Origin of the sequence: Janthinobacterium kumbetense, from assembly GCF_023703445.1 — a bacterium.
GTDB classification, from domain to species: domain Bacteria; phylum Pseudomonadota; class Gammaproteobacteria; order Burkholderiales; family Burkholderiaceae_D; genus Janthinobacterium; species Janthinobacterium kumbetense.
This window is the reverse complement of sequence record NZ_JAMQGR010000004.1, coordinates 56218-286903: the sequence shown is the minus strand read 5'-3', so window position 1 is coordinate 286903 and position 230686 is coordinate 56218. Positions and strand designations below refer to the sequence as shown.

The 230686-nt window shown below is 63.7% G+C and carries 206 protein-coding genes, 1 tRNA gene and 1 pseudogene (2 of these 208 running past the window's edge); 95 read left to right on the top strand and 113 right to left on the bottom strand.

Translation table 11 applies throughout. The annotated features are described in order from the left end of the window. The 5 genes from NCG91_RS14915 to NCG91_RS14895 all read left to right on the top strand — a co-directional run. Positions 1 to 780, top strand: partial view of a DNA topoisomerase IV subunit B gene (locus NCG91_RS14915; RefSeq protein WP_077408539.1) — the end only. Its footprint begins 1218 nt before the window's first position; the window shows 780 of its 1998 coding nt (coding positions 1219–1998); its start codon lies beyond the left edge, outside the window; its stop codon occupies positions 778 to 780. Next, positions 780 to 2489 carry a molecular chaperone HscC gene (locus NCG91_RS14910; protein WP_285817139.1) on the top strand — a complete coding sequence of 570 codons (1710 nt, stop codon included), beginning with the start codon at positions 780 to 782 and terminating at the stop codon, positions 2487 to 2489. Before NCG91_RS14915 ends, NCG91_RS14910 begins: the two co-directional genes overlap by 1 nt. Positions 2490 to 2501: 12 nt before the next feature. Beyond that, the gene (locus tag NCG91_RS14905) at positions 2502 to 4313 is read left to right on the top strand and encodes a J domain-containing protein (RefSeq protein ID WP_251350244.1); all 1812 of its coding nucleotides are present in this window, start codon (positions 2502 to 2504) and stop codon (positions 4311 to 4313) included. 48 nt (positions 4314 to 4361) lie between these two features. Beyond that, positions 4362 to 6716 carry a DNA topoisomerase IV subunit A gene (gene parC, locus NCG91_RS14900; RefSeq protein WP_251350243.1) on the top strand — a complete coding sequence of 785 codons (2355 nt, stop codon included), beginning with the start codon at positions 4362 to 4364 and terminating at the stop codon, positions 6714 to 6716. 200 nt (positions 6717 to 6916) lie between these two features. Further along, positions 6917 to 7105, top strand: coding sequence for a helix-turn-helix domain-containing protein (locus tag NCG91_RS14895; RefSeq protein WP_251350242.1), 189 nt, complete (start codon positions 6917 to 6919; stop codon positions 7103 to 7105). On the opposite strand, the gene NCG91_RS14890 is transcribed toward NCG91_RS14895, so the two are convergent. The 12 genes from NCG91_RS14890 to NCG91_RS14835 all read right to left on the bottom strand — a co-directional run bounded on the left by NCG91_RS14890 (position 7102) and on the right by NCG91_RS14835 (position 24841). Beyond that, positions 7102 to 7320 carry a hypothetical protein gene (locus NCG91_RS14890; RefSeq protein ID WP_251350241.1) on the bottom strand — a complete coding sequence of 73 codons (219 nt, stop codon included), beginning with the start codon at positions 7318 to 7320 and terminating at the stop codon, positions 7102 to 7104. The two genes, NCG91_RS14895 and NCG91_RS14890, sit on opposite strands and share 4 nt — an antisense overlap. 155 nt (positions 7321 to 7475) lie before the next feature. Beyond that, positions 7476 to 9785, bottom strand: a complete 2310-nt coding sequence (locus NCG91_RS14885) for a DUF8189 domain-containing protein (protein WP_251350240.1) — start codon at positions 9783 to 9785, stop codon at positions 7476 to 7478. Positions 9786 to 9950: 165 nt separating this feature from the next. Next, a complete protein-coding gene (locus NCG91_RS14880; protein ID WP_099666487.1) occupies positions 9951 to 10427 on the bottom strand; it encodes a hypothetical protein in 477 nt (158 codons plus the stop codon). Positions 10428 to 10642: 215 nt separating this feature from the next. Further along, positions 10643 to 11860, bottom strand: a complete 1218-nt coding sequence (locus NCG91_RS14875; protein WP_251350239.1) for an acetate/propionate family kinase — start codon at positions 11858 to 11860, stop codon at positions 10643 to 10645. Next, positions 11857 to 13272 carry a bifunctional enoyl-CoA hydratase/phosphate acetyltransferase gene (locus NCG91_RS14870; RefSeq protein WP_251350238.1) on the bottom strand — a complete coding sequence of 472 codons (1416 nt, stop codon included), beginning with the start codon at positions 13270 to 13272 and terminating at the stop codon, positions 11857 to 11859. Before NCG91_RS14870 ends, NCG91_RS14875 begins: the two co-directional genes overlap by 4 nt. A 9-nt stretch (positions 13273 to 13281) precedes the next feature. Next, positions 13282 to 15546, bottom strand: a complete 2265-nt coding sequence (locus NCG91_RS14865) for a DUF3141 domain-containing protein (protein WP_251350237.1) — start codon at positions 15544 to 15546, stop codon at positions 13282 to 13284. A gap of 47 nt (positions 15547 to 15593) precedes the next feature. After that, positions 15594 to 16718, bottom strand: a complete 1125-nt coding sequence (locus NCG91_RS14860) for an ABC transporter permease (protein WP_251350236.1) — start codon at positions 16716 to 16718, stop codon at positions 15594 to 15596. A gap of 1 nt (position 16719) precedes the next feature. Then, the gene (gene rbbA, locus NCG91_RS14855) at positions 16720 to 19467 is read right to left on the bottom strand and encodes a ribosome-associated ATPase/putative transporter RbbA (protein WP_251350235.1); all 2748 of its coding nucleotides are present in this window, start codon (positions 19465 to 19467) and stop codon (positions 16720 to 16722) included. A gap of 2 nt (positions 19468 to 19469) precedes the next feature. Next, positions 19470 to 20543: an HlyD family secretion protein gene (locus NCG91_RS14850; RefSeq protein WP_251350234.1), complete on the bottom strand. Its 1074-nt coding sequence runs from the start codon at positions 20541 to 20543 to the stop codon at positions 19470 to 19472. A gap of 18 nt (positions 20544 to 20561) precedes the next feature. Continuing rightward, positions 20562 to 21989 carry an efflux transporter outer membrane subunit gene (locus tag NCG91_RS14845; RefSeq protein WP_435526489.1) on the bottom strand — a complete coding sequence of 476 codons (1428 nt, stop codon included), beginning with the start codon at positions 21987 to 21989 and terminating at the stop codon, positions 20562 to 20564. Positions 21990 to 22005: 16 nt separating this feature from the next. Further along, entirely contained in the window at positions 22006 to 22788 is a 783-nt protein-coding gene (gene fabI / locus NCG91_RS14840) for an enoyl-ACP reductase FabI (protein WP_251350332.1), read from the bottom strand. A gap of 610 nt (positions 22789 to 23398) precedes the next feature. Then, positions 23399 to 24841 (bottom strand): IgA Peptidase M64, encoded by a 1443-nt coding sequence (locus NCG91_RS14835; protein WP_251350232.1) that lies wholly within the window; start codon positions 24839 to 24841, stop codon positions 23399 to 23401. Between the two features lie 209 nt (positions 24842 to 25050). Between NCG91_RS14835 and NCG91_RS14830 the strand changes: the two genes are divergently transcribed. Together NCG91_RS14830 and NCG91_RS14825 are read left to right on the top strand one after the other, a co-directional pair. Continuing rightward, complete coding sequence (locus NCG91_RS14830; RefSeq protein WP_251350231.1) at positions 25051 to 25653, top strand: TetR/AcrR family transcriptional regulator; 603 nt, start codon at positions 25051 to 25053, stop codon at positions 25651 to 25653. Beyond that, positions 25650 to 26858 (top strand): DUF418 domain-containing protein, encoded by a 1209-nt coding sequence (locus NCG91_RS14825; protein WP_435526488.1) that lies wholly within the window; start codon positions 25650 to 25652, stop codon positions 26856 to 26858. The genes NCG91_RS14830 and NCG91_RS14825 overlap by 4 nt, the downstream gene beginning before the upstream one ends. Here the strand turns inward: NCG91_RS14825 and NCG91_RS14820 are convergent. The 3 genes from NCG91_RS14820 to NCG91_RS14810 all read right to left on the bottom strand — a co-directional run bounded on the left by NCG91_RS14820 (position 26849) and on the right by NCG91_RS14810 (position 32073). After that, a complete protein-coding gene (locus NCG91_RS14820) occupies positions 26849 to 28102 on the bottom strand; it encodes a cyanophycinase (RefSeq protein WP_251350229.1) in 1254 nt (417 codons plus the stop codon). The genes NCG91_RS14825 and NCG91_RS14820 overlap by 10 nt on opposite strands. A gap of 147 nt (positions 28103 to 28249) precedes the next feature. Then, the gene (locus tag NCG91_RS14815; RefSeq protein ID WP_251350228.1) at positions 28250 to 31039 is read right to left on the bottom strand and encodes a TonB-dependent receptor; all 2790 of its coding nucleotides are present in this window, start codon (positions 31037 to 31039) and stop codon (positions 28250 to 28252) included. A 32-nt stretch (positions 31040 to 31071) separates the two neighbouring features. After that, the gene (locus NCG91_RS14810; protein WP_251350227.1) at positions 31072 to 32073 is read right to left on the bottom strand and encodes a MurR/RpiR family transcriptional regulator; all 1002 of its coding nucleotides are present in this window, start codon (positions 32071 to 32073) and stop codon (positions 31072 to 31074) included. A gap of 201 nt (positions 32074 to 32274) precedes the next feature. On the opposite strand from NCG91_RS14810, the gene NCG91_RS14805 reads away from it, so the two are divergent. Next, positions 32275 to 33411 carry a succinylglutamate desuccinylase/aspartoacylase family protein gene (locus NCG91_RS14805; RefSeq protein ID WP_251350226.1) on the top strand — a complete coding sequence of 379 codons (1137 nt, stop codon included), beginning with the start codon at positions 32275 to 32277 and terminating at the stop codon, positions 33409 to 33411. A 4-nt stretch (positions 33412 to 33415) separates the two neighbouring features. Then, positions 33416 to 34804 (top strand): YfcC family protein, encoded by a 1389-nt coding sequence (locus tag NCG91_RS14800; RefSeq protein WP_083299835.1) that lies wholly within the window; start codon positions 33416 to 33418, stop codon positions 34802 to 34804. 27 nt (positions 34805 to 34831) lie between these two features. Here the strand turns inward: NCG91_RS14800 and NCG91_RS14795 are convergent, their stop codons facing one another. Both NCG91_RS14795 and NCG91_RS14790 read right to left on the bottom strand, forming a co-directional pair. Further along, a complete protein-coding gene (locus NCG91_RS14795; RefSeq protein WP_251350225.1) occupies positions 34832 to 36037 on the bottom strand; it encodes an alpha/beta hydrolase family protein in 1206 nt (401 codons plus the stop codon). A gap of 104 nt (positions 36038 to 36141) precedes the next feature. Beyond that, positions 36142 to 36339 carry a hypothetical protein gene (locus NCG91_RS14790; protein WP_099666473.1) on the bottom strand — a complete coding sequence of 66 codons (198 nt, stop codon included), beginning with the start codon at positions 36337 to 36339 and terminating at the stop codon, positions 36142 to 36144. A gap of 426 nt (positions 36340 to 36765) precedes the next feature. On the opposite strand from NCG91_RS14790, the pseudogene NCG91_RS14785 reads away from it, so the two are divergent. The 3 genes and pseudogenes from NCG91_RS14785 to NCG91_RS14775 form a co-directional block, all read left to right on the top strand. Then, positions 36766 to 37848: pseudogene (locus NCG91_RS14785) on the top strand (alpha/beta fold hydrolase); the annotation flags it as partial. Continuing rightward, complete coding sequence (locus tag NCG91_RS14780) at positions 37845 to 38261, top strand: BlaI/MecI/CopY family transcriptional regulator (protein ID WP_251350223.1); 417 nt, start codon at positions 37845 to 37847, stop codon at positions 38259 to 38261. The pseudogene NCG91_RS14785 and the gene NCG91_RS14780, both read left to right, overlap by 4 nt. Beyond that, on the top strand, positions 38261 to 39805 hold the full coding sequence (locus tag NCG91_RS14775) for a M56 family metallopeptidase (protein ID WP_251350222.1): 1545 nt from the start codon (positions 38261 to 38263) through the stop codon (positions 39803 to 39805). The genes NCG91_RS14780 and NCG91_RS14775 overlap by 1 nt, the downstream gene beginning before the upstream one ends. Positions 39806 to 40012: 207 nt before the next feature. On the opposite strand, the gene NCG91_RS14770 is transcribed toward NCG91_RS14775, so the two are convergent. Next, positions 40013 to 40210 (bottom strand): hypothetical protein, encoded by a 198-nt coding sequence (locus NCG91_RS14770; protein ID WP_077408563.1) that lies wholly within the window; start codon positions 40208 to 40210, stop codon positions 40013 to 40015. Between the two features lie 265 nt (positions 40211 to 40475). Between NCG91_RS14770 and argH the strand changes: the two genes are divergently transcribed. Then, positions 40476 to 41873, top strand: a complete 1398-nt coding sequence (argH, locus tag NCG91_RS14765) for an argininosuccinate lyase (protein WP_251350221.1) — start codon at positions 40476 to 40478, stop codon at positions 41871 to 41873. A gap of 51 nt (positions 41874 to 41924) precedes the next feature. On the opposite strand, the gene NCG91_RS14760 is transcribed toward argH, so the two are convergent. Beyond that, entirely contained in the window at positions 41925 to 42581 is a 657-nt protein-coding gene (locus NCG91_RS14760; RefSeq protein ID WP_099666466.1) for a hypothetical protein, read from the bottom strand. Positions 42582 to 43253: 672 nt separating this feature from the next. Between NCG91_RS14760 and NCG91_RS14755 the strand changes: the two genes are divergently transcribed. From NCG91_RS14755 to NCG91_RS14700, 12 genes are all read left to right on the top strand, one after another. After that, a complete protein-coding gene (locus NCG91_RS14755; protein ID WP_251350220.1) occupies positions 43254 to 45785 on the top strand; it encodes a M4 family metallopeptidase in 2532 nt (843 codons plus the stop codon). A 243-nt stretch (positions 45786 to 46028) separates the two neighbouring features. Continuing rightward, entirely contained in the window at positions 46029 to 47222 is a 1194-nt protein-coding gene (locus tag NCG91_RS14750) for a type II secretion system F family protein (RefSeq protein WP_251350219.1), read from the top strand. Between the two features lie 22 nt (positions 47223 to 47244). Beyond that, positions 47245 to 48942 carry a GspE/PulE family protein gene (locus NCG91_RS14745; RefSeq protein WP_251350218.1) on the top strand — a complete coding sequence of 566 codons (1698 nt, stop codon included), beginning with the start codon at positions 47245 to 47247 and terminating at the stop codon, positions 48940 to 48942. Next, positions 48929 to 49717, top strand: coding sequence for a hypothetical protein (locus NCG91_RS14740; protein WP_251350217.1), 789 nt, complete (start codon positions 48929 to 48931; stop codon positions 49715 to 49717). The genes NCG91_RS14745 and NCG91_RS14740 overlap by 14 nt, the downstream gene beginning before the upstream one ends. Next, a complete protein-coding gene (locus NCG91_RS14735; protein ID WP_251350216.1) occupies positions 49708 to 50250 on the top strand; it encodes a hypothetical protein in 543 nt (180 codons plus the stop codon). Before NCG91_RS14740 ends, NCG91_RS14735 begins: the two co-directional genes overlap by 10 nt. Further along, positions 50238 to 50858: a type 4a pilus biogenesis protein PilO gene (locus tag NCG91_RS14730; RefSeq protein ID WP_251350215.1), complete on the top strand. Its 621-nt coding sequence runs from the start codon at positions 50238 to 50240 to the stop codon at positions 50856 to 50858. The genes NCG91_RS14735 and NCG91_RS14730 overlap by 13 nt, the downstream gene beginning before the upstream one ends. Then, positions 50855 to 51391 (top strand): hypothetical protein, encoded by a 537-nt coding sequence (locus NCG91_RS14725; RefSeq protein WP_251350214.1) that lies wholly within the window; start codon positions 50855 to 50857, stop codon positions 51389 to 51391. The genes NCG91_RS14730 and NCG91_RS14725 overlap by 4 nt, the downstream gene beginning before the upstream one ends. A gap of 17 nt (positions 51392 to 51408) precedes the next feature. Beyond that, entirely contained in the window at positions 51409 to 53292 is a 1884-nt protein-coding gene (locus NCG91_RS14720) for a secretin GspD/PilQ domain-containing protein (RefSeq protein ID WP_251350213.1), read from the top strand. Continuing rightward, a complete protein-coding gene (locus NCG91_RS14715) occupies positions 53289 to 53771 on the top strand; it encodes a type II secretion system protein (RefSeq protein WP_354004617.1) in 483 nt (160 codons plus the stop codon). Before NCG91_RS14720 ends, NCG91_RS14715 begins: the two co-directional genes overlap by 4 nt. A gap of 5 nt (positions 53772 to 53776) precedes the next feature. Continuing rightward, positions 53777 to 54160 carry a type IV pilin protein gene (locus NCG91_RS14710; protein ID WP_251350212.1) on the top strand — a complete coding sequence of 128 codons (384 nt, stop codon included), beginning with the start codon at positions 53777 to 53779 and terminating at the stop codon, positions 54158 to 54160. After that, the gene (locus NCG91_RS14705; protein WP_251350211.1) at positions 54147 to 54683 is read left to right on the top strand and encodes a type II secretion system protein; all 537 of its coding nucleotides are present in this window, start codon (positions 54147 to 54149) and stop codon (positions 54681 to 54683) included. Before NCG91_RS14710 ends, NCG91_RS14705 begins: the two co-directional genes overlap by 14 nt. A 45-nt stretch (positions 54684 to 54728) precedes the next feature. Then, a complete protein-coding gene (locus tag NCG91_RS14700) occupies positions 54729 to 55952 on the top strand; it encodes a M24 family metallopeptidase (protein ID WP_251350210.1) in 1224 nt (407 codons plus the stop codon). Here the strand turns inward: NCG91_RS14700 and NCG91_RS14695 are convergent. The 20 genes from NCG91_RS14695 to paaA all read right to left on the bottom strand — a co-directional run bounded on the left by NCG91_RS14695 (position 55949) and on the right by paaA (position 76257). Continuing rightward, positions 55949 to 57529: a methyl-accepting chemotaxis protein gene (locus NCG91_RS14695; RefSeq protein WP_251350209.1), complete on the bottom strand. Its 1581-nt coding sequence runs from the start codon at positions 57527 to 57529 to the stop codon at positions 55949 to 55951. The two genes, NCG91_RS14700 and NCG91_RS14695, sit on opposite strands and share 4 nt — an antisense overlap. 61 nt (positions 57530 to 57590) lie before the next feature. Further along, entirely contained in the window at positions 57591 to 57998 is a 408-nt protein-coding gene (locus NCG91_RS14690) for a type 2 periplasmic-binding domain-containing protein (protein WP_251350208.1), read from the bottom strand. A 10-nt stretch (positions 57999 to 58008) separates the two neighbouring features. Next, on the bottom strand, positions 58009 to 59271 hold the full coding sequence (locus NCG91_RS14685) for a hypothetical protein (protein WP_251350207.1): 1263 nt from the start codon (positions 59269 to 59271) through the stop codon (positions 58009 to 58011). A gap of 394 nt (positions 59272 to 59665) precedes the next feature. Then, positions 59666 to 61717 carry a phenylacetic acid degradation bifunctional protein PaaZ gene (gene paaZ / locus NCG91_RS14680; protein ID WP_251350206.1) on the bottom strand — a complete coding sequence of 684 codons (2052 nt, stop codon included), beginning with the start codon at positions 61715 to 61717 and terminating at the stop codon, positions 59666 to 59668. Positions 61718 to 61749: 32 nt separating this feature from the next. Then, positions 61750 to 62364: a phenylacetic acid degradation protein PaaY gene (gene paaY / locus NCG91_RS14675; RefSeq protein ID WP_077408581.1), complete on the bottom strand. Its 615-nt coding sequence runs from the start codon at positions 62362 to 62364 to the stop codon at positions 61750 to 61752. Between the two features lie 9 nt (positions 62365 to 62373). Next, positions 62374 to 63102, bottom strand: coding sequence for an ABC transporter ATP-binding protein (locus tag NCG91_RS14670; protein ID WP_099668356.1), 729 nt, complete (start codon positions 63100 to 63102; stop codon positions 62374 to 62376). Further along, positions 63102 to 63857 (bottom strand): ABC transporter ATP-binding protein, encoded by a 756-nt coding sequence (locus tag NCG91_RS14665; RefSeq protein WP_099666449.1) that lies wholly within the window; start codon positions 63855 to 63857, stop codon positions 63102 to 63104. Before NCG91_RS14665 ends, NCG91_RS14670 begins: the two co-directional genes overlap by 1 nt. 1 nt (position 63858) lies before the next feature. Next, entirely contained in the window at positions 63859 to 64842 is a 984-nt protein-coding gene (locus tag NCG91_RS14660; RefSeq protein ID WP_251350205.1) for a branched-chain amino acid ABC transporter permease, read from the bottom strand. Continuing rightward, positions 64839 to 65717 carry a branched-chain amino acid ABC transporter permease gene (locus NCG91_RS14655; protein ID WP_230538975.1) on the bottom strand — a complete coding sequence of 293 codons (879 nt, stop codon included), beginning with the start codon at positions 65715 to 65717 and terminating at the stop codon, positions 64839 to 64841. The genes NCG91_RS14660 and NCG91_RS14655 overlap by 4 nt, the downstream gene beginning before the upstream one ends. Before the next feature lie 81 nt (positions 65718 to 65798). After that, positions 65799 to 66950 (bottom strand): ABC transporter substrate-binding protein, encoded by a 1152-nt coding sequence (locus NCG91_RS14650; RefSeq protein WP_251350204.1) that lies wholly within the window; start codon positions 66948 to 66950, stop codon positions 65799 to 65801. A gap of 82 nt (positions 66951 to 67032) precedes the next feature. Next, positions 67033 to 68238 carry a 3-oxoadipyl-CoA thiolase gene (pcaF, locus tag NCG91_RS14645; protein ID WP_251350203.1) on the bottom strand — a complete coding sequence of 402 codons (1206 nt, stop codon included), beginning with the start codon at positions 68236 to 68238 and terminating at the stop codon, positions 67033 to 67035. A 22-nt stretch (positions 68239 to 68260) separates the two neighbouring features. After that, the gene (paaK, locus tag NCG91_RS14640) at positions 68261 to 69589 is read right to left on the bottom strand and encodes a phenylacetate--CoA ligase PaaK (RefSeq protein ID WP_251350202.1); all 1329 of its coding nucleotides are present in this window, start codon (positions 69587 to 69589) and stop codon (positions 68261 to 68263) included. Between the two features lie 68 nt (positions 69590 to 69657). Then, entirely contained in the window at positions 69658 to 70104 is a 447-nt protein-coding gene (paaI, locus tag NCG91_RS14635) for a hydroxyphenylacetyl-CoA thioesterase PaaI (RefSeq protein ID WP_251350201.1), read from the bottom strand. Beyond that, positions 70097 to 71662, bottom strand: a complete 1566-nt coding sequence (paaH, locus tag NCG91_RS14630; RefSeq protein WP_251350200.1) for a 3-hydroxyacyl-CoA dehydrogenase PaaH — start codon at positions 71660 to 71662, stop codon at positions 70097 to 70099. The genes paaI and paaH overlap by 8 nt, the downstream gene beginning before the upstream one ends. A 1-nt stretch (position 71663) precedes the next feature. Continuing rightward, on the bottom strand, positions 71664 to 72455 hold the full coding sequence (gene paaG / locus NCG91_RS14625) for a 2-(1,2-epoxy-1,2-dihydrophenyl)acetyl-CoA isomerase PaaG (protein WP_251350199.1): 792 nt from the start codon (positions 72453 to 72455) through the stop codon (positions 71664 to 71666). A gap of 84 nt (positions 72456 to 72539) precedes the next feature. Then, positions 72540 to 73619: a 1,2-phenylacetyl-CoA epoxidase subunit PaaE gene (gene paaE, locus NCG91_RS14620; RefSeq protein ID WP_099666441.1), complete on the bottom strand. Its 1080-nt coding sequence runs from the start codon at positions 73617 to 73619 to the stop codon at positions 72540 to 72542. Between the two features lie 40 nt (positions 73620 to 73659). Beyond that, on the bottom strand, positions 73660 to 74187 hold the full coding sequence (gene paaD / locus NCG91_RS14615; RefSeq protein ID WP_251350198.1) for a 1,2-phenylacetyl-CoA epoxidase subunit PaaD: 528 nt from the start codon (positions 74185 to 74187) through the stop codon (positions 73660 to 73662). Beyond that, positions 74187 to 74939: a 1,2-phenylacetyl-CoA epoxidase subunit PaaC gene (paaC, locus tag NCG91_RS14610; RefSeq protein ID WP_251350330.1), complete on the bottom strand. Its 753-nt coding sequence runs from the start codon at positions 74937 to 74939 to the stop codon at positions 74187 to 74189. Before paaC ends, paaD begins: the two co-directional genes overlap by 1 nt. Positions 74940 to 74953: 14 nt before the next feature. Continuing rightward, positions 74954 to 75238, bottom strand: coding sequence for a 1,2-phenylacetyl-CoA epoxidase subunit PaaB (gene paaB / locus NCG91_RS14605; protein WP_034746356.1), 285 nt, complete (start codon positions 75236 to 75238; stop codon positions 74954 to 74956). Between the two features lie 26 nt (positions 75239 to 75264). Continuing rightward, a complete protein-coding gene (gene paaA, locus NCG91_RS14600; RefSeq protein ID WP_251350197.1) occupies positions 75265 to 76257 on the bottom strand; it encodes a 1,2-phenylacetyl-CoA epoxidase subunit PaaA in 993 nt (330 codons plus the stop codon). 267 nt (positions 76258 to 76524) lie between these two features. On the opposite strand from paaA, the gene paaX reads away from it, so the two are divergent. After that, positions 76525 to 77454: a phenylacetic acid degradation operon negative regulatory protein PaaX gene (gene paaX / locus NCG91_RS14595; protein WP_251350196.1), complete on the top strand. Its 930-nt coding sequence runs from the start codon at positions 76525 to 76527 to the stop codon at positions 77452 to 77454. A 106-nt stretch (positions 77455 to 77560) separates the two neighbouring features. On the opposite strand, the gene NCG91_RS14590 is transcribed toward paaX, so the two are convergent. Then, a complete protein-coding gene (locus NCG91_RS14590; protein ID WP_077408596.1) occupies positions 77561 to 77815 on the bottom strand; it encodes a hypothetical protein in 255 nt (84 codons plus the stop codon). A 141-nt stretch (positions 77816 to 77956) separates the two neighbouring features. Here NCG91_RS14590 and NCG91_RS14585 point away from each other — a divergent pair, with 141 nt between their 5' ends. Both NCG91_RS14585 and NCG91_RS14580 read left to right on the top strand, forming a co-directional pair. After that, positions 77957 to 79081, top strand: a complete 1125-nt coding sequence (locus tag NCG91_RS14585; RefSeq protein WP_034746346.1) for a M14 family metallopeptidase — start codon at positions 77957 to 77959, stop codon at positions 79079 to 79081. A 279-nt stretch (positions 79082 to 79360) separates the two neighbouring features. Further along, positions 79361 to 80470 (top strand): cytochrome-c peroxidase, encoded by a 1110-nt coding sequence (locus NCG91_RS14580; RefSeq protein WP_251350195.1) that lies wholly within the window; start codon positions 79361 to 79363, stop codon positions 80468 to 80470. Positions 80471 to 80516: 46 nt separating this feature from the next. Here NCG91_RS14580 and pmbA read toward each other — a convergent pair whose 3' ends face one another. Beyond that, the gene (gene pmbA / locus NCG91_RS14575) at positions 80517 to 81869 is read right to left on the bottom strand and encodes a metalloprotease PmbA (protein WP_251350194.1); all 1353 of its coding nucleotides are present in this window, start codon (positions 81867 to 81869) and stop codon (positions 80517 to 80519) included. A 92-nt stretch (positions 81870 to 81961) separates the two neighbouring features. On the opposite strand from pmbA, the gene yjgA reads away from it, so the two are divergent. From yjgA to NCG91_RS14560, 3 genes are all read left to right on the top strand, one after another. Next, positions 81962 to 82561, top strand: coding sequence for a ribosome biogenesis factor YjgA (yjgA, locus tag NCG91_RS14570; protein ID WP_099666434.1), 600 nt, complete (start codon positions 81962 to 81964; stop codon positions 82559 to 82561). Positions 82562 to 82651: 90 nt separating this feature from the next. Then, positions 82652 to 83284, top strand: a complete 633-nt coding sequence (mog, locus tag NCG91_RS14565; RefSeq protein ID WP_099666433.1) for a molybdopterin adenylyltransferase — start codon at positions 82652 to 82654, stop codon at positions 83282 to 83284. After that, entirely contained in the window at positions 83281 to 83949 is a 669-nt protein-coding gene (locus NCG91_RS14560; RefSeq protein ID WP_251350193.1) for an alpha/beta hydrolase, read from the top strand. The genes mog and NCG91_RS14560 overlap by 4 nt, the downstream gene beginning before the upstream one ends. 56 nt (positions 83950 to 84005) lie before the next feature. Here the strand turns inward: NCG91_RS14560 and NCG91_RS14555 are convergent, their stop codons facing one another. The 6 genes from NCG91_RS14555 to NCG91_RS14530 form a co-directional block, all read right to left on the bottom strand. Further along, the gene (locus tag NCG91_RS14555; protein ID WP_251350192.1) at positions 84006 to 85565 is read right to left on the bottom strand and encodes a S1C family serine protease; all 1560 of its coding nucleotides are present in this window, start codon (positions 85563 to 85565) and stop codon (positions 84006 to 84008) included. Between the two features lie 95 nt (positions 85566 to 85660). Beyond that, complete coding sequence (locus NCG91_RS14550) at positions 85661 to 86227, bottom strand: carboxymuconolactone decarboxylase family protein (RefSeq protein WP_251350191.1); 567 nt, start codon at positions 86225 to 86227, stop codon at positions 85661 to 85663. After that, positions 86227 to 87075: a fumarylacetoacetate hydrolase family protein gene (locus NCG91_RS14545; RefSeq protein WP_099666429.1), complete on the bottom strand. Its 849-nt coding sequence runs from the start codon at positions 87073 to 87075 to the stop codon at positions 86227 to 86229. Before NCG91_RS14545 ends, NCG91_RS14550 begins: the two co-directional genes overlap by 1 nt. Beyond that, positions 87020 to 88360: an MFS transporter gene (locus tag NCG91_RS14540; protein ID WP_251350190.1), complete on the bottom strand. Its 1341-nt coding sequence runs from the start codon at positions 88358 to 88360 to the stop codon at positions 87020 to 87022. The genes NCG91_RS14545 and NCG91_RS14540 overlap by 56 nt, the downstream gene beginning before the upstream one ends. Before the next feature lie 2 nt (positions 88361 to 88362). Further along, the gene (locus NCG91_RS14535) at positions 88363 to 89727 is read right to left on the bottom strand and encodes a KamA family radical SAM protein (RefSeq protein WP_251350189.1); all 1365 of its coding nucleotides are present in this window, start codon (positions 89725 to 89727) and stop codon (positions 88363 to 88365) included. A 13-nt stretch (positions 89728 to 89740) separates the two neighbouring features. Next, positions 89741 to 89935, bottom strand: a complete 195-nt coding sequence (locus NCG91_RS14530; protein WP_251350188.1) for a hypothetical protein — start codon at positions 89933 to 89935, stop codon at positions 89741 to 89743. Between the two features lie 74 nt (positions 89936 to 90009). Between NCG91_RS14530 and NCG91_RS14525 the strand changes: the two genes are divergently transcribed. Both NCG91_RS14525 and NCG91_RS14520 read left to right on the top strand, forming a co-directional pair. Beyond that, a complete protein-coding gene (locus tag NCG91_RS14525) occupies positions 90010 to 90468 on the top strand; it encodes a cache domain-containing protein (protein ID WP_099666427.1) in 459 nt (152 codons plus the stop codon). Positions 90469 to 90536: 68 nt separating this feature from the next. After that, positions 90537 to 92243, top strand: coding sequence for a methyl-accepting chemotaxis protein (locus NCG91_RS14520; RefSeq protein ID WP_251350187.1), 1707 nt, complete (start codon positions 90537 to 90539; stop codon positions 92241 to 92243). On the opposite strand, the gene NCG91_RS14515 is transcribed toward NCG91_RS14520, so the two are convergent. Further along, positions 92240 to 92818, bottom strand: coding sequence for a DNA-3-methyladenine glycosylase (locus NCG91_RS14515; protein WP_251350186.1), 579 nt, complete (start codon positions 92816 to 92818; stop codon positions 92240 to 92242). The genes NCG91_RS14520 and NCG91_RS14515 overlap by 4 nt on opposite strands. Before the next feature lie 290 nt (positions 92819 to 93108). Between NCG91_RS14515 and NCG91_RS14510 the strand changes: the two genes are divergently transcribed. Continuing rightward, the gene (locus NCG91_RS14510) at positions 93109 to 93975 is read left to right on the top strand and encodes an HDOD domain-containing protein (RefSeq protein ID WP_099666424.1); all 867 of its coding nucleotides are present in this window, start codon (positions 93109 to 93111) and stop codon (positions 93973 to 93975) included. Positions 93976 to 94082: 107 nt separating this feature from the next. Then, a complete protein-coding gene (locus tag NCG91_RS14505) occupies positions 94083 to 95291 on the top strand; it encodes a hypothetical protein (RefSeq protein WP_251350185.1) in 1209 nt (402 codons plus the stop codon). A gap of 31 nt (positions 95292 to 95322) precedes the next feature. Here the strand turns inward: NCG91_RS14505 and NCG91_RS14500 are convergent, their stop codons facing one another. Then, entirely contained in the window at positions 95323 to 95847 is a 525-nt protein-coding gene (locus tag NCG91_RS14500; protein ID WP_251350184.1) for a DNA-deoxyinosine glycosylase, read from the bottom strand. Between the two features lie 95 nt (positions 95848 to 95942). Between NCG91_RS14500 and NCG91_RS14495 the strand changes: the two genes are divergently transcribed. Beyond that, positions 95943 to 96371 carry an Mpo1 family 2-hydroxy fatty acid dioxygenase gene (locus NCG91_RS14495; RefSeq protein ID WP_099666421.1) on the top strand — a complete coding sequence of 143 codons (429 nt, stop codon included), beginning with the start codon at positions 95943 to 95945 and terminating at the stop codon, positions 96369 to 96371. A 136-nt stretch (positions 96372 to 96507) separates the two neighbouring features. Beyond that, entirely contained in the window at positions 96508 to 96957 is a 450-nt protein-coding gene (locus NCG91_RS14490; protein ID WP_034780449.1) for an outer membrane lipoprotein, read from the top strand. 21 nt (positions 96958 to 96978) lie between these two features. On the opposite strand, the gene NCG91_RS28035 is transcribed toward NCG91_RS14490, so the two are convergent. Continuing rightward, complete coding sequence (locus tag NCG91_RS28035; protein WP_257218848.1) at positions 96979 to 97110, bottom strand: hypothetical protein; 132 nt, start codon at positions 97108 to 97110, stop codon at positions 96979 to 96981. Positions 97111 to 97292: 182 nt separating this feature from the next. Here NCG91_RS28035 and NCG91_RS14485 point away from each other — a divergent pair, with 182 nt between their 5' ends. Further along, the gene (locus tag NCG91_RS14485) at positions 97293 to 98237 is read left to right on the top strand and encodes a DMT family transporter (RefSeq protein WP_251350183.1); all 945 of its coding nucleotides are present in this window, start codon (positions 97293 to 97295) and stop codon (positions 98235 to 98237) included. Further along, positions 98234 to 98740, top strand: a complete 507-nt coding sequence (locus NCG91_RS14480; RefSeq protein ID WP_151097153.1) for a GNAT family N-acetyltransferase — start codon at positions 98234 to 98236, stop codon at positions 98738 to 98740. Before NCG91_RS14485 ends, NCG91_RS14480 begins: the two co-directional genes overlap by 4 nt. A 336-nt stretch (positions 98741 to 99076) precedes the next feature. Here NCG91_RS14480 and NCG91_RS14475 read toward each other — a convergent pair whose 3' ends face one another. Continuing rightward, positions 99077 to 99418, bottom strand: a complete 342-nt coding sequence (locus NCG91_RS14475) for a hypothetical protein (RefSeq protein WP_251350182.1) — start codon at positions 99416 to 99418, stop codon at positions 99077 to 99079. 14 nt (positions 99419 to 99432) lie between these two features. Here NCG91_RS14475 and NCG91_RS14470 point away from each other — a divergent pair, with 14 nt between their 5' ends. Next, positions 99433 to 99612, top strand: coding sequence for a hypothetical protein (locus NCG91_RS14470; protein ID WP_034746290.1), 180 nt, complete (start codon positions 99433 to 99435; stop codon positions 99610 to 99612). An 11-nt stretch (positions 99613 to 99623) separates the two neighbouring features. On the opposite strand, the gene NCG91_RS14465 is transcribed toward NCG91_RS14470, so the two are convergent. The 9 genes from NCG91_RS14465 to NCG91_RS14425 form a co-directional block, all read right to left on the bottom strand. Next, entirely contained in the window at positions 99624 to 101069 is a 1446-nt protein-coding gene (locus NCG91_RS14465; RefSeq protein ID WP_251350329.1) for a glycine betaine ABC transporter substrate-binding protein, read from the bottom strand. Positions 101070 to 101150: 81 nt separating this feature from the next. Further along, positions 101151 to 102377: an imidazolonepropionase gene (gene hutI / locus NCG91_RS14460; protein ID WP_251350181.1), complete on the bottom strand. Its 1227-nt coding sequence runs from the start codon at positions 102375 to 102377 to the stop codon at positions 101151 to 101153. 12 nt (positions 102378 to 102389) lie between these two features. After that, the gene (locus NCG91_RS14455; RefSeq protein ID WP_251350180.1) at positions 102390 to 102965 is read right to left on the bottom strand and encodes a HutD/Ves family protein; all 576 of its coding nucleotides are present in this window, start codon (positions 102963 to 102965) and stop codon (positions 102390 to 102392) included. After that, positions 102965 to 104341, bottom strand: a complete 1377-nt coding sequence (locus tag NCG91_RS14450; protein ID WP_251350179.1) for a formimidoylglutamate deiminase — start codon at positions 104339 to 104341, stop codon at positions 102965 to 102967. Before NCG91_RS14450 ends, NCG91_RS14455 begins: the two co-directional genes overlap by 1 nt. Beyond that, a complete protein-coding gene (hutG, locus tag NCG91_RS14445; protein WP_251350178.1) occupies positions 104326 to 105114 on the bottom strand; it encodes an N-formylglutamate deformylase in 789 nt (262 codons plus the stop codon). Before hutG ends, NCG91_RS14450 begins: the two co-directional genes overlap by 16 nt. A 20-nt stretch (positions 105115 to 105134) precedes the next feature. After that, a complete protein-coding gene (gene hutH / locus NCG91_RS14440) occupies positions 105135 to 106694 on the bottom strand; it encodes a histidine ammonia-lyase (protein ID WP_251350177.1) in 1560 nt (519 codons plus the stop codon). A 19-nt stretch (positions 106695 to 106713) separates the two neighbouring features. Then, entirely contained in the window at positions 106714 to 108417 is a 1704-nt protein-coding gene (gene hutU, locus NCG91_RS14435; protein WP_251350176.1) for a urocanate hydratase, read from the bottom strand. A gap of 118 nt (positions 108418 to 108535) precedes the next feature. After that, positions 108536 to 110209 carry an amidohydrolase gene (locus NCG91_RS14430; protein ID WP_251350175.1) on the bottom strand — a complete coding sequence of 558 codons (1674 nt, stop codon included), beginning with the start codon at positions 110207 to 110209 and terminating at the stop codon, positions 108536 to 108538. 66 nt (positions 110210 to 110275) lie between these two features. Further along, positions 110276 to 110890 carry a GNAT family N-acetyltransferase gene (locus NCG91_RS14425; RefSeq protein WP_251350174.1) on the bottom strand — a complete coding sequence of 205 codons (615 nt, stop codon included), beginning with the start codon at positions 110888 to 110890 and terminating at the stop codon, positions 110276 to 110278. Between the two features lie 119 nt (positions 110891 to 111009). On the opposite strand from NCG91_RS14425, the gene NCG91_RS14420 reads away from it, so the two are divergent. Together NCG91_RS14420 and NCG91_RS14415 are read left to right on the top strand one after the other, a co-directional pair. Next, positions 111010 to 112080: a hypothetical protein gene (locus NCG91_RS14420; protein WP_251350173.1), complete on the top strand. Its 1071-nt coding sequence runs from the start codon at positions 111010 to 111012 to the stop codon at positions 112078 to 112080. Continuing rightward, positions 112055 to 112534: a hypothetical protein gene (locus NCG91_RS14415; RefSeq protein ID WP_251350172.1), complete on the top strand. Its 480-nt coding sequence runs from the start codon at positions 112055 to 112057 to the stop codon at positions 112532 to 112534. Before NCG91_RS14420 ends, NCG91_RS14415 begins: the two co-directional genes overlap by 26 nt. Before the next feature lie 7 nt (positions 112535 to 112541). On the opposite strand, the gene NCG91_RS14410 is transcribed toward NCG91_RS14415, so the two are convergent. From NCG91_RS14410 to ada, 3 genes are all read right to left on the bottom strand, one after another. Further along, positions 112542 to 114197 carry a mechanosensitive ion channel family protein gene (locus NCG91_RS14410; RefSeq protein ID WP_251350171.1) on the bottom strand — a complete coding sequence of 552 codons (1656 nt, stop codon included), beginning with the start codon at positions 114195 to 114197 and terminating at the stop codon, positions 112542 to 112544. A gap of 75 nt (positions 114198 to 114272) precedes the next feature. Next, positions 114273 to 114962: a 2OG-Fe(II) oxygenase gene (locus NCG91_RS14405; protein ID WP_251350170.1), complete on the bottom strand. Its 690-nt coding sequence runs from the start codon at positions 114960 to 114962 to the stop codon at positions 114273 to 114275. Beyond that, on the bottom strand, positions 114959 to 116014 hold the full coding sequence (gene ada, locus NCG91_RS14400) for a bifunctional DNA-binding transcriptional regulator/O6-methylguanine-DNA methyltransferase Ada (RefSeq protein ID WP_251350169.1): 1056 nt from the start codon (positions 116012 to 116014) through the stop codon (positions 114959 to 114961). The genes NCG91_RS14405 and ada overlap by 4 nt, the downstream gene beginning before the upstream one ends. A 180-nt stretch (positions 116015 to 116194) precedes the next feature. Between ada and hutC the strand changes: the two genes are divergently transcribed. From hutC to NCG91_RS14360, 8 genes are all read left to right on the top strand, one after another. Continuing rightward, complete coding sequence (hutC, locus tag NCG91_RS14395; protein WP_070254615.1) at positions 116195 to 116914, top strand: histidine utilization transcriptional repressor HutC; 720 nt, start codon at positions 116195 to 116197, stop codon at positions 116912 to 116914. 330 nt (positions 116915 to 117244) lie between these two features. Beyond that, positions 117245 to 120568, top strand: a complete 3324-nt coding sequence (locus NCG91_RS14390; protein ID WP_251350168.1) for a PAS domain-containing hybrid sensor histidine kinase/response regulator — start codon at positions 117245 to 117247, stop codon at positions 120566 to 120568. 70 nt (positions 120569 to 120638) lie between these two features. After that, on the top strand, positions 120639 to 121097 hold the full coding sequence (locus tag NCG91_RS14385) for a response regulator (protein WP_251350167.1): 459 nt from the start codon (positions 120639 to 120641) through the stop codon (positions 121095 to 121097). A 302-nt stretch (positions 121098 to 121399) separates the two neighbouring features. Further along, positions 121400 to 121726, top strand: a complete 327-nt coding sequence (gene trxA, locus NCG91_RS14380; protein WP_077408631.1) for a thioredoxin TrxA — start codon at positions 121400 to 121402, stop codon at positions 121724 to 121726. Positions 121727 to 121882: 156 nt separating this feature from the next. After that, positions 121883 to 123145 carry a transcription termination factor Rho gene (gene rho / locus NCG91_RS14375; protein ID WP_034746249.1) on the top strand — a complete coding sequence of 421 codons (1263 nt, stop codon included), beginning with the start codon at positions 121883 to 121885 and terminating at the stop codon, positions 123143 to 123145. 228 nt (positions 123146 to 123373) lie between these two features. After that, complete coding sequence (locus NCG91_RS14370) at positions 123374 to 123643, top strand: type B 50S ribosomal protein L31 (RefSeq protein ID WP_034746247.1); 270 nt, start codon at positions 123374 to 123376, stop codon at positions 123641 to 123643. Between the two features lie 152 nt (positions 123644 to 123795). Beyond that, on the top strand, positions 123796 to 125520 hold the full coding sequence (locus tag NCG91_RS14365) for an ArnT family glycosyltransferase (protein ID WP_251350166.1): 1725 nt from the start codon (positions 123796 to 123798) through the stop codon (positions 125518 to 125520). 199 nt (positions 125521 to 125719) lie between these two features. After that, positions 125720 to 126700 (top strand): choice-of-anchor A family protein, encoded by a 981-nt coding sequence (locus tag NCG91_RS14360; RefSeq protein ID WP_251350165.1) that lies wholly within the window; start codon positions 125720 to 125722, stop codon positions 126698 to 126700. Positions 126701 to 126774: 74 nt separating this feature from the next. Here NCG91_RS14360 and NCG91_RS14355 read toward each other — a convergent pair whose 3' ends face one another. Beyond that, positions 126775 to 128454 carry an AMP-binding protein gene (locus NCG91_RS14355; protein WP_251350164.1) on the bottom strand — a complete coding sequence of 560 codons (1680 nt, stop codon included), beginning with the start codon at positions 128452 to 128454 and terminating at the stop codon, positions 126775 to 126777. Positions 128455 to 128586: 132 nt separating this feature from the next. On the opposite strand from NCG91_RS14355, the gene NCG91_RS14350 reads away from it, so the two are divergent. The 6 genes from NCG91_RS14350 to NCG91_RS14325 all read left to right on the top strand — a co-directional run bounded on the left by NCG91_RS14350 (position 128587) and on the right by NCG91_RS14325 (position 136722). After that, positions 128587 to 130950, top strand: a complete 2364-nt coding sequence (locus NCG91_RS14350; RefSeq protein WP_251350163.1) for a DNA polymerase II — start codon at positions 128587 to 128589, stop codon at positions 130948 to 130950. Between the two features lie 274 nt (positions 130951 to 131224). Continuing rightward, positions 131225 to 132541 carry an enoyl ACP reductase FabMG family protein gene (locus NCG91_RS14345; RefSeq protein ID WP_152282894.1) on the top strand — a complete coding sequence of 439 codons (1317 nt, stop codon included), beginning with the start codon at positions 131225 to 131227 and terminating at the stop codon, positions 132539 to 132541. 154 nt (positions 132542 to 132695) lie between these two features. Next, positions 132696 to 132782: transfer RNA gene (locus NCG91_RS14340), tRNA-Leu, on the top strand. Between the two features lie 401 nt (positions 132783 to 133183). Further along, the gene (locus tag NCG91_RS14335; protein WP_251350162.1) at positions 133184 to 134245 is read left to right on the top strand and encodes a radical SAM family protein; all 1062 of its coding nucleotides are present in this window, start codon (positions 133184 to 133186) and stop codon (positions 134243 to 134245) included. A gap of 4 nt (positions 134246 to 134249) precedes the next feature. Continuing rightward, positions 134250 to 135680 carry an MBOAT family O-acyltransferase gene (locus tag NCG91_RS14330; protein WP_251350161.1) on the top strand — a complete coding sequence of 477 codons (1431 nt, stop codon included), beginning with the start codon at positions 134250 to 134252 and terminating at the stop codon, positions 135678 to 135680. Beyond that, positions 135667 to 136722 carry a hypothetical protein gene (locus NCG91_RS14325; RefSeq protein WP_251350160.1) on the top strand — a complete coding sequence of 352 codons (1056 nt, stop codon included), beginning with the start codon at positions 135667 to 135669 and terminating at the stop codon, positions 136720 to 136722. The genes NCG91_RS14330 and NCG91_RS14325 overlap by 14 nt, the downstream gene beginning before the upstream one ends. Before the next feature lie 91 nt (positions 136723 to 136813). Here the strand turns inward: NCG91_RS14325 and NCG91_RS14320 are convergent, their stop codons facing one another. After that, the gene (locus tag NCG91_RS14320) at positions 136814 to 137392 is read right to left on the bottom strand and encodes an NnrU family protein (RefSeq protein ID WP_251350159.1); all 579 of its coding nucleotides are present in this window, start codon (positions 137390 to 137392) and stop codon (positions 136814 to 136816) included. A gap of 68 nt (positions 137393 to 137460) precedes the next feature. Further along, positions 137461 to 137853, bottom strand: a complete 393-nt coding sequence (locus NCG91_RS14315) for an Imm10 family immunity protein (RefSeq protein WP_077408640.1) — start codon at positions 137851 to 137853, stop codon at positions 137461 to 137463. A 147-nt stretch (positions 137854 to 138000) separates the two neighbouring features. Between NCG91_RS14315 and NCG91_RS14310 the strand changes: the two genes are divergently transcribed. The 3 genes from NCG91_RS14310 (at position 138001) to NCG91_RS14300 (ending at position 139736) form a co-directional block, all read left to right on the top strand. Beyond that, a complete protein-coding gene (locus tag NCG91_RS14310; protein ID WP_251350158.1) occupies positions 138001 to 138417 on the top strand; it encodes a GNAT family N-acetyltransferase in 417 nt (138 codons plus the stop codon). Between the two features lie 7 nt (positions 138418 to 138424). Further along, positions 138425 to 139171, top strand: coding sequence for a M56 family metallopeptidase (locus NCG91_RS14305; protein ID WP_251350157.1), 747 nt, complete (start codon positions 138425 to 138427; stop codon positions 139169 to 139171). A gap of 64 nt (positions 139172 to 139235) precedes the next feature. Continuing rightward, complete coding sequence (locus tag NCG91_RS14300) at positions 139236 to 139736, top strand: hypothetical protein (protein WP_034780522.1); 501 nt, start codon at positions 139236 to 139238, stop codon at positions 139734 to 139736. A 3-nt stretch (positions 139737 to 139739) separates the two neighbouring features. Here the strand turns inward: NCG91_RS14300 and NCG91_RS14295 are convergent, their stop codons facing one another. Next, complete coding sequence (locus NCG91_RS14295; RefSeq protein ID WP_251350156.1) at positions 139740 to 140546, bottom strand: class I SAM-dependent methyltransferase; 807 nt, start codon at positions 140544 to 140546, stop codon at positions 139740 to 139742. Positions 140547 to 140843: 297 nt separating this feature from the next. On the opposite strand from NCG91_RS14295, the gene NCG91_RS14290 reads away from it, so the two are divergent. The 4 genes from NCG91_RS14290 (at position 140844) to NCG91_RS14275 (ending at position 147298) form a co-directional block, all read left to right on the top strand. After that, complete coding sequence (locus NCG91_RS14290; protein WP_251350155.1) at positions 140844 to 144200, top strand: MHYT domain-containing protein; 3357 nt, start codon at positions 140844 to 140846, stop codon at positions 144198 to 144200. After that, positions 144197 to 145210 carry a response regulator gene (locus NCG91_RS14285; RefSeq protein ID WP_251350154.1) on the top strand — a complete coding sequence of 338 codons (1014 nt, stop codon included), beginning with the start codon at positions 144197 to 144199 and terminating at the stop codon, positions 145208 to 145210. Before NCG91_RS14290 ends, NCG91_RS14285 begins: the two co-directional genes overlap by 4 nt. A gap of 312 nt (positions 145211 to 145522) precedes the next feature. Then, positions 145523 to 146359: a universal stress protein gene (locus NCG91_RS14280; RefSeq protein WP_251350153.1), complete on the top strand. Its 837-nt coding sequence runs from the start codon at positions 145523 to 145525 to the stop codon at positions 146357 to 146359. Between the two features lie 69 nt (positions 146360 to 146428). Further along, on the top strand, positions 146429 to 147298 hold the full coding sequence (locus NCG91_RS14275) for a hypothetical protein (RefSeq protein ID WP_251350152.1): 870 nt from the start codon (positions 146429 to 146431) through the stop codon (positions 147296 to 147298). A 53-nt stretch (positions 147299 to 147351) separates the two neighbouring features. Here NCG91_RS14275 and NCG91_RS14270 read toward each other — a convergent pair whose 3' ends face one another. The 4 genes from NCG91_RS14270 to NCG91_RS14255 all read right to left on the bottom strand — a co-directional run bounded on the left by NCG91_RS14270 (position 147352) and on the right by NCG91_RS14255 (position 152036). Next, entirely contained in the window at positions 147352 to 149670 is a 2319-nt protein-coding gene (locus NCG91_RS14270) for an NADP-dependent malic enzyme (RefSeq protein WP_099666388.1), read from the bottom strand. Between the two features lie 192 nt (positions 149671 to 149862). Beyond that, positions 149863 to 150231, bottom strand: coding sequence for a hypothetical protein (locus tag NCG91_RS14265; protein ID WP_251350151.1), 369 nt, complete (start codon positions 150229 to 150231; stop codon positions 149863 to 149865). Next, complete coding sequence (locus NCG91_RS14260) at positions 150215 to 150808, bottom strand: SMI1/KNR4 family protein (RefSeq protein WP_251350150.1); 594 nt, start codon at positions 150806 to 150808, stop codon at positions 150215 to 150217. Before NCG91_RS14260 ends, NCG91_RS14265 begins: the two co-directional genes overlap by 17 nt. Before the next feature lie 40 nt (positions 150809 to 150848). Then, entirely contained in the window at positions 150849 to 152036 is a 1188-nt protein-coding gene (locus NCG91_RS14255) for an MFS transporter (RefSeq protein ID WP_099666386.1), read from the bottom strand. A gap of 125 nt (positions 152037 to 152161) precedes the next feature. Here NCG91_RS14255 and NCG91_RS14250 point away from each other — a divergent pair, with 125 nt between their 5' ends. Then, entirely contained in the window at positions 152162 to 152683 is a 522-nt protein-coding gene (locus NCG91_RS14250) for a MarR family winged helix-turn-helix transcriptional regulator (protein ID WP_099668348.1), read from the top strand. Positions 152684 to 152685: 2 nt separating this feature from the next. On the opposite strand, the gene NCG91_RS14245 is transcribed toward NCG91_RS14250, so the two are convergent. Beyond that, a complete protein-coding gene (locus NCG91_RS14245) occupies positions 152686 to 153279 on the bottom strand; it encodes a hypothetical protein (RefSeq protein ID WP_251350149.1) in 594 nt (197 codons plus the stop codon). 89 nt (positions 153280 to 153368) lie between these two features. Between NCG91_RS14245 and thiL the strand changes: the two genes are divergently transcribed. Continuing rightward, entirely contained in the window at positions 153369 to 154349 is a 981-nt protein-coding gene (gene thiL, locus NCG91_RS14240) for a thiamine-phosphate kinase (RefSeq protein ID WP_251350148.1), read from the top strand. 3 nt (positions 154350 to 154352) lie between these two features. On the opposite strand, the gene NCG91_RS14235 is transcribed toward thiL, so the two are convergent. The 3 genes from NCG91_RS14235 to NCG91_RS14225 are packed head-to-tail and all read right to left on the bottom strand — an operon-like array spanning position 154353 to position 159574. Continuing rightward, positions 154353 to 156929, bottom strand: coding sequence for an EAL domain-containing protein (locus NCG91_RS14235; protein WP_099666383.1), 2577 nt, complete (start codon positions 156927 to 156929; stop codon positions 154353 to 154355). Continuing rightward, positions 156926 to 158956, bottom strand: a complete 2031-nt coding sequence (locus tag NCG91_RS14230) for a sensor histidine kinase, YfiR-like protein-associated (RefSeq protein WP_251350147.1) — start codon at positions 158954 to 158956, stop codon at positions 156926 to 156928. The genes NCG91_RS14235 and NCG91_RS14230 overlap by 4 nt, the downstream gene beginning before the upstream one ends. Further along, on the bottom strand, positions 158957 to 159574 hold the full coding sequence (locus tag NCG91_RS14225; protein WP_180278680.1) for a TOL_0243 family YfiR-like periplasmic protein: 618 nt from the start codon (positions 159572 to 159574) through the stop codon (positions 158957 to 158959). A 223-nt stretch (positions 159575 to 159797) separates the two neighbouring features. On the opposite strand from NCG91_RS14225, the gene NCG91_RS14220 reads away from it, so the two are divergent. After that, positions 159798 to 160280 carry a CinA family protein gene (locus NCG91_RS14220; RefSeq protein WP_251350146.1) on the top strand — a complete coding sequence of 161 codons (483 nt, stop codon included), beginning with the start codon at positions 159798 to 159800 and terminating at the stop codon, positions 160278 to 160280. On the opposite strand, the gene NCG91_RS14215 is transcribed toward NCG91_RS14220, so the two are convergent. Then, the gene (locus tag NCG91_RS14215) at positions 160270 to 162042 is read right to left on the bottom strand and encodes a GGDEF domain-containing protein (protein WP_251350145.1); all 1773 of its coding nucleotides are present in this window, start codon (positions 162040 to 162042) and stop codon (positions 160270 to 160272) included. The two genes, NCG91_RS14220 and NCG91_RS14215, sit on opposite strands and share 11 nt — an antisense overlap. Before the next feature lie 212 nt (positions 162043 to 162254). Between NCG91_RS14215 and NCG91_RS14210 the strand changes: the two genes are divergently transcribed. From NCG91_RS14210 to NCG91_RS14200, 3 genes are all read left to right on the top strand, one after another. After that, complete coding sequence (locus NCG91_RS14210; protein WP_077408658.1) at positions 162255 to 162983, top strand: P-loop NTPase family protein; 729 nt, start codon at positions 162255 to 162257, stop codon at positions 162981 to 162983. Beyond that, entirely contained in the window at positions 162984 to 163334 is a 351-nt protein-coding gene (traM, locus tag NCG91_RS14205) for a conjugal transfer transcriptional regulator TraM (protein WP_251350144.1), read from the top strand. A gap of 78 nt (positions 163335 to 163412) precedes the next feature. Continuing rightward, positions 163413 to 166238, top strand: coding sequence for a M16 family metallopeptidase (locus tag NCG91_RS14200; RefSeq protein ID WP_251350143.1), 2826 nt, complete (start codon positions 163413 to 163415; stop codon positions 166236 to 166238). Between the two features lie 2 nt (positions 166239 to 166240). On the opposite strand, the gene NCG91_RS14195 is transcribed toward NCG91_RS14200, so the two are convergent. Beyond that, a complete protein-coding gene (locus NCG91_RS14195) occupies positions 166241 to 166642 on the bottom strand; it encodes a ribosomal maturation YjgA family protein (RefSeq protein WP_251350142.1) in 402 nt (133 codons plus the stop codon). A gap of 100 nt (positions 166643 to 166742) precedes the next feature. Further along, positions 166743 to 167648, bottom strand: coding sequence for a LysR family transcriptional regulator (locus NCG91_RS14190; protein ID WP_251350141.1), 906 nt, complete (start codon positions 167646 to 167648; stop codon positions 166743 to 166745). A gap of 99 nt (positions 167649 to 167747) precedes the next feature. Here NCG91_RS14190 and NCG91_RS14185 point away from each other — a divergent pair, with 99 nt between their 5' ends. Continuing rightward, the gene (locus NCG91_RS14185) at positions 167748 to 169037 is read left to right on the top strand and encodes an SGNH/GDSL hydrolase family protein (protein ID WP_251350140.1); all 1290 of its coding nucleotides are present in this window, start codon (positions 167748 to 167750) and stop codon (positions 169035 to 169037) included. On the opposite strand, the gene cysK is transcribed toward NCG91_RS14185, so the two are convergent. After that, positions 168998 to 169930: a cysteine synthase A gene (cysK, locus tag NCG91_RS14180; RefSeq protein ID WP_251350139.1), complete on the bottom strand. Its 933-nt coding sequence runs from the start codon at positions 169928 to 169930 to the stop codon at positions 168998 to 169000. The genes NCG91_RS14185 and cysK overlap by 40 nt on opposite strands. An 84-nt stretch (positions 169931 to 170014) precedes the next feature. Next, complete coding sequence (locus NCG91_RS14175) at positions 170015 to 170479, bottom strand: FKBP-type peptidyl-prolyl cis-trans isomerase (protein WP_077408663.1); 465 nt, start codon at positions 170477 to 170479, stop codon at positions 170015 to 170017. Positions 170480 to 170574: 95 nt separating this feature from the next. Here NCG91_RS14175 and thpR point away from each other — a divergent pair, with 95 nt between their 5' ends. Further along, the gene (gene thpR, locus NCG91_RS14170; RefSeq protein ID WP_251350138.1) at positions 170575 to 171093 is read left to right on the top strand and encodes an RNA 2',3'-cyclic phosphodiesterase; all 519 of its coding nucleotides are present in this window, start codon (positions 170575 to 170577) and stop codon (positions 171091 to 171093) included. 10 nt (positions 171094 to 171103) lie between these two features. On the opposite strand, the gene NCG91_RS14165 is transcribed toward thpR, so the two are convergent. Further along, positions 171104 to 171967: a tRNA threonylcarbamoyladenosine dehydratase gene (locus NCG91_RS14165; protein WP_251350137.1), complete on the bottom strand. Its 864-nt coding sequence runs from the start codon at positions 171965 to 171967 to the stop codon at positions 171104 to 171106. Between the two features lie 112 nt (positions 171968 to 172079). Between NCG91_RS14165 and pdxH the strand changes: the two genes are divergently transcribed. Further along, entirely contained in the window at positions 172080 to 173300 is a 1221-nt protein-coding gene (gene pdxH, locus NCG91_RS14160) for a pyridoxamine 5'-phosphate oxidase (protein ID WP_251350136.1), read from the top strand. A gap of 127 nt (positions 173301 to 173427) precedes the next feature. Then, the gene (locus NCG91_RS14155; protein ID WP_099668346.1) at positions 173428 to 174675 is read left to right on the top strand and encodes a class I SAM-dependent methyltransferase; all 1248 of its coding nucleotides are present in this window, start codon (positions 173428 to 173430) and stop codon (positions 174673 to 174675) included. 18 nt (positions 174676 to 174693) lie between these two features. On the opposite strand, the gene msrA is transcribed toward NCG91_RS14155, so the two are convergent. Further along, positions 174694 to 175227, bottom strand: coding sequence for a peptide-methionine (S)-S-oxide reductase MsrA (msrA, locus tag NCG91_RS14150; RefSeq protein ID WP_251350135.1), 534 nt, complete (start codon positions 175225 to 175227; stop codon positions 174694 to 174696). A gap of 176 nt (positions 175228 to 175403) precedes the next feature. Between msrA and NCG91_RS14145 the strand changes: the two genes are divergently transcribed. Continuing rightward, a complete protein-coding gene (locus tag NCG91_RS14145) occupies positions 175404 to 175910 on the top strand; it encodes a flavin reductase family protein (protein ID WP_251350134.1) in 507 nt (168 codons plus the stop codon). A gap of 39 nt (positions 175911 to 175949) precedes the next feature. Here NCG91_RS14145 and NCG91_RS14140 read toward each other — a convergent pair whose 3' ends face one another. The 11 genes from NCG91_RS14140 to NCG91_RS14090 form a co-directional block, all read right to left on the bottom strand. Then, positions 175950 to 176636 carry an OmpW/AlkL family protein gene (locus tag NCG91_RS14140; protein ID WP_180278678.1) on the bottom strand — a complete coding sequence of 229 codons (687 nt, stop codon included), beginning with the start codon at positions 176634 to 176636 and terminating at the stop codon, positions 175950 to 175952. A gap of 99 nt (positions 176637 to 176735) precedes the next feature. After that, positions 176736 to 178148: an SGNH/GDSL hydrolase family protein gene (locus tag NCG91_RS14135; RefSeq protein ID WP_251350133.1), complete on the bottom strand. Its 1413-nt coding sequence runs from the start codon at positions 178146 to 178148 to the stop codon at positions 176736 to 176738. A 241-nt stretch (positions 178149 to 178389) separates the two neighbouring features. Continuing rightward, positions 178390 to 179409: an L-threonylcarbamoyladenylate synthase gene (locus tag NCG91_RS14130; RefSeq protein ID WP_099666369.1), complete on the bottom strand. Its 1020-nt coding sequence runs from the start codon at positions 179407 to 179409 to the stop codon at positions 178390 to 178392. Then, entirely contained in the window at positions 179406 to 180614 is a 1209-nt protein-coding gene (locus NCG91_RS14125; RefSeq protein WP_251350132.1) for a 5-(carboxyamino)imidazole ribonucleotide synthase, read from the bottom strand. Before NCG91_RS14125 ends, NCG91_RS14130 begins: the two co-directional genes overlap by 4 nt. 15 nt (positions 180615 to 180629) lie before the next feature. Continuing rightward, complete coding sequence (purE, locus tag NCG91_RS14120) at positions 180630 to 181127, bottom strand: 5-(carboxyamino)imidazole ribonucleotide mutase (protein ID WP_077408673.1); 498 nt, start codon at positions 181125 to 181127, stop codon at positions 180630 to 180632. Between the two features lies 1 nt (position 181128). Further along, on the bottom strand, positions 181129 to 182022 hold the full coding sequence (locus NCG91_RS14115) for a phosphoribosylaminoimidazolesuccinocarboxamide synthase (RefSeq protein ID WP_251350131.1): 894 nt from the start codon (positions 182020 to 182022) through the stop codon (positions 181129 to 181131). Between the two features lie 104 nt (positions 182023 to 182126). After that, positions 182127 to 183191 carry a class II fructose-bisphosphate aldolase gene (gene fba, locus NCG91_RS14110; protein ID WP_010401625.1) on the bottom strand — a complete coding sequence of 355 codons (1065 nt, stop codon included), beginning with the start codon at positions 183189 to 183191 and terminating at the stop codon, positions 182127 to 182129. 180 nt (positions 183192 to 183371) lie between these two features. After that, positions 183372 to 184820, bottom strand: coding sequence for a pyruvate kinase (pyk, locus tag NCG91_RS14105; RefSeq protein WP_099666366.1), 1449 nt, complete (start codon positions 184818 to 184820; stop codon positions 183372 to 183374). 113 nt (positions 184821 to 184933) lie between these two features. Beyond that, positions 184934 to 186145 carry a phosphoglycerate kinase gene (locus tag NCG91_RS14100; RefSeq protein ID WP_251350130.1) on the bottom strand — a complete coding sequence of 404 codons (1212 nt, stop codon included), beginning with the start codon at positions 186143 to 186145 and terminating at the stop codon, positions 184934 to 184936. A 77-nt stretch (positions 186146 to 186222) separates the two neighbouring features. Continuing rightward, complete coding sequence (locus NCG91_RS14095; protein WP_099666364.1) at positions 186223 to 186573, bottom strand: AzlD domain-containing protein; 351 nt, start codon at positions 186571 to 186573, stop codon at positions 186223 to 186225. Next, complete coding sequence (locus tag NCG91_RS14090) at positions 186566 to 187312, bottom strand: AzlC family ABC transporter permease (protein WP_251350129.1); 747 nt, start codon at positions 187310 to 187312, stop codon at positions 186566 to 186568. Before NCG91_RS14090 ends, NCG91_RS14095 begins: the two co-directional genes overlap by 8 nt. A gap of 258 nt (positions 187313 to 187570) precedes the next feature. On the opposite strand from NCG91_RS14090, the gene NCG91_RS14085 reads away from it, so the two are divergent. The 4 genes from NCG91_RS14085 (at position 187571) to NCG91_RS14070 (ending at position 189875) form a co-directional block, all read left to right on the top strand. Then, positions 187571 to 187765, top strand: a complete 195-nt coding sequence (locus NCG91_RS14085) for a zinc-finger domain-containing protein (protein WP_034780619.1) — start codon at positions 187571 to 187573, stop codon at positions 187763 to 187765. Between the two features lie 76 nt (positions 187766 to 187841). Further along, on the top strand, positions 187842 to 188267 hold the full coding sequence (locus NCG91_RS14080) for a YybH family protein (protein WP_034780622.1): 426 nt from the start codon (positions 187842 to 187844) through the stop codon (positions 188265 to 188267). Continuing rightward, the gene (locus NCG91_RS14075; protein WP_251350128.1) at positions 188267 to 189292 is read left to right on the top strand and encodes a YheT family hydrolase; all 1026 of its coding nucleotides are present in this window, start codon (positions 188267 to 188269) and stop codon (positions 189290 to 189292) included. Before NCG91_RS14080 ends, NCG91_RS14075 begins: the two co-directional genes overlap by 1 nt. Continuing rightward, entirely contained in the window at positions 189285 to 189875 is a 591-nt protein-coding gene (locus tag NCG91_RS14070; RefSeq protein WP_251350127.1) for a DUF2946 family protein, read from the top strand. The genes NCG91_RS14075 and NCG91_RS14070 overlap by 8 nt, the downstream gene beginning before the upstream one ends. 3 nt (positions 189876 to 189878) lie before the next feature. Here NCG91_RS14070 and NCG91_RS14065 read toward each other — a convergent pair whose 3' ends face one another. Beyond that, positions 189879 to 191468, bottom strand: a complete 1590-nt coding sequence (locus NCG91_RS14065) for a beta-barrel assembly-enhancing protease (RefSeq protein WP_251350126.1) — start codon at positions 191466 to 191468, stop codon at positions 189879 to 189881. A 196-nt stretch (positions 191469 to 191664) separates the two neighbouring features. Here NCG91_RS14065 and moaC point away from each other — a divergent pair, with 196 nt between their 5' ends. After that, complete coding sequence (gene moaC / locus NCG91_RS14060) at positions 191665 to 192171, top strand: cyclic pyranopterin monophosphate synthase MoaC (protein WP_070281683.1); 507 nt, start codon at positions 191665 to 191667, stop codon at positions 192169 to 192171. A gap of 12 nt (positions 192172 to 192183) precedes the next feature. Here moaC and NCG91_RS14055 read toward each other — a convergent pair whose 3' ends face one another. Continuing rightward, positions 192184 to 192561 (bottom strand): DUF6713 family protein, encoded by a 378-nt coding sequence (locus NCG91_RS14055; RefSeq protein WP_354004616.1) that lies wholly within the window; start codon positions 192559 to 192561, stop codon positions 192184 to 192186. Positions 192562 to 192724: 163 nt separating this feature from the next. Between NCG91_RS14055 and NCG91_RS14050 the strand changes: the two genes are divergently transcribed. After that, complete coding sequence (locus NCG91_RS14050; protein WP_251350124.1) at positions 192725 to 193447, top strand: flagellar brake protein; 723 nt, start codon at positions 192725 to 192727, stop codon at positions 193445 to 193447. A gap of 21 nt (positions 193448 to 193468) precedes the next feature. Here the strand turns inward: NCG91_RS14050 and NCG91_RS14045 are convergent, their stop codons facing one another. The 6 genes from NCG91_RS14045 to recA all read right to left on the bottom strand — a co-directional run bounded on the left by NCG91_RS14045 (position 193469) and on the right by recA (position 199068). After that, positions 193469 to 193933, bottom strand: coding sequence for a pilin (locus tag NCG91_RS14045; RefSeq protein WP_251350123.1), 465 nt, complete (start codon positions 193931 to 193933; stop codon positions 193469 to 193471). A 214-nt stretch (positions 193934 to 194147) separates the two neighbouring features. Then, positions 194148 to 195029, bottom strand: coding sequence for a succinate--CoA ligase subunit alpha (gene sucD / locus NCG91_RS14040; protein WP_034746085.1), 882 nt, complete (start codon positions 195027 to 195029; stop codon positions 194148 to 194150). A 13-nt stretch (positions 195030 to 195042) separates the two neighbouring features. Beyond that, the gene (gene sucC / locus NCG91_RS14035) at positions 195043 to 196212 is read right to left on the bottom strand and encodes an ADP-forming succinate--CoA ligase subunit beta (protein ID WP_034788653.1); all 1170 of its coding nucleotides are present in this window, start codon (positions 196210 to 196212) and stop codon (positions 195043 to 195045) included. Between the two features lie 78 nt (positions 196213 to 196290). After that, positions 196291 to 196851, bottom strand: a complete 561-nt coding sequence (locus tag NCG91_RS14030; protein WP_077408684.1) for a DUF2889 domain-containing protein — start codon at positions 196849 to 196851, stop codon at positions 196291 to 196293. A 516-nt stretch (positions 196852 to 197367) separates the two neighbouring features. Beyond that, positions 197368 to 197823, bottom strand: a complete 456-nt coding sequence (recX, locus tag NCG91_RS14025; protein WP_251350122.1) for a recombination regulator RecX — start codon at positions 197821 to 197823, stop codon at positions 197368 to 197370. A 138-nt stretch (positions 197824 to 197961) separates the two neighbouring features. Continuing rightward, positions 197962 to 199068 (bottom strand): recombinase RecA, encoded by a 1107-nt coding sequence (recA, locus tag NCG91_RS14020; RefSeq protein ID WP_071321836.1) that lies wholly within the window; start codon positions 199066 to 199068, stop codon positions 197962 to 197964. 240 nt (positions 199069 to 199308) lie between these two features. Here recA and NCG91_RS14015 point away from each other — a divergent pair, with 240 nt between their 5' ends. From NCG91_RS14015 to NCG91_RS13990, 6 genes are all read left to right on the top strand, one after another. Continuing rightward, positions 199309 to 200043, top strand: coding sequence for a response regulator (locus NCG91_RS14015; RefSeq protein WP_251350121.1), 735 nt, complete (start codon positions 199309 to 199311; stop codon positions 200041 to 200043). 2 nt (positions 200044 to 200045) lie between these two features. Next, a complete protein-coding gene (locus tag NCG91_RS14010) occupies positions 200046 to 201572 on the top strand; it encodes a sensor histidine kinase (RefSeq protein ID WP_435526487.1) in 1527 nt (508 codons plus the stop codon). Beyond that, positions 201565 to 201879, top strand: a complete 315-nt coding sequence (locus NCG91_RS14005; protein ID WP_099666354.1) for a DUF4212 domain-containing protein — start codon at positions 201565 to 201567, stop codon at positions 201877 to 201879. The genes NCG91_RS14010 and NCG91_RS14005 overlap by 8 nt, the downstream gene beginning before the upstream one ends. Next, positions 201876 to 203924, top strand: coding sequence for a sodium:solute symporter family protein (locus NCG91_RS14000; RefSeq protein ID WP_251350119.1), 2049 nt, complete (start codon positions 201876 to 201878; stop codon positions 203922 to 203924). The genes NCG91_RS14005 and NCG91_RS14000 overlap by 4 nt, the downstream gene beginning before the upstream one ends. 154 nt (positions 203925 to 204078) lie before the next feature. Continuing rightward, positions 204079 to 206100 carry an alpha/beta hydrolase family protein gene (locus tag NCG91_RS13995; protein WP_251350118.1) on the top strand — a complete coding sequence of 674 codons (2022 nt, stop codon included), beginning with the start codon at positions 204079 to 204081 and terminating at the stop codon, positions 206098 to 206100. Between the two features lie 33 nt (positions 206101 to 206133). Then, positions 206134 to 207360, top strand: a complete 1227-nt coding sequence (locus NCG91_RS13990) for a 6-phosphofructokinase (RefSeq protein ID WP_251350117.1) — start codon at positions 206134 to 206136, stop codon at positions 207358 to 207360. Here the strand turns inward: NCG91_RS13990 and NCG91_RS13985 are convergent. Beyond that, positions 207357 to 208193, bottom strand: coding sequence for an IclR family transcriptional regulator (locus NCG91_RS13985; protein ID WP_251350116.1), 837 nt, complete (start codon positions 208191 to 208193; stop codon positions 207357 to 207359). The two genes, NCG91_RS13990 and NCG91_RS13985, sit on opposite strands and share 4 nt — an antisense overlap. A 163-nt stretch (positions 208194 to 208356) precedes the next feature. On the opposite strand from NCG91_RS13985, the gene NCG91_RS13980 reads away from it, so the two are divergent. Together NCG91_RS13980 and NCG91_RS13975 are read left to right on the top strand one after the other, a co-directional pair. Beyond that, positions 208357 to 209973, top strand: a complete 1617-nt coding sequence (locus NCG91_RS13980; protein WP_251350115.1) for a GMC family oxidoreductase — start codon at positions 208357 to 208359, stop codon at positions 209971 to 209973. A gap of 121 nt (positions 209974 to 210094) precedes the next feature. Next, positions 210095 to 211426, top strand: a complete 1332-nt coding sequence (locus NCG91_RS13975; protein WP_251350114.1) for an MFS transporter — start codon at positions 210095 to 210097, stop codon at positions 211424 to 211426. A 106-nt stretch (positions 211427 to 211532) separates the two neighbouring features. On the opposite strand, the gene purM is transcribed toward NCG91_RS13975, so the two are convergent. Next, positions 211533 to 212576, bottom strand: coding sequence for a phosphoribosylformylglycinamidine cyclo-ligase (gene purM, locus NCG91_RS13970; protein ID WP_251350113.1), 1044 nt, complete (start codon positions 212574 to 212576; stop codon positions 211533 to 211535). 188 nt (positions 212577 to 212764) lie between these two features. Between purM and NCG91_RS13965 the strand changes: the two genes are divergently transcribed. From NCG91_RS13965 to panB, 6 genes are all read left to right on the top strand, one after another. Next, positions 212765 to 213847, top strand: a complete 1083-nt coding sequence (locus NCG91_RS13965; protein ID WP_099666348.1) for an AI-2E family transporter — start codon at positions 212765 to 212767, stop codon at positions 213845 to 213847. Positions 213848 to 213924: 77 nt separating this feature from the next. Continuing rightward, the gene (gene hda / locus NCG91_RS13960) at positions 213925 to 214593 is read left to right on the top strand and encodes a DnaA regulatory inactivator Hda (protein ID WP_058048421.1); all 669 of its coding nucleotides are present in this window, start codon (positions 213925 to 213927) and stop codon (positions 214591 to 214593) included. Continuing rightward, a complete protein-coding gene (locus NCG91_RS13955) occupies positions 214593 to 215264 on the top strand; it encodes a histidinol-phosphatase (RefSeq protein ID WP_251350328.1) in 672 nt (223 codons plus the stop codon). The genes hda and NCG91_RS13955 overlap by 1 nt, the downstream gene beginning before the upstream one ends. Beyond that, entirely contained in the window at positions 215257 to 216630 is a 1374-nt protein-coding gene (gene pcnB / locus NCG91_RS13950) for a polynucleotide adenylyltransferase PcnB (protein ID WP_251350112.1), read from the top strand. Before NCG91_RS13955 ends, pcnB begins: the two co-directional genes overlap by 8 nt. Before the next feature lie 8 nt (positions 216631 to 216638). Then, positions 216639 to 217127, top strand: a complete 489-nt coding sequence (gene folK, locus NCG91_RS13945) for a 2-amino-4-hydroxy-6-hydroxymethyldihydropteridine diphosphokinase (RefSeq protein ID WP_251350111.1) — start codon at positions 216639 to 216641, stop codon at positions 217125 to 217127. Between the two features lie 121 nt (positions 217128 to 217248). Further along, on the top strand, positions 217249 to 218124 hold the full coding sequence (gene panB, locus NCG91_RS13940) for a 3-methyl-2-oxobutanoate hydroxymethyltransferase (RefSeq protein WP_180278676.1): 876 nt from the start codon (positions 217249 to 217251) through the stop codon (positions 218122 to 218124). Positions 218125 to 218178: 54 nt separating this feature from the next. On the opposite strand, the gene NCG91_RS13935 is transcribed toward panB, so the two are convergent. The 7 genes from NCG91_RS13935 to NCG91_RS13905 form a co-directional block, all read right to left on the bottom strand. Continuing rightward, on the bottom strand, positions 218179 to 219666 hold the full coding sequence (locus tag NCG91_RS13935; protein ID WP_251350110.1) for an aldehyde dehydrogenase: 1488 nt from the start codon (positions 219664 to 219666) through the stop codon (positions 218179 to 218181). Positions 219667 to 219702: 36 nt separating this feature from the next. Continuing rightward, positions 219703 to 220548 (bottom strand): ABC transporter permease, encoded by an 846-nt coding sequence (locus NCG91_RS13930; protein WP_251350109.1) that lies wholly within the window; start codon positions 220546 to 220548, stop codon positions 219703 to 219705. Beyond that, a complete protein-coding gene (locus tag NCG91_RS13925) occupies positions 220545 to 221486 on the bottom strand; it encodes an ABC transporter permease subunit (protein ID WP_251350108.1) in 942 nt (313 codons plus the stop codon). The genes NCG91_RS13930 and NCG91_RS13925 overlap by 4 nt, the downstream gene beginning before the upstream one ends. 7 nt (positions 221487 to 221493) lie before the next feature. Then, on the bottom strand, positions 221494 to 222642 hold the full coding sequence (locus tag NCG91_RS13920) for an ABC transporter ATP-binding protein (protein WP_251350107.1): 1149 nt from the start codon (positions 222640 to 222642) through the stop codon (positions 221494 to 221496). A 137-nt stretch (positions 222643 to 222779) separates the two neighbouring features. Beyond that, positions 222780 to 224240, bottom strand: a complete 1461-nt coding sequence (locus NCG91_RS13915) for an aspartate aminotransferase family protein (protein WP_285817137.1) — start codon at positions 224238 to 224240, stop codon at positions 222780 to 222782. Positions 224241 to 224252: 12 nt separating this feature from the next. After that, on the bottom strand, positions 224253 to 225623 hold the full coding sequence (locus NCG91_RS13910) for a glutamine synthetase family protein (RefSeq protein WP_152284186.1): 1371 nt from the start codon (positions 225621 to 225623) through the stop codon (positions 224253 to 224255). Positions 225624 to 225703: 80 nt separating this feature from the next. After that, entirely contained in the window at positions 225704 to 226471 is a 768-nt protein-coding gene (locus tag NCG91_RS13905) for a gamma-glutamyl-gamma-aminobutyrate hydrolase family protein (protein ID WP_251350106.1), read from the bottom strand. A 284-nt stretch (positions 226472 to 226755) separates the two neighbouring features. On the opposite strand from NCG91_RS13905, the gene NCG91_RS13900 reads away from it, so the two are divergent. Continuing rightward, positions 226756 to 227901: an MFS transporter gene (locus NCG91_RS13900; protein WP_251350105.1), complete on the top strand. Its 1146-nt coding sequence runs from the start codon at positions 226756 to 226758 to the stop codon at positions 227899 to 227901. Positions 227902 to 227907: 6 nt separating this feature from the next. On the opposite strand, the gene NCG91_RS13895 is transcribed toward NCG91_RS13900, so the two are convergent. The 3 genes in view from NCG91_RS13895 to NCG91_RS13885 are tightly spaced (at most 49 nt apart) and all read right to left on the bottom strand, a layout consistent with a single transcriptional unit that may run on beyond the window. After that, a complete protein-coding gene (locus tag NCG91_RS13895; protein WP_251350104.1) occupies positions 227908 to 228699 on the bottom strand; it encodes a hypothetical protein in 792 nt (263 codons plus the stop codon). Next, positions 228696 to 229262: a sigma-70 family RNA polymerase sigma factor gene (locus NCG91_RS13890; RefSeq protein ID WP_251350103.1), complete on the bottom strand. Its 567-nt coding sequence runs from the start codon at positions 229260 to 229262 to the stop codon at positions 228696 to 228698. The genes NCG91_RS13895 and NCG91_RS13890 overlap by 4 nt, the downstream gene beginning before the upstream one ends. 49 nt (positions 229263 to 229311) lie before the next feature. Further along, positions 229312 to 230686, bottom strand: the 3' portion of a protein-coding gene (locus NCG91_RS13885) for a beta-propeller domain-containing protein (protein WP_251350102.1). The gene runs 515 nt beyond the window's last position; the window shows 1375 of its 1890 coding nt (coding positions 516–1890); its start codon lies off the right edge, out of view — the gene reads right to left on this strand; the stop codon is at positions 229312 to 229314.

Below are 230686 nucleotides of genomic sequence, written 5' to 3'. Positions count from 1 at the left end.
AAAGTGGAAAAGAAAAAATCCTCGGGCGTCGCCGTCCTGCCGGGCAAGCTGACCGACTGCGAATCGTCGGACATCACGCGCAATGAACTGTTCCTCGTCGAGGGCGACTCGGCGGGCGGTTCGGCCAAGATGGGCCGCGACAAGGAATTCCAGGCAATTCTTCCCCTGCGCGGCAAGGTCTTGAATTCGTGGGAAACGGACCGCGACCGCCTGTTCGCGAATAACGAGATCCACGACATCGCGGTCGCCATCGGCGTCGATCCGCACAGCGTGGGCGACTCGCCCGACCTGTCCGGCCTTCGCTACGGCAAGATCTGCATCCTGTCCGATGCGGACGTGGACGGCTCGCACATCCAGGTACTGCTGCTGACGCTTTTCTTCAAGCACTTCCCGGCCCTGATCAACAAAGGTCACATCTGCATCGCCCGCCCGCCGTTGTATCGCGTGGATGCGCCCGCGCGCGGCAAGAAGCCGATGCAGAAGATCTATGCGCTCGACGACGGCGAACTGCTCGCCATCGAGGACAAGCTGCGCAAGGAAGGCGTGAAACAGGGCGCCTGGTCGATCTCGCGCTTCAAGGGCCTGGGCGAGATGAACGCTGAGCAGCTGTGGGAAACGACGATGAACCCGGACACGCGCCGTCTGCTGCCCGTCACGCTCGGTGAAGTCGACCACATGGCCTCGGCCTCCCGCTTCAATATGTTGATGGGCAAAGGCGAAGCTGCAGGACGCCGCGCCTGGATCGAAGAACACGGCAATGAAGCGGAGGCGGATATCTGATGATCATCGGCATCGACCTGGGCACCACCAACAGCCTGGTCGCCATCTGGCGCGACGGCAAGGCTTCCATCATCCCGAATGCGCTCGGTGAACACCTGACGCCGTCGTGCGTGAGCATCGATGACGACGGCACCGTGCTGGTGGGCCGCGCCGCGCGCGAGCGCCTGCAGACGCACCCGCAGCTGACGGCAGCCGTCTTCAAGCGCTACATGGGCAGCGAAAAGAAGATCACCCTCGGCACGCAGCAATTCCGTCCGGAAGAACTATCGTCGATGGTGCTGCGCGCGCTGAAGGAAGATGCCGAAGCCTTTTTGGGGCACAAGGTCGAGGAAGCCATCATTACGGTTCCCGCGTATTTCAGCGATGCGCAGCGCAAGGCCACGCGTATCGCCGGACAACTGGCGGGCTTGCGCGTGGAACGCCTGCTCAACGAGCCGACGGCCGCCGCGCTGGCCTACGGCATCCGCGACAAGGAACAGGAAAGCAAATTCCTCGTCTTCGACCTGGGCGGCGGCACGTTTGACGTGTCGATCCTGGAGCTGTTCGAAGGCGTGATGGAAGTGCGCGCCTCGGCCGGCGACAATTTTCTGGGCGGCGAAGACTTCGTCACCGTGCTGGTCGACGCCTTTTTGGAAGGCAGCGGCTTGCGCGACGCCGCCGGCAGCCGCCTGTTCGACCCGCGCCAGCAGCAGCTGCTGCGCGATGAAGCCGAGCGCGTCAAGCGCCTGCTGTCGGAACAGCCGTCCGTGCGCATGGCCACGCACTACCAGGACAAGGAATACAGCTGGGAGATCAACGAAGACAAGCTGGCGCAGCTGTGCGAACCGCTGCTGGCCCGCCTGCGTCTGCCCGTGGAGCGGGCGCTGCGCGACGCCACCATCCGCGCCGCGGAATTGAATGAAGTGGTGCTGGCCGGCGGCGCCACACGCATGCCGCTGGTGCGTAAACTCGTCTCGCGCATGTTCGGCCGCTTCCCCGCCATCCACCTGGACCCGGACGAAGCCGTGGCACTGGGAGCCGCCGTGCAGGCGGGCCTCAAGATGCGCGACTCCGCCCTCGACGAAGTGGTCATGACGGACGTGGCACCGTATTCGCTGGGCATTTCGATTTCGCGCCAGGTCGGCGCGAACCAGTATGAAGGCGGGCATTACCTGCCCATCATCGAGCGCAATTCCGTGGTGCCTGTCTCGCGCACGGAAAACATCACCACCATCTACGACAACCAGAAGGAAATCAACGTGGCGATCTTCCAGGGCGAGTCGCGCCTGGTGGCCGACAACGTCTTCCTCGGCAAGATCAACTTCCCGATTCCCGCAAAAAAGGCGGGCGAGATCGGCATCGACGTGCGCTTCACCTACGACGTCAGCGGCGTGCTGGAAGCGGAAGTGACGGTGCTGGCCACGCAGGAAAAGCACAAGATGCTCATCAGCGACAATGCGGGCGTGATGACGCCGGAACAGATCGAGCAGCGCTTTGCGGAACTGGCCGACCTGAAGATCCACCCGCGCGAGCAGCTGGAAAACCGCACCCTGGTCACGCGCGCCGACCGATTGTACGAACAGTCGCTGGGCGACGTGCGCCAGTACCTGGCGGCGCACACGGCCAATTTCCAGGCGGCGCTGGAAACGCAGGACCCGAGCACCATCCGCAAGGCGCGCCAGGCGCTCGACGATGTGTTGCGCCAGGTCGAGAGCGAGAGCTTCCTGTAAATGGACGGCGGCATGCACAACGGGCAGCGCAGCCTGTGGGAGATCCTGGACACGGAGCCGACGGGCGACGAGCGCGCCCTCAAGCGCGCGTACGCGAAGCGCCTGAAGGTGACGCGTCCCGAAGACGATCCGGCCGCCTTCCAGGAACTGCGCGAAGCGTATGAATACGCGCTGCGCCATGCGCACCTGTTTGCCGAGGAATTTCCGGAAGCGCAAATGGCCGGGAGCGAGACCGACGCGGCGGAAGTGCCGGAAGCGCCGCCCATGGAACCTGCCGACCTGTGGGGCGTCATCGACGAGGCGGCGCAGGAAGCGCCTGCGGAACTGTGGGGCATCATTGCCCAGGAACAGACTCCTCCCCCGGAACAATGGGGCGTGGTCGCCATCGACCCGGCGCAGGAAGCGGCCAACCTGTGGCAAGGTTGCCTGGAGCTGACGCGGCATGCGGATGCCGGCGACGTGCTGGCCCGCATGCTGCAGGACGACGCCATGCTGAACCTCGACGTGCGCGAGGAATTTGACCTGTGCGCGCTGCGCTATTGCGCCAGCGCCGGCTATGACCTGGCGCTGCGCCAGGCCCTGTTCGAGCAGCTGGGCTGGGACCGCGACTTTTCCTACCTGGTGCGCAGCCATGCGGACCTGGTGCGCGGCGCCGTGCAGCGTTACCGGGCAGACCGCTCGTTCGCCCATTTCAGCGACAACCGCGACAGCTACCCCGGCCTGGACTGCATCATGTCGCAGCAGCCGCCAAGCGCCTACGCGCGCCAGCTGTTCGACCAAAAATTCACGCTGCAGCTGCGCGAGCTGCTGCATGCGATACGCTGGCAGCACGGCGAGATGCTTGCCTGCAAGCTCGATACAGACCTGTTCGAGCAGTGGGAACAGGCCGTCCATGCCAAACGCTACTTCAAGCAGACGGCACTGGCCTCGGGCGGCCTGGGTTTCGTGCTGCACTTCATGCTCGCGGGTGTGCTCGATGCGGCCGGCTTCAAGCTCGGCGACACGGCTGCCTATGCCAGCCTGCTGGGCTTCCAGGCGCTCGCCTTTTCCCTGCTGGCCATGCATGCCTTGCGCTGGCCGGCGCCCCTGTTCGCGCGCCTGGAAGCGCTGCAGGAAACGTTGCAGGAACGCCTGCCCGTGCTGTGGCAGCGGCCCGGCTTGCGGCAACTGGGCTGGATCGTTCCCTATCTGCTGCTGGCGCTAATGCTGTTCCTGCCCGAACGCAGCGAGACCATGCGCCTCGTTACTGCGGCCGGCCTGTGCGCGTCGGCCCTGCTCGCGTATGCGATGAACCGCCAGCTATTGCATGGCATGCTGCTGTTCCTGTGTCTGGGCCTGTCGCTATTCGCGGCCATGTTCATGAGCGGCAGGGGCCAGTCGGCGCTGGCCGTCGGCGAGGCCATGCCATTGATGTTTTGCCTGGCGGCGCTGGCCCTGCGCAGCGCCACCGGCCTGTATGGCGATTGCCGCTTCCCCGAGGCGCTCTTGCCGCGCCTGCGCGCGGCATGGCTGATCGGCTGCGCGGGCTTGCTGCTGCAACTGTATTTGCAACTGCTGCCGGCCGCCTTCGTCGGCGCCGCGCTGTATGTCTGGTCGTGTGCCGGCTTGCTGTTTTCCCCCAGCGATTTCAAATGGAAGACGATCTGGCCGGTGGTACTGGTGCCGTCCATCGCCACTTTCGTGCTGGCCAGCCAAGCCCCGGCCATCCGCGCCATGCCGATGATGCATAACGGCGTCGAACTGGCCCTGGCCGTGCTCTATTTGACCTTGCGCTACATGTATCTGACGTACGGCAAGTCCTTTTCCAAATCCGGGCTGTCATAATCAGCTCCACGAATTCAACCGCAACCACTTAACACCGAAACAAGCGCCATGTCCACACAAACCAATTTATTTGACGATGCCCAGCCTGAGCCGATCGAGCCGGATGAACCGGTATTCGACGGCGAAGCGCTGACCCTCTCCACTTTCGCCGAGCGCGCCTATCTCGATTACGCCATCTCCGTCGTCAAGGGCCGCGCCCTGCCCGACGTGTGCGACGGCCAGAAACCCGTGCAGCGCCGCATCCTGTATGCGATGAATGAGCTGGGCTTGAACTCCACCGCGAAGCCGCGCAAATCGGCGGCCGTGGTCGGCGACGTGCTGGGTAAATTGCATCCGCACGGCGACCAGTCCGTGTACGACGCGCTGGTGCGCATGGCTCAGGATTTCTCGCTGCGCTACCCGCTGATCGATGGCCAGGGCAACTTCGGCTCGCGCGACGGCGACGGCGCCGCGGCCATGCGTTACACGGAAGCGCGCCTGACGCCCATCGCCAAGCTGCTGATGGATGAAATCGGCATGGGCACGGTGGACTTCCAGCCCAACTACGACGGTTCGACGGAAGAACCGAAGCTGCTGCCGGCGCGCCTGCCGATGGTGCTGCTCAATGGCGCTTCCGGCATCGCCGTGGGCCTGGCGACGGAAATCCCGTCGCACAACCTGGCGGAAGTGGCGAAAGCGGCTGTCGCCATGATCCGCGATCCGAAAATCACGCACGCCGAACTGATGGCCATCATTCCCGGCCCGGACTTCCCCGGCGGCGGCCAGATCATCACGCCGCCATCGCAAATTCAAGACATGTACGCGAGCGGCCGTGGCAGCATGAAGGTGCGCGCGCGCTGGAAGATCGAAGAACTGGCGCGCGGCCAGTGGCAAGCCGTCGTGACGGAACTGCCGCCCGGTACCTCGTCGCAAAAGGTGCTGGAAGAAATCGAGGAATTGACGAATCCGAAGATCAAGCTGGGCAAGAAGGCGCTGTCGCCGGACCAGGTGGCCCTGAAGGCGCTGATCCTCAATTCGCTCGACACCATCCGCGACGAATCGGGCCGCGCCGCGCCCGTGCGCCTGGTGTTCGAACCGAAGTCGAAGAACCAGGACCAGACGGAATTCATGCTGATGCTGCTGGCGCACACCTCGCTGGAATCGTCGACCTCGATCAACCTGGTGATGATCGGCGGCGATGGCCGTCCGCGCCAGAAAGGGCTGGGCGACATCCTGCGCGAGTGGATCGATTTCCGCTTCGAGACCGTCACGCGCCGCACCGGCTACAAACTGGGCAAGGTCAAGGACCGCATCCATATCCTGGAAGGACGCGAAGCGATCCTGCTCAATATCGACAAGGTGATCCAGATCATCCGCAATTCGGATGAACCGAAGGCGGCCCTGATCGAGGCATTCAAGCTGTCCGAACGCCAGGCCGACGACATCCTGGAAATCCGCTTGCGCCAGCTGGCGCGCCTGGAAACGATCAAGATCCAGCAGGAACTGGCCGAGCTGCGCAAGGAAGAAAAGTCGCTGCAAGACCTGCTCGACAACCCGGGCTCAATGAAGCGCGCCATCATCCGCGAAATCGAGGCGGACGCCAAGCAGTTCGGCGATGCGCGCCGCACCCTGATCGAGGAAGCGCAAAAAGCCGTGGCCGAACAGAAGGTGGTCGATGAACCGGTCACCGTCATCATCTCGGAAAAAGGCTGGGTGCGCGCGCGCACCGGCATCGGCCACGACGCGGCGCAGTTCACGTTCAAGGCGGGCGACAGCCTGCATGGCGCCTTCGAATGCCGCACGGTCGACACGCTGCTGGGCTTTGGCAACAATGGCAAGATCTACTCGGTTCCCGTCTCGGCGCTACCCAACGCGCGCGGCGATGGCGTACCGATCACGACCTTGTGCGATCTGAGCGGCGGCACGCCCGGCAACGCCGTGCGCATCCTCCATTATTTCGCGGGCAATGGCGCCACCAGCTTGCTGCTGGCGACGAGCGCCGGCTACGGCTTCATCGCCAAGGCAGGCGACATGACGAGCCGCCTGAAAGGCGGCAAGGCCTTCATCACCCTGGACGACGGTGACGTGCCTCTGGCGCCCAAAGTCATTCCCGAGGCGGCCAGCGCCCTGGCTTGCCTGACGGAAGGCGCGCGCCTGCTGGTGTTCGGCCTCGATGAAATGAAAACCCTGTCCAAAGGCGGCACGGGCGTCAAGCTGATCGACCTCGATGCCAAGGACAAGCTGCTGGCCGTGCAGCCGATCACCCAGCGCGGCGTGGTAGTCTCGGGTATCGGCCGGGCATCGAAACCGCAGGATGCGTCGCTGGGCGCCACGGCCCTGGCCGAACACTTCGGCAAGCGCGCGAAGAAGGGCAAGGCGCTGGCGGCCAAGCTGAAACCGGTATCCATGGCGGCCATCGGCTGACCGCCATCAAGTTATATGAAAAGACAGGTTCGCCTGTCTTTTTTTTCGCCTATCGCCCCGTAGCGGCCGCAGAGAAAATAGTTGTACAGATAATTTTACAGATACGTCCCGCGCTCCCGTTATCCCTGCAGGCATGCCACCGGCATGCTGCCCACGGAGAGGAGAACAGCGATGACAAACAACGTTTCAGGCAAGCGGCCATGCAGCGCCTGACCCCGGCCGAACGGCTGGTGGCGGCGATGGCAGCCGAAGGCTTGCCGTATAAAAGCATCGCCAGGGAACTGGGCAAGTCGCCGGCCACCGTACGCAACCAGTTGCATGCGATTTACCAGAAGCTGGGCGTGGGCAACCGCACGGCGCTCGCGTGCAAGCTGCGCGGCACGCCTTAACGCCGCGACAGGCGCAGCACGTCGGGCGTCGCTTCAACGATGTCGATCACCTCCTGCGCCCCGCTGGCATCGCCCAGCGCGTAACGCCCCATGCCCATGGGCCGCAACCGGGTCACGGGGCCGGCGCGGAGCCGGTCATCGGGGCCGGGCGCCATGGACGTCAATGTCATCTCCCCTTGCGCCTCGGCGCCGGCGGACGCCCTAAACTCGAGCACCTTGCGCCCCCTGCGGCTGGGCGGAAAGGCGAACGTGGCCGTGGGCCGGTACACCTCGACGCCGTCTGCATCCTCCTCGAAGGAATGCGTCCAGCTACCGCTCGGCAAAGCCATTGTCATGCCGTGCATGCCGCCTCCCGTTTCACAGATTGTCATCAGAAACACGATACCACGCCGCCCAGATTTTCATAGCCGCTCACGGAGGGCGACCAGGCCGACCCGTTCCACGCCTTGTGGAACAGGGCGCCATTCGTGCCCGTGACAAACACGTCGAGGCGGTTCGGCGCCCAGGCCGTGGCGCGCGGACGCGAGGTGCAGATACCGCCCAGGTTTTCAAATCCCGTCAGCGACGGACTCCAGGCGCTGCCGTTCCACGCCTTGTGGTACAGGGCACTATCCGTGCCGATGACGAACAAGTCGAGCCGGTTGCCCCCCCAAGACACGGCTTCCACTTCGCCCACGCAGATGCCGCCCAGGCGTTCGAAGCCGTCGTTGGACGGCCCCCATTTCGCGCCATCCCACCACTTGTGGTATAGCGCGCCATCGGTGCCCGTGACGAAGACGTCGAGGCGGTTCGGCCCCCACGCCACCGCCTTCGGCGACGAGGTGCAGATGCCGCCCAGGCGTTCATAGCCCGTCAGCGACGGCCCCCAGGCCGTGCCGTTCCACCACTTGTGGTACAGGGCCCGGTCCGTGCCGATGACGAAGACATCAAGACGGTTCGGCCCCCACGCCACGGCTTCCGGCTGGCCCAGGCAGATGCCGCCCATGGCTTCGTAACCCGTCAGCGACGGCCCCCAGGCGGCGCCATTCCACCACTTGTGATATAGGCCCCGGTCCGTCCCGACGACAAACACGTCGAGGCGGTTCGGCCCCCAGGCCACGGCGCGCGGGTCGCCCACGCACAAGCCGCCCATGGCTTCATAGCCGGTCAGGGACGGTCCCCACGCCGTGCCGTTCCACCATTTGTGGAACAAGCCGCTGTCGGTGCCCGTGACGAACACGTCGAGCCGGTTCGGCGCCCACGACACCACCTGCGGCGCACTGGTACAGATGCCGCCCTGCCCTTCATAGCCGGTGACGGACGGCGCCCAGGCCGAGCCATTCCAGGCCTTGTGGTACAGCGCGCGGTCGGTGCCCAGCACGAAGACGTCGAGGCGGTTCGCCCCCCAAGCCACGACGGGAGAAGAGCTCTGGCGCGGCGTGGCGCCTGCCCCCGTGCCCCCCGTGCCGATACTGGCACGCGGCCCATCGAGGCAGGCCTGCATGCGCGCCACCTGGCCCGCCGTGAACATGAACATGGCGGGATCGTCGACATAATCCATGTAGTTCATGAACATGTCGCCATTCGGCCCGTTACTGCAGGAAACGTGGGGGAACGAAGGCTGGCCCGTGTTCGGCCCGCCCTGGTTCGGCGTATCGGCCACGTTGTCCGTGCCCGAGCACCCGGTGCCGTCGTCGCCCCAGATATGGTTCAGGTTCAGCCAGTGGCCGATTTCATGCGTGGCCGTGCGCCCCAGGTGGAACGGCGGTGCGGCCGTGCCGGTCGTGCCGAAGGCCGATTGCAGGATCACCACGCCGTCGGTGGCGGCCGGGCCGCCGGGGAACTGGGCGTAGCCCAGCAAGCCGCCACCGAGCTGGCACACCCAGATATTCAGGTAGCTGTCGGCCGGCCAGGCATCCATGCCGCCCGTCGCCTGCGACTTGACGGCATCGTCCGCGCCAAACGAGGCGACCGTCGTCTGGCGCCGCTCGATGCCGCTGGTGGCCGCGCCATGCGGATCGGTCGAGGCCAGCGCAAACTCGACGCGCGCATCGGCCGTCAGCGGCAAAAATGGCGCCGGCGTGCCGTTCACATCCGGGTTGACGCGCCGAAAGTCGCGATTGAGGACATCGATCTGGCTGGCGATCTGCGCATCCGAAATATTCTGCGCAGCCGTATTCCACACCACGTGCACCACCACAGGTATCTGCGTCACACCGGAACGTCCGGCAATGCTGCTGTCGCCCTCGTATAGTCCCGCCAGGTTTTCTATATCGGCGCGCACGTTCGCATAGGATGGATCTTCGGTCAGCAGGCGGCGATGCACGTCCATCGTGGCGCAGGTGCGCACCTGCGGCGTGCCGCCGCCCTGCCCCCCATCGCCGCCGTTGCCACCGCCACCATCGCCGCCCATGCCGCCGCCACCGATCTGCATGCAGCTGGTGCCCGCCATGCCTTGCGGCGCCTGCTGCATGCCGCCGCCCGGCATGGCGCCGGCATCCACGGCGGTCGCCCCCTGGGCGAGCGCCGTCTGGTCGGCATACGACACGCCCAGGCGCGGCCCCGGCATAGCGTCGCCGCCCGTCGCATCAGCATCGGCCTGCATGTCGCCCTCGACCGGCATCGCCTGCATGGAAGACATGGCGGACATGCCTTCAGCCGAACCGGTGGCCGGTGTTTTTTTCGTTTTAGCGGTGCTCATGATGTCTCCCTTCGTCTGTTTGCCAGATCACTATGGCACGGCGAAAAGAGGAGCATTTGCGGCAGATCAAGACTGGCAAGCGACGCCAGGGAAAAGTGGCGGACGAAAAAAAAGACAGCCGAAGCTGTCTTTGGGGTTTGCGGGCCGTGGCCCGCAAACGGGGAATTACTTGGCGGCGGCTGCCTTGACTTCAGCGTCGGCCTTGGCCTTGGCTTCTTCCGTCTTGGTGGCGGCCAGGGCCTTGTCGGCGTTCGCTTCCACTTTTTCCTTGGCGACCTTGGCGTTCGCTTTCACGGCCGTCTTGGTGGCTTTCGCATCGGCCTTGGCATCGGTTTTATCCGCCTTGGCTTCCGCTTTCAGCTTGTCTTCCGCATCAGCATTGACGACTTTGTCGTGTGCCTTGGCCTTGGTTTTGTTGGCCTTGTGGTGGGCGTCGGCTTTCTTGTCATCGGCCTTCATTTCCGCCTTGGCGACATTCGCGTCAGCCTTGGCATCGACTTTGGCTTCCGAAGCAACAGCCTTGTTGACGTCTTTTTGCGCGGAAGCCTGGGCTTTCACAACGGCTTCCGTGGCCGGTGCGGTTTGCGCGAAGGCGGCGGTGGCAAACAGGGTAGCGATCAGTGCGGCGAGTAATTTGTTCATGATGTGACCTTTCAATATGGTTTAATTTTATTCTTACTAAAGGCGGGCAAAATGTTCAAAATTTGCCAGGCATCGCGCTGTTTCTTGATGTAGCGCAATGGCATGACTTCATAGTAAAGATAACTGGCAAACCACACAGTGCGTTAGCGCACTCAACGGAAAATATGTGCATTTCGGCAAACTTCCCATCGAGCGCGGCCGTACACTGCAGGACCTCACACGCTGACGGCCAGGGCCGCGTGGCGCGCCGCCACCCACTCCTCATTGGCCGGCTCCACGCCCACCACGATGCGGCTGGCATCGCTGGAAATGCGGCTGGCGTTGCGCGCATTGGCCTGCGCGTCGAGCACGGGACCAATAAAACCCAGTTCGGCGCAGATGCGCTGGCGCAGCTCGGCGCTGTGCTCGCCGATACCGGCCGTAAACACCAGCATGTCCAGCCCGCCCAGCACGGCCGTCAGGGCACCGATCTCGCGCACGATGCGGCGGATATATAAAGCCAGCGCGGCGCGGATGCGCTCGCCCGTGGCATCCTGGCGCTCCTGCTGCGCCAGCAAGACCGGTGGATCGGCCGACACGCCCGACACGCCCAGCAAGCCCGACTCGTGGTACAGCACGTGCGCCACCTTTTCCAGCGACAGCTTTTCGATCTCCATCAAGTAGATGACGGCGCCCGGATCGAGCGAGCCGCAGCGCGTGCCCATCATCAAGCCGTCGAGCGCGGAAAAGCCCATGGTGGTGGCCACGCTGTGCAGATTATCCATGGCGCACAGGCTGGCGCCGCTGCCCAGGTGGGCCACGATGACCTTGCCGCGCGCGGCAGCACCGAAGCGCTGCTCCAGCACCAGCGACTGGTATTCGTACGACAGGCCGTGGAAGCCGTAGCGGCGCAAGCCCCGCTCCCACGCATCGTACGGCAGTGCCAGCATCTGCTCGACCTGCGGCACCGTGTGGTGGAAGGCCGTGTCGAAGCACGCCACCTGGGCGATGTCGGGCCGCGATTCCAGCAGCACCTCGATTGCCTCCAGCGCGAACGGCTGGTGCAGGGGCGCGAGCGGGACGAAACTTTTCAGGCCGGCCAATACGGTGAAATCGATGCGCACGGGGGCGAAATACTTGCTGCCGCCATGCACCACGCGATGCGCCACGGCGCGCAGCGGACGCCCGGCCAGCTGCGCCACCACTTGCGCGCGGATGTATTCGAGGGCCGCGTGATGCGGCTGCTCCGGGTCCAGCTGCAAGGCGACTGCCGGCAGTCCGCCGGCACGGTAAGTGGCGTTTTCGCGGCCGATGCCTTCGACCTTGCCGCTCCATTGCGCCTGCTGCGGCAGTACGCCGCCCGCTTGCTCGAACAAGGCGAACTTGATGCTCGACGAGCCGCAATTGAGCACCAGGATCAGGGTGCCATCGGCATGGGTGATTGGCGCGTTCATGGCGGCGTGCTCCGGTAATGGTTGGCCAGCATCACGGCGATGGCGCATGAGGCGATGCGGCTGGCGCGCGAGTCGGCGCGGCTGGTCAGGATGACGGGGATTTTCGCGCCCAGCACGATGCCGGCGCTGTCCGCGTCGCCCATGTATTCGAGCTGCTTGGCCAGCATGTTGCCGCTTTCCAGATCGGGCACCAGCAAGATATCGGCGCGGCCCGCCACCTCGGAGACGATGCCCTTGACGGTGGCGGCGGCGATCGAGACGGCGTTATCGAAAGCCAGCGGGCCGTCGAGGATCGCCCCCGTGATTTGCCCGCGGTCGGCCATCTTGCACAGGGCGGCGGCATCGAGCGTGGCGGGCATGTCCGCGTTCACCGTTTCCACGGCGGCCAGGATGGCCACGCGCGGCCTGGCCACGCCGATCACGTGCGCCAGGTCGATGGCGTTGCGCACGATGTCGGCCTTCATGGCCAGGTTCGGCGCGATATTGATGGCCGCGTCCGTGATGATGAAGGGACGCGGATACGCGGGTGTCTGCATCAGGAAGCAGTGGCTGATGCGGCGCTTGGTGCGCAGGCCGGCGCTGGCCGACAGCACGGCCGACATCAGTTCATCCGTGTGCAGGCTGCCCTTCATCAAGGCTTCCACTTCGCCCTTGCCCGCCAGTTCGGCGCCGCGCGCAGCTGCCGCATGGCTATGCTCGACGTCCTCGATGGCGATGCCCGCCAGGCTCAGGCCAGCTTCCAGCGCCACCGCCTCCAGGCGCGCGCGCGGCGCCACCAGCACGGGCGTGATCAGGCCGGCCGCATGCGCGTCGAGCGCGCCGGATAGGCTCAGTTCATCGCAAGGATGGATCACGGCCACCTTGATGGGGCCCAGGGTGCGCGCATGTTCCAGCAGGCGCCGCGTGCCGTCGCCGTTATGCAGACGCACTTCGGGCAGGGTGGCGCGCTGGCGTTCGATCTGTTCGGCGGGCGCAATCACCTGCGCCTCGCCGTCGAGCACCACGGCACCATGCTGGTTGACGCAGCGGCACGCCAGGGTCACGTGGCGGCTGCGCGGCTCAAGGGCCGTGACGGTGACGCTGATGGCCAGCGTATCGCCCACGCGCACGGGCTGCAAAAAGCGCAGGGTCTGGCCCGTGTAGACGGTGCCGGCGCCGGGCAGGCGCGTGCCCAGCACGGCGGAAATGAGGGCCGCGCCCCACATGCCGTGGGCGATCACGCCCTGGTAGCGGCTGGCGGCGGCAAATTCGGCATCGAGGTGCTGCGGGTTGTCATCGCCCGACATCACCGCGAACAGGGCGATATCGTCCATGCTCAGGGTGCGCGTGATGCTGGCGCTGTCGCCGATGGCGATCTGGTCGAAGGTGCGGTTGCGTACGATATTCAAGTCATCGTCTTGGGTAGTAGTCATCGTGGTCTTCTATACAGGGGTAATGTGTTTGGCCGGCTTGGCTTTTGGCCCGGCAGGGGATGAGCGCGCGTCCGACGGCAACGCCTTCGCTTGCGCCTTGATCGCGCGCTCGAAGACGTCTTGCATCTGCTGCAGGCTCGCTTCCTCGTCCGGCGTCGGCGCTTCGGGCACTTGCAGCACTTGCTGCAGCCATTCGGACAGCGCGCCGATGTCGTCCGGGCTGGCGCGCGACAGCAGAATCGGCAAGGCGGCGATGGCGGCATCGAAATCATGCAGCATCAAGCGCGCCTGCTGGCGCACGATGCCGCGGAATTCCTCCATGTTGACATCCTGCCGGTACTGCGGCTTGATCAATTTCAGGGCCAGGTTGACCCTGCGCTCGTCGGCGATCATGCGGAAGCGGTAGATGTAGAACAGCGCGCGCACGGCCGCTTCCACCAGGCCGCCCCGCTGCATGTCCTCGTCCATCTTGCGCGTTTCGCAACGCACGTATTCGCAATGCTCGGGCGAGATACCGGGATGGGGGCGCGGCGGCGTAGTGTCGCCGATGGCTTGTCCCGTCAGCGCCTGCACCAGGGGCGAGCCGTACACCAGGTCGAAGGTGGTTTCCTGCACCGTATCGCGCCAGTCGCGCCAGCCGTTCAAGCCAGCCGTGATGGCGCCTGAAACTGCTTCCTGCATGGCCAGCAGCGGATTGTCGGGCGATACCGGCTGGCGGTGGGTACGCACTTTTTCCGCCTCCTTGGCCACCAGCCTGGCCAGCGGATTGTGGTCCGTCCAGCGTTCGTACGACACGCGCAGCGGATGCGCGAGCTGCAGGAAGCGAGCTGACTGCGGCGTGACCATGGCGCGTACCCACGGCTGCGCAAACGTGCGGTACAGGGCCAGGTTCACTTCGGACACGCGCGCGGCGGCGGCGAACTTGCGGTCGTTCTCCACGCTTGGCTGCACGATGGCGCGCACGTCCTCGATACCGCGGTGCTCGACCTGCAGCACATAGTCGCCGCTGGCCAGGTCGGCGTTCGGCGTGTCGGGCGTCTTGTCGACAATCCGCGCTTCGTAGATACCGGCCGGCAGCAGGTTGATCAGATCGATATTGCTGGCGAATTTCTGGTGTTCCTTGTGTCCCACCTTGGCCGAGACGAAGATGCCCAGGTGGCCGATGCTGTCATGCACGGCATACACGATGGTCTGGTCGTGCATCAGCACATCCTTGTCATCGCGGTACAGGTCCGTGATCCAGCCCAGCGCCTGCGGCGGCGGCGTGATGTTGTCGCCGTTCGAGCAAAACACGACGATGGGCGAACGGATATTGCGCAAGTCCAGGCGCACGCCATCGGAGGTGATCAGTTCCGCCGTGGCCAGGCGGTTGCCGATGAACAGATTGTCGACGATGTACTGCATCTCGACGTCGTTGAGGAACACGTGGCCGCCCCAGTACTTTTCAAATTCCAGGTAACGGGGCGCTTCCGTGTCGATGTTCGCATACAGGTTGTACTGCTTGCTCCACAGGGTGTTGGCCGGGTTGAGCTTCTCGAAATTCTGCACCAGGCTGGCGCCGTCGAAACGGCCGTTGCCCAGGTCGCCCGCCAGCGCCGTGGCCCAGCTGCCGCCCATCAGGCCGCCCGCGTAGCGCATCGGATTGCGGCCATGCCAGCCGGCCCAGTACGACACGGGTGCGCCAGCCACGATGATGGGACCGAACAATTCCGGGCGCATGGCCGCCGTCATGAGGATTTGCCAGCCCGCCTGGCAATTGCCGATGACGACGGGCTTGCCCTCGCTGAGCGGATGCAGGGCGATGACTGTTTCCAGGAAGGCCGCCTCGGCGTGCATCACGTCTTCCACCGTCTGTCCCGGCACGGGATCGGGCAGGAAGCCGATGAAGTAGCACGGGTGGCCGGCGCGCAAGGCCACGCCGATTTCGCTTTCGGCCTTGAAGCCGCCGATGCCGGGACCGTGTCCCGCGCGCGGGTCGACGACGACGAATGGCCGCTTCGATGGATCGGGTTCCGGCGCATCTGGCGTCAAGATGCGCGCCAGGCCGTAGTTGACGGGACGCGCCAGTTCCAGGCCCGACATCACCAGTTCGGCGGGAAAGTCCAACACGTTCGGCACTTCCTCGGCCATGTGCTCCTGGTACTGGTTGCCGCGCCGGCGCATCACGTCCGCGTACAGCACGATGCGCTGCCACGAGTCGCGCGCATAGTCGCCCAGCACGCCCAGCGACGGCAAGCCGCCGGTGGAGAAAAATGGTGCAGCTTCGATCTTCATGGCTATCCTTTTCATGCAAAAAACGCCGGACCATTCCGGCGCGGGGGCTACGCCATCTGGCTGATGGTCTTGCGAAAGCGCGCCAGCGCGAAGGTAAACAAGGCCGTGCCGATGGCCAGCAAGGCCAGGAACGGCTTCCACACCACGTCGATGCCGGCACCCCGGTACAGAATCGCCTGGCTCAACTCGACGAAATGCGTGGTCGGGGCGATCAGCATGATGTTTTGCACCAGCTCGGGCATGCTTTCGCGCGGCGTGCTGCCGCCCGACAGCATCTGCAGCGGCAGCAGCACGAGGATCAGCAGCATGCCGAACTGCGGCATGCTGCGCGCCACGGTGGCGAGGAAAATGCCCATCGACGTGGTGGCAAACAGGTGCAGCGCCGCGCCGCACAGGAACAGCGCGATCGAGCCTTCGATGGGCACGTGCAGCATGCCGCGCACCACCAGGTTCAGCGACAGGGCGGCGGCCAGCAGCACCACCAGGCCCATCGACCATACCTTGCCCAGCATGATTTCGGCCGGCGTGACGGGCATCACCAGCAGATGCTCGATGGTGCCGTGTTCGCGCTCGCGGATCAGGGCCGCGCCGGTGAGGATGATCGACAGCATCGTCACCTGGTTGATGATTTCCATCAGCGAGCCAAACCACGCCTGGCTCAGCGATGGATTGAAGCGCGCGCGCATCACCAGTTCCACCGGCGAGACGGTCGCGCCCCGATAGCGTTTGGCGAATTCGGCCACTTCACCGGCGACGATCTGCTGGATGTAGCCGCTGCCGCTGAAGGCCTGGCTCATGCGCGTCGCATCCACGTTCAGCTGCAGTTCCGCCTGGCGCCCGCCCAGCACGTCGGCCTGCAGCTTGGGCGGTATCGTCAGCACGAAGGTGTACTTGCCCGCGTCCAGGCCCGCATCGACCTGGCTCTGGTTGATCATGGCCGGCGGCGTGAACTGGGGCGGAAAGAAGGCCGAGGCGATGCGCCCGGACAGGGGCGAGCCATCCTCGTCGACGATGGCGATCGAGGCCATGTGCAGGGTTTCCGGCTTGGCCGTGGCGGCCACGTAGATGGCCAACGTGAACGTGTAGAGGATCAGGATCAGCATCATGGGATCGCGGATCAGGCTCCAGATTTCCTTCACGCCCAGGCGGTAGATATTTTCAAGATGCCGCATATCAGCTCTCCTGTTTCTTCAGCAGCGCCACCGTCACACCAAGGATCACGGGAATGGCGACGATCAGGGGCCAGAACGAGGCATGCAGGTCGCCGAATCCCAGCGCCTTGTTGAACACCCCCCGGCTGATATTGAGCATGTGCGTGGCCGGGTACATCAGGCCGATCGCCTTACCCACGCCTTCCATCGACGAGACGGGATTGAGCAGGCCTGAAAACTGGATGGCCGGGATCATGGTGCCGATCATGGTCACGAACAGGGCCGCGATCTGGCTGCGCGTGAACGTCGACGCGAACAGGCCGATGCCGGTGGCGCAGATATTGAAGATGAAGGTGGCGCCGATCAGGGTCGGCAAGCTGCCCTTGACCGGCACGCCGAAGGCCGTCACCGCCAGCAGCGCCATGAGGATGAAATTGAGCATGGCCAGCAGCACGTACGGCACCTGCTTGCCAAGCAAGAATTCCAGGCGCGTGACGGGCGTCACGTACAGGTTGATGATGGAGCCCAGTTCCTTTTCACGCACCACGGACAGCGCCGCCAGCATGGCCGGCAGCATCAGCAGCAGCAGGGGAATCACGGCCGGCACCATCGCCGGCAGGCTTTTCACGTCCGGGTTGTAGCGGTAGCGCGTCTGGATGGCGACGGGGTTGTTCATCGTGATGCCATAGCGGTGCAAGGCCTGGTCGGCCAGCCACAGCTGATGCATGCCCTGCACGTAGCCCTGCACGGTTTCGGCGCGCATCGGCATGGCGCCGTCGATCCACGCGCCCACCTGGGCCGGCGCGCCGCGCTGCACGTCGCGCGCAAAGCCGGGCGGAATTTCTATGGCCAGCGACAGTTCGCCGCTGCGCATGCGCTTGTCGATATCGGCATAGTCGCGCAAGGGCGGTCGCTCGATGAAGTAGCGCGAGCCGGCCAGGTTGTTCGTGTAATTCTGGCTCAAAGTCGTCTGGTCGTGGTCAAGTACCGCATAACTGAGGTCTTCGACGTCCAGGCTGATGCCGAAGCCGATGACGAACAGCAGCAGCACGGAGCCGCCCAGCGCCAGGGTCAGGCGCACGGGGTCGCGGCGCAATTCCAGCGTCTCGCGCCACATGTAGCTGAGCATGCGTCCCAGGCTGAAACGGCTGCGCCGGTGCTGCGGCGCTGGTGCCTGCACTGCCGCTTCCTGCGCGGGCGCCGGCGTTTCCTGCACTGCCGCGGGCGCCGTGCCGCCGCCCGCCTCTTCCAGGTAGGCGATGAAAGCCGCTTCCAGCGACGGTGCGCCCTTCTTGCGCACCAGTTCTGCCGGCGCATCGCTGACCAGCACTTTACCCGCGTGCATCAGCGAAATGCGGTCGCAGCGCTCGGCCTCGTTCATGAAGTGGGTGGAGATGAAAATGGTGACGCGGTCGCGCCGCGCCAGCTCGATCATCAGGCGCCAGAAATTGTCGCGCGCGATGGGGTCGACGCCGGACGTCGGCTCGTCGAGGATCAGCATTTCCGGCTTGTGCACCATGGCCACGGCCAGCGACAGCCGCTGGCGTATGCCCAGCGGCAGACTGTCGGGCAAGTCGTCCATCACTGCGCGCAAGTCGAAGCGCTGCGCCATCTCGTCGATGCGTGCACCGATTTCAGCTTCCGGGACGTGGAACAGGCGCGCGTGCAGCACCAGGTTCTGGCGCACCGTCAATTCGCTATACAGGGAGAAGGCCTGAGACATGTAGCCGACCCTGCGGCGCGTGTCGATATCGTTGGAATCGACCTCCTTGCCGAACAGCCAGGCCTTGCCTTCCGTCGCCGGCAAGAGGCCCGTGAGCATCTTCATGGTGGTCGACTTGCCGCAGCCGTTCGATCCCAGGAAGCCGAAAATCTCGCCGCGACCGATGCGGAAATTCACATGGTCGACGGCCGTGAAATCGCCGAAGCGCATGGTCAGGTCTTTGGCCTCGATGGCCACGTCCTGCGCACTGGCCGCATCCAGCGGCGTGATGACGACGGGCTGGTGACCGGCGCGCTTGGCGTCGGGCAGCAGCTTGATGAAGGCCGCTTCCAGGTTGCCGCTGTCCGTGCGCGCCAGCAGTTCGGCCGGCGTGCCCGTATCGAGCACCTTGCCGTCATCCATGGCCACTAACCAATCGAAGCGCTGCGCCTCGTCCATGTAGGCGGTGGCCACCATCACGCTCATTTGCGGGCGCTGCACGCGGATGCCGGCGATCAAGTCCCAGAACTGGGCGCGCGCCAGCGGATCGACGCCGGTGGTGGGTTCATCGAGAATGAGCAGGTCGGGATCGTGGATCAAGGCGCAGCACAGGCCCAGCTTCTGCTTCATGCCACCCGACAGCTTGCCCGCCGGGCGCGCCAGGAAGGGCTGCAAGCCCGTGCTGCGGGTCAGCTGGTCGATGCGGCGGCGGCGTTCGGCCGCGTCGTGGCCGAACAGGCGCGCGAAAAACTGCAGGTTTTCCTCGACAGACAAGGTCGGATACAGATTCTTGCCCAAGCCTTGCGGCATGTAGGCGATGCGGGGGCAGACGTCGTCGCGGTGACGCGCATCGCGCATGTCGCCGCCCAGCGCCATCACGCTGCCCTGCTGCACGGCACGCGCGCCGGCCACCAGCGACAGCAAGCTCGATTTGCCCACGCCATCGGGCCCGATCAAACCCACCATGCGGCCGGCCGGCACGTCCAGGTCGATGGCGTCGAGCGCCACCGTCTTGCCGTAATGCTGGCTGACGCCCTTGATGCGGACGACAAAGGAGTTCACGTCCATGCTCACTGCGGAACCTTGGCAGTCAGTTCAGCGGGCCATGCCTGCTTCGCATCGAGACGCACCCACGCCACGCCAGGCAAGCCCACTTTCACCAGCGCCAGATGCTTTTGCAGCAGCTCGCGGCTGATCTGCGCCTTCACGCGGAACATCAGCTTCTGGCGCTCGCTGGCCGTTTCCACCGTCTTCGGCGTGAATTGCGCGCTGGCCGCAACGAACGAGATCGTTGCCGGAATCACGTAGTTGGGCGCCGCGTCGAGGATGATGCGCACTTCGCCGCCCAGCGCCACCTTGCCGGCCGCCGTCTCGGGCAGGAAGAAGGTCATGTAGACGTCCGACAGGTCGACCAGGTTGAGCACCTTGCCGCCGCCCGCCAGCACTTCGCCCTGCTGCGCCACCAGGTATTGCACGCGGCCGTCGCGCGGCGCCGTCAGCTGGCCATCGGCCAGGTCGGAATCGATGCGCGCCGTCGTCGCCTCGGCGGCGACGACGGCGGAGCGCGAACCCACCACCTGCGCCTTTGCCGCGTCGATGGCCGCCTGCGCCGCCGTCACTTGCGCCTTGGCCGCGTTCAATGCTGCTGCCACGCTGCGCACGCGGGCACGGTCGTCGTCGAGTTCCTGCACCGAGGAGGCCCCCTCTTTCGACAGGGTTTCGGAACGGGCCAGGCGGCGCTTGGCCGCATCGAGTTCGCTTTCACGCTGCGCCACCATGGCCAGCGCGGCCGCCTTGTCGCTCTCGCGCACAGCCACCTGCGCCTGCGCGCCCACCACCGCGTCGGACGCCTGCTGCTGGCGCGCGCGCGCCTCGTCGCGCTGGGCCGTCAGGGAATCGACCTGCATGGTGGCCAGCGGCTGGCCCGCCTTGACGAAGTCGCCCTCGCGCACAAGGATCTCCTGGACCCGGCCCGCCAGCTTGGTGGCGACGTCGATTTCCGTCGCTTCGATGCGGCCATTGCCGCTGACGAAACCTTCACCTGGGCCCGTGGGACGCATTTTTTGCCAAGCCACATAGCCCAGCACGAGGACGGCCACGAACAGCGCGGCGGGAATGAGTTTTTTCTTCAGTTGTGGAGTCATGGTATCGGGGCGATCAAATTAGTGGGTGGAAGCGGCGGCGGAAGTGGCTGGCGCGCCACCGCCCAACGCCGCATACAGGCTGACCTGGCTCGAGAGCAGCGCGCGGCGCGTCTGCACCAGCTGCTGCTCGACCGTCAGCAAATCGCGCTGCGCGTCGAGCACTTCCAGGTAGGGCGCGGCGCCATTGTCGTAGCGCAGCTTGGCCAGGCGCGCCCGTTCGCTCTGCGCGGCCAGCGTGGTCTTGCCGATATCGACCTGCAGCGCCAGCCAGCGCCGGTTCGACAGCGCATCGGCCACTTCGCGGAAAGCACCCTGCACGCTCTTTTCGTAGTTGGCCACGGCCACGTCGCGGCGCACCTCGGCCAGTTCCATATTCGCGCGCAGGCGGCCCGCGTCAAAGATCGGCAGCACCAGGCGCGGCGCGAAATTCCACGCGCCGCTGCCCGAATCGAACAAGCCGCTCAATTCCGCGCTGGCCGTGCCGTAGGCCGCCGTCAAGGAAATCGTCGGGAAGAAGGCGGCGCGCGCGGCGCCGATATTGGCTTGCGCGGCGCGCAGCTGATGTTCGGCCGCCACCAGGTCGGGACGCTGCGTGAGCAAAGCCGAGGGCAGGCCCGCATGCAGCGGCTGCAGCACGCTGGCGTCGTCGAAGCGGCGCACCTCACCAGCCACCGGCGTCAGGTCGATGGGGCCGCCCACCAGTTGGGCCAGCGCGTGCGCCTGCACGGCGCGCGCCTGTTCCAGCTGCGCCGACAGCGACAAGGCCTGGCTGAGCAAGGTTTCCACCTGCGTCAGGTCCAGCTTGGAAATCGACCCGACTTCAAAGCGGCGCGTGAAGATGCGCAGCGATTCGGCGCGGCTGTCGACGGTGGCGCGCGCCAGTTCCACGCGTTCATCGAGTTCGCGCAAGCCAAGGTAGCCATTGGCCACCTGCGCCACCAGGGCCACGCCGACGGCGCGGCGCGCCTCGTCGCTGGCCAGCAGGGTTTGCAGGGCGCTGTCCTTCAGGCTGCGCACGCGGCCCCAGAAGTCGAGTTCCCAGGCGCTCACGTTCAAGCCTGCCTGGTACTGCGCGCTCGTCATGGGACGGCCCGTCACGCTCAGGTCACCGGGCACGCGCGCGCGGCTGCCCGAAGCGCCCAGCGCAATGGTGGGAAATTGTTCGGCGCGCTGGATGCCATACGCGGCGCGCGCCTCTTCCACGCGCAAGGCGGCGATGCGGATGTCACGGTTGCTCGCCAGCGCCTGCAGGCGCGCGTCGGCAAAGTAGGCTTGCCAGGCGACGTCGGGCGCGTGCGCACCGGCGGAATCGGTTTCCGGATACTGCGCCGCCACGGGCAGTGGCGGTGGCGCATACGGCGGCGCCATCGAGGCGCAGCCGGCCAGGGCCAGCGCGGTGGCCAGCGCGGCCATCCTGGCGCAGTTGGGCAAAGTAGGAACAGCCATGGTCATCTTCTTCCAGTCAATTCAGAATGTTGTAGCCGCCATCGACGTACAGAGTGCCGCCCGTGATGGCGCGCGCGCCGTCGCCGGCGAGGAAGGCGCACAGCGCGCCCACGTCCTCGATGGTGGCCAGGCGCCGCATGGGCGAGCGTTCGATGGCGTCGGCCATCAGGCGGTCGAAATGGGCGATGCCGGAAGCGGCCCGCGTTTCCAATGGCCCCGGCGAAATGGCGTTGACGCGGATGCCTTGCGGGCCCAGTTCGGCGGCCAAGTAGCGCACCGACGCTTCCAGCGCCGCCTTCACGGGCCCCATCAGGCCATAGTCGGCGATGACTTCCTCCGCGCCCAAATAACTCATGGTCATCAGGCTGCCGCCGTTCGGCATCAGCGGTTCGGCCAGTTTCGCCATGCGCATGAAGGAGTGGCAAGAGATATCCATCGCCTGCGCAAAGCCGTCGGCTGAACTGTCCGTCACGCGGCCATGCAAGTCCTGCTTCGGCGCATAGGCAATGGAATGGACGACGAAATCGAGCCGCCCCCATTGCCGTTCGATCTGCGCGAACAGCGCTTCGAGCTGGCCCGGCACAGCCACGTCGAGCGGCGCCATGATGGCCGCCCGCACTTGCTGCGCCAGCGGTTCCACGTATGAACGGGCCTTGTCATTGAGCCAGGTCACGGCCAGTTCGGCGCCGGCCGCGCGCAGTGCGCTGGCGCAGCCCCAGGCGATGCTTTGCGTGTTGGCGATACCCACCACCAGGCCCCGCTTGCCCTGCAAAGGCAAGGGCCGCAAGTCGGCCGTCATGCCTGGACCGGACGCAGGGCGGGCCACGGCGTGGCCGCATGCACGCATCGCACCGCGCCGGCGTGCATAGCGGCGGCGCAAGTGGCCAGCGTCACGCCGCCGGCACGCGCATACGGCAAGGCAATGGGAGTGTGGGGGTGTAAGGTACTGCACGCGTCAGGCGCGGGGGTCTGCATCTTCATGAATCGGCTTCCGTCACTGAAATTCGAGGCACGCACCAGTGCATTTTCGGGGAACTGGTACGGGGCGAAATTACTCTACAGCATTTAGACGCGTGATTCGTGATGAGTCCGATCCGCATTCCATGACGCTTTGAGCTAGGTCAACTATAAGTGCGATTGCGGCAATGCAACATTGATGTAAATCAAATTTTACCTCAATATTATCTAAATGAAATATTTTTCAGGCAAGCGTGTGAACGTATTGATTTGATAATATCACTGGGCTAGCGAGAAGAAAAGCGCGCAGGTGAGCGACAATTGGTATTGCATGGAAAACAAGCAGCGCTGGACAGCGGCGGAAGGCAGGCGGTGGGGAGAGGCAGAATAGGGGTCATGCTATTGCGATGCAACATGACCCCCCATGCATTACGGAAGCGGCAAGAGCGGCATTATTTGCCCGGCGCCGCGGCGGGACGCGAATACAGGTCGATGATGGTGCTGATGCCATCCTGGCACACGGAGCAGAACGTCTCGCTGCGGTCGAACATGATGCACTGCATCTCGGGCCGGTAGTAGCCGGACGACTCGTAGTTCGCGCCTTCGAAGGCGCCCACCGCATGGCGCTGCGGCGCCTTCGAGAACAGCTGCTGCGTGTAGGCCAGGTCGGCCTTGAACAAGTCGCTCATCTCACTTTCCGGGCGGTTGGCCGCGCGCAGGGCCGCGCGTTGCTTCTGGTATTCGCGCGCATGGCTGTCGTATGCTTCCTTCGGCCATGGCGTCGGCAGCGGCGTGCCGGCCTTGACGTGGTTCTTCCATTTCAGCCTGGCCGGATCGCGCAGCGCCGTGGCGTTTGGCTCCCACGGTTCCTGGCGCTCGCCATTCGACTGATAGGCCACGGGCGAGGTGTAGTACTCGTCGGCCAGGCCGGCGAAATGGTGGCCGAATTCATGCACGAACAGGTAGTTGGCCCAGTCGCTATTGGCCGCCGCCGTGCTGAACTGGCCGAAGATGCCGCCGCCGCCGTAAGTATCGTTGTTGACGAGGATTTCGATGAATTCATACGGCGCGTACTGCGCCAGGTCGCGCAGCGCGCGGTTATCCGTCGTCAGCACATAGCGCTCGCTGCCGAAGATGTCGTAGCGCGTGCCCAGCGGCGACGCGTGATGCACGCCCGTCGAGGGGCGCGACACGCCCGACTCCTGGGTCGGCGCGGCCATGGCCCACACGTTGAAGTCCCTGGCCCGCTCGCGGAATGGCGAGACGGTGAAAAGATGGTCAGCCAGCTTGCGCGCCGTCGCTTCGAACTTGCCCATTTCGGCGGCCGTATAGCCGTCGCCCATGATCAGCAGGTCGACCTTGTCGGGCGATGGCCCGCTGATGCGGATCGGGATCGGCTGGACGGGCGCCGGCGGCTGCTTGCGGATCACGTCCTGCGCTGCAGGGTCGACATCGGTGCTCCACACAACGGAAAACAGGCCGCGCTCGTCGCGCTTGAGGATGCGCACGCGCACGGGGTGCTCGGGCTGCGGGAAGCGCACGGATTCCTGGAAGGCGCGCGTGGTGGTCTTCGCTTCATCGGTGCTGGCCCATTCGCCGAAGATGGTGGAAAAACCGCGCGAATACAGCACCTTGCCCGACTTGATGTCGACCACTTCCAGCAGGTTGTTGCCGCGGTTGCTGTCGTCGATGGGACGCGCCAGGTTGCCCGGCCATGGCAGGGGCTCGACCAGCACGCGCTCGACCGCATAGTGCTCGCCCAGCGCATTGCCGCTGTGCTGGTAATCGAGGCGCATGGTGGCCGGCGGCGGCGCATTATCCGCCTGCGCGGCAGGGACGATGCCGGCGGCCAGCGCCAGCGCGCAGAGGAAGGATCGAATCGGAGTCTGCTGCATGTCATTCCTAAAACGGTAGAAAAACAGGTGAAGGGAACGGTTTTCCAAACAATCGGCGGGCCTGCCGGCAGGTGCGGGAAAAACCGCTGCGGCACATTGTAGCGACAGGATGCGGGCGTGCAAAGCGCCCATTTCACGCGATTCGCTTGACCATACGATACAATTAATCTATATTAGACTGACTAGTCGATTAACTAAAGGAAAGGGCCATGCGCACCATCGATCCCGGCAAACACGCGGCCCGCCGTGACGCCATTCTCGCCGCCGCGCGCCACTGCTTTGCGCGCAAGGGCTTTCACCAGACCAGCACCGCCGCCATCTGCGCGCAGGCGGGCATGAGTCCCGGCAACCTGTTTCACTACTTCCCCACCAAGCAAGCCATCATCGCCGCCATCGTCGACGAGGAAGGCAGCGAGACGGCCGCCTATTTCGCCGGCGTGCAAGGCAGCGCCGATGCCTACGGCGCCCTGCTCGACTTCATGGACCTGGTGCTGGCGCTGGCGGCCGATGACGACTTTGCGGGGCTGGCGCTGGAAATATCCGCCGAGGCGATGCGCGACGCGGATATCGCGGCCAGGGTGGCGCGCAACGACGCCAGCCTGCGCGGCGGCTTGCAAGCCTTGCTGGAAGAGGCGGCATCAGGGGGCCAGGTCGACGCCGCGCTGGACGCCGCGCAAACGGCCAGCTGGATCGCCGCGCTGATCGACGGCATCTTCAACCGGGTCGCCGTCGATCCCGATTATGCACCGCTGGCGCAGCGCGCCAGCCTGCACCTGCTGCTGGCGCGCTTCCTGCGCCCTGCCCTGGCATGAGCGCCGCCATGCAAGCCCAGCCCACACGCATCGCCGACGTCGACGCCCTGCGCGGCTGCGCCCTGTTCGGCATTTTGGTCGTCAACATCGGCGCCTTCGCCACGCCGTGGTTCGGCCTGGGATTGACCGATCCGGCCTTTCACGGCAGCGTGGACCGCGCCACGCACTTCCTCGTCGCGCTGCTGTTCGAGACCAAGTTCTATCTGCTGTTTTCCTTCCTGTTCGGCTACAGCTTCACCTTGCAGATGCAGGCGGCCGCACGGGCCGGCGCGCCGTTCGTGCCACGCATGCTGCGCCGGCAGGCTGGCCTGTGGCTGATCGGCGCCCTGCATGCCGTCTTCCTGTTCCATGGCGATATACTCACGACTTACGCTCTGCTGGGCATCGTGCTGCTGGCGCTGCACCGCTGCGGCGAACGCCAGGCACTGTCCCTGGCGTTGATACTCGTCGCCGTCTGCGTGGCATTCTGGGCCGGCATGGCGTGGCTGCAAAGCCTGCAGCCGGCGGGCGACGCCGCGGACAATGCCGTGGCGATGGCGCGGAAAGTGGCTGCCGCCCTGGCCGCCTACCATGCCACGCCGGCCGCCGTCATCGCGCAGCACCTGCGCGAACTGAGTGAAATCTGGATCGTCCTGCTGCTGGTGCAGGCGCCCTGCGCGCTGGCCATGTTCCTGTGCGGCCTGGCCGCCGGCAAGCGCGAGATGCTGCTGCACGCAAGCGATTATCTGCCGCTGCGCCGCCACCTGCTGTGGGCCGGCGCGCTGGCGGGATTGCCCGGCGCCGCCTTCTACGCGTGGACCTCCGTGTATGGGGATAGCCAGGCATGGCAGGTGGCGGGACTGGCCGTGGGCCTGGCGAGCGCGCCACTGCTGGCGGGCGCCTACCTGGCGCTGGCGCTGGCCCTGTTCGAGCGCCTGCGCGACGGCACGCTGTTTGCGCTGCTGGCCGACACGGGCCGCATGGCCCTGTCGAACTACCTGCTGCAGTCGGCCATCTGCGCCGTGCTGTTCCTCGCGTATGGCGCGCGGCTGATGGGCAGTGTGTCGCCGCTGGGCGCGCTGGCGCTGGCCGTCATCATCTTCGGCCTCCAGCTGCCATTGAGCCGCTGGTGGCTGCGCGGCCACGCGTATGGCCCCGTCGAGTGGCTACTCAGGGCCTTGACGATCGCCGCGTGGCCGCGCTGGCGGCGCGCCGCTTACTTGTAGCGGTACAGGGGCTGGCGCAGCTGGATGGGGCGGATATCGAGGCGCAGTTTCAGCACCGAATACGCTTCCGCCTCGGTCGAGCTGTAGCCGACGCTGTTGACGGTTTTACTGAAGCGGAACTCGAAGCCCAGGTCCGGATACGGGTCGCGCGGGTTGCCAAAGGCGATGCCGATGGCTTCCTGCTGCGCGTTGTCGATCAGGTTGCCCATCAGGTCCAGCACGGCGTTGTTGCCGAGGATGTCATTGGTGAAAACGGGTTCGCGCATGTCAGGCTGGTTCGGATCGAGCTTGTTGTCGGCCTTGTCCGGCGACGGCGTAAACACGCGCGTGACGAGGTTGAATTTGTCGCCCCGGTCCAGGTAGCTAATGGCCGCGTTGCTGATGTTAAAATTTTTCACGCCACGGTCGCTGATGGCGCCCGACAGGTCGATCAGCAGGGCGCCGCTATAACCGATGACTTCCACGTCGCGCATGGCGTCGACCACCATGGCGCTGTTTTCATCGATGCCCAGCCCCAGGTGATAGCCTTTTTTCAGCATCACGGGAATCATGCGCGCAAAGCGTCCGCGCACCAGCAGATGCTGGTCCACGAAGACATCGCTGCCGATGAAGCCCAGGCCGGGCGCGATCTCGCGGCCATCCGTCACGCCCATCTTGAGCATGTCGAGCACGGGCTTGGCGTCGTAGAACATGGTGGTGCTCATGATGGCGGCACCGGCGCTGGAACCGGCGATCACGCCGCCATTGCGATAGACCGACCAGATGGCTTCCAGCGCTGCCGTACGGCTGCCGTCCGGCCGCAGCAAGGCTTGCGTGATGCGCCCCTGGTCTCCGCCGGCAAAATAGATGCCGCTGGCCGACTTGATCTGCGTGACGATGGCGGGGTCTTCGGCAGCCTTGCGGTAATCCCTGTTCGGCAGCTTGACGGCCAGCGGCACGAAAAAGGCATCGGCGCCATATTGGTTCAGCTTTTTGATGATGCTTTCGCCCGATTTTTCCGGGTTCATCGCGGCCGAGGCCAGCACGGCGATGCGCGCGCCTGGCCCGCCCGACAGCTTGACGATGCGCTGCCAGACCTCGGCATTATCGGCGCGCAGGCCGCCGCCGATGATGACGAGCGTCCCCTGCGGCGCACTGCCGATGGCGCTGCCGCCGGGCGCCGCCACGGCTTGGACGCTGCACAATGCCAGCGCGAACAGCAGCGCGGCGCACAATTGTTGATACAGGCTTGAAGATGATTTCATGGTGCCTTTCGAATACAAGGAAAGTGGCGCATATTTGTTGATACAGGCACGCGCCCTTGCTGCCAAAACTGCTGCTTGCAATCCAACGCCATCGCACTACGATACTACTTGCTGCATATGACAGCGTTGTTGCGGTATCTCCAATTTTTACTTGAAACTGTAATTGGCGCTGGCATAGAAGCGCCGGCCGCGCGGATCCGTATAGGTCGGGTCATAGCCGGAGAGGAAAAAGTAGGCCTGGTTCGAGTATGGCGGGCTGGTATTGAACAGATTCTGTATGCCTGCGCGCAGCTTGAACTGCTTGCTGACGGCATACGCGCCCGACATGTCCCACAGCGTGTAGGCCTTGACCCGATTCGGCTTGACGACGCTGCCGTCATCCGTGTTGATGGCCGAGTTCTGGTCATCGTAGCTGCTCGAATAGGTGTTCGACAGGCTGGCCGAATACGGGCCATGGTCCCAGTCCAGGGTAATCGTATGGCGCCAGCGCTGCACCACGCCGTCCGTGACGAATTTATTCAGGTTGCTGATAAAGGCATCGCCGGGGCTCGTCTGGATTTTCGAATCGAGCACGTAGGTGCCGCTCAGGTGGGCGCCGAAACGTCCCCAGGCCGTCTTCACGCCATGCAGGTCGGCCGTGATATCGATGCCCGTAGCCTTTTGCGCGCCGCGGTTTTCCTTGCGAAGTTCGATGTAGTCGATTTCATTGTCCTTGTTGCGATGTACGAGGTCGCCGTACTTGGCCAGGTTGCCGAGGATGATGTCGTCGCCGATTTCGCTGATCAGATCCGTGCGCTTGATGTTCCAGTAATCGAAGCTGAAGGTCCAGTGCTGGCTCGGCTCGAGCACCACACCGGCCGTGAACTGGCGGCTGCGCTCCGGTTTCAGCTTGTCGTTGCTGTAGCGGCGCGTATCCCAGTTTTGCGCGCAATCGGCGTAGTTATTATCCACAGTGGCGCATAACACGGGATCGGGCAGGGTCGCCGTACTACTGTAGACGGTGGGCCGGTGCAAGTCCGACATCGATGGAGCGCGGAAGCCCTTGCCGGTGGACGCCCGCATCAGCACCTGCTTGCTGGGCATGTAAGTCAGGCCCACCTTGGGGCTTAGGGCGCCACCCACCTGCTGGTAATGGTCGTAACGGCCAGATAACTGCGCCTGCCACTGCTTGGTAAACGGCAGCAGCAGTTCGCTGTAAATGGCTTGCACAGTGCGGCTGTCGCTGGTGTCCTTGCCGCCTTCCGGCGCCGAATCGTCATTGATATTATTACTCATCAGTAATTTGGAAAGACGGAACTGCGTACGTTCGCGGCGCACCTCTCCGCCGACGGCAAGGGCCATGTCGCCGCCCCCCATGGCCATCAGAGCACGTGACGCCTTGAAATCAAGCGCATCCATGACGCCGCGCGCGTGGCGCACTTCATCGTTGACCTGGATGCTCTCAATCAGTGCCAGGCCCTCGGCACTGGAAGGCCCGAAGGGATTGATGCTGCCATCGGCGATACCTGCACGCAGCTTGTCCTTCAGCAGATAGCCTTTGGTATCACGGTCCCTGACGGTATTGACGCTATGATTCAAACCCACGTCATAATCCCATCCCGCCACTGTACCGGTCGCCCCCACCACGAAGCGCTGGCTTTCGCTGGTCAACTCACTGGTGCGGTTGCCCGCCTCCTTCAATCGCATGCGCACTTCCAGTTCGCGCTCCACCTGCTTGCCATCGTCATCCAATATGGTATCAAAACCGGTATTGGCCAATTGCGGCACCTTGCTGTAATCCAGGTAACCGATCACCCGTGTCGACGACGCGACATAATTGGTACGCGAACGGCTCAATGCCACCTCCGCATATACCTGATGCTCCGGGTTCAGCTTCAACACGCCCCGCGAAAGAAAATTCTGCTTCTCCGACTTCGGATACAACTCCGTATCGCGCATGTAATCGTAGGTACAGCCATCGACGCCGCCAGTGCCGTTGGGCAGGTACAAATTGGCAGGTGGATTGCAGTCCGGGATGGACAGGTTGATTTGCCGGTTGGTGATCGGCTTGCCGTTCAACAGGAAACCGACCTCCTGCAGGTGATCGCGCTGGGCACCCGACAGGCGGATATTCGCCGGGCTGGTAAAACTCGACAGCAAATGGCCAAGGCGCTCGGGCACGTTCAGGTTCGGAATGAACTTGCGCTGCGAGGTGCTGAGGCGGTCCGTCTGCTGCGCGTCGAGCACGGCGAAGATATTGTAGCCATCCGTGGCCAGGTCGCCCGTACCGGCCGTGATGCTGACCGTGCGCTTGCCGGCGCCGCCTTCCTGCGTGCCGCTGCCGTAGGCATTCAGCTCCACACCCTGGTAATCCTTGCGCGTAATGAAATTGATGACGCCGCCAATGGCGTCCGTGCCATACAGGGCCGAGGCGCCGTCGAGCAGCACTTCCACGCGCTGCAGCGCGGCGGCGGGAATATTATTCAGGTCCACGCCCGCATCGTCGCCGGGCGAGGCAAAGTTGGCCATACGCCGGCCATTGAGCAGCACCAGGGTCGATGACGTGCCCACGCCCCGCAGATTGGCGCTGTTGAAGCCGCGCTGGTCGCCGCCGATATTGATGCTGGCGCCATCGGTCAGGCCGCCCACGTTGGCCGACACGCGCGCCATCAGCTCGGCCGCCGTCGTCACCCCCGCCTTGTCGATCTCGGCGCGCGTGATGATCTGCACCGGCAACGCCGTCTCCGATTCCAGCCGCTTGATGGCCGACCCCGTGATTTCCACGCGCTGCATTTTTTTCGGCGCCGCTTCTCCGTCCTGCTCCTGCGCCAGCGCGCCGTTGCCCAGCATGCCCAGCGCCGCCGACACGCTCAAGGCCCCCAGCGCCAGGCGCACGCCTTGCGCCAGTGCCGACTCGCGTGGCGATACGCAACTGCCGTCTTGTTTTTCTGCTTGCATGCAAACTCTCCCAGATGGTATTAACCCTGTTTTTATAATGACTGCGGCACTGCCTTGCGCTGCTTTGCTGCTGTTTTCCGGGTACCCTGCGCGCCATGTTCGCCGCCGTACAGGTAGGCGGCGATGACTTCGCTCAAGCGGGCCGCTTTTTCAACGTTTTTCCTGTTCGATACCATCAGCGCCACGGCCAGCGCCTCGATCATGGCCAGCGCCGTGCTGGCACTGCTGGGCAGAACGGGATGGGTACTTTGCGCATACAACACGTGATCGGCCAGTTCGGCCAGGGGAGAGGCGGGCGAGTCGGTGAGCGCCACGATGCAGGCGCCGCGGTCGCGCGCGAAGCTGGCCAGACCGATGCAGTCGAGCGTGTAACGGGGGAACGAGATCACCACCAGCACATCGTGCGCCGTCAGGTTGACCAGATGGCCGGCCGCCACTTCCGAGCCGCCGATACCCACCACTTCCACCACATGCGAGCAAAACGGCTGCAGATGCTGCACCAGCATGCCGGCCAGGTTGGCCGACAGGCCAAAACCCATCACATACACGACCTTGGCGCGCGTCAGGCGGCGCACCACGGCCTGCACGGCGGGCGGCGACAGGGCATCGGATGTGGCGGCGATGTTCGCGGCCGCATATTCCAGGCTTTCCGTGACGGGCGACGTGGCGCGCGCGCGCCGCTCTATCGTGCGGCGCAGTTTGTCGACTGGCTGCAACAGCGATTGCAAGGTTTCGGCCATCGCGCCACGCATGGCCGAATAATTCTTCTGGCCGATATCGCGCGCGAAGCGGCTGATGGTGGCCGTCGATACCTGGCAGCTGTCGGCCAGTTCCTCGATGCCCAGCGCCGTCACCCGCATCTGGTTGCGCAGCAGGTAATCGGCGATCTGCCGCTGCGAAGCCGAACCGCTGGCCAGCACGTGCATCAGCGCCTGCCCCAGCGGAGACTGCGCGAAGGCGGCATCGGGCGCCGACAACGTGCCAACCCGTGGCGTATGGGGACTGCTGCGTGCAGGACTGGCGGATGCTTTCATATCACTGGCGGCCTGTATTCTTGGACACTGCGGATCACTGGCGGAAGGCGAAATCGGGTCGCTGGAACTTACTGTACTCATATCAAAAAGAAAACTCAACAAATATTTGTAAAAGGATTTTCATTGATTTACTTCGTGAAAATATTGCTACATAATCGACCGGAATCCATCAACCGCGCCCCGTTTTGGGGCGAATTCACCATGCAAGTACAACAGCATCCCATCTCCACCGCGCACGCCAGCGTAGCGTGCCAATTGAGCAGCTTCCATTTTGGCAGTGCGGCCGCCGCTAGCCGCAGCGGCAAGAAGGTGTACATCCAGGCGGCGCTGCATGCGGATGAAGTGCCGGGCATGCTGGTGTCGCAATTTTTACGCCGCGAGCTGCTGGCGCTGGAAGCGGCGGGAAAGATCCACGGCGAAATCATCCTGGTGCCGGCCGCCAACCCGATCGGCCTGGCGCAAGCCATCCACGGCGCGCCGTTCGGCCGCTTCGACCTGACCACCGGCATCAACTTCAACCGCGCCTACCGCCACGTGGCCGATGAACTGAAAACCACGCTCGATGGTCTGCTGGGACAGGATGCGCAAGCCAACGTGGCGCTGATACGCGAATATGCGCGCGCCGCCGTCGCCGCCTGGCGGCCGGGCACGGATGCGGAAACGCTGAAGAAAACCCTGCTGGGCATGGCCATCGACGCCGACATCGTGCTCGACCTGCATTGCGACAACGAGGCGGCCCTGCACATTTATACGGGCACGCCGCTGGCCGCGCAGATCGCCCCCCTGTCCGCGTTGCTGGGCGCGCGCGCCGTGCTGCTAGAACTGGCGGCCGGTGAAGAACCGTTCGACGAAGCCTGCAGCCGATTATGGTGGGATCTCGACGCGCATTTCCAGGGCCGCTATCCGATTCCCGCCGCCTGCCTGTCGACCACCGTCGAGTTGCGCGGCGAAGTGGAAGTGAGCTACGCCCTGGCCGAGCGCGACGCCACCGCCCTGCTGCGTTTTCTCGCCATCGAGGGCGTGCTGGAGATAGCCGGCGCCGGCGACGACTTGCCCGCGCCGCAATGCGAACCGACGCCGCTGGCCGGCGTGGAACCAATCCTCGCGCCGCATCATGGCGTGCTGGTCTACCTGCGCGAAATGGGCGACGTACTTGCCGCCGGCGATGCGGTGGCCGACCTGATCGACCCCGTCAGCGGCGAAACGACGACCTTGCGCTGCACCGTCTCCGGCGTCTTTTTTGCGCGCAGCGCCCACCGCCACGTCCTGCGCGGCATGAATGTCGGCAAGGTCGCCGGCGCTGTCGCCTTCCGCGGCGGCAGCCTGCTGAGCCAATGACGCCATGAGAAAATTCAAGCTCCCCAATACCTTCGTCCTGCTGTGCGGCATCCTGGCCATGATCGCCCTGGCGACGTGGCTGGTGCCAGGCGGGAAATTCGACACGCAACTGGTGAACGGCAAGCAGCTGATCATCCCCGGTACGTTTCACTATGTCGACAACAAGCCGCAGGGGCTCGCCGCCCTGATGATGGCGCCCATCAAGGGCTTCGTCGACGCCAGCCTGATCATCGGCTTCGTGCTGATCGTCGGCGGCGCCTTCGCCGTGCTGCAAAAAACCGAAGCCTTCGATTCCCTGATCAAGGCCATCGCCAAGGCGCACACCAGTTCGCGCTTCGTGCGCGCCGCCATCATCCCCGTCTTCTTCACCATGTTTTCCTTGGGCGGCGCCACCTTCGGCATGAACGAGGAAGCCATCCCCTTCATCCTGATTTTCGTGCCGCTGGCGCTGGCTCTGGGCTATGACACCATCACGGGCGTGTCGATTCCCTTCATCGGCTCGCAGGTGGGCTTTTCCGCCGCCTTCCTGAACCCGTTCAATGTCGGCATCGCACAGGGCATCGCCGGGGTGCCGATCTTTTCCGGCATCGGCTACCGCCTGATCGTGTGGGCCATCGCCACGGCGGTCAGCATCGTGTTTTTGATGTGGTATGCGGCGCGCATCAAGCGCCATCCGGAAAAAAGCCCGACCTACCTGCTCGACATCGAAAAGCGCAGTGAGCACACATTGGACCTGAACAGCTTTGCCGGCATGACGCGCACGCACCGCGCCGTGCTGTGGATTTTCATGGCGACCTTGCTGACGATGGTCGTCGGCGTCGTCAAATACGACTGGTTCATCGATGAAATCGCCGCCCTGTTCCTGGTGATGGCCATCGTCGTCGGCCTGGTGGGCCGGCTCGACATGGACAGCCTGGTGGCGTCGTTCGTACAGGGCGCGCGCGACATGGTCAGCGTGGCGCTGGTCATCGCGCTGGCGCGCGGCACCATGATCCTGGCGCGCGACGCACAGATCATCGACACCATGCTGCATGCATTGACGCCCCTGGTGGCCTCGTCGAGTCCCGTCTTCGCCGCGCAAAAGATGTTCTTCATGCAGTCGGTGATCAACTTCTTCATCCATTCCGGCAGCGGCCAGGCCGCGCTGACGATGCCCATCATGGCGCCGCTGGCCGACCTGGTGGGCGTGACGCGCCAGACAGCGATCCTGGCCTTCCAGTTCGGCGAGTTCACCACGCCGATGATCCCAACGTCCGGCATCACCGTCGGCGTGCTGGCGCTGGCGCGTGTGCCCTGGATTACGTGGGCCAAGTGGATGATCCCGCTGCAGCTGATTTACCTGGTGCTGGCGCTGCTGCTCTTGATTCCGCCCTGCCTGATGCACTGGCAATAACCACGGCCACGCGCCGTCGCCGTGGCGTTATTTGCGGTACGCCTGTCCGTAGGCGCCATGGATGCCGCCCTTTGCCCAGTCGGCCATCAGGTCGTAAAACCCGGGCGTGATGATGGTCGGCTTGCGCGTTCCATTGGGCGCCTGAGCGTAGCTGCGCATGCCGTGATCGGCCTGCGGGAAGAGATAGACCGAGATGGCCTGGCCCTGGCCGCGCAACGCCGTCAAGCGCTCGATAGTGACAGCCGGCGGCGCTTGGCGGTCATCCTCTGCCAGGGCCCACAGCTGCGGCACCGTGACTTGCCGCGCGACCTGCACGGGATCGAGCGACCAGTCGACACCGAGCTTGTCGAACCGCGGTATGCCATTCTTGCGCAGCTCATCGGCCGGCATGCCCAGCAACACGCCCGTGTAGCCGCCCTTGATGAGGGCAAACCACGGCTCCTTGCCAAACTGCTGCTGGAATGCCGACAGGTCGTCCAAGCCATCCTTGTAGCCGGATTTGACGATTCTGGCCGTGATATCCGTCACCGTCCTGGCCTTCGCGATGACGTCGCCGCCATAACCCTTGTCCTGAAGTTCCCTGGCAACCTGCGCCGCATCCTGCTCCGTGATATCGGCCACCAGGCCATAGCCGATGCCGAGAAATTGCGCCTTGGCGCGCGCCTGCGCCAGCGGGGCAATCCAGCCGCCCTGGCTTACACCCATCAGGCCGAAGCGGCCGTAACGCCCTTGCGCCAGCCGTTTTGCTTCGCGCGACGCGGCCACCAGATCATCGGCCAGGCACGGAAAATTTTGCGTATATTCGCCTTCGGACAGCCCGGTACCGCGCTTGTCATACACGAAAACGGACACGCCCCGTCCCACCATCTGATAAGGGTCGCGCGCGCGGTCAATCCAGCCGCTGCTTTCGGAACCATGGGCATACACGACCAGTGGCGTGTCCTTGCCGGCGCCCGGCGCTTCCATCAGGCGGCCCGCGAGCATGATGCCATGCGATTCAAAGCGCGTATCTGTTTCGGCCAAAGCCACTTTCGGCCAGCGTTCCTTGCCGTTGACAAGCACGGCGTCCTTTCCGCACGCGAGCAACGCGCCGGCGTCCTGCGTGTTGCCGACGGTCCCGTCGCTGAAGGTATAGCCATAGCCTTTCGCCCCCTTGGTGAGGGCGACGAAGCCCGTCTGGTTCTGGCGAAAAATACCCGTCTCGCAAGGCGCCGGGCTGAATGCCTCCGGCATGGGCGCAGCAGTCGCCGAGAACGATATGGCAAGCAGAGGCCAGAAAAAATGTGAGGTCATGGGATCATGGGTCCGATAGGCAGTCTGTCGTGTTGCCGTCATCCTTACAGGGCGGCTTTTTCTTCGGCGCTCAGGCGCTTGGCGCTGACATACACGGTGTGCATGGTGGCTTGATCGGCGCTGGCGACCATGGATGCCGGCGCGGCGCGGAATTTCGGCACGGCGGCGGTGGCCAGGCTGGTGGCAGCGGCGATGGCGATGACGGCAACGAAGATGGCTTCCATGTTTTTAGCGATGTTCATGATGGTGTCCTTTGGGTGGCTGGTTGTCTGCTGCGATGATGGAACTGTAGGCGCATGGGCCGGCCATCTCCAGCGGCTTGCGACAAACCGCCCAAAAGAAGGGACAGAATACCAACCGGCCCGATGAAAGGCAGGAAGGCTGGCTGGCCGCCGTTCCCTGCGGCGGACAAATCGCCGCATGCATTGCTTGCAGGGGTGCTACAAATGTCGCATGCTACATTTGTAGCCAACTCAACCATCAAGGAAAACGATGCTCTCATTCGCATGGAAGTGGACATGGGCCGGCCTGCTGTCTGCCGCCGCCCTGACAACACCGGCCGTCGCCGCCTATTTTGACGGCATGGTCAGCGTCGGCGGGCATCCGCTGCACGTGGCGCAGACTGGCGCCGGGCCGTATACCGTCGTCTTCGAGGCGGCTTCGCCAGCGACCTGTCGGTATGGCGCAAGGTGGCGCCGGAGGTGGCGAAGAAAGCGGCGGTGCTGGTCTACTCGCGTGCCGGCTACGGCAAGTCGCCGGCGCGTCCCCAGCCACTCAGCATGGAACAAAGCGTCGCCGAGCTGGCCGATGTGCTGCGCCAGCGCAAGGTGGAAGGACCGTTGATCCTGGTGGGCCATTCCTATGGCGGCTTCCTGATCCGCTATTTCGCGGCGACGCATCCGCAGCAGGTCGCGGGTCTGGTCTTTGTCGACCCCGCGGATGAAGGCCTGGAAACCGTCCTCAAACGCCTCGATCCGGTGCGCTTGCAACAGGACCAGCGCATGCTCGCTGCCAGCATCCCGGCCAAGTGGCAGGGCGAGCTGCAGACCATCCAGGCCATCCTCGATGCGGGCAAGCTGCCGACGATGCCGGCGCTGCCCGACGTACCGGCGGTGCTGCTCACGTCCGTGCAGGCGCGTGCCGATTCGAACTTTTTCCAGGAGACGCCAGCCATCGTCAAGATCAAGCGCGAGCGGCACGCCGCCTTCCTCAGCCAGTTTTCCAGCGGCGCGCACGTCTTCACGCCGAATAGCGGCCATGGCATCCAGATGCAGGAACCGGAACTGGTCGTTGCCGCCATCGGCCAGGTCATGACCCTGGCCACGCAGAGCGCCGCGCGCGTGGCCAGGGCGCAGGCCAGACAAAAACTGATGGGGGAACTGGAGCACAGCGCCGCCTTGCTGGGCAAGCAGCAGAACGACGCGGCCGCAAGCCGCATCGCGCTGGCGCTGCGGGACAGCGCCCTGAGCGAAGCGGAGATCAATACGCTGGGTTTCGACCTGCTGACCAAGGCGAAGCGCACGGCGCTGGCCACGCTGGTGCTGGCGTACAATAACCAGGCCCACGCGCAGTCCGACAATGCCGCGGACAGCTACGGCGAAGCCTTGCTGGCGGACGCTCGCCCTGCGGAAGCGCAGCGCCAGTTCACGCGGGCGCTTGCGCTGGGACAGGCCAACGGTGCACGCGAACAGGCAATGGCCGGCTACCGCCAGCATCTTTCACAAGCAGAGCAAGCATTGAAACAACCATGAAAAAAAATCCCGTATCCACAACAGGCGCCGACATGCGCGGACTGGAAGACCTGGCGCCGCGCGAACGCCAGGTCGTCGAATGCGTGTACCGGCTGCAGGAAGCCACCGCGTCGCAAATCCAGGAAGCACTGGGCCCGGACTTGAGCAATTCGGCGGTGCGCGCCATGCTGGCGCGCCTGGAAACGAAGGGCGTGCTGCAGCATCGCGTCGATGGCCAGCGCTATTTGTACAGCGCCGTGGCGCCGCAGGCGCAGGTGCGCGAGTCGGCGCTGAAAAAACTGGTCGGTACCTTTTTCAATAATTCCAAGGCCAGCGCCGCGACGGCCTTGCTCGGCATGTCCGGCGAACTGAGTGCGAAGGAGCTCGATGACCTCGAAGCGATGATCGCGAAGGCACGCCAGGAAGGCTGCTGATGGCGGGAACCGACCTCGCGCAGCTGCTGTTGAAGCATAGCGTGACGGTCGTGCTGCTGCTCTGCATGCTGCGCCTGCTGCACCGCGCATCGGCCTCGCGCCGCGTGTTTGCCACGCGCTGCGGCCTGGTGGCGCTGCTGTTGCTGCCCTTGTTCTGGCTATGGCTGCCGCAGCTGCCCATGCGCATGCCGCTGGCCCTGTCGGCCCTGCTCGATCCTCCGCTGCGCATCCCCGTCAGCGTGACGACGGCCGCGCTGCCCGACATCGAGGCAGCCGTGGCTGCCCCGGCACGTGCCGCATGGCTGGGCCGCTGGCTGCTGGCCGCGTATGCCGTCGGCGTGGCATGCCACCTGCTGCGCCTGGCGCTGAACCTGGCGCGCTTGCGCCAGGCGAGCGTCGCCGCACAGGTGCTCGAAGCGCCGGCATGGACAACGGCCCTGCAAAGGCTGCATCGGTCGCTGGGGCTGCGCCGCGCCGTGCGCCTGCTGGTCTCCGATACGGCCGCATCGCCATACAGCTGGGGCTGGCATCATCCCGTCATCCTGCTGGACCGTCACAGCGCCGGCAACGCACAGGCCGATGCCGTACTGGCCCACGAACTGGCGCATATCCGCGCCCATGACTGGCCCATGCTGCTGGCGCGCGTGCTGCTTGCCCTGTACTGGTGGCACCCGCTGATGTATCCGCTGTTGCGCATGTTCGAACACGATACGGAATGCGCTGCCGATGATGCGGTGCTGGCTGCCGGCGCCACGCCATCGCGTTATGCCCACACCCTGCTCACGGTGTCGCGCCAGGCCTTCGGCGCAGGAACGGCAGGCAAGCCGGCAACTGGCATGGCCAATCGCATTGCCAGCCGCGGCGCCATGCTGGGCGCACGCATCGCGGCGCTGCTGGAAGCCCATCGCCCGCGCGGGCGCGTCACGCTGCGTCAATGGTGGAACGGCATGCTGGCAAGCGTGGCGCTGATGTGCGTGATCGGCAGTATCACGCTGCAAGGGGAGCGGGTGCTGTGGCCGGACAGCCTGCTGCCGGGCCCCGACAGGCGGCAGCAAGACCCGGTCGCCTTGCTGCAAGCGCTCGACAATCCGAATTTCACCCGGCTTGCCGGCGCGATGCGCGCCAGGGACTACACGCTGCGCCATGCGGCCGAGACGGAATCGTTCCGCCAGCGCGCCGCCATACCGGCGCTGCTGCTGGCCTTGCGCGCCCCGCAGCCTGTCGTACGCAAGCTTGCCGTCTGGGCCTTCGGTGAAATGCGTTTTACGGAAACGGCACCCGCCGTGGCGGCGCTGCTGGCCGATCGCGACGCCGCGGTGCGCGCCGAGGCTGCCGCTGCGCTTGGCGACATGGGCGAGCGGCGCTGGCTGGCGCCGATGATCGCCATGCTGGGCGATCAGGACGCCGTGGTGCGCCGTCGCGTGGCGCATGCGCTGGGCGACTTGCAAGCTGGCGCCGCCATTCCCATGCTGCAAAGCCGCTTGCATGACCCCGTCCCCGACGTGGCCAGCGAGGCGCGCTGGGCGCTGGACGAAATGCGCTAGGCGTGGCTGTCCGCTGCCGCCGGCCCGTGAGGGCTGACGCGTGAAAGTAGGCTGCTTGGCTGGAGGCGTACGTTCCGCCCGTCGTTATGCTGTGTTGCGTATTGCTGCTGTCACCTGGGCTGGAGCGAACCGGGGGTACCGCCCGTTCGAATGGCCCGTGATGGGAAACTGCGAGGTACTGCTACTGCCTGCATGGCATGGCCGCGCTTACAGGGCGGCTTTTTCTTCCGCGCTCAGGCGCTTGGCGCTGACGTACACGGTGTGCATGGTGACTTGCTCGGCACTGGCCGCAATGGGTGCCGGCGCGGCGCGGAACTTCGGCACGGCGGCGGTAGCCAGGCTGGTGGCGGCGGCGATGGCGATGATGGCGACGAAGATGGCTTCCATGTTTTTAGCGATGTTCATGATGATGTCCTTTGGGTGGCTGGTTGTGTGCTGCGATGATTGAACTGTAGGCCGATCCCCCCTGAACCGCCATCGAATTGCGACCAAACGCACGATTCGCGGGACAGAATACAAAAAGCCCGGATGGAACGCACAACGTGCACACGCCGTGGCATTTGAGGCTTGCCAGCCCCATTCCTGGCCATTTCAGCGCCCTGCAAGCCCCTAAAAGCCCTACCGCCGGCCAACCTTGTTTATAATCGCCCTACACTAAAGGACTTCTTTCATGACTGATCAATTCTCCAAAAAGGGCGAAGCCTGGTCGGCCCGGTTTTCCGAACCGGTCTCGGACCTCGTCAAGCGCTACACAGCTTCTGTATTTTTTGACAAGCGCCTGGCGCTGTTCGACATCGAAGGTTCGCTGGCCCATGCGGAAATGCTGCATGCGCAAGCCATCATCAGCCCGGCCGACTACGCGGAAATCCAGCGCGGCATGGCGCAAATCTCGCAGGAAATCGCCGCCGGCCAGTTCGAATGGCTGCTGGACCTGGAAGATGTCCACCTGAATATTGAAAAACGCCTGACCGAACTGGTAGGCGATGCGGGCAAGCGCTTGCACACGGGCCGTTCGCGCAACGACCAGGTGGCGACCGACATTCGCCTGTACGTACGCTCCGCCATCGACGACATCACCGCCCTGCTGGCGACGTTCCGCGGCGCGCTGACGGATCTGGCCGAACAGCATGCCGACACCATCATGCCGGGTTTTACCCACATGCAGGTAGCCCAACCGATCACCTTCGGCCACCACATGCTGGCATATGTCGAGATGTTCGGCCGCGACGCCGAGCGCATGGCCGACTGCCGCAAGCGCGTCAACCGCCTGCCGCTGGGCGCCGCCGCCCTGGCCGGCACCACCTTCCCCATCGACCGCCTGCGCGTGGCCAAGACGCTGGGCTTTGACGACGTCTGCCACAACTCGCTCGACGCCGTGTCGGACCGCGATTTCGCCATCGAATTTTGCGCCGCCTCCGCCGTGCTGATGATGCACGTGTCGCGCATGGCCGAAGAACTGGTGATCTGGATGAGCCCACGCATCGGCTTCATCGACATCGCCGACCGCTTCTGCACCGGCTCGTCGATCATGCCGCAAAAGAAGAACCCGGACGTGCCGGAACTGGCGCGTGGCAAGACGGGTCGCGTGTATGGTCACCTGACTGGCCTGCTGACCCTGATGAAAGGCCAGCCGCTGGCCTACAACAAGGACAACCAGGAAGACAAGGAACCGCTGTTCGACACCGTCGACACCGTCATCGACACCCTGCGCATCTTCGCCGACATGGCCGGCGGCATCACGGTAAAACCGGAAGCGATGCGCGCGGCAGCCCTGCAGGGTTACGCCACGGCGACCGACCTGGCCGACTACCTGGTCAAGAAAGGCTTGCCGTTCCGCGACGCGCATGAAGCGGTGGCCCTGGCCGTGCGCGCCTGCGTCGACGCCGGCTGCGACCTGGCCGACCTGTCTTTGGAGCAGCTGCGCGCGTTTTCCCCGCTGACGGATGAAGACGTGTTTGCCGTGCTGACCCTGGAAGGCTCTGTCGCCGCGCGCGACCACGTGGGCGGCACCGCGCCACGCCAGGTACGCGCCGCGATCGCCCGCGTGCGTACGCAACTGGAAAAATAAACGGGCTGCGTCCCGCCAGCGCCCCGCTGCATCGCCGCAGCGGGGCGTTTTTCATTGGGCGACGATTTTCGACAGCACGGCAAAGGCGGCCCCCGTCTGCGATGCTTCCAGCAGCAAGGTCAGCTCCGTGTAGGTGCAGATGATGTTGATCAGGTTGATGCGCTCCCACGCCAGGCGCTTGAGGATGGCGTGATACACGCCCGGCGTATAGCAGGTTTCGGGCGCCAGGTGCAAGGTCACGGCCGTCACGCGTTCGAGGCGCGCCAGCTCCTGCTCTTCGCCGAAAACCTCTTCCACCAGCGCATGCAGGCTGCGGCTGCAGATCACCATCACCTCGTTGACGCCGCGCGTGACGGTAATGAACGTGCCCCGCTGGGGCGCGGCCAGCGCCAGCAACTGGCGCTGGCAGGCATACGTCTGGTCGGAGTAACGGTAGGTAAAAATCATCAGCTCGCTGCGCGTGGACAGTTCTCCCGCACGGTGCGCCAGCACGATCTCGCCGCTTTTCTGCTGCGGCATCCGTTCGGCCAGGCGGCGCAGCGCCATCACCACGGCGGCCTGGCCCACCGGTTTCCATAAATCGCTCTGCAATTGCGGCTGCAGCTGGCGCGCCAGTTCCGACAGGTTGAGCAAGCCCCGGCCCAGTCCCTCGCTGAGAAAGGCCGATTCCATCACGATCTGTTCCACTTTGGTCGCTATCGAAAGCATAGTTCGTCGGGCCGGTGATTCCGGTGCACGCACCAGGAGCCGGCAACCCTTCCTGAAAAAAGGATGCACTGCGCCAGCGGCCGCACCGGGCGGCGCGGTCGGACTCGCTGAAAAGCCCCCCTCGCGGGGGAAGGGCCGGTTGGCGGCGGCTAGGAAGGCGGATGCAGCATGAATGCCGCTCCAGAGGGGAAATGGCTGAAACCAACAGCAGAAAACAGAACTGACGTCATGTGAAACTCCCGATTTTTTTCCCGATGCGCTGTATCTGGACGCGGTCATTGCCGCGTGCGCTTTTTTTGTCTTCGCGTGATCCGCTGGGGACCACATGAAGAGCTAGTGTAGATCGCAACATTTAAAAAATGCAACAGTGTTTTTCCAACAGAGCGCTCCATTAGGGGAAGTAGTCCAAAACAAAAGTTGCAGCTTGTGGTAGATCAAACTTTCCAACGATACAGCGCTGATAAATGTTCAATTCTTAACAAAAATTCGCGTAGTGACCCATTTCTTGAATTTTTTGACATGGCGATCTCGACAAGTTTAGTGTCCCCCTACCCGGCGTCATGCCACCACAAAACGGCAGGCTATCCGCCCGCCGCCAGGCACGCCGGGGTGGCCATCAGGCATCGCGGCCAGCTCATTCACCATTTCCTTAACCGATACCATGGAGCAGAAATGAATTTACGTTTGACGATAGTTGCCGCATCCATCGCCGCCCTGCCGCTGATGGCCACCACGGCAGATGCCGCCTCGCCGCTGCCACAGACCCTGATGGCCGCCCCGGTCAGCCTGGCCTCTCCACAAGAGAACGCCAGCCTGGTCAACAAGCTGGCCGCGCAGGCACGCAGCCGCGGCCTGAATACCGAGCATGGCTTTGCCGTCGGCGCCCAGCATCCGGGCGTCAGCGGCACGCGTGTGAGCCGCGTACAGCACACCTACAAGGGCTTGCCCGTCTTCGGTTCCGAGACGGTCGTGGTCAGCAACAACGCCGGCGACATCGTCAGCGAATCCGTGTCGGACCGCGCTTCCGGCCTCGGTAGCGGCGGCGTCAATTCCGTCACCCGCAGCGCCACCACCGATATCGACACCACGCCGGCCGTCAGCGCCGCAGCCGCCATCGCCGCCGCAGTGAAAAGCATCGGCGTGCCGGCCGTCGACCACGTGCCGCCGCATGCGCAACTGCTGATCTACCCCGTGATGAAAACGGTGCGCGTGGCCGGCGCCGAGAACAAGTCGGAAGCCGCGCTGAACGCCCTTGACGTGCAGGACGTGGTCGACCACTACGAGCTGGCCTACCTGGTGCAGACGCGCATGATCAGCGGTAACAAGCCCGTCTACTACGACACCGTCGTCAGCGCCAAGGATGGCCGCATCCTGCGCCAGTGGAAAGCCCTGAAAACCGTGGCCGGCATCGGCAACAGCCAGTACAACGGCCAGGTACCGCTCAACACCACGCTCACGGGCAGCACCTACACCATGAAAGACCCCAGCCGCGGTACCGGCGGCAGCTTCGGCGGCATGGCCATCACGAATGCCAACCACGGCACCACCTCGGGCAGCGTGTACAGCAGCACCAGCAATACCTGGGGCGACGGCCAGCAATACATCAACGGCGGCAGCACCACCAACGCCAACGGCCAGACGGCGGCCGTGAACGCGATGTGGGGCCTGATGAACACCTACGACACGCACAAGAATGTGCTGGGCTGGTCCAGCCTGGACGGCAACAACACGGCCACCCACATCGCCGCCCACGTCAACACGGCCTACGACAACGCCTACTACGACAGCAGCTGCAAGTGCATGTACATCGGCGACGGCGGCAGCTCGTTCAACAACCTCGGTTCCATCGACGTTATCGGCCACGAAATGGGCCACGGCATCACGGACGCCACCTCGGGCCTGATCTACTCGCAAGAGTCGGGCGGCTTGAACGAATCGAGCTCGGACATCGCCGGCGAAATGGTGGAAGCCTATGCGCGCGCCGGCGGCACGGGCACCAGCATCCCCAACACGGGCAACGATTGGATGACGGGCAAGGAAATCGCCAAGAATGGCCAGCCGCTGCGTTGGCTGTACAAGCCAAGCAAGGATGGCAGCAGCCCGAATGCGTGGAGCAGCACCATCAAGAACCTCGACGTCCACTACAGCAGCGGCCCGAACAACCGCATGTTCTACTTCCTGTCGCAAGGTTCGAACTCCACGTCCAGCAGCGACTACTACAGCTCGTACCTGAACAAAAGCCCGCTGGCCATGACCGGTATCGGCAGCGACAAGGCTTACCGCATCTGGTTCAAGGCCGCCACTACCAAGTTCACCTCGTCGACCAACTATGCCGACGCGCGCAACAAGGTGCTGCAGGCAGCCGAGGAACTGTATGGCGTGGGCAGCGCCGAGGCTATCGCCGTCAAGCGCGCGTATGCGGCCATCAACGTGGGCGCCGACGTCGATGAATCGACCACGGGCGGCGCGGTGACCATCACCAGCCAGCCGGCCAGCATCACCGTCGCACCGGGCGCCACCGCCTCGTTCGCCGTGGGCGCGGGCGGCGGCACGGCGCCGTACACCTACAAGTGGTACCGCAACGGCGCCGTGATCAGCGGCGCCACGTCGCCTGCCTACAGCTTCACGACCGTGGCGGCCGATAGCGGCGCCGTGTTCAAGGCCACGGTGACGGATTCGTCCTCGCCCGCCGTGACGGCCACGTCGAACAACGCCACGCTGACGGTGGGCACGAGCAGCGCCACCGAACGCGTGACGAACGGCGGCTTCGAGTCCGGCGCCACGGGCTGGAGCGGCACCACGGGCGCTATCGGCACCTTCACGGGCCAAACCGCATACGAAGGCACGCAGTATGCCTGGCTGGGCGGCAATGGCGCCACAGCCAGCGAATCGCTGACGCAAAGCGTGGCCATTCCGGCCGCCGCCACGTCCGCCAGCCTGACCTTCGCGCTGCATATCGACACGGCTGAAACGGGCAATACCGTGTACGACAAGCTGGTCGTCACCGTGAAGAACAGCGCCGGCACGGTGCTGGGTACCCTGGCCACGTATTCGAACGTGAACAAGGCAGCCGGCTACCAGATCCGTACGTTTGACCTGATCGCCTACAAGGGCCAGACCGTGCAGATCTCGTTCGCCGCGACCGAGGACGCATCGCTGCAAACCTCGTTCGTGATCGACAAGGTCAGCTTGGTTACCCAGTAAGCGGCTGAACATGCGGGCAAGCCATCGATACAAGGCTTGCCCGCACAGCACGATTGATTTTCTGGCAATTACAGTCTACCCTGAGGCAGTAATTGCATCTTGCCTGCTGCCGGTACCCGCGACGAATTGAACTTTTTTTAGATTGTTCCTGACCGATGCCTACTTCGACCTTGTCCGCACGCGCTTTCCCCCATTCCAGTCTGTCCATTTTTACGCCTGCCACCATGCTCGCCTGACGCGGCCATGCAGTTCCACCTCCAGGTGCAGGGCCCGGCGGGCAGCCAGGCGCTGGCCATCGACGCCGCCAGCGAGGCCGAGGCGATCCGCGCGGCCGTGCGCGGCGGCTGGCGCGTGCTGGCCGTCGACGATGGCGCGGCGCAGGAGGCTGGCGTCGCGCCGCGCCTGGGCAAGCAGGGCTTGCCCCTGCTGCAATTCAGCCAGGAGCTGCTGGCCCTGCTCGAAGCGGGCCTGAACCTGGGCGAGGCCATGGCCACCCTGCACAACAAGGAAACGCGCGCGGGCGCCAAGGCCACCCTGGCCGCCATCGTGCTCACCCTGCAGCAAGGGCAAAGCTTTTCCGACACCCTGGCCGGTTTCCCCGACATCTTCCCCGACATTTACATCGCCACCGTGCATGCGGCCGAACGCTCGGGCAACCTGCCCGAGGCGCTGGCGCGCTTCGTCGGCTACCAGCTGCAGTTCGACGCCATCCGTAAAAAACTCATTTCCGCCGCCATCTACCCGTGCATGCTGCTCGTCGTCGGCGGTCTGGTGACCCTGTTCCTGCTCGGCTACGTGGTGCCGAAGTTCAGCGTCGTCTACGAAAGCTCGGGCCGCGAAATCCCGTGGATGTCGCAAATGCTGCTCGGTTTTGGCCAGACCCTGGCCGCGCATCCGCTGCTGTGTGCCACGGCGCTCGCCGCCGCCGTTGGCGCCGTGGTCTTCGGCATCGCCAATACCGGTGCGCGCCAGGCCCTCGTCTTGCGCCTGCTGCGCCTGCCCGTGCTGGCCGGGAAGGCGGCGGAATTCCGCCTGGCGCGCTTCTACCGGGCCCTGAGCCTGCTGCTGCACGCCGGCATCCCGCTGCACAAGGCGCTGGCCATGGTCGCCCCCATGCTGCTGCCGGCGCAGCAGGAGCAACTGGCGCAGGCGCGCCGCGCGGTGCAGGAGGGCATGCCGTTTTCCACCGCGCTGGAACACGCCGCCATGGCCACGCCCGTGGCGCAATCGCTGCTGAAAGTGGGAGAAAACACGGGCCGCCTGGGCGACATGCTGGAACGCTCGGCCAAGTTCCACGACGAGGAATTCGCCCGCTGGGTGGACTGGGCCTCGCGCCTGCTCGAGCCGCTCTTGATGACCGTCATCGGCGTCGTCATCGGCGGCGTGGTGGTGCTGATGTACATGCCGATCTTTGAACTGGCCGGGAGCTTATCGTGAACGTTATCGTGAGGGTCACGCCATGAACGCACGCGACGAAGAACGGGCCGTGCTCGATGCCGCCATGCTGCGCCGCGCCCACGCCAGCGCGCTGGAACAGGGCCGTCCGCAGATGGCCGTGCTGCAGGAAACGGCGGCCCTGCCGCCCGAAGTCTTTTTGCGCCAGCTGGCCGCCCTGTTCCGCTACCCGGCCTGGACGATGGCCGAGCTGCAAGCCGCCTTGCCCGCCTTTGCCCTGCTGCCCTACACGGATTGCGCGCAGCGCGACTGCGTGCTGCTGCAGCCGAGAGTCCCCGGCGCACCACCCGTGCTGGTCATCGGCAACCCGTTTGCCGAAGACTTGCTGCAATGGGCCGACTTCGCCCTGTCCACGCCTTTCACCGTGGCGCTGGCGCACCCGGACGACCTGGCCGCCTACCTGCAGCAGCAGGAAAGCGTGCAGCAGGCGATGCAGGAAATGCAGCACGGGGATGACGTTCCAGGACTCGACCAGAGCATCGAAGACATCTCGCTGATCCGCATCAGCGAGGACAGCAGCCCGGTGGTAAAACTGGTGAACTCCACCATCTACGACGCCCTGAAATTCCAGGCCAGCGACATCCACCTCGAATGCGACGTGGCCAGCCTGGTCATCAAATACCGCGTCGACGGCGTGCTGGTGCAGGCGGGCCAGGTGCAGGGACTGGCGATGGCGGAACAGATCATCTCGCGCATCAAGGTCATGGCCGACCTCGACATCGCCGAGCGCCGCATCCCCCAGGATGGCCGCTTCAAAGTGCGCGTGAAAGGGGCGGAGATCGATTTCCGCGTTTCCATCATGCCCAATATCTTTGGCGAGGACGCAGTGCTGCGCCTGCTGGACCGGCGCGCACTGACGGAGGCGGCGCAGGCGCTGCGCCTGGAAAGCCTGGGCCTGAACGAGGACGCCATCGAACAGATACGGCGCCTGGCCGCCAAGCCGCACGGCATGCTGCTGGTGACGGGGCCCACGGGTTCCGGCAAGACCACCACGCTGTACGCGGCCATCACGGAAATCAATACGGGGCGCGACAAGATCGTCACCATCGAAGACCCCGTCGAATACCGCTTGCCGCGCGTGCTGCAAATCCCCGTCAACGAAAAAAAGGGGCTGACGTTCGCACGAGGCCTGCGTTCCATCCTGCGCCACGACCCTGACAAGATCATGATCGGCGAAATCCGCGACGACGAGACGGCGCAGATCGCCGTGCAGGCGGCGCTCACGGGCCACCTGGTGTTTACCACCGTGCATGCGAATAACGTCTTTGATGTGGTCGGGCGCTTCCTGCACATGGGCGTCGATGCCTACAGCTTTGCGGCCGCCCTGAACGGCATCGTGGCGCAGCGCCTGCTGCGCCTCAATTGCGCCCATTGCGCCGTCGACGCCAGCGCCGAGGTGCTGGCCGATGCGCAGCAGCTGCGCGACAGCGGCCTGGCCCTGCACCAGGTGCAGGACTGGCAATTCATGGCCGGCAAGGGCTGCGGCCACTGCCGCGGCACCGGCTACAAGGGCCGCAAGGCCGTCGCCGAGGTCTTGATGCTCAGCGACGCGATGCGCGAAATGATCTGCACGCGCGCCCCCCTGAGCCAGATGAAGGAAGAAGCGGCGCGCAACGGCTTTCGCCTGGCGCGCGAAGCGGGCCTGGACCTGGTACGGCGCGGCGAAACCACTTTAGCGGAGCTCAATCGTGTCACTTATTGAACGCCTTACCCGCGCCACCCTGTGCCTGCACCTGGCGCCGCACGGATTGGACGGCGTGCTGCGCCGCGCCAGCCGTCCCGTGCCTGGCAGCGCCTTCCACCTCCCCATTGCCAATCCCGACGCCAGCTGGGAAGTGGCGCTGGCCGCCCTGCGCGACTGGCTGGAACAAGATGGCGACAAAAAAATGCCGCTGGCCGTCAGCCTGGCCAGCCGCTGGTGCGCCATGCTGATGGTGCCGTGGAGCGGCGCCCTGCTCGACGCGGCCAGCGCACAGCGCTTCCTGCACAGCCAGTTCGCCGCCGTCTATGGCGATGGCGCACGGGCCTGGCGCCTGGCTGCCGACGATGCATCGTACGGCAAGCCGCGCCTGGCCTGCGGCGTCGATGCGGCCCTGCTGCAAGGGGTGCAGGATGCAGCCGCCGCGCATGGCCGGCGCTGCCTGTCCATCGAACCCATCGTGGGGCCGGCCTGGCGCAGCATCGCCGGCAACAAGCCTGCCGCCTTCGCCCTGGTGGAAGCGGGACGGCTACTGCTGGCCACCAGCAGCGACGGGCGCATCACGGCCCTGCATAGCCAATCTTGCGGCGCCGCCTGGGGCGACGAACTGGATCGGGCGTGGCGGCGCTGGAACTTGCGCGCGCCGCAGCTCGACGCCATCGAACACGTAGCGCTGCTCGACCTGAGCGGCGTGCCGCAGGATGCGCTGCCGGCGCGCTTTCAGCCCCTCCCCGTGGCCGGCGCCGCCCACCTGATGCGGGAGGCTGCATGGGCCTGAGCCGCCTGGAATTGCTGGCGCCCGGTACAGTGCAGACATTCAGCGGCTGGCGCCTGGCCCTGTGCCTGGCGGGCGGCTTGATGCTGCTGCCGGCCGCCGTGTACTGGCTGGTGCAGGCGCAGGAGACACGGCGCCTGGAAGCGCAGTTGGCCCAGCTGCAGCCCGCGCGTCCCGTGCGTGCGCCCTTGTCCGCCAGCCAGCAGCGCGAACGCGACAGCGAACTGAAACAGGTGGCCGTCGCCGTGCGCCAGCTCAACCTGCCCATCACGCGCCTGGTCAGGACGGTGCAGCCGCCGCGCGACGTGCGCATCGCCTTGCTGGGGCTGGACCTGAATGCGCAGCAGGGACAGGATGGCGCCAGCGTCCTGAAGATCGCCGCCGAAGCGGAAACGCCGCAGGACATGCTCAACTACCTGGCCTTCCTGAACCAGCAGCCCATGTTCGGCTCCGTGTATCTGCTCAAGCACGAGATGAATGCGAACGCGCCCGAACACCCGTACCGTTTTCAGCTGGAGGCGCAATGGCGGCAATAAAATCCGTGCTGAAAGCCAGCACGCCCGTGGCCCATCCACGCCTGCAACTGCGCCTGCCGCCGCGCCTGCGGTGGGAAGCGCAACGGCTGTGGCGTACCCTGGGCTGGCCCAGCGCCATCGGCGCGGCCTGCCTCGCGCTGGCCGCTTTCGCCATGCAGCAAGGCGATGCGCTGGCCGCGCGCCAGCAGCAACTGGCGGCGCAACTGACCGCTGCGGCCAGACAGTCGGCGCTGCCGCCGGCACCAATCGCGCTCGATGCCGATGCGGACAGCCTGGCCGCTTTCCACGCCTATCTGCCCGCGCACGACAGCATTCCCGAGCAGCTGAAAACCTTGCTGGAAGTGGCGCAAAAGAGCGGCGTCACCCTGGCCAAGGCGGACTACAAGCCGCAGGAGGATGGCAACACGGCCTTCCTGCGCTACCAGATCACCCTGCCCGTGAAAGCCGAATACACGCAGCTGCAAACGTTCATCGTCGACGCCTTGCAGGAGCTGCCCACCCTGACGCTTGACTCCGTGCTCTTCAAGCGCGAGCAGATCGAAGCGGGCGAGATCGACGCCCGCATCCAGTTCATCCTGTTGGTGAAGAAGCCGGAGGTACGCCGATGAAAAAAGCCGTACTGGGAGGCGCCGCCGTGGCCACTTTGCTGGCCGCCCTCTTCGCGCCCGAGGATGAAGGCAGCATCGTGGGACCGGCCACGGCCACCACGCGCCAGGTGGAGCGGGTGGCGGTCGCGCCTCTCGCTGCAGTCGCCGCGCCGCAAACCAATCGCGCGCTGGCCATCCATCCGCGGCGCGCACTCGACGATGACGAGGCGGCCACCCTGTTCGCCAAGCAAAGCTGGCAGCCGGAGACGCCGAAAAAGATCATGCTCGACCAACAGGCGGCGCAGGCCACGCGCGCTGTCGCCGCCGTCGACGCGAACGCACCGCCGCCACTGCCCTTTCAATTCCTTGGCCGTTTCGTCGACGAAGGCAAGGCTGCCTACTTCCTGCAAGCGGGTGAACGCAACGTCGTGGCGCGCCCCGGCGACACGCTCGAAGAGCGTTACCGCTTCGACGGCGTGGTGCAGGGCGCACTGCAATTTACCTATCTGCCGCTCAACCTGAAACAGACACTCGCCGTAGGGGACCTCAATTGAAACGACGCGCCGCACGTATGTCTCGTACTATCCTCACCCTGCTGCCGGTGCTGTCCCTGCTGGCCGCCTGCGCCGGCAACCAGGCCTACAACGACGGCCAGGCCATGCTGGGCGCCGGTCGCACGGAACAGGGCCTGGCCCTGCTGGAACAAGCGGCGCAAGCCGAGCCGACCAACGCCAAGTACCGCATCGCCGTCACGAATGGCAGGATGCGCGCGCTGAACAACCTGAACGGCCGCGCCGAAGCGCTGCGCCAGCAAGGCAAGCTACCCGAGGCGCAAGCGCTGTACCAGCAGGCGCTGGCGCTGGATGCCAGCAACGATGTGGCGCAGCGGGGCCTGGCCGGCGTGGCGCAGGATGAGCGGCACCGCAAGTTGGTGCAGGAAGCGCAGGCCAGTTACCAGCGCGGTGGCGAAGCGAATATCGCGCAGGCGCAGGAAGCCTTGCGCCAGGTGCTGCAGGAACGCCCCGCACAGCGCGAGGCGCTGGCCCTGAAAAGCCGCATCGGCGAGGCGCAGTCAAAAAACCTGCCATCCGGCGGCAAGCTGGCGGCCGCCTACCGCAAACCCGTGACCCTGGAATTTCGCGACGCGCCGCTGCGCTCCGTGTTCGATCTTCTTAGCAAGGTGTCGGGCCTGAACTTCGTCTTCGACAAGGAAGTCGACCCGGCCCTGCGCGCCACCATCTCCGTGCGCGACACCAGCATCGAAGAGGCGATCGCCATGCTGCTGGGCGCCAATCAGCTGGAACAAAGCGTCACCAGCGACAAGTCGATCACGATCTACCCGAACACGCCGCAAAAGGTGAAGGATTACCAGCAGCTCGTGGTGCGTACCTTCTTCCTCGCCAATGCGGACGTCAAGACAGTGGCGTTTTCCATCAAGACCCTGCTCAAGGCCAAGGACGTCGTCACGGATGAACGCCTGGGCATCATCATGCTGCGCGATACGCCGGAAATGGTGCGCATGGCCGAGCGCATCATCAACGTGCAGGACCTGGCCGACCCGGAAGTGATGCTGGAAGTGGAGGTGCTGGAAGTCAAGCGCACGCGCCTGATGGAACTGGGCGTGCGCTGGCCGGACCAGGCCAGCCTGACACTGGCCGGCGTCGCAGGTAGCACGGGGGGCCTGGGTGGCTTGAAGGTGGCGGACCTGCACCGCATCAATGGCGACAACATCAACCTCGGCATCGGCGGCGTCACCCTGAACGCCAACAAGACGGACAGCGACAGCAATATCCTGGCCAATCCGCGCATCCGCGTACGCAACAAGGAAAAGGCCAAGATCCTCATCGGCGACCGCGTGCCTGTCATTACCGTCACGACGAATAACGGCGTCAGTTCCGACAGCGTCAACTACATCGACGTGGGCCTGAAGCTCGACGTCGAACCGAACGTCTACCTGGACGACGAAGTGGCTATCAAGATCAACCTGGAAGTGTCGAATGTCGTCAAGGAAGTCATCAGCAAGACGGGCACGCAGGCTTACCAGATCGGCACGCGCAGCGCCTCGACGGTCCTGCGCCTGAAAGACGGCGAAACACAGGTGCTGGCGGGCCTGATCAGCGACGAGGACCGGGGTACGGCCAACAAGGTGCCGGGCGTGGGCGAACTGCCCGTGCTGAACCGCCTGTTCGGCAGCCAGAAGGACGACGCCATGCGCAGCGAGATCGTGCTGTCGATCACGCCGCGCCTGCTGCGCAGCATCCGCCGCCCGGATCTGATGACGGCCGAATTCAATTCCGGCACCGAGGTATCCGTGGGCGGCCGCGCCAGCGTGGGTGGTAGCCCCGAAGCCGTCGCCGCGCCCGAGCAGGCCGCCCCACGCAGCGGCTCGCCCATGACGGGCGGCGACGAGGCGCCAGCGGCCGGCGACAAGGCCACTGTAAAGGGTGGCCAGTGAGGTGGCCAGTGAAGCAGCGGGGCTTTACCTTCATCGAATTGATGATCACCCTGGCGATCATGGCGACTCTGGCCACGGTCGCCGTGCCGATGGCGCAGGTGGCGCAGCAAAGGGCGAAGGAACAGGAGTTGCGCAGCGCCCTGATCGAGATACGCGAAGCGATCGATACCTACAAGCGCGCTTCCGACAATGGCCGCATCAAGCTTTCGCTGGGCGCTTCCGGCTATCCGAAAAAACTCGAGGAACTGGTCGAGGGCGTGCCCGACCAACGCAGTCCCTCGAAGCAGAACATCTATTTTTTACGCCGCCTGCCGCGCGACCCGTTCCTGCCCAGGGAAGCCGGCAGCGCGGCCGACAGCTGGAGCAAGCGCGCCTACACCTCACCGCCCGACAATCCCAGCGAAGGCGAAGACGTGTTCGACGTCGCCTCGCGCTCGACCAAGGTGGGCCTGAACGGCGTGCCGCTCAAGGAATGGTGATTTCGATGCCCTGCTCATATCCGCGCCGCGGTTTTACCCTGGTCGAACTGCTGGTGGTACTGGCGATCATCTCGCTGCTGCTGACGATCGCCATTCCCCGCTATTTCGGCTCGGTGGAAAAATCGAAGGAGGTCGCCCTGAAGGAGAACCTGCAGGTGCTCAGGAGCGGCCTGGATAAATACTATGCCGACAAGGGCGAGTACCCGGCCGCGCTGGCCGACCTGGTCACCCACCATTACTTCCGCAGCGTGCCATTGGATCCCGTCACGGAGTCCGCCGCCACCTGGCAACTGATCCCTTCGCCGAATGGCGAAATCGGTGGCGTGGCGGACGTGCGCAGCGGCGCCAAAGGCAAGACGCGCGAGGGCATCCCCTTTGAGCAGCTCTAGTTTCCAGCGCCGCGCACGGGGCTTCGCGTATATCTGGACCCTGATGCTGGTCGCCTTCATGGGCGTGGGCCTGGTGCTGGCCAGCGAATTGCATGCCACGGCCGCGCGGCGCGACAAGGAGCGCGAGCTGCTGTTCATCGGCCATGAATTTCGCAATGCGCTGGGCCGCTACTACGACAACACGCCGGGCGACGGGCGGCCCCGCTATCCATTGACCTTGCAGGAACTGCTGCGCGACCCGCGCTTCGCCAACGCCCGGCGGCATTTGCGCCGCCTGTATGCGGACCCCGTCACGGGCAAGGCGGAATGGGGCGTGCTGCGGCAGGAGGGCCGCATCGTCGGCATCCATTCGCTGTCGCCGCAACTGCCCATCAAGCAGGACAATTTTCTCGACGAAGACGCCAGCCTGCGCCGCAAGCAACGCTACGCGGACTGGCACTTCACGTATCCGCACGACCTGGTGCTGGCCCCGCCCGATGCCGCCGGCGGAGCACCCGGGCTCAAACCGAAAGGCGCGAACTGATATCATGCCCGCATTCCATATTCAGCATCGAACAAAGGAGCAGGCATGAGCATAGGTGGCACTTCCATCGAACAGGCATTGGCATCGCTGTCGGACATGACGTCCGGCATGGTCGCCATCGGCAAGGACGAACATGCGCAGCGCATCGCCAAGGCGCAGGCGTTCATGCGCAAACAGGGCATCGCCGCGATCTACCTGAACGCGGGCGCCAACCTCACCTATTTCACTGGTACCAAGTGGTATGCCAGCGAACGCATGGTGGGCGCCATCCTGCCGGCCAGCGGAGAGCTCGAATACATCGCTCCCGCCTTCGAGGAAAGCACCCTGACGGGCTTTATGCTCATCGAGGGCAAGGTCAATTGCTGGGAAGAGCATGAAAGCCCGTACCAGCTGTTCGTCGACGCGCTGGCGCGCATGGGCATAGCCCAGGATGCGGCCGCGCCGCCGCGCGTGGGCATCTGCGAAAGCGCTGCCTTCTTCATCTACGACGGCATCAAACCGCTGGCCCCCGGCTACGCGCTGGAAAATGCGCGCGCCGTGACGGCATACTGCCGCAGCCGCAAGTCGCCGGCCGAAATCGCCTTGATGCAGCGCGTGATGGACATGACCCTGGCCGTGCACGTAGCCACAGCCAGCATGCTGTATGAAGGCATCACGACGGTGGAAGTGGAAGAATTCATCCAGCGCGCGCACCGCAAGGTGGGCGCGCCCCGCTCGTATTTCTGCATCGTGCTGTTCGGCGAAGCGACCGCCTATCCGCATGGCGTCAACTACGTGCAGACCCTGAAAGCGGGCGACATGGTGCTGATCGACACGGGCTGCCAGGTGATGAACTACATCTCCGACATCACGCGTACCTATGTGTTTGGCGCCATCAGCGAACGCCAGCGCAGCGTGTGGAACAGCGAAAAGGCCGCGCAGGCAGCCGCATTCGCCGCCGCGCAGCTGGGCGTACCCTGCGGCGACGTGGACCGCGCGGCGCGCGTCTCTTTGGCGTCGGACGGCTTTGGCCCCGGCTACAAGCTGCCCGGCCTGCCGCACCGCACGGGCCACGGCATCGGCCTCGATATCCACGAATGGCCTTACCTGGTGGGCAACGACACGACGCCGCTGGACGTCGGCATGTGCTTCTCGAACGAGCCGATGATCTGCATCCCCGGCGAATTCGGCATCCGCCACGAAGACCATTTTTACATGACGGAAAACGGCCCGCGCTGGTTCACCGAACCAGCGCACAGCATCGACGATCCGTTCGGGCTGAAGGTTTAAGCCGCCTTCGTCAACGCCAGCCGCCGTGCCGCTGGCACGGTGGTGATCGCCGGCGCGCTTCCCTGCGCCAGCTTGAACACAGCCAGCGCCGTGCCCAGTTGCACGGCCTGTTCCTGCAGCGATTCGGCCGCCGCCGATGCCTCTTCCACCAGCGCGGAATTTTGCTGCGTCATTTGATCCATGCTGCCGATGGCCACGCCGATATCGCCGATGCCAGCGCTTTGCGCCTGGCTGGCGGCGCTGATCTCGGCCATGATGTCGGCCACTTTTTTCACGGAATCGACGATCTGCCCCATGGTCAGCCCCGCCTCGTCGACCAGCTTCGAACCGACATTCACCTTGGCCACCGAATCGCCGATCAATTGCTTGATTTCGCGCGCCGCTGCCGCGCTGCGCTGCGCCAGGTTACGCACTTCGGACGCCACCACGGCAAAGCCACGCCCCTGTTCGCCCGCGCGCGCCGCTTCCACGGCCGCATTCAGGGCCAGGATATTCGTCTGGAAGGCGATGCCGTCGATGACGCCGATGATGTCGACAATGCGTCTGGATGACTCGTTGATCTCGCCCATGGTGGTGACCACCTGGCTGACCACTTGCCCCCCCTTCACGGCAACCGACGATGCCGACACCACCAGTTCATGCGCCTGGCCCGCGTTGGCGGCGTTGTCGCGCACGGTGGCGGTCAGGCTGTCCATGCTGCGCGCTGTCTGATCCAGGCTGCCCGCCTGCGATTCCGTGCGCGCGGCCAGGTCCGCATTGCCCTGGGCAATCTCGGCACTGGCCACCTGAATGGTTTCAGCCGACGCCTTGATGTCCGAGACCATGCCGCCGAGCTTGGCGCGCATCTCCTTCAGCGCCGCCAGCAAGCTGCCCTGGTCGCCCGCCTCGGTCACGATATTCATCGAGAGGTCGCCATCGGCCACGGCGCGCGCGATCTGGCGCGCGTATTCGGGTTCACCGCCCAGCTGCTGCCAGATGGCGCGCACGACGAAATGCGACACGGCCACCAGGCAGACGATGACGGCCAACGCCACGGCGATACTGGTATTGAGCGCATTGCGCACATTGGCCGCGCTGCGTTCGATGCCCTGCTTGAACTGTATTTGCGCCTGTTCGTTGGTTTTTTCCAGGTCCGTGTTGAGCACCGCCAGCGCACCCTGCATGCGCGCCACGGTCGCTTGCGGATCGCCCTCCTCCATTTCCAGCATGATGCGCGCCGCGCTCAGCGCCGGCGCATAGTAGGCATCGAATTCCCTGGCCAGGCGCTGGCCCTGTTCGCGCTGGCCGGGGATCGCCGCAAAGGCCGCCAGCTTGGCGCGCAGCTTGACGGCCTGGCCGCCGACTTGCCCGATACGCTCCTTGTCGCCTTCGCTGACGGCATCGCGCAGGGCGTCGCCGACGGCGGCCACGTCCAGGGTCAGCGACTTGGCCATGTCAAGCACGGGATAGTCGGCGCTTTCGGTGGCGTGGATGGAATTGAGCGTGGCTGTGGACAGATAGGCGCTGACGGCCAGCCCCAGCCCGAAAATCACGGCCGAGACGACAGGCAGCGCCCATATCTTGCGTTTGATGCTCATTGCTGTCTCCTGATGTTGATCGATTGTCGGGCCGCCGCATGGCGCGCGGCCCGAGCAGGCTTTATGGCGCCGTCAGCACCACTTTGACGGTGCCGTCGACGGCACTCTTTTCGATATAGCCGATGGCTTTCGGATCGGCGGCCACGGCCTTCTTCACGTCGGCGCTATTGGCCACTTCCTTCGGCAAGGTCGCCTTGCCCGTGAAGACCAGCTTGGACCACAGGGCCTTCGCTTGCGAGGGTTCCTTGTCCGTCACTTTCTTGTAAAACTCGGCGCGCACGGGGGCGCTTTCCGGCTGGTCGATCGGCGTCATGGCCGTCGATTTGCCGAGGAAAAACTGCGCCACCTGTTCATTCGTCATGGCGCCGGCGGCGCTCTTCGGATTGACCACCACGACCACTTCGGCCATGGCGGGAACAGCGTTCGACAGCGCCAGCAAGGCAGCCACATACAAGATCAATGGTTTCATGCGGCGCTCCTTAGAAAACGAAATCGATGGCGGCGGCAGCCACCGTGACGGGACCGTGGAAACCGGGCTTGGCTTGCACGAACAGCCCGGGGCCATTCTTCGGCTTGATGCGGTCGATCTGCACCTTCAGCGCGGCCGAACGGTGGAAGTCCCAGCGCACGCCGATGCTGTCCGTCGACTGCTCCAGCTGATTACGCATGTACGCGAGGGTGTCTACGCCGGCCGACAGGGTGCGCAACGTCAGCGTGCAGGCTGCCGGATACCCGGCAGGGCAGGATGCGGGCACGGTGTTGTTCACGCGGCCATCGGCCTTCAGGCTGGCGTGGCTGTAGTACGGCAGGAAGGCGCCGATGCGATAGCCGCCCATCACGTACCACGAAGTGCTGTCGCTGACATAGCTGTCCGTCTTGCGCTTCGCATATTCGGACTGCACCAGGACATTGTTCCAGTCCAGGCCCAGGCCCACGGACGTGAATGACGCCTTCTTGTCCTTGACTTCCAGCGCATCGGCCAGGGCACCCAGCTGGGCGATCCGGTAGCCGCTGCCGGCCGCGCGCAAGCTGCCCATCAAGGTGTTCAGGCTGGGTGAATCGTTGATCGTCAGCCTGGTTTCGGCACGGCCGAAGCGCACGGTGACGGGGCCATGCTCGGCCACCACGTTGAGGGCGACGATGGACTTGCCTTCCACCTGCACGGTCGAATCGGGGCCCGTGGCCAGGGTGGCCTTGGTGCGGCCCAGCGCCAGCTGCGTGGTGATGCTGGTATCGCCCGCGCTGAACTGATAGGTACCGTCGACGCCATCGATGCTGTTCAGGGGAACCTGCGAATACATTTCGCCGGGCGGGCGCAGCATGGTGTTGGCATAGCCCACGTTGCGATAATCGGAAATCATGAAGACGGGCAGACCCATGCGACCGACGCGCACGCTGAAGCTGTCCGACACCTTGGCCTTGGCAAAGGCCCAGGCCAGTTCGGCGCCGAAATCGTCCTCGCCATCCTTGCGCGCCAGGCCCTGCACGGTGGCCGACAACCAGGGATTGACGGTGACATTAGCTTGCAAGCCCAGGTTGGAATCGATACCCGTGCGGGCAGTGCGGCCGGCGCCGGCAGCCTGGTTCGGGCGCGCGAACTGCGCGTTGTCGGTATCGGCCATGGTCAGGGCGGCAGTACCGTAACCGCTGATCTTGACCGCGGGACCAGGGGCCTCTTCGGCATAGGCATGGCTGATGGCCAGGGGCATGGCCAACAGGAAAATCAGGACGTGTTTATTCATAGTAATTAAATACCCGTAGCGGTGAACGTTAATCGTGGAATGGGACTCGCGGTCGATGGCTCACCGGCCGTAAAAGGCCGGGTCCGTTTTTTTCGCGCCGCCACCGCATCGTTGAGCGTGTTTGGCGGCGTGACCAGTGAGTAAAACCATGCTACAGAGAAAAGGTTTTACGTTGGAAAGTTTTCTTGAAGCAATGAGCGAATTCGCCCGTTTTCAAGGAAAAAGCACGCGTTCTAGAGGTATTTATCTAAATAGCACGCTGTGCAAAACCACACTTAGGCTATATTTTTCATACACTTATGGATAATTCAAGAGAAAAATAATCCGACTAAAAAAAACGCCACCCACACGAAAATCGCGGGTGGCGACGGTCAATGCCGTACTGCAGAAACGCTTACTCGCGCTTCGATACCAGGGTCAAAATATCGTAGCTGGCCACCAGTTCTTCGTTCTGGTTCGTCACCTGCACGTCCCACGCCACCACACCCTGTCCCACGCCAAACACGTCCTTGCGGTTGCGGTCGACCTTGCGCTTGCACGTCAGGCGCGCGCGGATGGTGTCACCGATGGCGACGGGAGCGACGAAACGCAGGTTGTCCAGGCCATAATTGGCCAGCACGGGGCCGACGCCGGGCGAGACGAACAGGCCCGCAGCGGCCGACAGCACGAAGTAGCCATGGGCGATGCGCTTGCCGAACTGCGACTCCTTGGCGGCGATTTCATCGAAGTGCATGTAGAAGAAGTCGCCCGAGATGCCGCCGAAGGCGACGATGTCCGCTTCACTGACGGTGCGGCGATGCGTGAGCAGCGAGTCGCCCGTCTTCAAGTCCTCGAAGTGCTTGCGGAACGGGTGGATCGGGCTTTCGTTGACGTCCGCGCCGCGCACGTACTCGCCCGTGATGGCCGCCAGCATGGTCGGCGAGCCTTGCACGGCCGCCCGTTGCAGGTAGTGGCGCACGGCGCGCACGCCGCCCAGCTCCTCGCCGCCGCCCGCGCGGCCAGGGCCGCCGTGCTTCAGCTGCGGCAGGGGCGAGCCATGGCCCGTCGAATCGACGGACGCCACACGCTCGAGCACGTGCACGCGGCCATGCGTGGCCGCCACTTGCGGCACCACGCGCGCGGCGATCTTCGGATCGCGCGTCACCAGGGTGCTCACCAGGCTGCCCTTGCCGCGTGCGGCCAGGGCCAGCGCCTCGTCGATGTCCTTGTAGCCCATCATGGTGCTGACGGGGCCGAACGCTTCCACGTCATGCACGGCGTCGTTGCCGAAGGCGTCGCGGCACAGCAGCAGGGTCGGCGAGAAGAAGCTGCCATCCTGCGCACCATCACCGAGCGGATTGAAACCGTCGGCCGCGCCGAACACCACCTCGTTGCCCTGCGACAGGGTGGCGACACGCTCGGCCACATCATTCTGCTGCTCTTTCGATGCCAGCGCGCCCATGCGCACACCCTCGATGGACGGGTCGCCCACCACCACCTTGGCCAGGCGCTCGCGCAGGCGCGTGCCGACGGCGTCCATCAGGTGCTCGGGCACGATGATGCGGCGAATGGCCGTGCACTTCTGGCCCGACTTGCCCGTCATCTCGCGCACGACTTCCTTGACGAAGAGGTCGAATTCCACATCGTCCGGCGTGACGTCCGGCGCCAGGATAGCGCAGTTGAGCGAATCGGCTTCGCCGTTGAACGGCACGGAATTGATGATCAGGTTCGGATTGGTGCGCAGCTTGGCGGCCGTGGCAGCCGATCCCGTGAAGGTGACGAAATCCTGGCCATTCAAGCGATCCAGCAAGTCGCCCGTGGAACCGATCACCAATTGCAGGCTGCCAGCAGGCAGCAAGCCCGATTCGTGCATCATGCGCACAACGGCCTGCGTCAGGTAGCTCGTCGCCGTGGCCGGCTTGGCGATGCAGGGCATGGCCGCCAGGAAGCTCGGGGCGAATTTTTCCAGCAAGCCCCAGATGGGGAAGTTGAAGGCGTTGATGTGCACGGCCAGGCCGCCGCGCGGCACCAGGATGTGCGTACCGGCGAAGCCGCCCTTCTTGCCCAGCGCGATAGCCGGGCCTTCATGCAGCACGTTCGACGACGGCAGCTCATTGCTGCCCATGCTGGCGTAGGCAAACAGGGTGCCCGTTCCGCCTTCGATATCGACCCAGCTGTCGGCGCGCGTGGCGCCCGACAGGTGCGAGATCGCGTACAGTTCTTCCTTGCGCTCGACCAGGTACAGCGCCAGTGCCTTCAGGCGGGCGGCGCGCTGCTGGAAGTCCAGCGCCATCAGACCGGGCACACCCGTCTTGCGCGCATACGTGACGGCTTCGTCGAAGTCGATCTTTTCCGCATGCGTGTGATAGATGACGCGGTTGTTCAAGGCGCTGTGCAGGGGCACGGCGGCGCTTTCGCCCAGCCAGCGGCCGGCGATCAGGCTTTGCAGGGTGGATATGTGAGCCATGTGGTTTACTCCTATGTTGGTTTACTGCGTGCTTACTGCGCTGCGGCGTTCTTGTGCAAATGCAGCGGCAAGGCCGATTCGAAATTCAGGCGTTGGCGGTTCGCCTCGACTTCCGTCAGGGCTTCCACTTCACGCATTGTCTGCATCGAGCGCACGGCCAGCTCGTGGTACTGGCCCGTGCCCGAGCTTTTCCATTTGATTTCATCGTCGGTCAGCGCGCGGATGATCTTGGCCGGCGTGCCCACCACCATGCTGCGCGGCGCGACGATCATGCCAGCCTTCACAAAACTCATGGCCGCGACGATGGATTCCTCACCGATGATGGCGTTATCCATCACCACGGCGTTCATGCCGACGAGCGCATTGCGGCCGATGCGGCAGCCGTGCAGCACGGCGCCATGGCCGATATGGCCATCGACTTCGACCACCGTGTCACAGCCGGGAAAGCCGTGCATGACGCAGGTATCCTGCAGATTCGCGCCCTCTTCCAGGATCAAGCGGCCGAAGTCGCCGCGGATCGAGGCCAACGGGCCGATGTAGCAGCGCGGGCCGACGATCACGTCGCCGATCAGCACCGCGCTCGGGTGCACATAGGCGCTGGGATGGACGACGGGGGTGACGCCGTTGATTTCATACACTTTGACCATACAGACTCCTTACATGCCCAGATAGGCGCTTTGTACCTGTTCGTTATGCAGCAATTCGGGACCGGGACCGGACAGCGTGATGGCGCCCGTCTCGATCACGTAGCCCACGTCGGCGATCGACAGGGCGGCGTGTGCGTTCTGCTCGACGAGGAAGATGGTGATGCCCTGGTCGCGCAGTTCGGCCACGATGCGGAAGATTTCCGCGATCAGCAAAGGCGCCAGGCCCATGCTCGGTTCGTCGAGCAACAGCAGTTGCGGGCGGCCCATCAGCGCGCGCGCCATGGCCAGCATCTGCTGCTGTCCGCCGGAAAGCGTCCCGGCCAGCAGCAAGCGCTTTTCCTTCAGAATCGGGAACAGGCCGTACATGCGCTCCATGTCGCCCGCCACGTCCTGCGGGGGGCGCGTGAAGGCGCCCAGGCGCAGATTGTCTTCCACCGTCATGGGGCCGAACACTTGCCGTCCTTCCGGCACCTGGCAGATACCGCTGCGCACGCGCTTGTCGGCGCTCATGCGGCTGACGTCCTGGCCGGCGAAGGCGATGCTGCCGGCACTGATCGGCTGCACGCCGGAGATGGCACGCAACAGGGTCGTCTTGCCAGCGCCATTCGCGCCCACCAGCGCCACCAGCTGGCCCTGGCGCACCTGCAGGTCGATGCCGTGCAGGGCCTGGATGCGGCCGTAATGACTGGTCAGCCCTTTGATATCGAGTACCAGCGGAGCCTGAATTTCATTTTGCATCATGCCGCCACTCCCAGATACGCTGCCACCACGTCAGGATTGGCGCGCACTTCGGCGGCAGTCCCTTCGGCCAGCTTCTTGCCATAGTCGAGCACCAGGATATGGTCCGACAGGTTCATCACCAGTTTCATGTCATGCTCGACCAGCACCACCGTCACGCCCGACTGCGCCACCTTGCGGATCAAGGCTTCGATTTCGCCCGTTTCCGTGTGGTTCAGGCCTGCGGCCGGTTCATCGAGCAGCAGCACCTTCGGCTTGGCGGCCAGCGCGCGGGCGATTTCCAGGCGCTTCAAGGCGCCGTACGACATCTGCCCCGCTTCGTCATCGATATGCCGTCCCACGCCGACAAACTCCATCAAACTGGCCGCCTCGTCGCGGCAAGCCGCATCGGCGCGGCGCACGGACGGCAAGCGCAGCATGGAAGCGAACAGGTTCTGGTTCAGGCGCAAATGCGCGCCCACCATCACATTGTCGATGGCCGTCATGTTCATGCACACCTGCAGGTTCTGGAAGGTGCGGCTCATGCCGCGCCGCGCCAGCGCATCGGGCGACATGGCGGCCACGTTTTCGCCATTGAGCAAGATCTCGCCTTTGGTGGGCGTGTACACGCCCGTGATCAGGTTGAACAGGGTCGTCTTGCCGGCGCCGTTCGGGCCGATCACGGAATGGATATTACCTTCCTTGACAGTGAAGCTCACGTCCTGCACCGCGTGCACGCCGCCAAAGCTCTTGCTCAGATTGTTAATCGTCAGCATGTCACACCTCCTGCGCGGATTTGACGGGCGCCTTGGGCACGGCTGCCCGCTTGCGCGAACGGCTGGCCAGGCTGGGCACCAGGCCCTTGGGCATGAAGATCATGGTGGCCATCAGGATCACGCCAAACACCACCGTTTCCCAGCCTTCAAAACTGGACAGCAATTGCGGCAGGATCGTCAGCAGGGCCGCACCGATGATGGAGCCGAAGATCGACGCCATGCCGCCCACCACCACCATCGTCACCAGCTCGATCGAGTGGAAGAAGCCGGCCAGGTTGGGCGTGATGAAGCCGATGTAGTGGGCGCTGATGCTGCCCGCGATGCTGGCGATGACGGCCGACAGCACGAACACGCGCACCTTGAAGCGGGTCGTGTCGACACCCACCACGCGGGCCGCCACTTCCGAGCCGTGGATGGCCTGCAGCGCGCGGCCGACGGGCGAATCGATCAGGTTCAGGGCCAGCCACGTCACCAGCAACAACAGCACGGCGCACACCAGGTACCACGATTTCTCGCCGGCGATTTCCAGGCCGGCCACCGTGAAGGCGGACACGCCGATGCCATCAGGGCCACCCGTCCACTGCGTCTCGTTGTTGATGACGATGGAAATGATGATGCCCAGGCCCAGCGTCGCCATGGCCAGGGTATGGCCCTTGAGTTTCAACACGGGGCGCGCCAGCAACAGCGCCAGCAGGCCGGTGGCGACGGCGCCCGCCGCCAGCGCGGCCAGCGGCGGCCAGCCGTAGTGGGTGGTCAGCACGGCCGACGCATACGCGCCCAGGCCATAGAAACCGGCATGACCGAGGCTGATCTGGCCCGTGTAGCCCATCAGCAGATTCAGGCCGATGACGACGATGGCGTTCAGGGCGATGCGGATCGCCACGTCATAGTAGAACGCGTTAGTCAGGAACAGGGGCAGGATGGCCAGCACCAGGGCCAGCAACAACAAGCCGCCGTGGCGCGAGCGTGTGAAAAAGTTGGTCATACACGCTCCGAATTTTTAGCGCCAAACAAGCCTTGCGGCAGGAAGAACAGGATCAATAAAATCAGCACAAAGGGCACCGCATCCTTGTAGGCCGACGAGATGTAGCCGGCCGTCATGGCTTCGGCGATGCCGAGGATCAGGCCACCGGCAATCGCGCCCGCGCCGCCGCCCAGGCCACCGAGGACGGCGGCGACAAAGCCTTTCAGGCCCAGCATGATGCCAGCGTCATACGAGGTGTAGGTGATCGGTGCAACGAGGATGCCGCCGGCAGCACCCAGCAAGGCCGACAGGCCGAACGAGAACAGCAGCACCTTGCGCGTGTTGATGCCCACCAGTTGTGCCGCCAGCTTGTTGTGCGAGGTGGCCAGCATGGCCTTGCCCATCAGGGTGCGGCCAAAAAACCAGCCCAGCACCAGCACGATGACCACCGTGACGCCCAGCACCCACAGGCTTTGCGGCAGCAGGCTGGCGCCCAGGAATTCGATCGGCGCATCGCCGGAAAACGCCGGCAGCGAGTGCGTATCCTTGCCCAGCCAGATTTGCACCAGGCCGCGCAGCACGAGGGAGGCGCCGATGGTGATGATCAGGAGCGTGATGACCTGCGCATTTTGCGCCGGTTCGATCACGGTTTTTTCCATCAGCAGGCCAACGATACCCGTGGCGACGACGGCCAGGATGATGGCCAGCGGCAGCGGCACGCCGGCGGCCGACATCACGGCGGCCAGCATCCCGCCCAGCATGATGAATTCGCCCTGGGCGAAGTTGATCACGCCGCTGGTGTTGTAGATGATGGTAAAGCCCAGCGCCGCCAGCGCATAGGCGGAACCGACCGTCATCCCGGAATACAGAAATTGTAGAAATTGAGCGACTTCCATGGTGTCTCCATTATGTTCGGCTGCGCGCGAACCGCCTTCAAGGGCGGCCCGCGCGGGTACTTCCGGCTTACCTTCTCGAACTTATTTAGACAATTGCCATTCGCCGTTCTTCACTTCGACCATGCGGAACGCCGACAGGTCCAGGCCCATGTGGTCTTTGGCCGACATGTTGAAGACACCGGTGGTGCCGACAAAACCCTTGGTCGATTCCAGCGCCGTGCGCACTTTTTCGCGGTCCGTGCCGCCGGCGCGCTTGATGGCGTCGACCGACAGGTTCAGGGCGTCGAGCGCATAGCCGCCAAAGGTCGACGGGTCGATCTTGTAGCGGTCTTTATACGTCTTGTCGTAACCGACGACGACGGCCTTTTGCGCGTCGCTGTCGGGCAGCATGGCGCCGATCAAGAGCGCTGGCGTCGGCAGGCGCACGCCTTCGGCGGCCTTGCCCGACAGCTTCAGGTATTCGTCCGACGCCACGCCGTGCGACTGGTACAGCGGCAGCGCGGCCATGCCCAGCTGGCCGTAGTTCTTCGTCACCACGGCCGGGCCCTGGCCCAGGCCAAAGACGAAGACGGCTTGCACGCCGCCAGTATTCTTGATGCGGGTCAGCTGCGCCGTGATGTCCGTGTCTTTCGGGCCGTAGGTTTCATCGGCCACCAGGGTGATGCCGTATTTGGAGGCGACGATCTGCGATTCCTTGCGGCCCGAGGCGCCAAAGCCGCTCGTTTCCGACAGCAGGCCCACTTTGCTGATGCCGCGCTTCTTCATGTCCTCGAACACCTTCTCGGCCGCCATGCGGTCCGTGTGCGGCGTCTTGAACACCCATTTCTTGACCGGATCGATGATGACAACGGCACCGGCCAGCGAAATGAAAGGCATGCTGGCGCGATCTGCCAGAGGCGCCATCGCCATCGTCGCGCCCGTGGTGGTGCCGCCGATCAGTACATCGACCTTGTCCGACTCGATCAGGCGCTTGGTAAAACCGTTGGCCTTGGCCGCGTCGCTGCCGTCATCGTAGTGCACCAGTTCCAGCTTGCGCCCCAGGACGCCGCCTGCCGCGTTGATCTTCTCGATATACAGCTGCAGGGTTTTCAGTTCCGGATCGCCCAGGAAGGCGGCTGGTCCCGTGACGGACAGCACGGAACCGATCTTGATGTTATCGGCCGCATACGCGCCCGCGGCGGACATGGCCAGCACGCCGGCGATCAGGGTTTTCTTGAAGATATTGGCAATCATTGTGGTCTCCACCAGGTTGGCACTACGGTCAATGTATGGTTGGCGCTTTTTTACAAGCCTGCGCCTTTTTTGTTTTTACTTTTTATACGCGTTCAATCACTACTGCAATCCCCTGCCCCACGCCGATGCACATGGTGCACAGCGCATAGCGCCCGCCCGTGCGTTCCAGCTGGTTCAACGCGGCCATCACCAGGCGCGCGCCCGATGCGCCCAGCGGGTGGCCGATGGCGATCGCGCCGCCATTCGTGTTCACGTGGGCTGCGTCGTCCGCCAGACCCAGGTCGCGCGTGACGGCCAGCGCCTGCGCGGCAAACGCTTCATTGAGTTCGATCACGTCCATCTGCTCGATGCTCAATCCCGTTTGCGCCAGAACCTTGCGCGAAGCGGGCGAGGGACCGAAGCCCATGATGCGCGGCGCCAGGCCGGCCGTGGCCATGCCCAGCACCTTTGCGCGCGGCGTCAGTTTGTATTTGTCCACGGCGGCGGCGGACGCCAGCAAGATGGCGCAGGCGCCGTCGTTCAAGCCCGAGGCATTGCCGGCCGTGACAGTGCCATCCGCCTTGACCACGCCCTTGAGCTTTGCCAGCATTTCCAGCGAGGTGTCGGGACGCGGATGTTCGTCGCTGGTGACCATTTTCGGATCACCCTTTTTTTGCGGCACGGCGACAGGCACGATTTCGCGCTCGAACACGCCGGCCGCGTGGGCGGCGGCCCAGCGCTGCTGGCTGCGCAAGGCCAGCGCATCCTGGTCGGCGCGGCTGATGCCAAATTCCACGGCCACGTTTTCCGCCGTTTCCGGCATGGTGTCGATGCCGTACTGCGCCTTCATCTTGCCGTTCACGAAGCGCCAACCCAGGGTCGTGTCTTCGATTTTCGCTGCGCGCGAGAACGCGCTGTCAGCCTTGCCCATCACGAAAGGCGCGCGCGTCATGCTTTCCACGCCACCGGCGATGATCAGCTCCGCCTCGCCTGCCTTGATCGAACGGGCAGCCATGCCGACGGCATCCAGGCTGGAACCGCACAGGCGGTTGATGGTATTGGCCGGTACTGCCGCCGGCAAGCCGGCCAGCAGCGCAGCCATGCGGCCCACGTTGCGGTTGTCCTCGCCCGCCTGGTTGGCGCAGCCGTAAAATACGTCGTCGATGGCGGACCAGTCGACGGACGGGTTACGCGCGATCAGCGCGGCAATCGGCAGCGCACCCAGGTCGTCGGCGCGCACGCTGGACAGCGCGCCACCATAGCGGCCAAAGGGAGTGCGTACGGCGTCACAGATAAAAGCGTCGTTCATGTCTGGTTCCTTGTTCGGGCTATCAGGAGAAAATCTTCGGGCGCTGGTCAACCACGCGGCGGGCCTTGCCCGTCAGGGTGCGTTCGATGCTGGCGGCGGCCACGAGGCGCACGCGCGTGCTCACGCCCACGTGTGTCTTGATGCGGTGTTCCAGCTCGCGCGCCAGCGCGTCCGTTTCACTGGCCGAGATGGTGGCAGTGAGGTCGATACGCAGCTCGGCGACCACTTCCAGCTTGTCGAGGTGGCCGTCGCGCGTGACCACCAATTGATACTGTGGCGCCAGCTTCGGCATTTTGAGGATCAGTTCTTCGATCTGCGTGGGGAAGACGTTCACGCCGCGGATGATCAGCATGTCGTCCGAGCGGCCCGTGATCTTGCCGATGCGGCGCATCGAGCGCGAGGTCGGCGGCAGCAAGCGGGTCAGGTCGCGCGTGCGGTAGCGGATGATGGGGAGCGCTTCCTTCGACAGCGAAGTAAACACCAGCTCGCCCTCTTCGCCGTCCGGCAGCACTTCGCCCGTTTCCGGATCGATGATTTCCGGGTAAAAATGATCTTCCCAGATGACGGGACCGTCCTTGCTTTCGATGCATTCGGATGCCACGCCAGGGCCCATCACTTCGGACAGGCCGTAGATGTCGACGGCGTCGATGCCGGCACGCGCCTCGATTTCCGAGCGCATGGCGTCCGTCCACGGCTCGGCGCCGAAGATGCCCACCTTCAGCGACGACTCGGCCGGGTCAAGGCCCTGGCGCGTGAATTCCTCGATGATGTTGAGCATGTACGATGGCGTGACCATGATGATCGATGGCTTGAAATCCTGGATCAGTTGCACCTGCTTTTCCGTCTGCCCGCCGGACATGGGAATGACCGTGCAACCGAGGCGCTCGGCGCCGTAGTGCGCGCCCAGGCCGCCCGTGAACAGGCCATAGCCGTAGGAGATATGCACCATGTCGCCAGCGCGGCCGCCGCCGGCGCGGATCGAGCGCGCCACCACATTGGCCCAGGTGTCGATGTCGTTCTGCGTATAGCCGACCACCGTGGCCTTGCCCGTGGTACCGCTGGATGCGTGGATGCGCACCACCTGCTCGCGCGGCACGGCGAACAGGCCGAACGGGTAATTGTCGCGCAAGACTTTTTTGTCGGTGAACGGGAATTTGGCCAGGTCGGACAAGGATTTGAGGTCGTCCGGATGCACGCCCGCTTCGTCAAAAGCGGCGCGGTAATGGGGCACGTTGTCATACGCGTGCTTGAGCGTCCATTTCATGCGTTCGAGCTGCAGCGCCTGCAGTTCATCCTTGCTGGCGCGCTCGATCGGCTCGAGGTCATTCGGTGCTGGGGTTCTCTGGACCATCTCTGTCTCCTGATTCGGTTCTATAACTATGTAATTCGTTCCGGCAGTTCAAGCCTGCTCTTGTAACTTCAATTGCTGATGACTTCACCCGCCACGCGAATCGACTTGCCGCGGAAGAGCGCGATGGCGCGCCCGTCCTGGTTGCTGACCTTGACGTCGTAGACGCCGCTCTTGCCGGCCAGCGCCTGTTCGACGGCGTGCGCCGTCAGCACATCGCCTTCACGGCCCGGCGCCAGATAATCGATGGTGCAGCCGGCGCCCACGGTGTTCAGGTTGTAGCTGTTGCAGGCAAACGCGAAAGCGCTGTCGGCCAGGGCAAAGATAAAACCGCCATGGCAGGTCTGGTGGCCATTGAGCATGTCTGCGCGCACCGTCATCGTCATGCGGGCATGGCCGGGGCCCACGTCGGCCAGGGCGATGCCCATGGCAACGGTGGCGTTATCGCGCGACAGCATGGAGGCGGCGGCCGCTTCGGCCAAAGCCTGGGCAGCGTGGATTTGCTCTTCCTTATGCATGAAACTGTGCTCCATTGGCGAGTTTGCGGCGCAGCAGCGGCGAGACCCTGTAGCGGTCTTCGCCATAGCCTTGCGCCAGGTGGTGCAGCACGGTCACGATGTGCTGGACGCCGACGGCATCGGCCCAGGCCAGCGGTCCGCACGGATAGTTGACGCCCTTCTGCATGGCGATATCGACGGCAGCCACCGTGCACACGCCCTGGTTGACGGCGTCGGCCGCTTCGTTGGCCAGCATGGCCACCGTGCGCATGACGGCCAGGCCAGGCACGTCGTCCAGGCGCGTGACGATGAAACCGGCCGCCTGGAAGAGGCCAACGACGGCCGCGTAGGCCGCATCGCTGCACTGGTCGGCGCGGGCCACGGCGATGCGCCTGGCATTGGCGTAATCGAGCGCCAGGTCAAACAGCACCGTGTCCGGATGCTGGTTGTCGTGCGCGCGCTGGGTGGCGCTGCGGCCATCGGTCAGATAAATCGCGGCGCCATGGCAATGCAGGGCGGGCGCCTCGTCATGCGACTGGCCTTCCTGCGTCACGCGGCGGCTGACGGTGATGCAGGCCTGCTCCAGGCGCTGCACCAGACTGCGGATGATGCCGCTGTGGCCACGGCCATCGCCGCCGATGGCGGCCGACAGGGCAACGAATTCCGGCTTCGCTTGCGCGCCTTCCGCCTGCGCCACGGGGGCAACGGCGCCTTCGCCATACAGGTAAAAACCCCGGCCCGATTTGCGGCCGAGGAAACCGGCGTTGACCATTTCCTGCTGCAGCACGGACGGCGTGAAGCGCGGATCGTTGAAATAGGCGCCGAACACGGATTGCGTGACGGAGAAATTGACGTCATGGCCGATCAGGTCCATCAATTCGAATGGCCCCATGCGGAAACCGCCCGCTTCGCGCAGCACGGCGTCGATGGTGGCGGCGTCGCCCGCCTGTTCATTCAGCAAGCGCCAGCCTTCCGCATAAAACGGACGGGCGACACGGTTGACGATGAAGCCGGGCGTCGATTTCGCATGCACGGGGTTCTTGCCCCAGGCGATGGACGTATTGTAGACGGTGGCGGCGACTTGCTCGCTGGTGGCCAGCCCGCTGATCACTTCGACCAGCGCCATCAGTGGCACGGGATTAAAGAAGTGCATGCCGACTAGGCGTTCCGGGCGGCGCAGCTTGGCGGCAATCGCCGTGACGGAAATCGACGAGGTGTTCGTCGCCAGGATGCAGTCGTCGCTGACCAGCGCTTCGAGTTCGGAGAACAGGCCGCGCTTGACGTCGAGGTTTTCCACGATGGCTTCCACCACCAGGGCAGCATCTGCCACATCGGCCAGGCTGCCGGCCGCCTGCAGGCGCGCCGTGGCGGCCGCGGCTTCGTCGGGCGTCATGCGGCCCTTTTCAGCCAGCTTCGCATACATCTTGCCAATGTCGGCCAACGCCTTGCTGACGGCTTCCGTGCGCGTATCGTACAGTTTGACGCGGTAACCGGCGGCTGCGGCCACCTGCGCGATGCCGGCGCCCATGGCGCCGCTGCCGATGACGGCGACGATACTGTTATTGTCCAAAGCTGCCATATCAATGTCCCTTGAATTGCGGTGCGCGCTTTTCCACGAAGGCGGCCACGCCTTCGCGGTAATCGTCGCTGTTACCGAGATCGCTCATCATGCGCGCTTCCAGCGCAAGCTGCTGCGGCAGGGTATTCGCGCCGCTGGCGGCCAGCGCCTGCTTGGTATAGGCCAGGCCCTTGGTCGGTGCGGTAGAAAAATGCACGGCCAGCTTGCGCGTTTCGTCGGCCAGCTGGGCATCCTCGACGCATTTCCAGATCAAACCCCAGTCCTCCGCTTTTTCCGCCGTCAGTTTTTCGCCGAGCATGGCCAGGCCCATGGCGCGCGCGGAACCGATCAGGCGCGGCAGGAAGAAGGTGCCGCCCGTGTCCGGGATCAGGCCCAGCTTGCAGAATACTTCCACGAAACTGGCCGACTTGCCGGCAATGACGATGTCGCAAGCCAGCGCCAGGTTGGCGCCTGCGCCGGCGGCCACGCCGTTGACGGCGCAGATCACGGGCATCGGCAGCGCTTTCAAGGCCAGCACCAGCGGCGCATAGTTCTTTTCCACGGATTCGCCCAGGTCCACGCCCTTCGAACCCGGTTCCACGGCGCGGTCGGACAAGTCCTGGCCTGCGCAAAAGCCGCGGCCCGCTCCCGTCAGCACGAAGACGCGCACGGTACTGTCGGCGTTCACTTTGGCGATGGCGTCGCGCACTTCCTCGTGCATGGCTTGCGTAAAACTATTGAGCTTGTCGGGACGGTTCAGGGTGAGCGTGGCGATGCCCTGCTCGATGGTGAAGAGGATGTTTTGGTAGGTCATGGCGTCTCGCTATTTTAGTTATCAACCCACAGCGGCAATCTGGGGTCAGACCCGTCGGGTCTGACCCCGGCAGTGGCAGTTGGGTTATTCGGCTTGGTCAAAGTCCACCACGACTTTGTCAGTAACCGGAAAACTCTGGCAACTGAGGACAAAGCCGCGCGCCACTTCATAGTCTTCCAGCGCGTAGTTGACGTCCATTTCAACCTTGCCGTCGAGGATCTTGCAGCGGCAGGTCGAGCACACGCCGCCCTTGCACGAGTAGCGCATGTCGATGCCCTGCCGCAGGCCCGCGTCGAGGATGGACTCCTTGTCCTTGTCCATCGTGAAGGTCGTGTGGTTGCCATCCAGGATGACGGTCACTTCCGTTTCCTGCACGGCGTCCGCAGCCAGCTGGGCGCGCGGCTTGTGGGCGTTTTTCGGGATGCTGGCGGCGAACAGCTCGATCTTGATATTCTGCTTGGGCATGCCGGCTGCCTGCAGGGCGGCGGAGACGCCCAGCATCATGTCTTCCGGGCCGCAGATGAAGGCGTTGTCGTAGTCTTCGATCTTGATCCAGTGCTGCAGGAACTGCTCGCATTTTTCCTGCGTGATGCGGCCGTTGAACAGTTCGATGTCCTGCTGTTCGCGGCTCATCACGTAGACCAGGTTCAAACGCTCCAGGTACACATCCTTCAAGTCCGTCAATTCTTCCTTGAAGATGACGGACGACGAAGCGCGGTTACCGTAGAACAGGGTGAAGCGGCTCAGGGGCTCCGTCAGCAGGGTCGTCTTGATGATGGAGAGGATGGGCGTGATGCCGCTGCCGGCCGCAAACGCCAGGTAGTGCTTGCGATTGACGCAGTCGAGCGGCACGTTGAAGTGGCCCATGGGCGGCATCACCTCGATGGTGGCGCCGGCTTTCAGGGTATCGTTCGCCCAGGTGGAAAAGGCACCGCCCGGTGTGCGCTTGATGGCCACGCGCAGGGTGCCATCCTGCACCGCCGAGCAGATCGAATACGAGCGGCGCACGTCTTCCGCATTGATATGGGCGCGCAGGGTCAGGTGCTGGCCCTGCTGGAAGCGGAACTGCTGCTGCAACTCGGCTGGCACGTCGAACGTGACGGCGATGGTGTCGCGCGTTTCATTGCGCACGTTGGCCACGCACAGCGGATAAAATTTACTCATGCTTCATCTCCAGTTTCTTCGGAACGTGTGCCTGATTTTTTTAGTGGCACTTGAAGTAGTCAAACGGTTCGCGGCAATCCAGGCATTTGTACAGGGCCTTGCACGGCGTGGAGCCGAACTGGCTGGTCAGCTGCGTATGCGTGGAACCGCAATTCGGGCAAATCACGTCCAGTTTCGGCGTCGCCTGGCGCTTGACGCCACCACGTAAACCGCTGATGTCGATCACCTGCTGCTGCGGCGGAGCGATGCCATAGGCTTTCAGCTTGGCCTTGCCCGTCTCGCTCATCCAGTCCGTCGTCCAGGCGGGCGCCAGCTGGTTCACCAGCGTCACCTTGTCCACGCCATGGCTGCGCAAGGCATCCGTGACGGCGTCGGCGATCACCTGCATGGCAGGGCAGCCCGAATACGTGGGCGTGATCGTCACGGTACAGGCGTCGCCGCCGGTGACTTCGACGGCGCGCACGATGCCCAGGTCCACCACCGAAATGACGGGGATTTCCGGGTCCGGCACGTCGCCCAGCCAGGCCCAGATCTGGGCGGCGTCCAGCGCTGCCGCGGCCGTGTTCATTACCACTCCGCCCCGGGATAGGCGCGCTGCAGGAACTGCATCTCGGCCAGAATAAAACCCAGGTGTTCCGTGTGCGTGCCCTGCTTGCCGCCTTTTTGCATCCAGGCGTCGGGCGCCGGCACGCTCAAAGTCGCTTCCGCGAAGATCTCGGCCACGTGTTCCAGGAACGCCTGGCGCAGGATGTCGGATGGCGGCGCGATGCCGGCGGCGACCATGGCCTGGTCGACGGCGTCGTACTTGAACATCTCGCCCGTGTACATCCACAGCTTGTCGGCGGCGGCCTGCGTTTTCGCGTGGCTGTCCGCCGTGCCGTCGCCGAGGCGCACGACAAGATCGCCGCTGCGGCGCAAGTGATAGGTCACTTCCTTGATCGACTTTTGCGCCACCTCGACGATGCGCGCATCCGTCGATTTCGTCAGTTCCAGCAGCTGGAAATAGTGCCAGCTGTCGAAGAAGAACTGGCGCATCATGGTGTCGGCGTAATTACCGTTCGGCTGCTCGACCAGCAGGCAATTCTTGAAATCGTGGGCGTCGCGCAAAAAGGCGATGTCGTCCTCGTCGCGGCCCGCATTTTCCAGTTCGGCCGCATAGCTGAACCACAAACGCGTCTGGCCCAGCAAGTCCAGCGCCACGTTGGTCAGCGCCATGTCCTCTTCCAGCGCAGGGCCCTTGCCGCACAGCTGCGACAGCTGCTGGCTGAGGATCAGGGCGTTGTCGCCCAGGCGCAGGAGGTAATTGACCTTGTCATCCATTGCAGGCGCTCCCATCACAGATTCTTGACTTCTTCCGGCATCGGGAAGAAGGTGGGATGGCGGTACACCTTGCTGTTCGACGGTTCGAACAGGGCGCCCTTGTCGCCGGGGCTGCTGGCGACGATATCGGCCGCGCGCACCACCCAGATGCTCACGCCTTCATTGCGGCGCGTGTAGACGTCGCGCGCATGGTTGACCGCCATGGTGGCGTCGGAAGCGTGCAGGCTGCCCACATGCTTGTGCGCCAGGCCGTGCTGGCTGCGGATGAAAACTTCCCACAAAGGCCATTCTTTGCTCATGTTGCTATCCCCTTTTATAGATGTTTTCAGGCTGCCGCTTTTTCGTTAGCGGCTTGCTTGTCGGCGTAGGCGACCAAGGCATCGCGGAACCATTCGCCGTCTTCATACGCTTTCACGCGCGTTTGCAGGCGTTCGCGGTTGCACGGGCCATTGCCCTTCAAGACATTGTTGAACTCGGACCAGTCGATCTCGCCGAATTCATAGTGGCCCGTTTCCGCATTGAATTTCAGGTCGGGATCGGGCACGGTCAAGCCCAGGTATTCGATTTGCGGCACGGTTTGATCGACCATGCGCTGGCGCAATTCATCGTTCGAGAACAGCTTGATGCGCCATTGCGCCGACTGGGCGCTGTTGACGGAGGCGGCGTCGGACGGGCCGAACATCATCAGGGACGGCCACCACCAGCGGTTCAGCGCATCCTGCGCCATGGCTTTCTGCGCCGGCGTGCCCTTGCACAGCGACATCATGATGTCGTAGCCCTGGCGTGCATGGAACGATTCTTCCTTGCAGACGCGGATCATGGCGCGCGCATACGGGCCGTACGAGCAGCGGCACAGGGGAATCTGGTTGATGATGGCGGAGCCGTCGACCAGCCAGCCGATGGCGCCCATGTCGGCCCACGACAGGGTGGGATAGTTAAAGATGCTGGAGTACTTGGCTTTGCCCGAATGCAAGGCGGCCAGCAAGTCGTCGCGCGACACGCCCAGGGTTTCCGCGGCGCTATACAGGTACAGGCCGTGGCCTGCTTCGTCCTGTATCTTCGCCAGCAGGATGGACTTGCGTTTCAGGGTGGGCGCGCGCGTGACCCAGTTGCCTTCAGGCAATTGGCCGACGATTTCCGAGTGCGCGTGCTGCGAAATCTGGCGGATCAGGGTCTTGCGGTAAGCATCCGGCATCCAGTCCTTGGCCTCGATCTTGATGCCTTCGTCGATGCGCGCCTGGAAAGCGCGCTCTTCTTGACCCATGTCGTCGAGGGAACGAACGTTCTTGAGGCCGGTTTCAACCATTTGTGCGTACATGATCTGTCTCCCATGTCTTTGATTTTGCGCAGCAACGCGGTGCGATGAACAGATAATACGATACAAAAAACGATTTGCATACACTTGATATGAATCATTTTAAAAATTCGTATCTTGTGCAGCTTTTTTGTGCGTATGATATTGCTTATGAGAAAACACTGCGGAGCGCCACCAGCGCTTCCGGCAAATTATTGCCGCGCTACCCGCGCAGCCAAGTAAACTGCTGCTTTTATTGAACCGACCGCAACACGGCCAGACCGGAACCACATGAAGAACACCCGCTGCACGGCATGGATAGCCGATTTCCTGGAACGCGACCCACCGCGCTCGAAGTCTCTGGTGATGACCATCTTTGGCGACGCCATCGTGCCGCGCGGTGGCGCCATCTGGCTGGGCAGCCTGATCGAACTGCTGGCGCCGTTTGGCGTGAATGACCGTTTATTGCGCACCAGCGTGTTCCGCCTGGCGCAGGAAGGCTGGCTCAGCTCGCAGCGCGACGGCCGCCGCAGCGCCTATACGATACGCCCGGAGGCGCTGGCCCGCTTCGAGCGCGCCTATCGCCGCATCTATGCGCCGCTGGTCGTGCACTGGGATGGCAGCTGGACCCTGGTGATCGGGCCGGCCGGCAGCATCGGCGCCGCCGAGCGGGGGGCGCTGCGCAAGGAATTATTGTGGGCGGGCTATGGCTTGATCTCTCCCGGCATCTTTGGCCATCCGGCCAGCAATACGGAGGCGCTGGAAGATATCCTTGTGCGCAATGAGGTGCAGGGTAAGCTGTATGTCTGCCACACCACGGAATTGCCGGGCGTCAGCACGCGCCCCCTGCGCGACATGGTGGGCGACTGCTGGGATTTATCGGAAGTAATGGCCGGCTACCAGAAATTCATCGCCAGTTTCCAGCCCCTGCTGACCTTGCTGCAAGAAGCGCCCGTGTTCGATGCAGAGCAAGCGTTCGTCATCCGCTCGCTGCTGACGCACGCCTATCGCCGCGTGCAATTGCACGACCCGCAACTGCCCGTCGAACTTTTGCCCGAACCGTGGCCCGGCACGCAGGCGTATGCGCTGGCGCGCGACCTGTACCGCATCACGTACGCGGCGGCCGAGGAACATATCCTGGCCACCTTGCGGCGCGAAGATGCGCAGGCGCCCGATGTGGAGCCGTGGTTCTACGAACGTTTCGGCGGCCTGAACACCTGACAACACGTCCATGACGATGTTGCAGGGTCTGGGCGTCCATTAGCACTGTCTGCGGCCCTGGCCCTGGCCATTTTTCAGGCATTCAGGAATACGTCAGTGCCTGCGCTCACTGTTTTGCCACCACCTGTTTCGCCCCTGCCAATAAATCCTGCCCCAGCTTTTCCAGCGCATTGGCTTGCACCAGCATGGTGTCGAGGATGGCGACGTTGAAGGTGAATTCGGCCGGCGTCGTATAGCCGGGGAAACGTATGATGCGCAGCAATTCCTGCAAGGTCGTGCCCTTGCCCAGGTGCGCCAGGGCGTCGCTGAGGGCGCTGATTTTCTTTTCCAGTTCGCGTATATGTTTGCCGTTGTCATCCATGATGGCCTCCCCGTGTCGGAGCTATCACGTTAGCAAAGCGCGTCCGTCATCGTTTGCGCCAGCACAAAGTCCACCGCAAAACAGGTATCATCGCGCCATTGCACACGATGCAAAACCCATACGTTTTTATCAGGAACACTCATGACCATTAAAATCAGCCAGCAATTCGACGCCGGCGCGATCGAGGTGCTGCGCGCCGACGATGCCCAATCCATCGAGCTGAACATCCGCAAGGATTCCCACGCCGACATCACGCAGTGGTTTTACTTCCGCCTGCAAGGCGCGCAAGGCGAGGCCTGCACGATCCGCTTCATGAACGCAGGCAAGTCGGCCTACCCGGACGGCTGGAAAGATTACCAGGCCGTGGCCAGTTACGACCGCGAAACGTGGTTCCGCGTACCGACCAGCTTTGACGGCACGGTGATGACCATCGAACACACGCCGGAAGAGGAAAGCGTGTACTACGCCTATTTCGAACCGTACCCATGGGACCGCCACCTGGCCCTGATCGACAGCGCGCAAGCGTCGCCGCTGGTGCGCTTGATCGACCTGGGCAGCACCGTCGAAGGCCGCGACATGAATCTGCTGGTGGTCGGTGACGCCGATGCCGAAAAGAAAGTCTGGGTCATCGCGCGCCAGCATCCCGGTGAAACGATGGCCGAATGGTTTGTCGAAGGCATGCTGGAAGCCTTGCTGGACCAGGCCAATCCATTTGCCCGCCAGTGCCTGCAAGACGCCGTCTTCTACGTGGTGCCGAACATGAACCCGGACGGTTCCGTGCATGGCAACCTGCGCACCAACGCAGCCGGCGCCAACCTGAACCGCGAATGGATGACGCCGACGATGGAGCGCAGCCCGGAAGTATTCCTGGTGAAACAGAAAATGCATGAAATCGGCTGCGACCTGTTCCTCGACGTGCATGGCGACGAAGGCTTGCCTTACGTCTTCGTGGCCGGCAGCGATGCGCTGGAAAATTTCACGCCAGCACAGAAGGCCGAGCAAGACCGCTTCATCGCCGACTTCAAGGTGGCCAGCCCCGACTTCCAGGATGAGCACGGCTACGAAGACGGCCCGTTCACGCCGGAAGTGCTGACCATGGGTTCGCCCCACATCACCCACGCCTTCGGCTGCCTGTCGCTGACCCTGGAATTGCCGTTCAAGGACAATGCCAACGATCCCGACCCGCAAACGGGCTGGAGCGGTGCCCGCAGCGCCGCCCTGGGCGCGGCCGTGCTGCAGCCTATCCTGTCCACCTTGCGCGCCTGAGCCGCGCATGAAACTGGCCCGCTACGCATGACGTGACGGGCTTGGCCGGCGCTTACTCTGCCGCCGGCTGTTTTCCGCTCCCCGTCTTGCGCAGCGCAGCATCGCTAATCGTTGCCACGCCAGCCATTGCTGCCTATACTGGGCGCAGCATTGCCTGTCTCTCCCTTGCCGACAACCATCCCGCATATGACCATCAAAGACCAGCCACGCGCCGAGGCGCGATATTCACCGACCCGACTTGCACACGTGTGCATATTCTTGTTTCTTGGCTTGTACGGCATGCCAGGCACGGCAGCCGAACTCAGCCCTGCCGCGCAGCTGGGGCGGCGCATCTTCCACGATGCCAGCCTGTCCGCCTCGGGCAGGCAGTCGTGCGCCAGCTGCCATGACCCGGCCCACGCCTATGCGCCCGGCAACAAGCTGGCCGTGCAACTGGGCGGCGCCGATGGCCAGGCGCACGGCTACCGCGCCACGCCATCGCTGCGCTACCTGGACCACAATCCGCCCTTCCGCTTTGATGAGGAAGGCGCACCCAACGGCGGCATCAACCGCGACGGCCGCGCCGCCAGCCTGGCAGAACAGGCGGAACGGCCGTTCCTGGCAGCACACGAAATGGCCAATGCCAGCACGGATGCGGTGGTGGAACGGTTGCGCAACGGCAACTATGCGGACGCATTCCGGCGCGTCTTTGGCGACGCCATCTTTGCGCAACCACAACAGGCATTCAGCCGCATCACGTATGCCTTGCAGCAATTCCAGCAGGAAGAGCTGGATTTTCACCGCTACGATTCCAAATATGACCTCTACCTGGCCAACAAGGTTCCCCTGGAGCTGGCCGAATTGCGGGGCCTGGCCCTGTTCAACGATGAACGCAAGGGCAATTGCGCCGCTTGCCACCCCAGCGTGCGGGGCGAACATGGCGCGCCGCCCCTGTTCACGGACTTCAGTTTCGACAATCTGGGCGTGCCGCGCAATATGCGCATTCCCGCCACGGCCGACCCGGCCTATTTCGACCTGGGCTTGTGCGGTCCCGACCGTACGGACCTGGCGGCGAAAGGCGAGCTATGCGGCGCCTTCAAGGTGCCCAGCCTGCGCAATGTAGCCACACGCCAAGTGTTTTTTCATAACGGTGTGTTCGACAACCTGACGGAGGCCCTGCGTTTTTATGTGCGGCGCGATACGCATCCGCAAGAATGGTATCCGCGCGACAAACGGGGAAAAGTGCAGAAATTCAATGACATACCCGCCAGATACCGCGCCAACGTGAACGTCAAGGAAGCGCCGTTCGACCGCAAGCGCGGCATGGCGCCGGCGCTGACGGCGGGCGAGATCGAGGATATGGTGAAGTTCCTGGCCACCCTGACGGATGGCTATCAAGTCCAGCAGTAAAGCGTGGCGCGCCCGCCCGGCGTTGTCGCGCTTGCCATGCAGGCGCTCAGCCGCCCGCCACCACCATGCTCTCGATGAGGATGGAACCCGTCTGTTTGGTGCCGCGGCGCAGTTCGTCGGCGCCCACGGCAACGATGTTGCGCAGCATGTCCTTCATGTTGCCGGCGATGGTGATTTCTTCCACCGGATACTGGATCACGCCATTTTCCACCCAGAAACCGGATGCGCCGCGCGAATAGTCGCCCGTCACGTAATTGGTTCCTTGTCCCATCAGCTCCGTCACCAGCAAGCCCGTGCCCAGCTTTTTCAGCATGGCACTAAAATCGTCGCTGGCGGCCGTCAGGTTCGAGGTCAGATACAGATTGTGCGAACCGCCCGCGTTGCCCGTCGTCGGCATGCCCAGCTTGCGGGCCGTGTAGGTCGACAGGAAATAGCCTTGCACCACGCCATCCTTGACGACGTCGCGGCTGACGGTTTTCACGCCCTCTTCGTCGAACGGCGCCGAACCGACGCCGCCGATCACGTGCGGGTCTTCGAAGATCTGCACGTGCGACGGCAGCACTTGCGTGCCCAGGGAATCGTTCAGGAAAGTGGATTTGCGGTACAGGGCGCCGCCCGAGGTCGCTTGCACATAGGTACCCAGCAAACCGGCCGCCAGCGGTGCCTCGAACAGCACGGGACAAGTGCGCGTGCCCAGTTTGCGCGCGTTCAGGCGCGACAGGGCGCGCTCGGCGGCATAGCGCCCGATGGCTTCCGGGCTCGACATTTTAGAGGCGTCGCGCACGGACGAATACCAATCGTCGCGCTGCATCTTCGCCCCTTTGCCGGCGATGGGCGCCACGGACAGGGTGTGGCGCGAAAACGGGTAGCCGCCGATGAAGCCGCGCGAATTGGCGGAAACAAAGTGCGATTGCTGCACGTGCACGCTGGCCCCCTCGCTGTTCGTGATGCGCGGGTCGACGGCAAACGCGGCCGCTTCGGCCCGCTGGGCCAGGGCGACGGCTTCCTCGGTGGAAATGAGCCAGGGATAGAACAATTGCAAGTCGCGGGGCGACATTTCCAGCATGTCCGTGTCGGCCAGGCCCGCGCAATCGTCCTCGGCCGTGAAGCGGGCGATGTTGTAGGCCGCGTCCACCGTGGCGCGCAGGGCGGACGGCGAGAAATCGGAGGTGCTGGCATTGCCGCGCTTCTTGCCGACAAACACGGTCACGCCCATGCCCTTGTCCTTGTTTTGCTCGATCGTCTCGATCTTGCCTTTTCGTACAGAAACGGACAAGCCGCCGCCTTCGCTGACTTCGACGGCTGCGTCGGTGCCGCCCGCTTCCCGCGCAAAAGACAACACATCACGGGCCAGTTGCTGCAATTGCTCTTGACTATGGGTAAATACGGAGTCGTTCATGCGCTGTTTTCTTCGGAAAGCCGCTAAAAAGGTTATCATAGCAGTCGTTTACAGTTTACAGGTGCGGCCTACGCGGCCAATCCCGCCTTATCATGCCAAATCCAAACCGGGGAGCTTGCGGCTTCCAATCCACCGAATTCGAACAGGAATATGAACGTCCTTCGAAGTCGGAACTCAAGCGCCAGATGACCGTCCTGCAAAAGCTGGGCGAAGAACTCGTCAATGAGGCCCGCGACCGCGTCAAGCGCGTCCCGATGCCGGAAGACGTGCGCGACGCCATTCTCGAATGCCAGCAAATCAAGGATCACGAAGGCCGCCGCCGCCAGCTGCAATACGTGGGCAAGAAGATGCGCACCCTGGATGAAGACGAAGTTGCCGCCATCCAACGCACCATCGATAGCTGGAAAGGCTTGTCGAAAGCCGACACGGCCAATATGCACGCGATGGAACGCCGCCGCGACAAACTCTTGACGGACGACAAGGCCCTGACCGTCTTGCTGTCGGAAAATCCGGAACTGGACGTGCAGCACCTGCGCACCCTGATCCGCAATGCCCGCAAGGAGCAAGCCGAGAACAAGCCGCCGAAGGCCTACCGTGAAATCTTCCAGATCTTGAAAGAGATCGCCAAGAAGCAAAATGGCGGCAAGAAAGATGCCGACGAAGATGACGCAGAAGCGGAAGACGACGAGTAATTGACCGTCCCAAACGCAAGGATGGACAAAAAACCGGGATAATCCCGGTTTTATTGTTTTTAAGACACTCCAAACTTTTATAGGTGACCGATGTCCACCACTCTCGAAGACGAATTGATTATCGGCCTCGTGTCGATCTCGGACCGCGCCAGCGGCGGCGTGTATGAAGACCTGGGCATCCCCGCCCTGGAAAGCTGGCTGTCCGCCGCCATCCGCACGCCTTTCCGCCTGGAAAAACGCCTGATCCCGGACGAGCGCTCGCAAATTGAAAACACCCTGATCGACATGGTCGACCTGAGCCACTGCCATCTGATCCTGACGACGGGCGGCACGGGTCCGGCGCGGCGCGACGTGACGCCGGACGCCACCTTGTCCGTCGGGACCAAGGAAATGCCCGGTTTCGGCGAGCAGATGCGCCAGATCAGCCTGCAGTTCGTGCCGACGGCCATTTTGTCGCGCCAGGTAGCCGTGATCCGCGAGACGCCCGAGCGCGCCGCCCTGATCATGAACTTGCCGGGCCAGCCGAAAGCCATCAAGGAAACCCTGGAAGGCTTGAAGGATGTTGATGGAAATCAATTGGTAAACGGCATCTTTGCCGCCGTGCCCTATTGCATCGACCTCATCGGAGGCCCCTACATGGAAACCGACCCGGCCATCTGCAAGGCCTTCCGTCCCAAATCGGCGCTGCGTCCGGCGCAACCATTACCAGAGGAAAATACATGAGCACTTTGCTGGAAACCATCGAACTCGACAGCGCACCGAACCCCACCGTCTCCATCATCTGGATGCATGGCCTGGGCGCCGACGGCAACGACTTCGTTCCCCTGGTGAAAGAACTCGATTTGCGCGGCTGCCCCGCCATCCGCTTCATCTTCCCCAGCGCCGGCACCATGCCCGTCACCATCAACAACGGCTATGTGATGCGCGCCTGGTACGACATCCTCGTGAGCGACCTCGTGCGCCGCGAAGACGAGGGCGGCTTGCGCGCCTCGCAGCTGCAGATCGAAGCGCTGATCGCGCGCGAAAAGGCGCGCGGCATTCCCGCCAGCCGCATCATCCTGGCCGGCTTCTCGCAAGGCTGCGCCATGACCTTGCAAACGGGCTTGCGCCATGCGGAACCGCTGGCCGGCCTGATGTGCCTGTCCGGCTATCTGCCGCTGGCCGACAAGACGGCTCTGGAACGCACGCCGGCCAGCCTGCAGACGCCGATCTTCATGGCGCACGGCACGGCCGACCCCGTGGTGCAGATCGGCCGCGCGCAACAGTCGCGCGACTTGCTCACCGGCATGGGTTACAAGGTGGAATGGCACGAGTACATGATGCAGCACTCGCTGTGCCAGGAAGAAATCGACGCCATCGGCGCATGGCTAAAGAAAGTATTGGCTTAAAGTAAAACAGGCGCGGTCTGCGCCGCGCCTGTTGTCTTGCGGAACGCCGGGAACGATCAGTTTACCGGCGTTTTTTCATTCCAGATTTTCAACATATCGGGCGACGCTTCCGAGCGGATGCCGTTATCCGTCAGCACCGATTCCGTCGCTGCCAGCATGTCCTTGCGGGGCACGACGACCATTTCCGCATCGCGCTGCTGGAAGCGGAACGTCAGCAATTCATCCGTCTGGTCGCGCAGCAAGGCCACCAGGTGCGCCAGGCTGCGCACGCGCACGCCATTGACGGAATCGACGACCGAGAAGAAACGGGTACTGTAGCCATTCATCAGCTTGTGCGGGAAGAACGGCGCGGCGATCACCACCAGTTCCTCGCGTTCGATGTCGGGCGCATCGCCGCGCCGCGTAGCCAGCGGATTGCCGGCAAACGCCATGCCGCCCAATATCGTTGGGTTGCCATTCGGCGCCGCCATGAATTCCGTGCTGGCGCGCGAAAACACCATCGGACCGAAGATGAAATAGGATGGGTAATTGCCCTGCAAGCCGCTGATGAGCATCGGGTGCGCCGCCGAGACGGGCACCTTGATTTTCAGGGGAGCGCCCTGGCGCACCACCGTCAACGGCAACTGGCCGTCTTTCGCCAGCTGCTGTACCCGGTACTGGAAGCGCACGCGGCTGTTGGCATTCAGCTTGACCATGCCCTGGTTGTCGATGGGAAAATCGCCGATATGCGTGATGACATCCCACTCCTTGAGCGGATAGGCGGCATCCTTGCTGGCCGGCGTCATCACGACGGCGCCTTCGACACCCTTGGCCAGCTTCAGATACGTGCGCAGCGCGGGATTTTCCAGCGTTTGCGTCACGTCGCGCATGGCCGGCTTGCCCTTGGGCGCGCCACTGTCCTGGTCGCGCAGGAACAGTTCGATTTCCTCGTTAGGGATGATGTAGCCGATGTTTTGCGCATTGGCCATGCCGGCAAAGGCCAGGCCGATCATCTTGTCGCCCGCAATCACGGGGCCGCCGCTATTGCCCGGATTGATGGCCGCATCGATCTGGATGCGCAGGCCGGACACGGGGAAGTTGTAGCGCACGAATTCGATGCGCGAAACGATGCCCTTGGTGATCGACAGCGAGGTGCCGCCCGTCGGATAGCCATACGCCAGCACGGCATCGCGCACGTCCGGCAAGACATTGGCGCGCGGCACCGCTTTATGGCTGGCAAAAAAACTGTCGTCGTCGATTTTCAGCAAGGCCAGGTCCATGCCGCGCGAGATGGCCAGCACGGTCGCCGGTATCTTGTCGCCGGCGCCATTCGCCTGGATCTGCACCTGGCTGGCATAGCCGACCACATGCGCATTGGTGAGGATGCGGCGGCCTTCGATGACGACGCCGGAACCCGTCACCTCTTGCGGCGCAGCCTTGCTCCAAGGCTTGTACGGATCCGGCCCGCGCAGGGTGGAAAACACCTTGACGACGGAATTTTCCAGGGCGGAAGCGCCGGGGCTGGCGGTGGCAGCGGTCTCGGCGGCAAGCGCGCGCACCGTCATCAAGGGGCAAAAAGAAAGGGCCAGCGCCAGGAAGGCGCGGCCCATCAGGGTGAAGCACGGACGAGTTTTCATTGAGCTTGTTGGCAATGGCAGGGAAGTAAAATTATATATTGAATAATTTCAACTTCATTACACTTTGTCCATCTTTGCCCGAAAAACACCTGTCATCAGGCGGGCATGGGCGGCACACCCAAGGCCGGCACCGCCGTCTGCGCGCCATTCATCACCATGGCCAGGAAGGTGTAGTAGCCATTGATACCCATCAAGTCGACCACGCCGTGCTCGCCGAACAGCGCCAGCGCCCGCGCATACGTGGCATCGCTGACGCGCTTGTTCTGCTGCAACTCGATGCAAAAGTCGTGCACGGCTTGCTCATCTTCTTTCAGGGCCAGCGGTACGCGCCGCGCAGCGATGGCATCCACGGCCGCTTGCGCAATGCCGTTCTGCACGGCCAGCGGCGCGTGGATGGCCCACTCGACTTGCTGGTCCCACTGGCGCGCCGTCACCAGGATCGCCAGTTCCGACAGCCGCGTGCCGATGGCGCTGCGGTAGCGCAAGTATGCCCCCATGCGCTGCGCCGTTTCCATCAGCTCGGGGCTGCGGATCAGCGGCACGAAGGGGCCGTACAGCGCCCCGCGCGGACCGTCGATGATGGCTTGCGCGGCCGCGCGCTGCTGGACATCGAGCTGGTCCAGCGGCAACGGCGGCAAACGGTCGATATCGCTACCGGCCATCAGGCTGTCCAGGCGACCACGTCCTGCTGCTGTTCACCGAGGCCGGCGATACCCAGGCGCATGCTGTCGCCTTTTTTGAGGAAACGCTGCGGCTTGCGGCCCTGGCCCACACCCGGCGGCGTGCCCGTGGCGATGACGTCGCCCGGTTCCAGGGTCATGAATTGCGACAGGTAGCTGACGATCTGCGCCACCGTGAAGATCATGGTTTGCGTATTGCCGGTCTGCATGCGCTTGCCGTTGACTTCCAGGTACAGGTCCAGGTCCTGCTCGTCGATGACTTCATCGCGCGTCACCAGCCATGGGCCGACGGGGCCGAAGGTGTCGCAACCCTTGCCCTTGTCCCACTGGCCGCCCCGTTCCAGCTGGAACGAGCGCTCGGAAATGTCGTTGACGACGCAATAGCCGGCCACGTATTTCAGGGCGTCCTCTTCGCTCACGTATTGCGCGCGCGTGCCGATGATCACGCCCAGCTCCACTTCCCAATCCGTCTTTTTCGAGCCTTTCGGCAACACGACATTGTCGTCCGGGCCATTCAGGCAAGTGATGGCCTTCATGAAGACGATGGGTTCGGCCGGGATCGGCATGCCGGCCTCGGCCGCGTGATCCGCGTAATTCAGGCCGATGCCGATGAACTTGCCGACTTTCGCCAGCGGCACGCCGAAGCGTGGATTGCCGCGCACCAAAGGCAAGGTCTTTTCGTCCAGCTTGGCCAGCTTGCGCAGGGCCTTGTCGGACAGTTGCGCGCCATCAATATCGGCAATCACGCCGGACAGGTCGCGCAGTTTGCCTTCTTCATCGATCAGGCCCGGTTTTTCCTTGCCTGGACGTCCATAACGAACGAGTTTCATAGTCTTCCTTGGAGTTGATCATTGCCGCTGTGCAGGCTGCCATTTTACCGGATGGCCCGGCACGCCTGCAGCGGTGAATGAAAAACATCGCAAGTCCCGGCAATTGCAAGGCCGCCAGCACGCCAAACGCCGCCTGGTACGCCTGCGGCGGATACTGCTGCTGGCTGTTCAGGGGCCAGCAGCCGAGGATCAGGCCAAAGCCCGCCTGCACCAGGAAGGCGCCCGTGAAAATGAGCAAATTCAAACAGGTGGCCGCCCTGCCCGTCAAGCTGGCCGGCATGCTTTGCGCAACGATCGCATACTCGAGGCCCGTCACCGTGCCCAGCAGGGTAAACAGCACGGACAGCAAAGGCAGGCTGGGCACCACATTGCACGCCATCGCCACTTGCACGGCGACAAACAGGACGATGCCCACGCCCGCCACTTGCATGGGTGCAATACCGCGCCGCGCCGCCCATTCCGTCAGCATGCCCATGCCGATGGCGCCAAAGATGACGGCCGCCATGCCCAGGTACAACAAGTACGCGACATTGTCGTCGGACAAGCCGCCCACGTCGGCCAGCCAGCGCCCCACCCACAATCCCTGCACGCCAAAGAACACCGTGTGCGGCAGCAGGATCAGCGCGATGGTGCGGCGAAAGGCCCTGTCGCGATACACGCTCCAGACGCTGACCTTGTTCCTCGCGGCGGCGGGCGCAGGCAGGGCCGGCGACAGCAGGCGGATCAGCAAGCCGATGGCCAGCGCCGCCAGCGCCAGGCCCAGGAACACGCCGCGCCAATCCGTGTAATGCAGGGCCAGCTTGACGGGCATGGTGGCCGTGGCCGCCCCCAGGCCGCCCACGGCGATCAGGTAGCCATGCACGGAAGGCAGGCGAGCTGGCGCGATGGCGCACGAGATCGCTTTCACGGCAGCCATGAAACAGCCGCCCAGGCCCGCCCCCATCAAGGCGCGTGCCCACATCAGTCCGGCAAAGCTGTGGCCCCGGCTGAACAGCCACACGCCCAGGGCCGCCAGCGCCAGCAGCCACAGTTGCACCGTGCGGGGGCCGTAGCGGTCGAGCGCCATGCCGACCGGCAATTGCACCAGCGCAAAGGCGAGAAAAAAGGCGCTGGTCAGCAGACCCAGCTGGGTCGGCGTCAGGGCGATGGCGCCCAGCAATTCGGCCGTCAGCACGGCATTCACGCCGCGCAGCAGACAGGACAGGTAATGACCGAGCGCGAACGGCAGGAACACCAGGCAAAACACGGCCGCGCCGGAGCGGGCAGGCGCGCCGTGGCCGTGCATGCTCAGGCGGCCTGTGCCAGGCGGATGATTTTATGCGGCACCTGCGGCACCGGGTCATCCGTTTCAAAGAAAAACTTGTCCTGGCCAAAGGCCGGCTTCAAATCGTCCATCCACGTCGCTTCCGCATCGAACTTGGCATAAAACGGCCGGCGCACCCAGTCCGGGTTGCGCGCCTGCAAAAATTGCAGGGCAAACAGTTTTTCGCCATGGATGGTGACGATGCCATCGATGACGATCTTGCCGGGAAACGCGCTCATGGAAGGCCCGCGCACCGTGCGCGACAGGCCGGACACCATCTGGTAGGCGGCCTGGAAAATCTCGTGCGCCTTCGCCAGGGGCAACTCGAAATAGCTGCGCGGGCCCGTGTCCCGTTCGACAAACATGTAATACGGAATCGCCCCCAGGCGCGTGCCCGTCTGCCACAGCTCGGCCCAGCTAGCGGGGTCTTCGTTGATGTGGCGGATCAGCGGCCCCTGCATGCGCAAGGTAGCGCCCGTGGAAATGATGCGCTTCACCGCTTGCTGGGCGATGTCCTGGCGCAACTCGACGGCATGGCTGTAATGGCCCATCACGGCCAGGTTCTTGCCCGCCTTGACGATGCGCTCGAACAGGCGCATCAAGTCGTCCGCATCGCGGTCCGAGACAAAGCGCTGCGGCCAATACGCCACCGCCTTGGTGCCGATGCGGATGTTCTGGATATGTTCCAGGCCCGGCGCCAGCAACGGTTCCAGGTAGGCAGCCAGTTGCCGCGTATTCATGATCATCGGGTCGCCGCCCGTGATCAGCACGTCCGTCACTTCCGGATGCAGTTTCAGGTAGGCGACGAGCTCATGCGACTCATGCGCATCGAACTTCATGTCGTCCATGCCGACGAACTGGGGCCAGCGGAAACAGAAGGTGCAATACGCGTGGCACGTCTGTCCTGCGCTGGGGAAAAACAGCACCGTTTGCGCATATTTATGCTGCAAGCCGCGCACGGGCGCATCGTTGACCCGGGGCACGTTGTGCGTCATCTGGCCGGCCGGATGGGGATTCATGCCCAGGCGCAAGCCATGCACATAGGCATCGATAGCGGCCTTGTCCTTCTGCACCAGCACCAGCTCGCGCAGGTGCGCGTACTGCTCGGGCGCCAGCATGTCGCGGTGGGGAAAGACGAGGCGATAGATAGGGTCGTCGGGGATGTTGTTCCAGTCGATCAATTGATCGAGCACATAGGCATTGGTGCGAAACGGCAAGACGTGCGAGACCACTTGCACGGCTTCGCGCTGCTCTTCCGGCAGCCATTCCCACTGCCGCGCCTGTTGTATGGTGTGCCGCGTATACGGCTTGAACTTGGGTGAAAACGGCTCGGTAATGGGTGCGGACACGATCGGCTCCTTGCTAGTAAACAGCGATAACTTCCTTGAAACCAGCCCTATCCCGGCCAATTCCAGCCTCTTCCTCTGCCATGCCTTGCCCGCTTGGCATGCTGTGAAAGTCATCATAGTTCTTGCCGCTCGGAACCAAATTGTTACATATCAACAAGCCGTCGATACGTTGCAAGCTACCGACAAGCAACACCTTAGTTTGTGCCATCGCAATTTGCGGGAAGCGCCGGCGACGTAAATTACGACTTGGCAACATATCCCTCGATATCACAAGGAGCTTTCATGAAACGCTTATTCACGGGTAGCCTGCTGTGCCTGGCATTTGCCGGTGGCAACGTCAGCGCCGCGGTCGAACCAACGGAAAAAGACGCCATCGCCATGGCCGAACGGGGCGCCGCCTTCATGAAGGCGCATGGCAAGGAAGAAATGATGAAGAAAATCACGGCGAAAGACCCGGACTTCGTGCAGGGCTCGCTGTATGTGGACATGCGCGACATCAAGACGGGCATCGTGTTGGCCCACCCCATCAATCCTTCCATCGTCGGCAAGGATTTGACGGATGTGCCCGATGCGAATGGCAAGAAATATCGCCGTGAAATCATTGAGCTGGCGCAAAAACAGGGCAAGGGCTGGGTCGACTATCAGTACAAGAATCCCACCACCGGCAAGATCGAACCGAAGACCACCTACATCCTGCGCGTCAACGATGTGGTGCTGGAAGCGGGGATCTACAAAAAATAGGGCAAGGGCGGCGCGCACGCACACCGCGCGCCGCCTGCGGTTTGAACAGCCATCGCCAGGAGTCGAGCATGCTCAATCAATTACGCATAGGGCCAAAATTATTGCTGGCGCCCACCCTGGTCTTGCTGTTGCTGATACTCAGCTCGACCGGCGCCTGGTATGGCATGGTGCGGCAAAATGCCTCGCTGGAAAACATGGTGCGGGTACGCATCACGCACCTGAAGGCAGCCGCCGACGTACTAGGGGACGCCAAGCATGTGCACGGCAATATGTACCAGTTGCTGTCGTGGACGAATGGCAGCTTCGCCAAGGCCCGCCTCGATACACTGGAGCAACAGATCAAGGCGCGCCACGCGGCCATCGGCACCCAGCTGGCCTCGCTGCGCGCCACGGCCACGGGCGCCGAACTCACCCTGGTCGATGCGGCCATCACGGCACTGGCCGGCTATCGCAAGGCTGTGCTGGAAACCATGGAAATGGCGCAGATGGACCAGTCGATCGCCACCAATTCCATGCTCAAGGCGGAAACGCAATTCGGCCAGTTCAATACGCAGCTGGCGCAACTGTCCGCGCTGGAAACGACGCTCAGCAGCCAGGCCCATGCGACGGCCAGCGCCGAGTTTCGCACCCTGTGCTGGAGCTTGCTGCTGACCGTCCTGCTCTCCATCCTCGTCTCCATCGTGGTGACCATGCTGGTGCGGCGCGCCATGCTGGTGGAAATCCGCGGCATTGCCGACGCCGTGCAAGACTTGGCGGAGGGCAAGCTGATGGCTGGCGCGCCCAAGCAGGGCAATGATGAAATCGCCGCCACCTCGCGCGTGCTGGACCAGACCATCGCCCACTTGAACCAGACCTTGCGCACCATCATGGGCGCCGTGCAATCGATCGACACGGCCTCGCATGAAATTGCCACCGGCAACCTGGATCTGTCGGCGCGCACGGAAATGCAAGCCAGTTCGCTGGAAGAAACATCGAGCGCCATGGAAGCGCTGACGCAAGCCGTCAATGACAACGCCGACAACGCCCAGCTGGCCTGCGAGCTGGCGGGGCAGGCATCCACCCTGGCCGTGCAAGGGGGCGTGTCGATGCAGCAAGCCGTGACGACGATGGCGACGATACGCGCCAATTCGCGCCAGATCGTGGATATTATCGGCGTGATCGACGGCATTTCCTTCCAGACCAATATCCTCGCGCTGAATGCGGCGGTGGAAGCGGCGCGCGCGGGAGAACAGGGCCGCGGCTTTGCCGTGGTGGCGTCGGAAGTGCGCACCCTGGCGCAGCGCTCGGCGCAGGCCGCCAAGGAAATCAAGACCCTGATCGCCACGTCCGTCACCACCATCGATGGCGGCAGCGTGGCCGTGCAGCAAGCGGGCGACAGCATGGGCGCCATCGTGGCCTCGGTGCAGCAAGTCAATGAGATCATCCAGCGCGTGAAACAGGCCAGCGCGGAACAGGCGTCGGGCATCACGGAAGTGAACCAGGCCGTCACGCAAATGGATGACGTCACCCAGCAAAATGCGGCCCTGGTGGAGCAGGCGGCAGCGGCGGCGGCCAGTTTGCAAGACCAGGCCGTCAAATTGTCGGCGGCCGTGGCCGTGTTCACTCTGGATGAGCGCCCCGCCTCACCGGCTGGCCACACCGAAGACGAAGCATTCCAGCATCCGGCCAGCCCCGCCAACGGAGAAGGCAAGGACCGGCGCGCATTGCACAGCCCGCTGCGCGGCATGCCCGGCCGGCATGGCGCCAACGATGCATCGCGGCGCCGGCGCAGCTAGACGGCGGGCGCGCGCAGCGGTTTACTCAGATAGGGCGAGCCGGCCAGCACGAAGCGCCACGGCGTGTCCATCGCTTTGGAAATGCCGATGCGCGGCCCCGTTTGCACCGTGACATTGCCTTCGCGGGCCAGCAACAGGAACGGCGGCGCGTCCAGTGCCAGCCGGTTGTGCAGATGGCTCACGCCCAGCGCCTGGCACACCTTGCCCGGTCCCGAGCACAGCAGCCGCTCCCCCTCGACGCCGCGCCGTTCGCGCATCGCATCGAGCCCCTCCACGGGTTCGATCGCGCGGATCAGCACGCCCGCGCCATGCCCCGCTTCGCGGCACACAAAGTTCAGGCACCAGTGGATGCCGTACGAGCGGTAGACATAGGCGTGCCCGGGCGGGCCGAACATGGCCGCATTGCGCGGCGTCATGCCCCCATACGTGTGCGAAGCGGGGTCCAGCCGGTCATACGCTTCCGTTTCCACGATGCGCCCGCCCACGCCGTCGACCAGCACGGTCACGCCGATCAGCTGGCGCGCCACGCTGCTGGAATCGTCCGCGAAATCGATACCCGCAAGGATTTTTTTCATCAGGCAATTGTACTGCCGCGCATCCGGCCGCACGCCTGGCCCCGCCTTGAAAACAAATAAAACTTGGTTTTTTCATCATGGATACCGGGATGGGCAAGGTCGTAAAATGATGAAAATCACGGCCGGACCGGGCCAAAACGGGGATTTTTTCCAGAATATATTGCAGATATGAACTATTGCTATGCATAAACAGCGATAATCGTCGGGCACTGCGCCAGACGCCCCTGAGGCGGGCAGCGGCAGCGCGCAACAGAATAAGCACCGGGCACAAAAATGATGATGAAAGCGTGATGATGAGAGCGGCAGCGCAAAAGCAGATAGAGCAGGAAGATCCGGTTGACGCCTTGATGCGCTCCATCCGTATCCCGCCGCGTCCCAGCCTGCTGGTCGACTTGCAGCGCGAACTGGCGGAACAGGACCCGTCGCCGCGCCGCATCGCGCGCATCATCGCCGACGACGTCGGCATGTCGGGCGCCCTGCTGAAATTGGCCAATTCGCCGTTCTATGGCGCCGCGCGCAAGGCCAAGTCCGTCGAGCAAGGCATCAATTTCCTCGGCATCAACCAGTGCAGCGCCATGATGACGGGCTTGCTGGCACGCCAGGCGCTGGAAGCGGAAGGCGTGGAACTGACCAACTTCTGGGATGTGTCGGCCAAGCGCGCGCGCGCCCTGGTATTTACCTCACGCAAGCTGCGCATCGCCCCGCCCGACATCGCCCACACCTTCGGCCTGTTCTGCGACATCGGCGTGCCCCTGCTGATGAACCGCTTTCCCGACTACGTCAACACGTACGCGGCGGCCGCCAACGATGCGCACAATTGTTTTACAGCACTGGAAGACGCGCGCCACCAGACCAACCACGCGGCCATCGGCTGCTTGCTCGCGCGCAACTGGGGCCTGTCTTCCGACGTCTCGTGGGCGATTTTGCACCACCACGATTACACGGTGCTGGCCGACCCGTCCACGGACGACGCCATCCGCTCGCTCGTCGCCCTGTCGCTGCTGGCCGAAAAGGGCATTCAGCGCTACCATGGCAACAGTACCTCGCTGGAGTGGGACAAGGGCGGCGAACTTGCTTGCCAGCATCTTGGCCTGTCGCAGGAAGAAGCCGCCGACCTGCTCGACGAACTGCACGAGATGTTCGATACCGACCATTGAGGTATCAGGCGGCCGCGGCCGCCTGTATGATCCGTCCCGGCGCCTGGCACAAGCCCTGGCGCCTGTTTCCGTTTGCCCGACCCGTCTTTCTTAACCTGTTGATCGCCATGCCCAAAAATAAGCGCCCTGTCCCCCGTAAATCCGCCAACACGCCTGAAGACAAGGATGAATCCGTCACGCGCATGCTGTGCACGATGGCCCTCAACCTGGCGGAGCAGGAAGACAGCGAATCGCAGGGCACGGTACTGGCCGAGCAAGCCGTCGAGTTCGGCCGCCTAATCCGCAAGGCCTTGAATCAAAAGAAGGATGAAATCCTGTACGACGCCATCGAGCGGGCGAAATACGAGGACGTGGGCGCCTATCAGTACCTGCGCAGCCATATCGAGGAAGCGGCGTCCATTTCCGTGATCCGCCGCGAAAATGCTCCGGCCATGGAAATCAACGCCTTCGTCGTGCCCCTGCTGGTGCAAAGCACGGGCGGCCTGAAGGAAGCGGACAGCTTCCAGGACCAGGACGCGTTCGAAGCGCTGGTGAAAAGTTTCCAACAGGCAGAACTGGAAAGCGCCAAGGCCAAGGTAGTCCTGATGAGCCACGCCTACGACCTCGATGAAATCGACCGCATCACCTACAGCCACCTGCACGAAATGGTGCGCGATGCGTATTCTTCGATGACGGACAAGAAGATCGTCGCCACGCCGGGCCTGGAAAGCAGCATCGTCGGCTGGAGCGAAACGGCCTTCGGCCCGCAGGACACGGCCGTCGAACTGCGCTTCCTGCTGGGCTTTGCCCTCAAGCGCGTGGACGACCCGTTCTATGCGGAGCCGAAGGATGAAGCGGCGCTCGACGCCTGGTTCGACGCGCGCATGGCCCGCTACCAGCAGTGGACGACGGAAGTGGGCGATCTGGTGAAGCGCTGCCTGGCGCCGGCCGGCAACACCCTGGAAGTGAGCTTCCTCTACCAGGACCTGTTCCACGGCGGCAAGGAACAAGGCATGAGCGAGTATGCGATGCTGCAGATGATGTCCGGCATCAACCATGCATTGGCGGAAAACAACGTGGACGCGGGCGACGTCTCGGTGGTCGTCGGCCCGGCCGAGGAACACGGCGAAATGCTGCTGCGCGTCAACGTCAGCACGGCAGACGGCCAGTTGCTGCACAGCGCCGACAAGCCGCTGGACCTGGCCGCCGACCTGCAGGACGAAGTCGACGACATCTGCGACGCGCTGGCCACCATCGGCGTCAGCAACTTGTCAGTGGCGCTGAAATTCGATGCCAAGGGACAGCCGCTGGAAGCGCAGCCGTACGCGCCGGCATAAAGCCGGCAAACTGATCAACTGAGTCCCCGCATTACAACGGCTGCAATGTTTTCCATTGCAGCAACTTGGCGCCATACGCGAGTGTGTAAGCGGGGCTGCTCGACGGCAAGCTGACGATGCGGTAGCGCTGCGCGTGCTCGCCCAGCACCTTGACGCCCAGCTTGGCGGCCGTGCCGCCGTTGAAGGCGATCGTGTGCAATTGCGGCAGGCTGGCGGCCAGGGCCACCAAGTCGTTATCGTCGCGGGCGCGGATATTGCTGTCCAGACTGCCCGTGCGCTGCGCCTGCGCCACCACATCCCACAGGCCCACGCCATGCGCCAGCAAGGTGCTCAAGCGCGCTTCATAGGGCTGGCTCGTCAAGTCCACGCCCAGCACCTCTCCCAGCAGCCGCCAGAACTTGTTTTGCGGATGCGCATAATACTGGCTGTGCGCCAGCGATTTTTCGCCGGGCAAGCTGCCCAGTATCAGCAAGCGCGTATCGGCGTCGACGACGGGATCGAAACAGCGCTTGCGCGGGTCGGCGGCAGTGTCTGGCAAGAAGGCTGGGCTATTCAAATGAGCGGTCCGGAGGGGGAAATGAAGGGCCATTTTACCCGGCCACGCGACGGTGTAGAATTCCCGGACAACCATCCCTACACAAGAGACCGCCCATGCGCACCATCGACACCCTGCTGGCCCAGTATGGCGAAAGCCACCGCAACCACGTCAATGAATGGGTACACATCGTGTGCGTGCCGCTGATCGTTTTCAGCCTGCTGGGACTGCTGTGGAGCGTGCATCCCAGCGTGGCGCTGCTCGGCAGTATTCTCGCTTTATACTATTACTACAAGCTGTCGCGCCCGTTTGCGGCGGGCATGCTGGCCATGCTGGCCGCCATGCTGGGCCTGCTGCTGCTGATGCCGGCGCTGACCGTCCTGCCCGTGTCGCTGGCGCTGTTCGTGCTGGCCTGGATAGGCCAGTTCATCGGCCACCAGATCGAAGGCAAGAAACCGTCGTTCCTGGACGACTTGCGCTTCTTGCTGGTGGGACCGCTGTTCGTGCTGGGATTTTTGTATCGGCGCCTGCGGCTGGCGTATTGAGCAGCAAGCGGTCACGCGGGGCCGTAACAGATTTTTACTATTCGCAACTAGTTATATGAGGCAAGTGTCCTTATGATAAGTCATCATCTGTCGGTCAATGTAATCGGCAACTAACTTTTGTCCAAGGGAGTCCCACATGAAAGCACCAATTATTGCAGTGGCATTGCTGGCCACCCTGGCCGGCTGCGCCGTACAACCGAACTCGGCGAATGTGTACAACGCGCGCCAGGCGCAGAATGAACAATCGGTTCGCATGGGCACGGTTGAATCCGTGCGCCAGGTCACCATCGACAAGGGTGAAACGGGCACGGGCGTGCTGGCTGGCGCGGCGCTGGGCGGCGTGGCCGGCTCGACAGTCGGTGGCGGCAAGGGCGCCATCGCTGCCAGCATCCTGGGCGCCGTCGCCGGCGGCATGGCGGGCAAAAGCATCGAAGCGAACGCTTCCAACAAACCCGGCCTGGAAATCACCGTACGCCTGGACAATGGCGACATGCGTGCCATCGTGCAAGACGCGGACGAACTGTTCCGTCCGGGCGAACGCGTGCGCCTGCTGTCCGATGGCCGCAAGACCCGCGTCACCCACTGATCTGCTTGCCGGCGCATGCGCTCAGCCGAATGCGCCGGCAGCCATCAGCAAGGCCGAGGGCGACATGCCCTCATGCAGCCAGATGGCAACCAAGGTTGCCACCACGACATATACAAGCACGCTCCATACTTTGATCTGCAGTGAGGCTGGCATGGCGGTCCCCTTCAAAGATGCAATTCAGAAAATGTTTACTTGATAATAAAGTAAATATTTTCATAAATTCAACATTTTCCAGAAGCACTGCGCTGGCTCAATGCCTCGTTGTCTCCTGACCACTCTTTGAGCAAGCCCGGCCAAGACTCGCCATCCCCGCGCGATGCCCGTATACTTGCGCGATGTCCTCTCCTCTCCTGTTCATCATTGCCTGCCTGATCTGGGGCTCCACCTTCTGGGCCATCACCTTGCAGCTGGGCGATGTCGCCCCCGCCGTTTCCGTGGTCTACCGCTTCGGCCTCGCGTCCGCCACCCTGTTTGCCTGGTGCGCCTTGCGCGGCGACCGCTTGCGCCTGCCCTGGCGCGTGCAGAAATGGATGCTGCTGCAGGGCCTGGCCTCGTTTGCCCTCAGCTATGTGTGCACGTATAGTTCCGAGCAATATCTCGTCTCGGCCCTCGTCAGCGTGCTGTTTGCGCTGATGGTGTTCTGGACGCCATTGCTCAACCGCATCGCCTTCGGCACGCCCATCACCTGGAGCACCTGCTGCGCGGCCTTCGTCGCCATCTGCGGCATCGTGCTGCTGTTTTACCAGTCCATCGGGGCGGCACTGCAAGATATCCTGGGCGGCGGCAATGGCCATTTCCTGCTCGGCTTCATGCTGGCCCTGGTGGCCACCGTGTCCAGCACGGTGGGCAACGCCCTCGTCATGAAAGTACGCGAGCATTCCGGCAACGTGATGCTGACCATGGCCTGGACCATGCTGTGGGGCACCTTGATGGTGGCCGCCTGGGCCGTCGCCACGGGCCAGTCCTGGCAATTGCCCGCGCGCCCCAGTTACTGGATGGGATTGTTGTACCTGGCCATCTTCGGCTCGGTCATCGCCTTCAGCGCGTATTTCACCTTAATCGCCCGCATCGGCACGCAAAAGACCGTGTATATCGGCGTCGTCACCCCCGTCATTTCCGTGCTGCTGTCGGTGCAGTTCGAACACTACCGGCCCGCCGCCATCGAATGGGCGGGCATGGTGCTGTGCCTGTCCAGCGTGGCCTGGGCCCTGACGTCGGGCGCGCGCAAGACGGCTGCCGTTTCCTCTATTTCCACCACTCCATCAACAAAGGCAACATGAGCACCTCTTCCTCCCTCGCCATCCGTCCCGCGACCGCATCCGACGTGGCCGCCATCTTTGGCATGATCCATGAACTGGCCGTGTTTGAAAAACTCGAACACATGATGATCGCCAGGGAATCCATGCTGCACGACAGCCTGTTCGGCGCCCATCCCGCGTGCGAAGCGCTGGTGGGCGAGGAAGATGGCGAGGTGGTGACGTTCGCCCTGTTCTTCCACAACTTTTCCACCTTCCTGTGCCGCAAGGGCTTGTACCTGGAAGACCTGTATGTGAAGCAATCGGTGCGCGGCAAGGGTTATGGCAAGCAAATGCTCGTGGCGCTGGCGCAACTGGCCGTCGAACGCGATTGCGGCCGCTTCGAATGGTCGGTGCTGGACTGGAATGAAAACGCGATCAATTTCTACAAGGGCATGGGCGCGGACGTGATGCCGGACTGGCGCATCTGCCGGGTCGCTGGCGATGCCTTGACGCAATTGTCGGCGGGTACGCCAAAGCCGGCCTGATTGGAGCGGGAACTGCAAGGAAGGGGAACTGCGAGGAGGGGGAACTGTAGCGAGCGGATGCGATTTGTGGCCGAGAAGCGGAACTGTACGCGAGGTACAGTGAGCATCGCAGGCCGCAAGGCGCGCCGCGCAGTAAGTTCCAAAAAAATCCCCGCGGGCTAGCGGCACCGCGGGGTGAACCCATTGTCAAGTGGGAGGGGGAGAATGCAATCAACGGTTATCAATATAAACGCTGCCGCTTGCCACCGCGCAGACCTTTACATTTGCTTACCGGGCCTTACATTTGACTTAAATCCGCTAACCAAGTGTCACCAAGTGTCGCTCGGATGACACTGATTATTTCCGTGGTTCAATCAATGTGCCGTGCAAACCGATATGTTGTTGCGCAACCCCACTGCCGTCCTGCGTATTTGTATAGATTTGGTACACTGTCAGGCAGGCGATGCAGCCAGCAACCACGGCGAAAATGACCATGCGACGCTCCTTGAGTATGCTTGAGGGAATCAGGACCCGCGGCGCCTGATGATGACCGGGCGAGCAGGGAAGATTCAGTGTGGCATCTTCGGTCAGGGGGGCATTGCGCAATCTCAAACGCGCCAATTTGACGGGGTCATGGCATTTGATATGGCGCAAAGTGGCGGCATTCCGCTCACACAAAATGAACGCATCGTTACGCACCTGGGAGCCACATCATGAATGTCTCTGCCAAACCGCTCGTCATGAAAATCTACCGCGCCTACCTGCGCTCCCGCCTGGAACGCTATACGCGCGACTTGCAAGCCATCGCCGAACAGCGCGAGAACGACTTCCAGGCTGAACGCATCCTGCACCAGGCCGTCGTCTCGGTGCGCTCGAAACTGCACTCGCTGTAATCGTGATGCCGTCAGTGCTGCCGGCCGGCCACGGCCCAGCGCTCCACCAGCTCGAACAAGCCTTGCGTCAGCAGGGCCAGCACGGCTGCGGGGATCGCGCCGGCCAGCAGCATGTCGTTGTCATTCAGCGCCAGGCCGATGGTGATGCGTTCGCCGTAACCGCCCGCGCCGATAAAGGCGGCGATGGTGGCCGTGCCCACGCTCATCACAGCCGCCGTTTTGATGCCCGCCAGCATCACCGGCAAGGCCAGCGGCAAGTCCACGTGCAGCAAGCGGTCGCGCTTGCTCAAGCCCAGCGCCAGCGCCGCCATGCGCAAGCCTTGCGGCACCTGCAAGATGCCCGTGCACGTGTTGCGCACGATGGGCAGCAAAGCGTACACGAATAGCGCGACCAGCGCCGGCACGGTGCCGATCATGCCCAGCAGCGGGATCAATATCGCCAGCAGGGCCAGCGACGGCACCGTCTGCAGCACGCCGACGAAGGCCAGCACCGTTTGCCGCAGCGGCGCCGACAACGCCGCCAGCACGCCCAGCGGAATGCCGATCAGGCACGCCAGCGCCACCGACAGCAGCACCAGGGTCAGGTGCTGGCGCGTCAGGGTCCACAAATCGTCGCCGATGAGTTTATCGAGCAGCTTGCTGCGCGCGGCGGCCGGTTTTTTCGCCGACGTGCCGGAGGCCAGCCACTGGTGCGCCACGCCGGAAAAAGTCTTGCCATCGATTTCCACGGCCGCATTCATGGCGATCATGTCGCTCTCGCTGATGCGCCCCTGCAAGCCTTGCAGCGCGAGCCAGGCGGCGGGAAAACGCTGCGGCACGTCGAGCCGGTACAAGAGCATGGCGTCGTAGCGGGGAAAATACTGCTGCGTATCGGCCAGCACGCGCAAGCCGTACTGGCGTATCTTCGCGTCCGTCGAATAGATGTCGATCACATCCACCTGGCGCTGCGCCAGCGCCTCGTAGGCGATGCCGTGATCGAGCCCGCGCGGGCGCTGCGGCAAGCCATAGCGCGCGGCCAGGCCCGGCCAGCCATCGACCCGGCCGATGAATTCATGCGACAGGCCGAACTTCAAGGCGGGATGCTGCGCCAGCTGCGCCAGGCTGGCGATGCCCGTTTCATCGCCGCGCATGGCCAGCGCATAGGTATTGTTAAAGCCCAGCGGCACGGCCACGCCCAGGCCCAGCGCCGCCAGCTCGCGCCGCATCTGCGCCAGATCAATGGCCTTGTCGTGCTTGAGGATTTCGCCGGCGATGGTGCCCATGTATTCGGCATACACGTCGATGCTGCCCGCCTGCAGCGCAGCCAGCACGATGGCCGTGTTGCCCAGGCCTTGGCGGTGTTCCGCCCTGACGTGCGGCGCGGCGCTCTGTTTGACGATTTCGCCGAGAATATACGATTCCGTGAAGCGCTTCGAACCCACCTTCAGGGTGCCGCCGTCCATGGCAAGGGAGGACATGGGCGCGGCGGCGAAGACAAGCGAGAACAGCAGATAAAACAGCAAACAAGCAGCACGCACGCGGCGCTCCAGGACGGATGATCAATCCGTCAAGCTTACCACCGGCGCGCGCCAGACACCGCCGTGTACCACGCCCGCGCACGGGTTCAGGCCCAGCGCATACGCCAGGTCGGCCGGGCGCGCGATGCGCCACAGGGCGAAATCGGCGCGCTTGCCCACCGCCAGGCTGCCCGTTTCCTGCTGCAGGCCCAGCGCGCGCGCCGCATGGATCGTGCAACCGGCCAGCGCTTCCTGCGGCGTCAAGCGCCACAGGGTGCAGGCCATGTTCATCGCCAGCAGCAGGGACGTCAGCGGCGACGTGCCCGGGTTGCAATCGGTGGACACGGCCATGGGCACGCCGGCCGCGCGCAAGGCCGCCACGGGCGGCGGCTGCGTCTCGCGCAAAAAGTAATACGCGCCCGGCAGCAGAACGGCCACCGTACCGTGTTCCGCCATGGCGGCGACGCCCTCTGCCGACAAAAATTCCAGGTGGTCGGCCGACAGGCCGCCATAGCGCGCCACCAGCGCCGCGCCGCCCAGGTCCGACAGCTGCTCGGCATGGAGTTTCACAGGTAGCCCCAGCGCTTTCGCCGCCTCGAACACGAATTCCGTTTGCGCCGGCGTAAAGCCGATGCGCTCGCAAAAGGCGTCGACGGCGTCCACCAGGCCGTCGCCGGCCAGCTGGGGCAGCATCTGCCCGCACAGCAGCCCGATATACGCATCGGCCTGGCCTGCATACTCGGGCGGCAGCGCGTGCGCGCCAAGGAAGGTGGTGCGCACGGATACGGGCAGTGTTTGCCCTATCCGGCGCGCCACGCGCAGCATCTTCGCTTCGCTGGCCGCGTCGAGACCGTAGCCGGACTTGATCTCCAAGGTGGTCACGCCCTCGGCCAGCAGCGCCAGCACGCGGGGCAGGCTTTGCCGCAGCAATTCGTCGTCGCTGGCCGCGCGCGTGGCGCGCACGGTGGACATGATGCCGCCGCCGGCACGGCTGATGTCTTCATAGCTGGCGCCATTCAGGCGCGCCTCGAATTCGTCGCTGCGGTTGCCCGCGTGGACGATGTGCGTGTGGCAGTCGATCAGGCCGGGCGTAAGCCAGCAACCCTGGCCATCCTGCAGCACCGCGCCGCTGGCCGGCAGCTCGTCGCCGGGGCCGAACCAGGCGATGCGGCCATCCTTGACGGCGATGGCCGCATCGAGCAGCTCGCCATAACCGTACTCCATGGTGGCCAGGTGGACGTTGTGGATGACCAGGTCCCAGTCTTGCATCGCTATCTCTCCCTAGGTAAACAGGTCGACGCACAAGACGGGCGAACGCTGCAAGGCGTCGAGCCGCCATTCCTGCGCATCGTCGGCGTCCAGCAGCAGCGCGTCATGGCGGGCCAGCGCGAACTGCTGCTCGCCACCGCGCGCCAGCACGTGGCCTTCGCCGGCGACAAACAGCAAGGTCGCCGCGCTGCGCCGCACCAGCCGGCACGGGGCCGTGATTTTTTCCAGCTGGTGGCGGCAGCGGTCGCGCCGCGTCATCACGTTGAAATCCGTCGTCGTTCCCCTGACTTGCGCCTCCACGGCCGCTTCGCCGGGAAACCACAGCATCGGTTGCGCCGCGCTCAAGGTCACCTTGCGCACACCATCGAGCGTCAGCTGCACGCTGTCGCCATCGACCAGCATCAGGCTGCGGTCGATGCCGGGAAAGCTGGAAAACGGCCCGCTGGCCGTGATCGTCGCCAGGCTGATACGCCAGTCGAATTCCATCAGGCTGGCGCCGGGCGGAGCAATGGCGATTTCCATCGTGCTGCCGCCGCCGTTTTTCCACGGCGCGGCGCGCAGGCATTCCTGCGGGATGAAGGTCGCCATCAGAGCGCCCTCAGTTGCGCCAGCGTGCGCTTGTAGGCGGCGGCGATGGCGTCCTGCGCCACGTGGCGCCCGTCGCGCACCTGCCATTGGCCGCCGCACAGCACGTCGCGCACCAGGTTGTCATTGCCGCAGAAAAGTACGCTGCCCAGCACATTTTCGATGGCCACGCCGCACAGGTTCACATGCGCTTCGTCGAGCACCAGCAAGTCGGCGCGGCAGCCGGGCGCCAGCGCACCGAGCTTGCGCCCGGCCGCCTGCGCGCCGCCCTGCAGGGCCGCCTGCCACAGGTAGTCGCCCACATGGCGCTCCTGCGGCGTGGCGGCGACATTGCGCTGCTGCCGCTGCAAGCGCTGGCCATATTCGAGCCAGCGCAATTCCTCGACGGGCGACTGCGATACATGACTGTCGCTGCCAACGCCGAAGCGCCCGCCGGCGGCGATGAATTCGGCCAGCGGGAACAGGCCGTCGCCCAGGTTTGCCTCCGTCGTCGGGCACAGGCCCGCCACGGCGCCGCTCGTAGCCATCAGCGCCACTTCATCGGGTTGCACATGCGTGGCATGCACGAGGCACCAGCGCGCATCGACGTCGACCTGCTCGTACAAGTACTGCACCGGACGCCGGCCGCTGTAATCGAGACTCTGGCGCACTTCGCCCTGCTGTTCGGCGATGTGGATGTGGATGGGGCGGCCCGCGGGCAGCACCTGCGCCACCTGTTTGATCTGCGCCACGCCGGCCGCGCGCAGCGAATGGGGCGCAAAGCCCACCTCCACCTGCCCGCCGCGCTGCGGCGCCAGCGCCTCGACGATGCGCAAGACATCGTCCGCACCGGTGCGAAAGCGCGCCTGCTCCGCTTTCAACGGCTGTTCGCCGAAACCCGCATGGCTGTACAGCACGGGCAGCATGGTCAGGCCGATGCCGCTGAGGCGCGCCGCCGCCAGCACCCTTTCCGCCGTTTCCGCGGGACGCGCATACAGCGCACCGGCCATATCGCGCTGCAGGTAGTGGAATTCGCACACGGCCGTGTAGCCATGGCGCAGGCATTCCGCAAACAGCTGCGCGGCGATGCTTTCCATCTGTTCCGGCGTGATGTGGCGCGCGAAGCGGTACATCAGGTCGCGCCAGGTCCAGAAGCTGTCCGGCCCGTCACCCGCAATCTCCGTCATGCCGCCCAGCGCCCGCTGAAACGCGTGCGAATGCAGGTTGACCATGCCGGGCAAGACATATTCGGCCACTTCGGCGCCGGCAGACGGCGCGGCGTTTTCCGCCACCGCCGTCAAATCCCCATTCTTGTCCCATTCCAGCAGCACGTCGCGGCGCCAGCCTTGCGGCAGCAGCGCATGGCGCGCAAACAGGGACGCACTCAACGCGCCACCCATGCCACGGCCGCTTCCATCATCTGGCGCAGCAGCGGCTGCACTTGCGCCGCCAGGTCGGGCCTGTAACCAAACGGTTCCGTTTCATCCATGTACAGGCACTGGCACATCTCCAGCTGGATCGCATGCACGCGCTGCGCCGGCTGACCGTATTGGCGCGTGATATGGCCGCCCTTGAAGCGGCCATTCAAGGCCACGGTAAATGCCTCCTGCGCGCGCGCGATATCGACCACGGCGGACGTCAGGCCCGCATCGCAGCTGGCGCCATCGGCCGTGCCGAAGTTCAGGTCGGGCAGCTTGCCGTCAAAGAAGCGCGGCACGCGCGAGGCGATGGAGTGCGCATCCCACAGCACCACGGCGCCATGCACGCGCAGCAGCCGGTCCAGTTCCGCGCGCAGCTGCGCATGATACGGCGCCCAGTAGCGCTGCAGCCGCTGCCGCACGTCCTGCGCATCCGGTTCGCGGCCGGCCAGGTACAGCGGCTCGCGGTGAAAGGTATCGTTGGGCAGCAAGCCCGTCGTATCCTGCCCCGGATACAAATTCGTGTCTTCCTGCGGGCGGTTCAAGTCGATGGTGTAGCGCGACCAGCGCGCCGACAGCACGGACGCATCCATCTCCTGCAAAAAACCATACAGCTCGCGCAGATGCCAATCCGTGTCGGCCTTGATCAGGGCCTGCGGCGTCATGCGCGCGGCGATATCGTCCGGTATGTCGGTGCCCACGTGGGGCATCGACACCAGCAGCGGGATGCTGCCTTCATTAAAGCGGAAATCCATGCTTGTCTCCTTGCTCCAGCTCAAGCGTACAGCGGGGCGAACAAATTCTTGCACGTGCTGCTCAACTCACCCTGCAGCACCATCTGCTTGGCCGCTTCGATGTCAGGCGCGAAGAAGCGGTCAGCGTCGAAGAACGGCACTTTCTGGCGCAACTGGTGATGCACATGTTCGAGGTGCGGCGAGGTTTTCAGCGGACGGTGGAAATCGATGCCCTGCGCGGCGGCCAGCAGCTCGATGCCGACGATGACGGCCGTGTTGTGCGCCATGTCGTCCAGGCGGCGCCCGGCGAACGTGGCCATGCTCACGTGGTCTTCCTGGTTGGCGGACGTCGGCAGGCTGTCGACGCTGGCCGGATGCGCAAGCGACTTGTTTTCCGACGCCAGCGCGGCGGCTGTCACGTGGGCGATCATGAAGCCGGAATTGACGCCCGGGTCGCGCACGAGGAAGGGCGGCAGGCCGGACAAGGTGGCGTCGATCAGCAGCGCGATGCGGCGCTCGGCCAGCGCGCCGATTTCAGAAATCGCCAGCGCCAAGGTGTCGGCCGCAAAGGCCACCGGCTCCGCATGGAAATTGCCGCCCGAGACGATTTCCGCCTGCCCGTTGGGGCCATCCTGGAAGATCAGCGGGTTGTCGGTGACGGCATTGGCTTCGATCAGCAGGGTGCGGCCCACGTTGCCGATCAAATCGAGGCAGGCGCCCATGACTTGCGGCTGGCAGCGCAGGCTGTACGGATCCTGCACGCGCTCGTCGCCTTCCAGGTGCGAAGCGCGAATCGCGCTGTGCGCCACCAACTGGCGGTACATCTGCGCGGCCAGGATCTGGCCCGGCTGTCCGCGCACGGCGTGCACGCGCGCGTCGAACGGCGAATCGCTGCCCTTGGCCGCGTCGAGCGACAGCGCACCCGTGACCATGGCCGCTTCCAGCAGGCGCTCGGCCATGAACAGGCCATGCAGCGCCAGCGCGTTCGACACTTGCGTGCCGTTGATCAGCGCCAGGCCCTCTTTCGCCGCCAGCACCACGGGCGCGATGCCCGCCTGCGCCAGCGCCTCGGGGGCCGCCATCAATTCGCCGTTGACGCGCACGTCGCCCACGCCCAGCATGGCCAGGGTCATGTGCGACAGCGGCGCCAGGTCGCCCGAGGCGCCGACGGACCCCTTGGCGGGAATGGCCGGCATGATGTCCGCGTTGTACAGGGCGATCAGGGTATCGACGATCAGCGGGCGCACGCCGGAAAAGCCGCGCGCCAGGCTGCCGATCTTCATCAGCATGATCAGGCGCACGACGGCGTCCGACAGCAGTTCCCCCGTGCCGACGGAATGCGACAGGATCAGGTTGCGCTGCAACTGCTCCAGCTTTTCATCGGGGATGCGCGTCTTGGCGAGCAGGCCGAAGCCCGTGTTGATGCCGTACGCCGCGTCGCCCTTGGCGACGATGGCTTGCACGGCGGCGGCCGACGCCTCGATGACGGGATAGGCCTCGGCAGCGAGAGTCAATTTTGCCGGCGCGGCCCAGACGGCGCGCAGGTCGGCCAGGGTCATCGCGCCCGGTTTCAGGGTCCAACTTTTGGCATGCTGTGTCATAGTCATTCGAATCGAGGTCTCAAGGAATCATGGGAAGAATCAGGCCGTTGCGCTTGGCGCAGGCGGCCGCTGTTTCGTAGCCGGCATCGGCATGGCGCATCACGCCCGAGCCGCTGTCGTTGACCAGCACGCGCGCCAGGCGTTTCGCCGCCGCTTCGCTGCCATCGGCCACGATAACCATGCCCGCATGCTGAGAATACCCCATTCCCACACCGCCGCCATGGTGCAGCGAGACCCAGGTGGCGCCGCCGGCCGTATTGAGCATGGCGTTCAGCAGCGGCCAGTCGGAGACGGCATCCGTGCCATCCTTCATGCTTTCCGTCTCGCGGTTCGGGCTGGCGACGGATCCCGTATCGAGGTGGTCGCGGCCGATGACGATGGGCGCCTTCAGTTCGCCCGTGCGCACCATCTCGTTGAAGGCCAGGCCGGCGATGTGGCGCTCGCCCAGTCCCAGCCAGCATATCCGTGCCGGCAGTCCCTGGAAGGCGATGCGCTCGCGCGCCATGTCCAGCCAGTGGTGCACCTGTGCGTGGTGCGGGAACAGCTCCTTGATCTTTGCATCCGTTTTATAGATGTCTTCCGGGTCGCCCGACAAGGCCACCCAGCGGAACGGGCCGCGCCCCTCGCAGAACTGCGGGCGGATGTAGGCGGGCACGAAGCCGGGGAAGTCGAAGGCATTTTGCACGCCCTGGTCGAACGCCACCTGGCGGATGTTGTTGCCGTAATCGACGGTGTGCACGCCCATGGCGTGGAAATCGAGCATGGCTTGCACGTGGGCGGCGCAGGAATCGGCGGCGGCCACCGTCAGGCGCGCATGGCGCTGCGGGTCTTGCTGCGCCGCCTTCCAGTCCGACACGCTCCAGCCGCGCGGCAGATAGCCGTTGACCAGGTCATGCGCGGACGTCTGGTCCGTCACCAGGTCCGGCACCAGGCCGCCCGCCTTGGCGCGGCGCACCAGCTCCGGCAGCACTTCGGCCGCGTTGCCCAGCAAGCCAATGGAAATGGCTTCCTTGCGCTGCGTGTGGTATTTGACCAGTTCCAGGGCTTCGTCCAGGCTGGCCGCCTGCTTGTCCAGGTAGCGCGTGCGCAGGCGGAAGTCGATGCTGCTTTGCTGGCACTCGATATTGAGCGAGACGGCGCCCGCCATGGTGGCGGCCAGCGGCTGCGCGCCGCCCATGCCGCCCAGACCCGCCGTCAGAATCCAGCGCCCGCCCCAGTCGCCGCCGAAATGCTGGCGGCCCGCTTCGGCGAAGGTTTCATACGTACCCTGCACGATGCCCTGCGTGCCGATGTAAATCCAGCTGCCGGCCGTCATCTGGCCGTACATGAACAGGCCCTGGCGATCGAGTTCGTTGAAATGTTCCCAGTTGGCCCATTTCGGCACCAGGTTGGAGTTGGCGATCAGTACGCGCGGCGCATCCGCGTGGGTCTGGAACACGCCCACCGGCTTGCCGGACTGGATCAGGAGGGTCTGGTCGTCTTCCAGTTCGCGCAGCGAGGCGAGGATCTGGTCGAAACAGGCCCAGTTGCGGGCCGCGCGGCCGATGCCGCCGTAGACGACCAGGTGCTGCGGATTTTCCGCCACTTCCGGGTCCAGATTGTTTTGCAACATGCGGTAGGCCGCCTCGGCCTGCCAACTCTTGCAAGCCATGACCGTGCCGCGCGGGGCGCGGATGGTACGGCTGGCATCAAAGCGTGGATCGGTGTCCATTGTGCTGTTCATGCTGTCTCCTCGTAGGGTGCGAGCGGGCGTATCTAGCCCGATACCTGGCCCGCTCTGGTACTCCCAGCATAGGTTGTCTATACAACCAAGTCAACAGGTTTTTGCAGGCGTCAAATCCTTATTTTTTCTCGAACACGCGCTTGCCCGCCACCCACGTCTGCAGCACCTGCGTCTTGCCGATGGCCTTTGGTTCCACGCTGAACAGGTCCTGGTCGACGACGATGAAGTCCGCCCATTTGCCCGCTTCCAGGGTGCCGATGGCCTTTTCCTGGTGCGCCGCCCAAGCCGCGTCGAGGGTGAAGCAGCGCAGCGCCTGCGTCACCGTCATGGCTTGCTGCGGGTACCAGCCACCGGCCGGGAAGCCCTCGCTGTTTTGCCGCGTGACGGCCGCGTGGATGCCCTCGAACGGGTTCGGCGACTCGATGGGGAAATCGGAACCGCAGGCGATGCGCGAGCCTTGCGCAAGGAAGGTGCGCCACGCATACGCGCCCTTGATGCGCTCATGACCCACGCGCTGCTCCGCCATGTTCTGATCCGAGGTGGCGTGCGTCGGCTGCATCGACGGCACGATGCCCAGGGTCTTGAAGCGGGGGATATCGCTCAATTGCACCACCTGCGCATGTTCCATGCGGTGGCGCAGGCCCGCGCCGCGGTATTGCGCGATCAAGGCTGCATAGCCGTCGAGGATCTGGTGATTGCCCGCGTCGCCGATGGCGTGCACATTCACCTGGTAGCCGGCGCGCATGGCCTTTTCCATCTTCGCGCGCATGGCGTCGTCCGGGTAGAACAGCAGGCCACGGGTAGAGGGATCGTCGCTGTACGGTGCCAGCAGGGCCGCACCGCGGCTGCCCAGGGCGCCGTCGGACACCAGTTTGACGGCGCGCAAGGCGTACATGTCGCGCGCATAGCTATTCAAGGGGCCGTTTTTCGACAGCGCGTCGAAGTCTTCCGTCGTGTCAAAAATCATGCCGTACACGCGCACCGTCAGCTTGCCATGGTCCGCATAGTCGCGGAACAGCCGGTCCTGCATCTGGCCGATGCCCGCATCGTGCACGCTGGTCAGGCCCACTTGCGACAGCTGCGCCAGTGCGCCATCGAGGGCGGCGCGGTTTTCCACGTCGCCCGGCTTGGGCAGCACGGCGTCCATCAAGTCCATGGCGCTGTCGACCAGCACGCCGGTGGCATTGCCATCTGCATCGCGTTCGATCTTGCCGCCCGCCGGGTCTTGTGTGGCGCGCGTGATGCCGGCCAGCGCCAGCGCGCGGCTGTTGGCCCAGCCCGCGTGGCCATCGACGCGGCGCAGCCACACGGGCCGCGCACTTTCCGCCGCATCGAGTTCCGCTGCCGTGGGAAAGCGTCCCAGCTTCCAGATTTCCTGGTTCCAGCCATTGCCGACGACCCAGCTGCGCTCGGGATGCGCTTTGGCGAAGTCGCCCACGGCCTGCACGGCGGCCGGCAGCGAGGCAGAACCGTACAGCATCACGCCGCTGGCGATCGTCCCCAGGCCGAAGACGTGGCCGTGCGCGTCGATCAGGCCTGGCAGCACGGTTTTTCCCTGCACGTCGACATGGATGGCGCCCTTGGCCGCCTTGCGTTTCACCTGCGCGGCGCTGCCGACGGCGAGCAGCTTGCCCCCGTCGTCAAAGGCCAGCGCCGTGAAACGCAGCACCTTGCCGGCAGCATTGAGCGTGTAGCCGTTGGCATTGTCGATGACGGTATCGGCATGCGCGTGGCCGATGGCCCCCAGGCAGGCGAGCGTGAGCAGGGTGCGGCGCAGTGGCAAGGTCGGCATTTCCATCTCCAGGTCTTTTAGTCGTTAGCAAAAAGACGAGTGTATAGAAATTGGCAAAATGGTCAATCAGGCAGCGCGGGGCGCTCGTACCATCAGCCAGTAATCGCAGCCCGTGACGGCTTCCGCGTAGCGGCCCGCCGCCACGAAGCCCAGACGGGCATAGAACGGCAGGCTGCGCTCGTTGTAAGTCTCCAGGAAGCACGCAGCGCCAGCCGCATCGACGGCCGCCAGGCCAGGCGCCAGCACGGACGCGCCCAGCCCCTGCCCTTGCGCGGCGGGAGCGATGCCGGCGATCGACAAATACCAGGCATCCCGCAAACCATGCGGCGCCAGCGCATGCTCCATGTTCGCGACGATCGCCGTGAAATGCGCGAAGCCACGCGCCCCCAGCAGCGCGCGCAAGGCGGCTTCGCGCTGCGCATACGCGGCCTGGCGCAGGGCCGCCGGCGTATCCGTCGTCCAGATGGCGGCGCCATGGCCCGCGTCATCCGCCAGGTCGACGCGCCCCGCCTGCCACCCCTCGGCCAGCGCCAGCGCGAAGTAGGCGTCCAGCATGGCCAGCCGCGCCGCCTCGTCGTCGCCGCACGCCACCGTGACGGTGCGGTAGAACGGATCGCCGATCAGGGCGACGGCCAGGCTGCGGGCGGTGCCGGAGGATTCGATGTTGGATGGGCTGGACATGGGGACTCTTTCTTCTCATTGAAACGCCCGGCATCTTAACGCAAGCGCGCAGGCTTTGCGCCCAGTCAATACTTGCAGACGCCACAGGTCTACGCTGAGGTTTTCAGGTGGAATACCCCATGGCCAGGCACCATGTCATCAGCACCACCGCGTGCGACGTGTTCTTCAAGCTCGTGGCGCACCAGAAGAGCAGCCTGGGCGCGCGTTTCGACAGCATGATCGTCACCTTCAGCGCCGGTGGCCAGCCCGTGCTGGGCGCCACCCTGCGCAACGCGACAAGCGGCTGCGAACTGCACCGCCTGACCGGCCAGCCCGACGAATGCTGGTGCTGCGGTTATGACGAGCAGCTGGAATTCGTCTCGCAAGCCAACGCACCGCTGGCGCACGCCGACTACCGGCTCACCTTGAGCAATGGCGAAACGTGGACGGGGACGACGGATGCGAAGGGGCGCACAGGGCGTATCGCCAGCAAGCGGGAGGCGCAAATCACCCAGGCCGAATTCCTGCCGCACGCGGATAAATCGCCATGCTGCGCCGCCGCGCCAAAACACGCTGTGCCTGCCGTCAAGGTCGTCCAGCTCGATGGCATCAAGACGACCGACAAGGATGTCGGCTCATCCGTGAAACAGGTCAAAGTGAAGGACAAGGTTCGCCCGCTGACCAGGGGCGAGATCGACATGGCGTGGATGCTGTTCCAGGATGCGATCGACTACGGCAAGGTCAAGGTGCATGGGGAGCCGTATCTATGGTTTGGCTTGCAGCCCAAGAACGTGGCCATGACGCCGGATGGGGAGATGTATTTTCATGTATTGGACTACAAGGAGGACTTTTCCAAAGAAAAAGATAGTCTGAAACACTGGTTTATGCACGAAATGGTTCATGTTTGGCAGTACCAACTCGGATATCAAGTAAAACTGCGGGGAGCCATTCGCTTGGGGCTGGACTACAAATATACCTTGCTCCCCAATCAGAAATTATCCAGCCATGACATGGAAGCGCAAGGTGATTTATTGGCGGACTACTTTGTGCTGAGATTTTTAACTTCCACTCGTGCCATGCGCCAGCAACGCTATAAAAACTCCGGAGAACTGTTTAAAAAGGTACTCAATGATTTTTTTAACGACCGCAAGAGCCCGAAAAACTTGCCTGGTAACGATATTGACCATGAGCCTATATTCGATATTCCCTGACACATGGGCATATTCCCGCATGGCAGAAGCAGTTATCCAGTCGGCGCAGGGCATGCCCTGCTTCTCCATTACAAAAAAAGAAGAGGCACGCAATGGCCTGCCATTTCTTGGCGCACTCATGGTTTCAGACATGTCCGTGCAACCGGTAAAGGAAGTATGGGGGTTCTCCCTGCCGCCAGACATGCCCTTATCCATCCGTGCCAGCACATGCATCCGCTATGGAAACGTGCCTACCGGTGCGACGGGCATACGCGCAGAAAAACTGATACCCGGGCATTTCTATAGCGTATTCCTGAATGGCAGCCCCAAAGATCCGTCCGATCCAACGTATGGCTATCAAGGAAAATTCTGCGTGAAAGCTACGGCTGCTGGCGGTCAGCAAGTCATTCCTATTAACAGCGACATGCAGGAGTGGCGCACTGAAATCTGCCCACCCCATCCATCACGCCCATAATTCGACGTTATTTATCTTCCTCCCCCCGCTGCGCCGGCGCCCTGAACCATTCACCGGGCGGCACCACGTGCGACTCTTTCGGGTCATCGATGTAGTGCGGCGAGGTGATCTGCACGTCGAATTCGTTGAAGACGTCGATGATGTTCTGGTGCAAGCGGTTCAGCACTTCGGCGCGCTGGCGGGGGACTTCGGCGCTGGCGTAGGCGACGAGGCGGTATTGCACATAGTAATCTTGCAGGGCCAGTTGCATCACATACGGTTTCGGCGTGGTGGACAATTCCGTCGTGCGCGACGCGGCCAGTTCCAGCATGGCGTGCACTTGCCGCCATGGCGTGGCGTAGCCGATGGTGACGGTGGAGTCGAGCACGAAGCCGCCGCCGGGCTGGGCGCGCGAATAGTTCTTTGTCGTCTGCGACATCACCCAGGCGTTCGGCAAGGCGACCTCTTCGCCCAGGCCCGTGCGCAGCCGCGTCTCGAACATGCCCACGTCGACCACCGTGCCTTCGCTGTCGCCCACGCGCACATATTCGCCCTTGCGCAGGGCGCGCGTGTACATCAGGATCAGGCCGCTGGCGCCCTGCCCCACGATGCTCGACGCGCCGATCGACACCATCAGGCCCACCAGCACGGATAGGCCCTGGAAAGCGGCCGTGTGCGAGCCGGGCAGATACGGGTAGGCCATGGCCAGCGCGAACAGCCAGATCACCACGCTGGCGATGCGGCGCGTCGGCAGGGCCGTGTCCTTGTCCAGCCAGCCGATTTGCAATTCGCCGCTTTCCACGCGCTTGAACAACGAGGCGGCCGTGGCGGCGATCAGGCGCGCGATGGCGAAGATCACGCACACCAGCACCAGCCCCGGCAAGGCGCCGATGATGGCCTGGAAGACGTCGGCGGCCACGTCGAACAGATAGCCGCTCAGGCTTTCGCCCCACGAGCGCGTGTAGGGCAAGCGGCCCAGCACGAAGGCGGCCCACAGGTACGTGGCCATCAGGCGCAAGCCCCACAGCACGGCGCTCAGCAGTTGATACGCAAAGGCGATGTAATGTTCCGCGTCGAGCACACGCACATTCTTCAGGCGCACGTCGCGCAGGCGCGAGGCCAGCAGGATGCCGCTGCGGCGCTTGGCCCAGTGATACAGGCGCGTCAGCCCCATCCACACGAGCCAGAACACGAGGGTGGCGGCCGCGCACACGGCGGCGGCGATGGCCAGGTAACGCCAGCTGCCCTGTTCGCGGTAATCGAGCACGGCCTTGCTCAACTCGCCGGCCGCCGTTTTCGCCACGCTTTCCGTCGTGTCGCCGGCCAGCTGGTTGACATCGCCAGGCACGACGACGAACAACTGCACGCCGTCGAGCAGCACTTGCGTGCCTTCGGGAATCATGCGCGTGCTCGTCTGCAAGGGGCCATTCTTGGCCAGCACGCCTTCCAGCCGGCGCTGCGCGCCCGTGGCCCGCTCATCGGGCGGATAGCCGGCCAGCGCGGCGCGGAAGACGAACACCTTGCGGTTGGCAAACATCAGCGGCGCCGTCCTGGCCGCCGCGGCCTGCGACGGCGCCACGACGGACGCGGCCTCCGCAACGAGCGCGGGCACGCCATCGTCCGCATGGGCTGCGGGCAGCAGGAAAATGGTCAACAGGCACAACAGGCGGAGCAGCGCGGACATGGCAGAAATGAAAGAGTGACAAGAAGCAGCCATCATGCCATGTAATCCTGGAAACTCAAGCGCAGCAGCTACCGTTCAGCTCGCATCGTGGAAAATGATGCCCAGGGTGTGGCGCAAGCCCGAACGCAGGCGCGACACGCCGTGGCGCATGTTCACGCGGTAACTGCCGCGCATGCCATTCACGGGGCGCTGCGCGACGGGAAAGAGCACGGCGTCACCCTGCGCCAGCGGCACCACTTCGGCGCGCGACTGCATGCGCGGGCGCTGCTCCGTCAGCACGAACTCGCCGCCCGTGAAGTCGTCTTGCGGGCGCGACAGCAGCACGGCCAGTTGCAGCGGAAACACGTGCTCGCCATACAAGTCCTGGTGCAGGCAGTTGTAATCGCCCTCGCGGTAGCGCAGCAGCAAGGGCGTGGGCCGGGTTTGCCCCGCCGCATGGCAGCGCGCGAGGAAATCGGCGTGGCTGGGCGGAAAGCGCGCCTCCAGTCCCATGCTGGCGTGCCAGCGGTTGGCGATGGCCGCCAGCGGCGGATACAGTTCCGTGCGCAAGGCAGCCACGGCGTCCGGCAGCGGGTGCGCCCAATACTGGTACTCGCCTTGCCCAAAACCATGGCGCTGCATCACCACCTTGCTGCGAAAGCGCGACGCATCGTCGTACTGTGCCGCCAGCGCAGCGCATTGCGCGGGATTCAGCAAGCCCGGCACGACGGCGCAGCCGTATTGATTCAGATCATCCTCGATCTGGCGCCAGTCCAGCGCCCTCACCGTTCGCCCTCACGCTCGAGCAGCACCTGTTTGCGCTCCACGCCCCAGCGGTAGCCGGACAGCGCACCATCGTTGCGCACCACGCGGTGGCAGGGAATGGCGACGGCCAGCGCATTCGCGGCACAGGCGCCCGCCACGGCACGCGCGCCTTGCGGGGAGCCGATGCGCCGCGCCAGCTCGGCATAGCTGACCGTGCTGCCGGCAGGAATCTCGCGCAAGGCTTGCCACACGCGCTGCTGGAACACGGTGCCGCGCACATCGAGCGGCAAGTCCAGTCCCAGGCCCGGCGCTTCGACCAGGCCGACGACTTGCGCCACCGTCTGTTCATAGTCGGCTTCCGCGCCGCGCAGCTCGGCTTGCGGAAAGCGGTCCTGCAAGTCGCGCAGCAGCACTTCCGGGTCGTCATCGATCAAAATCGCGCAAATGCCCTTGGCCGTGCTGGCCACGAGGATGGCGCCCAGCGAGCAGGCGCCGATGGCAAAGCGGATCACGGCGCCGCTGCCGCCGGCGCGAAACGCGCCCGGCGTCATGCCCAGCAAGCCCGGCGTGGCGGCATACAGGCGGCCGCTGGAATTGAAACCGGCCGCGTACAAGGTCTCGGTGACGTTGCCCGCCCCCTGCAAGCCGGCCTTCAGGCGCTCGCCGCGCCGCGCCGCCGCATACGCTTTCGGCGTGATGCCCGTGTGCGCCTTGAAGACGCGGTGAAAGTGAAAGCGGCTCAGGCCGGCCGCCTGTGCCAAGCTGTCCAGGTCGGGCAGCTCGTCGCTGGCGTCGATCAAACGGCAGATGTCGGCCACGATGGCCGCCTGGCGCTGGGCCAGCGGCGGCAGGTTGGGCTTGCAGCGCAGGCAGGGACGAAAACCGGCCGCCTCCGCCTGCTCGCATGTGGCGTGGAAAGCCACGTTGCGGCGCAAGGCGGGGCGCGCCGCGCAGGATGGCCGGCAATACACGCCCGTCGTGCGCACCGAATAGTAAAAGACGCCGTCGGCGTCGGCGGCGCGGCGCTGCAGGGCGTCCCAGCGCTCGTCGTCGGTCAGGTATGAGTGAGGCATGTCGGACTCCGTGCTTGTGATTGGCAAGTCTCCAGCATAGCCAGCGCCTGGGCGCACCACACTCCGGCGCTTGCTTTTGAATTCAAAAAAGGCTGGCGGCGCCTGCCTTGCTCGGTGCTAAAATCGGCCATCGCGCCTCCAGCCGGCGGCGCGCCCTGCCCGTGCCCCGGAGAAATCGCATTGGACGACCACAATACACAAGAAAATACGCCCATTTTCCAGCGCATCAAGGATTTTCTGCTGGCCGGCATCGCCGCCGGACGCTGGAAGGAAGGCGACGTGATTCCCTCCGAGCAAGCCTTGGTCAAACAATTCGGCGTCTCGCGCATGACGGTCAACCGCGCCGTGCGCGAACTGACCAGCGAGCAGGTGCTGACGCGGCGCCAGGGTTCCGGCACCTATGTGGCGCAGCAAAAATATCAGGCGACCTTGTTGGAAATCAAGAGTATCGCCGATGAAGTCCGGGCGCGCGGACATATCCACCGCAGCAGCTTGCAATTGCTGGAACGCACCAAGGCGTCCGACTTGCTGGCCAAGCAATTCGGCCTGCCGCCGGAACACCCGCTGTTCCATTCGCTGATCGTGCATTTTGAAAACGGCGTGCCGATCCAGGTGGAAGACCGCTGGGTCAATCCCGAGTGCGCGCCCGATTACATGACGCAGGATTTTTCCAGCATCACGCCAAACGAATACCTGATGGCCGCCGCGCCCCTGCAAGGGGCCACCTACAGCATCGAAGCGCTGTCGGCGCCGCGCGACATCGCCGAAATGCTGGCCATCGACACCAAACAGCCGTGCCTGGTGCTGCGCCGCCAGACGCGCTCGGGCGGCAAGATCGCCTCGATCGCCACCATGTGGCATCCCGGACACCGCTATCAATTCGCCGGCAGCTTTAGCTGAGGCTATCGCCTCGATTGAGTAGCACGATTTCGCGCCAACTTTCTCACGAATTCTCACCAAATCGCGAAAAAAACGGCCATTTCGGGGCAAAAAAAATCCCGTTTTGGCCGTTTCTGAACTTAAATACTCCGAGTAAATATTCGATGCTATAGTTGCCGCCAGAAAGCGCCGCAGGCGTTTATTTGAGCGCGCCTCATGTACTGCCAGCCTAGTCCAATCACGCCCCAGAAAGGGATGCATTTGTCGTATTGCAGCCACACGAGTTTCGGCGCACCACGCCCACGGCGCCCTGCGCTGCGCCGGCTCGCTCGTACGATGCTGGCGGCAGGCATGACACTTTCGCTGCCGGCGCAGGCGGCGGCAGCCGTCATGGCGCCGGCATTGCTGTGGCCGTATGCGGCTGCCAGCGCCACCGCCCTGGCGGGACTGGCTTGCTGGCAAGCCTGGCGCCTGCGCCAGCAGTTGCACCGCCAGCCCCAACCGGCGCAAGCCCAGGCCGAACAGGATGCCGTGCAAGCCTTGCGCGGCGCCACCATGGCCGGCTGGACCTGGCGGCCCCAGTCCGACCGGCTGCAGTTCGCGCCCCAGTACCAGGATGTCCTGGGCGACAAGAATGCCAAACTCGAGCATGCGCTGGCCGACTGGCTGGCCGAAGTCCACCGGGACGACCGCGCGCGCCTGAGCCTTGCCTTCCGCCAGCACCTGGATGGCCAGGCACCCGGCACCTTCAATTGCGAATTCCGTTTGCGCCACAGCGACGGCCACTGGCGCTGGCTGCTGGCGCGCGGCGCCGTCCTGTCGCGCGCCTCGAACGGCGGCGCCACGCAGGCCAGCGGCATCGTCTGCGATATCAGCGAGCGCAAGCAGGACGAGCAATCGCGCATGCGCTCGATGCTGGAAGCGGCGCCCGAAGCCATGCTGGTGGCCGACGTCGAGGGCAAGGTGCATTACGCCAACCAGATCGGCGCGCGCTGCTTCGGCTATCCGCTGGCCGAATTGACAGGTATGTCGCTGGAGCAATTGGTGCCGGAAAGCACGTCCAGCCACTCCGCGGGCGACCCGCAAGGGCGGCACAGCCTGCCGGGCCGGGTGATGATGGCGCGCCGCCGCGACGGCACGCACTTCCCCGCCAAGGTCAGCCTGTCGCCGCTGCGCATGGCGGGCCAGGTGTTTTCCATCGTCTCGCTGCGCGACATGACGCAGCGGCAACGCGCCGAGGAAGCGCTGCACGCCAGTTCGGAACGCTATCGTCTGATCGTGCAGACGGCCGCCGAAGGCATCTGGATGACGGATGCGAACGGCAAGACCACGTTCGTCAACCCGAAGATGGCGCACATGCTGGGCTACACGGTGCAGGAAATGCTGGGCCGTCCCCTGCTCGACTTCATGGACCGCGACAGCCAGTTGCTGATGCAGCGCCGCCTGGCCAGCCACGGCAGCTTCGCCAGCCAGCCGGACCAGGTCGATTTCCGCTTCTTCCGCAAGGATCAGTCCAGCCTGTGGGGCTTGCTGTCGAGCACCAGCATCCAGTCGGACAACGGCGAGCCGGGCGGCACGCTGGCGATGATCACCGACATCACCGAGCGGCGCCAGGCGTCGATCGCCCTGTCGAACTCGAGCCAGCGCATGGCGTCCGTGTTCGGCGCCGTGACGAATGGCCTGGTGGTGCAGGACAGCCACGGCCACATATTGGAAAGCAATGCCGCCGCCGAACGCATGCTGGCGGCCAGTCCGGCCGGCAACAGCCTGTGGCAAGCCATCCGCGAAGACGGGTCCGCCTTCGACCAGCGCAGCCATCCCGTGCACATCACCCTGTCGACGGGCGAAGCCATGCGCGACGTGCTGATGGGCGTGCAGCAGCCCGACGGCAGCCTGTCGTGGCTATCCGTGAATACCGAGGCGATCCGCGATGAATACGGCAAGGTGGGCATGGTGGTGGCCAGCCTGACGGACATCACGTATCACAAGCGCAGCGAGAGCGCCTTGCGCGAGCTCAATGAACATCTGGAAGAGCGCGTGGCGCAGCGCACGGAACAGCTGGACCAGGCCAAGCAAGTGGCCGAAGAAGCGAGCCTGGCGAAGGGACAATTCCTGGCCAACATGAGCCATGAAATCCGCACGCCGATGAATGGCGTGATCGGCATGGCCTACCTGGCCCTCAAAACGGACCTGGAACCGCGCCAGCGCGACTACCTGGAAAAAATCCGCTTTGCCGGCGAACACTTGCTGGGCATCATCGACGATATCCTCGACATCTCGAAAATCGAGGCGGGCAAGCTGGAAATCGAGCATGTCAACTTCAGTTTCGACCACGTCGTGCAAACCCTGATGACGGTGGTGGCGCCGCGCGCCGCCGGCAAGAACCTGGAACTGCTGTTCGAAATCGACCCGCAATTGCCGGCCGTGCTCGTGGGCGACCCGCTGCGCCTGGGGCAAGTGCTGATCAACTACGCCAATAACGCCATCAAGTTCAGCGAACAGGGCAGTATTACCGTGAAAGTGCGCAGGGTGGTGGCGGACGCGAAACACTGCCTCGTGCGCTTTGAAGTGTGCGACCACGGCATCGGCCTGTCGCAGGATGAAATGAGCAAGCTCTTCCAATCCTTCCAGCAAGCCGACACGTCCACCACGCGCGAATATGGCGGCACGGGCCTGGGCTTGGCCATCTGCAAGCAGCTGGCGCAGCTGATGGGCGGCGACGTGGGCGTCGACAGCCGTCCCGGCGCCGGCAGCACCTTCTGGTTCACGGCCAACCTGGGCATTTCCGACCAGGCCGCGCCCGCCATGCTCGACAGCATGGTGCAGACGGCGGCCGCCATGCGCGCCAGCGCCGACGCGGCCCTGGTGATGCGCACGCTCAAGCATGCGCGCATCCTGCTGGTGGAAGACAATACGTTCAACCAGCAAGTGGCGCTGGAATTGCTGGAGGAAGCGGGCGCCTCCGTCTGCCTGGCCAACAATGGCGAGGAAGCGCTCGACCTGCTGCGCCAGACCCAGTTCGACTGCGTGCTGATGGACGTGCAGATGCCGCTGATGGATGGCTTGCAGGCGACGCGCCACATCCGCGCCGACCCGCAGCTGGCGCACCTGCGCGTGCTGGCCATGACGGCCACGGCCACCAGCGAAGACCGCGTGCGCTGCCTGGAGGCGGGCATGGACGATTTCATTTCCAAGCCCATCCAGCCAGCCATGATGTACCAGACCATCGCCAGCTGGCTGCCGGCGCACGAAACACCGCCGCCGCCGGCGCGCAGCCGCGCCGCGCCCGCCTTCAAGACCACCCTGGCGGGCGACCCGCAAGTGATCGACCTGTCCATCCTGGCCAAGTTGCTGGGCTACAACCCGGAAAAGGTGCGCAAATTCGCCTTCAAGTTCCTGCAGACCACGCAGGATGGCTTCGGCGACATCGATGCGGCCCTGGCGCGCGGCGACGTGCACCAGGTGCGCGAACTGGGTCACCGCATCAAATCGTCGGCGCGCACCGTGGGCGCCCTGGGGCTGGCTGAACTGTGCCACAACCTGGAAACCCTGGCGCCGGGCGAACCGGCCGACGAGGCGGAGCGGGCACGGCGCATCGTCACGCGCCTGTGGCCCCTGCTGGAACAGATTACCGAACAAATCATGAATAACACCAGCTTTGCCAATGACGATTAGCTACCGCCAAATTGGATTGCGGCAAGGTATCGGCATCAACAACGATGCATATCAACAGAAAGACATGACGATGAACACTGTATCAAACCAAGCAAGCCGGGAACACAACGAAGCAGGCCTGGCGCCATTGCGCGTGCTGCTGCTGGACGACGACGTCTTCATGCTCGACGTGCTCAGCGACATGCTCGAGCAAATGGGCCAGTTCGATATCCGCTGCGAGTCGCACAGCGAACAGGCGCTGTCGACCCTGAAGCAGCACCAGCCCGACCTGCTGATCTGCGACCTGTCGATGCCCGACATCGACGGCATCGAATTTTTGCGCATGGCGGCGGAAAACGGCTTCCGCGGCGGCGTAGTCCTGCTGTCGGGCCTGCATTCGGCCGTGCGCCTGGCGGCCGAGCGCCTGGCCATGGCCAACGGCCTGCATATCCTGGGCACTTTCCGCAAGCCGATGGAAAGCGCGGAATTGCAGCTGATGGTGAACTTGCAACTGCAGCACTCGGCGCGTCTGGCCAGCGTGCAAGCCTGAGCGCGCAGGCCGGCCGGGAGGGCGGACACGGCGCTGCAGGCCAGCAGGCATGCGGCTTTGCCGCCCTGCCGGCACGCATGGGGACGATATGCCTCAAGTTTTTCTGCAATAATCGCCACGCTTTGAAAAAATGGGTTATTATTTCAGCCATCCCCGCCTGCATACCTCTGGTCGCACCTTCCAAGACATTGAAGTCGTGCCCATTGTCCCCATCTTCTAACTGCATTCCAGGAAGCATGGATGGCGAACCAGCGTATGGTTAATTCCAGGCATTATTGATCCCACCCTCATTTGAGGAAAATATGAGCGAAAATATCAAACACATTAGCGATGCATCTTTTGAAGCAGACGTCCTGAAATCCGATTTGCCAGTCCTGGTCGACTTCTGGGCAGAATGGTGCGGTCCCTGCAAGGCCATCGCCCCGATCCTGGAAGAAGTGGCCAAGGAATACGCCGGCCGCATCCAGATCGCCAAGATGGACGTGGACGCGAACCAGGCAGTGCCTGCCAAGTTCGGCATCCGCGGCATCCCGACCCTGATCCTGTTCAAGGATGGTGTTGCAGCTGCTCAAAAAGTGGGCGCCATGGCCAAGGGCCAGTTGACCGCTTTCGTCGACAGCAACATTTAATGTATGATGGGCAGCGCTGCGCCCGCAGCGCCGCCTGACTGGAACGACCGGGAAGCGGCTTTGCCCTCATTCGTGCACAGCCTTCCCCAATAATTAATCAACGCCACGCAGTCCCCTCCCCTACCTTTACATCCCGTCTCGGGACACTCAACACATATGCATTTATCCGAACTAAAGGCCCTACACGTATCCGCCCTGCTTGAGATGGCGATCGGTCTTGACATTGACAACGCAGCCCGCTTGCGCAAACAGGAGCTGATGTTCGCTATCCTGAAAAAACGCGCCAAGTCCGGCGAACAGATTTTTGGCGACGGCGCCCTGGAAGTGCTGCCTGACGGCTTCGGCTTCCTGCGCTCGCCCGACGCCAGCTACATGGCGTCCACCGACGACATTTACATCTCCCCTTCGCAAATCCGCCGCTTCAATCTGCACACCGGCGATTCGATCGAAGGCGAGGTACGGACCCCGAAAGATGGCGAACGCTATTTCGCATTGGTCAAAGTCGACAAGGTCAACGGCGAATCGCCGGAGATGTCGAAACACCGCATCCTGTTTGAAAACCTGACGCCGCTGCACCCGAACGAGCCGCTGCGCCTGGAACGTGAAATGAATGGCCAGGAAAACATCACCGGCCGCATCATCGACCTGATCGCCCCGATCGGCAAAGGCCAGCGCGGCTTGCTGGTGGCGTCGCCGAAATCCGGTAAATCCGTGATCCTGCAGCACATCGCCCATGCGATCACGGCAAATCACCCGGACATCACCCTGATCGTGCTGCTGATCGACGAACGTCCGGAAGAAGTTACCGAAATGCAACGTTCGGTACGCGGCGAAGTCGTCGCCTCGACCTTCGACGAGCCGGCCACGCGCCACGTGCAAGTGGCCGAGATGGTGCTGGAAAAAGCCAAGCGCCTGGTCGAAATGAAAAAAGACGTCGTGATCCTGCTGGACTCGATCACCCGTCTGGCACGCGCCTACAACACCGTGATCCCTGCCTCGGGCAAGGTCCTGACCGGTGGTGTCGACGCGAATGCGCTGCAACGTCCAAAACGCTTCTTCGGCGCCGCGCGCAATATCGAAGAAGGCGGCTCGCTGACCATCATCGCCACGGCGCTGATCGAAACGGGTTCGCGCATGGATGACGTGATCTTTGAAGAATTCAAGGGTACCGGCAACATGGAAGTGCATCTGGAACGCCGTTTGGCTGAAAAACGTGTCTATCCGGCAATTAACCTGAACAAATCGGGTACCCGCCGCGAAGAATTGCTGATCAAGCCGAACGAACTGCAAAAAATCTGGATTTTGCGCAAGTTGCTGTACTCGATGGACGAGATCGAGGCGATGGAGTTCATTCTGGACAAGATGAAAGCGACGAAAAACAACGCAGAATTTTTCGATATGATGAGACGCGGTGGCTGATTTCCGGGGTCAGACCCGACGGGTCTAGGCGACCCCGTCTGACCCCAGCCCTCCGTTGATCATCCCGCGAAAGCCGCTCATCGAGCGGCTTTTTTATTGCCGTCCGCCGGAAAGCGCTATATAATCGACGGTTGCATTATTTTAAACCCTGGCAAGTGATCGGCAATCGGGTCAAGAAGCAGGACGACCGACGAAGTGCTGTTTGGCTACCAAACTAGAGAGAAGACCATGAAAGTCGATACCCATCCAGAATACCGCGAAGTTGTTTTCCACGATCTGTCGTGCGATTTCAAATTCGTTACCCGCTCGACCATCCAAACCCGCGAAAAAATCACCCATGACGGTAAAGAATACCCACTGGTGAAGATCGAGGTTTCGGCTGAATCGCACCCATTCTTCACGGGCAAGCACAAAATCGTCGATACCGCCGGTCGCGTCGAGAAGTTCCGTCAGAAGTTCGGTTCGGTTGGTTCGAAAACCGCAGTCGCAGCAGGCTAATTTTTGCCGCATTGCGGCAAAAAAGGGCAGCTTCGGCTACCAGAGAAAAGGCAGCTACGGCTGCCTTTTTTGTCTTTGGCCGCTTTACTTTATACTCGCGCATACCCGACGCCATTCGTCGCGTCTTGCCACTATTCTGATACCGATTATCGATGAAGCCAGTCCGCCTTCCCGCCGCCGCCACACTCGCGCTGCCACGATGGGCCTTGTTTGCGCTCGGCCTGCTGTACATCCTGCCTGGCCTGATTGGCCGCGAACCGTGGAAGAACGATGATGCCGCCAGTTTCGGCATCATGTGGACCATGGCGCATGGCGGCCTGAACGACTGGCTGTGGCCCAACGTGGCCGGCCTGTCGCTGCCCGATGAAGGTCCGCTGGCCTTCTGGCTGGGCGCCATCTTCATCAAGCTGTTCGGCTGGGTCGACGGCGACGTCTTTGGCGCGCGCATGTCGACCATCGGCATCTTCGTCGTCAGCACCCTGTCCGTCTGGTACACCGCCTTCAACCTGGGACGCCGCAGCGATGCCCAGCCGCTGCGCCTGGCCTTCGGCGGCCAGCCCGAGCCGGACGACTTCGGCCGCACCCTGGCCGATGCCGCCGTGCTCATCTACCTGGGTTGCCTGGGCCTGCTGCAGCACAGCCACGACATCACGGCCGAAGCGCTGTATGTGTCCCTGATGGCCTATTTGCTGTACCGCGCCGTGCGCTACATGGAAGGCCCGTCCGTGCGCAATGCGGCCCTGCTGGGCCTGGCGATGGGCGGCCTGGCCCTGGCGCGCGGCTGGATCACGCCAGCGGCCCTGAGCATCGCCTTGCTGCTGTGCACTATCTTCCTGCGCCTGCCGTTGCTGCGCAGCATACGCCACCTGGCGCTGGCCATCCTGATCGGCATCGCGCTGACCCTCGTCTGGCTGCTGCCGGGCGAATGGCTGCTGCCGTACGGCCATTCGCCGCTGCACGCCTGGATGGAGTGGAATTGCCGCCAGTTCAGCGCTCCGAGTCTGAAAAGCGTGCAGTATTTCTTGCGTGTCGGCATCTGGTTCTTCTGGCCCGCATGGCCTTTCGCCGCCTGGGCCGTGTACGCCTGGCGCCGCCAGCACCACGTGCTGCACATCGTCGTGCCGCTGACTTTTGTTGCAATGTTAGCAATATTGGGCCTGTGCCACCCCGATCCCGACCCGAGCCAGTTGCTGCCCCTGCTGCCGCCGCTGGCCGTCATGGCCGCGTTTGGCTTGCTGACCATGAAGCGGGGCGCCATCAACGCCATCGACTGGTTCTCCGTAATGGTGCTGACCATCTGCGCCCTCGCGCTGTGGCTGTTCTGGTTCGCCATCCTGACCGGCTGGCCGCCAAAACTGGCGCACAACGCCCTGAAACTCATGCCAGGCTTCAAGCCCGAGCTGGACTTGCTGGCCTTTTTCGTGGCCGCCTGCGTCAGCGCGGGCTGGGTGGCGCTGGTGCACTGGCGCATCTCGCGCCAGCCGGCCGTGCTGTGGCGCGCCGTGGTGCTGTCGTCCGGCGGCCTGATCCTGATCTGGGTGCTGATCATGACCCTGTTCCTGCCGCCGCTGAACTACAGCAAGAGCTACGCCAGCGTGGCGCACCAGATTTCCATCCACCTGCCGCCGGGCAGCAAGTGCATCAACAGCAACGTCGGCGCTGCCCAGCGCGCCTCGTTCGCCTACTTCGGCCACTTGCCGTTTGCCAGCGTGGGGCAGCAGGAATGCGATGTGTTCCTGTTGCAAGACAGCATCAAGGTTCCCGACAGCAAGGAACAATTGCCCGAACACCACGGCGCGGACTGGATCAAGCTGTGGGAAGGGCGCCGCCCCACGGATGACGTGGAACGCTTCCGCCTGTACCAGCGCGTCAGGTAAGCAGCAAAAAAACCGGGCCTTGCCCGGTTTTTTTATGTCCGCAAGCCAATCACTGCCGACAGCAAAAGTGTTGCTTTTAAATATACTTAATTACCTAAATTGAACTAGAATTGCTTTTTATATTATAATGATGGCTTGCGCGATGGCGGTGTCTTGCTTTCCCGCCCTATTCGTCCCCCAATTCACCATAAGGCTGTCCATGAAAAAATTTGCCACACGTACCTTGCCGCTCATCAGCGCCGCCCTGTTTGCCTTCTCCTTCAGCGCCTCGGCCCAGGCCACCGTGATTGACCTCGGCGTCGCCAACGGCTACTCGGCCTTCATTTTCGGCAACATCGGCAGCAGCAACGCCAGCGGCTTTACCAGCGTCAGCGGCAGCCTGGCAGCCGGCGGCAATATCTATCTGGAAGGCTACAGCGTCGGCACGAACAAGAAGCCGGGCAGCGCCGCCAACACGCTGGTCGCAGGTAACAACCTGAACATCGGCGGCGGCAGCATCAACGGTACGGGCGTATATGGCGTGAGCAATGCCAACGGCACCGTGACGGCCCCATCGTGGTACCCAACGGGCACCTTCAGCAAGGGCAATGCTTCCACCCTGGACTTTGCAGCTGCCCAGCAGCAACTGACGACCCTGTCGGGCGATGTGGCCAAGCTGCAATCGAACGGCACCGTGATTTCGCAATACGGCGGCTTCAAGCTGGTAGGCGACATCAACGCCGACGTCAACGTCTTCACGATCAATGCAAACGACCTGCATAACCTGAGCCTGGACGTCTCGTCGCTGAAAAGCACGGCCAGCATCATCATCAACGGCACCGCCACCAACATCACCATGAGCGGCGGCTTCGACAATTTCGGCAGCTTCGCCGACCGTACGCTGCTGAACTTCGCCAATGCCACCACCACCAGCCTGAACAACGTTGGCATCAACGGCAGCATCCTGGCGCCGAACAGCGCGTTTTCCGGTTCGGGCAGCATGAACGGCACCCTGGTCGCCAATTCGGTCAGCTCGATCAATTATGGCCACGTCTCGATGAACGGCGCCGGCTTCAACACGGTGAACGTCTCGGCCGTGCCGGAACCAGGCACCTACGCCATGCTGCTGGCCGGCCTGGGCTTGCTGGCCTTCGTGCGCCGCCGCACGCCAGCGCGCGCACCGCAAGCCGCGATGGCCTGAGCTTTACGCTGAATCCATAAAAAACACCGGGCCGCGCGAGCGTCCCGGTGTTTTTTTATGCGCTGGCGAAAGACTTAGTCCCCGCTCAACCCCAGATCCGTCGCCACCTGCTTGCGCAGCAGGTATTTCTGGATCTTGCCCGTCACCGTCATGGGGAATTCCTCGACGAAACGCACATAGCGGGGAATCTTGTAATAGGCGATCTGCCCATCGCAAAAGGCGCGGATGTCGTCGCTGGTGGCCTGCGTTCCTGGACGCAAGATGATGCAGGCGCATAACTCTTCACCGTACTTGGCATCCGGCACGCCCACGCATTGCACGTCGAGCACGCTGGGGTGGCGGTACAGGAATTCCTCGACTTCGCGCGGATAGATGTTTTCGCCGCCGCGGATGACCATATCTTTCGAGCGGCCGACGATGCTGCAAAAGCCGTTGGCGTCGATCACGGCCAGGTCGCCCGTGTGCATCCAGCGCGCCGCATCGATGGCCTCACTGGTTTTTTCAGGATCGCCCCAGTAGCCCTGCATCACGGAATAGCCGCGCGTGAGCAATTCGCCCTTTTCGCCGCGCGGCACGATGCGCCCTTCCGCATCGACGATTTTCACTTCCAGGTGCGGATGGACCCTGCCGATGGACGACACGCGCATTTCGCGCGGGTCTTCGATCGCCGTCTGGAAACTGACGGGCGACGTTTCCGTCATGCCATACGCAATCGTGATTTCCGCCATGTGCATCAATTCGATGACCCGCGTCATGACTTCCATCGGGCATGGCGAACCGGCCATGATACCGGTGCGCAAATTCGACAAGTCGTATTGCTTGAAATCAGGATGGTCGAGGATGGCGATGAACATGGTCGGCACGCCGTGCAGCCCCGTGCAGCGCTCGGCCTGCACGGTTTCCAGCACGGCTTTCGGGTCGAAACCTTCGCCGGGAAACACCATGGCCGCGCCATGCGTGACGCAGGCCAGGTTGCCCAGCACCATGCCGAAGCAGTGGTACAGGGGCACGGGAATGCACAAGCGGTCCTGTTGCGTCAGGCGCATGGCTTCGCCGATGAAGAAACCGTTGTTCAGGATATTGTGATGCGTCAAGGTGGCGCCCTTCGGCGCGCCCGTGGTGCCGGACGTGAACTGAATGTTGACGGCGTCGTCAAACTGCAAGGTCGCGCTCACTTCTTCCAGGTGCGCCAGGTCGGCGTCGGTGATGCCGTCCATCAAGGCATCGAAATTGTGCATGCCGGGGGTGGCGGCCGCGCCCAGGCGGATGACGTGGCGCAATTGCGGCAAGCGCGGCGACTGCAGGGCGCCCGCGCGCGAACGGGCGATTTCCGGCACCACATCTTGCACGATGGCCAGGTAATCGCTGGACTTGAAGCTGGGCGACAGGATCAGCGCGCTGCACTGCACCTTGTCGAGCACGTATTCGAGTTCCGAACGCCGGTAGGCGGGATTGATGTTGACCATGATCAAGCCAGCTTTCGCCGTGGCAAACTGCGTCAGCACCCATTCGGCGCAGTTCTGCGACCAGATGCCGACCCGGTCGCCCGGCTGCAAGCCCAGCTTCAGCAAGCCGGCGGCCAGGCGGTGCACGCGCTGCTGGAATTCCAGATACGTCCAGCGCACGTTCTGGTGCGCCACGATCAGGGCGTCGTGCTGGCCGTAGCGGGCGGCGATGCCGTCCAGGTAAGCGCCTATCGTTTCGCCGATCAACGGCGTCTCGTGGGCGCCATGTACATAACTCATTGCTTGCATGCTGTCTCCAGGGTAATGGCGCGACGCGCTCTTCTTATGGTCATCGACTACAAAAATTATAGCCGCAACCGCCCCCGCCCTGCACCGGCTTGCTGTAATGTGCAGGCCAGCACACCCGACATTCACGGCACCATGACAGGCAACACGCAGCACCCGCCCGAACAGGGCTTCATCCTGACCCGCCACTGGCGCGACACGCCCGCCGGCACGGAGGTCGATTTCTGGCTGGCAACGGATGCCGGGCCCCGCCACGTGCGCCTGCCCGTGCAGACGGCCGTCGCCTTCCTTCCCATGGAGCAACAGGAACAGGCGCAACAGTTGCTGCGCGGCGAACGCCACGCGGAGCTGCGTCCCCTGTCGCTGTGCGATTTCCACCATCGCCCCGTGCTGGGACTGTACTGCAAGCAATACCGACATTTGCTGAAGCTGGAAAAGCAGCTGCGCGCGCACGGCATCGATGTGTATGAAGCCGACATCCGCCCGCCCGAGCGCTATCTGATGGAGCGTTTTATTACGGCGCCGGTGACATTCAGCGGAGAAACACTGCAGGAAGTGCAGCTGAAACCGGCGCCCGGCTACCGTCCCGCATTAAAACTGGTGTCGCTCGATATCGAGACGACGGCCCATGGCGAGCTGTATTCGCTGGCGCTGGAAGGCTGCGGCCAGCGCCAGGTCTACATGCTGGGCCCGCCAAACGGCGTCGACGGGGAACGCGACTTCGACCTCGAATACTGCGACTCGCGCGCACAGATCCTCGAACGCCTGAACACGTGGATGGAGCGCCACGATCCGGACGCCATCATCGGCTGGAACCTGGTGCAGTTCGACTTGCGCGTGCTCAAGCAACATGCTGAGCGTTATCAAGTCCCGTTGAAGCTGGGACGGGGCGGCGCCGTGATGGAATGGCGCGAACATGGCGGCAAGCAGGAGCATTATTTTGCGGCCGCCGCGGGCCGGCTGATCATCGACGGCATCGAAGCGTTAAAATCGGCGACGTGGAATTTCTCCTCGTTCAGCCTGGAAAACGTGGCGCAGACCTTGTTGGGCGAAGGCAAGTCCATCGACAATCCCTACCAGCGCATGGCCGAGATCGACCGGCGTTTCCGCGAAGACAAGCCGGCACTGGCGCGCTACAACCTCAAGGATTGCGAGCTGGTCACGCGCATCTTCGCCAAGACCGAGCTGCTGACCTTCTTGCTGGAACGGGCCAGCGTGACGGGCCTGGCGGCCGACCGCAGCGGCGGCTCCGTGGCCGCCTTCGAACATTTGTACTTGCCGCTGATGCACCGGCAGGGTTACGTGGCGCCCAACCTGGGCGACATTTCCGGCGAAAACAGCCCCGGCGGCTTCGTCATGGATTCGCAGTCGGGCCTGTACGATTCCGTGCTGGTGCTCGACTACAAAAGCCTGTACCCGTCCATCATCCGCACTTTCCTCATCGACCCCGTCGGCCTGGTGGTGGGCACCAGCGGCGACGAGGCCGACACCGTGCCCGGCTACCGGGGCGCGCAGTTTTCGCGTGTGAAACATTGTCTGCCGGCTATCGTGAAACAGGTGTGGCAGGGCCGCGAGATAGCCAAGCGCGAGCGTAACGCGCCGCTGTCGCAAGCCTTGAAAATCATCATGAACGCGTTTTACGGCGTGCTGGGCTCCAGCGGCTGCCGCTTCTTCGACCCGCGCCTCGCTTCGTCGATCACCCTGCGCGGCCACGACATCATGCACCGCACGCGGGAACTGATCACGGAACAGGGTTATCAGGTGATCTACGGCGACACGGATTCCACCTTCGTGTGGCTGAAAACGGCACATACGGATGAAGAGGCGGGCAAGATCGGCCGCGCCCTGGTGACGCATGTGAACGCCTGGTGGGATCAGCATCTGCGCGAGGAATTCGGCCTGGAAAATGCGCTGGAACTGGAATTCGAGACGCATTACCGGCGTTTCCTGATGCCCACCATCCGCGGCTCGGAGGAAGGCAGCAAGAAGCGCTACGCGGGCCTGGTGGGCAAGCCCGACGGCAGCGAGCAGATGGTCTACAAGGGCCTGGAAACGGTGCGCAGCGACTGGACGCCGCTGGCGCAGCAATTCCAGCAAGCCTTGTACCTGCGCATCTTCCAGCGCGACGCCTACCAGGACTATGTGCGCGACTACGTGGCGCGCACGGTGCGCGGCGAATTCGATGCTTTATTGGTCTACCGCAAGCGCCTGCGCCGCCCGCTCGACGATTACCAGCGCAACGTGCCGCCCCACGTGCGCGCGGCGCGCACGGCCGACGCCTACAACCTGGCGCAGGGCCGGCCGCTGCAGTACCAGAACGGCGGCTGGATCAGCTATGTCATCACGGTGGCGGGGCCGGAACCGCTGGAAACGCAGCGCTCGCCAATCGACTACCACCATTACCTGACGCGCCAGCTGCAGCCGGTGGCCGACGCGATATTGCCCTTCCTGGGCGATGATTTTTCGCGCCTCGTGTCCGGGCAGCAGGATTTGTTTTAGATCAATTTTACTGACCAGCATGACAAAGCTGAGGTAATATCGGCGCCTGCCGGGCTTATCTGCCCCTGCCCAACAGGCGCTGTGCGCCGCGGCAGCGTAAAATACGCCATGGCGAAAGAATAAGAACTGCACGAAGAAGAAGATGCCATTCCAGACGAGAATCGTTCGCAACAGGATTTTCCACGCTGAAATGGCGCATAATTTCACACTATGTTGAACCAGCGGGCGGCGCGTTTAGCCGTCTGCCCCGCTAATTTTTGAATGAATTGATACCATGACCGAGATCACGTCCTTAAGAGACATCCCGCAAAAAAATATCTTCCGCAAGGGCGACACCTTTGTGCTGTTCGGCGAGCTGTTCGGCCGCGGCTATGTGAATGGCTTGCTGGACGAAGCACGCAAGGCGGGCATGAATATCGTCGGCATGACGGTGGGCCGCCGCGATGAAAACATGGCGTTGCGCCCGCTGAACGCGGAAGAGCTGGCCGAAGCCGAAGCCAACCTGGGCGGCCGCATCATCAATGTGCCGCTGATGGCCGGTTTCGACCTGGACGCGCCTGCCGGCGAACCGACCCCGACGGCCCTGCTGGCCGACATGACCCTGAAAAGCTGGCAAGAAGACAAGCTGGACTGGGCGCAGATCGAACGCTGCCGCGAAGCCGGCATCGCCCGCTTCAGCGCTTCCGTGGCGAAAGCCATGGCCGAGCTGGACAGCCTGATTCCTGACGGCAGCAATGTGTATTTCGCCCACACCATGGCTGGCGGCATTCCGAAAGTCAAAGTCTTCCTGGCCATCGCCAACCGCATCTACAAGGGCCGCGGCGAGCGCTTCATGTCCTCGCGCGCCCTGCTCGACAGCGACCTGGGCAAGCTGATCCTGATGAACTTCGACGAAGTCACGGCCAACACGCTGCAACACCTGATCGACGGCAGCGCCGCCATCCGCGCCCGCATCGAGCAGACGGGCGGCCAGGTGCGCTACAGCGCCTATGGCTACCACGGCACGGAGATCTTGATCGACGGCAAGTACCAGTGGCAAACGTACAGCAACTACACGCAAGGCCTGGCCAAGATGCGCCTGGAAAACGTGGCCAAGGCTGCGTGGGAAAAAGGCATCAAGGCGACCGTCTTCAATTGCCCGGAAATCCGCACGAATTCGTCCGACATTTTCGTCGGCGTGGAACTGTCGCTGTTCCCCCTGCTCGACGCGCTGAAAAAAGAAGGCGGCGCAGCCTGGGCCGAAGAGCAATGGAAAATCTGCCAGGGCTTGCTGGAAGACGGCGTTTCGCTGCAAGACTTGCTCGATCGTATCGCCGCCTACAATGGCGACGCCACCAGCGTGCAATTCCGCAACTTCGCCGCCTGGCCGATGGACAACACGCCAGAGCTGGCCGAGGTCATGATCGGCACCTCGGACGACATCACCAAGCTGCACAAGGACCGCAAGGAACTGATCACCGACCACCTGAGCTCGCTGGTCCTGGAAGGCACGGGCCCGCTGATGTTCCACGCCATGTCGGAACCGCAAGCGCCCGTCGTCTGGCTCAACCACGACATCATCGCGCGCCAGCTGAACTCCGTGCATAACTGATTCCAGCATCGCCGCAGCCTGACCACGCCGTCCCCGGTTCGCGCCCGGGACGGCGTTTTTCATGCAAGGGCAGCGCCCGATTAATGGGCTAAACCGTTTGCCAAGCGAAAAACTTGCCGGATCACGATAAATCAGTGATAATGCGTCTCGCGTTGCCGGGATGGCGGAATAGGTAGACGCACGGGACTCAAAATCCCGCGCTGGAAACAGCGTGCCGGTTCGATTCCGGCTCCCGGCACCACCAGACATTGCAGTACCAGAAAACAACCACTCATTCTCAGGATCGGGTGGTTTTTTTTCGCCTGATTTTCCACACTTTCACCGCCCCCTCCGTGTCAAATGCGCACCCTGTGCACCCAACTTGCTAGTCACGCGCCGCAGCACCGGCCGCGCAGGCCCTGCAAACGGTAAAAATGGAGTATTTCATACTGTCAAGAAAATCTTGCATTGCAATAAAAAGATGTGGCTCAAAAGTAAATTAATTTATAGCCAATATTTCATTTTGCCGGAGCAAGCGGCATACTAAAGCCTCAGGCCCTCGCCCACTTTACGGCTCACGTCTGGGCATGCAAGCTGCCGTCATGCCTCGCCGTACGGGATGCTCAATGTCCATAAATTTTTCGATCCTACCTTCCGGTGCCTATGAACTCCCTCTCTGAACTTGCGTCCGCCACGAAGCACAATGACTTTGCCTATTTTCGTGAACTCAATGCGCGGCTGGGAACCCTCAAGGCGGCCAACTATGATGTGGCGTCAAAATGCAATTTGCGTTGCGAGGGTTGCCTGTTCTTCGAAGGCGAGGAAAACGAAGGACACGAAGACAGCCGTTCGCTTGCCGAATGGGATGCCCTGTTTGCCGCCGATGCGGCGCGTGGCGTCACGCTGGCCTACATGGCGGGCGCGGAACCGAGCCTGGTGCCCGACCGGCTGCGTGCGGCCCAAAAATACATCCCGCATGGCATTGTGTTTACCAATGGCACGATACGCTTGCCCGACGATATCTTTTATCGCATCCATATCTCCTCCTGGGGTGTCGATGAAATCGGCAGTTCATTGCGCGCCGGCGACGTGCTGACCAAGGCGATGAACAATTACCGCGACGACCCGCGTGCCGTTTGCGTGTTTACCATTACCTCCCTGAATATCAATCAGATCATGATCATGGCAGAGCTTGCCAACAGTCATGGCTTGCCGCTCACCTTCAGCTATTTCAGTCCCACCACCCGCTATCTGGACAAGCTGGAAAACAAGGCCGATAACGACAAGGCATATTTCCGCATCAGCAGTGCCACGCAAAGCCTGGCCCTGACGCAAGCCGACTTTACCCATGCACGCGCGGAAATTGTGCGCGCCATGCTGGCCTATCCGGAAACGGTGCAATACTCCCTGCACTATGACGACTGGGTCACGGGCGACAAGCTGTATGACATCGATCCCGTCACCAAGATCGCCAGGAACTGCGGTTTTCGCGTCACCAAGCAAGTGCATGTGCATGTCGATCATCAACCGGGCAAGGGCAAGTGCTGCAGTTCGAATATCGATTGCAGCAACTGCCGCGCTTATGCGATGGGACAATCGACCTATCTGTCGCGTATCCGTGAAGCCGTCAGAAAACCGGAAGAACTCGCCAAATGGCTGGAAGTGCGGGAAATCTGGGCCAAGCTGTTTTTGAACGCCAACAACTCGGCCAAGGCACGCCTGTAATACGATGAGTTTTACCTCGTACTGGTTTGCCCTCGCCTTCCTGCCCCTGTCCGCGTATGGCTATCGCCACTTGCTGTCGACAAGCCATGTCAAGCTGCTGCTGCCGCTGCTGATTTCGCTGGCTTTTTATTACCTCAACGATGCGCACAACCTGCTGCTGTTTTGTGCATCGATGGGCGCCAACTGGCTGCTCGCCGGCGTCATCGGCAGGAACCGCGGGAAAACCCGCTACCTGGCGCTGGCCATTGCGGGAAATTTATGTTTTCTTGCCGCGTACAAGTATGCGAAATTCTTTATCGTGCCCGGGATGGCGATCCCAGCCTTACCGCTGGGCATCTCGTACTTCACGTTTACGCAAATCGCCTTCCTGGTCGATACGGCGCGGGGACAGGCCCGCAGCACCAATCCGCTCGAATACGCGCTCTTCGTCGCCTGGTTTCCCCACTTGCCTGCCGGCCCCCTGCTGTCGCACAAGGACATGCTGCCGCAATTCCTGGCCGCGCCGGGCACGTCGTCGGCCTTGCATCCGGCGCCGCGCGACTATGCCGTCGGCCTCACCCTGTTTGCCATGGGCCTGTTCAAGAAATCCTGCATTTCCCCCATTTTCCTGTACGCGCAAGGCGACGTTTTCCTGCGCGCGGGACAAGGCGACCCCATCGGCCTCGTCGAGACCTGGATCGCCTGCCTGGGTTTCCTGTTTGAAACGTACTATGATTTTTGCGGCTATTCGGAAATGGCCATGGGCATCAGCCGCATGTTCGGCATCCACTTGCCCGTCAATTTCCATGCCCCGTTCAAGTCGTCCAGCCCGGTCGAATTCTGGACCCGCTGGCATGTGACCCTGGGTGCCTTCATGCGCGACTACCTGTATCGGCCCCTGACAAAAAAACGCCAGGTATGGCGGCATTACGCAGCCCTGTTCGTGGTGATGATGGCTGTCGCCATCTGGCATGGCGCCACCATTCCGCTGCTGATCTTTGGCATTTATCAAGGGCTGCTCGTCACGGGCAACCACGCCTTGCGGCGCTGGAATCTGGTGTCGCGCAAAGGCGGCAAGCTGCAGCACTGGGCCGGCAGGGCCTTCACGCTGGCGGCCATCGGCTTTTCCGTCAGCCTGTGGGCCACGCCAGACTGGCAGGAGGCCAGGCACGTCATGCTCGGCTTGCTGGGTGCCGGGCAGGCAAGCGCCTGGCCTGGAGGTTTTTTCGGCATCACCGCCATCCTCGCCGCCGTGGCATTTAACTGGTTCGCCCCTTCCCTGATCGACCTGATGGCGAAAGAGCTCCCCGCCTGGAGCGTGCAGCTGAAAAAGTCCACGACCAGCTCGCTGGCCTGGAAACCCAGCCTGGCGTGGGCGGTAGCAGTCGCCGTCGCGCTGTGCCTGGCGCTCATCAATTTGTCCGCTGTCAAAGAGTTCAAATATGCAGGGTTTTAATCAAGACATCCCCATCGCGCGCTTTTTCGCCTGCGTTTTTTTCATTACGCTCGGATTCGCGCTCCTTGTTGCCGGACTCGTTTTTATCGTCGATCCCTATGCCATCTGGCGGCACCAGCCGAGCCATAAGATCAATACCATCAGACTGGAGATTCCTAACAGTAGCCAGGCAAGCGCGGCTGTATTGCGCAGCACGCTGAACCCGCCTGACGTGCTGATTCTTGGTTCTTCCCGGGTACGGCGTGGTTTCAACGAAACGCTCGCCTCCAGCTTATACGGCGGCAACGTTCAAGTGGCTGGCATCGATGCCCTGCCGCTATCAACAGCCAGGGATCTGTTTTTCACCCTGAGCCAAGAGGCACGCATTCGAAGGCTGTATTTGGAAGTCAATTACCTCACATCCAATGCCTGCGAAACGAAAAATGAAAATGCGGTGACAAAAAATGAGCTCGACTTGCCGTTTCATTATCTGTCGCCCGAGAATGCCGTCATATACAGCCTAAGAACGCTGAAAATAAATCTGTTCCCTCCGCGCTCCTTCGACAGCTATTTTGACAAACAAGGACGTTACTATGACGATCAGGCAAAAGGGGCGACACGTGCAGGGGGAGCGCAAGCACATGAGTCGCGCTTTAAGCAGCTCTTCAAGACGATTGCAAGCGCTTGTCAAAATCATGCAAACAATGCCGCCGATATCAGGGATTTGACGGCCATCTTCCATCTCGCGCAAACCAGGCAGATAGAAGTTATTTTGCTGATTTTGCCTGTTAGCGAAAAATGGCAAACACGTATCCGCCAGGCCGGACTCGTGCCTCAAGCCGCGCAGTGGAAAAGGGAGGTCACCTTGCTCGCATCGCAATTCCATGTGCCTTTGCTTGACTATGAGCTGCGCAACGGTGAAAGTGATCACTCTGACAATACTTCTCCTTCCATGCCCATGTTTTGGGATGAGACGCACTTCTCAAACCGCCTGGGCGACCAGCTGTTACGCGCTATGCTGGACGCCAGCGGCCGCTCTTCCATCCGGCCAAAAATCCCCTGACACCGCAGCCTGCCCTCCAGGCCCGCCTTCACCGCCGCCCACCCCGTATCGATAATGCTGAAACGCACGGAATTGCGCTTGCTCCATCCGGCTATCCAAACGGCCGTACGCCAAACAGCACGCCATGCAGCCAGAACGCCAGCAGCAGCCACAGCGCACAGCCCGCGCCGACCGCGATCAGGGTGCCTGCCATGGTGCCGCCCTCGTACGCCACGCCGGCCGCGCGGTCGCGTTGCACGGCGGCATACAGATCGACTGACGACCAGACGAGAAAGCCGCCGAACAGCAGCACATCGGCCACATTGCCGTTGGCCAGCAGATGCGCGACGGCCCAGAATTGCGTGCCCAGCAACATGGGGTGGTGCACCAGGGTCTTGATATGGTTGCGAGGCACATTGGCCGCCGCCAATAAAATCAGCGAGAACAGCATCAGCAGGGCACTGATGTGGCGCAAGCCCATGGGCGGCGACCACAGCACTTGCGGCTGCTGGCGCGCCAGGGCGTAGCCCCAGATGATCAGGCCCAGCCCCACGAACGCCACGAGCGAATACAGGCCCTTCCAGCGCTTTTCGCCGAGGCGCGCCAGCTGGGCGCTGCGCCAGCCGTCGGCGACGATGCGCACCGAGTGCAAGCCCAGGAACAGCAGCAAACCGAGTATCAGCACCGTCATCGTCCACTCCCCAGTCCATATCCTCTATCCAGCATACCCGACATCATGGCCGGTGCCGTCCACGCAGATCAACGTTCTTCGCGATAATAGTCGCAGCCCTCGAACGTGGTGCGCAGCGCCTGCTGCAGCTGGGCGTAGCGCTCGGGCGTCAAGTTGAAACGCACGTCGATCTGGCCGTCGTCGTCCATCTGCATGGCGGCCTCGGCATCCATCTGCACGGACAAACGGTTCGGATGCAGAATCACGGCGTGCATGTGGCCGTACCAGGCAAATTCCTGGCCGCCATATTCGATGTAGGGCTCGTCCATGCCCATGGCCACGTCCTGCTCGTCATACTCGTCGGCGCGCTGCAGCATCAGGTAGACGGGCTCGCCTTTGCCGGCTGGCGCGGCCAGGGTGGTGATCAGGGCGTCGTCTTCGTTGATGACGGACAACTCGGTGGCGGTAAATCCTGCGGACATGGCGTGCTTTCAACAAATATGGGGATGGCGCCACCATAGCGCAAAAGCGGCACGGACGACATAGCGCGCGATGAATAAAGCCTGCCGTCACGAAAATCCATCGCCGCCTATAATTGCCGCTCCAAACTATTTCTACAGGAGACCGCCTTGACCGCAGCATCGCCCTACACCACCCGCCTGGCCATCCCTTCCATCGCCACCTACCAGCACCTGCGCGTCGCCGCCGGCCTGAGCGCGAAAACCAAGGATGCCGCGGCCAGGGGCTTGCCGAATTCCCTGTTTGCCGTGCAAGTGCTGCATGGCGACGAGGTGGTGGGCATGGGCCGCATCATCGGCGACGGCGGCTGCTTCTTCCAGGTCGTCGATATTGCCGTGCTGCCGGCCCACCAGGGCAAGGGCTTAGGCAAGCTGATCATGCGCGAAATCCGCCAGTTCATCGATCGCGACGTGCCGGAAAGCGCGTATGTCAGCCTGATCGCTGATGGCCAGGCGCAAGACCTGTACGCGCAGTTCGGTTTCAAGCACACGGCGCCCGCCTCCGTCGGCATGGCGCTGAAGCGCTAGGCGCCCGATGCCGGCCTGGCTGCTGTGCACCATGGCGCTGGCGCTGCTGTTGAGCGCCGCCGCCTGGCGCGCCGAGCGCGTGCGGCAAAGGCGCGGGCGCACGACGCGCTGGCTGTGGCTGGCGGCCATCGCCGCGTCCGCCATCGTGCCCCTGGCATGGCTGCCCGGCGTGCTGGCGGCCATGCCCGCGGAACAGGCGCAGCTGAAACTGGGCTGGTTCATGCTATCGAGCGGCATGTTGCTGCTGCTGGCGCTGCGCAGCGTCTGGCTGCTGTCGCACCAGCGCCGCTGGCAGAAAACATCGTTGCTGGGCACGCCCGTATACTTGAGTGGCGGCATCGGTCCCTGCGTGGCGGGACTGCTGCGGCCGCGCATCGTGATGCCCGTCTGGCTGCGATTGATTTCGTCCCAGCAACAAGCGCTGCTGCTGGCGCACGCCCAATGCCGGCTGGCCGCGCGCGACCCGCTGCTGCTGGCCGCGGCGTACGCCTTGATTATTCTCATGCCGTGGAATGTGCCCCTGTGGTGGCAGCTGCACCGGCTGCGCTTTGCCATCGAAGTCGATTGCGACGCGCGCATGCTGGCGCAGGGCCACGCGCTGCGCGACTATGCCATCGTGCTGCGCCAGCACGGCCAGTATTATTCGGGGCTGACGGGCGCCTCGCCCATCGTGCTGAACGACCCGCGCGCACTGCGCCAGCGGCGCCGCCTGATGGCCAGATTTACCCGGAACCGGGCGGCGAACTTGCTATAGTAGCGGCAACGCCGCGCAATGCGCCCGCGCCACCGGCTTCCCCTTCAGAAATCAGAGAGATACCATGCTTTACCTGCTTGCCATCGTGATCGTCATCGCCCTGCTGTACTACGTCTTCAGCGGCCGCACGCCCGCCAAACCGCTGCACAAGCCGCTCATGTCGGTGCGCCAGTACGTGCCGGCGATTCCTGCGGGCGCCCCCGCGCATCACTGGACCGACGAGGGGCGCTTTGCGTCGGAAGTGGAAAACGAATCGATGTACCAGCCCGCCATCGCCAAACTGGCAGGCGAGCATGGTCCCGGCAATGCGGAAGAGAAATGCCTGGCCCTGCTCGTCTGCGACGATGCCAACCCGTTCCAGGACAAGGCCATCGCCGTCTTCATCGATGGCCAGCTGGTGGGCTACCTGTCGCACAACGACGCGCTGCGCCTGCGCCGCAACCTGGGCCGCATGGACCTGGTGGGCCAGCTGACCTCGTGCGACGCCGTCATCCGCGGCGGCGGCCTGTGGAATGGCAAGCGCCTGTCGTATGCCGTCTGGCTGGACTTGCAGCCCTACAACTAACCGCTATCCCGCGCGCGCCAGCCTGACGGCGCGCGTGGCGATAAAGCTGGGCAGGTATTTTTCAATTTCAAAGCGCGGGTGGGGATGCATTTCCTCGTGGTATCCCGCCAGCATGAAGCCCGCCGCCAGCTGGCCGCCGATCTGGCTGTCCAGGCCGTGGCCAAAGATCAGTGCCTCGCCCCTTTCCATGCGCGCCGCCAGCGCATCGGCATCCATATCCGCCACATCCGAGTACGGCAGCACGAAACGGGGCCGTATCAAGCCCTGCTTCGCCCATTGCGGGTCGCGGTCGCCGATGAACACGGCCGGGTTGAAGAAACTGCTCAACAGCACGCCACCGTCCGCCAGCACGCGCGCGCATTCGCGCCACACGGGGGCGATATCGGGCACGTACTGGTTCGACACGGGATGGACGATGGCATCGAAACTGGCGTCGGCGAAGCAGGCCAGGTCGCGCATGTCGCCCTGCACGGTGACCAGTTGCAAGCCGTCGCGCTCGGCCACCATGCGGTCTTGCGCCAGTTGCTGCTCAGACAGATCAAAGACGGTCACATGCGCGCCGGCGGCCGCCAGCACGGGCGCCTGTTGCCCGCCGGCGCCGGCCAGGCACAGGATGCGCATGCCACGCACGTCATCCAACCAGCCGGCCGGCAAGGGGCCGGGCGTCAGGTGGATGAGCCACTGTCCGGCGCGCGCCGCCGCGATGGTGGCGCTGTCGACGGGCTGCGACCAGGGACTGTTCCGGGCCGCCTGGGCATCCCAGGCTTGCTGATTATGCCGCAAGAAGTTGTTACCTAAAGGCATCGTCATCCTTTCAGAAAAAAGCAGGACGCGAATGTAGCATGACACAAGGCAAGACGTCGCACTTTGCAAAAAAACCACACAATTCCTGACGGAAACTTCTTCGCCCGCACCGCCATTCCCTTGGTGCGGCAAGGCATACGCCCCACTTTTTCGCCTGCGCACGGCTTGCACGACAGAGAAAATAATTACAAATAAGATATTTGTTTCCAGAAATCTGGTAAGGTCATTTGCATCGGCCACCCGCAGCGATGGCCGGCCCCGATCCTGTTTTCAGCGCCACGACGCTCTCTTTGCCTGCCCACGATGATACCTGCCAGCGTCCAGCACCTGTTCCACCTGCCCGCCGACCCGGCCCAGCTGCACCACGGCCAGCATGCGCCGGGCCTGGTGCTGCTATCGCTCGTGATCGCCATTTTCACGTCGTGGATGGCCTTCCAGATGACGGCGTACAGCCGCGCGCAGGCGAGCATCAGCCGCCGCTTGCACTTGCTGTGCCTGCTAGCCGGCAGCCTGGCGCTGGGCTGCGGCGTGTGGGCCATGCATTTCATCGGCATGCTGGCCTTCGAGCTGGGCACCAGCGTCGCCTACGATCCGGGCCTGACCTTGCTATCCATCGTGCCCAGCGTGGCGGCCTCGTTCGTGGCCCTGGCCACCATCAGCCGGCGCGCCGTCACGGCGCCGCTGCTGCTCAGGAGCGGCCTGCTGGTGGGCCTGGGCATCGGCGCCATGCATTACACGGGCATGCACGCCATGCGCATGGGCCTGTCGCTGCGCTACGACCCGCTGCTGTTCGCGCTGTCGCTCGTCGTTGCCGTGGCGCTGGCCACCGTGGCCCTGTGGATACGCTTCGGCCTGCGCGGCTGGAGCGGCCGCATGTCTGCCTCGCGGCGCACCTTGATCAGCGCCGGCGTCATGGGTTGCGCGATTGCCGGGATGCATTACATGGGCATGCAAGCCGCCCGCTTCGTGGGGACGATTCCCCCAGGCAATGATGCCGATGCCAACCGGCCCATGCTGGTGATCAGCGTGACCCTGCTGACCATCGCCCTGACGATCCTCGTCGCCTCGGCCGTGGGCATCTTGCGCTACCGCGAACTGTTTCGCCACCTGAACCAGAGCGAACACTGGACGCGCTCGCTGTTGACGAGCACGGTCGACGGCGTCATCACCATCGACCGGCATGGCGACATCGTCGACTTCAACGGCGCCGCCGAGCGCATCCTCGGCTGGCGGGCGGCGGAAATTGTCGGCCGCCACGTCAGCCTGCTGGTCAGCGACGTGCGCCAGTCGGAACAGCAGGGCCTGCTGCACTACCTGCGCACGGGCGAAGGCGAGGCGGTCCACACCAGCGAGGAAATCGTCTACCTGCGCAAGGACGGGGTCCCCGTCGCCGTGCAGCGCTCGATGGCCAGCGCGCGCCTGGCCGACCAGGATTTATATGTGCTGTTCATTACGGACATCAGCGAACGGCGCGCCATGCTGGCCGCCCTGCGCGAAAGCGAGCAGCAGTTGCGCTCGCTGATCGGCAATCTGCCCGGCATCGCCTTTCGCTGCACCACGGCGGAAAACCAGCCCATGCTGTTCATCAGCGACGGCGTGGAAGCCATCACCGGCTATCCGCCCGCCGACTTTCTCGGCGCGGCGCCGCGCCGCACCATCACGGGCCTGATCGCCAGCGAAGAGCGCGCCTACGTCATCGATGTCTTCAACCGCAGCGTCGCCAGCGGCGAGCCCTACCTGCTCGAATACCGGCTGCTGCATGCGGACGGCACGGCGCGCTGGCTGTGGGAGCGGGGCACCGTCGTGCACGACGCGGCAGGCGCCGTGCGCTGGGTTGACGGCGTCATCCTCGACATCAGCGAACGGCGGCAAATGGAGGAAGACTTGCGCATGGCCAAGGAAAAAGCGGAGCTGGCGGCCGCCACGCGGGCCAGCTTCGTCGCCAACATGAGCCATGAAATCCGCACGCCGATGAATTCCATCCTCGGTTTTACCGATGTGCTGCTCGACTCGCCGCTGGCGCCGGAGCAGCGGCGCCACCTCGATACCGTACGCCAGTCCGGCCGCTCGCTGTTGCGCCTGCTCAACGAAGTGCTCGATACTGCCAAGCTGGACAAGGGCGCCGTGGCGCTGGAATTGCGCGACTACAGCCTGCTGGCGCTGGTCGACGAGCTGGCGTCCACGTATGGCATCCATGCGCGCGCCAAGGGCTTGCGCATGGAGGTGCAGTACGACCCGCAACTGCCGGCCATGCTGCATGGCGACGAATTGCGCATGCGGCAAGTGCTGGGCAACCTGCTCGACAACGCCATCAAGTTCACGCCCGGCGGCGCCGTCAGCCTGGCGGCGCGCCGCGACGATGGCCAGCTGCACCTGCTGGTGCAGGACAGCGGCATCGGCATCCCCGCGGAACGTCGCGACGCCATTTTCGATCCCTTCGTGCAAGCGGACGCCTCGACCACGCGGCGCTTTGGCGGCACGGGCCTGGGCACCACCATCAGCCGGCAGCTGGTGACCCTGATGCAGGGGCGCATCTGGGCCGATGCCGCCTTGCCGCACGGCAGCGTGTTCCACGTCATGCTGCCCTTGCTGCCGGCGCGCCAGGCGGCGCTGCCCGCCAGCGAACGGCGCAGCGTGCGCCTGCCGCCCCTGCGCGTGCTGGCCGCCGACGACGTGCCGCAAAACCTGGAACTGCTGAGCTTACTGCTGGGCAAGCGTGGCCACACGGTGGTCACGGCCGGCGATGGCGCGCAAGCCTTGCAGCTGGCGCAGCAGGATGACTTCGACGTGCTGCTGCTGGACTTGCAAATGCCGCACATGGATGGCCTGGCCGCTACGCAAGCCATCCGTGCCGCCGCCCTGCGCGACGGACGCCCGCGCGTGCCCGTGATCGCCATGACGGCCAGCGTGCTCGAAGCGCACCGCAAGGCGGCGCGGGCGGCCGGCATGGACGGTTTCGCCACCAAGCCCGTCGAATGGCAGGCGCTGGCGCTGGAAATCGCGCGCGTGCTGGGCCTGGCGGCGGACCCGGCCGACGATAGCCACGCGCCGCCCCCCGCTGGCGGACGGGTGCTGCACCATGCGGGCGCCCTGCAGCGCTGGGCCGGCAACGACAGCGCCTACCGCGCGGCGCTGGCCCGTTTCGGACGCGAGCATCCGCGCCTGCCGCCCGCCCTGCTGGTCGCCATCGAGGCGCGCGACCACGCGGCGCTCTTGTCGCACAGCCACCAACTGCGCGGCGTGGCCGCCAACCTGGGACTGGAGCAACTGGCCGCCAGCCTGGCGGCGCTGGAGCAATGCTGCGCCGGTCCCGGTGCCGTTCCCGCCACGGCGCAGCAGCTCGACGAAATCCTGGGCGCCCTGCTGACGCAATGGCCGGCGGCAACGGCCGCCATCGCCCGGCTGGCGCCGCCTGTCTTGCCGGCGGCAACGGCGGCGGCCATCGACGCGCCCGCCGTCCGGCAAGCGGCCAATGCCCTGTTAAGCGCCTTGCGGCGTGGCGAACTCGATGACGCGGCGCAAGCACAGTTGCAGCACGCCATGGGCGCGCAAGCGGACGAGCTGGCGCCGCTGCTGCATGCCATCGACGACTTTGATTTCCCCCAGGCACAGTCGCTGCTGCACGACTTGCTGCACACCTACGCCCCGGAGTCCCCATGAATGCACCAGCCAGGCCCGTGATTCTCATCGTCGACGATGAGGCGGCCAATTTGCAATTGCTGCGCCAGATCTTGCAGAACGACTATGCGCTGCTGTTCGCCAAGGATGGCGCGCGGGCGCTGGCACTGGCGCAGCAGGAGCGCCCGGCCCTGATCCTGCTCGACGTGATGATGCCCGGCATGAGCGGCCACGACGCCTGCCGCCAGCTGAAGGCCGCGCCGCTGACGGCCGCCATCCCCGTCATTTTCGTCACGGCCCTGAACGACATGCGCGACGAACTGAGCGGTTTTGAGGCGGGTGCCGTCGATTACATCACCAAGCCGCTCAGCCCCGCCATCGTGCGCGCCCGCGTGCGCACGCACCTGTCGCTGGTGCGCATCGATGAATTGAAGGAAACGCGGCTGCAGATCGTCCAGCGCCTGGGCCTGGCGGCCGAATACAAGGACAATGAAACAGGCTTGCACGTGATCCGCATGAGCCATTACGCACGCCTGCTGGGCGTGGCCGCCGGCATGGACGAGGCCGCCGCGGACGACCTGCTGCACGCGGCGCCCATGCACGACGTGGGCAAGATCGGCATCCCCGACCGCATCCTGCAAAAGCCGGGCAAGCTCGACGCGGACGAATGGAGCATCATGCAGACGCACGCGCGCATCGGCGGCGACATCATCGGCGAACATGCGGAAGGCGGCATGCTGGCGCTGGCGCGCGCCATCGCCGTGTCGCACCATGAAAAATGGGATGGCAGCGGTTACCCGAACGGCTTGGCAGGCGAAGCGATCCCGCTGGCGGGGCGCATCGTCGCCGTGGCGGACGTGTTCGACGCGCTGACCTCGGTGCGCCCGTACAAGCGCGCGTGGTCGGTGACGGACGCCGTGGGCTATCTGCAAGCGCAACAAGGCAGCCATTTCGATGCGCGGCTGGTCGACCTGTTTGTCGGGGAACTGCCCGCCATCGACGCCATCCGGCTGCGCTGGGCAGAGAAAGCGGAACACCTCGCGCCCGCTTGAAGAGTGAACTCCCGCCACGGCCAGCGTTGTTGCGTCACACAAGCAAGTGCCGGACAGATGGCGCCGGCGCCGATGCAGACCACTGGAGGGGCCAGGAGTTCAATGCCATTATGGCTGGCGGCGGAGCAGGCATTTTGATGCACATCAAACAGCTTGCACTTTCCTGGCTGCGCACTTGCAGATGGCCCTGGCCTCTCTTTTTTTGACTTACATCAAGCCCAGCATAAGAAAAGCCCCGGCCAGCACGGCAATGCTGGACTTGCCCGTGTTGCCGTTCTAGCCTTGTTGCCATCCTGACTACCGAGTGACAACATGGCTTACAAATCCATCCTCGTCCACGCCGACCTGTCGCGCCATGCGCCGCAGCGCATCGCCATCGCGGCGCGGCTGGCGCACGCGCACCAGGCGCACCTGATCGGCGCCGCCATGACGGGCATGTCGCGCTTTACCCTGGAAAACAACCGCGGCATGCGCGGCGGCGCCGTGGCGGCGCAGATTTCGGCCTTGCACGGGCAAGCGGAACAGGCGCTGGACCAGTTCGAGACGCTGGCGCGCCAGGCCGGCGCCGCCTCGCTCGAGCGCCGCCTGATCGAAGACGACGAGGATGGCGGCATGGCCGTCAGCGCCCGCTACAGCGATCTGACCGTGCTGAGCCAGCACGACGACAGCGAAGCCTTGCCCGGTGCCATGAGCGACCTGGTGCCCTACGTGATGCTGAATGCGGCCCGTCCCGTGCTGATCGTGCCGCGCAGCGGCCAGTTCGCACAGGTGTACAACACGGTCGTGGTGGCCTGGGATGGCAGCATGGAAGCGACGCGCGCCATCGGCCACGCCCTGCCCCTCTTGCGCGCGGCGCGCCTGGTGGTGCTGGCCCTGCTGCACCCGCCGGTCGGCCACGCGCAGCCGGCGCGCCATCCGGGCGCCGACATCGCCGCCTACCTGAGCCGCCATGGCGTGCCCGTCGAAGTGCGCCCGGCCGTCGCCACGGGCGACATCGGCGCGGCGCTGCTGGCCATGGCCGCCGAAGTGCATGCGGACCTGCTGGTGATGGGCGGCTACGGCCACGCGCGCTTCCGCGAAATCCTGCTGGGCGGCGTGACGGAAACCGTGCTGCGCCAGATGACCTTGCCGGTGCTGATGGCGCACTGACACCAAGCGCGCTCCATGTCGTTGCACAATGGGTATACTTGCCTGTTTATCCATATCAAAGCAATGTACATGAACCAACAACTCCTCAATTGGGGCAATAGCCTGGTGCCGTTCGGCGGCGAACTGCTGTGGACCGCCCTGCCGTGGATGCTGCTGTGCAGCGCGGCCGGCTTCGTGCTGGCGCTCGGCATCTGCTACCAGCTGGCCAGAAAATGCCTGCTGGTGCGCCGTCCCCGCGCCTGGCATGTGGCCGCCAAGCTCAGCTATGTGCTGATCCTGCTCGCGCTGCCGCTCCTCGGTGCCGGATTTGGCGCCGTGCACAGCGTGCACCGCGTGGTCAACCAGGCCCTCGAGCGCGACTTGCAGCCCGTGGTCGAGGCGCAGATGCCGGCGCTGCGCGTCTACCTGGAACAGCAGGTCAAGCTGATCGCCCCGGGCCAGCCCATCAGCGTGCGCAGCCTGCTCGAACCGTTCGTGCAAGGCATGTATTACCAGCCCACGTCCAGCAGCTACTGGGAACGCAGCAAGGCGCGCTGGATCAATGAATTCATTCTGCGCCGCGGCAGCGTGCTGCTGACCCAGGTGCTGCAGGAACAGCTGATCGCCAGGGTCGGCCTGCTCGGCGAAGCGCTCAAGGGCGCCAACTTCCGTGGCCAGGCGACGGGCGAGCTGGCCGCGCTGGGCACCGACCTGGCCGTGCGCCTGACCACCGACGTGGCGCGCCATGCCGACTTCAGCAAACTCGACAAGTCAGTGCCGATGATTTTCATCGACGCCATCAAACGGCAAGCCGGCGCCTATTTCAATTCGCTCAAGATCACGCTGGGCCTGTTCGCGCTGGCCGCGCTGCTGCTGGTATGGGGCGAGATCATGCTGTACCGCCATTACTACCTGCGCCGCCATCCGCCCGCCGCGGCCCTGCCCGTGCCGCCCATGTAAAAAAAGCCGCGCCTCCTTGCGGATGGCGCGGCTTTCAGGCGGCAGCTAAACCCTTAGGCTTTGCGCTGCGCCACGGCGTCGACGACGCACAGGGCCGTCATGTTGACGATGCGGCGCACGGTGGCCGATGGCGTCAGGATGTGCACGGGCTTGGCGCAACCGAGCAGGATCGGACCGACGGCGATGCCGTTGCCGGCCGCCGTCTTCACCAGGTTGTAGGCGATGTTGGCCGATTCGATGTTCGGCATGACCAGCAGGTTGGCGTCGTTCTTCAGTGCCGAATTCGGCATGATTTTCTGGCGCAGCTTGCTGTCGAGGGCCGTATCGCCGTGCATTTCGCCGTCGATTTCCAGGTCCGGCGCGCGTTCCTTGATGATGGCCAGCGCGGCGCGCATCTTTTGCGCCGAAGCGCTGTCGCTGGAACCGAAGTTCGAGTGCGACAGCAGGGCTGCGCGCGGCGACAGGCCGAAACGGGTCATCTCTTCGGCGGCCATGATGGTGATCTCGGCCAACTGGTCGGCGTCCGGATTTTCATTGACGTGCGTGTCGACCATCACCAGCTGGCGTTCCGGCATGATCAGCACGTTCATGGCGGCGTAGACATTGCTGCCGGCGCGCTTGCCCAGCACCTGGTCGATGTATTTCAGGTGCAGCTGGGTGGTGCCGAAGGTGCCGCAGATCATGCCGTCGGCGTCGCCCTTGTGGATCATCATCGAACCGATCAGGGTGTGACGGCGGCGCATTTCCAGTTTAGCGTATTCCTCGGTGACGCCTTTGCGGCTCGTCATGGCGTAGTACGTATTCCAGTAATCGCGATAGCGCTCGTCGAAGTCCGGGTTGATGACGTCGAAGTCGACGCCTTGCTTGAGGCGCAGGCCGAACTTCTGGATGCGCGCTTCGAGCACCGGTGGACGGCCGACCAGGATGGGACGCGCCAGTTTTTCATCGACCACCACTTGCACGGCGCGCAGCACGCGCTCTTCTTCGCCTTCGGCGTAGACGATGCGTTTGAGTTCGGCCGGCGTGGATTTGGCCATCAGGAACAGCGGCTTCATGAAGGTGCCGCTGCGGTAGACGAATTGCTGCAGGCTGTCCGCGTACGCTTGCAAGTCCTTGATCGGACGCGTGGCGACGCCCGAATCCTCGGCCGCCTTGGCGACCGCCGGCGCGATCTTGATCAGCAAACGGGGATCGAACGGCATCGGGATCAGGTATTCAGGACCGAACGACAGGTTGCTGATGCCGTAGGTGGTGGCCACGATGTCCGACTGCTCGGCATGCGCCAGGTCGGCAATCGCGTGCACGACGGCGATTTCCATCTCGCGCGTGATGGTGGTGGCGCCGCAATCGAGGGCGCCGCGGAAGATGTACGGGAAGCACAGCACGTTGTTGACCTGGTTCGGATAGTCCGAACGGCCCGTGGCGATGATGGCGTCGCTGCGCACGGCCTTGACTTCTTCCGGCAGGATTTCCGGATTCGGGTTGGCCAGCGCCAGGATCAGCGGGTTCGGCGCCATCTTGCGCACCATGTCTTGCTTCAGCACGCCGCCGGCGGAGACGCCGAGGAAGATGTCCGCGTCCGGGATGATCTCGGCCAGGGTGCGCAGCGGCGTGTCTTGCGCGAAGCGTTCCTTGTCCGGGTCCATCAGTTCCGTGCGGCCCTTGTAGACGACGCCGGCCAGGTCGGTGACGTAGATGTTTTTCAGGGGGAAGCCCAGGTCGACGATCAGGTCCAGGCAGGCCAGCGCCGCGGCGCCAGCGCCCGACACGACCAGCTTGCAATCCTCGATCTTCTTGCCGACGGCTTTCAAGCCGTTCAGGATGGCCGCGCCGACGATGATGGCGGTGCCGTGCTGGTCGTCATGGAAGACGGGAATCTTCATGCGGTCGCGCAGCTGGCGCTCGATGTAGAAGCACTCGGGCGCCTTGATGTCTTCCAGGTTCACGCCGCCGAAGGTCGGTTCCAGCGAAGCGATGATGTCGACCAGCTTGTCCGGGTCCATCTCGTTGATCTCGATGTCGAAGACGTCGATGCCGGCGAACTTCTTGAACAGCACGCCCTTGCCTTCCATCACCGGCTTGGCGGCCAGCGGGCCGATATTGCCCAGTCCCAGCACGGCCGTGCCGTTGGTGATGACGGCCACCAGGTTGCCGCGCGCCGTATATTTATAGGCATTTGCCGGATCGATGACGATTTCTTCGCAGGGAGCGGCCACGCCTGGCGAGTAGGCCAGCGCCAGGTCGCGCTGGTTGGTCAGTTGTTTGGTCGGCGTCACGCTGATTTTGCCGGGGCGCGGGCACTCGTGATACTCGAGTGCGGCCAAGCGCAATTGTTGACGCAATTCTTCTTTTTTATCAGATGACGAATCCATGCTGTGCTGCCTTCCTGTTTGGTCGATCGGGTGTTCCGGATTTTATCAGACCGATTCTTTCAATTAGCTAGGTATTTTCCGCTAGCCACAGTCTGATATCACGAAAACGCATAACCTAGCATTGTAAGGCCGTGCGGCGGCACAAACGTCCTGAACAGGAAAAACTATCGAATTTTAGATTTCAATTAGTTTTTATGATGGAATATCGGCGGCGCACCAAAGCGGCAGCGCGGCGACGGCCCGCTCGATATCGTCCATGTCGTCCGCGCCGAGGGTGCCGTCGAACGGCGCGGACAAAATGCGGCGCATCAGCGCCAGGCGCGTCGTCGCTTGCTGCGCGTCGATGAAGCGCGTCGTCTCCGCGCAATACTGCGCGCGGCGCAGGGCATCGGCGCCGTCATCGTCGCCGTCGGGATAATAATGGCGGCCGATGTGCTGCAGCGACTGCAGCAGGAATTCGATCTCGCGCAGGATGCGCAGCGCATCCTCGCCGGACAGCACGATGCGGCGGTTGGCGGGCAGCAGGGACGGCGGCGCGGCCCGGTTATTCAAAATTTTCATCGGTCAGGAAGGCATAGCCGTCATCGATCAGCATCTGCAGATACGAGTCGAAGCTGTCGGCGATGACCAGGTAGCTATCGGGATCGTGCAGGAAGCGCACCACCTGCCCCACCTTGCCGGACGCCGTGGGCGTGAAATCGATATACAGCCGGGACGAGCCGCCATTGTTCATGCAATGCGAAAAACACAGGCGCTGGCCCTGCTTGATGCCGGCGTCGATGCGGGCGTCGACAATGCCGGGATCGTCGTCCAGATAATGGCCGTAGATGTCGGCGATGCTGCGCTGGTTCGCCTGCCCATCCTTGAGGATCTGCTCGACGGAGCTCAGGTAATACGGATACTCGAACACGTCCGAGCCCAGCATGTATACCAGCACCGTGCCGCCCGCATACTTCTGATAATAGGTGCCGTTGTACAGGCCCAGCAAGCGCAGCAGGCTGTCCGGGCACAGCGGATACGTTTCGCGCAGGCTGGCCAGTTGCGCCGCGCTGGCGCCGCTGGCCAGCGCCAGCTCCGCCAGCGGCTCGGGCGGCATGGCCTGGCGCAATCCTGTCAAATAGTGGTCGACGATGTTCATGGGCGAAATATAGCAGCTGCCGGCACCCGGCAAGCGCACGCTAACGCGACGGGGCCAGATGAGCACCGGGTGCGAAGCGCACGGCGATCAGCAACAAGACCACGACGCCGGCGGCCATCACCATCCACGCCTGCGCCAGGCTGGACGAATGCTGGCGGATCAGGCCGGCGATGAAGGGCATGCTGCTGGCGATGATGTAGCCGCCGCCCTGCACAAAGCCCAGCAGCGCGCCGGCGCCGGCCGGGTCCGTCACATGGTCCATGCTGACGATCAGCGACAGGGGGAACAGGGCGCCGATGCCGCAGCCCAGGAATATCACGGCGGGCAGCGCCAGTTGCGCGGGCGCCACGATCAGGCAAGCCAGGCCGGCCAGCACGGCCAGCAAGACGGACAGCAGCAGGATGCGGCGGTCGGGAAAGCGGTGGATGACGCTGGAAATAACCAGTCCCGCCAGCACTTCCACCAGGGTCAGGCCGCCCAGCAGCAAGCCGCTGTCGGCCGCGCTCCAGCCCAGTTCCGTATAAAACGGCGGCAGCCAGGCCAGCACCAGCGTGTAAGCGCCCGTGCCGATGCCGAAAAACACCATCAGCAGCCAGGCGCGGCCGCTGCCCACGGGCAGGCTGGCGCCAGCGCCGCCGGCCACGTCCACGCGCGAGGCCGACGCGCGGCGCCACAGCAGCGCGGCCGCCACGGCGGGCAGCGCCCACAGGGCCAGCAGCGCCTGCCAACCCAGCGACTGCGCCAGGGGCGAAGCGGAGGCGGCGGCAATGGCCGCGCCGCCCATGATGCCCGTCGTATAAAACCCCATCAGCTGCCCTGCCCGCGCGGGGAAATGGCGCTTGATGAAGGCGGGCAACAGCGCCTGCACCAGCGCGATGCCCAGGCCGCCCAGGGCCGCCGTGGCGATCAGGCCGCCGCTGCCGTGCAAGGGCCAGCGCAGCGCGCAAGCGCAGGCGATGATGGCGATGCCGATGCCGATGCCGCGCGCCACGCCCAGGCGGCGCTGCAGCTGCGCGCCCAGCAAGGCGCACACGCCCATGGCGAACACGGGCACGGTGGTCAGCAAGCCCGCGTCGGCATTACTGAGGCCCGTGCCGGCCTGGATGCTGTCCAGCAAGGGGCCGATGGCGGCCAGGATGGGGCGCAGGTTCAGGCCCAGCAGGATGATGGCGGCCACCACCAGGGCGGACGAGGGAAGCGGGGAAGAGACGGGGCGTTCGGATGGCATGGGAGAGTAGTCCTTGCCTCGCTGGGAGGCACATGGTTTAATGCGTCATATAAAATAACTTGATGAAAAGTATCTTAACATAAAGATAGAAATGTATCTTGATGTCGAGATAAATGGATGACGCCATGACTGATACCCCGCAAGAACACACGCGCGCGCAATTTGCCGCCGCACAATGGCAGCGCGAACTGCCGCAGATGGATACGAACGCCATGCAGCTGGTGGGCCAGCTGGGCACGGTGGCGCAGCTGATGGCGCGCGACTGGCTCAACCCCCTGTTTGCGGAACACGGCTTGCAGCCGGGCGAATTCGACGTGCTGGCCACCCTGCGCCGCTCGGGCGCGCCATATGCGCTGACGCCGACGGCCCTGTATGAGGCGGCCATGCTGTCCTCGGGCGGCATGACCAACCGCATCGACCGCCTGGAAGCGGCCGGCCTGATCGAACGCCGGAAGCATCCGACGGACCGGCGCGGCGTGCTGGTGGCCCTGACGCAAAGGGGATTGGAATTGATTGAAAGGCTGGTGCTGTTGCACGTGGACAACGAGCGCGCGATGCTCTCGGCTTTGAACTCGGACGAGCAGCGCCAGCTCGACCAGTTGCTGGCCAAGCTGCTGCACGGCATGGCGCAGGCGAAGAAAGTTTAAGTTTAGGAAAGCAGGCGCGCCAGCTCGCGCAGGGCCGCATGGCCGCGCCGGGCTTGGCGCTGCAATTCTTCCGGCGCACAGTGTCCATACAGGGCCTGGACGTGGCCCTCGCTGGCGGCGCGCAGGTCGAGTTCGCCCGCACCGGGATCGGGCAACTGCCCCTCGACCAGGGTCAGGAAATAATGGCGGGGCGCGCCATGCAGGTTGGTCGCGAACTGCAGCACCAGGCCGCTGTCGAACAGCAGCGCCCCGCTGTGGGCGCCACTTTCCAGCAGCAGCCGGAACGGCGGCAGGGGGCGCCGCGCCGCGCGCAGCACGCTGGCCAGGCGCACTTGATAACCGAGTTCCAATCCATTCGCATGCAAGCGGCCGCCTTGCAGATACACCTTGAACGATGTTTGCACGGCCCGGCTGGCGCGGCGGAACCAGCGCTCATCCTCATACAGGCACAGCTGGCCGCCATCGCACAGCTCGTAAAATCCGCGCGCCAGCAGTTCCGGTGCCGTGAACGTGGCCAGGCCGACGGTCTGCGGCTCGCGCAGCCAGCCATCGTCAAGATAGGATTGCATCAGGGCGTGGATATCGTGGAAGGGCATAGGGGCAAGATCGGCGGTGGCAAAGGCCTGTATTGTAGGCCAGCCTATAATAGCCGGGCCACACCATCATTCAACGAACAGACCACGCCATGGCCCCACACGACGCGCTTTCCGAATTCGACCTGATCAAACAATATTTCGTGCGCCAGCGCCCCGGCCGCGCCACCCTGGGCATCGGCGACGATTGCGCGCTGATTACGCCCGGCGCCGGCAAGCAGATCGCCATCTCGTCGGACATGCTGGTCGAGGACCGGCACTTCTTTGCCGGCGCCGACGCCCGCATGCTCGGTCACAAAAGCCTGGCCGTGAACCTGTCCGACCTGGCCGCCATGGGCGCGCGTCCCGTAGCCTTTACCCTGGCCCTGGCCCTGCCGCAAGCCGAACGCGCCTGGCTGGCCGGCTTTGCCGAAGGCTTGTTTGCGCTGGCAGACGCCTTCGGCTGCGAATTGATCGGCGGCGACACCACCAAGGGCCCTTTGAATATCTGCATCACCGTGTTTGGCGAACTGGCGCCGGGCCAGGCCCTGCGCCGCAGCGCGGCCGTGGCGGGCGACGATATCTGGGTCAGCGGCACCCTGGGCGATGCGCGCCTGGCGCTGGCCGGCTACCGCATGGAGCAGGAACTGGCGCCATCCGACCTGCTGACAGCAAGCGCGCGCATGCACACGCCGACGCCGCGCGTGGCGCTCGGTTGCGCGCTGGCCGAAGCGGGCCTCGCGCATGCGGCCATCGACATCTCGGACGGCCTGGTGGGCGACCTCGGCCACATATTGAAAGCGTCGCAAGTGGGCGCCACTCTCGACGTCGACGCCCTGCCCGCCGGCCCCGTGCTGGCGCGGCAAGCGGCCAGCGTGCGCCGCCGCTACACGGCCGCCGGCGGCGACGACTATGAACTGTGCTTCACGGCGCCGACATCGTCGCGCGAGGCCATCGCCGCCCTGGCGGCAAGCTGCGGCACGCCCGTCACGCGCGTGGGCAGCGTCGAGGCGCAGGCGGGCTTGCGGCTGGTGGATGCAACGGGGCAGCCGCTCGACCTGCGCTTATCGTCTTTCGACCACTTCAGCGACTAAGTTCTACCGCACCGCCACCCGCGCCAGCCCCGGCTGGTTCACCATCCAGTAGTGCTGGAAGGCCAGGCGGATGTTGTCGCGCAGCTGGGTGTCGTCCCACGGCTTCGTATAAAAACGATAGATGGCGCCGCGGTTGATCGAATCGAGCACGGCTTCCAGGCCCGTGTAACCGGACAGGATGATGCGGATGGTTTCCGGGTACAGCTCCTTGACCTTACTGAGGAATTCCGTGCCGCTCATGCTGGGCATGCGCTGGTCGCAGACGATGACGTGCACGCGGTGCAGGGCCAGCATCTCGAAACCTTCGGCCGGCGTGCTGGCCGTGAGGATGTGATAGCCCTCGGGACGGAACAGGCGGTGCAGCGACGACAGCACGTTGACGTCGTCGTCGACGATGAGCAGGGTTTGCGCCGGCTGCGCGGCCGGGTCGTGGCCGGGCGGCAGGCCGGCGCCGGCCACGATCATCTGCCCCAGTTCCAGCGCCGGCAGGGCGCGGCTGAAATAGAAGCCCTGGATTTCATCGCAGCGGTTGCGCCGCAGGTATTCCAGCTGCGGGCGCGATTCCACGCCCTCGGCCACCACGCTCAGTTTCAGGCTGTGCGCCATGCTGACGATGGCCAGCGCGATGGCCGCGTCGTTCGGGTTGCTGGTGATGTTGCGCACGAAGGCGATGTCGATCTTCAGCTTGTCGATGGGGAAGCGCTGCAGGTAGGCCAGGCTCGAGTAACCGGTGCCGAAATCGTCGATGGCCACCTTCACGCCGATTTTTTTCAGTTTGCCCAGCACGACGATGGTGCGCTCGGCGTTCGACATCAGCGCCGTTTCCGTCAATTCCAGCTCCAGCAATTCCGGCGCCACGCCGTGCAGCGCCAGCGCCCGCGTCACCTCGCCTTCCAGGTCGCCTTCGGCAAACTGGCGGCTCGACACGTTCACGGCCACGTGCACGGGCCCCACCTCGCTGTCGCGCCACTCGGCGATCTGGCGGCAGGCGGCCTGGATCACCCAGGCGCCCACGCGCACGATCAGGCCCGTGTCTTCCAGCACCGGCACGAATTCGGCCGGCGCCACCAGGCCGTAGCCGGGACGGCGCCAGCGCAGCAGCGCTTCCACGCCGCTGATGCGGCCCGTGCGCAAATCCACCTTGGGCTGGTAGTACAGGATGAACTGTTCGTGTTCGAGCGCATGGCGCAGCGCCAGTTCCAGGTCCAGCCGCGCCAGCACCTGCACGTTCATACCGGCCGTGAAAAAGCGGTAGCCGTCGCGGCCCGCCTGCTTGGCGCCGCCCATGGCCGTATTCGCGTATTTGATCAGGGTTTCCGGGTCGGTGGCGTCGTCCGGATACATGGCGATGCCGATGCTGGCCGTCAGGGTGGCCGCATGGCCGCGCAAGTCGAATGGCGCGCGCAAGGCTTCGCGCACCTGGTTCGCCACGGCCACGGCTTCCTGCTGGTTGCGGCTCATGGTCAATATGAGCGCGAATTCGTCGTTGCCCAGGCGTCCCACCGTGTCGCGCAGGCGCACGCATTCGACCAGGCGGTTGCTGAACTGGCGCAGCAATTCATCGCCCAGCGCCGCGCCCAGGGTGTCGTTGATGCTTTTGAAGCGGTCCAGCGCGATGAACAGCACCACGATGCGCCAGCTTTTTTCTTGCGCCAGTTCGACGGCCTGGGCCAGGGTCTGATAAAACAGGCTGCGGTTCGGCAGCCCCGTCAAGCCGTCGTAATGGGCCAGGTGCTTCAGGCGCTCCTGCGCCTGGCGCCGTTCGCTGATGTCGCGCGCCACGGCGATCAGCAGCAGGCCGCCCGCGCCCTGCCCGCCCGCCACGGGCGCCTGCGCATACCAGTGCCAGCCCAGTTCCACGGGTATCAGGCTCAGGTCGCGCCGCACCAGTTCGCATTCCGTCACTTCCGTGGCCAGGTGCGCCGGGCCGCCCGGCAGCCCGGCCAAGGGCGGGGCCGGCGGCGACGGCAGCAAGGTGCCGGGCGCCAGCGCCAGCAGTTCGGCGCGCGCATAGCCGAGCAGGCGGCACGCGCCATCGTTGACGTCGACCAGGGTCATGCCCAGCACGTCGACGAGGAAGATGGCGTCGGTGGTGGCGTCCATGGCGCCGCGAAAGCGCTGCAGTTCGGCCGTGCGCTGACCCACCGTGCGTTCGAGCAAGGTGTTGTAGTGGCGCGCGGCGCGGTGCAGCAGCCGCACTTCGAGCATGTTGCGGATGCGCGTGAGCACCTCGAGCGCGTCGAACGGCTTGCTGATGAAGTCGCGCGCCCCCGCTTCCAGCGCCGCCAGCTTGGCGTCCGGGTCGGCGGCGATCACCAGCACGGGCAGATAGCCTTCCAGTTCCAGCGGGCGCAAGGCATCCATCACCTCGTAGCCGCTCATGCCGGGCATCGCCAGGTCGAGGATGATCAGGTCGAACTGCTGGCGCTGGTGCAGGCCGGCCACGGCGCGCGCGTCGAGGGTGCTGGTGACGGCCGTGTAGCCGCCGCTTTGCAGCAAATGCTCGAGCAGGCGCAGATTGACTTCCTGGTCGTCGACGATGAGAATTTTCGCCGCGTAGATATCGGCCTGGCTGATCATGGCGCGCCTGTTCCCTTCTGCCGGCGCTGCTGCGCCACGTAAGCCAGGGTGCTGTTGATCGCCTCGGTAAATTCATCGAGGTTGATCGGCTTGGTCAGATAGCGGTAAAAGCCCAGCGCCAGGCTGCGCTCCACATCGCCCGGCATGGCGTTGGCCGTCAGGGCGATGACGGGAATGTGCGCCGTGCGGGGATCGGCGCGCAGCAGTTTCAGCGCGTCCGTGCCGTTCACGTGCGGCAGGTTGATATCCATCAAAATCAGCTGCGGCAGGTGCGTGCGCGCCATTTCCACGCCCAGGCGGCCATCCGTGGCCGTCAGCAGCTGCAATTGCGGGCAATAGCGCACGATTTCCTCGACCAGGGTCAGGTTGGCGGGATTGTCTTCCACGTACAGCAAGGTCACGGGGGCGCTGTGCTCGAGCAGCGCGCCGGCCAGGTCCGGCCGCGGCAAGGCCAGGGTGGCGGGCGCGGGCAAGGCATCGACCACGCGCAGCTCGATCCAGAACGTGCTGCCCTCGCCGGGCGCGCTGGTCACGCCGATGCTGCCATCCATCAGCTCCACCAGGCGCTTGGTGACCACCAGGCCGATGCCGCTGCCCTCTTCCGTGCCGCCCTCCTGCCCCAGCCGGTTGAAGGGCTGGAACAGCAGCGCCACCTGTTCGCCGTCGAGGCCCACGCCCGTGTCGCGCACGCTGATGCGCACGCGCCCGCCCGCCTGCGGCGCGCAAGCGATGCTCACTTCGCCCTGCTCGCGGTTGTACTTGAGCGCATTCGACAGCAGGTTCAACAAGATCTGCTTGAGGCGCGTGCGGTCGGCCAGCACGTTCAGGGGGCAGGCGTCGGGGAAAGCCATGCCGATGCCGCGCTGGCTGGCCAGCGGCGCGATCATGTCGCGGCATTCCTGCAAGATGGCGTCCAGGCCCACCGGTTCGAGCGACAGGCTGACCGTGCCCGATTCCACCTTCGCCAGGTCGAGGATTTCATTGATCAATGTCAACAGGTGGCGCCCCGATTTCAGGATATGGCCGGCGAACTCCTTCTTTTGCTCCAGGGTCGACGGCAGGCGGTCGGAACTGAGGATTTGCGCGAAGCCCAGGATGGCGTTGAGCGGCGTGCGCAATTCATGGCTCATCGACGACAAAAACGCCGATTTGGCATAGTTGGCGCTGCGCGCCTCTTCCATCGCCATGGCCAGTTCGCCATTCGTCATTTCCAGCTGCACCGTGCGCTCGTGCACGCGCACTTCGAGCTCCTGGTTCAGGCGCATGACTTCCTGCTGCGCCTCGGTGCGCTGCTCGCCTTCGCGCGCCAGCTCGCCGTTCGAGCGCTCCAGCGCCTGCGTGCGCAGCTCGATCTCGGCCAGCATCTTGTTGAAGGAATCGACCAGCTGCGCCACTTCGTCGACGCTGAGCTTGCGCGCGCGGCGCGAATAGTCGCCCGTCTCGATCACTTCGCGCGCCACATCGGCGATATCGAGGATCGGTTGCGTGATGACGAAATCGAGGCGGCGCAGCAACAGCAAGGCCACCAGCAGCGCCAGCACCGTCACGCCCAGCGCGATGGCCAGGTAATCGGCCGTGCGGCCGGCCAGCTCGTAGTCGGCGCGCAAATACACGGTGCCCAGCAGTTCGCCATTGTCGACGATGGGCTTGAACAGCTCCACCGAGGTGCCCTGGATGCTTTCGCCTTCCTTGCCCACCTTCGCCGGCAGCTCGCCCACATTCTGGTTCGCGCGGTAGCTGGCGAACAGGCTGCCGTCGGCCTTGTACAGGGCGCCGGCCGTCACGCGCGGGCGGATGCGCATCAGGTTGAGGTTTTCCAGCGCCAGGCGTTCGTCGTCGAAGGCCAGCGCAGCCGAGCTCATGTGCCCCAGCAGCTCGGCCTGGGTACTGATATCGGCCACCAGGTTGCGGTGGTAGGCGCGCAAGTCGTAGACGACGATGGTGCCCAGCGAAATGACGAGGGCCACCAGGGTGGTCAGCAAGACCACCGACATCAGCTTGTGGCGGATGGAGCGCAGTCGTATCATCTAGGCGCCTCCCGTCTGCACGCGGTAAGCGGCCAGCAGCATGCGCGCGCTGATGCGGATATGCGCCTGCGCCACGGGTTTCAGGGCCACGTCGAAGCGCACCTTGTCCTCGGCCATCACAAAATTGATCATGCTGCCCATCGCGTAGACCTCATCCGAATCGGACACCGTCAACAACGCCAGGCCACGGCTGGCGGCCAGCATCTCCTGCAGCGCCGCCTTCTCCAGCGCGCCCAGGTACAGCACGTGCAGCCCGGCCAGCGTTTCGCCGCGGCGCACTTTTTTCACCTGCACGGCGCGGCCGTTGACGCTATGCCCGGCCACGCTCTGCTCGAGCTGCTCGGCCAGCGCATCGGCTCCCGCCACGCCGATCACCAGCGGCGCGTCGGGCCGGGCAAAGCTGCCGTCGGGCCATTCGACAAAACCGGCAAACTTGTACAGATACGCGGCCTTGACCTGGCGCTCCAGCTCCCCCGGCACCTGTGCCCGCGTCTCCGCGCACAGCACGCCCAACAGCAGCAATAGCCAGCCCCAGCGGTGAGCGCGGCGGCCGGCGCCGCGCGCGGGGTGGCGCAGGGGGCCAGGATGACGCCACCAGGTCCAGTTCAGAATTGCCATGACAACCGAGTAAAGATAATGCATACGAAGGCGCGGCACCATGCCGCTGGCCTGTTCGAGCGATGCGCACCAGGGTGGCGCAGCGACAGAGCGCCTGCCGGCCCGAAGTGGTAGCAAATGTATAAAAGAGTGTACGCATTTTCGCTGTGACCGGGGAAAGTTTCTTTTACCGTTGGCCATGCTACAGTCTTGCCACCATTTTCACCGCCTGCAGGAGTCATCCATGAGCAACGAACTCGTCCCCCTCTCCACCGCGCTCGGTCTGGCCTTGCAAGCGAAGGGCTTGCTGCTGGCCACGGCCGAATCGTGCACGGGCGGCGGCGTGGCGCAAGCCGTCACCGATATCTCCGGCTCGAGCGCCTGGTTCGAACGGGGTTTCGTCACCTATTCCAACGGGGCCAAGACCGGCATGCTGGGCGTGCCCGCCGCGCTGATCGCCGCACACGGCGCCGTCAGCGAAGAAGTGGCCGCCGCCATGGCGCAAGGCACCCTGCGCCACAGCGACGCCCAGGTGGCCGTCTCGACCACGGGCATCGCCGGCCCCACGGGCGGCGTACCGGGCAAGCCCGTCGGTACCGTCTGCTTCGGCTGGGCCATGGCCGGGCGCGTGCAGACAGAGCGCCGGGTCTTCGCCGGCGACCGCCAGGCCGTGCGCGAGCAGGCCGTGGCGCACGCCCTGCGGGAACTGCTGCGCTTTATCCAGTAGCATCGGCGATGCAGGCGCGGTCGCGGCCCGCCTGTTTGGCCGCGTACAGGGCACTGTCGGCGCGCATCAGCAATTCGTGGCGGCCGGCGCCGTGGCGCGGATACTCGGCGATGCCGGCCGAAAAGGTGCAGCCGGACAAGCTGTGCGGCGCCTGCTGGATCAGCAGCTGGCGGTAGCGCGCGGCGATATCGTCGATCTTGTGCGCCGCGATGAGGCTGTCGGCTTCGCGCAACAGCAGGCAGAATTCCTCGCCGCCATAGCGGCACAGCATGTCGCTGCCGCGCAACTGGCCTTCCACCAGGCGCGCGAACTGGATCAGCACTTCATCGCCAAAGTTATGCCCATAGGTGTCGTTGACGCGCTTGAAAAAATCCAGGTCGATGATGGCGATGGCCACGGGCGCATCCGCATCGGCTTCGTGCAGGATGGCATTGAGGCAAGTTTCAAAATGGCGGCGGTTGTACAGGCCCGTCAGGTGGTCGCGCATGGCCTGCTCCTTCAGGCTGTCCTGCAGGGAATTGACGTGCAGGATCTGGTGCGCCAGTTCGCGGTTCAGGTGCTCGAGCTTGGCGTTTTCCGTCTCGCGCGCCGCCTGCAGCTCCAGCGCCTTGTCGCGCTCCGCTTTCAGGCTGTGCATTTCCTTTTCCAGGTTGCGCATCAGGCTGCGCGAAGCGCGCGCCGATTTGCTGCTGGCCTCGTACGCGGCCTGGTATTGCTGCAGGAAACCATACGCGGCTTGCCATTCGCCCAACTGGGCATTGATATCGGACAAACCGCGCAAGATCTGCTGCTGGTGAAACGGATTGCGCGTCCAGCTCAGCAGGCTGTGCGCCTGCGTCAGCGAGGCCAGGGCCTGCGCCGTCTGGCCCGCGTGCAAGTCCAGCTTGCCGCGCACCAGCCACGCATGCATCTGCTCTTCCAGGTCCTGGCCACGGCGCGCATATTCTTCCGCCCGCAACAGCAATTGCAGGGCGCTGGCCGGCTGTTGCAGCAGGATGGCGGCGTGGGCGGCGATGCAAAACAAAAAGGCGCGCACGGCCAGGTCTTCTTCCGGCCACTCGTAAAACGGCTCCACCAGCGCCAGCGCCTCGGCCGGCTTGCCCGTGGCTAATAAACACATGGCCAGGTTGGCCGAAACGATGGTTTGCTGGTATTTGAGCTTTTGCGCGCCGATGATGTCGAGCGCCTCGACCAGCAGGGGAATGGCGTCTTCATCGTTGCCCAGGTCATGCTGCGACGACGCCAGGTTCGACAGGCTGTTGACCCGGTGCGCGGGGCTGCCGAAACGCTCGGCGATGTCCAGTGCCAGCAGGAAATTGCGCGGACCGTCCTGCGTATCGCCGCGGTTCAGGGCATCGACGCCCAGGCGCGCGTACAGCATGAACTTGTGCAGCGAGTCGGGTATCTGCGCGGCCTGGCTGCGCGCCTGCAGGAAATGCTGCTCGGCATCGGCAAAATCGCCGCGCCGGCTCGCATACGCGCCCTGCAGGGCCGCCACTTCCATGCCCCCTTCCAGGTCGCCGCTGTGCTGGAAATACGCGTCCAGGCGTTCGCACGACGGTTCGGCCTCGCCCGCGTAATACGCCAGCCAGCAATGATTGAGTTCCGCATACGCGCCGCCGCGCGCATACTGTTGCCGTTGCGCCGCCGCCAGCGCCATCTGCGCCAGCCGGCGCGCCTGGCGGCGGTTGCCGACCAGGCAAGACAGGGCTTGCTGATTCAGACGGTCAATGTCGGCTTTATCGAGACTGGAGATCGGCACTGCGTCCTCGTTCACACTCTGGGGTGGATTTTTCACACAAAACTTGCTCTGTATCAATGGTATCCTGATTAACATCATAACCAGATTCGCTGTTCCGCATGGCATATTTGCAAAGGATTGTGGTAAAAATGCCAGTCGTGGCCTGGCCGGGCGCCTGCGCCGCTGTCACGGATCTTTGATTGTCACTGACGCAACAACTTGGAGTAGTCGCAATGCAAAACACGGTACATTTCATCCTGCAGGGCAAGGGCGGCATCGGCAAGACCCTCGTCTCGACCCTGCTGGCCCAGTGGATAGGCGGCAAGGACGGCACGCCTTTGCGCTGCTATGACACCGATCAGGAAAACGCCACGTTCTCGCGCTACAAGGCGATGAACGTCAAGCATGTGCCCGTGATGACGGATGCGCGCAACATCGACCCGAAACGCTTCGACGCACTGATGATCGACATCCTCGAAGAAGACGGCAACTGCGTGGTCGACAATGGCGCGAACACGTTTTCGCCGCTGATGGGCTACCTGCTGGAAAACGATTGTTTTTCGCTGCTGCAAGAATCGGGCCGCAAGGTGTACATCCACACCATCGTCGGCGGCGGCGACACCCTGCACGACACGGCCACGGGCTTTGTCGCCACGGCGCAAGCGACGACCGTGCCGCTGGTGCTGTGGCAAAACGAACACTTCGGCCTGCTGCAATCGGCGTCCGGCAAGCAATTCGTCGAATCGCAGTCGTACAGCGACAACCGCGCGCGCGTCAAAGGCAGCATCACCTTGAGCCAGCGCAATCCCGACACCTTTGGCGCGGACGTCAAGAAAATGAACACGGCGCGCCTGACGATGCAGGAAGTGTTGCAGAACGACAAGTTCAACATCATGGAAAAGCAGCGCATCAAGGTCGTCTACCGCGACATCTTCGAACAGCTCGACAAGGTGCAGTGGTAGATGGACCAGCACAAACTGCGCAGCCACGTATTCGACAAGACGGGCATCAAGATCGACGTCGATGACCCGATATTCGCCCTGGTGGCGCTGAACGAAGCCGTGCTGGCGGAAACCGTCGAGCGCCAGCTGGCCATGCTGGACGCCGCCACGCAAGCGCTGGCGGCCCAGGCGCGCGCGGCGGGCGGCTTGCCTGAGCTGCCGCCGGCGTCCCTGGCCAGCCTTGCCGACAAGGCGACGCCAGCCGCAGGCTTCACGCCGCGCGAATGGCGTTTGCTGGGCGCCGCGGCCATCGTCTCCATCGCCAGCGCGCTGCTGGTGCTGGGCGGCGCGGCCCTGTTGTATAAACTGTAGCACCGACCGTAGCACCGTCGCGCTGCGCCAGCCACGAGCGAGCCGCAGCGTCTCCTCCACCTATCCCTGGAAGCATGCATGAAACCGATCAAATTGCTGGCCCTCCCCGCCCTGCTGCTGTCGCTGTACGGCGCTCCCCTGAGCCTGACCCACGCCGCCGATGCGGCTGCGGCGGCCCCCATGGGCGCGACGGCCGTGCCGCACATCGCCTACGAAAAATACACCTTGCCGAACGGCCTGGACGTCATTCTCGTGGAAGACCATAAATTGCCCGTCACGGCCGTCAATATCTGGTACCACGTGGGGCCGGCCAATGAAGCGCCGGGCTTGACGGGCTTTGCGCATTTGTTCGAGCACATGATGTTTGCCGCCACCAAGCACGTGCCGCGCGGCATGGCCGACCAGTTGCTGGAAGGCGCGGGCGCCACCGATTCGAACGGCAGCACGGATTTCGACCGCACCAATTATTTCGACACGGTGCCGTCGAACCAGCTGGAACTGGCCCTGTGGACGCATTCCGACCGCATGGGCTACCTGCTGGACGTGCTCGACCAGACGGCGCTGACGAACCAGCAGGATGTGGTGCGCAACGAGCGCCGCCAGAGCGTGGAAAATGCGCCGTACGGCATCGTGCAGGAAGCCCTGTACCACCAGCTGTTTCCCAAGACCCATCCGTATTACGCCAGCGTCATCGGTTCGCACGCGGACATCCAGAACGCGAAACTGGCCGACATCAAGGATTTCTTCACCAAATACTATGGCCCCAACAACGCCAGCCTGGTGATCGCCGGCGATATCGACAAGGCGAAGACCAAGGAACTGGTCAACAAATACTTCGGCAGCTTCAAGAGCGGCCCGGCCGTGCCGAAACCCGCTGTCGTGACGCCGCCCATCACGCAGGAACGCCGCATCGTGGTGCAGGACCGGGTCGAATTGCCGCGCGTCTTCATGGCCTGGCTGACGCCGTCCGCCTACACCAAGGATGACGCGGAACTGTCGATGGCCGCGCACATCCTGGCCGGCGGCAAGTCCAGCCGCCTGTACAAATCGCTCGTGTACGACAAGCAGATCGCCCAGGACGTGGGCGCCAGCCAGGGTTCGAATGCCCTCACGTCCATCTTCACCATCGACGCGACGGCGCGCCCCGGCCACCAGCCCGAGGAAATCGAGCAAGCGCTGCAAGTGGAGCTGGAGCAATTGCGCGCCAAGGGCCCCACCGAGAAGGAACTGGAACGGGCGCGCAACAGCATCGAGACCACCATGCTGAGCCAGGTGGAAAAAATGGGCGGGCGCGGCGTGGCCAACTTGCTCAACGAATACAACCAGTACCTGGGCGACCCCGGCTACCTGGCCAAGGATATCGAGCGCTACCGCCAGGTGACGGCGGCCGGCGTGCAGCGCGCCGTGGATACCTACCTGAAAAACCAGTCGCGCGTCGTCGTCTACGGCGTGCCGGGCAAGCCGGACCTGGGCGCGGAAGTACCGACGCCGGCGCCGGGCAAGGTCAAGCCTGCGCCAGGCACGGCCATCAATGCGGACGAGCCATGGCGCAATGCCGTGCCGAAGGCCGGTCCCGCGCCGAAGATTGTGCTACCGCAAGGCAAGTCGTTCACCCTGGCGAACGGCCTGACCGTGATCCACCACTACAATCCGGCCGTGCCGCTCGTTTCCAGCCAGCTGGTGATCAAGAGCGGCTCGGGCGCCAATCCGCCGGCGCAGCCGGGCTTGTCGAGCTTTACGGCGCAATTGCTGCAGGAAGGCACTGCCACGCGCAGCGCGCCGCAGATCGCCGACGATGTGGCGCAACTGGGCGCCCTGCTGAGCACCGGTTCCGGCACGGATGCCTCGTTTGCCCAGTTGACATCGCTCAAAGCCACGTTCCCGCAAGCGCTGGACGTGCTGGCCGACGTGGTGCTGCACCCGCAATTCCCGCAAGAAGAGGTGGAGCGCCAGCGCGCCAGCCGCATCGGACAGCTGGCGCAGCAGCGCGAAAACGCGGGTGCCGTGGCGGCCCGCGTGGAAGCGGCGGCCCTGTATGGCCCGCAACATCCGTACGGCTACATCCAGCTGGGCACGGAAGCGGCGCTGAAGGCGGCCAGCCGCGCCGACCTGCAAGCGTTCTGGCAGCAGCATTACCTGCCGAACAATGCGGCGCTGATTGTCTCGGGCGATATCGGCGAAGCGGAATTGAAGGCGCTGGCCGAAGCGAAGTTCGGCAGCTGGAAGGCAGGCACGGTGGCGCAGTCCGTGGCCGCCACGCCGCAGACGACGCAGGCAAAACTGATTTTGGTCGACAAGCCGGGCGCACCGCAAACGGCCGTACGCCTGTCCGCCATCGCCGTGCCGCGCGCCACGCCCGATTACGCGCCGCTGCAAGTGATGAACGCGGCGCTGGGCGGCTTGTTTACCAGCCGCCTGAACACCAACTTGCGCGAAGAAAAGGGCTACACGTATGGCGTGCGCTCGCAATTCCAGTACCGCAATCAGCCTGGACCGTTCTCGATTGCCGCCAGCGTGCGCACCGATGTGACGGGCCCGGCCGTATCGGAAACCGTCAAGGAGATCCGCGCCATGATCGCCAAGCCCTTGAGCAGCAAGGAACTGGCGAATGCGCGCAATTCGCAGGTGCTGTCCTTGCCGGGCCAGTTCGACACGAACGCCAGCATCAGCGCCAGCATGGCGAACGCGTATATCTACGGCCTGGGCCTCGACTATTACACGACCTTGCCGCAGCGCTTTGCCAGCGTGACGGACAAGCAAGTGCAGCAGGTGGCGAAAAAATACCTGCAGCCGGAAAAGCTGATCGTCATCGGCGTGGGCGACAAGGCGAAGATCGCCCCGCAATTGAGCAAGCTCAAACTGGCGCCCGTGGAACTGCGCGATGCTGAAGGTAACGTGAAATAAGACTAGCGGCGCTTGAACAGCGCCAGCTTGTCGATGATCGCCGCCACGGCCACCCCGGCCGTGTAGGCGATCAAATCACCCCAGCCGAAGGTGGAACCCAGCGCCAGGTGTCCCAGCGGATGCGCGCGCAGCTCGACGATCCACGGCGCCTGGACCAGCTGGCCGAATTCCACGGCAAAGCAGATCAGCAGAGACCACAAGGCCAGTTGCCACGTGCGCATGCGCGTGGCGAGGACGCCCAGCGCAAAGACGATCATCATGGCCCACAGGGCGTCGCCCGGATATTTTCCCAATGCAGCGGGAAGGAATTGGGGATAGGCGCGCGAGGCCAGGCCCAGCGCGATGACAGCCACGGTTGCGCCCACCTGCAGCAGGCGGCGGCGTTCAGGTTTTACCAGGAACATATTTCCATTCAAAGGCACAATACGGGCCGAACCATTGCGGCCCGTCCGATATTGTACTGCGCGGCCGTGTCCGCCTGTAGCCTAATGCGCCTGGCTACCCTCAGTCCAGGTCGACGTTCTCCGCCAGGAAATCGAGCAAAGCGCGCACGCGCAGCGGCACATGCCCGCCTTGCCCCACGAAGACGGCATGCACGTCCTCGCTGTCGCCCGGGTTGAACGCTTCCAGCACGGCCTGCAAACGGCCCGCCGCGATATCGCCGCGCACCTGGAAGGCTGCCAGGCGCGCCAATCCCAGCCCCGCCAGCGCCAGTTGCCGCAAGGCTTCACCATCGCTGGCCTGCGCATTACCGGTGACCGGCACGACGACGTCCCCCTCGGGCAAGCGCAGCGGCCAGCCCGAGCGGGCGCGCGCGTAATTGGCGTCGAGCAGATTGTGCGACGCCAGGTCGGCCGCCAGCAGCGGCGTGCCGCGCCGCGCCAGGTAGCCTGGCGATGCCACGATGACCATGCGCGTCTGGCCCAGCTTGCGCGCCAGCAAGCTGGAACTTTTCAGGGGACCGGCCCGCACGGCCACGTCCGTGCGCTGCTCGAGGATATCGACCACGGCATCCGTGAGCACGATGTCGAGCGTCACCTGCGGATAGCGTTCGAGGAACAGCGGCGCCAGCGGCAGCAAAAAATGCTGGCCGAACGGCACGTTCGCATTCACGCGTATTTTGCCGCGCGGCACATCCTGCACGCTAGCGCAGCGCTCGGCTTCGTCCAGGGCCGCCAGCACCCGCATGCCCCGTTCGTACAGGCCGCAGCCCTCGGCCGTCAGCTGCAGCTGGCGCGTGGAGCGGTTCAGCAAGCGCGCGCCCAGGCGCTCTTCCAGCCGCGAGACGAGCTTGCTGACGGCCGATGGCGTCATGCCGCAAACGCGCGCGGCGGCGGAAAAGCCGCCCAGCTCGACCACGCGCACAAATACTTCCAGCTCGCCGGAACGATTCACTTCCAGTCTGGCCATTGTGAATTCAACTCATAAATGTTCTTCGATAAGATAGTCTAGTGCATAAATGGCGTTGCTTGCATCATGCGCACATTCCCCTTGATGAAGCGAGCCGCCATGCAACGATTTTCCATCCTCCCCGCCGCCCTGCTGAGCCTGGCACTCGGCACAGGCCCTGCCCAGGCCGCCAATGCGGACACCGCCTGGCTGGCCAGCTGGACGGCCAGCCCGCAAGCCGTGTGGAGCAGCGACTTCCTGTTCCCCAGCAACGTGCCCGCCGTGCTGCACGGGCACACCGTGCGCCAGGTAGCACGCCTCAGCGTGGGCGGCCCGCGCGTGCGCATCGTGCTGTCGAATGCGTATGGCAAGGTGCCGCTGCGCATCGGCGCGGCCACCGTGGCCCTGGCCGCTTCCGGTTCGGCCATCGAAGCGGGCAGCCTGCGCACGCTCACGTTTTCCGGCCAACCCTCGGCCAGCGTGGCGCCGGGCGCGCCGCTCGTCAGCGACCCCGTCGACCTGCCCGTGCCGGACCTGGCCCGGCTGACGGTGAGCATCCACCTGCCGCAAGCCAGCCCGACTTCCACGTTTCACTGGGATGGCCGCGAGACGGCCTGGATCGCCCCGCAGGACCAGACGCAGGCCGCGCGCATCGATGACTCTCCCGGCGTGCACACCACCACGGCGCGCCTTTTACTGAGCGCCATCCAGGTGGAAGCGGCGCCAGCCGCGCAAGCCGTGGCCATCCTGGGAGATTCGATCACCGATGGCGCCAGCGCCAGCCTGGGGATGGATGCGCGCTGGCCCGATTTCCTGGCCGAACGCCTGGCGCCGCAGGGCGTGGCCGTGATCAATGCGGGTATTTCCGGTGCGAGGCTGTTGTCCGACGGCATGGGAACCAATGCCCTGGCCCGCTTCGAGCGCGACGTGCTGGCGCAGCCGGGCGTGCGCACGGTCGTCGTCTTGCTGGGGATCAATGACATCAGCTGGCCCGGCACGGCGTTTGCGCCACGGGAGCAGCGGCCGACATTGGAGGAACTGAGCAGCGGCTACGCCCAGCTGGTGGCCCAGGCCCGCAGCCGCGGCGTGCGCGTGGTCGGCGCCACCCTGACGCCATTCGCAGGCGCCCTGCCCGGCACGCCGCTGAGCGACTATTATCAGCCTGATAAAGATGCGCTGCGGCAACAACTCAATGCGTGGATACGCGCCAGCGGCACGTTCGACGCCGTGCTCGACTTCGACGCGTGGGCGCGCGACCCCGCGCACCCGCTGCGCCTGCTGCCCGCCTACGACTCGGGCGACCACCTGCACCCGGGCGACGCGGGCAACCGGGCGCTGGCGGAAGGGATAGCCCTGCCGCTGCTATTGAATCAATCGCCCAGTCCCGCGTACAAGGCCGTGCTCAAGTAGCGCTCGCCAAACGACGGGATGATGGTAACGATGGTCTTGCCCGCGTTTTCCGGACGGCGCGCCACTTGCAGGGCCGCCCACAGGGCGGCGCCCGAAGAGATGCCGACCAGCAAGCCTTCATCGCTGGCGGCCAGGCGCGCCGTGGCGAACGCGTCGTCGTTCTTGACGCAAATGATTTCGTCGTAGATGGCCGTATTCAAAATCTGCGGCACGAAGCCGGCGCCGATGCCCTGAATCGGGTGCGGTCCCTTGGTCCCCTTCGACAACATCGGCGACGCTTCCGGTTCCACGGCGATCATTTGCAGGCCAGGCTTGCGTTCCTTCAACACTTCGCCGATGCCCGTGATCGTGCCGCCCGTGCCCACGCCGGCGACGACGATGTCCACTTGTCCATCCGTATCGCGCCAGATTTCCTCGGCCGTCGTGGCGCGGTGGATGGCGGGATTGGCGGGGTTATTGAATTGCTGCAACATCAGGTAGCGGGGGTCGGCCGCCACCAGTTCCTCGGCCTTGCGGATGGCGCCCAGCATGCCTTCGCTGCCGGGCGTGAGCACCAGCTCGGCGCCGTAGGCGCGCAGCAGGATGCGCCGTTCGCGGCTCATGGTGTCGGGCATGACGAGGGTGCAGCGGTAGCCGCGCGCGGCGCACACCATGGCCAGCGCGATGCCCGTGTTGCCGCTGGTGGGCTCGACGATGACGGTGTCGGCATGGATCTTGCCGGCGGCTTCGGCCGCAACGATCATGGACAGGCCGATGCGGTCCTTGACGCTGTGCGCGGGATTGTAGAATTCGAGTTTGGCCAGGATGGTGGCCACACTGCCGGCGGCGATGCGGTTGATGCGCACCAGGGGGGTGTTGCCGATCAGTTCAGTGACGTCGTTGGCGATGTTCATGGAAGGAAGCTCCGCTATTTCAAGAAACCCCAGTCTACCGCTTTTAGCGGCGGCGCGAGCATGCGCCGCCGCCAAACTGAACAATTACTTCACGTCCAGCAATTCCACATCGAAGATCAGTGCCGAGTTCGGCGGAATGTCGCCATTGCCGGCGCCGCGCGGGCCGTAGGCCAGTTCGCCTGGAATGATCAGGGTGCGCTTGCCGCCCACTTTCATGCCGGCCACGCCCTGGTCCCAGCCCTTGATGACCATGCCCTTGCCGAGCGGAAAGTCAAACGGGCCACGGCCCACGGAGCTGTCGAACTTCTTGCCGCGCGAATCTTTCGCCAGCGGACGGTACAGCCAGCCCGTGTAGTGCACGGTGACGTTGTTGCCTGCGGACGCTTCCTTGCCCGTGCCGACCTTGTTGTCGATCAAGATCAATTTATCGGCGACAGGGCCGGGGCTCAGCGAGACGGCGGAGGCGGGAACAGGCGCTGGCGCCTGTGCCTGCGCCAGCGACGCGGCGACGGAGCAGATCAGGGCAAACAAAACGGAGCTACGCGTCATGATGTATTCTTTCAGTGAGTTTCGGTGAGATCCCTGCGCCAGCGAACCGGCAGGGAACGTCAATAATAGCAAACCGCCGCAACGATAGGAAAAACTTGTCGCCCGATGCCCATTGCCCCCGCCTGTTTTACGCGCTATGGCCCGATGCGGCCACGCGCGCGGCCCTGGCCGCCTGGCAGGCGCGTCTGGAAGGCAAGCCCGTGCGCGCGGACAAGCTGCACCTGACCCTGGCCTTCCTGGGCCAGCGCCCTGCCAGCGAGCTGCCCGCCCTGCTGGGTATTCTGGAAGACATGCCGGCGCATGCCATGCCCCTGCTGTTCGATCACGCCAGCCATTTTACGCAGCTGGCGCTGGCCTGGGCCGCCCTGGCGCGGTCCTCGCCCGCCTTGCTCGACTTGCGCGCGGCCTGCATGCAGCGTCTGGCGGAACAGGGACTGGCGCCGCGCTTCGAGCACGACCGCTTCACGCCGCACGTGACCCTGGCGCGCCAGGCGCCGCCGCCGGCCATCGAGGATTTCGCGCCCATCGCCTGGCAGGCGGACGAACTGGTGCTGGTGGAATCGCTGAAAAGCAGCGGCGATTACCGCATCCTGGCCAGCAGGAAGCTGATTTAAGCAGCGTGACTCAGGCGGCGTCCGGCACTGACATTGGCGCTGGCACTTCAGCAACTTTGTCCTGGCGCAAGCTTTTCAGCGCATGGGCGGCCGCCACCATGCCGAAGCTGGCCGTCACCACCACGCTGGAACCGAAGCCGGCGCAATTGAGTCCCGTCACGCCGGCGGGCGCGCTGCCGTCGATGGCGCACGCTTCCGCGCTCTCGGGCGTGCTCAGCGGCTCCATGGAAAACACGGCGTCGACATTGAATTTGTTTTTCACGCCACGGGGGAAACCATATTCCGTGCGCAACAATTTGCGCACGCGCTTGAGCAGCGGTTCCTGTTCCGTCTTCGACAAGTCGCGCACGGCGATCAGTGTCGGGTCCGTCTGCCCGCCCGCGCTGCCGATGGTCAGCATGGGAATGTTGCGCGCGCGGCAATACGCAATCACGGCCGCTTTCGCCTTGGCATTGTCGATGGCGTCGACCAGGTAGTCGAAATCGCGCCCGCCCAGCAATTGCTCCAGATTATCGGGGGTAATGAAATCCTCGATCTGCGTGACCTGGCAAAACGGGTTGATCAATTCGATGCGTTCGGCCAGGGCCGTGATCTTGGCCTTGCCGATGGTGTCGCTCATGGCCTGGATCTGGCGGTTGATGTTCGATTCGGCCACATTATCGAGGTCGATCAGGGTCAGGCGGCCGACGGCGCTGCGCGCCAGCGCTTCGACGATCCAGGAACCGACGCCGCCCACGCCGATCACACACACATGCGCGGCGCGGAAGCGCGCCAGCGCGGGCGCGCCGTACAGGCGGGCAATGCCGCCAAAACGCCGCTCAAAATCGATCTCGGTCAAGTCCATGGAAATTAGTTCATTGGTGGAGGTATGCATGGCGCCATTTTAACGGACACTGCGCTGGCGGATATTCTAAAATAGCCGAATTGACACAGCGACAAGAGCAATTGTCGCCGCGCCCCCACACCGCTCACCACGAGAACTCGCCATGACCTCTCCCCTGTTCGACTCCGTTCCCGGCTTTGACCAGCCCATCGCCGTGCTCAAGCATTGCCACGACAAGATCCGCAAGCAGCTGACGACCCTGCAAAACCTGCTGGGCCATCTGGCGCAGCACGGCAACACGGCGGACGCGCAGCAGGCGGCCAAGGCGGTGTTGCAGTATTTCAATAAAGCGGCCCATCTGCACCATGACGATGAAGAGCAGGACTTGATGCCCATGCTGCAGGCGACGGCCACCGGCGACGATGCCGCCCTGCTGACCACGCTGGTGCCGGAAATCCTCGCCGACCACCAGCGCATGGATCAGGCCTGGCTGACCCTGCGCCCGGAACTGGACGCCATCGCTGCCGGCACGGGCACGCAGCTGTCCGCCGACGGCGTGCGCGATTATGTTGCCGCTTACCAGGCCCACATGGCCAAGGAAGAAGGCCAGCTGGCGCCCATGGCCAAGCGCCTGTTCAGCGCGCAACAGATGGAGCAGCTGGGCACGGCCATGCAGCGCCGCCGCGGCATCGCGCCGGAAGAGACCGCCGCCCCGGCAGCGGCCACCGTGCCCGTACACGATGCAGCCACCCTGGCCGCCATGCGCATCGATTATGTGCAAAGACTGTTATCCGAGGAAGACGTGCAGCGCGACCCGATTGCGCAATTTGAAAAGTGGTTCGACGAAGCGCTCAAGTCCCAGGTCAGCGAGCCGAACGCCATGAGCTTGTCCACCGTCAGTCCCGACGGCAAGCCCAGCTCGCGCATCGTGCTGATCAAGCAGTTCGATGAACGGGGTTTCACCTGGTACACGAATTACAACAGCGACAAGGGCCAGCAACTCGAGCACAATCCGCACGCGGCCCTGCTGTTCTTCTGGCGCGAGCTGGAGCGGCAAGTGCGCATCGAGGGCACGGTGGTGAAGACCACGGCGGCCGAGAGCGACGAGTATTTCAATGTGCGTCCCCTGCAAAGCCGGCTATCAGCGATTGCCTCGCAGCAAAGTACACCGATCGCCAGCCGCGCCGAGCTGGAAAGCCATTACGAGGCCGTGGCCGCCGCCATCGGCGATGCGCAGCCGCCGCGCCCCGCCCACTGGGGCGGCTACCGTTTGCAGCCGGAACGCATCGAATTCTGGCAGGGACGCCGCTCGCGCTTCCACGACCGCATCGTGTTCACCCGCGATGCTGACGGGCAATGGAGCATGCAGCGCCTGCAACCCTGAGCAGGATAAGCAAGGCGGCGCAAAGCAAGCTGGTCAATATAGGTGTAGGCTATGAGGGTAGAAGTTACTAAATGACATTGTTTCTCAATTTGCGGCTGCCATGGCGGCCGCTTCATTGGAGGCCATTTTGTTTGTACAAAACCAACTCAAGTCCTGGATCGCCAGCATCCGCAGCAAGACCGCCTTGCCGCTGCGCATAGAATTGTGGAATGGCCAGCATGTCGACCTGTCCAGCGAAGCGCCCAGAGTCACCATCCGCCTGCCGACCGTCGCCTCGGCCCGCTACCTGCTGAACCCGTCGCTGGCCAACCTGGGCTCGGCCTATGTGGAAGGCAATATCGAGGTCAAGGGTACGGCGATGGACATGATTTCCATCTGCAATGCCCTGGCGCGCACGACCTTGAAGCCGGAAGGCAAGCTGGCCCGCATCGTGCGCAGCTTTACGCACGACAAGAGCAAGGATGCCGAAGCCATCCGCTACCACTACGACGTGTCGAACGCGTTCTATGAACAATTTCTCGACCCCGCCCTCGTGTATTCCTGCGCGTATTTCGAACACGGCGATGAAACCTTGGCGCAGGCGCAGGTCAAGAAGATCGACCATATCCTGAAGAAAATCCAGCTGCAGCCGGGCCAGACCCTGCTCGACATCGGCTGCGGCTGGGGCGCGCTCGTGATTCGTGCCGCGCAGCAATATGGCGCCCGCTGCGTGGGCGTGACCCTGTCGGAGAACCAGTACGCGCTGGCGCGCGAGCGCGTGGCGGCGGCCGGCCTGGCCCACTTGATCGATATCCGCCTGCAAGACTACCGCGACGTCACGGGCCAGTTCGACCGCATCACCAGCGTGGGCATGTTCGAGCACGTGGGCCTGAAACACTTGCCCGACTACTTTTCCATCATCCACAAGCTGCTCGCGCCCGATGGCATGGCGATGAACCACGGCATCACCTCGACCGACCCGGACAATGGCGAAACGCCGTATGGCGGCGGCGAGTTCATCGAAAAGTATGTGTTTCCGCACGGCGAGCTGGCGCACATCGGCAATGTCTTGAAAACCATGCAGCAGGGGGGACTGGAAGTGCTGGACGTGGAAAACCTGCGCCGCCACTATGCGCGCACCTGCGCCCTGTGGACGGAGAATTTCGAAGCCCATGCCGAGCAGATCCGTCCGCTGGCGGGCGAACGGCGCTTCCGCATCTGGCACGTCTACCTGGCCGGCTGCGCCTATGCCTTCGAGCAAGATTTGATCAGCCTGTACCAGATCGTCTGCGTGAAGGCGGGCCGGCGCTCGTCCACCCTGCCCTGGTCACGCAACTACATGTATGCGCAAGAGAATACGCAGGAAACAAGGCCGGCGCCCGTGCTCGCGCCCTGACAGGCGCGCGGGGCCGTCTTACTTCAGGCGGCCCGCGTACATGGCGCGGAATTTCTCCACCTTGGGCGCGACGACGAGGGCGCAATAGCCCTGCAAGGGATGCTGCTCGACATAATTCTGGTGGTAATCCTCGGCCGGATAAAAAGTGGCGGCCGGCGCCAGCTGCGTAACGATGGGCGCATCCCACACGCCGGCCATTTCGGCCACTACCTTGCGCGCCACGCTTTCCTGCGCGGCCGACTGGTAACAGATGACGGAGCGAAATTGCGTGCCGACATCATTTCCCTGGCGATTCAGGGTGGTGGGGTCGTGCAGCGTAAAAAAGATTTCCAGCAAGTCGTGGTAAGCGATGATGGCAGGGTCGAATTCCAGGCGCACCACTTCCGCGTGGCCCGTCTCGCCCGTGCACACCTGTTCGTAGCTGGGATGGGGCACGCTGCCGCCCGTGTAGCCGGACTCGACGCGCGTCACGCCGCGCACTTCCCCATACACGGCGGCGAGGCACCAGAAACAGCCACCGCCGAATACCGCCACTTCCGTCTGTTGATTCATGATGTCCTCCCGCAACGCTGCTGCGACTTATCATTTCACCACTGTAACGCAAAGCGCCATGGCTTGCAGCGTCGCTTGAAACGGCGCGTGGGACACCGCACATACGGGCATGCCGGCCACGATTGCGCTGGCATGGCCGATTTTTGGCATAATGTCAGCAAATAGACAGGTCACCCATGAACACACGCTCTCCCCGCGCGCCCGCGCAAGAATTCGATACGACACATTTCCGCCAGGCACTGTCGCAGTTTGCCACCGGCGTGACGGTCATTACGACGCGCCTGGCCGACGGCAGTTTCCGCGGCTTGACGGCCAGTTCCTTCAATTCCGTCTCGCTGTCGCCGCCCCTGGTGCTGTGGAGCCTCGGTTCCGTGGCGAACAGCATGCCCATTTTCAGCGGCAACTCGCATTACGTCATCAATGTGCTGGGCGCCGAGCAGGCGGAACTGGCCACGCGCTTTTCACGCCGCACGCCGAATCCCTTCGACGACGTCGAATACGAACTGTCGCGCACGGGCCAGCCCATCCTGAAAGGCGCATCGGCCTGGTTCGAATGCCACAACCGCAGCCGCTATCCGGAAGGCGACCACGTCATTTTTGTGGGCGAAGTGGAACAATGCGCGTTTGCCGCGCAGCCGCCCTTGATCTTCCACAATGGTAAGTTCAATACACCGCCAGCCTGAGCGGGACAAAAAAAAATCCGCCGAGGCGGATTTTTTGTTTTACAGGGTAAAGTTATACCCGATGCTGATACTCACGGCGACCGGGTCGAGCTTGATGTCCTGCGTCTGCCCCGTGGAGAATTTCGCCTTGGTTTTCAGGTAAGTCTTGACCACGGCCACATCGGCAAACCAGCGCTCGTTGAAGGCCAGGGTGCTGCCGACCACCAGGCTGCCTGTCAGCTTGTTGTCCATGCGGTAAGTCACGGGTTTTCCACCCGGATCCAGCAAGGCCGTCATCTGGCCCGAGCCTTTTTCCTTCTGGAAATAGGCATACGTCAAGCCCGCGCCCACGTATGGGCGGATCATCGCATTGGGCTGGAAGAAACGGTACTGGATGAAGGCCGTCGGCGGCAAGGCTTCCGCCGTCCCCAGTTTGCCCGTGCCCTTGATGGAACCGGCGCCGATCAGGTCATGCTTGTACGGCACGCCCAAAATCATTTCAGCGGAAACATTGTCCGTGATCATGTAGGCAAAGGTCAGGATGGGCTTGGTATCCGACTTGACGTCGGCTTTCGTGCCCGGCAATGCTGGCGCGGAAATGTCGCCACTTTCCACGTGCGGCGTGATCTTGTTGAGGCCAGCCTTGGCCATCCAGGTGCCTGCGCTTTGCGCCGAAGCGCCCGTCGCCATGGCCATCGCGGCGGCCGCGGCCAGCACGCGTACAGCGGTATTCAAACGATTCTTCATCTTGTCTCCTGATTCATTATGTGCGGATAGCCCCGCTATCCAGTCTTGTCGCTGCCAGCGCCAGCCACATCACGGGGATGCAGCTGGCGCGGCCCTCCCTTACAGCCAGCCCCGCACGACCATGTCCTTGGCCACATAACGGGCCAGCAACAGGTTGTTGAACGGCGTAGGGTGCACATCGTCGGCATACGAGTAGTGGCTGACGTCGCCCGCTTTCAGGTTCGTGCCATTGCACACGAGCGAGCTGCCCAGGAAATTCTTCGCCGTGCTCAGGTCGCACGCCGTCTCGCTGACGTTGGTCAAGCCATACGGGCCAGGATTGACGCCCTGGTCATGGCTGACGGCAAACACGTCGACCAGCAAGACTTTCGCGTTGCCGTTCAAGCCCCCGCTCAGCTCTCCGTTGAAGGCGCTGACCATGGCATTGATGAGCGCCTTGGTATTGGCATCCTTGCTCAGGCCCGATGGCGTGCCGGCCACGTCCGGCAGGTTGTTGACGATGACATAGTTGGCGCCCTTGGCGATGATCTGATCCTTGACCAGCGCCACCAGCTCGGTGCCAGCCTGTTTCATGGCACCAACCAGTGCAGGACCATTCGCCGCGGCGTAATCGGCACCAGCCTTGGCGCCGGCAGCGGCACCGGCGGCGTTGCCGGTGACCGTCGCATCGGCTTGCGCCTTGGTCACCAGCGGGCTATACACGGCTGGCGAAGCGACCGCCGTATCGCCGGCGGTGGCGGCAGCGGTCACGGCAGCGCCCACGATCGATGCTGACGTGGCGCCAGGCGCCGCAGCGGCGGCCGCCACGGCCGCGCCGATGGCTTGCGCTGCCGTGGCAGGGTTGGCGGCGCGCGCTGCCAGGGCAGCAACCAGATTGGAGGCAAAGGCTTTCGCGCCAGCAGCGGCACCGGCAGCCGCGCCAGCCGTCTGGCCAGCAGCAGTGGCCTTCGCTTGCAAGTCGCCCAGCAGGAACAGCACGTCGTTACCGCCCGCCATCACGAAGACGGCTTCCGTACCGCTGAACTTGCCGCCGGAAACGGCCAGGTGGTTCGCAATCTGCGTCACCACGGGCACGGTCAGGGCGCCCAGCGCACCGCCCGCCAACTTGTTGTTCGGGCCGACCGGGTTGGTGACGCGCGAACCGCCCATGGCGTAGCCGAAGCAGCCCGCATGCTTGACGCGCGGAGCCTGCAGGGAGGGAATGCTGCCTTCCAGGCCCGTTTCGGCGGCGCATGGCGCCGGCAAGCCGAATTGCGCGGCCAGGTGCTCGGTCCAGTTCTTGCCCGTCAGTTCAGGATTGATCTTGGTATTGTCGCCATTGATGGTGAATTTGCCGCCACCGCTCACCGCCACGCCGGCGACGGCATACGAACCGACATCGGACAGGCTGTCGCCGAACGACACCTGCGCCGTGTATTTGACTTTCAAGGCTTGATCACCGCCACTGGCGCCGCCGCAACCTGCCAGGACAGCCGCAGCCAGCACGGCCAGCGCGAATTTTGTTTGATGCATTTTGTCTCCTCGGTCTTTTTTCTGGTTTCTAAACGAACGGGCGTGCTATTCGCTACCCAACTAATATGCCATCGTTCCTCAGGCTTGTATAGAAAATATGTTTTAAAAATCAACGAAATAACAACACCGCCAGCGCCCCGTCACGACCGGGCGATCCGCTGAATTATGGAGGATATAAGATGTTTCGTGGCAAGCATCTCTATTGCGCTGCATCAAGAAAAAGCCCCTTGCGGGGCTTTTATTATGCGGACAGAAATTGCTGCAAGATACCACTTGAGCCGAAGGCGGCACGCCGCAGACGGTCATTCACGCCCAGCCACGCGGGGCCGGTGGGCGGTGCTTCGACGAGTATCAGCTCGGCGCCGACCTGGTCCATCGTGCGCAGCGAGGCATACAGCGCATGTGCGTAATTTTCCGGGGTCGCTGCCAGGCGCACGCTGGCGCTGGCCGGCGGCAGATCCGAGTAGTGGATCAGGGCCACGCGGCGCCCGTCATTGAGCAGGCGGTTCAAGGTGGCGCGCACGTCGTCGCTGTGCTGCATCGCAACAGGCGTGTGCGGTGCGTAATGCGATTCCAGGGTGCCCGAGGCGCGCGGCGCGGCCGCATCCGCCACGGCCGGTGCGCGGCCAATGACGGCGGCGATCTGCTCGCTGCTGATATGGCCGGGACGCAACAGCACGGGACCGTGCGTGGCCAGGCGCGACAGGTCGACGATGGTCGATTCGATACCGACATCGCTCTGTCCGCCGTCGAGAACCTGGCCCAGCAAGCCGCTGGCGAGTTCCGCCGCGAATTCATCGCGCACATGCTGCGCCGTGGTGGGGCTGACATTGCCGAATTTGTTCGCCGACGGCGCCGCCAGGCCGCCCTTGCCGCCTTTGAACGTGCGTAGCAATGCGATAGCCACCGGATGCGACGGGCAGCGCAAGCCCACCGTATCCTGGCCGCCGGACACGGCGTCGGGAATATGCGCGGCGCGCCTGACGATCAGGGTCAGCGGACCGGGCCAGAAGGCAGCCACCAGTTGCTGCGCTTCGGGCGGAATATCGTCGGACCAGTGCGCCAAGTCGGCGCCAGGCGCCACGTGCACGATCACGGGATGGTCCGAAGGCCGGCCCTTGGCTTCGTAGATGCGCGCCACGGCGGCCGGGTTTTCCGCATCGGCGCCCAGGCCATACACCGTTTCCGTCGGGAAAGCGACGAGGCCGCCCCCTTCCAGCACGGCAGCGGCCGCCGCCAGATCGTGTGCAAGTACGCTCACGGCGCGATTCCCAGGATCAGGCAAGCGTCGCGCAGGCGCTGCTGCGCTTGCGGCAAGGTGGCCGCGATGAAGGTCAGGTGGCCCATCTTGCGGCCACGGCGCGGGTCGTCCTTGCCATACAGGTGCAGGCACGCGCCCGGCAGCGCCAGCACCTGGTCCCACGCCGGTTCGCAGGCAACATCGCTGTCGTCGGCAAACCAGGCGTCGCCCAGAATGTTGAGCATCACGGCCGGCGAATGCTGGCGCACGTCGCCCAGCGGCAGACGCGCCATGGCCCGCACCTGCTGCGCGAACTGGCTGGTGACGCAGGCGTCCATCGTGTAGTGGCCGCTGTTGTGGGGACGGGGCGCCATTTCATTGACCACCAGGCTGCCGTCGTCCAGCACGAAAAATTCGATGCACAGCACGCCGACATAACCGAGTTCGGCGACCATGGCTTGCGCCGCCCGCTGCGCCCTGGCGGCGCAGTCGTCCGACACGTTCGGGCCCGGCACGGTAGTGGTAAACAGGACGCCGTCGCGGTGCACGTTTTCAGCGATCGGATACACGACCGACTGGCCATCCACGCCGCGCGCCGTCAGCACGGACACTTCATACGCCAGCGGCAACATTTTTTCCAACAGGCAAGTTACCTCGCCCATTTCCGCAAAGGCGGCGCGCACGTCGTCGCGCGTGCGCACGCGGAACTGGCCCTTGCCGTCATAGCCCATGCGCACGGTTTTCAGTATGCCGGGCAGCAAGTCGTCGCCGATGGCGTCGATATCGTCCTGCGTGGCAATGACCCTATGCGGCGCCGGCAACACGCCCGATTTCGCGGCACAGTCGACAAAGAAACGTTTTTCCGCGATGCGATCTTGCGCCACCGACACGCCGTGGGCGTTGGGGGCAACAAACACGCGTTCGGCCAGGCGCGACAGGCTGTCGGCCGGCACGTTCTCGAACTCGGTGGTGACAGCCAGGCATTGTGCCGCCAAGGCGTCGAGACCGGCCACATCATCATATGCGGCATGGACCAGGCGCTGCGCCACCTGCCCCGCAGGGCAAGTAGCGGCTGGCTCCAGCACAGGTTCAAGAACTGCAACCTGGTAGCCCATGCTCTGGGCGGCCTGGGCAAACATGCGGCCGAGCTGGCCGCCGCCCATCACGCCCAGCCATGCCGGTGGATGGGCGGCAGGCAGCAATGGGGAAGTCGATTTACTATTCATTATTTTTCAAACATATTAATCAGGCAAGACCATGGCCTTGGCGGCGGCCGTTTGCGTGGTACGGAACGCTTCCAGCTTTTCGGCCAGGACATCGTCATTAGCGGCCAGCATCGCCACGGCCGTCAGCGCCGCATTCGCCGCGCCCGCTTCGCCGATGGCGAAAGTGGCCACCGGCACGCCCTTGGGCATTTGCAGGATGGACAGCATGGAGTCTTCGCCACGCAAGTATTTCGATGGCACGGGCACGCCCAGCACGGGCACGATGGTCATCGCTGCCACCATGCCAGGCAAGTGGGCCGCGCCGCCGGCGCCGGCGATGATGGCGCGCAAGCCGCGCGCGCGCGCGCTTTTCGCGTACGCATACATCTCGTCGGGCATGCGGTGTGCGGAAATGACTTGCGCTTCGTACGGCACGCCAAACTGTTTCAGGATGGCAACCGCATTCTGCATCACGTCCCAGTCCGAGGACGACCCCATGATGACGCCGACCAGCGGCTTATTCTGCTCGCTCATCTCAGGCCTTCAGCTTCTCGCCCGTCAGGCGTTCGATGGCTTCGAAGTACTTGGCCTGGGTTTTTTCGATGACGTCGGCCGGCAGCGCCGGCGCTGGCGCGGTCTTGCCCCAGGTCAATGTTTCCAGGTAATCGCGCACGAATTGCTTGTCGAACGATGGCGGCGAAATGCCTGGCTGGTAGGAATCGGCAGGCCAGAAGCGCGACGAGTCGGCCGTCAGCACTTCATCCATCAGATGCATGACGCCATTGTCGTCCAGGCCGAATTCGAACTTGGTGTCGGCGATGATGATGCCGCGCGTGGCCGCATATTCGGCGGCCGTCTTGTACAGGGCAATGGCGATGTCGCGCATCTTGGCGGCCAGCTCGGCACCGATGCGCTCTTCCATTTCAGCAAAGCTGATGTTTTCATCATGCTCGCCCAGTTCGGCCTTGGCTGCCGGGGTGAAGATCGGCTCCGGCAGTTTTTCCGCCTGTTGCAAGCCCGCTGGCAAGGCGATGCCGCAGATGCTGCCCGTATCCTGGTAATCTTTCCAGCCCGAACCGATGATGTAGCCGCGCACGACTGCCTCCACCATGATCGGTTTCAAGCGCTTGGCCACCACGGCGCGGCCTTGCACTTGCTCCACTTCCTCTGGCGCCACCACGGATTCCGGCGCCACGCCGGTCAGGTGGTTCGGCACGATGTGGCCCAGTTTCTCGAACCAGAAGTCGCTCATCTGGTTGAGGACCTTGCCCTTGCCGGGGATAGGCTCGTTCATGACGACATCGAAGGCCGACAGGCGATCCGTGGTGACGATCAAGATCTTGTCGTCGCCAACGGCGTAGTTGTCGCGGACCTTGCCGTGGCCCAGCAATGGCAGGGAGTGGATGGAAGTCTGATAGAGGCTGTTCATAGCGGGGGAATAGTTGGATGAAACGAAACCGGCAGGCAGGGGATGCCCGCCGGTCGAGAAAATCGGGCACGGAGCATTGCTTCCGGCCCGTTCCAGACAGAATTTTACTTCACAATTTGCGACAGCTCGCCGGCCTTGTAGCGCTCGGCCATTTTTTCCATCGTGATGACCTTGATTTTCGACGCCTGGCCTTCGCAGCCGAACGCCTGCATGCGCGCGCGCACGATTTGCTCGGCGGCGGTGCGGGCTGGCTTCAGGAAGTCGCGCGGGTCGAATTTCGACGGGTTCTCGAACAGGTACTTGCGGATCGCGGCCGTCATCGCCAGGCGGATGTCGGTATCGATGTTGATCTTGCGCACGCCGTGACGGATGCCTTCCTGAATTTCCTCGACTGGCACGCCGTAGGTTTCCTTCATGTCGCCGCCGAATTCGCGGATGATGGCCAGCAATTCCTGCGGCACCGACGACGAACCGTGCATCACCAGGTGGGTGTTCGGGATGCGCGCGTGGATTTCCTTGATGCGGTCGATGGCCAGGATGTCGCCCGTCGGCTTGCGGGTAAACTTGTACGCGCCGTGCGAGGTGCCGATGGCGATCGCCAGGGCGTCGCACTGGGTGCGCTGCACGAAATCGGCCGCTTGCGCCACGTCCGTCAGCAGTTGCTCGCGGGTCATGGTGCCGTCGGCGCCGTGGCCGTCTTCCTTGTCGCCCTTCATGGTTTCCAGCGAACCGAGCACGCCCAGTTCCGCTTCCACCGTCACGCCGATGGCGTGCGAGAATTTCACCACTTCACGCGACACTTCCACGTTGTATTCGTAGGAAGCAACCGACTTGCCGTCCGCCTCCAGCGAACCGTCCATCATCACGGAAGTAAAACCCGAGCGGATGGCGGCCATGCAGACGGCCGGCGACTGGCCGTGATCCTGGTGCATGACGACAGGAATGTGCGGATACGCTTCGACAGCCGCGTCGATCAGGTGGCGCAGGAACGCTTCACCGGCGTACTTGCGCGCGCCAGCGGACGCTTGCATGATCACCGGGCTGTTCAGCGCATCGGCGGCAGCCATGATGGCTTGCACTTGCTCCAGGTTATTGACGTTGAAAGCAGGAATGCCATAACCGTTTTCGGCAGCATGGTCCAGCAGTTGACGCATGGATACGAGAGACATGGTAATACTCCAGATAACAATAGAAACCGTTGCGGCGCTTCGCGGTGGTCAATAACCGCGGCGGCGCCTGAATTCTTTCAACTAAATTAGAACGTCCAACAAACTGCTCAGGGCTAGGCGCGTTGCCGAAGGCAGTACAACTAGTACGACTAGGCAATGCAACAACGCCCTGGGCAGTTTTTACTCGAATTCGCCTACCTTCACAATCTTCAAGGCATTCGTGCCGCCCACCTGCCCCATCGGCTCGCCCCAGGTGACGACGATCATGTCGCCCTTGCGGACGATGCCCTGCGCCACCAGCAGCTCTTCCGCCTGCTTCAGCACTTGCGCGCTGGGGGCGTTCTGCATCAGATGATACGCCCGAACATTGCGGTACAGCGCGGCTTTGCGCAAAGTGGTGACACTGGGCGTGAGCGCGTAGATCGGCGTGTCGATACTGTGGCGGCTCATCCACAAGGCGGTGGAACCGGATTCCGTCAGCGCCACGATGGCTTTGACGCGCAAGTGATGGGCGGTGAACAGCGCGCCGTAGGCGATCGACTGGTCGATGCGGGTAAACGTGACGTTGAGGAAATCGGCATCGAGCTTGTTGTATTCGGACTGTTCCGCTTCCACGCAGATGGCGGCCATCATTTCCACCGTCTCGATCGGGTACTTGCCCGAGGCCGTCTCGGCCGACGTCATGACGGCGTCCGTGCCATCGAGCACGGCATTGGCCACGTCGGACACTTCCGCGCGGGTCGGCACGGCGTTGACGATCATCGATTCCATCATCTGTGTTGCCGTGATGGCAATCTTGTTCGACGCGCGCGCCATCTTGATCATGCGTTTCTGCAAGGCCGGCACGGCCGCGTTGCCCACCTCGACCGCCAGGTCGCCGCGCGCCACCATGATGCCGTCGGACGCGTCGAGAATCTCTTGCAGAGCAGGAATGGCTTCCGCGCGCTCGATCTTGGCGATCATCATCGGCTTGTGGTGGTACGGTTCGCCGGCGATATTGGCCAGCTGGCGCGCCATTTCCATGTCGGTCGCACATTTCGGGAAGGAAATAGCCAGATAGTCGGCCTGGAAACTCATGGCCGTCTTGATATCTTCCATATCCTTGGCCGTCAGCGCGGGCGCGGACAGGCCGCCGCCCTGGCGATTGATACCCTTGTTATTCGACAACTCGCCGCCAATCTTGACGGTGGTGTGGATTTCGCTGCCGTGGATGCGCTCGACGATCAGCACGATGAGGCCGTCGTTCAGCAGCAGCACGTCGCCCTTGTGCAAGTCGCGCGGCAGGGCCTTGTAGTCGAGGCCGACACGCTCCTGGTTGCCCAGTTCGCCGTTTTCGCCCCACTTGGCGTCGAGGATGAACTTGTCGCCCGCTTCGAGCTGGATGCGGGAATTTTCAAACTTGCCGACGCGAATCTTCGGCCCTTGCATGTCGGCCATGATGGCCACTTCGCGCCCGCACTCGGCCGCCGCCAGGCGCACCAGCGCCGCGCGGTCGATATGGTCTTGCGCCTTGCCGTGGGAAAAATTCAAACGCACCACGTCGACGCCCGCACGTATCATCTTCACCAGGATATCGAAGTCGGTGGAAGCGGGGCCGATTGTTGCTACGATTTTTGTACCGCGTGGCATAGGAGTCCTTGTGCGCGAGCGAAGGTGAGCAAGACCTGGCGGCTGAACCGCCCGGCAAGGTAAAAGCGCAGCGGTCAGGCTGCGCTTGGTACTGAATTGCTGACGGCAGCGCCTTAAGCGGCGCGCTGCATCAGGATTTCAACGGCGGGTAAAGTCTTGCCTTCCAGGAACTCCAGGAAAGCGCCGCCGCCCGTCGAGATATAGCTGATTTTATCGGTAATGTCGTATTTGGCAATCGCCGCCAGGGTGTCGCCACCGCCAGCGATCGAGAAAGCTTTCGAATCGGCAATGGCCAGGGCCAGGGTCTTGGTGCCGTTGCCGAACTGGTCGAATTCGAACACGCCGACGGGGCCGTTCCACACGATGGTGCCGGCGGCGCCGATTTGCTGCGCCAGCAGGGCCGCCGTTTTCGGGCCGATATCGAGGATCATGTCGTCGTCCGCCACGTCGGCCACGTCCTTGACGGTGGCAACGGCCGTTGGCGAGAATTCCTTGGCGCACACGACATCGACGGGAATCGGCACTTGCGCGCCGCGCTTGGCCATGATGTCGATGATGGCTTTCGCTTCCTCGACGAGTTCCGCTTCCACCAGCGACTTGCCGACATTCAAGCCGACGGCCTTCATGAAGGTGTTGGCGATGCCGCCGCCGACGATCAGGTTATCGACCTTGTCGGACAGGGCTTTCAGGATGGTCAGCTTGCTCGATACTTTCGAACCAGCAACAATGGCCAGCAGCGGACGGGCCGGCGCGTGCAGCGCCTTGCCCAATGCATCGAGCTCGGCGGCCAGCAGCGGGCCGGCGCAGGCGACGGGCGCGAACTTGGCGATGCCGTGCGTGGACGCTTCGGCGCGGTGAGCCGTGCCGAACGCGTCATTGACGTAGATATCGCACAATTTGGCCATTTTTTGCGCCAGCTCATCGCTGTTTTTCTTTTCGCCCTTGTTGACGCGCACGTTTTCCAGCAGAACGACCTGGCCGGCAGCCAGGTTGTCCAGGCCGGCGCCATCGACCCAATTTTGTTTCAATGCAACTTCCTGGCCCAGCAGCTCGGACAGGCGGGCCGCCACGGGCGCCAGGCTGTCGGCAGGCTTGAACTCGCCTTCCGTCGGGCGGCCCAGGTGCGACGTCACCATGACGGCGGCGCCAGCGTCCAGCGCGGCGCGGATGGCCGGCACCGAGGCGCGGATGCGCGTATCTTCGGTGATCTTGCCACTGTCATCTTGCGGGACGTTCAGGTCGGCGCGGATAAACACGCGCTTGCCTTGCAGTGCATTTTGGGCGATCAAATCTTGCAGACGGATGAAGTTGAGAACAGCTGACATGGCGATCCAGATGACGAGTGGAAGGAAGTGCGCTATTTTACCGCAATGACCAGAGCAAATCCCCGATTTGTCCTGCTTTACTGAAAAACGTGCAACAGTCGCAAGCCCGTGAAAACCAGCATGCCAAACACGATGGTTTGCAGCATATTGCGGCGGATCACGAAAAAGAGCGTGGCGGCAATACCGGACAAGAGTTTCAAATTCGACAATTCGAAGTGCACTTGCTGCCCCTCCATCAGCATGTCGGGTGCGATGATGGCGGCCAGCGCGCAGGCCGGCGCATAGCGCAACATCTCGCCCACGCGGCGCGGAATGGTGATGTGATGGCCGATCAGCCAGAAGGTGCTGCGCGTGGCGGCCGTCGCCACCACCAGCACGGCGATGGCGATCCACACATCCGCCCTGCCCCAGTCTATGCCGTCAAACATGGCGTTTTGTCCATTTTTCTGTCAATTCTTCCACGGCCATGGCGCTGACCATGCCCACCAGCACGGCCACCAGCAAGCCCAATTTATACGGCAGGCCGTAGGCCAGCACGGCCACAGCACCCGCCACCAGCACGCCGCACAGGGCGGCGCGGCTGAGGATCAACGGCACGGTCACGCACAGGATCGCCAGGGTGCCGGCAAAACCCAGCCCCCATTCGGCCGGCACGACGGCGCCCAGCACGATACCGATGAAGGAACCGATTTGCCAGGCCAGCCAGTTGGGGTAAATCAAGCCTTTCAGGAAAGGCAGCTTGGCCGGGTCCGGCGTTTCGTGCGGATAGCGCTGCAGGAACAGGCCCACTGTAATGTCGCCCGCCACATAGCCAAGCCCAAAGCGCTGGCGCCACGGCAGATGGGAAAAATGGGGCGCCAGCAGCACAGAAAAGATGACAAAACGCAAATTGACGACGAGGGCCGTGGCGAAGATCACCCACACGGGTGCCTGCGCGGCCAGCAGCGGCAAGGACGCGAGCTGGGCCGAGCCGGCAAAGACAAACAGGGTCATGGCCCCCGCCTGCGCCACCGTCAAGCCGCTTTTCACCATGGCCACGCCCACCACCATGCCCCAGGCGGCGATGCCCAGCAGGGTGGGCGCACCCAGGTTCAGGCCGGCGCGCCAGGCATCTTTCAGCAGGGCATCGTCGCTGGTGGCCTGGACGGCGTTCACGCGGATGTTCATGCGAGCCCCCGGCAGGCTGGGTGTGGTAACTGCACAACAATGGTGCGTGGCGACAAGGGGGACAACGGCGATACCGGCAAGGCAAATCCAGTCAGTGTGGCGCTGCAGCTGCCATATTTCCGTAAAAACCCGCGCCGCAGCCGAAGATGATCGAGCCGCCATTTTAGCCATGATTTTTGCTGTCTGCCTGAATCCGTTAAAATCGTGGTTTTGGCAGCAGCCGACTTCCTTCCATACAGCCTCACGGAGCATGACAAGATGACAAAAACCACCCAGCCAGCGGTCGAACTCGACAGTAAAGACCTGCCAGCCCACTGCCCTAACCCGGCCATGCCGCTGTGGTCGTCGCATCCGCGTGTGTTCCTGGAATTCAACAAGGACGGTATCGCCAAGTGCCCGTACTGCGGCACGGCCTACACCCTGAAGGAAGGCGCCAGCGCCGGCCACCATTAAAAAAACTGCCCAGCGGCGCGCCACCAGCGCGCCGTTTTTATTTGTATCAAGTTATACCGACCAGCCCGGAGTCGTCATGAAACGTCTGAAAGAACTCAATGGCAGCGCCGCGGAAGTCGAGGCGGCGTTCTACGATGCCTTGCACCGCGCCGACCTCGAAGCGCTGATGGCGCTGTGGGCCGACGATGAAGAGATCGTCTGCATCCACCCGGGCGGCGCGCGCCTGATCGGCCATGCCGCCATCCGCGCCTCGTGGGAAACCATCCTGGCGGGCGGCGGCCTGCACATCGTGCCGGCGCAGCTGCATGAAACGCACAACCTGATGAGTTCGGTGCACACGGTGATCGAAGGCGTCACCCAGGAAGAAGGCGGTCCGGCGCATCTGCTGGCAACGAATGTGTACGTGAAAACGCCGCGCGGCTGGCGCATCGTGCTGCACCATGCCTCCATCGCGCCGGGCGGCGCGCCGGCAGACGCCACGGGGGCGCAGATCCTGCACTGATGTCTTTGTCTCTTTCCTATACTGCCCCGCTCTGGCTGCCTGGCGGCCACGCGCAGACGATTTATCCGGCCGTGTGCCTCGCCAAGCCGGCAGTGGCTTTCCGCCGCGAACGCTGGCAAGCGCCCGATGGCGACTTCGTCGACGTCGACCTGGTCGACGGTCAGCCAGGCCAGCCCTTCGTGGTGCTGTTCCACGGCCTGGAAGGCTCGTCGAACAGCCATTACGCGCGCGCCCTGATGGCCGAAGTGGCCGCGCGCGGCTGGTCGGGCGCCGTGCCGCATTTTCGCGGCTGCTCGGGCGAAGCCAACCTGGCGCCGCGCTTCTACCACTCGGGCGATGCGCAGGAAGTGGACTGGGTCGTGCGCACATTGCGCCCGCGCGCCACGGGCAAGTTTTACGCGGCCGGCGTCTCGCTGGGCGGCAATGCCCTGCTGTGCTGGCTGGGCCAGTCGCAGCACCAGGCCGATTTCGTCGATGCGGCAGCGGCCGTGTCCGCCCCCCTTGATCTGGCGCAAGGGGGCAAGGCCCTGTCTTCCGGCGCCAACCGGCTCTACACGCGCATGTTCCTGAACACCTTGAAACCGAAATGCCTGGCCAAGCTGGAACAGTTTCCCGGCCTGTTTGCGCGCGACGCCATGCTGGCCGCGCGCGACCTGCACGCCTTCGACGACGTCGTCACGGCGCCCCTGCACGGCTACCGTGATGCCGACGATTACTGGCACCGCGCCAGCGCCAAGCACGTCTTGCCGGACATCACCGTGCCGACCCTGGTACTGAATGCGCAAAATGATCCTTTCCTGCCCGGACGCTTCCTGCCGCGCAGCGCCGCGCCGACGGTCACCCTCGAGTATCCGCGCCACGGCGGCCACGTCGGCTTTGCGGCAGGCAAATTGCCGGGAAGCACACGCTGGCTGCCGCAGCGCCTGATGCATTTTTTTGAAGGCGGCAACACGGCGCCATCGGCGCCGCAAACCTGTCACGCTGGCGATGCGCGCACTCACACGGAAAACGCTAAACATGGATGAACTCGTCAAGCAGGCCCTGGCCAAATGGCCGAACGTGCCCCACTGCTACGGCTGGCTGGGCCTGGACGCGCGCGGCCACTGGCGCATGCGCGACCAGCAGGCGCAACTGCAAAAATTGCCGGGCGACAAGATCGCCCACGCCGCCCTGTTGAGCTTTATCAACCGCAATTACGCCCAGGACGAACGCGGTTGCTGGTTTTTCCAGAATGGCCCGCAGCGCGTGTATGTGAATCTGGAAGCGACGCCCTACATCGCCCGCAGCGACCCGCAGCACGGTTTTGTCTTGCAGACGGGTGCGCCGCTGGAACAGATCGAGCAAGCGTATTGGTGCGATAACGGCGCACTGATCTTGCGCCACGGCGACATCGTCGCGCAGGTGGATGACCGCGACATGGCCCAGGTGCTGCCCGCGCTGCGCATCGACGGCCGGCAAGCCGGCGACGACGCCTTGCTGGCGTGGCTGGAAGAACAGCGGGGCAAGCTGACCATATTGCATGCCGGCAAGGAGATTGCCGTGCAGCCGCTGGCCTATGCCGGCGTAGCGCAAACCTTCGGCTTCCAGCAGGCGCCGCAAGCCGGGTAAGCGCTAACCCTTCTGGTCCTTGATCTGTTCGCGGCGTTTTTCCTGCAATTCGCGCTCGCGCGCATCGATCACGGCCTGGTCATAAAAGGTCGCGTCCGTCGACTTGCGGGCAATCGTCAGCTGGTCCAGCGCGGCCATGGTGGCGCCCTGCAGCACGTAGGATTCGGCCAGCGCCATGTGCTGCAAGGTCATCTTGCCCTGGTCCGCATAGGCTTTCGCCAGTAAATCATACAGTTCCGGTTCTTCCTTGTAGAGCTGCACCTGCTCGCGCAAATACAGCGTGGATTGCTCCAGCTTGCCGGCAGCCATCAGCGCTTCCGCATACTGGTGGGCAATGCCGCGCGACAGGGGAAACTGCTGGCGCGCAGCGTCCGCCGCCTTCAGGGCTTGCTGCGCCACTTCCTTCTTTTGCGCCGGCATCAACAGCACTTCCAGCCCCATTGCCGCCAGCAGCGAATTGGGGCCCTGCGTGCCGCCCGACGTCAACACATTCGGCGCGGCCGGCTGGTGCAGGGCCGCATTGGCCGCATCGAGTTCCTTTTGCGCTTCCGCAGGCTTGCCCTGCTTGACGGCAACGAAAGACAGGCCGTAATGGGCGGCCGTCACCTGGAAACGGCTTTGCTGTTCCAGCTGCGTCTTGAAGAGAGCCTTGGCGTTCAACAAGCCTTGCACGCTTTCATCCTGCAGCACGCGGGCACGGGCCCGGGCCAGGTGGAAACTCAGGCTGTCGGCACGCTGCTTGTACGGCTGCTCACGGATGCGCGCCTGGATGTCGGCGATGCGTTCGGTCGTCAGCGGGTGGGTCTGCAGATAGGCGGGCATCAGGTCGCTGTACGAACGGCTGGCCGCCTGCATACGGCCGAAAAAGGCCACCATGCCGGTGGTGTCGAAACCGGCTTCGCCCATGATCTGGAAACCGATGCGGTCCGCCTCGCGTTCGGCGTCGCGGCCGAAATTGAGCTGGCGCTGGATGGCCAGGCCCTGGCCGGCGGCAAACACGCCCATGGCCACGTCGCCGCCCGCACGCGAAGCGAGCACCGCCAGCAACATGGCCGCCAGCGGCATCAGGGCATCCTGGCGCTGCTGGCCCAGCATGCGCGCGATATGGCGCTGTGCCACATGGCCGATCTCGTGCGACAGCACGGAAGCCAGTTCCGCCTCCGTTTGCGCCGCCAGCACCAGGGCCGAGTGCACGCCGATGAAGCCGCCCGGCAAGGCAAACGCGTTCAACTGGGGATCGCGCACGGCAAAGAAAAAATAGTCGTAATTCGTTTCGCCGCGCACGCTGGGGCGCGCCGCCACGAGGGCGTTGCCGAAGGTGTTCAGGTATTCCAGCAAGGGCGCGTCGTCGAGGTAGTCGCGGTCGCCGCGGATGCCGCGCATGATTTCCTCACCAATCTTGCGCTCCATCGCCGGCGACAGGTCTTCGCGCGAGGTGTCGCCCAGGTTCGGCAGATTCGGCGCCGGCGGCACGGCCAGCGGCGTCCAGCTGCCGGCCGGCTTGGCCGCCACGCTGGCAACCGGCGCCGCAGGCGCGGAGGTATAGGTTTGCGCCAGCGCACAGGGTGCCGCCAGCCACAATGCAGCCAGCACCGACGCGCACCGGGAGCTGCGCAGCCATGCCGCGCCGGCGTTTTCAAGGACGATCGGAAGAAGAGTTTTTGAATTCACGGGTGCTATCATACCTTGTTCGCGGCGCCCATTCCCACGCAACAAGCATGCGCCATGCCAGCGGCATGACGTCGTGGCCAGGCGTGCCGCGCCCCCACTCCTCACCTATTTTGACGCCATGACAACAGCAGACAAGCAAGCCCCCGCCGGGGAACTGACCCATTTCGACGCCACGGGCCAGGCCCATATGGTCGACGTGGGCAGCAAGGAAGACACGCGCCGCAGCGCCGTGGCCGCCGGCACCATCCGCATGCAGCCCGCCACCTTGGCCTTGATTATTTCCGGCACCGCCAAGAAAGGCGACGTGCTGGGCATCGCCCGCATCGCCGCCATCATGGGCGCCAAGCGCACCAGCGACCTGATTCCCCTGTGCCACCCGCTGGCCCTCACGCGCGTCACCGTCGATTTTGAAGTGGACGAGGCGGCCAACAGCGTGCACTGCCGCGCCCAAGTCGACACGACGGGCAAGACGGGCGTGGAAATGGAAGCGCTCACTTCCGTGCAGATCGGCTTGCTGACGATCTACGACATGTGCAAGGCCGTCGACCGGGGCATGGTCATGACGAACGTGCGCGTGCTGGAAAAGCATGGCGGCAAGTCGGGCGATTGGCACGCCGAGGTGTAAGACGCCACCGCTTCAGGCGGGCACTGGCCGCGTCACCTTGACGCGGCGCAAATCGCGCAACAGCCACACGGCGCATGCCAGGCACAGCACGATGATGGCCACGGATAGGGGCAAGTGGAACTGTTCCTGCCCTGCCAGCGCGAAGCCGGCGTGGATCAAACACGTTCCCACGCCCAGCGCGGCGCAGATGCCCGCATACAGGGTCGCCTGCGGGGTGGCCAGCAGCACATGCCGGTAACCGGCCAGCACCAGGGCAATCGCCGCCAGGTTAAACACCAGAAAACCCTGCACGCCGCCCGGCACATGAAACATCTCCCACTCTTTCCAGTAGGCAGCGTCGATTTGATGCAGGATCAAGAACAACATGGTCCAGAAGTAGCTTCGCGGCATAAGATTTACATTCGTCAATATTGATGCAATTGTAAAGCCTGAGTCCTGCACCGGCACGCGTGCATGGCATTTTTCGATGCCAATATGAATTTCATTGATATAAATGCTTTTTCATCAAGAAATCATGCATACTGCGAGTCGTCCATATCCAGATGAGCATCGCATGACTAGCAACAAGCCCGCCGCGGAAAGCAAGCTCCAGGACTTCGAATTCGAGGCCATGAATCTGCAGGTGGGTGGACGCATCCAGTTCATCACGCACCGCACCATCAAACCCATCCAGCATTTCTCGACCCTGATCGGCTATGTGAAAGATGAGTACCTGATCGTCAAGATTCCCATGGAAAACGGCGCCGCCATCATGCTCAACGAGGGCGACAAGCTGACCATCCGCGTGTTTTCCGGCGTCACCGTGTGTTCGTTTTCCTGCAGCGTGCTGCGCATCTTTGGCCGTCCGCTCAATTATGTCCACCTGAGCTTTCCCGACGCCATCCAGGGCACCAGCCTGCGCACGGCGATGCGCGTCAAAGTGGACATCCCGGCGCAGCTCAGCTACCGCGATGTGGCGGCCGTGCCCGTGTTCATCGTCAACCTCAGCGTTTCGGGCGCGCTGATCGAGGCGCCCAGCATGCTCACGCCGGACGACGACGGCGTTGCCCTCAGTTTTACCCTGCTGGTGCAGCCGAACAAGCATCAGATGCGCGTCAACACGCGCGCGCGCATCCAGAATGTCAGCGTGGGCAAGCCGTCGAATGGCCACGCCGCCGAGGTGGCGGAAATCTATACATATGGCGTGCAATTCATCGACCTGGAACCGACCCACTACACCTTGCTGCAAAACCTCACCTATGAAGCGCTGATCGCGGACCGGCAAAAAATCGTCTGACACCCTGCCGGCAAGCCTTGCTTACAGGGTCGGCGTCACGTTGGGAATGTTGTTTTTGGTAATCGCTTCCTTCGCTGCCGCATTCGTCACGGTGGTGCTGTTGAACCAGGTCAGGCTGCTCGTGCCCGGCTTCATGGTCATCGTCACGGTTTGTCCACCGATACCCGTGCCCAGGTCGGCCGCCAGGGTCAGCACGATATCGCCCTTGTCCACTGTGGCGCTGGCCACTTCGCGCGTGGCACTGAACACGGGGATGGCGCTGGGCACGGCCTGGGTGGGCGTGCTGCAGGCGGTAGCCAGCCCGCCGTTTTCCTGCACGCACAGGGCCACGGCAGTCTTCAGCGGCGCAGCGGCCGCCAGCACATTGCTGACCTTGGCCCGCATCGTGTAGTCGCCATACTGGGGAATGGCCACGGCCGCCAGGATGCCGGCGATGGCCACCACGATCATCAGTTCTATCAGGGTAAATCCGCTTTGCGCGCGCATCGTATCCTCCCATTGTGCATTGCTCACGCCGTGCATGGTGCAAGCGCCATGCCAGCGGCGCGCCCGGGCAGCGGCGATGCACGTGGAAAAAAAAGCGACACATTTGGGCCGGTTCGGACCAGCGCCGTCGTCCCGGGCCGGGATGCGGCCCGTCTTGCGGACAAAAAAAAAGGAGCCGAAGCTCCTTTTTTGTACTGCGGTGACCGGGCTGGAATTACAGCATGGCTTTCAGCAGACGCGCCATTTCCGACGGGTTTTTGGTGACGGTGATGCCGCAAGCTTCCATGATTTCCAGCTTGGCTTGTGCCGTATCGGCACCGCCCGAGATCAGCGCGCCGGCGTGACCCATGCGCTTGCCTGGAGGAGCCGTTACGCCGGCGATGAAGCCAACGACCGGTTTTTTCATGTTGTCTTTGATCCAATAAGCCGCGTTGGCTTCGTCTGGACCACCGATTTCGCCGATCATGATGACCGCGTCGGTATCTGGATCGTCATTGAACATCTTCATGATGTCGATGTGCTTCAGACCGTTGATCGGGTCGCCGCCGATGCCGACTGCCGACGATTGGCCCAGGCCCAGTGCGGTCAGCTGACCCACTGCTTCATAGGTCAGGGTGCCCGAACGCGAAACCACGCCGATACGGCCCTTTTTATGGATGTGGCCTGGCATGATGCCGATCTTGATTTCGTCTGGCGTGATCAAGCCTGGGCAGTTAGGGCCCAGCAGCAAGGTTTTGCTGTTGGCTTTGGCCATGCGGTCTTTCAAAGCCATCATGTCGCGGACAGGAATGCCTTCGGTGATGCAAATGGCCAGATCCATTTCAGCTTCGACAGCTTCCCAGATCGCCGCTGCCGCGCCTGCTGGCGGCACGTAGATGACGGAAACGTTGGCGCCGGTTTCTTTTTTCGCTTCGGTAACGTTAGCGAAAATAGGAATGCCTTCGAAATCTTCGCCGGCTTTCTTCGGGTTCACGCCTGCCACGAAGGCAGCTTTGCCGTTCGCGTAGTCGCGGCAACCGCGGGTGTGGAACTGGCCGGTCTTGCCGGTGATCCCTTGGGTAACAACTTTGGTATCTTTATTGATCAGAATGGACATGTTGATTCCTTAATTAAGCTTGACCGGCAGCGGCGGCAACGACGCTCTTGGCTGCATCTTCCATGGTGTCGGCTGCGATGATAGGCAGACCGGAATCGGCCAGCATCTTTTTGCCCAGGTCTTCGTTGGTGCCCTTCATGCGCACCACCAGCGGTACGTTCAGCGAAACGGCTTTCACCGCGGCGATAACGCCTTCGGCGATCACGTCGCAACGCATGATGCCGCCGAAAATGTTCACCAGGATGGCTTTCAGGCCTGGGTTTTTCAGCATGATCTTGAACGCTTCGGTCACTTTTTCTGCCGTGGCGCCGCCGCCGACGTCCAGGAAGTTGGCTGGCTCGCCGCCGAACAGTTTGATCGTGTCCATGGTGGCCATGGCCAGGCCGGCGCCGTTCACCAGGCAACCGATGTTGCCGTCGAGCGAGATGTAGGCCAGGTCGAATTTCGACGCTTCGATTTCAGCCGGATCTTCTTCGTCCAAGTCGCGCAGGGCGATGATTTCCGGGTGACGGAACAGGGCGTTCGGGTCAAAGTTGAACTTGGCGTCCAGGGCGATGACTTTGCCGCTGCCGGTGACGATCAGCGGATTGATTTCGGCCAGCGAGCAATCGGTTTCCCAGTATGCTTTGTACAGGCCTTGCAGGTTGACGCGGGCGTCGACGATGGAACCGGCAGGCACGCCGATTTTGGTCGCGATGTCGTCTGCCTGGGCATCGGTCAGGCCAACGCTCGGCTCGATGGTGACGTGGTGGATCTTCTCTGGGTGGCTCTCGGCCACTTCTTCGATGTCCATGCCGCCTTCGGACGACGCCATCAGGACGATTTTCTGGGTGACGCGGTCGGTGACCAGCGAAACGTACAGTTCTTGCTTGATGTCGGCGCCTTCTTCCACCAGCAGGCGGTTGACTTTCTGGCCTTCGGCGCTGGTCTGATGCGTGATCAGCTGCATGCCCATGATCTGGTCAGCGTATTCCTTGACCTGTTCCATCGATTTTGCCACTTTCACGCCGCCGCCCTTGCCGCGGCCACCTGCGTGGATCTGCGCCTTGACAACCCACACCGGGCCGCCCAGGGTTTCCGCAGCCTTGACGGCTTCTTCGACGGACATGCACGGAATACCGCGTGGTACCGTCACTCCGAATTGCCGGAGGATTTCTTTGGCTTGATACTCATGGATTTTCATGCTGGCTTCCCTTCTGATACTGATGTGTAAAAATACGGTTAGTGGTGCAAAAAAAACAGGAAAAACAGAGCGCCGGGGTCACGCTTTGGCTACCCAGCGCGGGTAATACTGTGCAACCGCCCCGCCATCGGTGCGCAGGGCGTGGCATTTGTCGAGTTGAAACGGCTTTTCATGCGACAAGTCAGCATTCGCACCGTCACGGGTCGACCAGACATCGCCGGCAAATGCCTGAACCGTCGCAGTCGGCAAGACTTGCGCCAGTTCGGTCAAATGGGTACAGCCGGCGATTCCCGCCAGGCGCTGTTTCAAGTCGCGGCGGAAATTCTTCAATAAATTCAGACCGATCAGCGCTCTGTAAGCGGGGCCGATGGTATCGCAAAAACCGGGATAGGGCACGGCATCGGAGGCGGCTTCGGCCTCGACGATGGTCAGTTCGCGATCGACGGTAATGCGTAAGTGGAGGTCATGCAGGGGGGAGCCGGCGGGACGGGGGCCGGAGGCCAGGGTCGCGTCGTAGCTTTTGATATCGGTGATACGGGCGTCAATATCCCACAGGCCGTCGTCGCGCACATACGCTTGGACGTCGATAACGCGGGAGTGCCGGAGGGCGCGCCGGGATACGGGAGTTGACAGGGGCATAAGACCGATGCCGCTTGCGCGGCCATAATTTAGTAAGCAGCCATGTGCCTAAAGCACTCTGTTCGCAGCTTCTACGAACAGCAACCGCACCTGCGGCGCCGCAAAAACCCTAAAAGTGTAGCACACTGGGCGCTGGTTGCGCCGCAACATAATTTTTCATTGCTTCGATAAAAACATTTCAAAGTATAAAGAAAGCACATGGAAATTTACGCTGTTATCACATTCAGTGATGATAGATATGCGCACCCGGGGCCGCGAACAGCATCCAGTTGCCGCCACCGCGCCGAGATCGCACGGCGCAGGCAGCGCTCACGACGTGCAGCGCAACAATACGCCGCTGACTTGACAGGGCGATGACAGAAGCAGAATCCTGCAAAGAAAACATGGACAAACAGCAAGGCCGGCTGGCCCGCGCACGCAAGCAAGGCATCGTGCGGACTGTTGTAGATGGAACACAGCGCGGCCAGAGCGGGCCGGCCGGCACGGCACGAAAGCTCGCAGAAGCGCGCCAGCCGCCTAGTCGTCCTCGGGCTCCCGCCCCTTCAAGGCCGCTTGTACGGCGCGCTGGGAAAAGCCGCGCTGCATCAGGAAGCGCATCTGCTTGTTGCGCTGCTCGGCATCCTGCGCCACTGCACCAAATTTGCGGCGCCACACTTCGCAGGCGCGCGCCACTTCCCCTTCGGCCAGGCCCGCCTTGAGTTCCTGCAACGCCTCGCCCCCAATGCCATGGCTTTGCAATTCCGCCATGATGCGGCTATTGCCAAAGCGGGCCGAGCGGCGATGGATCAGCGACTCGGAAAAACGCTCCTGCGACAGCCAGTTGGCTTGCTCCAGGCTGTCGAGCAAGGCTTCCACATCGTCGCCCTCCTGCGCATGGCGCTGCAGCTTGCGCCGCAATTCCATGCGGCTATGTTCGCGCATCGACAGAAAGCGTAGCGCCCTGCCCTTCAGGCTTAGTTGTACCCCTGCCATACCCGTATCCCATCTTTACCACACCGGACTGTAAACACAATTGCCGCCAGGCGCACAGGCGCAGGGCGGCAATCATTGTAGAACTTTTTTGTGCGGCAAGCTGCCGCCGGCGGGCCAGGCGGGCCCCGCCACTGTCGCTTACTCGGCGGCCTTGGCTTCCGCAGCCTTGGCAGCCTTGTCGGCAGCTTTATCCGCTTTTTCCGGCTTTTCAGCAGCCAGCGGCGGCAGTTCGCGCACGCCCAGCGAAGCGCGGACCTTGTTTTCGATCTCGCGGGCCAGCGCCGGACGCTCTTGCAGGAAGGCGCGGGCGTTGTCCTTGCCCTGGCCGATGCGTTCGCCGTTGTAGCTGTACCACGAACCGGATTTTTCCACGATCTTGGCATCCGAACCCAGGTCCAGGATTTCGCCTTCGCGCGAGGTGCCGGCGCCGTACAGGATGTCGAAGTGCGCTTCCTTGAACGGCGGCGCGATCTTGTTCTTGACAACCTTGACCTTGGTTTCGTTGCCGATCACTTCATCGCCGGACTTGATCGAGCCGGTACGGCGAATATCCAGGCGCACGGAGGCGTAGAATTTCAGTGCATTGCCGCCGGTGGTCGTTTCCGGGCTGCCGAACATCACGCCGATCTTCATGCGGATCTGGTTGATGAAGATGACCAGGGTATTCGTGCGGTTGATGGAGCCGGTCAGCTTGCGCAGGGCTTGCGACATCAAACGGGCTTGCAAGCCTGGCAGGGAATCACCCATGTCGCCTTCGATCTCGGCGCGTGGCGTCAGTGCGGCCACGGAGTCGATGACGACGAGGTCGACGCTGCCCGAACGCACGAGGGCGTCGCAGATTTCCAGCGCCTGCTCGCCCGTATCCGGTTGCGAGATCAGTAATTCATGCAGGTTCACGCCCAGCTTTTGCGCGTAACCGACGTCGAGCGCGTGCTCGGCATCGATAAAGGCGCAGGTGCCGCCCAGTTTTTGCATTTCAGCAATGGTTTGCAGGGTCAGGGTGGTTTTACCCGACGATTCCGGACCGTAGATTTCCACCACGCGGCCGCGCGGCAAGCCGCCCACGCCCAGCGCGATATCGAGGCCGAGCGAACCGGTCGACACGACTTGCACTTCTTCGATCGGTGCGCTGGCATCCATGCGCATGACCGAACCTTTGCCAAACTGCTTCTCGATCTGCGCCAGTGCGGCGGCGAGCGCCTTGGCTTTTTCCGATGCGGGTACTACAGCTTTTTTATCGTCCATATGTTCTTTCAGCCGTTCTACAGTCGACGATTCACGTGAATCGGTCGGCCTGCGATAGCGCCAGTGGGTTAAATTCTTTACACAGACAGTACTGTATAAAAAAACAGTGATCAATGCAAGCGGAACGTGGATTTGTTTTGAAACAGATCAATACAACCCTGTTTTTCACAAAAATTCGCCACCTTGCGGAAAATGAAACACAATACAAGCTTCTACCGTCGCAAGCATAGGAAGTGCACCATGCGTATTTTACTTGCCGAAGATGACAGCGTGCTGGCCGATGGCCTGACCCGCTCGCTGCGCCAGTCCGGTTATGCGATCGATTACGTCAAGACCGGGCAAGAGGCCGATACGGCCCTGTCCACCCAGGAATTCGACTTGCTGATCCTCGACCTGGGCTTGCCCAAGATGTCCGGGCTGGAAGTGCTGCGCCGCCTGCGCGCGCGCGCCTCGCTGCTGCCCGTGCTGATCCTGACGGCCGCCGATTCCATCGAGCAACGCGTGAATGGCCTCGACCTCGGTGCCGACGATTATATGGCCAAGCCGTTCGCCTTGTCGGAACTGGAGGCAAGAGTGCGCGCCCTGACCCGCCGCGGCGCCGGCGGCGGCGCCACCATCATCAAGCACGGCCCCCTCAGCTACGACCAGGTGGGGCGCAGCGCCTACATCAACGACCAGATGCTCGACCTGTCGGCGCGCGAACTGGGCTTGCTGGAAATCCTGCTGGGCCGCACGGGCCGCCTCGTTTCAAAAGAGCAACTGGTCGACCACCTGTGCGAATGGGGCGAGGAAGTGTCGAACAACGCCATCGAAGTGTATGTCCACCGCTTGCGCAAGAAGATCGAAGTGGGCGGCGTGCGCATCGCCACCGTGCGCGGCCTCGGATACTGCCTGGAAAAATACTCGGAAGCGGCGCGCCTGAACGCCGAAGCGGGCGAATCGGCAAGCCCGGCCAGCGGATCCGCCAGCAAGTGAAGGTGCGCGAGGCGCCGGTGGACGAGGCGGACGACGACGACTGGTTCGAGCCGCCCACCACGGAGCAGGATGACACCATCGAGCATTCGCTGTTCGGCGAAATCCTCGACTGGATGCTGGCGCCCTTGCTGCTGCTGTGGCCGATGAGCATCGCCATCACCTATCTGGTGGCCAAGAGCATCGCCAATCAACCGTTCGACCATGCGCTGGAAGACAGCGTGACGGTGCTGACGCAACAGGTCAAGCAAGCCGATGGCGCGATGCTGCGCCACGTGCCGGACAAAAACGGCAAGGGCCGCGACTTCCTGCGCGGCGACGATGTCGACACCCTGTATTACCTGGTGGTGGGCTCGCGCGGCGAATACCTGAACGGCGACCGCGATCTGCCGCCGCCGCAAGACCCCGACAAATACCGCAGCGGCATGGTGCTGTTTCGCAACGACACCATCCACGGCACGCCCGTGCGCGTGGCGTTCAGCTATCTCGACATTCCTTCCGGCAACGACGATGAACCCAGCCGCGCGCTGGTGCAAGTGGCGGAAACCCTGGAAAAGCGCGCCCAGCTGGCCAATGAAATCATCAAGGGCGTGATTTTGCCGCAGTTCATCATCCTGCCCGTGATCCTGGCCCTGGTCTGGTTTGCCCTGGCGCGCGGCCTGTCGCCGCTGGCGCAATTGCAGGAACGCATACGCGCCCGCCCACCCGACGATTTATCGCCCATCGAATCGGGCCAGGTGCCCGAAGAAATCACGCCGCTGGTCGGTTCGCTCAACGAGATGCTGGCGCGGCTGTCGCTGTCGATCGACATGCAGAAGCGCTTCATCGCCGATGCCGCGCACCAGATGAAGACGCCGCTCGCCGGCATGCGCATGCAATCCGAGCTGGCCCTGCGCCAGACCGACCACGACGAAATCCACCGCTCGCTGCTGCAACTGGCGAAAAGTTCGGAAGCGGCCACGCGCCTGGTGAACCAGTTGCTGGCCCTGGCGCGCGCGGAAAACCAGCCGCAGGCGGGCACGGCGTTCGAGCCGATCGAGCTGAGCGAACTGGCGCGCGGCGTGGTGCAAGACTGGGTGCAAGCCTCGTTTGCCCAGCATATCGACCTGGGCTTCGAGCAGCCCGCGTATTCGATCTTGATCTCCGGCAATGCCATGATGCTGCGCGAACTGCTGAGCAACCTGATCGACAATGCCTTGCGCTACACGCCGGCTGGCGGCAGCGTCACGGTGCGCGTGCGCAGCACCCTGGAACTGGCCATCCTGGAAGTGGAAGATACGGGCCCCGGCATACCGCAGGCGGAGCGGGCGCACGTGTTCGAACGCTTTTACCGCATTCTCGGCAGCAATGTCGACGGTAGCGGCCTGGGCCTGGCCATCGTGCGCGAAATTGCCCAGCAGCATGGCGCCGAAGTCGATATTTTTAACAATCCGCGCGCGCAGTCGCCGAAACTGCCGGGCACCCTGCTGCGCCTGAGCATCGCCCTGCTGTTGCCGGACGCGCCAGAAGAGGATGACGTCACGTATGGATAAGCCGAGCCCACCCGCTCCCCCCGCGCGGCCGGCGCGCACGCCCAGCCCCGAGCTGCAGGCGCGCCTCGATGTGCACTGGCGCAAGACGCGGCGCCTGACGGCCATCCTGCTGCTGGTCTGGCTGCTGACGGGCTTCCTGACCGTGTTCTATGCGCGCGAACTGTTACATTTGAATCTGTTCGGCTGGCCGCTGCCCTTTTATATGGCGGCCCAGGGCGCCTCGCTCGTGTACCTGGCCATCATCGCCTTGTATGCCTGGCGCATGCGGCGCCTCGACCGGGCGTTTCATGCCGAGGAGCAAGCATGAGCGGCCAACGCAGCTTCTTTGCGCGCCTGTGCCGCTACTACCTGCTGTTTACCGCCGGTTTCGCCGCCTTCCTGCTGGCCCTGTCGGTACTGGAACAGGAAGGCATGCCGCGCGCGTGGATCGGCTACCTGTTCATGCTCGTCACCATCACCCTGTACGCCACCATCGGCGTCATCAGCCGCACCTCGAACGTCACCGAATACTATGTGGCGGGGCGCCGGGTGCCGGCCATGTTCAACGGCATGGCCACGGCCGCCGACTGGATTTCGGCGGCCAGCTTCATCAGCCTGGCCGGCGGCCTGTACCTGAACGGCTTCGACGGCCTGGCCTTCATCATGGGCTGGACGGGCGGCTATTGCCTGGTGGCCCTGCTGATCGCGCCCTATCTGCGCAAGTTCAGCCAGTACACGATTCCCGATTTCCTCGCCGCCCGCTACGGCAGCGGCACCGACAAACGGGGCGCCAGCGTGCGCGTGGTGGCCGTGGCCGCCACCATCATCGTCTCGTTTACGTATGTGGTGGCGCAGATCTATGCCGTCGGACTGATCGCCTCGCGCTTCACGGGCGTGGATTTTTCCGTCGGCATCTTCCTGGGCCTGGCCAGCATCCTCGTCTGCTCCTTTCTGGGCGGCATGCGCGCCATCACCTGGACGCAGGTGGCGCAGTACATCATCATCCTCGTCGCCTTTCTGATTCCCGCCATGTGGCTGTCGGTCAAGCATGCGGACAATCCCGTGCCGCAGATCGCCTACGGCAAGGTGCTGCCGCAACTGAGCGCGCGCGAACACGTGCTGGAAACGGACCCGAAAGAAAACGAAGTGCGCGCCATCTTCCGCCAGCGCGCGCAAAGCTACCAGGCGCGCATTGATGGCTTGCCCGCTTCCTGGGAACAAGGCCATCTGACGGCCCAGCGCCAGCTCGATAGTTTGCGCCAGCGCAATGCTTCGCTGTTCGACATCCGCAACGCGGAGCGCTACCTGATCGCCTATCCGAAAAGTCCGGACGAGGCACGCGTGCTGTGGCAGGCGGCACAGGCGCAAAACCAGAAACGCGCCGAGCCGATCATTCCGCACGCGCAGCCGTTTCCCGCCGCCGACCGGGAACAATCCGACATCAAGCGCAACAATTTCCTGGCCCTCGTGTTCTGCATGATGCTGGGCACGGCCGCCCTGCCCCACATCCTGATGCGATCGTACACCACGCCGTCCGTGCACGAAACGCGCGTATCCGTCTTCTGGACACTGTTCTTCATCTTGTTGATCTACCTCACGATTCCCGCACTGGCCGTGCTGGTCAAATACGATATTTACTCGGCGCTGGTGGGCACGCAATACGCGAACCTGCCCACCTGGGTGTCCTACTGGGCCAACGTGGACAAGCTCAGTCCCCTGATCAGCATCGTCGACGTCAACCGCGACGGCATCGTGCAGCTGGCGGAAATTTCCATCGACGCCGACGTGCTGGTGCTGGCCACGCCCGAGATCGCCGGCCTGCCCTATGTGATTTCCGGCCTGGTGGCGGCCGGCGGCCTGGCTGCCGCCCTGTCGACGGCCGATGGCTTGCTGCTGGCCATCTCCAACGCCCTGTCGCACGACATTTATTACAAGGTCGTCGATCCCACGGCCTCGACGCAAAAGCGCGTGACGATTTCAAAATTGCTGCTGCTGGCCGTGGCCTTCATCGCCGCCTATGCGGCCTCGCAAAAGCCGGCGGACATTTTGTCGCTCGTGGGCGTGGCCTTTTCCCTGGCCGCCTCGACCCTGTTTCCGCCGTTGGTGCTGGGCGTGTTCTGGAAACGCGCCAACCACCAGGGCGCGCTGGCCGGCATGCTGGCGGGCTTTGGCGTGTGCCTGTATTACATGCTGCACACGAGCACCATGCTGGGCGGTAATGCCAGCGGTCAATGGTTTCATATCGCGCCCATTTCCGCCGGCATCTTTGGCGTGCCGGCCGGCCTGGCCGCCGCCGTGCTGGTCAGCTGGCTGACGCCGGCGCCAGGACGCCGTAGCACGGGGCTGGTCGAACACATCCGGGCGCCGGAATAGCACCTTGCTGGTTGAAACGTACAAACAATGATACCTTCAAGAAATAGTGCATAAATAGATATCTTATTTACTATTTTTTGGAGGCGGAATGACACCCAGCAACATTACTTTGGCAAGCGGTGCAACACTCACCCGCGCCGCAATGGCCTGCCTGTTGCTGGCGATCGTATCGCCGCCGGCACTCGCCCAAACGGCAGCCGCCAGCACCAAAGCTATCGTCCCGTCAGGCATCGGCGCCACCGCCTTCTTTGACGAAGATCAGATCAGCAGTGTCACGCTGTCGCCTGACGGCAACGCGGTCGCCATCTTGCTGATGGGCGACAACCGGCGCCGGCGCCTGACCGTGCTCGATGTAGCCAGCCAGGAAGTCAAGGTCGTTGCCAGCTTCAGCGACCGCGACATCGGCAACGTGGCATGGGTCAATGCCAAGCGGCTGGTATTCGATACCAGGGACTCGCAGGTGGCCGATGGCCAGCGCAAATATGCGCCGGGCATGTTCGTCGTCGACCGCGATGGCAGCAATTACCGCCAATTGGCTTCCATGGATGATATCCCGGATGACCCGCGCTTTGCGTCCAGGAAGTTACCGTCCTCCGTGTATCTGCTGGACCAGTCCGGTACCCAGGATTCCGATGTCATTTATGTCCAGAAAGCCGTCGTGTTCAAGGAGCGCAATGAGAATACGGCGAGGGTCGGACAATTCGACTTGCTGCGCCTCGATACCACTACCCAGCAATGGGAAAAAGTGGCGCCCCCCGCCAAAGGCGTGCTTCACTGGCTGCTCGACCAGCACGGCAAACCACGCCTGGCTACGGCTGTCGAGGACCGGCGCAAGACGTTCTACTACCTTGAACAGGGCGAGCAACGCTGGCGTGTCATCGCCAGCCAGGATGCCTACGACAGCGAACCTCACGCCATTACGCCGCTGGAATTCGGTCCCGATGGCATCTTGTATGTCAGCAGCCGCAACGGCGCCGACACGCGCGCCCTGTATGCCTATGACCTGGCGGCTGGCCGCGTCACGGGCAAGCCGCTGGTGACGCTGGCTGGCTATGATTTCGATGGCGGCATCCTCACGGACCAGAAACGCTTGCTGGGTGTCTACTACACCAATGATGCCACCACCACCGAATGGTTCAGCGCCGACTGGAAGGCGGTGCAGCAAGACATCGACGCGCAATTGCCTGCGACCATTAACCTGATCTCACGCAGCTCCAGGGCAGACAGCCGACAGCTCATCGTGACGGCATATTCGGACCGCCAGCCCAGCGCCTTCCTGCTCTACAACAAGCAAACCCAGCAATTGCAAAAGATCGGCAGCGCCCGTCCCGCCATCGATGCTGAGCACATGGCGCAAACCGATCTGATGCAATATCGAGCGCGCGACGGCATGGAGATTCCTGCCTGGCTGACCTTGCCCAAGGGGGGCGGCAAGAAACTGCCGATGCTGCTACTCGTGCGCAGTGCGCCAGCAGAACGTGGCAGCCTGTGGTACTGGATGAGCGAGCGGCAATTTCTCGCTTCGCGCGGCTATGCCGTGCTGCAAGTCGAATTTCGCGGCAGCGGCGGCCGTGGCGACCAGTATTTGCGAGCAGGCTGGAAACAATGGGGTCTGGCCATGCAGGATGACCTGGCCGACGGCGCACGCTGGGCCATCGCACAAGGCATTGCCGATCCTCAGCGCATCTGCATCATCGGCGGCGGCGCCTATGGCGGGTATGCCGCCCTGATGGGCTTGATCAAGGATGGCGACCTGTTCCGTTGCGGCGTAAGCTGGGGCGGCATCACCGACTTGCCGAAAATGTTTACACAGCACTGGAGCGTCGATCACCGGATGGGCGAGGAAGCAAGACAATACACCATGCCGCAACGCATCGGCGATCCCGTGCACGATGCCACCCTGCTCAAGGCCAACTCCCCCATGTATCAGGCCGAAAAGTTGACGCAGCCCCTGCTGTTGGCCTACGGGGGGGCCGGCAGCAAGGTCCCCGTCTATCAGGGCACGCAATTGCGCGACAAGCTCAAGCAGAACAATCCGCGCGTCGACTGGCAGTTGTACGCCGACGAAGGCGACCGTTGGGGCTTGGCGGCCACGCGCGTTGATTTCTGGCAGCGCGTGGAACAATTCCTCGACAGAAATATTGGAAAAGACAGCGCCCCGGCAAAAAAGGAGTAGGCTGGAGGGCCGTTCCATTTACGAGGAAATCCCATGCCGTCTGGAAAAATTCTTGTCGCCCAAGGGGGCGGCCCCACCGCCGTCATCAACCAGTCGCTGGTGGGCGTGGTGCTCGAATCGCGGCGCTTTCAACACGTCACGCGCGTGTATGGCGCACTGCATGGCGTGCGCGGCATCGTCAATGAAGAATTCGTCGATCTGACGCAGGAAACCAGCCACAACCTAGAACTGGTGGCCGCCACGCCCTCCTCGGCGCTCGGCTCCACGCGCGACAAGCCGGACATCGCCTACTGCCAGCAGATATTCGAAGTGCTGCGCGCGCATGAAATCGAGCATTTCTTTTACATCGGCGGCAATGACTCGTCCGACACGGTGCGCATCGTCAGCGAGGAAGCGCATAAGGCAGGCTATCCGCTGCGCTGCATCCACATCCCGAAAACCATCGACAACGATCTGGTGGGCAGCGACCATACGCCCGGTTTTCCCTCGGCCGCGCGCTTCGTCGCGCAAGCGTTCGCCGGCGCCAACCTCGACAACGCGGCCTTGCCCGGCGTGTACGTGGGCGTGGTGATGGGCCGCCACGCGGGCTTTTTGACGGCCGCCTCGGCGCTGGGCAAGAAGTTCCCCGACGATGGCCCGCACCTGATCTACCTGCCCGAGCGCGTCTTTGCGCTGGATCAATTCCTCGCCGACGTGAAGGCCACGTATGAAAAACATGGCCGCTGCGTGATCGCCGTGTCGGAAGGCATCCACGACGCCTCGGGCGAGCCGATCGCCAGCCTGCTGGCCACACAGGCGGGCAATGCGGTCGAGCGCGATGCGCACGGCAACGTGCAATTGTCGGGCACGGGCGCGCTGGCCGACCTGCTGTGCGACGAGATCAAGGCGAAACTGGGCATCAAGCGCGTGCGCGGCGATACCTTCGGCTATCTGCAGCGCTCCTTCATCGGCTGCGTCTCTGATGTAGATCAACGCGAAGCCCGCGAAGTGGGCGAAAAGGCCGTGCAATTCGCCATGTGGGGCGAGCGCGACGGTTCCGTCGCCATCAAGCGCACGGGCTTTTATTCCGTCGATTACGAGTTGCTGCCACTTTCCGATGTGGCGGGCAAAACGCGCACCATGGAAGACGAATTCATCAGCGCCAGCGGCACGGACGTGACGGATGCTTTCCGGCTGTACCTGCGCCCGCTGCTGGGCTCGGGCATGCCGGACGCCTTCCGCCTGCGCGCGGCCAAGGTGGCGAAGGTCTTGAAACCCTAGCTGTTTTCTGCCAGCAGCAGCGGCCGCAGCTTGACGGCCGCCTCCTTGAGCTGCGGTACGTGCTGCAGCAACTGCTCCACGGACTTGCGCGCCACAGGCGCGTGGCAGGCCACGGCCGCCACGATGCGTCCGTCGGCCGCGCAGATGGGCACGGCCACGGCCACCATGCCATGCACGAATTCCTCGTCGTCGATGCCGATGCCCAGGCGGGCGATGCGCACGATCTCGCGTTCCAGCAGGACAGGATCCGTGATGCTTTTCGGCGTGCGCGCCTGCAGGGTCAGCATGGCCAGCAACTCGCGCCGCTCCAGCAAATTCATGTGCGCCAGGAATAATTTTCCGCTCGCCGTGCAATGCATGGGCGCGCGCGTGCCCAGCACCAGATGCAGGCGCAACGGTTCCTGCGTTTCCACCCGGTCCACGTAGACGATCGCATTCCCCTCGGGAATCGCCAGATTGCACGTCTCGCCCGTGGCCGCCACCAGGCTGCCCAGGATGCTGCGGCTCACGCGGATCAGGGCATTGTTGCGCAGGGTCGCCAGCGCCAGGTTGGTGGAAGCGGCGCCCGGCACGTAGCCGCGTCCCACGGGCGTGCGCAGCACATAGCCGTGTTGCTCCAGGGTATCGAGCAGGCGCATCATGCTGGCCTTGGGCACCTGCATGCGTGCGGCCAGTTGCGACAGGGTCAAGGGCTGGCTGGCGCTGGCCAGGTGCTCGATCAGACGCAGCACGCGCAAGCCCCGCGCCTCGTCACCATGGCTGGCCGCCGTGCTGGGCGCCGCCTGGCTACCTTCTTCGGCCTCGGCCGGCCGTTTTTGAAACGCATCATGCATGTTCTGTTTCACCTCTCGCGTATGCGGCTGTTTCCGCTTGTCCCGGTGCTGCACGTCTTTTATAAATGGAACAAGACGTTCCAAAAATAATCAATAAAGACCAGTGTATCGCAAAAAACGCCCGCCGAGGCGGCGCGATACCGCAACGCAGGAGACAAGCACCATGTTGCAAACACACTATGATTACATCGTCGTCGGCGCCGGTTCCGCCGGCTGCGTGCTGGCCAACCGCCTGTCGCACGACAGCAACAAGCAGGTATTGCTGCTGGAAGCGGGCGGCAAGGACAACAATCCCTGGATACACGTGCCGGTCGGCTATTTCAAGACCATGCACGACCCGAATCTGGACTGGTGCTACCGCACGGAAGCGGACGCCGGCATCGCCGGGCGCCAGCTGCAATGGCCGCGCGGCAAGGTCTTGGGCGGTTCCAGCTCGCTCAACGGCTTGCTGTACGTGCGGGGGCAGAAGGAAGATTACGACCGCTGGGCCGAGCTGGGCAATGCTGGCTGGAGCTATGCCGAGGTGCTGCCCTACTTTAAAAAATCGGAAGACCAGGAACGGGGCGCCAGCGATTACCACGGCGTCGGTGGCCCATTGAAAGTGTCGGACTTGCGCCTGCGCCGTCCCATCGCGGAACACTTTATTGCGGGCGCCACGGAAAGCGGCATCCCTTTCAATGCCGATTACAACGGCGCCACGCAGGAAGGCGTCGGCTACTTCCAGCAGACGGCCAGCAAGGGTTTGCGCTGGAGCACGGCGAAAGCCTTTTTGCGGCCGGCCCGCAAGCGCGCCAACCTGCGCGTGGAAGTGCGCGCACAGATCACGCGCGTGCTGTTCGAGGGCAAGCGCGCCGTCGGCATCGAGTTTCGGCAAGATGGCCAGCTGCGCCAGGCGCGCGCCAGCGGCGAAGTGATACTCTGCGCGGGCGCCATCGGCTCGCCGCAGATCCTGCAATGCTCGGGCGTGGGTCCGCGCGCCCTGCTCGAGGAAGTCGGCGTGCCGCTGGTGCACGACTTGCCCGGCGTGGGACAGAACCTGCAAGACCACCTGCAAATCCGCCTCGTCTTCAAGACGCGCTTGAAAACCCTGAACGATGAAGTCAACAGCCTGTGGGGCAAGCTGTGGGTGGGCATGCAATATGTGTTTTCCCGCTCCGGGCCCTTGACCCTGGCGGCCAGCCAGGTGACGGTATTTACCAAATCCTCACCCGAGGTGGAGCGGCCCGACATCCAGTTCCACATGCAGCCGCTGAGCGCCGACAAGCCGGGCGAAGGCGCGCATCCGTTTTCCGCCTTTACGTCGTCCGTGTGCCAGCTGCGCCCGCACAGCCGTGGCCACGTGTCGATCAAGTCCAGCGATCCGCTCGCCTATCCCGGCATCCACCCGAACTACCTGTCCGATCCGCGCGACCAGCGCACGGCGATCGCCGCCCTGCGCGTGGCCCGAAAAATCGCCGCCGCGCCGTCGCTGGCGCCGCACATCATTTCCGAGTTCGTGCCCGGCCCGCAGTTCGAGACGGACGCGGAATTGCTGGACGCGGCGCGGCGCTTCAGCCAGTCGATCTACCACCCGAGTGGCACCTGCAAGATGGGACATGACGCCATGGCCGTCGTCGATGACCGCCTGCGCGTGCACGGCATGCAGAACCTGCGCGTGGTCGACGCGTCGATCATGCCGGAAATCGTCTCGGGCAACACCAACGCGCCCACCATCATGATCGCGGAAAAAGCGGCCGACATGATCCTGGCGGACGCCGTGCGGCTGCCGCAGGCGGCCTGACCCACCCGCTCCATTCCCAGCAAGGAGGATGCCAACGGCGGACAGACCGGCCCGCCCCCAATGACTCGGCAAGCAGCCCAGCATCAAAAAATACATAATCGATATCGATTGGAGACTAGATATGGACAACAATCCCAACAATCCGAAAAAAGCCAAAGAGCTACGGAAAGTCGTGATGGCCAGCGTGATCGGCGCCACCATCGAGTGGTACGACTTCTTTTTATACGGCGTCGTCGCCGGCATCGTGTTCAGCAAGCTGTATTTCCCGGGCGGCGATCCGCTCGTTTCGACCATGCTGGCCTACGGCACCTTCGCCGTGGGCTTTTTGTCGCGCCCCATCGGCGGCGTGATCTTCGGCCACTTCGGCGACAAGATCGGCCGCAAGAGCATGCTGGTGATGACCCTGATGATCATGGGGATCTCCACCTTCCTGATCGGCGTGCTGCCCACCTACGACCATATCGGCTACTGGGCGCCCGGTCTGCTGCTGTTCCTGCGCGTGCTGCAGGGCATCGGGCTTGGGGGCGAATGGGGCGGCGCCGTGCTGATGGCGTATGAATATGCGCCGCCCAAAGAGCGCGGCTTCTATGCCAGCCTGCCGCAGATCGGCCTGGCCATCGGCCTGTGCCTCGCTTCCGGCGTGGTGGCGATCCTGTCCTACAGCCTGACGGATGCGCAATTCCTCGCGTGGGGCTGGCGCGTCGCCTTCATTTTATCTGCGGCCCTGGTCTTCATCGGCATGTGGATACGTTTGAACGTGATGGAAACGCCGGAATTCCAGGCCGTCAAGGAAAAGAATGCGGAGACGCAGATTCCGTTTTTCGACCTGCTGAAACGCTACCCGGGCAACGTCTTGAAGGGCATGGGCGCGCGCTACATCGACGGCGTGTTCTTCAACATCTTCGGCGTCTTTTCCATCACCTACCTGACCAACACCATCAAGATCGCCCGCACGGAAGCGCTGATGGGCGTGATGGCGTCGGCCGTCGTGATGTGCTTCTGCATCCCGTTCTTCGGCCGCCTGTCGGACCGCATCGGCCGCACCAAGGTGTTTTTCTGGGGTTCGCTGATCACGGGCGTGTCGGCCATTCCCGCCTTCTGGATCATGCTCAACCACGCCGACAATCCGCTGCTGCTGTGGTGTTCCGTGATCATCCCGCTGGGCGTGCTGTACTCGGCCGTGTACGGCCCGGAAGCGGCCCTGTTCTGCGACCTGTTCGACGCCAAGGTGCGCTACACGGGCATCTCCTTCGTCTACCAGTTCTCCGGCATCTTCGCCAGCGGCCTGACTCCCATCATCGCCACCTACCTGCTGAAAACGGGCAATGGCGAACCGTGGCACATCGTCGGCTACATCCTGTTCGCGTCCCTCGTCTCGGCCGTCAGCGTGGCCATGATCGGCAGGGGCGGCTCGCAGCCGGATGGGCGCATGAAGCCGGCGCACGCAAGGTAAGCTGGCAACTGGCATAAAAAAAGCAGGCTCTCAAAGAGGCCTGCTTTTTTCTTACGAACGCCACAGCGCCTGACAAAGGCGTAGCGCGGCAGGGTTGGTCAGGTGATCAGATCACGATCGTCTGATGCTCGTCGCCCACGCGGGCACGGATGGTGCCGATGCGCGAGACGGTTTCACCGGCCGCCTGCAGTTGGGCGATAGCGGCTTCCGCGTTTTCCTGCGAGACGATGACGGTCATGCCGATGCCGCAGTTGAAGACGCGGTGCATTTCGGCGTCAGCCACGCCGCCGTGCTGTTGCAGCCACGTGAACAGCGGTGGCATGGTCCACGATTTCGAGTCCAGCTCGGCCACTAGGCCAGGCTGCAGCACGCGCGGGATGTTTTCCACCAGGCCGCCGCCGGTGATGTGCACCATGCCCTTGACTTCCATGGCATCCATCAGCGCCAGCAGCGGCTTGACGTAGATGCGCGTCGGCTGCATCAGCACGTCGGCCAGCTTGCGGCCGTGGAAGTCGCCTTCCAGGTCCGGTTTTGCCACTTCGATAATCTTGCGCACCAGCGAGTAACCATTCGAGTGCACGCCCGACGAGGCCAGGCCCAGCACCACGTCACCCGGGGCGATCTTGGTGCCGTCGATGATTTTCGATTTTTCCACGGCGCCGACGGCAAAACCTGCCAGGTCGTATTCGCCGGCCGGGTACATGCTCGGCATTTCCGCCGTTTCGCCGCCGATCAGTGCGCAGCCCGCTTGTTCGCAACCCTGGGCGATGCCCTTGATGACATCGGTGGCGATGGCCACGTCCAGCTTGCCGCATGCGAAGTAGTCGAGGAAGAACAGCGGTTCGGCGCCTTGCACCAGGATGTCGTTGACGCTCATGGCGACCAGGTCGATGCCGACCGTATCATGGCGGTTCAGTTCGAACGCCAGGCGCAATTTGGTGCCCACGCCGTCGGTGCCCGAGACCAGCACCGGTTCCTTGTACTTCTTGCTGATTTCAAACATGGCGCCAAAACCGCCCAGGCCGCCCATCACGCCTTCGCGCAGGGTGCGCTTGGCAAACGGCTTGATTGCTTCGACTAAAGCGTCGCCTGCGTCGATATCGACGCCAGCGTCACGGTAGGAAAGGGAAACATTAGAAGTCTGGTTCATGGTGTGGTGGCAGCGGAGGCGGTAAAATAGAAGGCGGATACCCGCCGGCACGCGCGCGCAAGCATGTTTTTCAACATCGTGCGGCAGGACGCCAGCGGGTGAATTCGGTCGATCAAGTCGCTATTTTATCAAACTGCCCCGCCATTTCGTAATTAACTGCCTTTTTTTAACGCAACAGTACAAACTCCATGCCATTCGCCATCACCGCCGAACAGAAGCAAACAGCATTTTGGATCGCGGTCTGGCTGGCATTCCTGCTGCTGCTCGTCAGCCTGGGCCCCATCCTGACGCCCTTCCTGGCCGCCGCCATCCTCGCCTACGTGCTCAATCCCGGCGTGGACCGATTGCAACGCCTGCATTACAAGCGCTTTTACCTGCCCCGTCCGCTGGCCGTGCTGGTCGTCGTAGTGTTGTTTTTCCTCGCCATTACGGCGCTGGTGCTGATCGTCGTGCCCGTGCTGCAGAAGGAAATTCCCCTGCTGCAGGCGCAAATCCCCCAATTTCTCAGCAAGGCCAACGAGTTCCTGGCGCCGAAACTGCGCGACCTGGGCATCCGCGTGCGCCTGGATGGCACGGGCATCAAGCGCATGCTGAGCCAGCAGATGGCCACCAGCGGCGATGAAATCTGGAGCACCGTGCTGGCCTCGGCCCGTATCGGCGGCACGGCCGTGCTGGGCTGGCTGGCCACCGTGGTGCTGATTCCCGTCGTGCTGTTCTACCTATTGCTGGACTGGCATCCCATGCTGGCGCGCATCGCCGCCGCCGTGCCGCGCCGCTGGGTGGGCCGCACGGTGGGTATGGCGCAGGAAGTCGACACCCTGCTGGCGCAGTACCTGCGCGGCCAGTTGCTCGTCATGCTGGTGCTGGCCACGTATTACTCGGCGGCGCTGGCCATCGCCGGTTTCGAAGTGGCATTGCCTGTGGGCATCATCACGGGCTTGCTGGTGTTCATCCCCTACCTGGGCTTCGGCCTGGGGCTGATGCTGGCGCTGATCGCCGCCCTGCTGCAGTTCGCCGACTGGAGCGGCGTGATCGCCGTGGCCGTCATCTACGGCTGCGGCCAGGTCATCGAGGGCTTTTTCCTCACGCCGCGCCTGGTAGGCGAACGCATCGGCCTGAACCCGTTGGCCGTGATCTTCGCCTTATTGGCTTTCGGGCAACTGTTTGGTTTCGTCGGCGTACTGCTCGCTTTACCCGCTTCTGCCGTGTTGATGGTCGCTTTTAAGCATCTAAGACGCCACTACCTGTCCAGCACCTTCTATAATGCATAATAAAAGCGGATATCATATCAACCTGGCAATACCAATGATGCACAAGCAGTAATGAAAAACAGGACAAGGCGTACGCCATGAAACAACTGGTGCTCGATTTAGGCACAGACCAGGCGCACAGCCTCGATACCTTCGAGGTGGGACAGAATGCCGAAGTGGCGCAGCTGATGCGCCAGTTCGCCGCGCGCACTTCGCGCGAACATTTTGCCTACCTGTGGGGCGAACTGGCCGCCGGCAAGAGCCACCTGCTCAAGGCCCTGGCCAGCACCGAGCGCGCGCGCTACATTTCGCCATTCTCGATCGAGTCCGAATTCGTGTATTCGCCCGACGTCGACCTGTACCTGCTCGACGACTGCGAAAAGCTGTCGCCGCTGGCGCAAATCGATGCCTTTGCCCTGTTCAATGAAATCCGCGCCAACAAGGCCTTCATGGTGTGCAGCGGCGCCGTGCCGCCGGCCGTGCTGCCCGTGCGCGAAGACTTGCGCACACGCATGGGCTGGGGCCTGATCTATCAAATCCACGGCTTGACCGACGATGAAAAAATCGCCGCCCTGACCCAGGCGGCCACCACCCGCGGCTTGACCTTGTCGCCCGGCGTGTTACCCTATCTGCTGTCCCATTTCCGGCGCGACATGCGTTCGCTGTCGACGATGCTGGACTCTCTCGACCTCTACTCCCTTGAAACCCAACGCCCGATCACCTTGCCATTATTGCGCGAGTTGCTGCAGGCGGAAGCGAAAGAATGATGAATCTGGCCCTGTTTGACCTCGACCACACCCTGCTGCCCATCGACTCGGATCACGAGTGGGGCGAATTCCTGGTACGCATCGGTGCCGTGGACGCCGCCGAATTCACCCGCCGCAACGACGAATTTTTCGCGCAATACCAGGCCGGCACGCTCGATCCGGTGGAATATCTGGAATTTTCCCTCGGCACCCTGGCGCAATTCCCGCGCGAACGCCTGGAAGCGCTGCACAAGCAATTCATGGCCGAAGTGGTCATGCCGGCCATCCGCCCCGAAGTCGTGGCCCTGCTGAAACAGCACCAGGACGCGGGCGACCTGCTGGCCATCGTCACGGCCACCAACCATTTCATCACCAAACCCATCGCCGATGCGCTGGGCGTCGAACACCTGCTGGCCGCCATGCCCGAGTATGACGACAAAGGCAATGTCACGGGCAAGCTGGTGGGCACACCGACCCTGGGCGCGGGCAAGCTGACCCACACCTACGCCTGGCTGGAAAAGATGGGCAAGGAACTGGGGCAGTTCGAGCGCAGCTATTTTTACAGCGATTCGCACAACGATATTCCCCTGCTGTCGGTCGTGACCCACCCTGTCGCGACCAACCCCAATACCGCTTTGAGCGCACACGCATCCCTCCACGGCTGGCCATCACTTCACTTATTCAATGATTAAAAAATTCATCCGCAAGATCCTCGGCGTTAAAAAAGAGGCAGCGCGCGACACCACGGCACCCATCGTGCTCGGTTCTGCGCAACACGGAATCGACCCGAAACTGGTGTCGTCGAATGCCATCCGCGTCACCAGCAGCCTGCAGGAAGCGGGTTTTGAGGCCTTTGTCGTCGGCGGCGCCGTGCGCGACCTGCTGCTGGGCGTTAAACCGAAAGACTTCGACATCGCCACCAACGCCACGCCGGAACAAGTCAAGCGCTTGTTCCGCCGCGCCTTCATCATCGGCAAGCGCTTCCAGATCGTGCACGTGATGTTCGGTCAGGATTTGCTGGAAGTGACGACCTTCCGCGGCGCCGGTGCCGATTCCGCGCCCAAGGATGAACACGGCCGCGTCCTGCGCGACAATACCTTCGGTTTGCAGCACGAGGACGCGCTGCGCCGCGACTTCACCATCAACGCCATGTACTACAACCCGGCCACGCAGGAAGTGCTGGACTACCACGGCGGCGTGGAAGACATCCGCGCCAAGACCTTGCGCATGATCGGCAAGCCGGAAGAGCGCTACCGCGAAGACCCCGTGCGCATGCTGCGCGTGGTGCGCTTCGCCGCCAAGCTGAAATTCACCATCGAGCCGCATACGGCCGCGCCGATTCCCATCATGGCGCCGCTGATCAACAATGTGCCCGCGCCGCGCGTGTTCGACGAGATGCTGAAACTGCTGATGAGCGGCCACGCGCTGGCCTGCCTGCAGCAGCTGCGCAAGGAAGGCTTGCATCACGGCTTGCTGCCGCTGCTCGACGTGGTGCTGGAGCAGCCGCTGGGCGCGAAATTCGTCACCCTGGCGCTGGACGCCACCGATGCCCGCATCGCCGCCGGCAAGACGGTCTCGCCGGGCTTCCTGTTTGCCTCGCTGCTGTGGCACCAGGTGCTGGAAAAATGGACGGCCTACCGCGCCGCCGGCGAATCGACCATCCCCGCGCTGCACCTGGCGGCCGACGACGTGCTCGATTCGCAAACGGAAAAACTGGCCTTGCAGCGCAAGATCGGCTCCGACATGCGCGACATCTGGTCAATGCAGCCGCGCTTCGAGCGTCGCGTCGGCAAGGCGCCGTACAAGCTGCTCGAGCACCTGCGCTTCCGCGCCGGCTACGACTTCCTGCTGCTGCGCTGCGCCTCGGGCGAGATCGACATGGACATCGGCGAATGGTGGACGGCCTTCTACGAAGGCGACGAGGAAACGCGCGAAGCGCTGCTCGTCAGCGCCAATGCCGCGCCGGGCGCCGTCAAGAAGAAACGTCCGCCACGCCGCAGCACGCGCAGCAAGACGGGCACCAGCGGCTCGACCAGCGGCAGCACCAGCGGCGAGTAAACGCAGCCATGCAGACAGCAACGGCAGTTATCGCTTACATCGGCATCGGGGCGAACCTGGGCGACGCGAGCGCCAACGTGCAGGATGCGCTTGCGCGCCTGGCGCGCCTGCCCGGCGCCAGCTTGCTGGACGCCTCGGCCAGCTACCGCACGGCGCCCATCGATTCGAGCGGCGACGACTACATCAACGCCGTGGCGCGCATCAGCACCACCGTGCCGGCAGAGGAACTGCTGCTGGCCCTGCACGCCATCGAAGCGGCGCACGGGCGCGAACGGCCCTACCGCAACGCCCCGCGCACGCTGGACCTGGACTTGCTGCTGTACGGCGATGCACGGATCGCCAGCGCCACCCTGACGGTGCCGCATCCGCGCATCACCGAGCGCGCCTTCGTGCTGGTGCCGCTGCTGGCCCTGGCGCCAGCCATCGTCGTGCCCGACCTGGGGCCGGCGCAGGACTACCTGGCAAGCGTGGCCGACCAGGCCATCAGCCAGCTCTGACCCCGGCTCTGCCCCGTCTCGCTCCCATCCTCTACAATGCCGCTCCTGCAGCGCGCCGCATAAAGTACTACACTAGCGGCGTCGCAATCGCATCACCCCCCTTTCACTCTAGAGAATACCTATGTCCGCTTATTTGCAAGGAACAGATCTGGCCGCCAAAGACAAGGCCGCCGCACCGGCGCCGGCGCCATCCAAGCCTGTCGCCAACAAGGCCGTGACCATCCACACCCTGGCCACGCTGCGCGCCGCCGGCGAAAAGATCACCATGCTGACCTGCTATGACGCCAGCTTCGCGTCCCTGATGGACCGCTGCGGCGTGGAAATCCTGCTGATCGGCGATTCGCTCGGCATGGTCTGCAATGGCCACAGCTCCACCCTGCCCGTCACCGTGGCCGAACTGGCCTACCACACGGCATCCGTGGCGCGCGGCAGCAAGTCGGCCATGATCCTCGCCGACCTGCCGTTCGGCGCCTATGGCACGCCCGAGACAGCCTATGCCAACGCCGTCATCCTGATGCAGGCTGGCGCGCACATGATCAAGATCGAGGGCGGCGCCTGGCTGGCCGAGATCGTCCGTTTCCTCACCGAGCGCGGCATCCCCATCTGCGCCCACATCGGCCTGACGCCGCAATTCGTGCACCAGCTGGGCGGCTATAAAGTGCAGGGCAAGAGCACGGAAAGCGCCACGGAGCTGAAGAACGACGCGCTGACGCTGCAAAACGCGGGCGCCGCCATCGTGCTGATGGAAGCGATGCCGTCGCAACTGGGCAAGGAAGTGACCGAGATGCTGACGATCCCCACGATCGGCATCGGCGCCGGTCCCGATTGCTCGGGCCAGGTCCTCGTCATGCACGACATGCTGGGCGTCTTCCCAGGCCGCAAGGCACGCTTCGTGCGCAACTTCATGGAAGGCGCGGCCAGCATCGACGACGCCGTCATCGGCTATGTCAAAGCCGTCAAGGATGGCAGCTTCCCGGCGCTGGAACACTGCTTCTGATGTCATTCCGCCTGTCGGCCTGCGCGCTGCGCGCCAGGCCGACAGCGCTTCGCTTTACCCCACCTGTATCCACGTCGTCTTCAACTCCGTGTACTTGTCCAGCGCGTGCAGCGACTTGTCGCGCCCGTTGCCCGACTGCTTGTAGCCGCCGAACGGCACGGTGATGTCGTCGCCATCGTACTGGTTGACGTGCACGGTGCCTGCGCGCAGGGCGCGCGCCGTCTGAATGGCCTTGGTGATGTCGGAGGTCCATACGGCCGCCTGCAAGCCGTACGGCGTGGCGTTGGCCTGTTTCACCGCCTCGGCGATGTCCGTAAAGCCCAGCACGGACAAGACGGGCCCGAATATCTCTTCGCGCGCGATCGTCATGCCGGCGTCCACGCCAAAGACGGTGGGCTGCACATAGTAGCCCCCCGTATCAAGGCGCACGGCCTCGCCGCCACCCAGCAGCTGCGCGCCTTCCTGCTTGCCGGAAGCGATATAGTCCATCACGGTTTGCATCTGCGTGGCGTCGACAATCGCCCCCATGACGGTGGCTTCGTCGAGCGGGTCGCCCGGCTGGAAACGGGGCAGCATGGCCAATGCCTTGGCCAGGAATTCCTCCCTGATCGACTCTTCCACGAACAGACGCGAGGGCGCGTTGCAGCTTTCGCCCTGGTTGAAAAAGATGGAGCCGACGGCGGCCGCCACGGCCTTGTCCAGGTCAGGACAATCGGCGCAAACGATGTTGGCGGACTTGCCGCCCAGTTCCGTCCACGCCCGTTTCAGATTCGACTGGCCCGCCATCTGCACGATTAATTTTCCCGTGCGCGTGGACCCCGTAAAACCGATGCAATCGACATCCATGTGCAGTGCCAGCGCGGCGCCCGCCTCGTGGCCATAGCCGGGCAGCACATTGAAGACGCCTGCCGGCACGCCGGCTTCGAGCGCGATGTCGGCCAGGCGCAGCGCCGTCAGCGGCGATTTTTCGGATGGTTTCAAGATCACGCTGTTGCCGGCGGCGAGGGCGGGCGCGATCTTCCAGGCCGCCATGATCATCGGGTAATTCCACGGCACGATGGCGGCGACGACACCCACCGGTTCGCGCGTGATCAGAGCCAGGCTGTTGGCAGGGGTGGGGGCGATTTCATCGTAGACCTTGTCGATCGCCTCGCCATACCAGCGCAGGCAGTTGGCCGTGGCGCCCACGTCCACGCTCTGGCTGTATTTGATCGGTTTACCCATGTCCAGGGTTTCCAGCAGGGCCAGCTCGGGACCGTATTTCTGCACCAGGTCGGCGAACTTGATCAGCACGCGCTTGCGCTGCGCGGGCGATTTTCCTGCCCAGCGGCGGTCGTCAAAGGCGGCGCGGGCGGCCAGCACGGCCGTATCCACGTCCGCGCCATCGCAGCGCGCCACCTGCCCCAGCAAACGCCCATCGATGGGCGACAGATTGTCGAAGGTCTGGCCGAACCTGGCCGCGACCCGCTCGCCATTGATGAAGGCGCGTCCATCGATCTTGATCTCTGCGGCACGTGCGTGCCAGCTGGTGTTTTCCGTCATGGTCGTCTCCTACAAGATGAAAACGCCAGCTTACTCCTAGTCCGCCGAATACGCCGCAGACAATTGCTTGCGGCGTCTGCGGTCGGCGCGCGCCAGCATCACCGCATACGCGATCACGGCAAGTGTCACGACGAGGATGGTCAGCGCGGCGATGGCGTTCACGCGCGGATCGAGTCCCAGGCGCGCGCGCGAGAAGATCACCAGCGGCATCGTCGTCGAGCCGGGGCCGGACAAAAAGGCCGACAGCACCACATCATCGAGCGACAGGGTAAACGTCAGCAGCCAGGCCGATGCCAGGGCTTGCGTGATGTTCGGCAGGGTCACGAGGAAGAACACCTGGTGCGCGCGGCAGCCCAGGTCCATGGCCGCCTCGGCCAGCGACTTGCTCATTTCCTGCAGGCGCGACTGCACCACCACGGCCGCATACGCCATGCCCAGCAGGGTGTGCCCCAGCCAGATGGTCAGCACGCCCCGCTCGGGGAAACCGAAGACCTTTTGCATGGACACCAGCATCAGCAGCAGGGATAAACCGATGATCACTTCCGGCATCACCAGCGGCGCGCTGACCATGGACGAGAACAAGGTGCGGCCACGGAAGCGCAGGTAGCTGGTCAAGGCGAAGGCGGCGAACGTGCCGAGGATGACGGAAGATGTCGCCGACATGAAGGCGATCTTCAAGGACAAACCGAAACCCGCGATGATTTCCGTGTCGCTCATCAGCTCCTGGTACCAGCGCAGCGAAAAGCCGCTCCACACCATATCCTGGCGCGAGCTGTTGAACGAAAAGACGATCAGCACGATGATGGGCAAGTACAGGAACAGATAGCCGAGCGAGAGCCAGCCGCGCCCGAACCAGCGCTGCAGGAAATTACGTCCGTTCATGTGCGCTCCTCCGCGTCCTGGTCGGTCTTGTATTTGTTAAAAATGGCCATCGGCACAAGGATCAGCAGGATCACCAGCACCGTTACCGATGAAGCCATGGCCCAGTCGTTATTGGTGAAGTATTCATCCCATAGCACCCTGCCGATCATCAGGGTTTCCGGGCCGCCCAACAGTTCGGGAATCACGTATTCGCCCACGGACGGGATGAACACCAGCATGGCGCCGGCGATGATGCCCGACTTCGACAGCGGCACGGTGATGCGCCAGAACGCCTGCAATGGCGTGGCGCCCAGGTCGGCCGCCGCTTCCAGGTAGCGCATGTCCATTTTGACCAGGTTGGCGTACAGGGGCAGGATCATGAAGGGCAGGTAGGCATACACCATGCCGACCACCAGGGAAAACGAGGTGTTCATCATGTGCAGCGGTTCGCTCACCACGCCCAGTGCGATCAGCAAGTCGTTGAGCAAGCCGTGATTGGCCAGGATGCCCTTCCACGCGTACACACGCAGCAGGAACGAGGTCCAGAACGGCAGCATCACCAGCATCATCAGCACGGGGCGGATCGACGGTTTGGCGCGCGCCATGAAGTAGGCGAACGGGTAGCCGATAAACAGGCAGATGGCCGTGGTAATAGCCGCGTACTTGATGGAGCTGAGGTAGGTGAGCAGGTACAGTTCATCGGCGGCGATGAACAGGTAGTTGGCGATTTTCACCTTCAGCACGACGATGCCGTCGACATACGACAGCAGGCCGCCGAAGGGGCTGCCCGCCGTGTCCATGTCGGACAGGCTGATACGCAGCACGATCAGGAAAGGCACGAGGAAGGCTGCCGCCAGGAACAGCGACGGCACGGCGATGACGACGTTGCGCCCCGCATTTTTCCCCGTGATCCAGCGCAGGGTGACGAGATTGCGCAGCAATTGCAGAATAGGCGTCATGATGGCCTCAGCTGGTCAGCACGACGATGTCGGCGCCATCCCACCACACCCACACGCGCTGCTCGCGCTCGAGGCGTGCTGCCTCGTGGCGGGCCGCGTTGGTGCGCGAGACTTTCACCACCGTGCCGCTGTCGAGGCGCACGTGGTAGCTGGTTTCATTGCCAAAATACGCCATGGCGACGATCACGCCCTGGGCACAGTTGTAGCCATGTTCCGCCGGCGACGCGCGCTCCTCCAGGGCGGGAGGCTCGATCTGGATGCCGATTTTTTCGGGGCGCACGGCCACCGAGACATCCATGCCCAGGTTGCCCGTGATGCCATGCGCGACATACTGGCGGCCGTCGGGCGTATCGATGATCACGTGATCCGGTTCGTCTTCCGTGATACGGCCATCGAACAGGTTCACGCTGCCGATGAAGTCGGCCACGAAACGGCAGTTCGGCGTTTCGTAGATTTCGCCGGGCGCGCCCACCTGCAGGATGCGCCCTTCGCTCATGACGGCGATGCGCGTCGCCATGCTCATGGCCTCGTCCTGGTCGTGCGTGACCATCACGCAGGTGACGCCCACCTGCTCGATGATGTTCACCAGTTCCATCTGCGTGCGTTCGCGCAGTTTTTTATCCAGCGCGCCCAACGGCTCGTCGAGCAGCAGCAATTGCGGCCGCTTGGCCAAGCTGCGCGCCAGCGCCACACGCTGCTGCTGGCCGCCCGACAGCTGGTGCGGCTTGCGCTTCGCGTATTGGTCCAACTGCACCAGCGCCAGCATCTGTTCGACGCGCGCCGCCACTTCCGCTTTCGGCAAGCCATCGCGGCGCAGGCCGAAGGCGATGTTGTCCCACACGGACAAATGGGGGAACAGCGCATACGACTGGAACATCATGTTGATGGGACGCTGGTGCGGCGGCATGTCGACGATGCTGTTGCCCGCCAGGGCGATGCGGCCCGACGTCGGCGTCTCGAAACCGGCCAGCATGCGCAGCAGGGTCGACTTGCCGCAACCTGAACTGCCCAGCAGGGCGAAGATCTCGCCCTTGTTGATCGTCACGGAAATATCATTGACGGCGCGCACGCCATCGAATTCCTTGACCAATTGATCAATCAGCAGGAAAGGCGCTGGGGCGTCGCTGGCCGACGCGGCTGGTGTTGCTATCGTCATTATGGGTAGCTTCTGGGTAAGAGGATGTCAAAATGAAAAACTGGCCGCTACAAAGAGCGGCCAGGATGGAAGTTTAGCGGAACTGCCGCGATTCTGGTCCAAAAAATGCGCAGATGGCGGCAAAATGGGGCAAAAACCTACACCCAGCCCTTCGCTTTCACGTCCGCATGGGTCTTGTCCAGGCACACCCGTATCAAGCCCACCATTTCGTCGATCTGCGCGCGCGTCATGACCAGCGGCGGGGCGACGATCATGCGTTCACCCACGGCGCGCATGATGACGCCATTGTCGAACATGTGGCCGCGGCAGATCATGCCCACGCCCTGGTTCTCGTCGAACAGCTCGTTCTCGTGCACGGTGGCGCCCTTCCGACGCACCAGGTTCAGGCCCGCGACCAGGCCACAGCTGTCCGCATAACCGACCAGCGGATGTTCGCCCAGGCTGGCAAAGCACTGTTTCAGGTACGGTCCCGTATCCTCGGCCACCTTGGCCACCAGTTGCTCGTCCTCGATGATGCGGATATTTTCCAGCGCGGCCGCGCAGGCCACGGGGTGGCCTGAATACGTGAAACCGTGCGTGAATTCGCCGCCCTGTTCGATCAGCACCTTGGCCACCCTGTCCCCCACCAGCACGCCGCCCAGCGGCACATAGCCCGAGGTGACACCCTTGGCAAAGGTGATCAGGTCGGGCTTGATGCCGAACAGTTCGGAGCCGAACCAGCGCCCCAGGCGGCCGAATCCGCAGATGACTTCATCGGCGATGAGCAAAATGCCGTACTTGTCGCAGATGCGCTGGATCTCGGGCCAGTAGGTCGATGGCGGGATGATGACGCCGCCGGCGCCCTGTACCGGTTCGCCGATGAAGGCGGCCACCTTGTCCGCGCCGATTTCCAGGATTTTTTCCTCCAGCCAGCCTGCCGCCTTGATACCGAATTCCTCGGGACTCAAGCCGTGACCCGATTCCAGGTAATTCGGCTGGCCGATATGCGCGATACCAGGGATGGGCAAACCGCCCTGCGCATGCATGCCATCCATGCCGCCCAGCGACGCTCCTGCCACCGTGCTGCCGTGATACGCGTTATGGCGGCTGATGATGGTGTGGCGCTCCTTGTGGCCAAGAATGTCCCAGTAGCGGCGCACCATGCGCAAATTCGTGTCGTTGCCCTCGGAGCCGGAGCTGGTGAAGAACACGTGGCCGAACTGCGGCGGCGATATCTGCGCCAGCTTGGCCGCCAGCTGCGCGGCCGGCACGTTCGTCGTGCCAAAGAAGCTGTTATAGAAGGGCAGCGTCTCCATTTGCCGGTACACGGCTTGCGAGATCGACGTGCGGCCATAACCCACGTTCACGCACCACAGGCCCGACATGCCATCGACGATTTTCTTGCCCTGGCTATCCCACAGGTAGACGCCGTCGCCGCGCACCATCACGCGCGCTCCCTTGCTGGCGAGGTCCTGGAAATCGGTGAAAGGGTGCAGGTAGTGGGCCGAGTCCATCTGCTGGATGGCGGCCGTGTCGTACACCTGCGGCGCCGCGTTTTTCTGCGCCACGGAGGCGACCAGGGCGGCGCTGGGCGCCAGCGGATTGTGTGTTGTGCTCATTGCGATCCTTTCCTATACGTGCAGCAGCAGATGTTCGCGCTCCCACGGACTGATGACGGTCATGAATTCCTGGTGCTCGAGGTCCTTGATGGCCGCATACACGTCGATGAAGCGCTCGCCCAGCACCGTGCGCAGCTTGTCTTCCGCGCGCAGCAGCTGCAACGCTTCCGGCAAGCCTTGCGGCAGTTCGAATTTCAAATCATACGCGCTGCCCACCATCATCGGCGTCGCTTCCAGCTGTTCCGTCATGCCCAGGTAGCCGCAGGCCAGGGTCACGGCCAGCGCCAGGTATGGATTCGCGTCGGCACCGATGATGCGGTTTTCCACGCGCCGGTCCTGCACGCCCGACTCGGGCACGCGGAAGCCCACCGTGCGGTTGTCCAGGCCCCACTGGATGTTGATGGGCGCGGCCGTGTGGCGCACGATGCGGCGATAGGAATTCACGTAGGGCGCGACGATGGCCATGGCCGACGGCATGTAGCGCTGCAGGCCCGCGATGTAATGCTTGAAGATAGGCGCAGCCGAACCGTCCTCGTTGCTGAAGATGTTCAGGCCCGTCTTCGCATCGACGACACTCTGGTGCACGTGCATGGCGGAACCCGGTTCGCCCGCCATGGGCTTGGCCATGAAGGTGGCGTACATATCGTGTTTCAGGGCCGCTTCGCGCAGGGTGCGCTTGAAGAAAAACACCTTGTCGGCCAGGCCCAGCGGATCGCCGTGCAGGAAGTTGATTTCCATCTGCCCTGCGCCGATCTCGTGGATTAAGGTGTCGACGTCGAGGTTCATCAGTTCGCAGTAATCGTAGATATCCTCGAACAGCGGGTCGAACTCGTTGACGGCGTCGATGCTGTACACCTGGCGGCTCGTCTCGGCCCTGCCGCTGCGGCCAATCGGCGGCTTCAAGGGCAGGTCCGGGTCCGTGTTTTTCGCCGTCAGGTAGAACTCCAGCTCCGGCGCCACCACGGGTTTCCAGCCCTTGTCCGCATACAGCTTCAGTACACGGCGCAGCACGGAGCGCGGGGCGAAATCAACCAGCATGCCGTCGGCGAAATAGCAATCGTGGATGACTTGCGCAGTAGGATCGGTAGCCCACGGCACCATGGTGATGGTGGTGGGATCGGCCTTCAAAATCATGTCGCGGTCGGTGCTGGAAATAGCGCGGTCGTAGCCGCCGTCGTCGACCGGGTAATTGCCCGTCACCGTCATGCCCAGCACCGCTTCCGGGATGCGCATGCCGCGCTCCTGGGTGAATTTTCCGCGCGGCAGGATCTTCCCCCGCGCCACGCCCGTCAAATCGGGCACCAGGCATTCGATTTCCGTGACGCGCTTTTCATTGAGCCACAAATCCATATCCGTATAGGTGAAATTTTCGCGTATTGCCATGTTTCCCTCTCGTTGGTCTTGCGCTTTTCCTGATTAAGCGCCGCATGGTGCCGGTGCGGCGCACCTGTCATCCTTGCCTGTTATCTTTCCTTTCTGTGCTGCTGTTCCTGGTAATCGCGGCAAGCCTGGCCGAAGGCGCCGAACAGCCGCATGGACTGCGGATTGCCTTCCACCTGCCATTCCGGGTGCCATTGCACGGCCAGGGTAAAACCGGCGGCACTGGCCACGCTATACGCTTCCACCAGGCCGTCATCGGCCAGGGCTTCCACCAGCAAGCCGTCGGCCAGCCGGGCGACGCCCTGGCCATGCAGGGAGTTGACCATCATCTCGCTCTCGCCGCCCAGCAGGCGCGACAACAGGCCGTCGGGCATCAGCTTGATGCGGTGCGCGGGCGCATACTGGCGCCCCAGGGGATCGAGCACGTTCTCCCGGTGGTCTTGCATGCCCGGCACGGCGTGCACGGCCTGGTGCAGGCTGCCGCCAAGGGCCACATTGACTTCCTGGAAGCCGCGGCAGATTGCGAGCAAGGGCAGCTGGCGCGCCAGCGCGGCGCGGATCAGGGGCAAGGTGGTGGCGTCGCGCGCGGGGTCTTGCGGCAGGTCGGGATGCAGGATGTCTTCGCCATACAGGCGCGCGTCGACGTTCGAGGCGGAACCTGTCAGCATGACGCCGTCGGCGATGTGCAGCGCCGCTTCCAGGTCCGCAGCTGCGCCCAGGGCGGGCAGCAGCAGCGGCATGCAGCCGGCGCCGTGCAACACGGCGTGCAGGTATTTGTCCTGCGCCATGTGCCAGGCGTGGCTGCCAAGCTGGCGCTGGCAGGCGGGGACGAGAACGATGGGACGGCGCATAGAGTGCTACCTCGCTGGCGTGACGATCCAATGACAGCCCATGACGGCGCTGCCGCTCGCTTCACTGTACAGCAGAGCCGGCAGGGGCGGCCACACCGATGGCCGTGGCCAGCGGCGGCACACATCGCCTACACTACGGCTTTGCAATATTGCCTTTGTTAAAATCATCATATGCCCGTCCGGCGCCAAATACCAGCGCCACCGGCAAAGTCTTCTTACTTTCCCATGCATCCACACCGTTTTCCAGCCTTTCCAAATACCTGCTCCCCCCTGCGGGAGCAGCCATGAAGCACATGCCATGGCGCGACTTCTTCGCTCTCGTGGTGAGCATCGGCGTGGTGGGCCTGGGCCTGGGCGCCACCATGCCGCTCACCGCGCTGACCCTGCACCAGCGCGGCGTGGGCACGGACATCATCGGCATGATCACGGCCGTCAGCGCCCTCGGCATCCTGGCCGCCTCGCCATTCGTCTCGCGCTGGGTGGGACGCTTCGGCGCGCGCGCCACCATGCTGGGCGCCGTCTGGGTGGCATCGCTGGCGACGATCGCGATGCAGTTCACCGACCATCTGCTGGCGTGGAGCGTACTGCGCTTCCTGTTCGGCGGCGCCATGGGCGTGCTGTTTACCATCGGCGAGGCGTGGGTGAACCGCCTGGCGCCCGATAATTCGCGCGGCCGCGTGGTGGCCATGTACACCACCAGTTTTACTTTCTTTCAGCTGATCGGCCCTGCCCTCGTGGCGCTGTTCAACGACAAGATCAGCTGGAGCTTCGCCGCCTGCGGCCTGCTGTTTTTGCTGGCCGTGCCGGGCCTGATGCTGATCTCGAACAGCGGCCCGGAACGCGAACCGGAAGAACATGGCGTGAAGTGGACCCTGATCCTGCCGCGCATGCCGATGATCGTGCTAGGCGCCGCCTTCTTCGCCCTGTTCGACACGCTGGCATTGAGCTTGCTGCCCCTGTACGCGATGGAGCACGGCATCGGCACGGACCTGGCCCTGCTGTCAGCCACCGTGGTGCTGGTGGGCGACACGGGCCTGCAATTCGTACTCGGATGGATGGCCGACCGCTTCGGCCGCGCCAAAGTGCACGCGGGCTGCGGCGTGGCCGTCTGCCTGCTGCTGCCGCTGCTGCCGTTCGCCGTCGGCACGCCGTGGCTGTGGTGGACCTTGCTGCTGTTGCTGGGCGCGGCGGCGGGCGGCATCTACATGCTGGCGCTGGTGGCGTGCGGCGAGCGGTTTACGGGTCTGTCGCTGACCAGCGCCAGCGCCATCGTCAACGCCACCTGGGGCGTGACCAGCGGCGGCGGCCCCCTGCTGACGGGCGTGCTGATGCAATCGGTGGGCGTGAATGCCCTGCCAGCCGTGATGTGGGTGTGCGCCGCCATTTTCGTGGGCAGCGCCGTGTGGGAACGCCGGAAGGGAATCGTCTAGCGTTTTTTACTTCGTTTCCAGCCGCTGCCGCAGTTCCTCGGCCACCGGATAGTCGGGATACGCCTGCCGGAACGCCGTCCACTCCTCGTGCGCCAATGCGCCTTCGCCCGCCTTGAGCAAGGCGTCGATCTTCACCAGCCACACGGAAGCATCGAGCCTGGCCGGTGGCGGCATCGGCGCAGAGCGGGCCACGACGGGCGCGGGCATGGCCAGCGCCCGCTGCACGGGTGCCTGGCGCTGCATGCTGGCCTCGGCCTGCATGGCCGCTTGCTGCTCCATGGCCTGAGGCATTGTCGTGGCAGGAGGCGGTGGGGCCGGTGGCGCAGGAACCGGTGCCGACATGGGTGCCGGCACTGGCTCGACCTGCACCGGCGGCCTCGGTACCGCCTTGGCCATGGCGCGCGGTGCCGGGGGCGGTGGCGCAGACTCCGTCGCGGGCGCAGCGGCCGGTTCGGACATCACCTCCTGCGTGACCGGCTCCCCCACCACGGGAAATTGCGCCGGCTTCGAGCCGAACCAGTCCACGCCGATCAGGTTGACCGTCAACAGCACGGCCGCCGCCAGTCCCAGCGGAACGCGCCAGCGCTGCAGGTAGTCCGGTGCTTTCTTGGCGGGCAAGGTGCGCAGCACACCATCGGCGCTGTCGTTCGCGGCCGCCGGCTGCTGCAGGGCTTTTTCAGCGTCCGCCAGAATGGCCGCATCGAGCGCGCTGGAAGGCGCGGGCTGCGGCAAACTGGCCAGCAGCGCGTTCAATTCTTCGTCGTGATGATCTTGATGATCTGTACCGTGCGTATTCATGCCTGTCCTCCCGCGCCAGCGGCGCTGTCCAAGCCCGTGCGCAATTTCTGCATGGCGTAGCGCAGCCGGCTCTTGACGGTTTCCGCTTCCGCCCCCGTCACCACGGCGATCTCGAGGATACTCATGCCGCTGAACTGCTGCAGCACCAGCGCTTCCTTCTGCTCGGCCGGCAGCGCGGCGATGGCCGCATGCAGCAGCGCGTGCTGCTGTTTCTGCTCCAGCGACTGCGGCGGCGATGCCCCCTCGTCCGCCAGTTCGCCCACGTCATCGTGTTCCTGGCCTTCCCGCTGGCGCAGCAGGTCGATCAGGCGGTTGCGCGCGATCTGGTACAGATAGGTGCGAAACGCCGCCTGCGGCTGGTAGCCGGCGCGCGCCGCATGCAGGCTGGCCCACGCATCCTGCACGATCTCGTCCACCCACGCGCGGCGCGGCGCGCGCCAGGCCACGAAGCGGTACAGTCCCTGGCTATGGCGCCGATACAATTCGCGAAACGACAGCAGGTCGCCGGCGCTGTAGCGCAGCATCAGGTCTTCATCCGTCGCGGTAATGAGGGTGTCGGGCATGCGAAACAGTGTAGCCGAACTGCGCGGCAGCGGCAATTTCCCTGCTCCTTCAGCGTAAAGTGGACGCAATGGGCGCATAGCTGATGCGGCGCACTTCGCGGATCTGTCCTTCCTTGAGCGCTCCTTCCACCAATTCATAGCCGAGCAAGGCGAAGACCCGCCCCTGCAGGAACAGTGGGCGCGCATTGCCATACCAGTCCACGCAGGACGCGCGGCAACCGTCGTCCGGGGGCTGACCGGGCCGCGCCGCCAGCGCGCCCAGTTCCGTCAATTGCAAGCCGCTGTTGCGTAGGTACAGCACGGAAGCCGATGACTTGTTCAAGCCTGGCCGCTCGTCCCCGCCCAGGATGGGCAGGCCGATCATGCCCTCCCCCGCCGCTTGCGGCTTGTAGAAAAATCCGTGGCTGCGCGACTCGCCCTGCGCCGCATCGGCGCGGATATAGCGCGTGACAATCGCCGCCTGCGCCCCCAGGCGGATGCTGCTGAAATGCAGATCCTTGCCCTGCGCGCCGATCACCACGGCGTCATCGCCCAGCGCCTCGATGCGTTCCACGCCGTGCGGCAGGGACAAGGCTTGCACGCTGCCCCTATCGGCCCAGGGTACGGCATACAGGGGCTGGCGCGGCCAGGCCTGGTCGGCCTTGCGGCGTCCGGGATTGCCCGGATTGCCGTACAACAGATAGGCGCCCACATAGCGGTTCTGCAGCCCGTAGCCGCCACCACCGGGCAGCGCCTTGTAGCTGCTGGCGGGCGCACTGTCGCGGCCATCGGAAAACGACGCCAATGGCACGCGCAGCAGCGCCATGTCGCCCCGCCCCCTTGCGCCATCCCACATGACGTCGCCCTGGCCTTCGGCGCGCAGCAGGACGTTGAGGTGGCCGTCAACGCTTTCCAGGAACGAGAACTGGTCGACGGGCGCGCCAGCCACTTTCAGTGCGCTGGGCGCGCTGCCATCGAGGGGGATGCGGAACACGCCTGAATCGCTGCCGCGCCGCGTCGTCCACACGAAGACGGATTCACCCGACACATAAAACACGCGGCCCTGCGGCCCCATCACGGCCGTCGCTTCGCAGCGCATGTCGCGCTGCGCCAGGTCGCACACGGTGACCGTGTGCAGGGTCAGGCCGGCGCCAGCTTCTGGCTCTTCATCGGTGCGGTAGATGCGCGTGGCCGGCGCGATGCGCTTGAAGTCGGACGGCACGGCGTCGGGGCGCCAGCGGCGCAGCGCAGGGAAGCCGCCGAACGGGTCCTTGCTACGCAAGTTCAGCGACAGGGGCGAATAGAACACCAGTTTGCTGCCGATCAAACGGCTCGCGTAATTGCGCGACGAGTAATAATCGTTGGAACGCAGGTGATAAGTGGCGCGGTAGGCCAGCTTGCCGTCCGCATCGATGTCGAACAGGCCGATCTCCGTGCCGCCGCGG

Bases quoted from the DNA above. Each gene is read 5' to 3' on its own strand.
- NCG91_RS14910 (WP_285817139.1), top strand. From the start codon at position 780: ATGATCATCGGCATCGACCTGGGCACCACCAACAGCCTGGTCGCCATC.
- NCG91_RS14905 (WP_251350244.1), top strand. From the start codon at position 2,502: ATGCACAACGGGCAGCGCAGCCTGTGGGAGATCCTGGACACGGAGCCG.
- parC (WP_251350243.1), top strand. From the start codon at position 4,362: ATGTCCACACAAACCAATTTATTTGACGATGCCCAGCCTGAGCCGATC.
- NCG91_RS14895 (WP_251350242.1), top strand. From the start codon at position 6,917: ATGCAGCGCCTGACCCCGGCCGAACGGCTGGTGGCGGCGATGGCAGCC.
- NCG91_RS14885 (WP_251350240.1), bottom strand. From the start codon at position 9,785: ATGAGCACCGCTAAAACGAAAAAAACACCGGCCACCGGTTCGGCTGAA.
- NCG91_RS14880 (WP_099666487.1), bottom strand. From the start codon at position 10,427: ATGAACAAATTACTCGCCGCACTGATCGCTACCCTGTTTGCCACCGCC.
- NCG91_RS14875 (WP_251350239.1), bottom strand. From the start codon at position 11,860: ATGAACGCGCCAATCACCCATGCCGATGGCACCCTGATCCTGGTGCTC.
- NCG91_RS14870 (WP_251350238.1), bottom strand. From the start codon at position 13,272: ATGACTACTACCCAAGACGATGACTTGAATATCGTACGCAACCGCACC.
- NCG91_RS14865 (WP_251350237.1), bottom strand. From the start codon at position 15,546: ATGAAGATCGAAGCTGCACCATTTTTCTCCACCGGCGGCTTGCCGTCG.
- NCG91_RS14860 (WP_251350236.1), bottom strand. From the start codon at position 16,718: ATGCGGCATCTTGAAAATATCTACCGCCTGGGCGTGAAGGAAATCTGG.
- rbbA (WP_251350235.1), bottom strand. From the start codon at position 19,467: ATGGACGTGAACTCCTTTGTCGTCCGCATCAAGGGCGTCAGCCAGCAT.
- NCG91_RS14850 (WP_251350234.1), bottom strand. From the start codon at position 20,543: ATGACTCCACAACTGAAGAAAAAACTCATTCCCGCCGCGCTGTTCGTG.
- NCG91_RS14845 (WP_435526489.1), bottom strand. From the start codon at position 21,989: ATGGCTGTTCCTACTTTGCCCAACTGCGCCAGGATGGCCGCGCTGGCC.
- fabI (WP_251350332.1), bottom strand. From the start codon at position 22,788: ATGACGGCCGACTTGCGGCCCTTGCCTTTGCAGGGCAAGCGGGGCCTG.
- NCG91_RS14835 (WP_251350232.1), bottom strand. From the start codon at position 24,841: ATGCAGCAGACTCCGATTCGATCCTTCCTCTGCGCGCTGGCGCTGGCC.
- NCG91_RS14830 (WP_251350231.1), top strand. From the start codon at position 25,051: ATGCGCACCATCGATCCCGGCAAACACGCGGCCCGCCGTGACGCCATT.
- NCG91_RS14825 (WP_435526488.1), top strand. From the start codon at position 25,650: ATGAGCGCCGCCATGCAAGCCCAGCCCACACGCATCGCCGACGTCGAC.
- NCG91_RS14820 (WP_251350229.1), bottom strand. From the start codon at position 28,102: ATGAAATCATCTTCAAGCCTGTATCAACAATTGTGCGCCGCGCTGCTG.
- NCG91_RS14815 (WP_251350228.1), bottom strand. From the start codon at position 31,039: ATGCAAGCAGAAAAACAAGACGGCAGTTGCGTATCGCCACGCGAGTCG.
- NCG91_RS14810 (WP_251350227.1), bottom strand. From the start codon at position 32,073: ATGAAAGCATCCGCCAGTCCTGCACGCAGCAGTCCCCATACGCCACGG.
- NCG91_RS14805 (WP_251350226.1), top strand. From the start codon at position 32,275: ATGCAAGTACAACAGCATCCCATCTCCACCGCGCACGCCAGCGTAGCG.
- NCG91_RS14800 (WP_083299835.1), top strand. From the start codon at position 33,416: ATGAGAAAATTCAAGCTCCCCAATACCTTCGTCCTGCTGTGCGGCATC.
- NCG91_RS14795 (WP_251350225.1), bottom strand. From the start codon at position 36,037: ATGCCGGAGGCATTCAGCCCGGCGCCTTGCGAGACGGGTATTTTTCGC.
- NCG91_RS14790 (WP_099666473.1), bottom strand. From the start codon at position 36,339: ATGAACATCGCTAAAAACATGGAAGCCATCTTCGTTGCCGTCATCGCC.
- NCG91_RS14780 (WP_251350223.1), top strand. From the start codon at position 37,845: ATGAAAAAAAATCCCGTATCCACAACAGGCGCCGACATGCGCGGACTG.
- NCG91_RS14775 (WP_251350222.1), top strand. From the start codon at position 38,261: ATGGCGGGAACCGACCTCGCGCAGCTGCTGTTGAAGCATAGCGTGACG.
- NCG91_RS14770 (WP_077408563.1), bottom strand. From the start codon at position 40,210: ATGAACATCGCTAAAAACATGGAAGCCATCTTCGTCGCCATCATCGCC.
- argH (WP_251350221.1), top strand. From the start codon at position 40,476: ATGACTGATCAATTCTCCAAAAAGGGCGAAGCCTGGTCGGCCCGGTTT.
- NCG91_RS14760 (WP_099666466.1), bottom strand. From the start codon at position 42,581: ATGCTTTCGATAGCGACCAAAGTGGAACAGATCGTGATGGAATCGGCC.
- NCG91_RS14755 (WP_251350220.1), top strand. From the start codon at position 43,254: ATGAATTTACGTTTGACGATAGTTGCCGCATCCATCGCCGCCCTGCCG.
- NCG91_RS14750 (WP_251350219.1), top strand. From the start codon at position 46,029: ATGCAGTTCCACCTCCAGGTGCAGGGCCCGGCGGGCAGCCAGGCGCTG.
- NCG91_RS14745 (WP_251350218.1), top strand. From the start codon at position 47,245: ATGAACGCACGCGACGAAGAACGGGCCGTGCTCGATGCCGCCATGCTG.
- NCG91_RS14735 (WP_251350216.1), top strand. From the start codon at position 49,708: ATGGGCCTGAGCCGCCTGGAATTGCTGGCGCCCGGTACAGTGCAGACA.
- NCG91_RS14730 (WP_251350215.1), top strand. From the start codon at position 50,238: ATGGCGGCAATAAAATCCGTGCTGAAAGCCAGCACGCCCGTGGCCCAT.
- NCG91_RS14725 (WP_251350214.1), top strand. From the start codon at position 50,855: ATGAAAAAAGCCGTACTGGGAGGCGCCGCCGTGGCCACTTTGCTGGCC.
- NCG91_RS14720 (WP_251350213.1), top strand. From the start codon at position 51,409: ATGTCTCGTACTATCCTCACCCTGCTGCCGGTGCTGTCCCTGCTGGCC.
- NCG91_RS14710 (WP_251350212.1), top strand. From the start codon at position 53,777: ATGCCCTGCTCATATCCGCGCCGCGGTTTTACCCTGGTCGAACTGCTG.
- NCG91_RS14700 (WP_251350210.1), top strand. From the start codon at position 54,729: ATGAGCATAGGTGGCACTTCCATCGAACAGGCATTGGCATCGCTGTCG.
- NCG91_RS14695 (WP_251350209.1), bottom strand. From the start codon at position 57,529: ATGAGCATCAAACGCAAGATATGGGCGCTGCCTGTCGTCTCGGCCGTG.
- NCG91_RS14690 (WP_251350208.1), bottom strand. From the start codon at position 57,998: ATGAAACCATTGATCTTGTATGTGGCTGCCTTGCTGGCGCTGTCGAAC.
- NCG91_RS14685 (WP_251350207.1), bottom strand. From the start codon at position 59,271: ATGAATAAACACGTCCTGATTTTCCTGTTGGCCATGCCCCTGGCCATC.
- paaZ (WP_251350206.1), bottom strand. From the start codon at position 61,717: ATGGCTCACATATCCACCCTGCAAAGCCTGATCGCCGGCCGCTGGCTG.
- paaY (WP_077408581.1), bottom strand. From the start codon at position 62,364: ATGGTCAAAGTGTATGAAATCAACGGCGTCACCCCCGTCGTCCATCCC.
- NCG91_RS14670 (WP_099668356.1), bottom strand. From the start codon at position 63,102: ATGCAAAATGAAATTCAGGCTCCGCTGGTACTCGATATCAAAGGGCTG.
- NCG91_RS14665 (WP_099666449.1), bottom strand. From the start codon at position 63,857: ATGCTGACGATTAACAATCTGAGCAAGAGCTTTGGCGGCGTGCACGCG.
- NCG91_RS14660 (WP_251350205.1), bottom strand. From the start codon at position 64,842: ATGACCAACTTTTTCACACGCTCGCGCCACGGCGGCTTGTTGTTGCTG.
- NCG91_RS14655 (WP_230538975.1), bottom strand. From the start codon at position 65,717: ATGGAAGTCGCTCAATTTCTACAATTTCTGTATTCCGGGATGACGGTC.
- NCG91_RS14650 (WP_251350204.1), bottom strand. From the start codon at position 66,950: ATGATTGCCAATATCTTCAAGAAAACCCTGATCGCCGGCGTGCTGGCC.
- pcaF (WP_251350203.1), bottom strand. From the start codon at position 68,238: ATGAACGACGCTTTTATCTGTGACGCCGTACGCACTCCCTTTGGCCGC.
- paaK (WP_251350202.1), bottom strand. From the start codon at position 69,589: ATGGTCCAGAGAACCCCAGCACCGAATGACCTCGAGCCGATCGAGCGC.
- paaI (WP_251350201.1), bottom strand. From the start codon at position 70,104: ATGCATAAGGAAGAGCAAATCCACGCTGCCCAGGCTTTGGCCGAAGCG.
- paaH (WP_251350200.1), bottom strand. From the start codon at position 71,662: ATGGCAGCTTTGGACAATAACAGTATCGTCGCCGTCATCGGCAGCGGC.
- paaG (WP_251350199.1), bottom strand. From the start codon at position 72,455: ATGACCTACCAAAACATCCTCTTCACCATCGAGCAGGGCATCGCCACG.
- paaE (WP_099666441.1), bottom strand. From the start codon at position 73,619: ATGAGTAAATTTTATCCGCTGTGCGTGGCCAACGTGCGCAATGAAACG.
- paaD (WP_251350198.1), bottom strand. From the start codon at position 74,187: ATGAACACGGCCGCGGCAGCGCTGGACGCCGCCCAGATCTGGGCCTGG.
- paaC (WP_251350330.1), bottom strand. From the start codon at position 74,939: ATGGATGACAAGGTCAATTACCTCCTGCGCCTGGGCGACAACGCCCTG.
- paaB (WP_034746356.1), bottom strand. From the start codon at position 75,238: ATGAGCAAAGAATGGCCTTTGTGGGAAGTTTTCATCCGCAGCCAGCAC.
- paaA (WP_251350197.1), bottom strand. From the start codon at position 76,257: ATGTACGCACAAATGGTTGAAACCGGCCTCAAGAACGTTCGTTCCCTC.
- paaX (WP_251350196.1), top strand. From the start codon at position 76,525: ATGAAGAACACCCGCTGCACGGCATGGATAGCCGATTTCCTGGAACGC.
- NCG91_RS14590 (WP_077408596.1), bottom strand. From the start codon at position 77,815: ATGGATGACAACGGCAAACATATACGCGAACTGGAAAAGAAAATCAGC.
- NCG91_RS14585 (WP_034746346.1), top strand. From the start codon at position 77,957: ATGACCATTAAAATCAGCCAGCAATTCGACGCCGGCGCGATCGAGGTG.
- NCG91_RS14580 (WP_251350195.1), top strand. From the start codon at position 79,361: ATGCCAGGCACGGCAGCCGAACTCAGCCCTGCCGCGCAGCTGGGGCGG.
- pmbA (WP_251350194.1), bottom strand. From the start codon at position 81,869: ATGAACGACTCCGTATTTACCCATAGTCAAGAGCAATTGCAGCAACTG.
- yjgA (WP_099666434.1), top strand. From the start codon at position 81,962: ATGCCAAATCCAAACCGGGGAGCTTGCGGCTTCCAATCCACCGAATTC.
- mog (WP_099666433.1), top strand. From the start codon at position 82,652: ATGTCCACCACTCTCGAAGACGAATTGATTATCGGCCTCGTGTCGATC.
- NCG91_RS14560 (WP_251350193.1), top strand. From the start codon at position 83,281: ATGAGCACTTTGCTGGAAACCATCGAACTCGACAGCGCACCGAACCCC.
- NCG91_RS14555 (WP_251350192.1), bottom strand. From the start codon at position 85,565: ATGAAAACTCGTCCGTGCTTCACCCTGATGGGCCGCGCCTTCCTGGCG.
- NCG91_RS14550 (WP_251350191.1), bottom strand. From the start codon at position 86,227: ATGGCCGGTAGCGATATCGACCGTTTGCCGCCGTTGCCGCTGGACCAG.
- NCG91_RS14545 (WP_099666429.1), bottom strand. From the start codon at position 87,075: ATGAAACTCGTTCGTTATGGACGTCCAGGCAAGGAAAAACCGGGCCTG.
- NCG91_RS14540 (WP_251350190.1), bottom strand. From the start codon at position 88,360: ATGCACGGCCACGGCGCGCCTGCCCGCTCCGGCGCGGCCGTGTTTTGC.
- NCG91_RS14530 (WP_251350188.1), bottom strand. From the start codon at position 89,935: ATGGCACAAACTAAGGTGTTGCTTGTCGGTAGCTTGCAACGTATCGAC.
- NCG91_RS14525 (WP_099666427.1), top strand. From the start codon at position 90,010: ATGAAACGCTTATTCACGGGTAGCCTGCTGTGCCTGGCATTTGCCGGT.
- NCG91_RS14520 (WP_251350187.1), top strand. From the start codon at position 90,537: ATGCTCAATCAATTACGCATAGGGCCAAAATTATTGCTGGCGCCCACC.
- NCG91_RS14515 (WP_251350186.1), bottom strand. From the start codon at position 92,818: ATGAAAAAAATCCTTGCGGGTATCGATTTCGCGGACGATTCCAGCAGC.
- NCG91_RS14510 (WP_099666424.1), top strand. From the start codon at position 93,109: ATGATGAGAGCGGCAGCGCAAAAGCAGATAGAGCAGGAAGATCCGGTT.
- NCG91_RS14505 (WP_251350185.1), top strand. From the start codon at position 94,083: ATGCCCAAAAATAAGCGCCCTGTCCCCCGTAAATCCGCCAACACGCCT.
- NCG91_RS14495 (WP_099666421.1), top strand. From the start codon at position 95,943: ATGCGCACCATCGACACCCTGCTGGCCCAGTATGGCGAAAGCCACCGC.
- NCG91_RS14490 (WP_034780449.1), top strand. From the start codon at position 96,508: ATGAAAGCACCAATTATTGCAGTGGCATTGCTGGCCACCCTGGCCGGC.
- NCG91_RS28035 (WP_257218848.1), bottom strand. From the start codon at position 97,110: ATGCCAGCCTCACTGCAGATCAAAGTATGGAGCGTGCTTGTATATGTC.
- NCG91_RS14485 (WP_251350183.1), top strand. From the start codon at position 97,293: ATGTCCTCTCCTCTCCTGTTCATCATTGCCTGCCTGATCTGGGGCTCC.
- NCG91_RS14480 (WP_151097153.1), top strand. From the start codon at position 98,234: ATGAGCACCTCTTCCTCCCTCGCCATCCGTCCCGCGACCGCATCCGAC.
- NCG91_RS14470 (WP_034746290.1), top strand. From the start codon at position 99,433: ATGAATGTCTCTGCCAAACCGCTCGTCATGAAAATCTACCGCGCCTAC.
- NCG91_RS14465 (WP_251350329.1), bottom strand. From the start codon at position 101,069: ATGTCCTCCCTTGCCATGGACGGCGGCACCCTGAAGGTGGGTTCGAAG.
- hutI (WP_251350181.1), bottom strand. From the start codon at position 102,377: ATGCAAGACTGGGACCTGGTCATCCACAACGTCCACCTGGCCACCATG.
- NCG91_RS14455 (WP_251350180.1), bottom strand. From the start codon at position 102,965: ATGGCGACCTTCATCCCGCAGGAATGCCTGCGCGCCGCGCCGTGGAAA.
- NCG91_RS14450 (WP_251350179.1), bottom strand. From the start codon at position 104,341: ATGGGTGGCGCGTTGAGTGCGTCCCTGTTTGCGCGCCATGCGCTGCTG.
- hutG (WP_251350178.1), bottom strand. From the start codon at position 105,114: ATGGATTTCCGCTTTAATGAAGGCAGCATCCCGCTGCTGGTGTCGATG.
- hutH (WP_251350177.1), bottom strand. From the start codon at position 106,694: ATGACACAGCATGCCAAAAGTTGGACCCTGAAACCGGGCGCGATGACC.
- hutU (WP_251350176.1), bottom strand. From the start codon at position 108,417: ATGAACAGCACAATGGACACCGATCCACGCTTTGATGCCAGCCGTACC.
- NCG91_RS14430 (WP_251350175.1), bottom strand. From the start codon at position 110,209: ATGCCGACCTTGCCACTGCGCCGCACCCTGCTCACGCTCGCCTGCCTG.
- NCG91_RS14425 (WP_251350174.1), bottom strand. From the start codon at position 110,890: ATGTCCAGCCCATCCAACATCGAATCCTCCGGCACCGCCCGCAGCCTG.
- NCG91_RS14420 (WP_251350173.1), top strand. From the start codon at position 111,010: ATGGCCAGGCACCATGTCATCAGCACCACCGCGTGCGACGTGTTCTTC.
- NCG91_RS14415 (WP_251350172.1), top strand. From the start codon at position 112,055: ATGAGCCTATATTCGATATTCCCTGACACATGGGCATATTCCCGCATG.
- NCG91_RS14410 (WP_251350171.1), bottom strand. From the start codon at position 114,197: ATGTCCGCGCTGCTCCGCCTGTTGTGCCTGTTGACCATTTTCCTGCTG.
- ada (WP_251350169.1), bottom strand. From the start codon at position 116,014: ATGCCTCACTCATACCTGACCGACGACGAGCGCTGGGACGCCCTGCAG.
- NCG91_RS14390 (WP_251350168.1), top strand. From the start codon at position 117,245: ATGACACTTTCGCTGCCGGCGCAGGCGGCGGCAGCCGTCATGGCGCCG.
- NCG91_RS14385 (WP_251350167.1), top strand. From the start codon at position 120,639: ATGAACACTGTATCAAACCAAGCAAGCCGGGAACACAACGAAGCAGGC.
- trxA (WP_077408631.1), top strand. From the start codon at position 121,400: ATGAGCGAAAATATCAAACACATTAGCGATGCATCTTTTGAAGCAGAC.
- rho (WP_034746249.1), top strand. From the start codon at position 121,883: ATGCATTTATCCGAACTAAAGGCCCTACACGTATCCGCCCTGCTTGAG.
- NCG91_RS14370 (WP_034746247.1), top strand. From the start codon at position 123,374: ATGAAAGTCGATACCCATCCAGAATACCGCGAAGTTGTTTTCCACGAT.
- NCG91_RS14365 (WP_251350166.1), top strand. From the start codon at position 123,796: ATGAAGCCAGTCCGCCTTCCCGCCGCCGCCACACTCGCGCTGCCACGA.
- NCG91_RS14360 (WP_251350165.1), top strand. From the start codon at position 125,720: ATGAAAAAATTTGCCACACGTACCTTGCCGCTCATCAGCGCCGCCCTG.
- NCG91_RS14355 (WP_251350164.1), bottom strand. From the start codon at position 128,454: ATGCAAGCAATGAGTTATGTACATGGCGCCCACGAGACGCCGTTGATC.
- NCG91_RS14350 (WP_251350163.1), top strand. From the start codon at position 128,587: ATGACAGGCAACACGCAGCACCCGCCCGAACAGGGCTTCATCCTGACC.
- NCG91_RS14345 (WP_152282894.1), top strand. From the start codon at position 131,225: ATGACCGAGATCACGTCCTTAAGAGACATCCCGCAAAAAAATATCTTC.
- NCG91_RS14335 (WP_251350162.1), top strand. From the start codon at position 133,184: ATGAACTCCCTCTCTGAACTTGCGTCCGCCACGAAGCACAATGACTTT.
- NCG91_RS14330 (WP_251350161.1), top strand. From the start codon at position 134,250: ATGAGTTTTACCTCGTACTGGTTTGCCCTCGCCTTCCTGCCCCTGTCC.
- NCG91_RS14325 (WP_251350160.1), top strand. From the start codon at position 135,667: ATGCAGGGTTTTAATCAAGACATCCCCATCGCGCGCTTTTTCGCCTGC.
- NCG91_RS14320 (WP_251350159.1), bottom strand. From the start codon at position 137,392: ATGACGGTGCTGATACTCGGTTTGCTGCTGTTCCTGGGCTTGCACTCG.
- NCG91_RS14315 (WP_077408640.1), bottom strand. From the start codon at position 137,853: ATGTCCGCAGGATTTACCGCCACCGAGTTGTCCGTCATCAACGAAGAC.
- NCG91_RS14305 (WP_251350157.1), top strand. From the start codon at position 138,425: ATGCCGGCCTGGCTGCTGTGCACCATGGCGCTGGCGCTGCTGTTGAGC.
- NCG91_RS14300 (WP_034780522.1), top strand. From the start codon at position 139,236: ATGCTTTACCTGCTTGCCATCGTGATCGTCATCGCCCTGCTGTACTAC.
- NCG91_RS14295 (WP_251350156.1), bottom strand. From the start codon at position 140,546: ATGACGATGCCTTTAGGTAACAACTTCTTGCGGCATAATCAGCAAGCC.
- NCG91_RS14290 (WP_251350155.1), top strand. From the start codon at position 140,844: ATGATACCTGCCAGCGTCCAGCACCTGTTCCACCTGCCCGCCGACCCG.
- NCG91_RS14285 (WP_251350154.1), top strand. From the start codon at position 144,197: ATGAATGCACCAGCCAGGCCCGTGATTCTCATCGTCGACGATGAGGCG.
- NCG91_RS14280 (WP_251350153.1), top strand. From the start codon at position 145,523: ATGGCTTACAAATCCATCCTCGTCCACGCCGACCTGTCGCGCCATGCG.
- NCG91_RS14275 (WP_251350152.1), top strand. From the start codon at position 146,429: ATGAACCAACAACTCCTCAATTGGGGCAATAGCCTGGTGCCGTTCGGC.
- NCG91_RS14270 (WP_099666388.1), bottom strand. From the start codon at position 149,670: ATGGATTCGTCATCTGATAAAAAAGAAGAATTGCGTCAACAATTGCGC.
- NCG91_RS14265 (WP_251350151.1), bottom strand. From the start codon at position 150,231: ATGAAAATTTTGAATAACCGGGCCGCGCCGCCGTCCCTGCTGCCCGCC.
- NCG91_RS14260 (WP_251350150.1), bottom strand. From the start codon at position 150,808: ATGAACATCGTCGACCACTATTTGACAGGATTGCGCCAGGCCATGCCG.
- NCG91_RS14255 (WP_099666386.1), bottom strand. From the start codon at position 152,036: ATGCCATCCGAACGCCCCGTCTCTTCCCCGCTTCCCTCGTCCGCCCTG.
- NCG91_RS14250 (WP_099668348.1), top strand. From the start codon at position 152,162: ATGACTGATACCCCGCAAGAACACACGCGCGCGCAATTTGCCGCCGCA.
- NCG91_RS14245 (WP_251350149.1), bottom strand. From the start codon at position 153,279: ATGCCCTTCCACGATATCCACGCCCTGATGCAATCCTATCTTGACGAT.
- thiL (WP_251350148.1), top strand. From the start codon at position 153,369: ATGGCCCCACACGACGCGCTTTCCGAATTCGACCTGATCAAACAATAT.
- NCG91_RS14235 (WP_099666383.1), bottom strand. From the start codon at position 156,929: ATGATCAGCCAGGCCGATATCTACGCGGCGAAAATTCTCATCGTCGAC.
- NCG91_RS14230 (WP_251350147.1), bottom strand. From the start codon at position 158,956: ATGATACGACTGCGCTCCATCCGCCACAAGCTGATGTCGGTGGTCTTG.
- NCG91_RS14225 (WP_180278680.1), bottom strand. From the start codon at position 159,574: ATGGCAATTCTGAACTGGACCTGGTGGCGTCATCCTGGCCCCCTGCGC.
- NCG91_RS14220 (WP_251350146.1), top strand. From the start codon at position 159,798: ATGAGCAACGAACTCGTCCCCCTCTCCACCGCGCTCGGTCTGGCCTTG.
- NCG91_RS14210 (WP_077408658.1), top strand. From the start codon at position 162,255: ATGCAAAACACGGTACATTTCATCCTGCAGGGCAAGGGCGGCATCGGC.
- traM (WP_251350144.1), top strand. From the start codon at position 162,984: ATGGACCAGCACAAACTGCGCAGCCACGTATTCGACAAGACGGGCATC.
- NCG91_RS14200 (WP_251350143.1), top strand. From the start codon at position 163,413: ATGAAACCGATCAAATTGCTGGCCCTCCCCGCCCTGCTGCTGTCGCTG.
- NCG91_RS14195 (WP_251350142.1), bottom strand. From the start codon at position 166,642: ATGTTCCTGGTAAAACCTGAACGCCGCCGCCTGCTGCAGGTGGGCGCA.
- NCG91_RS14190 (WP_251350141.1), bottom strand. From the start codon at position 167,648: ATGGCCAGACTGGAAGTGAATCGTTCCGGCGAGCTGGAAGTATTTGTG.
- NCG91_RS14185 (WP_251350140.1), top strand. From the start codon at position 167,748: ATGCAACGATTTTCCATCCTCCCCGCCGCCCTGCTGAGCCTGGCACTC.
- cysK (WP_251350139.1), bottom strand. From the start codon at position 169,930: ATGAACATCGCCAACGACGTCACTGAACTGATCGGCAACACCCCCCTG.
- NCG91_RS14175 (WP_077408663.1), bottom strand. From the start codon at position 170,479: ATGACGCGTAGCTCCGTTTTGTTTGCCCTGATCTGCTCCGTCGCCGCG.
- NCG91_RS14165 (WP_251350137.1), bottom strand. From the start codon at position 171,967: ATGCATACCTCCACCAATGAACTAATTTCCATGGACTTGACCGAGATC.
- pdxH (WP_251350136.1), top strand. From the start codon at position 172,080: ATGACCTCTCCCCTGTTCGACTCCGTTCCCGGCTTTGACCAGCCCATC.
- msrA (WP_251350135.1), bottom strand. From the start codon at position 175,227: ATGAATCAACAGACGGAAGTGGCGGTATTCGGCGGTGGCTGTTTCTGG.
- NCG91_RS14145 (WP_251350134.1), top strand. From the start codon at position 175,404: ATGAACACACGCTCTCCCCGCGCGCCCGCGCAAGAATTCGATACGACA.
- NCG91_RS14140 (WP_180278678.1), bottom strand. From the start codon at position 176,636: ATGAAGAATCGTTTGAATACCGCTGTACGCGTGCTGGCCGCGGCCGCC.
- NCG91_RS14135 (WP_251350133.1), bottom strand. From the start codon at position 178,148: ATGCATCAAACAAAATTCGCGCTGGCCGTGCTGGCTGCGGCTGTCCTG.
- NCG91_RS14125 (WP_251350132.1), bottom strand. From the start codon at position 180,614: ATGAATAGTAAATCGACTTCCCCATTGCTGCCTGCCGCCCATCCACCG.
- purE (WP_077408673.1), bottom strand. From the start codon at position 181,127: ATGAGCGAGCAGAATAAGCCGCTGGTCGGCGTCATCATGGGGTCGTCC.
- NCG91_RS14115 (WP_251350131.1), bottom strand. From the start codon at position 182,022: ATGAACAGCCTCTATCAGACTTCCATCCACTCCCTGCCATTGCTGGGC.
- fba (WP_010401625.1), bottom strand. From the start codon at position 183,191: ATGTCTCTCGTATCCATGCGTCAACTGCTGGACCATGCTGCCGAAAAC.
- pyk (WP_099666366.1), bottom strand. From the start codon at position 184,820: ATGCCACGCGGTACAAAAATCGTAGCAACAATCGGCCCCGCTTCCACC.
- NCG91_RS14100 (WP_251350130.1), bottom strand. From the start codon at position 186,145: ATGTCAGCTGTTCTCAACTTCATCCGTCTGCAAGATTTGATCGCCCAA.
- NCG91_RS14095 (WP_099666364.1), bottom strand. From the start codon at position 186,573: ATGTTTGACGGCATAGACTGGGGCAGGGCGGATGTGTGGATCGCCATC.
- NCG91_RS14090 (WP_251350129.1), bottom strand. From the start codon at position 187,312: ATGAACATCCGCGTGAACGCCGTCCAGGCCACCAGCGACGATGCCCTG.
- NCG91_RS14085 (WP_034780619.1), top strand. From the start codon at position 187,571: ATGACAAAAACCACCCAGCCAGCGGTCGAACTCGACAGTAAAGACCTG.
- NCG91_RS14080 (WP_034780622.1), top strand. From the start codon at position 187,842: ATGAAACGTCTGAAAGAACTCAATGGCAGCGCCGCGGAAGTCGAGGCG.
- NCG91_RS14075 (WP_251350128.1), top strand. From the start codon at position 188,267: ATGTCTTTGTCTCTTTCCTATACTGCCCCGCTCTGGCTGCCTGGCGGC.
- NCG91_RS14070 (WP_251350127.1), top strand. From the start codon at position 189,285: ATGGATGAACTCGTCAAGCAGGCCCTGGCCAAATGGCCGAACGTGCCC.
- moaC (WP_070281683.1), top strand. From the start codon at position 191,665: ATGACAACAGCAGACAAGCAAGCCCCCGCCGGGGAACTGACCCATTTC.
- NCG91_RS14055 (WP_354004616.1), bottom strand. From the start codon at position 192,561: ATGCCGCGAAGCTACTTCTGGACCATGTTGTTCTTGATCCTGCATCAA.
- NCG91_RS14050 (WP_251350124.1), top strand. From the start codon at position 192,725: ATGACTAGCAACAAGCCCGCCGCGGAAAGCAAGCTCCAGGACTTCGAA.
- NCG91_RS14045 (WP_251350123.1), bottom strand. From the start codon at position 193,933: ATGCGCGCGCAAAGCGGATTTACCCTGATAGAACTGATGATCGTGGTG.
- sucD (WP_034746085.1), bottom strand. From the start codon at position 195,029: ATGTCCATTCTGATCAATAAAGATACCAAAGTTGTTACCCAAGGGATC.
- sucC (WP_034788653.1), bottom strand. From the start codon at position 196,212: ATGAAAATCCATGAGTATCAAGCCAAAGAAATCCTCCGGCAATTCGGA.
- NCG91_RS14030 (WP_077408684.1), bottom strand. From the start codon at position 196,851: ATGCCCCTGTCAACTCCCGTATCCCGGCGCGCCCTCCGGCACTCCCGC.
- recX (WP_251350122.1), bottom strand. From the start codon at position 197,823: ATGGCAGGGGTACAACTAAGCCTGAAGGGCAGGGCGCTACGCTTTCTG.
- recA (WP_071321836.1), bottom strand. From the start codon at position 199,068: ATGGACGATAAAAAAGCTGTAGTACCCGCATCGGAAAAAGCCAAGGCG.
- NCG91_RS14015 (WP_251350121.1), top strand. From the start codon at position 199,309: ATGCGTATTTTACTTGCCGAAGATGACAGCGTGCTGGCCGATGGCCTG.
- NCG91_RS14005 (WP_099666354.1), top strand. From the start codon at position 201,565: ATGGATAAGCCGAGCCCACCCGCTCCCCCCGCGCGGCCGGCGCGCACG.
- NCG91_RS14000 (WP_251350119.1), top strand. From the start codon at position 201,876: ATGAGCGGCCAACGCAGCTTCTTTGCGCGCCTGTGCCGCTACTACCTG.
- NCG91_RS13990 (WP_251350117.1), top strand. From the start codon at position 206,134: ATGCCGTCTGGAAAAATTCTTGTCGCCCAAGGGGGCGGCCCCACCGCC.
- NCG91_RS13985 (WP_251350116.1), bottom strand. From the start codon at position 208,193: ATGCATGATGCGTTTCAAAAACGGCCGGCCGAGGCCGAAGAAGGTAGC.
- NCG91_RS13980 (WP_251350115.1), top strand. From the start codon at position 208,357: ATGTTGCAAACACACTATGATTACATCGTCGTCGGCGCCGGTTCCGCC.
- NCG91_RS13975 (WP_251350114.1), top strand. From the start codon at position 210,095: ATGGACAACAATCCCAACAATCCGAAAAAAGCCAAAGAGCTACGGAAA.
- purM (WP_251350113.1), bottom strand. From the start codon at position 212,576: ATGAACCAGACTTCTAATGTTTCCCTTTCCTACCGTGACGCTGGCGTC.
- NCG91_RS13965 (WP_099666348.1), top strand. From the start codon at position 212,765: ATGCCATTCGCCATCACCGCCGAACAGAAGCAAACAGCATTTTGGATC.
- hda (WP_058048421.1), top strand. From the start codon at position 213,925: ATGAAACAACTGGTGCTCGATTTAGGCACAGACCAGGCGCACAGCCTC.
- NCG91_RS13955 (WP_251350328.1), top strand. From the start codon at position 214,593: ATGAATCTGGCCCTGTTTGACCTCGACCACACCCTGCTGCCCATCGAC.
- pcnB (WP_251350112.1), top strand. From the start codon at position 215,257: ATGATTAAAAAATTCATCCGCAAGATCCTCGGCGTTAAAAAAGAGGCA.
- folK (WP_251350111.1), top strand. From the start codon at position 216,639: ATGCAGACAGCAACGGCAGTTATCGCTTACATCGGCATCGGGGCGAAC.
- panB (WP_180278676.1), top strand. From the start codon at position 217,249: ATGTCCGCTTATTTGCAAGGAACAGATCTGGCCGCCAAAGACAAGGCC.
- NCG91_RS13935 (WP_251350110.1), bottom strand. From the start codon at position 219,666: ATGACGGAAAACACCAGCTGGCACGCACGTGCCGCAGAGATCAAGATC.
- NCG91_RS13930 (WP_251350109.1), bottom strand. From the start codon at position 220,548: ATGAACGGACGTAATTTCCTGCAGCGCTGGTTCGGGCGCGGCTGGCTC.
- NCG91_RS13925 (WP_251350108.1), bottom strand. From the start codon at position 221,486: ATGACGCCTATTCTGCAATTGCTGCGCAATCTCGTCACCCTGCGCTGG.
- NCG91_RS13920 (WP_251350107.1), bottom strand. From the start codon at position 222,642: ATGACGATAGCAACACCAGCCGCGTCGGCCAGCGACGCCCCAGCGCCT.
- NCG91_RS13915 (WP_285817137.1), bottom strand. From the start codon at position 224,240: ATGAGCACAACACACAATCCGCTGGCGCCCAGCGCCGCCCTGGTCGCC.
- NCG91_RS13910 (WP_152284186.1), bottom strand. From the start codon at position 225,623: ATGGCAATACGCGAAAATTTCACCTATACGGATATGGATTTGTGGCTC.
- NCG91_RS13905 (WP_251350106.1), bottom strand. From the start codon at position 226,471: ATGCGCCGTCCCATCGTTCTCGTCCCCGCCTGCCAGCGCCAGCTTGGC.
- NCG91_RS13900 (WP_251350105.1), top strand. From the start codon at position 226,756: ATGAAGCACATGCCATGGCGCGACTTCTTCGCTCTCGTGGTGAGCATC.
- NCG91_RS13895 (WP_251350104.1), bottom strand. From the start codon at position 228,699: ATGAATACGCACGGTACAGATCATCAAGATCATCACGACGAAGAATTG.
- NCG91_RS13890 (WP_251350103.1), bottom strand. From the start codon at position 229,262: ATGCCCGACACCCTCATTACCGCGACGGATGAAGACCTGATGCTGCGC.